184 protein-coding genes, 5 tRNA genes and 1 riboswitch are annotated in these 182,450 nt (G+C 71.4%); of the genes, 78 read left to right on the top strand and 111 right to left on the bottom strand.

Features of this window, described 5'->3' with window-relative positions; genetic code table 11:
• A partial coding sequence (locus tag AC1DV7_RS02360; protein ID WP_477594187.1) for an HNH endonuclease occupies window positions 1-783 on the top strand: 783 nt, incomplete at its 5' end.
• 35 nt (window positions 784-818) lie between these two features.
• Here AC1DV7_RS02360 and AC1DV7_RS02355 read toward each other — a convergent pair.
• Window positions 819-1,763 (bottom strand): 5'-3' exonuclease, encoded by a 945-nt coding sequence (locus AC1DV7_RS02355; protein WP_477594185.1) that lies wholly within the window; start codon window positions 1,761-1,763, stop codon window positions 819-821.
• Between the two features lie 46 nt (window positions 1,764-1,809).
• Here AC1DV7_RS02355 and AC1DV7_RS02350 point away from each other — a divergent pair, with 46 nt between their 5' ends.
• Window positions 1,810-2,232, top strand: a complete 423-nt coding sequence (locus tag AC1DV7_RS02350; RefSeq protein WP_477594183.1) for an Lrp/AsnC family transcriptional regulator — start codon at window positions 1,810-1,812, stop codon at window positions 2,230-2,232.
• Between the two features lie 6 nt (window positions 2,233-2,238).
• Here the strand turns inward: AC1DV7_RS02350 and AC1DV7_RS02345 are convergent, their stop codons facing one another.
• The 4 genes from AC1DV7_RS02345 to AC1DV7_RS02330 all read right to left on the bottom strand — a co-directional run bounded on the left by AC1DV7_RS02345 (window position 2,239) and on the right by AC1DV7_RS02330 (window position 6,224).
• Window positions 2,239-3,450 (bottom strand): glycoside hydrolase family 15 protein, encoded by a 1,212-nt coding sequence (locus AC1DV7_RS02345; RefSeq protein WP_477594181.1) that lies wholly within the window; start codon window positions 3,448-3,450, stop codon window positions 2,239-2,241.
• Between the two features lie 97 nt (window positions 3,451-3,547).
• Window positions 3,548-4,060, bottom strand: coding sequence for a Cys-tRNA(Pro) deacylase (ybaK, locus tag AC1DV7_RS02340; RefSeq protein WP_477594179.1), 513 nt, complete (start codon window positions 4,058-4,060; stop codon window positions 3,548-3,550).
• Between the two features lie 39 nt (window positions 4,061-4,099).
• Entirely contained in the window at window positions 4,100-4,711 is a 612-nt protein-coding gene (locus tag AC1DV7_RS02335) for a biotin transporter BioY (RefSeq protein WP_477594178.1), read from the bottom strand.
• Between the two features lie 76 nt (window positions 4,712-4,787).
• Window positions 4,788-6,224, bottom strand: coding sequence for a KamA family radical SAM protein (locus AC1DV7_RS02330; protein ID WP_477594176.1), 1,437 nt, complete (start codon window positions 6,222-6,224; stop codon window positions 4,788-4,790).
• A gap of 86 nt (window positions 6,225-6,310) precedes the next feature.
• On the opposite strand from AC1DV7_RS02330, the gene kdd reads away from it, so the two are divergent.
• The 11 genes from kdd (at window position 6,311) to AC1DV7_RS02275 (ending at window position 21,057) form a co-directional block, all read left to right on the top strand.
• Complete coding sequence (gene kdd, locus AC1DV7_RS02325; protein WP_477594174.1) at window positions 6,311-7,363, top strand: L-erythro-3,5-diaminohexanoate dehydrogenase; 1,053 nt, start codon at window positions 6,311-6,313, stop codon at window positions 7,361-7,363.
• 54 nt (window positions 7,364-7,417) lie between these two features.
• Window positions 7,418-9,850, top strand: a complete 2,433-nt coding sequence (locus tag AC1DV7_RS02320; protein ID WP_477594173.1) for a phosphoketolase family protein — start codon at window positions 7,418-7,420, stop codon at window positions 9,848-9,850.
• Window positions 9,851-9,859: 9 nt separating this feature from the next.
• Window positions 9,860-11,917 carry a phosphate acetyltransferase gene (gene pta, locus AC1DV7_RS02315; protein ID WP_477594171.1) on the top strand — a complete coding sequence of 686 codons (2,058 nt, stop codon included), beginning with the start codon at window positions 9,860-9,862 and terminating at the stop codon, window positions 11,915-11,917.
• Complete coding sequence (locus tag AC1DV7_RS02310) at window positions 11,917-13,122, top strand: acetate/propionate family kinase (protein WP_477594169.1); 1,206 nt, start codon at window positions 11,917-11,919, stop codon at window positions 13,120-13,122. Before pta ends, AC1DV7_RS02310 begins: the two co-directional genes overlap by 1 nt.
• A 9-nt stretch (window positions 13,123-13,131) precedes the next feature.
• Window positions 13,132-14,763 carry an amidohydrolase gene (locus tag AC1DV7_RS02305; RefSeq protein ID WP_477594167.1) on the top strand — a complete coding sequence of 544 codons (1,632 nt, stop codon included), beginning with the start codon at window positions 13,132-13,134 and terminating at the stop codon, window positions 14,761-14,763.
• A gap of 93 nt (window positions 14,764-14,856) precedes the next feature.
• A complete protein-coding gene (kamD, locus tag AC1DV7_RS02300) occupies window positions 14,857-16,446 on the top strand; it encodes a lysine 5,6-aminomutase subunit alpha (RefSeq protein ID WP_477594165.1) in 1,590 nt (529 codons plus the stop codon).
• Window positions 16,443-17,303: a lysine 5,6-aminomutase subunit beta gene (gene kamE / locus AC1DV7_RS02295; protein WP_477594163.1), complete on the top strand. Its 861-nt coding sequence runs from the start codon at window positions 16,443-16,445 to the stop codon at window positions 17,301-17,303. The genes kamD and kamE overlap by 4 nt, the downstream gene beginning before the upstream one ends.
• A complete protein-coding gene (gene kal / locus AC1DV7_RS02290) occupies window positions 17,300-17,707 on the top strand; it encodes a 3-aminobutyryl-CoA ammonia lyase (protein ID WP_477594161.1) in 408 nt (135 codons plus the stop codon). Before kamE ends, kal begins: the two co-directional genes overlap by 4 nt.
• A gap of 407 nt (window positions 17,708-18,114) precedes the next feature.
• Window positions 18,115-19,788, top strand: a complete 1,674-nt coding sequence (lnt, locus tag AC1DV7_RS02285; protein ID WP_477594159.1) for an apolipoprotein N-acyltransferase — start codon at window positions 18,115-18,117, stop codon at window positions 19,786-19,788.
• Window positions 19,781-20,581 (top strand): polyprenol monophosphomannose synthase, encoded by an 801-nt coding sequence (locus AC1DV7_RS02280; protein WP_477594157.1) that lies wholly within the window; start codon window positions 19,781-19,783, stop codon window positions 20,579-20,581. The genes lnt and AC1DV7_RS02280 overlap by 8 nt, the downstream gene beginning before the upstream one ends.
• 47 nt (window positions 20,582-20,628) lie before the next feature.
• Window positions 20,629-21,057, top strand: coding sequence for an FxsA family protein (locus AC1DV7_RS02275; protein ID WP_477594155.1), 429 nt, complete (start codon window positions 20,629-20,631; stop codon window positions 21,055-21,057).
• 91 nt (window positions 21,058-21,148) lie between these two features.
• Here the strand turns inward: AC1DV7_RS02275 and AC1DV7_RS02270 are convergent, their stop codons facing one another.
• The 4 genes from AC1DV7_RS02270 to AC1DV7_RS02255 all read right to left on the bottom strand — a co-directional run bounded on the left by AC1DV7_RS02270 (window position 21,149) and on the right by AC1DV7_RS02255 (window position 25,141).
• Complete coding sequence (locus AC1DV7_RS02270; RefSeq protein WP_477594153.1) at window positions 21,149-21,508, bottom strand: RNA polymerase-binding protein RbpA; 360 nt, start codon at window positions 21,506-21,508, stop codon at window positions 21,149-21,151.
• A gap of 165 nt (window positions 21,509-21,673) precedes the next feature.
• Entirely contained in the window at window positions 21,674-23,059 is a 1,386-nt protein-coding gene (locus AC1DV7_RS02265; protein ID WP_477594151.1) for an MFS transporter, read from the bottom strand.
• 100 nt (window positions 23,060-23,159) lie between these two features.
• A complete protein-coding gene (locus tag AC1DV7_RS02260; protein ID WP_477594149.1) occupies window positions 23,160-24,539 on the bottom strand; it encodes a M15 family metallopeptidase in 1,380 nt (459 codons plus the stop codon).
• Between the two features lie 110 nt (window positions 24,540-24,649).
• A complete protein-coding gene (locus tag AC1DV7_RS02255; RefSeq protein ID WP_477594147.1) occupies window positions 24,650-25,141 on the bottom strand; it encodes a GNAT family N-acetyltransferase in 492 nt (163 codons plus the stop codon).
• Between the two features lie 134 nt (window positions 25,142-25,275).
• Here AC1DV7_RS02255 and AC1DV7_RS02250 point away from each other — a divergent pair, with 134 nt between their 5' ends.
• The 4 genes from AC1DV7_RS02250 to AC1DV7_RS02235 all read left to right on the top strand — a co-directional run bounded on the left by AC1DV7_RS02250 (window position 25,276) and on the right by AC1DV7_RS02235 (window position 29,034).
• A complete protein-coding gene (locus AC1DV7_RS02250) occupies window positions 25,276-25,641 on the top strand; it encodes a single-stranded DNA-binding protein (protein ID WP_477594145.1) in 366 nt (121 codons plus the stop codon).
• 65 nt (window positions 25,642-25,706) lie between these two features.
• Window positions 25,707-26,111, top strand: coding sequence for a helix-turn-helix transcriptional regulator (locus AC1DV7_RS02245; protein ID WP_477594199.1), 405 nt, complete (start codon window positions 25,707-25,709; stop codon window positions 26,109-26,111).
• 14 nt (window positions 26,112-26,125) lie between these two features.
• The gene (locus AC1DV7_RS02240) at window positions 26,126-26,533 is read left to right on the top strand and encodes a VOC family protein (RefSeq protein WP_477594143.1); all 408 of its coding nucleotides are present in this window, start codon (window positions 26,126-26,128) and stop codon (window positions 26,531-26,533) included.
• 113 nt (window positions 26,534-26,646) lie between these two features.
• The gene (locus AC1DV7_RS02235; RefSeq protein WP_477594141.1) at window positions 26,647-29,034 is read left to right on the top strand and encodes an ATP-binding cassette domain-containing protein; all 2,388 of its coding nucleotides are present in this window, start codon (window positions 26,647-26,649) and stop codon (window positions 29,032-29,034) included.
• 49 nt (window positions 29,035-29,083) lie between these two features.
• Here AC1DV7_RS02235 and helR read toward each other — a convergent pair whose 3' ends face one another.
• A complete protein-coding gene (gene helR / locus AC1DV7_RS02230) occupies window positions 29,084-31,228 on the bottom strand; it encodes an RNA polymerase recycling motor ATPase HelR (protein WP_477594139.1) in 2,145 nt (714 codons plus the stop codon).
• Between the two features lie 192 nt (window positions 31,229-31,420).
• Between helR and AC1DV7_RS02225 the strand changes: the two genes are divergently transcribed.
• Window positions 31,421-32,263, top strand: a complete 843-nt coding sequence (locus tag AC1DV7_RS02225; protein WP_477594137.1) for an aldo/keto reductase — start codon at window positions 31,421-31,423, stop codon at window positions 32,261-32,263.
• 38 nt (window positions 32,264-32,301) lie between these two features.
• Here the strand turns inward: AC1DV7_RS02225 and AC1DV7_RS02220 are convergent, their stop codons facing one another.
• Complete coding sequence (locus tag AC1DV7_RS02220) at window positions 32,302-32,919, bottom strand: L-threonylcarbamoyladenylate synthase (RefSeq protein ID WP_477594135.1); 618 nt, start codon at window positions 32,917-32,919, stop codon at window positions 32,302-32,304.
• Window positions 32,920-33,031: 112 nt separating this feature from the next.
• Here AC1DV7_RS02220 and tdh point away from each other — a divergent pair, with 112 nt between their 5' ends.
• Together tdh and AC1DV7_RS02210 are read left to right on the top strand one after the other, a co-directional pair.
• Window positions 33,032-34,069 (top strand): L-threonine 3-dehydrogenase, encoded by a 1,038-nt coding sequence (tdh, locus tag AC1DV7_RS02215; RefSeq protein ID WP_477594133.1) that lies wholly within the window; start codon window positions 33,032-33,034, stop codon window positions 34,067-34,069.
• Window positions 34,070-34,078: 9 nt separating this feature from the next.
• Entirely contained in the window at window positions 34,079-35,287 is a 1,209-nt protein-coding gene (locus AC1DV7_RS02210; RefSeq protein WP_477594131.1) for a glycine C-acetyltransferase, read from the top strand.
• An 11-nt stretch (window positions 35,288-35,298) separates the two neighbouring features.
• On the opposite strand, the gene AC1DV7_RS02205 is transcribed toward AC1DV7_RS02210, so the two are convergent.
• The 3 genes from AC1DV7_RS02205 to AC1DV7_RS02195 are packed head-to-tail and all read right to left on the bottom strand — an operon-like array spanning window position 35,299 to window position 37,135.
• Window positions 35,299-35,754, bottom strand: coding sequence for an OsmC family protein (locus AC1DV7_RS02205; protein WP_477594129.1), 456 nt, complete (start codon window positions 35,752-35,754; stop codon window positions 35,299-35,301).
• Entirely contained in the window at window positions 35,754-36,290 is a 537-nt protein-coding gene (locus AC1DV7_RS02200; protein ID WP_477594127.1) for a DUF1697 domain-containing protein, read from the bottom strand. The genes AC1DV7_RS02205 and AC1DV7_RS02200 overlap by 1 nt, the downstream gene beginning before the upstream one ends.
• Window positions 36,290-37,135: a PhzF family phenazine biosynthesis protein gene (locus AC1DV7_RS02195; RefSeq protein WP_477594125.1), complete on the bottom strand. Its 846-nt coding sequence runs from the start codon at window positions 37,133-37,135 to the stop codon at window positions 36,290-36,292. Before AC1DV7_RS02195 ends, AC1DV7_RS02200 begins: the two co-directional genes overlap by 1 nt.
• Before the next feature lie 21 nt (window positions 37,136-37,156).
• Here AC1DV7_RS02195 and AC1DV7_RS02190 point away from each other — a divergent pair, with 21 nt between their 5' ends.
• Window positions 37,157-37,786, top strand: coding sequence for a histidine phosphatase family protein (locus AC1DV7_RS02190; protein ID WP_477594197.1), 630 nt, complete (start codon window positions 37,157-37,159; stop codon window positions 37,784-37,786).
• 4 nt (window positions 37,787-37,790) lie between these two features.
• Here the strand turns inward: AC1DV7_RS02190 and AC1DV7_RS02185 are convergent, their stop codons facing one another.
• Together AC1DV7_RS02185 and AC1DV7_RS02180 are read right to left on the bottom strand one after the other, a co-directional pair.
• Window positions 37,791-38,426: an RES family NAD+ phosphorylase gene (locus tag AC1DV7_RS02185; protein ID WP_477594123.1), complete on the bottom strand. Its 636-nt coding sequence runs from the start codon at window positions 38,424-38,426 to the stop codon at window positions 37,791-37,793.
• Window positions 38,423-38,968, bottom strand: a complete 546-nt coding sequence (locus AC1DV7_RS02180) for a hypothetical protein (RefSeq protein ID WP_477594121.1) — start codon at window positions 38,966-38,968, stop codon at window positions 38,423-38,425. Before AC1DV7_RS02180 ends, AC1DV7_RS02185 begins: the two co-directional genes overlap by 4 nt.
• A gap of 103 nt (window positions 38,969-39,071) precedes the next feature.
• On the opposite strand from AC1DV7_RS02180, the gene AC1DV7_RS02175 reads away from it, so the two are divergent.
• Genes AC1DV7_RS02175 through AC1DV7_RS02165 form a run of 3 tightly spaced genes read left to right on the top strand, consistent with a single transcriptional unit; the run spans window position 39,072 to window position 40,950 of the window.
• The gene (locus AC1DV7_RS02175) at window positions 39,072-39,746 is read left to right on the top strand and encodes a hypothetical protein (protein ID WP_477594119.1); all 675 of its coding nucleotides are present in this window, start codon (window positions 39,072-39,074) and stop codon (window positions 39,744-39,746) included.
• Complete coding sequence (locus tag AC1DV7_RS02170; RefSeq protein WP_477594117.1) at window positions 39,743-40,324, top strand: hypothetical protein; 582 nt, start codon at window positions 39,743-39,745, stop codon at window positions 40,322-40,324. Before AC1DV7_RS02175 ends, AC1DV7_RS02170 begins: the two co-directional genes overlap by 4 nt.
• Window positions 40,321-40,950 carry a hypothetical protein gene (locus AC1DV7_RS02165; RefSeq protein WP_477594116.1) on the top strand — a complete coding sequence of 210 codons (630 nt, stop codon included), beginning with the start codon at window positions 40,321-40,323 and terminating at the stop codon, window positions 40,948-40,950. The genes AC1DV7_RS02170 and AC1DV7_RS02165 overlap by 4 nt, the downstream gene beginning before the upstream one ends.
• Here AC1DV7_RS02165 and AC1DV7_RS02160 read toward each other — a convergent pair.
• Together AC1DV7_RS02160 and AC1DV7_RS02155 are read right to left on the bottom strand one after the other, a co-directional pair.
• On the bottom strand, window positions 40,920-42,200 hold the full coding sequence (locus AC1DV7_RS02160) for a hypothetical protein (RefSeq protein WP_477594114.1): 1,281 nt from the start codon (window positions 42,198-42,200) through the stop codon (window positions 40,920-40,922). The genes AC1DV7_RS02165 and AC1DV7_RS02160 overlap by 31 nt on opposite strands.
• A 57-nt stretch (window positions 42,201-42,257) precedes the next feature.
• Window positions 42,258-43,739, bottom strand: coding sequence for a glutamate-cysteine ligase family protein (locus AC1DV7_RS02155; RefSeq protein ID WP_477594112.1), 1,482 nt, complete (start codon window positions 43,737-43,739; stop codon window positions 42,258-42,260).
• A 179-nt stretch (window positions 43,740-43,918) separates the two neighbouring features.
• On the opposite strand from AC1DV7_RS02155, the gene AC1DV7_RS02150 reads away from it, so the two are divergent.
• A complete protein-coding gene (locus AC1DV7_RS02150; protein ID WP_477594110.1) occupies window positions 43,919-45,121 on the top strand; it encodes an exonuclease SbcCD subunit D in 1,203 nt (400 codons plus the stop codon).
• Entirely contained in the window at window positions 45,118-48,198 is a 3,081-nt protein-coding gene (locus AC1DV7_RS02145; RefSeq protein WP_477594108.1) for an AAA family ATPase, read from the top strand. Before AC1DV7_RS02150 ends, AC1DV7_RS02145 begins: the two co-directional genes overlap by 4 nt.
• Window positions 48,199-48,201: 3 nt before the next feature.
• On the opposite strand, the gene gcvP is transcribed toward AC1DV7_RS02145, so the two are convergent.
• From gcvP to clsA, 10 genes are all read right to left on the bottom strand, one after another.
• Window positions 48,202-51,084, bottom strand: a complete 2,883-nt coding sequence (gene gcvP, locus AC1DV7_RS02140) for an aminomethyl-transferring glycine dehydrogenase (protein WP_477594106.1) — start codon at window positions 51,082-51,084, stop codon at window positions 48,202-48,204.
• A gap of 72 nt (window positions 51,085-51,156) precedes the next feature.
• Window positions 51,157-51,252: riboswitch (glycine riboswitch) on the bottom strand.
• Window positions 51,253-51,322: 70 nt separating this feature from the next.
• The gene (locus AC1DV7_RS02135) at window positions 51,323-51,940 is read right to left on the bottom strand and encodes a MerR family transcriptional regulator (RefSeq protein ID WP_477594104.1); all 618 of its coding nucleotides are present in this window, start codon (window positions 51,938-51,940) and stop codon (window positions 51,323-51,325) included.
• Window positions 51,941-52,134: 194 nt separating this feature from the next.
• On the bottom strand, window positions 52,135-52,626 hold the full coding sequence (locus tag AC1DV7_RS02130; RefSeq protein WP_477594102.1) for a bifunctional nuclease family protein: 492 nt from the start codon (window positions 52,624-52,626) through the stop codon (window positions 52,135-52,137).
• Window positions 52,627-52,645: 19 nt separating this feature from the next.
• Complete coding sequence (ftsR, locus tag AC1DV7_RS02125) at window positions 52,646-53,377, bottom strand: transcriptional regulator FtsR (protein WP_477594100.1); 732 nt, start codon at window positions 53,375-53,377, stop codon at window positions 52,646-52,648.
• A gap of 29 nt (window positions 53,378-53,406) precedes the next feature.
• Window positions 53,407-53,862 carry an FHA domain-containing protein gene (locus AC1DV7_RS02120; RefSeq protein ID WP_477594098.1) on the bottom strand — a complete coding sequence of 152 codons (456 nt, stop codon included), beginning with the start codon at window positions 53,860-53,862 and terminating at the stop codon, window positions 53,407-53,409.
• Window positions 53,863-54,010: 148 nt separating this feature from the next.
• Window positions 54,011-54,400, bottom strand: coding sequence for a glycine cleavage system protein GcvH (gene gcvH / locus AC1DV7_RS02115; protein ID WP_477594096.1), 390 nt, complete (start codon window positions 54,398-54,400; stop codon window positions 54,011-54,013).
• A 61-nt stretch (window positions 54,401-54,461) separates the two neighbouring features.
• Window positions 54,462-55,217 (bottom strand): DUF881 domain-containing protein, encoded by a 756-nt coding sequence (locus AC1DV7_RS02110; RefSeq protein WP_477594094.1) that lies wholly within the window; start codon window positions 55,215-55,217, stop codon window positions 54,462-54,464.
• Window positions 55,214-55,546: a small basic family protein gene (locus AC1DV7_RS02105; RefSeq protein ID WP_477594092.1), complete on the bottom strand. Its 333-nt coding sequence runs from the start codon at window positions 55,544-55,546 to the stop codon at window positions 55,214-55,216. Before AC1DV7_RS02105 ends, AC1DV7_RS02110 begins: the two co-directional genes overlap by 4 nt.
• Window positions 55,543-56,469, bottom strand: coding sequence for a DUF881 domain-containing protein (locus AC1DV7_RS02100; RefSeq protein WP_477594090.1), 927 nt, complete (start codon window positions 56,467-56,469; stop codon window positions 55,543-55,545). Before AC1DV7_RS02100 ends, AC1DV7_RS02105 begins: the two co-directional genes overlap by 4 nt.
• Window positions 56,470-56,540: 71 nt before the next feature.
• Complete coding sequence (gene clsA, locus AC1DV7_RS02095; RefSeq protein WP_477594088.1) at window positions 56,541-57,167, bottom strand: cardiolipin synthase ClsA; 627 nt, start codon at window positions 57,165-57,167, stop codon at window positions 56,541-56,543.
• A 41-nt stretch (window positions 57,168-57,208) separates the two neighbouring features.
• Here clsA and AC1DV7_RS02090 point away from each other — a divergent pair, with 41 nt between their 5' ends.
• The gene (locus AC1DV7_RS02090; protein WP_477594086.1) at window positions 57,209-58,351 is read left to right on the top strand and encodes a MalY/PatB family protein; all 1,143 of its coding nucleotides are present in this window, start codon (window positions 57,209-57,211) and stop codon (window positions 58,349-58,351) included.
• Here AC1DV7_RS02090 and AC1DV7_RS02085 read toward each other — a convergent pair.
• Window positions 58,348-58,806: a YdeI/OmpD-associated family protein gene (locus AC1DV7_RS02085; RefSeq protein ID WP_477594084.1), complete on the bottom strand. Its 459-nt coding sequence runs from the start codon at window positions 58,804-58,806 to the stop codon at window positions 58,348-58,350. The genes AC1DV7_RS02090 and AC1DV7_RS02085 overlap by 4 nt on opposite strands.
• A 34-nt stretch (window positions 58,807-58,840) precedes the next feature.
• Here AC1DV7_RS02085 and AC1DV7_RS02080 point away from each other — a divergent pair, with 34 nt between their 5' ends.
• Entirely contained in the window at window positions 58,841-59,512 is a 672-nt protein-coding gene (locus AC1DV7_RS02080; protein WP_477594082.1) for a DUF2461 domain-containing protein, read from the top strand.
• Window positions 59,513-59,528: 16 nt separating this feature from the next.
• Here AC1DV7_RS02080 and AC1DV7_RS02075 read toward each other — a convergent pair whose 3' ends face one another.
• Window positions 59,529-60,170, bottom strand: coding sequence for a class I SAM-dependent methyltransferase (locus AC1DV7_RS02075; protein WP_477594080.1), 642 nt, complete (start codon window positions 60,168-60,170; stop codon window positions 59,529-59,531).
• Between the two features lie 55 nt (window positions 60,171-60,225).
• On the opposite strand from AC1DV7_RS02075, the gene AC1DV7_RS02070 reads away from it, so the two are divergent.
• On the top strand, window positions 60,226-61,005 hold the full coding sequence (locus AC1DV7_RS02070; RefSeq protein WP_477594079.1) for a class I SAM-dependent methyltransferase: 780 nt from the start codon (window positions 60,226-60,228) through the stop codon (window positions 61,003-61,005).
• Between the two features lie 26 nt (window positions 61,006-61,031).
• On the opposite strand, the gene AC1DV7_RS02065 is transcribed toward AC1DV7_RS02070, so the two are convergent.
• The 10 genes from AC1DV7_RS02065 to xerD form a co-directional block, all read right to left on the bottom strand.
• A tRNA-Pro gene (locus AC1DV7_RS02065) sits at window positions 61,032-61,108 on the bottom strand.
• 114 nt (window positions 61,109-61,222) lie between these two features.
• The gene (gene der, locus AC1DV7_RS02060; protein WP_477594077.1) at window positions 61,223-62,680 is read right to left on the bottom strand and encodes a ribosome biogenesis GTPase Der; all 1,458 of its coding nucleotides are present in this window, start codon (window positions 62,678-62,680) and stop codon (window positions 61,223-61,225) included.
• 128 nt (window positions 62,681-62,808) lie between these two features.
• A complete protein-coding gene (locus AC1DV7_RS02055; protein WP_477594075.1) occupies window positions 62,809-63,483 on the bottom strand; it encodes a lysophospholipid acyltransferase family protein in 675 nt (224 codons plus the stop codon).
• A 5-nt stretch (window positions 63,484-63,488) separates the two neighbouring features.
• Window positions 63,489-64,193 carry a (d)CMP kinase gene (gene cmk / locus AC1DV7_RS02050; protein ID WP_477594073.1) on the bottom strand — a complete coding sequence of 235 codons (705 nt, stop codon included), beginning with the start codon at window positions 64,191-64,193 and terminating at the stop codon, window positions 63,489-63,491.
• A 28-nt stretch (window positions 64,194-64,221) separates the two neighbouring features.
• On the bottom strand, window positions 64,222-65,304 hold the full coding sequence (locus AC1DV7_RS02045; protein ID WP_477594071.1) for a prephenate dehydrogenase: 1,083 nt from the start codon (window positions 65,302-65,304) through the stop codon (window positions 64,222-64,224).
• 36 nt (window positions 65,305-65,340) lie between these two features.
• Window positions 65,341-66,318, bottom strand: coding sequence for a pseudouridine synthase (locus AC1DV7_RS02040; RefSeq protein ID WP_477594069.1), 978 nt, complete (start codon window positions 66,316-66,318; stop codon window positions 65,341-65,343).
• Window positions 66,315-66,980: an SMC-Scp complex subunit ScpB gene (scpB, locus tag AC1DV7_RS02035; RefSeq protein WP_477594067.1), complete on the bottom strand. Its 666-nt coding sequence runs from the start codon at window positions 66,978-66,980 to the stop codon at window positions 66,315-66,317. The genes AC1DV7_RS02040 and scpB overlap by 4 nt, the downstream gene beginning before the upstream one ends.
• The gene (locus AC1DV7_RS02030; RefSeq protein WP_477594065.1) at window positions 66,973-67,941 is read right to left on the bottom strand and encodes a segregation and condensation protein A; all 969 of its coding nucleotides are present in this window, start codon (window positions 67,939-67,941) and stop codon (window positions 66,973-66,975) included. Before AC1DV7_RS02030 ends, scpB begins: the two co-directional genes overlap by 8 nt.
• Window positions 67,942-67,955: 14 nt before the next feature.
• Window positions 67,956-68,771: a ParA family protein gene (locus AC1DV7_RS02025; protein WP_477594195.1), complete on the bottom strand. Its 816-nt coding sequence runs from the start codon at window positions 68,769-68,771 to the stop codon at window positions 67,956-67,958.
• Window positions 68,772-69,027: 256 nt separating this feature from the next.
• Window positions 69,028-69,984 carry a site-specific tyrosine recombinase XerD gene (xerD, locus tag AC1DV7_RS02020; protein ID WP_477594063.1) on the bottom strand — a complete coding sequence of 319 codons (957 nt, stop codon included), beginning with the start codon at window positions 69,982-69,984 and terminating at the stop codon, window positions 69,028-69,030.
• Between xerD and AC1DV7_RS02015 the strand changes: the two genes are divergently transcribed.
• A complete protein-coding gene (locus AC1DV7_RS02015; RefSeq protein ID WP_477594061.1) occupies window positions 69,983-70,591 on the top strand; it encodes a hypothetical protein in 609 nt (202 codons plus the stop codon). The two genes, xerD and AC1DV7_RS02015, sit on opposite strands and share 2 nt — an antisense overlap.
• On the opposite strand, the gene AC1DV7_RS02010 is transcribed toward AC1DV7_RS02015, so the two are convergent.
• Genes AC1DV7_RS02010 through AC1DV7_RS02000 form a run of 3 tightly spaced genes read right to left on the bottom strand, consistent with a single transcriptional unit; the run spans window position 70,565 to window position 73,857 of the window.
• Window positions 70,565-71,818 (bottom strand): 4-alpha-glucanotransferase, encoded by a 1,254-nt coding sequence (locus AC1DV7_RS02010; protein WP_477594060.1) that lies wholly within the window; start codon window positions 71,816-71,818, stop codon window positions 70,565-70,567. The genes AC1DV7_RS02015 and AC1DV7_RS02010 overlap by 27 nt on opposite strands.
• 6 nt (window positions 71,819-71,824) lie before the next feature.
• Window positions 71,825-73,168 (bottom strand): histidine--tRNA ligase, encoded by a 1,344-nt coding sequence (gene hisS / locus AC1DV7_RS02005; RefSeq protein WP_477594193.1) that lies wholly within the window; start codon window positions 73,166-73,168, stop codon window positions 71,825-71,827.
• Window positions 73,156-73,857, bottom strand: coding sequence for an MBL fold metallo-hydrolase (locus AC1DV7_RS02000; protein ID WP_477594058.1), 702 nt, complete (start codon window positions 73,855-73,857; stop codon window positions 73,156-73,158). The genes hisS and AC1DV7_RS02000 overlap by 13 nt, the downstream gene beginning before the upstream one ends.
• A 66-nt stretch (window positions 73,858-73,923) precedes the next feature.
• Here AC1DV7_RS02000 and AC1DV7_RS01995 point away from each other — a divergent pair, with 66 nt between their 5' ends.
• Window positions 73,924-74,748: a peptidylprolyl isomerase gene (locus tag AC1DV7_RS01995; RefSeq protein ID WP_477594056.1), complete on the top strand. Its 825-nt coding sequence runs from the start codon at window positions 73,924-73,926 to the stop codon at window positions 74,746-74,748.
• 2 nt (window positions 74,749-74,750) lie between these two features.
• Window positions 74,751-76,490, top strand: coding sequence for a DUF349 domain-containing protein (locus AC1DV7_RS01990; protein WP_477594054.1), 1,740 nt, complete (start codon window positions 74,751-74,753; stop codon window positions 76,488-76,490).
• An 84-nt stretch (window positions 76,491-76,574) separates the two neighbouring features.
• Here AC1DV7_RS01990 and AC1DV7_RS01985 read toward each other — a convergent pair whose 3' ends face one another.
• From AC1DV7_RS01985 to AC1DV7_RS01905, 17 genes are all read right to left on the bottom strand, one after another.
• Entirely contained in the window at window positions 76,575-78,884 is a 2,310-nt protein-coding gene (locus tag AC1DV7_RS01985; protein WP_477594052.1) for a RelA/SpoT family protein, read from the bottom strand.
• Window positions 78,885-78,928: 44 nt separating this feature from the next.
• Complete coding sequence (locus tag AC1DV7_RS01980) at window positions 78,929-79,471, bottom strand: adenine phosphoribosyltransferase (protein ID WP_477594050.1); 543 nt, start codon at window positions 79,469-79,471, stop codon at window positions 78,929-78,931.
• A 33-nt stretch (window positions 79,472-79,504) separates the two neighbouring features.
• A complete protein-coding gene (secF, locus tag AC1DV7_RS01975) occupies window positions 79,505-80,677 on the bottom strand; it encodes a protein translocase subunit SecF (RefSeq protein WP_477594049.1) in 1,173 nt (390 codons plus the stop codon).
• Window positions 80,674-82,458 (bottom strand): protein translocase subunit SecD, encoded by a 1,785-nt coding sequence (gene secD / locus AC1DV7_RS01970; RefSeq protein ID WP_477594047.1) that lies wholly within the window; start codon window positions 82,456-82,458, stop codon window positions 80,674-80,676. The genes secF and secD overlap by 4 nt, the downstream gene beginning before the upstream one ends.
• An 11-nt stretch (window positions 82,459-82,469) precedes the next feature.
• Window positions 82,470-82,772: a preprotein translocase subunit YajC gene (yajC, locus tag AC1DV7_RS01965; protein ID WP_477594045.1), complete on the bottom strand. Its 303-nt coding sequence runs from the start codon at window positions 82,770-82,772 to the stop codon at window positions 82,470-82,472.
• A 146-nt stretch (window positions 82,773-82,918) separates the two neighbouring features.
• Window positions 82,919-84,028: a Holliday junction branch migration DNA helicase RuvB gene (gene ruvB / locus AC1DV7_RS01960; RefSeq protein WP_477594043.1), complete on the bottom strand. Its 1,110-nt coding sequence runs from the start codon at window positions 84,026-84,028 to the stop codon at window positions 82,919-82,921.
• Complete coding sequence (ruvA, locus tag AC1DV7_RS01955; protein ID WP_477594041.1) at window positions 84,028-84,636, bottom strand: Holliday junction branch migration protein RuvA; 609 nt, start codon at window positions 84,634-84,636, stop codon at window positions 84,028-84,030. The genes ruvB and ruvA overlap by 1 nt, the downstream gene beginning before the upstream one ends.
• Window positions 84,633-85,181, bottom strand: a complete 549-nt coding sequence (gene ruvC, locus AC1DV7_RS01950; RefSeq protein ID WP_477594039.1) for a crossover junction endodeoxyribonuclease RuvC — start codon at window positions 85,179-85,181, stop codon at window positions 84,633-84,635. Before ruvC ends, ruvA begins: the two co-directional genes overlap by 4 nt.
• 133 nt (window positions 85,182-85,314) lie before the next feature.
• Window positions 85,315-86,076, bottom strand: coding sequence for a YebC/PmpR family DNA-binding transcriptional regulator (locus tag AC1DV7_RS01945; protein WP_477594038.1), 762 nt, complete (start codon window positions 86,074-86,076; stop codon window positions 85,315-85,317).
• Complete coding sequence (gene pdxT, locus AC1DV7_RS01940; RefSeq protein WP_477594036.1) at window positions 86,073-86,681, bottom strand: pyridoxal 5'-phosphate synthase glutaminase subunit PdxT; 609 nt, start codon at window positions 86,679-86,681, stop codon at window positions 86,073-86,075. The genes AC1DV7_RS01945 and pdxT overlap by 4 nt, the downstream gene beginning before the upstream one ends.
• 10 nt (window positions 86,682-86,691) lie before the next feature.
• Complete coding sequence (locus AC1DV7_RS01935; RefSeq protein WP_477594034.1) at window positions 86,692-87,285, bottom strand: hypothetical protein; 594 nt, start codon at window positions 87,283-87,285, stop codon at window positions 86,692-86,694.
• A gap of 4 nt (window positions 87,286-87,289) precedes the next feature.
• Entirely contained in the window at window positions 87,290-88,204 is a 915-nt protein-coding gene (pdxS, locus tag AC1DV7_RS01930; protein WP_477594032.1) for a pyridoxal 5'-phosphate synthase lyase subunit PdxS, read from the bottom strand.
• A 160-nt stretch (window positions 88,205-88,364) separates the two neighbouring features.
• Window positions 88,365-88,946, bottom strand: coding sequence for a hypothetical protein (locus AC1DV7_RS01925; RefSeq protein WP_477594030.1), 582 nt, complete (start codon window positions 88,944-88,946; stop codon window positions 88,365-88,367).
• Complete coding sequence (locus AC1DV7_RS01920) at window positions 88,946-90,136, bottom strand: glycosyltransferase family 4 protein (RefSeq protein WP_477594028.1); 1,191 nt, start codon at window positions 90,134-90,136, stop codon at window positions 88,946-88,948. The genes AC1DV7_RS01925 and AC1DV7_RS01920 overlap by 1 nt, the downstream gene beginning before the upstream one ends.
• A complete protein-coding gene (locus AC1DV7_RS01915; RefSeq protein WP_477594026.1) occupies window positions 90,133-91,095 on the bottom strand; it encodes a phosphatidylinositol mannoside acyltransferase in 963 nt (320 codons plus the stop codon). Before AC1DV7_RS01915 ends, AC1DV7_RS01920 begins: the two co-directional genes overlap by 4 nt.
• Window positions 91,096-91,108: 13 nt before the next feature.
• Complete coding sequence (gene pgsA, locus AC1DV7_RS01910; RefSeq protein WP_477594024.1) at window positions 91,109-91,726, bottom strand: phosphatidylinositol phosphate synthase; 618 nt, start codon at window positions 91,724-91,726, stop codon at window positions 91,109-91,111.
• Between the two features lie 13 nt (window positions 91,727-91,739).
• Complete coding sequence (locus AC1DV7_RS01905; RefSeq protein ID WP_477594022.1) at window positions 91,740-92,177, bottom strand: thiol-disulfide oxidoreductase DCC family protein; 438 nt, start codon at window positions 92,175-92,177, stop codon at window positions 91,740-91,742.
• Window positions 92,178-92,223: 46 nt separating this feature from the next.
• Here AC1DV7_RS01905 and AC1DV7_RS01900 point away from each other — a divergent pair, with 46 nt between their 5' ends.
• Together AC1DV7_RS01900 and AC1DV7_RS01895 are read left to right on the top strand one after the other, a co-directional pair.
• Window positions 92,224-92,736 carry a hypothetical protein gene (locus tag AC1DV7_RS01900; protein WP_477594020.1) on the top strand — a complete coding sequence of 171 codons (513 nt, stop codon included), beginning with the start codon at window positions 92,224-92,226 and terminating at the stop codon, window positions 92,734-92,736.
• Window positions 92,733-93,632, top strand: coding sequence for a hypothetical protein (locus AC1DV7_RS01895; RefSeq protein WP_477594018.1), 900 nt, complete (start codon window positions 92,733-92,735; stop codon window positions 93,630-93,632). Before AC1DV7_RS01900 ends, AC1DV7_RS01895 begins: the two co-directional genes overlap by 4 nt.
• Here AC1DV7_RS01895 and AC1DV7_RS01890 read toward each other — a convergent pair.
• A complete protein-coding gene (locus tag AC1DV7_RS01890; protein ID WP_477594016.1) occupies window positions 93,517-94,086 on the bottom strand; it encodes an HIT family protein in 570 nt (189 codons plus the stop codon). The two genes, AC1DV7_RS01895 and AC1DV7_RS01890, sit on opposite strands and share 116 nt — an antisense overlap.
• Complete coding sequence (thrS, locus tag AC1DV7_RS01885; protein WP_477594014.1) at window positions 94,086-96,071, bottom strand: threonine--tRNA ligase; 1,986 nt, start codon at window positions 96,069-96,071, stop codon at window positions 94,086-94,088. Before thrS ends, AC1DV7_RS01890 begins: the two co-directional genes overlap by 1 nt.
• Before the next feature lie 155 nt (window positions 96,072-96,226).
• Between thrS and AC1DV7_RS01880 the strand changes: the two genes are divergently transcribed.
• Genes AC1DV7_RS01880 through AC1DV7_RS01870 form a run of 3 tightly spaced genes read left to right on the top strand, consistent with a single transcriptional unit; the run spans window position 96,227 to window position 98,939 of the window.
• Entirely contained in the window at window positions 96,227-96,883 is a 657-nt protein-coding gene (locus AC1DV7_RS01880; RefSeq protein WP_477594012.1) for an NAD(P)H-binding protein, read from the top strand.
• Window positions 96,883-97,398 carry a GNAT family N-acetyltransferase gene (locus AC1DV7_RS01875; protein WP_477594010.1) on the top strand — a complete coding sequence of 172 codons (516 nt, stop codon included), beginning with the start codon at window positions 96,883-96,885 and terminating at the stop codon, window positions 97,396-97,398. Before AC1DV7_RS01880 ends, AC1DV7_RS01875 begins: the two co-directional genes overlap by 1 nt.
• A 56-nt stretch (window positions 97,399-97,454) precedes the next feature.
• Window positions 97,455-98,939 (top strand): alpha/beta hydrolase, encoded by a 1,485-nt coding sequence (locus tag AC1DV7_RS01870; protein ID WP_477594008.1) that lies wholly within the window; start codon window positions 97,455-97,457, stop codon window positions 98,937-98,939.
• A 9-nt stretch (window positions 98,940-98,948) separates the two neighbouring features.
• Here AC1DV7_RS01870 and AC1DV7_RS01865 read toward each other — a convergent pair whose 3' ends face one another.
• Genes AC1DV7_RS01865 through AC1DV7_RS01850 form a run of 4 tightly spaced genes read right to left on the bottom strand, consistent with a single transcriptional unit; the run spans window position 98,949 to window position 103,804 of the window.
• On the bottom strand, window positions 98,949-100,190 hold the full coding sequence (locus AC1DV7_RS01865; RefSeq protein WP_477594006.1) for an FUSC family protein: 1,242 nt from the start codon (window positions 100,188-100,190) through the stop codon (window positions 98,949-98,951).
• Window positions 100,191-100,247: 57 nt separating this feature from the next.
• On the bottom strand, window positions 100,248-101,111 hold the full coding sequence (locus AC1DV7_RS01860; RefSeq protein ID WP_477594005.1) for a MaoC/PaaZ C-terminal domain-containing protein: 864 nt from the start codon (window positions 101,109-101,111) through the stop codon (window positions 100,248-100,250).
• A gap of 1 nt (window position 101,112) precedes the next feature.
• Window positions 101,113-102,477: a 3-oxoacyl-ACP reductase gene (locus AC1DV7_RS01855; protein ID WP_477594003.1), complete on the bottom strand. Its 1,365-nt coding sequence runs from the start codon at window positions 102,475-102,477 to the stop codon at window positions 101,113-101,115.
• A gap of 1 nt (window position 102,478) precedes the next feature.
• The gene (locus AC1DV7_RS01850; RefSeq protein WP_477594001.1) at window positions 102,479-103,804 is read right to left on the bottom strand and encodes an acetyl-CoA C-acetyltransferase; all 1,326 of its coding nucleotides are present in this window, start codon (window positions 103,802-103,804) and stop codon (window positions 102,479-102,481) included.
• A gap of 76 nt (window positions 103,805-103,880) precedes the next feature.
• Here AC1DV7_RS01850 and AC1DV7_RS01845 point away from each other — a divergent pair, with 76 nt between their 5' ends.
• Genes AC1DV7_RS01845 through AC1DV7_RS01835 form a run of 3 tightly spaced genes read left to right on the top strand, consistent with a single transcriptional unit; the run spans window position 103,881 to window position 107,671 of the window.
• Window positions 103,881-104,600: a TetR family transcriptional regulator gene (locus AC1DV7_RS01845; RefSeq protein WP_477594000.1), complete on the top strand. Its 720-nt coding sequence runs from the start codon at window positions 103,881-103,883 to the stop codon at window positions 104,598-104,600.
• Window positions 104,597-106,510 (top strand): acyl-CoA dehydrogenase family protein, encoded by a 1,914-nt coding sequence (locus AC1DV7_RS01840; protein ID WP_477593998.1) that lies wholly within the window; start codon window positions 104,597-104,599, stop codon window positions 106,508-106,510. The genes AC1DV7_RS01845 and AC1DV7_RS01840 overlap by 4 nt, the downstream gene beginning before the upstream one ends.
• A 9-nt stretch (window positions 106,511-106,519) precedes the next feature.
• On the top strand, window positions 106,520-107,671 hold the full coding sequence (locus tag AC1DV7_RS01835; protein WP_477593996.1) for a hypothetical protein: 1,152 nt from the start codon (window positions 106,520-106,522) through the stop codon (window positions 107,669-107,671).
• Between the two features lie 56 nt (window positions 107,672-107,727).
• Here the strand turns inward: AC1DV7_RS01835 and AC1DV7_RS01830 are convergent, their stop codons facing one another.
• From AC1DV7_RS01830 to AC1DV7_RS01795, 8 genes are all read right to left on the bottom strand, one after another.
• The gene (locus AC1DV7_RS01830; protein ID WP_477593994.1) at window positions 107,728-108,150 is read right to left on the bottom strand and encodes a VOC family protein; all 423 of its coding nucleotides are present in this window, start codon (window positions 108,148-108,150) and stop codon (window positions 107,728-107,730) included.
• Entirely contained in the window at window positions 108,151-109,455 is a 1,305-nt protein-coding gene (locus AC1DV7_RS01825; RefSeq protein WP_477593992.1) for a class I SAM-dependent methyltransferase, read from the bottom strand.
• Window positions 109,452-110,831 carry an FAD-binding oxidoreductase gene (locus tag AC1DV7_RS01820; RefSeq protein WP_477593990.1) on the bottom strand — a complete coding sequence of 460 codons (1,380 nt, stop codon included), beginning with the start codon at window positions 110,829-110,831 and terminating at the stop codon, window positions 109,452-109,454. Before AC1DV7_RS01820 ends, AC1DV7_RS01825 begins: the two co-directional genes overlap by 4 nt.
• A 55-nt stretch (window positions 110,832-110,886) precedes the next feature.
• Complete coding sequence (locus AC1DV7_RS01815; protein ID WP_477593988.1) at window positions 110,887-111,231, bottom strand: hypothetical protein; 345 nt, start codon at window positions 111,229-111,231, stop codon at window positions 110,887-110,889.
• Window positions 111,232-111,330: 99 nt separating this feature from the next.
• Window positions 111,331-111,407, bottom strand: a tRNA-Val gene (locus AC1DV7_RS01810).
• A gap of 95 nt (window positions 111,408-111,502) precedes the next feature.
• Window positions 111,503-111,970, bottom strand: a complete 468-nt coding sequence (locus tag AC1DV7_RS01805) for a PGPGW domain-containing protein (protein ID WP_477593986.1) — start codon at window positions 111,968-111,970, stop codon at window positions 111,503-111,505.
• Complete coding sequence (locus AC1DV7_RS01800; protein WP_477593985.1) at window positions 111,967-112,815, bottom strand: aminotransferase class IV; 849 nt, start codon at window positions 112,813-112,815, stop codon at window positions 111,967-111,969. The genes AC1DV7_RS01805 and AC1DV7_RS01800 overlap by 4 nt, the downstream gene beginning before the upstream one ends.
• On the bottom strand, window positions 112,812-113,837 hold the full coding sequence (locus AC1DV7_RS01795; protein WP_477593983.1) for a chorismate-binding protein: 1,026 nt from the start codon (window positions 113,835-113,837) through the stop codon (window positions 112,812-112,814). The genes AC1DV7_RS01800 and AC1DV7_RS01795 overlap by 4 nt, the downstream gene beginning before the upstream one ends.
• Before the next feature lie 35 nt (window positions 113,838-113,872).
• On the opposite strand from AC1DV7_RS01795, the gene AC1DV7_RS01790 reads away from it, so the two are divergent.
• The 6 genes from AC1DV7_RS01790 to AC1DV7_RS01765 all read left to right on the top strand — a co-directional run bounded on the left by AC1DV7_RS01790 (window position 113,873) and on the right by AC1DV7_RS01765 (window position 119,192).
• A complete protein-coding gene (locus AC1DV7_RS01790) occupies window positions 113,873-115,021 on the top strand; it encodes a CapA family protein (protein WP_477593981.1) in 1,149 nt (382 codons plus the stop codon).
• Between the two features lie 96 nt (window positions 115,022-115,117).
• The gene (locus AC1DV7_RS01785) at window positions 115,118-116,215 is read left to right on the top strand and encodes an LLM class flavin-dependent oxidoreductase (protein ID WP_477593979.1); all 1,098 of its coding nucleotides are present in this window, start codon (window positions 115,118-115,120) and stop codon (window positions 116,213-116,215) included.
• A complete protein-coding gene (locus tag AC1DV7_RS01780; RefSeq protein ID WP_477593977.1) occupies window positions 116,212-116,838 on the top strand; it encodes an FMN reductase in 627 nt (208 codons plus the stop codon). Before AC1DV7_RS01785 ends, AC1DV7_RS01780 begins: the two co-directional genes overlap by 4 nt.
• 109 nt (window positions 116,839-116,947) lie before the next feature.
• The gene (locus AC1DV7_RS01775) at window positions 116,948-117,814 is read left to right on the top strand and encodes a universal stress protein (protein ID WP_477593976.1); all 867 of its coding nucleotides are present in this window, start codon (window positions 116,948-116,950) and stop codon (window positions 117,812-117,814) included.
• A gap of 51 nt (window positions 117,815-117,865) precedes the next feature.
• Complete coding sequence (locus AC1DV7_RS01770; RefSeq protein WP_477593974.1) at window positions 117,866-118,393, top strand: flavodoxin family protein; 528 nt, start codon at window positions 117,866-117,868, stop codon at window positions 118,391-118,393.
• A 31-nt stretch (window positions 118,394-118,424) separates the two neighbouring features.
• On the top strand, window positions 118,425-119,192 hold the full coding sequence (locus tag AC1DV7_RS01765) for an SDR family NAD(P)-dependent oxidoreductase (protein WP_477593972.1): 768 nt from the start codon (window positions 118,425-118,427) through the stop codon (window positions 119,190-119,192).
• A 109-nt stretch (window positions 119,193-119,301) separates the two neighbouring features.
• On the opposite strand, the gene AC1DV7_RS01760 is transcribed toward AC1DV7_RS01765, so the two are convergent.
• On the bottom strand, window positions 119,302-119,892 hold the full coding sequence (locus tag AC1DV7_RS01760; protein ID WP_477593970.1) for a hypothetical protein: 591 nt from the start codon (window positions 119,890-119,892) through the stop codon (window positions 119,302-119,304).
• Between the two features lie 281 nt (window positions 119,893-120,173).
• Between AC1DV7_RS01760 and AC1DV7_RS01755 the strand changes: the two genes are divergently transcribed.
• On the top strand, window positions 120,174-120,602 hold the full coding sequence (locus tag AC1DV7_RS01755) for a pyridoxamine 5'-phosphate oxidase family protein (RefSeq protein ID WP_477593968.1): 429 nt from the start codon (window positions 120,174-120,176) through the stop codon (window positions 120,600-120,602).
• Between the two features lie 84 nt (window positions 120,603-120,686).
• Here AC1DV7_RS01755 and AC1DV7_RS01750 read toward each other — a convergent pair whose 3' ends face one another.
• Both AC1DV7_RS01750 and AC1DV7_RS01745 read right to left on the bottom strand, forming a co-directional pair.
• Complete coding sequence (locus AC1DV7_RS01750; RefSeq protein ID WP_477593966.1) at window positions 120,687-121,619, bottom strand: universal stress protein; 933 nt, start codon at window positions 121,617-121,619, stop codon at window positions 120,687-120,689.
• A 62-nt stretch (window positions 121,620-121,681) separates the two neighbouring features.
• Window positions 121,682-122,305, bottom strand: coding sequence for a CBS domain-containing protein (locus tag AC1DV7_RS01745; protein ID WP_477593964.1), 624 nt, complete (start codon window positions 122,303-122,305; stop codon window positions 121,682-121,684).
• A gap of 213 nt (window positions 122,306-122,518) precedes the next feature.
• On the opposite strand from AC1DV7_RS01745, the gene AC1DV7_RS01740 reads away from it, so the two are divergent.
• From AC1DV7_RS01740 to AC1DV7_RS01710, 7 genes are all read left to right on the top strand, one after another.
• Window positions 122,519-123,565 carry a trypsin-like serine peptidase gene (locus AC1DV7_RS01740; RefSeq protein WP_477593962.1) on the top strand — a complete coding sequence of 349 codons (1,047 nt, stop codon included), beginning with the start codon at window positions 122,519-122,521 and terminating at the stop codon, window positions 123,563-123,565.
• Window positions 123,562-124,575, top strand: a complete 1,014-nt coding sequence (locus AC1DV7_RS01735) for a lipase family protein (protein ID WP_477593960.1) — start codon at window positions 123,562-123,564, stop codon at window positions 124,573-124,575. The genes AC1DV7_RS01740 and AC1DV7_RS01735 overlap by 4 nt, the downstream gene beginning before the upstream one ends.
• A gap of 11 nt (window positions 124,576-124,586) precedes the next feature.
• The gene (locus tag AC1DV7_RS01730) at window positions 124,587-125,474 is read left to right on the top strand and encodes a peptidoglycan-binding protein (protein ID WP_477593958.1); all 888 of its coding nucleotides are present in this window, start codon (window positions 124,587-124,589) and stop codon (window positions 125,472-125,474) included.
• A complete protein-coding gene (locus AC1DV7_RS01725; protein WP_477593957.1) occupies window positions 125,453-126,115 on the top strand; it encodes a hypothetical protein in 663 nt (220 codons plus the stop codon). The genes AC1DV7_RS01730 and AC1DV7_RS01725 overlap by 22 nt, the downstream gene beginning before the upstream one ends.
• 3 nt (window positions 126,116-126,118) lie before the next feature.
• Window positions 126,119-126,994 (top strand): hypothetical protein, encoded by an 876-nt coding sequence (locus AC1DV7_RS01720; protein ID WP_477593955.1) that lies wholly within the window; start codon window positions 126,119-126,121, stop codon window positions 126,992-126,994.
• Window positions 126,995-127,104: 110 nt separating this feature from the next.
• Complete coding sequence (locus AC1DV7_RS01715) at window positions 127,105-127,533, top strand: OsmC family protein (protein ID WP_477593953.1); 429 nt, start codon at window positions 127,105-127,107, stop codon at window positions 127,531-127,533.
• A 29-nt stretch (window positions 127,534-127,562) separates the two neighbouring features.
• Entirely contained in the window at window positions 127,563-128,576 is a 1,014-nt protein-coding gene (locus tag AC1DV7_RS01710; protein WP_477593951.1) for a CorA family divalent cation transporter, read from the top strand.
• A gap of 58 nt (window positions 128,577-128,634) precedes the next feature.
• On the opposite strand, the gene AC1DV7_RS01705 is transcribed toward AC1DV7_RS01710, so the two are convergent.
• From AC1DV7_RS01705 to AC1DV7_RS01695, 3 genes are read right to left on the bottom strand one after another with little or no spacing between them, the layout of a single operon-like run.
• Entirely contained in the window at window positions 128,635-130,893 is a 2,259-nt protein-coding gene (locus tag AC1DV7_RS01705; RefSeq protein WP_477593949.1) for a xanthine dehydrogenase family protein molybdopterin-binding subunit, read from the bottom strand.
• Entirely contained in the window at window positions 130,890-131,885 is a 996-nt protein-coding gene (locus tag AC1DV7_RS01700) for an FAD binding domain-containing protein (protein WP_477593947.1), read from the bottom strand. The genes AC1DV7_RS01705 and AC1DV7_RS01700 overlap by 4 nt, the downstream gene beginning before the upstream one ends.
• Complete coding sequence (locus AC1DV7_RS01695) at window positions 131,882-132,424, bottom strand: 2Fe-2S iron-sulfur cluster-binding protein (RefSeq protein WP_477593945.1); 543 nt, start codon at window positions 132,422-132,424, stop codon at window positions 131,882-131,884. The genes AC1DV7_RS01700 and AC1DV7_RS01695 overlap by 4 nt, the downstream gene beginning before the upstream one ends.
• A 131-nt stretch (window positions 132,425-132,555) precedes the next feature.
• Between AC1DV7_RS01695 and AC1DV7_RS01690 the strand changes: the two genes are divergently transcribed.
• Complete coding sequence (locus AC1DV7_RS01690) at window positions 132,556-133,710, top strand: DUF4185 domain-containing protein (protein ID WP_477593943.1); 1,155 nt, start codon at window positions 132,556-132,558, stop codon at window positions 133,708-133,710.
• On the opposite strand, the gene AC1DV7_RS01685 is transcribed toward AC1DV7_RS01690, so the two are convergent.
• Window positions 133,707-134,099: a DUF2237 family protein gene (locus AC1DV7_RS01685; RefSeq protein ID WP_477593941.1), complete on the bottom strand. Its 393-nt coding sequence runs from the start codon at window positions 134,097-134,099 to the stop codon at window positions 133,707-133,709. The two genes, AC1DV7_RS01690 and AC1DV7_RS01685, sit on opposite strands and share 4 nt — an antisense overlap.
• Window positions 134,100-134,294: 195 nt before the next feature.
• On the opposite strand from AC1DV7_RS01685, the gene AC1DV7_RS01680 reads away from it, so the two are divergent.
• Window positions 134,295-134,804 (top strand): hypothetical protein, encoded by a 510-nt coding sequence (locus AC1DV7_RS01680; RefSeq protein ID WP_477593939.1) that lies wholly within the window; start codon window positions 134,295-134,297, stop codon window positions 134,802-134,804.
• Window positions 134,805-134,824: 20 nt separating this feature from the next.
• Here AC1DV7_RS01680 and AC1DV7_RS01675 read toward each other — a convergent pair whose 3' ends face one another.
• Window positions 134,825-137,092: an MMPL family transporter gene (locus AC1DV7_RS01675; protein WP_477593937.1), complete on the bottom strand. Its 2,268-nt coding sequence runs from the start codon at window positions 137,090-137,092 to the stop codon at window positions 134,825-134,827.
• A 149-nt stretch (window positions 137,093-137,241) separates the two neighbouring features.
• Here AC1DV7_RS01675 and AC1DV7_RS01670 point away from each other — a divergent pair, with 149 nt between their 5' ends.
• The 5 genes from AC1DV7_RS01670 to AC1DV7_RS01650 all read left to right on the top strand — a co-directional run bounded on the left by AC1DV7_RS01670 (window position 137,242) and on the right by AC1DV7_RS01650 (window position 142,641).
• Window positions 137,242-138,066 carry a TetR/AcrR family transcriptional regulator gene (locus tag AC1DV7_RS01670; protein WP_477593935.1) on the top strand — a complete coding sequence of 275 codons (825 nt, stop codon included), beginning with the start codon at window positions 137,242-137,244 and terminating at the stop codon, window positions 138,064-138,066.
• 24 nt (window positions 138,067-138,090) lie between these two features.
• The gene (locus AC1DV7_RS01665) at window positions 138,091-138,813 is read left to right on the top strand and encodes a VOC family protein (RefSeq protein ID WP_477593933.1); all 723 of its coding nucleotides are present in this window, start codon (window positions 138,091-138,093) and stop codon (window positions 138,811-138,813) included.
• Between the two features lie 271 nt (window positions 138,814-139,084).
• Window positions 139,085-141,184, top strand: coding sequence for an ATP-binding protein (locus tag AC1DV7_RS01660; RefSeq protein WP_477593931.1), 2,100 nt, complete (start codon window positions 139,085-139,087; stop codon window positions 141,182-141,184).
• A gap of 278 nt (window positions 141,185-141,462) precedes the next feature.
• Entirely contained in the window at window positions 141,463-141,864 is a 402-nt protein-coding gene (locus AC1DV7_RS01655; protein WP_477593929.1) for a hypothetical protein, read from the top strand.
• 141 nt (window positions 141,865-142,005) lie between these two features.
• The gene (locus AC1DV7_RS01650) at window positions 142,006-142,641 is read left to right on the top strand and encodes an ANTAR domain-containing protein (protein ID WP_477593927.1); all 636 of its coding nucleotides are present in this window, start codon (window positions 142,006-142,008) and stop codon (window positions 142,639-142,641) included.
• A gap of 62 nt (window positions 142,642-142,703) precedes the next feature.
• On the opposite strand, the gene AC1DV7_RS01645 is transcribed toward AC1DV7_RS01650, so the two are convergent.
• The 6 genes from AC1DV7_RS01645 to AC1DV7_RS01620 are packed head-to-tail and all read right to left on the bottom strand — an operon-like array spanning window position 142,704 to window position 146,066.
• Window positions 142,704-143,363 carry a hypothetical protein gene (locus AC1DV7_RS01645; RefSeq protein ID WP_477593925.1) on the bottom strand — a complete coding sequence of 220 codons (660 nt, stop codon included), beginning with the start codon at window positions 143,361-143,363 and terminating at the stop codon, window positions 142,704-142,706.
• The gene (locus AC1DV7_RS01640) at window positions 143,360-143,920 is read right to left on the bottom strand and encodes a hypothetical protein (RefSeq protein WP_477593924.1); all 561 of its coding nucleotides are present in this window, start codon (window positions 143,918-143,920) and stop codon (window positions 143,360-143,362) included. The genes AC1DV7_RS01645 and AC1DV7_RS01640 overlap by 4 nt, the downstream gene beginning before the upstream one ends.
• A 6-nt stretch (window positions 143,921-143,926) precedes the next feature.
• A complete protein-coding gene (locus AC1DV7_RS01635) occupies window positions 143,927-144,475 on the bottom strand; it encodes a DUF2589 domain-containing protein (RefSeq protein ID WP_477593922.1) in 549 nt (182 codons plus the stop codon).
• Window positions 144,476-144,482: 7 nt separating this feature from the next.
• Window positions 144,483-145,184, bottom strand: a complete 702-nt coding sequence (locus AC1DV7_RS01630) for a hypothetical protein (RefSeq protein ID WP_477593920.1) — start codon at window positions 145,182-145,184, stop codon at window positions 144,483-144,485.
• A 10-nt stretch (window positions 145,185-145,194) separates the two neighbouring features.
• Window positions 145,195-145,809 carry a DUF2589 domain-containing protein gene (locus AC1DV7_RS01625; protein ID WP_477593918.1) on the bottom strand — a complete coding sequence of 205 codons (615 nt, stop codon included), beginning with the start codon at window positions 145,807-145,809 and terminating at the stop codon, window positions 145,195-145,197.
• A 17-nt stretch (window positions 145,810-145,826) separates the two neighbouring features.
• On the bottom strand, window positions 145,827-146,066 hold the full coding sequence (locus tag AC1DV7_RS01620; RefSeq protein ID WP_477593916.1) for a hypothetical protein: 240 nt from the start codon (window positions 146,064-146,066) through the stop codon (window positions 145,827-145,829).
• Window positions 146,067-146,307: 241 nt separating this feature from the next.
• Here AC1DV7_RS01620 and AC1DV7_RS01615 point away from each other — a divergent pair, with 241 nt between their 5' ends.
• Entirely contained in the window at window positions 146,308-147,288 is a 981-nt protein-coding gene (locus AC1DV7_RS01615; RefSeq protein WP_477593914.1) for a universal stress protein, read from the top strand.
• A 92-nt stretch (window positions 147,289-147,380) separates the two neighbouring features.
• Window positions 147,381-147,839 carry a pyridoxamine 5'-phosphate oxidase family protein gene (locus AC1DV7_RS01610; RefSeq protein WP_477593912.1) on the top strand — a complete coding sequence of 153 codons (459 nt, stop codon included), beginning with the start codon at window positions 147,381-147,383 and terminating at the stop codon, window positions 147,837-147,839.
• Window positions 147,840-147,897: 58 nt separating this feature from the next.
• On the opposite strand, the gene AC1DV7_RS01605 is transcribed toward AC1DV7_RS01610, so the two are convergent.
• The 4 genes from AC1DV7_RS01605 to AC1DV7_RS01590 form a co-directional block, all read right to left on the bottom strand.
• Entirely contained in the window at window positions 147,898-148,569 is a 672-nt protein-coding gene (locus AC1DV7_RS01605) for a response regulator (protein WP_477594191.1), read from the bottom strand.
• A 51-nt stretch (window positions 148,570-148,620) separates the two neighbouring features.
• Complete coding sequence (locus tag AC1DV7_RS01600) at window positions 148,621-150,330, bottom strand: GAF domain-containing sensor histidine kinase (RefSeq protein ID WP_477593910.1); 1,710 nt, start codon at window positions 150,328-150,330, stop codon at window positions 148,621-148,623.
• Between the two features lie 79 nt (window positions 150,331-150,409).
• On the bottom strand, window positions 150,410-151,183 hold the full coding sequence (locus AC1DV7_RS01595) for a hypothetical protein (RefSeq protein ID WP_477593908.1): 774 nt from the start codon (window positions 151,181-151,183) through the stop codon (window positions 150,410-150,412).
• Between the two features lie 3 nt (window positions 151,184-151,186).
• Window positions 151,187-151,510, bottom strand: a complete 324-nt coding sequence (locus AC1DV7_RS01590; RefSeq protein WP_477593906.1) for a PepSY domain-containing protein — start codon at window positions 151,508-151,510, stop codon at window positions 151,187-151,189.
• Window positions 151,511-151,607: 97 nt separating this feature from the next.
• On the opposite strand from AC1DV7_RS01590, the gene AC1DV7_RS01585 reads away from it, so the two are divergent.
• Both AC1DV7_RS01585 and AC1DV7_RS01580 read left to right on the top strand, forming a co-directional pair.
• On the top strand, window positions 151,608-152,285 hold the full coding sequence (locus AC1DV7_RS01585) for a response regulator transcription factor (RefSeq protein ID WP_477593905.1): 678 nt from the start codon (window positions 151,608-151,610) through the stop codon (window positions 152,283-152,285).
• Entirely contained in the window at window positions 152,282-153,673 is a 1,392-nt protein-coding gene (locus tag AC1DV7_RS01580; RefSeq protein WP_477593903.1) for a HAMP domain-containing sensor histidine kinase, read from the top strand. The genes AC1DV7_RS01585 and AC1DV7_RS01580 overlap by 4 nt, the downstream gene beginning before the upstream one ends.
• Before the next feature lies 1 nt (window position 153,674).
• Here the strand turns inward: AC1DV7_RS01580 and AC1DV7_RS01575 are convergent, their stop codons facing one another.
• The 3 genes from AC1DV7_RS01575 to AC1DV7_RS01565 form a co-directional block, all read right to left on the bottom strand.
• Window positions 153,675-153,947 (bottom strand): hypothetical protein, encoded by a 273-nt coding sequence (locus AC1DV7_RS01575; protein WP_477593901.1) that lies wholly within the window; start codon window positions 153,945-153,947, stop codon window positions 153,675-153,677.
• A 207-nt stretch (window positions 153,948-154,154) separates the two neighbouring features.
• The gene (locus AC1DV7_RS01570; protein ID WP_477593899.1) at window positions 154,155-154,796 is read right to left on the bottom strand and encodes a hemerythrin domain-containing protein; all 642 of its coding nucleotides are present in this window, start codon (window positions 154,794-154,796) and stop codon (window positions 154,155-154,157) included.
• A 48-nt stretch (window positions 154,797-154,844) separates the two neighbouring features.
• Complete coding sequence (locus AC1DV7_RS01565; RefSeq protein WP_477593898.1) at window positions 154,845-155,330, bottom strand: DUF6326 family protein; 486 nt, start codon at window positions 155,328-155,330, stop codon at window positions 154,845-154,847.
• Between the two features lie 163 nt (window positions 155,331-155,493).
• Here AC1DV7_RS01565 and AC1DV7_RS01560 point away from each other — a divergent pair, with 163 nt between their 5' ends.
• Both AC1DV7_RS01560 and AC1DV7_RS01555 read left to right on the top strand, forming a co-directional pair.
• Entirely contained in the window at window positions 155,494-156,642 is a 1,149-nt protein-coding gene (locus AC1DV7_RS01560) for a sensor histidine kinase (protein ID WP_477593896.1), read from the top strand.
• A complete protein-coding gene (locus tag AC1DV7_RS01555) occupies window positions 156,639-157,286 on the top strand; it encodes a response regulator (protein WP_477593894.1) in 648 nt (215 codons plus the stop codon). The genes AC1DV7_RS01560 and AC1DV7_RS01555 overlap by 4 nt, the downstream gene beginning before the upstream one ends.
• Before the next feature lie 105 nt (window positions 157,287-157,391).
• Here AC1DV7_RS01555 and AC1DV7_RS01550 read toward each other — a convergent pair.
• The 4 genes from AC1DV7_RS01550 to AC1DV7_RS01535 all read right to left on the bottom strand — a co-directional run bounded on the left by AC1DV7_RS01550 (window position 157,392) and on the right by AC1DV7_RS01535 (window position 158,975).
• Window positions 157,392-157,466: transfer RNA gene (locus AC1DV7_RS01550), tRNA-Val, on the bottom strand.
• Window positions 157,467-157,499: 33 nt separating this feature from the next.
• A tRNA-Cys gene (locus AC1DV7_RS01545) sits at window positions 157,500-157,570 on the bottom strand.
• Between the two features lie 22 nt (window positions 157,571-157,592).
• Window positions 157,593-157,665 (bottom strand) — tRNA-Gly (locus AC1DV7_RS01540).
• Between the two features lie 32 nt (window positions 157,666-157,697).
• Entirely contained in the window at window positions 157,698-158,975 is a 1,278-nt protein-coding gene (locus tag AC1DV7_RS01535; RefSeq protein ID WP_477593893.1) for a YihY/virulence factor BrkB family protein, read from the bottom strand.
• A gap of 32 nt (window positions 158,976-159,007) precedes the next feature.
• Between AC1DV7_RS01535 and AC1DV7_RS01530 the strand changes: the two genes are divergently transcribed.
• Window positions 159,008-160,654 (top strand): acyl-CoA dehydrogenase family protein, encoded by a 1,647-nt coding sequence (locus AC1DV7_RS01530; protein ID WP_477593892.1) that lies wholly within the window; start codon window positions 159,008-159,010, stop codon window positions 160,652-160,654.
• A gap of 116 nt (window positions 160,655-160,770) precedes the next feature.
• Entirely contained in the window at window positions 160,771-162,555 is a 1,785-nt protein-coding gene (locus AC1DV7_RS01525) for an HNH endonuclease signature motif containing protein (RefSeq protein WP_477593890.1), read from the top strand.
• A 35-nt stretch (window positions 162,556-162,590) separates the two neighbouring features.
• Here the strand turns inward: AC1DV7_RS01525 and AC1DV7_RS01520 are convergent, their stop codons facing one another.
• Window positions 162,591-163,508: a LysR family transcriptional regulator gene (locus tag AC1DV7_RS01520; RefSeq protein WP_477593888.1), complete on the bottom strand. Its 918-nt coding sequence runs from the start codon at window positions 163,506-163,508 to the stop codon at window positions 162,591-162,593.
• Between the two features lie 89 nt (window positions 163,509-163,597).
• Between AC1DV7_RS01520 and AC1DV7_RS01515 the strand changes: the two genes are divergently transcribed.
• Window positions 163,598-164,620: a pyridoxal-phosphate dependent enzyme gene (locus AC1DV7_RS01515; RefSeq protein ID WP_477593886.1), complete on the top strand. Its 1,023-nt coding sequence runs from the start codon at window positions 163,598-163,600 to the stop codon at window positions 164,618-164,620.
• Window positions 164,617-165,780 carry an amidohydrolase gene (locus AC1DV7_RS01510; RefSeq protein ID WP_477593884.1) on the top strand — a complete coding sequence of 388 codons (1,164 nt, stop codon included), beginning with the start codon at window positions 164,617-164,619 and terminating at the stop codon, window positions 165,778-165,780. Before AC1DV7_RS01515 ends, AC1DV7_RS01510 begins: the two co-directional genes overlap by 4 nt.
• A 280-nt stretch (window positions 165,781-166,060) precedes the next feature.
• Here the strand turns inward: AC1DV7_RS01510 and AC1DV7_RS01505 are convergent, their stop codons facing one another.
• The 5 genes from AC1DV7_RS01505 to zapE form a co-directional block, all read right to left on the bottom strand.
• Complete coding sequence (locus AC1DV7_RS01505) at window positions 166,061-166,642, bottom strand: DinB family protein (RefSeq protein WP_477593882.1); 582 nt, start codon at window positions 166,640-166,642, stop codon at window positions 166,061-166,063.
• A gap of 42 nt (window positions 166,643-166,684) precedes the next feature.
• Window positions 166,685-167,059 carry a VOC family protein gene (locus AC1DV7_RS01500; RefSeq protein ID WP_477593881.1) on the bottom strand — a complete coding sequence of 125 codons (375 nt, stop codon included), beginning with the start codon at window positions 167,057-167,059 and terminating at the stop codon, window positions 166,685-166,687.
• 99 nt (window positions 167,060-167,158) lie between these two features.
• Window positions 167,159-168,073: a polyphosphate kinase 2 family protein gene (locus tag AC1DV7_RS01495; protein WP_477593879.1), complete on the bottom strand. Its 915-nt coding sequence runs from the start codon at window positions 168,071-168,073 to the stop codon at window positions 167,159-167,161.
• Between the two features lie 74 nt (window positions 168,074-168,147).
• A complete protein-coding gene (locus AC1DV7_RS01490; RefSeq protein WP_477593878.1) occupies window positions 168,148-168,657 on the bottom strand; it encodes a hypothetical protein in 510 nt (169 codons plus the stop codon).
• A gap of 67 nt (window positions 168,658-168,724) precedes the next feature.
• Entirely contained in the window at window positions 168,725-169,735 is a 1,011-nt protein-coding gene (zapE, locus tag AC1DV7_RS01485) for a cell division protein ZapE (RefSeq protein WP_477593876.1), read from the bottom strand.
• A gap of 98 nt (window positions 169,736-169,833) precedes the next feature.
• On the opposite strand from zapE, the gene AC1DV7_RS01480 reads away from it, so the two are divergent.
• The gene (locus AC1DV7_RS01480) at window positions 169,834-170,157 is read left to right on the top strand and encodes a hypothetical protein (protein ID WP_477593874.1); all 324 of its coding nucleotides are present in this window, start codon (window positions 169,834-169,836) and stop codon (window positions 170,155-170,157) included.
• Window positions 170,158-170,240: 83 nt separating this feature from the next.
• Window positions 170,241-170,957: a dihydrofolate reductase family protein gene (locus AC1DV7_RS01475; RefSeq protein WP_477593872.1), complete on the top strand. Its 717-nt coding sequence runs from the start codon at window positions 170,241-170,243 to the stop codon at window positions 170,955-170,957.
• Here the strand turns inward: AC1DV7_RS01475 and AC1DV7_RS01470 are convergent.
• Window positions 170,947-172,131, bottom strand: a complete 1,185-nt coding sequence (locus tag AC1DV7_RS01470; RefSeq protein WP_477593870.1) for an alpha/beta hydrolase family protein — start codon at window positions 172,129-172,131, stop codon at window positions 170,947-170,949. The genes AC1DV7_RS01475 and AC1DV7_RS01470 overlap by 11 nt on opposite strands.
• Before the next feature lie 2 nt (window positions 172,132-172,133).
• A complete protein-coding gene (locus AC1DV7_RS01465) occupies window positions 172,134-174,281 on the bottom strand; it encodes an ATP-dependent DNA ligase (protein ID WP_477593868.1) in 2,148 nt (715 codons plus the stop codon).
• 51 nt (window positions 174,282-174,332) lie between these two features.
• On the opposite strand from AC1DV7_RS01465, the gene AC1DV7_RS01460 reads away from it, so the two are divergent.
• Both AC1DV7_RS01460 and msrB read left to right on the top strand, forming a co-directional pair.
• On the top strand, window positions 174,333-174,968 hold the full coding sequence (locus AC1DV7_RS01460; RefSeq protein ID WP_477593866.1) for a hypothetical protein: 636 nt from the start codon (window positions 174,333-174,335) through the stop codon (window positions 174,966-174,968).
• Between the two features lie 84 nt (window positions 174,969-175,052).
• Window positions 175,053-175,481: a peptide-methionine (R)-S-oxide reductase MsrB gene (gene msrB, locus AC1DV7_RS01455; RefSeq protein ID WP_477593864.1), complete on the top strand. Its 429-nt coding sequence runs from the start codon at window positions 175,053-175,055 to the stop codon at window positions 175,479-175,481.
• 18 nt (window positions 175,482-175,499) lie between these two features.
• Here the strand turns inward: msrB and hemQ are convergent, their stop codons facing one another.
• Together hemQ and hemG are read right to left on the bottom strand one after the other, a co-directional pair.
• Window positions 175,500-176,213: a hydrogen peroxide-dependent heme synthase gene (gene hemQ, locus AC1DV7_RS01450; RefSeq protein ID WP_477593862.1), complete on the bottom strand. Its 714-nt coding sequence runs from the start codon at window positions 176,211-176,213 to the stop codon at window positions 175,500-175,502.
• Window positions 176,214-176,217: 4 nt separating this feature from the next.
• On the bottom strand, window positions 176,218-177,666 hold the full coding sequence (gene hemG, locus AC1DV7_RS01445; RefSeq protein WP_477593860.1) for a protoporphyrinogen oxidase: 1,449 nt from the start codon (window positions 177,664-177,666) through the stop codon (window positions 176,218-176,220).
• 123 nt (window positions 177,667-177,789) lie between these two features.
• On the opposite strand from hemG, the gene AC1DV7_RS01440 reads away from it, so the two are divergent.
• The gene (locus AC1DV7_RS01440) at window positions 177,790-178,806 is read left to right on the top strand and encodes a DUF4349 domain-containing protein (RefSeq protein WP_477593858.1); all 1,017 of its coding nucleotides are present in this window, start codon (window positions 177,790-177,792) and stop codon (window positions 178,804-178,806) included.
• Between the two features lie 75 nt (window positions 178,807-178,881).
• Here AC1DV7_RS01440 and hemE read toward each other — a convergent pair whose 3' ends face one another.
• A complete protein-coding gene (gene hemE / locus AC1DV7_RS01435; protein WP_477593856.1) occupies window positions 178,882-179,916 on the bottom strand; it encodes a uroporphyrinogen decarboxylase in 1,035 nt (344 codons plus the stop codon).
• Window positions 179,917-179,937: 21 nt separating this feature from the next.
• Complete coding sequence (locus AC1DV7_RS01430; protein WP_477593855.1) at window positions 179,938-180,762, bottom strand: EamA family transporter; 825 nt, start codon at window positions 180,760-180,762, stop codon at window positions 179,938-179,940.
• A 94-nt stretch (window positions 180,763-180,856) separates the two neighbouring features.
• On the opposite strand from AC1DV7_RS01430, the gene AC1DV7_RS01425 reads away from it, so the two are divergent.
• The gene (locus AC1DV7_RS01425; RefSeq protein WP_477593853.1) at window positions 180,857-181,444 is read left to right on the top strand and encodes a DUF3000 domain-containing protein; all 588 of its coding nucleotides are present in this window, start codon (window positions 180,857-180,859) and stop codon (window positions 181,442-181,444) included.
• Window positions 181,445-181,590: 146 nt separating this feature from the next.
• Window positions 181,591-182,450, top strand: an 860-nt coding sequence (locus AC1DV7_RS01420) for an HRDC domain-containing protein (protein ID WP_477594189.1), incomplete at its 3' end; no start/stop codon positions are given.

Raw genomic sequence — 182,450 nt, 5'->3', positions numbered from 1 at the left:
GCCCCGGACACGATGACCTACCTCAGTGGCCTCCTGCCCGTCGCTCAGGGCGTGGCCACGTATGCCGCGCTCGACCGTCGGGCGCGCGAGCTGATGGCTGCGGGGGACGAGCGGGGCCGTGGCCAGATCATGGCGGATACCCTGGTCGAGAGAGTCACGGGACAGTCGAGTGCCGAGGCCGTGCCGGTCGAGGTCAACCTCGTGATGCCGCTCGATACCCTGGTGGGGGGAGACGACGCGGGTGAGCTGGTGGGCCAAGGCCCCGTGGCAGCCCCGACCGCGCGAGCGCTGCTCGCGGCAACAGGCGAGGCTGGGGCGCCGATCTGGTTGCGCCGGGTGTTCGCCTCGGCCAACGGCAGTCAGCTTGTCGGTGTCGAGAGCACGCGACGGCTGTTCCCCGAGGGCCTCCGGCGCTTCCTGGTTCTTCGCGACAAGACCTGCCGCACTCCGTGGTGCGATGCCCCGATCCGGCACGTCGACCACGTCGTGCCCGCGGCACGCGGGGGCCACACCAGCATCGCCAATGGCCAAGGGCTGTGTGAGGCGTGCAACCTGGCCAAGGAGGCCGTGGGCTGGACCTCTCGGGTGGTCGGGGACGGGCTCTTGGGGCCTGGGTCGACGCGACGGCACCGGGTGCGACTGCGCACCCCCACCGGCCACACCTACGACTCCACCGCCCCACCGTTGCTCGAGGGCCCTCGATCGGACGGGGCAGCGGACGCTGGCCGTCCTGACGTGAGCTGGGTCGAGCACGCCCTGGAGGTCAGGCTGGATGCGGCGTGATGGTCGGCGCCGTCCTGCAGCGGGCGAGGACCGGACTACTCGATGCGCAGGGCCGAGAGCACCCGGTTGAACGAGCTGGTGACGCCGTACTCGCTGGCCACCTTGCTGAGCAACGACGCGTCGGCGACCTCGGTGGGCAGTGTCATGTCGACCTCGTCGACCGGGGCGTCCGGAGCCACCCTGACCACCATCGGGGCCACGTCGAGGTAGTCCGCGCCAGCCTCGAGGCGGGTGCGCTGGGCACCCTTGATCTCGGGGTCGCCCGAGGCGAGCGCCTCGCGCAGGGCGACGAGTGTGCCGTACCGCTCGATCAGCTTGGCCGCCGTCTTCTCACCGATCCCGGCGACGCCGGGCAGGCCGTCGCTGGTGTCGCCGCGCAGGACCGCCATGTCCGCGTAGGCCGGACCGCTCGCGACCGCATACTTGCTCCGCAGGAACGCCTCGTCGACAAGGTCGGGGTCCCGCACGCCCCCGCGGGCCGTGTAGATCACGCGGACGTCAGCCGCGTCGTCGACGAGCTGGAACAGGTCGCGGTCGCCGGTCACGACATCGACTGCCATGGAGCCTTTGTGACGAGCCGTCAGAGTGCCGATGACGTCGTCCGCCTCGTAGCCGTCGGCGCCGAGCCGGACGAGTCCCAGGGCGCTGAGGGCGTCGACGATGACGGGCACCTGGGGTGCGAGGTCGTCGGGCACCTCCTCCTCGACGACGGTCGCGTCCGCGAGCCGGTGCGTCTTGTAGGTCGGGATCGCGTCGACACGGAACTGCGGTCGCCAGTCGTTGTCCCAGCAGGCCACGAAATGGGTCGGCTGGTGCGTCGTGATGAGCGACGCGACCATGTCGAGGAACCCTCGGATCGCGTTGGTCGGCGGCTGCGAGCTGTCCGTGCGCTGGTCCGGGACACCGAAGAACGCCCGGAAGTACAGGGAGGCGCTGTCGAGCAGCATGAGCCGGGCCTGGGCCGGGGGAGGGGACGTCATGCGGACATGCTGCCATCCGGGGCCCTCGCGTCAGTAGGGTGTGACCGTGGAAGACCTCGACAGGCGCATCGTCGCACTGCTGCGCACCGACGGGCGGATGAGCTACACCGACCTGGGCAAGGCCATGGGCCTGTCGACCTCCGCGGTGCACCAGCGTGTCCGGCGGCTCGAGGAACGCGGTGTCCTCAAGGGCTACACCGCCGTCGTCGACCACACCGCGCTCGACCTGCCGCTGACGGCGTTCATCTCGATCACCCCGCTCGACCCCGCCGCGCCGGACGACATCCCCGACCGGCTGCGCGACATCAGCGAGATCGAGGCCTGTCATTCCGTCGCCGGCGAGGAGAACTACATCCTCAAGGCGCGCGTGCGCACGCCCGGCGACCTCGAGTCGCTCCTCGCCCGGATCAGGGCCGCCGCCAACGTTGCGACCCGCACGACCGTGGTGCTCTCCACCCCCTGGGAGTAGCCGGCGTCAGGCTCGGTCGAGCTCGACGAGCGTGAGCAGCACGAGGGCCGAGGTCCATACGAGCGGCGCCGGACCGGCGGGACGTCCCGTGCGCGTGACCTTCTCCGGGAGCGACCCGTATGCCGTGCGGTGGGCATCGAGCCACGTCAGCGACCGACCGGCCTCGTCGCGGCGTCCCGTCGCGGCCGAGGTCAGGGCCACGAGGGCCGTCTGCGGCGTCCAGGACGACCCGTCGTGCTTCACCCAGTCGGCCCCGGGTGCAAGGCCACCAGCCGGCTGGATGGCCTGCCGCTGGTAGTCACGCCAGGCTCCCGTCAGGGTCGCCGGGACCGGCACCCCGGACGAGAACGGAGGCAGCAGCATGGCCACCGCCGCGTCGAGGCCACCGTCGTCTCCGAACCGTTCCCACTGTGGGGCGAACGCCGACTCCACGACCTCTCGGAGTCGCAGGGTGGTGCGGCTCGTGGCCGCAGCCGCAGCCCAGTCGCCCGTGGCCCGGTAGTCGTCCGTGGCCGCTGCCAGCCCGGCGAGCATGGGCGCCACGGTCCCCAGGGTGGTGCGCTCGACGGACACCTCCCAGTAGTCAGGCGAGGCAGGCGGCAGCCTGCGGCCGTCCTGCACGAGCCGGGTCAGGGCGGCGACGCACCGGTCGCGCAGACCGTCGGCCGAGCCGGGCAGCCCGGAGCTGTCGTGGCGACGGATCTGGGCGACGGCCCACAGGACCCACCCACAGCCGTCACTCTGCGGGGGCCGGTCGGTCAGCGGCTCGCCACTGAGCTGGTACCTGGCCTGGAAACCCGCCGCCGGGTCGAACCCGAGCCGGGCGACCTTGTCCAGCACCCGCGAGGCCTCCTGCGGGTGGTCGGTCAGGCTGAATGCGACGGCCGCGAACGACCCGTCGCGGGGCCAGAAGAACCGCCACGGGCCGCCCGGGCCGGCTGCCATGGCGCCGCTCGGCGACTGGTAGTTCCGTAGGTCGGTCAGCGCCTGCCGCGCCATGGGCTCCCAGGCCGTGCCCTCCCCGGGCACCGTCCCGGAGTCCACCCAGAGCTGGTCTGCCCAGACCCGGTCCGGGTCCTGGTGGCTCGTGGGCGAGCGGTACCCCGGACCGGTGATGAGGCCCTCTTCACGGGGCGAGGTGAAGGGGCCCGAGGCGGCGCTGATGACGGTCATCGAGAGCAGCAGCGCCGCAGCCGGAAGAGTGAGTCGGCGCCGCATGCCTGCCCCCTTCCGCCGTGAGGGACAACTCCCTCTCACGGTAGGCGCAGGCCCACCCCCGTCGTGCGGACTTCGCCGAACTCGACGGTGTCGCTGGTCAGCGACCGCGGTGGGTGCTCGGCTGCGAGATGGGTGCCACCACGGCGCTGGTGATCGTGACCAGGTCTGCAGGGGCGAGCGAGATGTCGAGACCTCGACGGCCGCCGGACACGTAGACCCGGTCGAACGCCAGCGCCGACTCGTCCAGCACGGTGGGCAGGGCGCGCTTCTGCCCGACCGGCGAGATGCCTCCGACGACGTAGCCGCTGCTCCGCTCGGCGTCGGCGGGCTGAGCCATCGTCACCTTCTTGAGCCCCAGCGCTGCCGCGACGGCCTTCAGGTCGAGCTGCCGGTCCACCGGCACCACGCCGACCGCGAGCCCCCTCTCGCCCGTGACGAGCAGTGTCTTGAAGACCTGCGCGGGCGGCACCGACAACGCGGCGGCGGCCTCCAGTCCGTAGGAGGCCGCCGCGGGGTCGTGGTCGTAGGGGTGGACGTCGAAGGCGACACCCGCGCGGCTCAGGGCCGTCGTGGCCGGAGTGCCTGCGCTGGGTTCACGACGCCTGCCCATGGTGGTCGGTACGTGGTGTGGCCGGGTCGGGGCGTGGGCTCAGTGCTGCTCGACGCGCTTGACGAGGGCCCAGACCGCAGGGAAGAGCCCAGCTGCGGCGAGCACCTTGAGACCGTCACCGAGCAGGAAGGGAACGACTCCCTTGTCCAGAGCGGTGGACAGGTCCATGCCGGTGGAGCCCATGAGCCACGGCACCCCGACGGCGTAGATCACGAGGTTGCCGAGCACCATGGTGAGTGCGGTCCGCACGACGGTGCGGTCACCGCCGCGCTGTGCCAGCCACCCCACGAGGGTCGCGGCGGCGACGAACCCGATGACGTAGCCGAAGGTGGCGCCACCCCAGCCGTCGGCGTGCCCGGCGAACCAGTTGACGCCGAGCCCACCGGCCACGAGGTACGCCCCGACGCTGAGCAGGGCCCGCAGCGAGCCGAGCGAGGCACCGGTCAGCAGCACCGCGAAGGTGCCGAGGGTCAGCGGGACGGGCGTGCCGGGCAGCGGCACGCTCCACTGGGAGAGCAGGCCGATGAAGCCGGCGCCGGCGGCGACGAGGGCCAGGTCACGGGCGAGGGCGCCGGCCGTGGCCGGCACGCCTGCGACAGCGGGGACGTAGTCGGCGAGGACGCGCTTGTGGGGGAGGGCGATAGCAGTCACGGGAGCAACCTAACGAACCCGCGCGCCTGCTTTCGCGRTGGTCTCACGTCAGGCTCGTCACACCGTCCGGCGGCCCTCAGACGAGCGACGCCTCGCGACTCGCTGCAGCGCGCTCGACGGCCACGGCATGCGCAGCCTCGTGGTCGCCCTGGTCGCGCCACCACTGCTGACCCGCCTCCGGGAGGGTGTAGATCGGGTCGTAGTAGACGTAGTCGCGCGACAGCGCGTCCGTGTCGGCAGCCTCGATCGAGGTGCGGTAGTTCTTGCGCCAGAACGACATGCCACGCTCGGTGTCGTAGCTGTCGACCTGGTGCACCCAACGCTTGCCGACGTACGGGACGTCGCACACGATGCGAGGAGTCGCGAACCCGGGCAGGTAACCCATCATCGAGTGCTGGAGGTGCTGAGCCTCGGCCAGCGAGAGCCGCCAGTGCTCGGAGAACGGGATCATGTCGCACATGTAGAAGTAGTACGGCGTGATCATCGCGTCGTCCTGCAGGGCGAAGCAGAGGTCGAGCAGCTGCTCGGTCGAGTCGTTGACCCCGCGCATCAGGACACCCTGGTTGCGGACGTCGCGGACGCCGGCCTCGAGCATCGCCTTGGCCGCCTGGGCGACCAGCGGGGTCACCGACTGGGCGTTGTTGACGTGCGTGTGGATGGCCAGTGAGACCCCGCGCGAACGCGCCTTGGCGGAGACGCGGGCCACGCCCTCGACCACGTCAGGCTGCAGCCAGTGCTGCGGCAGTCCCATCAGCGCCTTGGTGGCCAGCCGGATGTCGCGGATGTTCTCGACGTCGAGCAGCTTGTCGATGAACCCCTCGAGGTTCTTCCACGGCATGTTGGCGACGTCGCCGCCGGACACCACGACGTCGCGCACCTGCGGCGTCTGCTGCAGGTAGGCGAGCATCGCGGCGTAGCGGTCGACGGGCTTGCCCGTGAGCTTGAGCTTGTCGATGACCGCAGTCGAGTTGCCCACGAGGTCCATGCGGGTGCAGTGCCCGCAGTACTGGGGGCAGGTCGGCAGCAGCTCGGCCAGCACCTTGGTGGGGTAGCGGTGCGTGAGGCCCTCGGCGACCCACATGTCGTGCTCGTGCAGGCTGTCGCGGGTCGCGTGGGGGTGCGACGGCCAGTCGGTGCGGCGGTCGGAGAACACCGGCAGCATGTAGCGGCGGATCGGGTCGGCGTAGAACGCCCGGGTGAACTCCGCGCCGGCGGGCGGCATCGCCTCGTCGGTCGCGGGGACCATGGTGTTCATCATCTGTGGCGGCACCAGCATGGACATCGTGGCGCGCTCGGCCTGGTCGCGCTCGAGGTCGGCGTAGAACGTCTCGCCGAGCAGGTCACCCATGAGCTCACGCAGCTGCTTGATGTTCTTGACGCAGTGGGCGCGCTGCCACTGGGCGCTGGCCCAGTCGGTCGCGGTGACGTCCCGCCACCCGGGGAACCGGGTCCAGTCGGGCTCGACCAGCTCGCGGTGCCGGTAGACGTAGGGCTGCTCGATCGCGGTGCTCATGCATGGCAGGATACGGGACAGGTTCCGATGTAATCGACACTTCACCGCAAGATTTGCGCTGCGTGTCGTCTTCGATGGGAGATTCTGTGTCACGCACCCCGTCCTCGCCGGTGGGTCTGCACCGCGTCCTCGAGCCTGCCGGGGCCACGCTCCCGCAGGCCGCCCAGCGCCTCGACGCCTCGCCCGAGCTGTGGCCCGACGAGGTGCGCGTGAGCGTCGAGACGCTCAACCTCGATGCCGCGTCCTTCCGCCAGCTGACCGAGAAGCACGGGGGAGACGGGGCGGCGGTCCGGGCCGAGGTGCTCGACATCGTCGCGACCCGCGGCAAGATGCAGAACCCCGTCACCGGGTCCGGGGGCATGCTCATCGGCACCGTCGAGGAGGTCGGCTCCGAGTCGACCCTCGGCCTCGCGCCCGGCGACCGCGTCGCCACACTCGTCTCGCTCTCCCTGACGCCGCTGGTCCTCACCGACGACCTGGCCGGCTGGGACGGTCGCTCGGAGCGCGTCCCGGCCCGGGGGCACGCAATCCTGTTCGGTCGCTCGATCGCCGCCCAGCTGCCCGACGACCTCAGCCCCGACCTGGCCCTCATGGTCATGGACGTGTGCGGCGCGCCCGCGCTCGTGGCCCGCGTGGTGCGCGAGTATGCCGAGCGCGGCGTCGCGCCGACCGTGGCCGTCCTCGGCGGGGCCGGCAAGTCGGGGTCGCTGTCGCTCGCCGCGGCAGGGGACGCAGGCGCCGGCCGGCGCATCGCGGTGGTGCCCTTCCAGCGGGAAGCCGACCTGCTCCAGGGAACGGGACTCGCGGACGAGGTGGTGATCGCCGACGCCCGCAGCCCGCTGGGGCTCTCCGAGGCCGTCGCGGCGGCCGGTGGCCCGGCCGACATCACCGTGGTCTGCGTCGACGTGCCGGGGTGCGAGCAGCCGGCGATCCTGTCGACCGCCCAGGGCGGCACGATCATCTTCTTCTCGATGGCGACGAACTTCGCCGCCGCCGCCCTCGGGGCCGAGGGGGTCGCGGCCGACGTGCGCATGCTGGTGGGCAACGGCTACGTCCCCGGCCACGCGGCATACGCGCTCGACCTCATCCGATCAAACCCCGCGGTCCGCGGCCTGTTCGAGGGTCGTCTCGAGGAGTAGCGGCGGGACCAAGGCCCTATCCGCGCAGGCGACCGACGTGGTGTGGTGGGGTCCATGTCGCAGACCGCTGCCGTGCGCTACGCCCCCGAGGACCTCGAGCTGGACCTGCGGTGGTGGGCTGCGGCCAACTACCTGACCGTTGGGCAGATCTACCTGCGTGACAACGCCCTGCTCCGCGAGCCGCTGACCCTCGCCCACACCAAGCCGCGGCTGCTCGGCCACTGGGGGACCGGCCCCGGCCTGTCGATGATCTACGCCCTGGTGAACCGGCGGATCCGGGAGACCGACACCGACTGGCTCTACGTCACCGGGCCGGGGCACGGCGGTCCGACTCTCGTCGCGGCAGCGTGGCTCGAGGGCACCTACAGCGAGGTGTACCCGCACATCGGCGACGACGCCGAGGGGGTGCATAGGTTGTTCCACCAGTTCTCCTCGCCGGGTGGCATCCCCAGCCACGTCAGCGTGCAGACCCCTGGCTCGATCCACGAGGGAGGTGAGCTCGGCTACGCGTTGGTGCACGCCGCCGGCGCAGCGTTCGACCACCCTGACCTCGTCGTGGCCTGCGTGGTCGGCGACGGGGAGGCCGAGACCGGCCCGATGGCCGCGTCGTGGCGCCTGCCCAGCTTCCTCAACCCCCGTCGCGATGGCGCGGTGCTGCCGATCCTGCACGTCAACGGCTACAAGATCGCCGGACCGACCGTCCTCGGGCGTTCCTCGGACAAGGACGTCGAGGCCTACCTGCGCAGCCAGGGCTGGGATCCCGTGACCGTCAGCGGCGACGACCCGCGGGCGGTGTTCCCCGCCTTCCGGGCCGCCCTCGCAGCCGGCCACGACAGGATCCGCGAGATCCAGGACGAGGCTCGTGGGGGCGACGGGCCGGCTGAGCCGGTGCGGCACGCGTGGCCCGCCATCGTGCTGCGCACCCCGAAGGGCTGGACGGGCCCCGCTGTGGTCGACGGGAAGCAGGTGGAGGGCACCAACCTCTCGCACCAGGTGCCCTTGGCAGGCCTGGCGGACGAGCCCGCCCACCTGAGGATGCTCGAGGAGTGGCTGCGCACCTACCGGCCCGAGGAGCTGTTCGACGCCGACGGCCGCCTCGTGGCCGAGCTGCGGGACCTTGCACCACGGGGCGACAAGCGAATGTCCGCGACCCCGTACGCCAACGGTGGCCGGCTGCGTGTCGACCTGCCGCCGGTGGACCTCACGACCCACGAGTTCTCGGTGACGCCGTCCACGCGTGGCCGGCTCTCGCTGGAGAACACCATCACCTCTGGTCGCCTCATGCGTGACCTGTATGCCGCGACCGCCCGCCCGGACGGGGGTGGCACGTTCCGGCTGTTCTCCCCGGACGAGACGGCGAGCAACCGGCTGCAGCCCGTCTTCGAGGTGACCGACCGCTGCTTCATGGGTCCGCTCCGCGACACCGACGAGCAACTGGGACCGGACGGCAGGGTCATGGAGGTGCTGAGCGAGCACCTGTGCCAGGGCTGGCTCGAGGGGTACCTGCTCAGCGGTCGCCACGGTGTCTTCGCGACGTACGAGGCGTTCGCCATGGTCTCGGCCTCGATGGCGGTGCAGCACGTCAAGTGGCTGCAGCACGCCCGCGAGCTGTCGTGGCGGGCCGACGTGTCGTCGCTGAACGTGCTGCTGACCTCGACCTGCTGGCGCAACGACCACAACGGGTTCTCCCACCAGGGCCCGGGCCTCATCGACTGCCTCATCCCGCTGTCGCCGGAGGTGGTGCGGGTCTTCCTGCCGCCGGACGCCAACACGACCCTCTCGATCACCGACCACTGCCTGCGCAGCACCAACCACGTCAACCTCATCGTGGTCGACAAGCAGAAGCACCTGCAGTACCTCACCCTCGACGAGGCCCACGCGCACTGCGCAGCGGGCGCCGGTGTGTGGGACTGGGCGAGCACCTGTGCCCCCGACGACGACCCCGACATCGTGCTGGCCTGTGCGGGAGACGTCCCGACCCAGGAGGCGCTGGCCGCGGTCGAGCTGCTCGCCGAGCACGTGCCCGACCTGCGGGTGCGGTTCGTCAACGTCGTCGACCTCATGGCCCTGCTCCCCGAGAACGACCACCCGCACGGGTTCACCGACACCACGTTCGACGGCCTCTTCACCTCGTCGAGGGACGTGGTCTTCGCCTTCCACGGCTACCCGCGAGCGGTCCACCAGCTCGTCCACGGACGCAGCGACCCCGGTCGGTTCCACGTGCGCGGGTTCACCGAGCAGGGCACCACGACCACGCCGTTCGACATGGTGGTCCTCAACCGGATGAGCCGCTTCCACCTCGCCCTCGAGGTGCTCCGACGCGCTGAGCGACGGGTTCCCGGCTCGGACGCGCTCACCGAGCTCTGCGAGCGACGGCTGGCGGAGCACCGGCCCCACATCGAGGAGCACCTGGAGGACCTGCCCGACATCGCCGCGTGGACCTGGCGCGGTCTTCGCCGCGGGGCGTCCGACGAGCAGGGCCGGTAGTTTCGCCTCGTGGCCACCAGCATCTACGTCGCCGGCACCGAGGCGCAGTCCGGCAAGTCCGCGGTGGCGGTCGGTCTGCTCGACCAGCTGAGCCGGCGAGCCGGACGCGTCGGGGTCTTCCGGCCCATCGTCCGCGCAGGGCAGCCCGACGAGCTCGTCGAGACCCTGCTGTCCCTGCTGCCCGGGACCCTGTCCGCCGAGCAGGCCTGTGGCGTGACCTACGACGACCTCCACTCCGACCCCGAGCGGGCCATGGGCGACATCGTCGACCGCTTCCACGAGGTGGCGCGCGACCGCGACGTGGTCCTCGTCGTCGGGTCGGACTTCACGGACGTGTCGGCGCCGACGGAGTTCTCGGTCAACGCCGCGGTGGCAGCCAACCTCGGCTCTCGACTGCTGTTGGTGGTGCCCGCCCAGGGCCACGACCCCGCGCAGGTCGCCACGGCTGCGGAGATGGCGGTGGTCGCCGCCCGCGAAGCCCACGCCCACGTGACCGGCGTCGTGGCCAACCAGGTGGACCGGCCACTGCTCGAGGCGACCGAGGAGGCGCTGCGGTCCCGGGTCCAGCTCCCCGTGCAGGTCCTGCCCGAGACGCCGCTGCTCAGGGCGCCCACCGTCAAGGACCTGATGGACGCCTGCGAAGGAAAGCTCGTGCACGGCGACCGCGGCTGGCTCGACCGCGAGTGCACCGGGCTCGTCGTCGCAGCGATGACGATGCCGCACGTCCTGGACCGGCTCATCGACGGTGGTGTCGTGATCGTGCCGGGCGACCGCGAGGACGTCGTGCTCGGCGTCCTGCTCGCGCACCGGTCCAAGACCTTCCCGGCGCTGTCGGGGATCGTCCTCAACGGCGGCTTCCCGCTGCCCCCGCAGGTCGAGCGCCTCATCGAGGGTCTCGACGTCGTGCTGCCGATCATCGCCACCGAGGGCGGCACGATGACCACCGCGACGAGGTTGGGCGCTGCCCGCGGACGCCTCACCCCCGAGTCCACCCGCAAGCTCGAGGCCGCCGTGGCCATGGTCGAGCGGGGCCTGGACGCCGAGGCCCTCCTCGGCCCCGTCACGACCGCCGGGGGAGACGTCGTGACCCCCCTGATGTTCGAGCACCGGCTGGTGGACGACGCGCGTGCCGCCGGCGCCCACGTCGTGCTGCCCGAGGGCGGCGAGGACCGGATCCTGCTGGCAGCCGACACGGTGCTGTCGCGCGGGATCGCGAAGCTCACGCTGCTGGGCCACGAGGAGTCGATCCGCGCCAGCGCAGCCCGGCTCGGCGTGGACATCTCGGGGGCGTCCGTCATCGACCCCGGCAGCAGCTCGCTGCGCGAGGGCTTCGCCTCCGACTACGCCGCCCTGCGGGCCCACAAGGGAGTCACCCTCGAACAGGCGCGCGACCGCGTGGTCGACCCGTCCTACTTCGGCACGATGATGGTCCACCAGGGCCTGGCCGACGGCATGGTGTCGGGCTGCATCACGACGACCGCCCACACGATCCGCCCGGCGCTCGAGATCGTGAGGACCGCGCCCGAGGTCTCGGTCGTCTCGAGCGTCTTCCTCATGTGCCTGGCCGACCGCGTCCTCGTCTACGGCGACTGCGCGGTCAACCCGGACCCGACCGCCGAGCAGCTGGCCGACATCGCGATCTCGTCCGCTGGCACGGCACAGCGGTTCGGCATCGAGCCGCGCGTGGCGATGCTGTCGTACTCGACCGGGGAGTCGGGCTCCGGCGCCGACGTCGACAAGGTGCGTGCGGCCACCGCACTGGTCCACGAGCGCGCTCCCGACCTGCTCGTCGAGGGACCCATCCAGTACGACGCGGCCGTCGACCCCCACGTCGCCGCCTCCAAGCTCAGCGACAGCCCCGTGGCCGGGCGCGCGACGGTCCTGGTCTTCCCCGACCTCAACACGGGCAACAACACCTACAAGGCCGTGCAGCGCAGTGCCTCGGCCGTCGCCATCGGTCCGGTGCTCCAAGGCCTCAACCGCCCGGTCAACGACCTGTCCCGGGGGGCGCTGGTGCGCGACATCGTCAACACCATCGCCATCACGGCGATCCAGGCCGGCGCCTGATGGCGACGCCGCGGCCGGTCCTCGTCGTCAACGCCGGTTCCTCGTCGCTGAAGTACCAGGTCCTCGACGCGGCGTCGGGTGTCACCCGGGCGTCCGGCGTGGTCGAGGAGATCGGCGGTCCCGGTCGGCTCACGCACACGGCGGCTGGCGAGACGCACCGGCGCGGTGTGGTCTGCGCCGACCACACCGAGGCCCTCGACGCGGCTCGCGAGGCGCTGCGCGAGCACGGCCCGGACCTCGCCACGCTGGGCCTGGTCGCGGTCGGACACCGCGTGGTCCACGGCGGCCCGCGGTTCACCGAGCCGGTCGTCGTCGACGACGACGTCGTCGCGGCGATCCGTGAGCTCGTCCCGCTGGCTCCGCTGCACAACCCCGCCAACCTCGCGGGCATCCTGAGCGCCCGGGTCACCTTTCCCGACCTGCCGCAGGTGGCCGTTTTCGACACCGCGTTCCACCAGAGCCTCCCGCCCGAGGCCCACACGTATGCCGTGCCCCTCGAGTGGCGCGAACGCCACCAGGTCCGCCGGTGGGGCTTCCACGGGACGTCGCACCGCTTCGTCTCGCGTCGCACGGCCGAGCTGCTGGGCCGGTCACCCGAGGACTGCAACGTCATCGTGCTGCACCTCGGCAACGGCGCCAGCGCGTGCGCGGTCCGGGGTGGGCGGAGCATCGACACCTCGATGGGGGTGTCTCCGCTCGAGGGACTGGTGATGGGCACCAGGTCCGGGGACGTCGACCCCGCCCTCGGCGCCTACCTGCAGCGCGTCGCGGGGGTCGACCCCGCGGCCTACGACGAAGCGCTCAACAAGGCCAGCGGGCTCAAGGGACTGGCAGGAGTCTCCGACCTGCGGGAGGTGGAGGAACGCCGTGCGGCGGGTGACGCGGACGCGGCCCTCGCCTTCGACGTCATGGTCTACCGGCTGCGCAAGTACGTCGGCGCCTATGCCGTGGCCCTCGGCCGCGTCGACGCGATCGCCTTCACCGGCGGCATCGGCGAGAACAGCAGCGAGGTCAGGCACGCGGTGCTCACCGGGTTGGAGGCGCTGGGCGTCGAGGTCGACCCGCTGGCCAACGTCGAGGGTGGTCCCGAGCGACTCGTCACCACCCCCGCCAGCCGCATCGCGGCCTTCGTCGTCCCGACCAACGAGGAGCTCGAGATCGCCCGGGCCTGCCTCGCCGTCCTCGGGCAGGACGGCCGCGTCTAGGGTGCTGGCGTGAGCACCCTCTACCGCGGCGGCTTCGTCTACTCACCCATCGACCCCTTCGCGAACGCGATGGTGGTCGACGACAGGACCGGCACCATCGCGTGGATCGGCGGTGACGACGCCGCCGCCGTCCACGTGGACGCGGTCGACGAGGTCGTCGAGCTCGACGGTGCGCTGGTCACCCCGGCCTTCGTCGACGCACACGCCCACGTGTCGCAGACCGGCGCGGGGCTGCGAGGGGTGGACCTGGCCACCACCCGTTCGGTCCAGGAGGCGCTGTCGCGCATCGAGGACGCGGCCCGTGCGGGCCAGGGGCGCCCCGTCTACGCCCCCAACTGGGACCAGGAGCATTGGGCCGGTGCCCGCGTCCACACGGCCGCTGAGCTCGACCGTGCGACCTACGGCGGTGCGGTCTACTCGCCCCGGGTCGACGGCCACTCGGCCGTCATCTCCTCCGCCCTCGCCGCGGCCAGCGGCGCCCGCGACCTTCCCGGGTGGGAGGGGGACGGGCTGGTGACGAGGGACGCCCACCACGCGGCCCGCGAGGCCTTCAACGCGGCCGTCACGCCCGCCCAGAGGCAGGCCGACATCGACCTCGCGCTGCGCACCGCCGCCGCCGCGGGCATCGGGCTCGTCCAGGAGAACGGCGGGCGCACCCTGTCCGGCACCGACGACTTCGCCGAGGTGCTCGCGGCGGGGGAGCGGGGCGACGTCCCCCAGACCATCGGCTACTGGGCCCAGCTGGTGTCGGACGAGGCGCAGGCCCGCGACGTGGCCGCCCTGCGCGGTGCCCGTGGGTTGGCCGGCGACCTCAACATCGACGGCTCGGTCGGCTCGCGCACGGCCCACCTTCGCGCGCCGTACACCGACGCCCCGGACCGGACGGGCAACGCCTACCTCACGGTCGAACAGGTCCGCGACCACGTGGCCGCCTGCTCGCTCGCCGGGCTCCAGGCCGGCTTCCACGTCATCGGCGACGCCGGGGTCGACACTGCCATCGCCGGGTTCGAGGCTGCCGCCCAGCTCGTGGGCGCCGCCGTGGTGACCCGCGCCCGCCACCGGCTCGAGCACCTCGAGATGATCTCGAGGCCCGGCATCGAGCGCTTGGTCAGGCTCGGCGTGACGGCCTCGGTCCAGCCGGCCTTCGACGCCTTCTGGGGCGGGGACCACGGCATGTATGCCGCGCGGCTGGGGACCGACCGCGTGCACGGCAGCGCGGGTGACGACGCCGCGCCGATGAACGCCTTCGCGTCGATGATGGCCGCAGGCATGACGGTGGCCTTCGGGTCGGACTCACCCGTCACGCCGTTCGCGCCGTGGGAGGCCGTCCGCGCCGCGGCCTTCCACCACGACGAGAGCCAGCGGGTGAGCGCCAGGTCGGCCTTCCTCGCCCACACCCGCGGCGGTTGGCGCGCGGCGGGGTTCGACGACCGCGGCTACCTCGACCTCGGTCTGCCCGCGACGTTCGCGATCTGGGAGGTCGGCGACCTCGTCGTCCAGGCGCCCGACGACCGCATCCAGACCTGGTCGACCGACCCGCGGTCGGGGACCCCGGGCCTGCCGGACCTGTCGCCCGGCGCACCCGCCCCGACCTGCCTGCGGACCGTGGTGCGGGGCCGTAGCGTCTTCGACGCGAGCTGACCACCGCCGGACTTCCCCGACGCGGGTCGCGAGGATTTCCGGCACGGCGGGGGCTTCGCCGGAAATCCTCTCCCACGCTGCTAGATTTGCCGCGTGTCTTCGCGTCCCCGCCCTGTTCTCGACCTCGACCCGGCTGACGTCCGCCGGGCCCGCAGCCTGGCCCGCAAGGCCGGTCGACCCGTCGTCAAGCTGGCCCAGAGCCACACCACCGTCAGTGTCGAGCGGGCCACGTTGCGCCTGGCCGGCCTGTCCGGTGCCGACCACGAGCGGGTCCCGTGGGTCAACCACCTCGTCGACGCGGTCCGGGGGAGCGTGGGCCTCGAGCACGGCATCACCACGCCCGTCTTCGACGCGCTGCGCAGGGGGGAGGCGCCCGACCTGCTGACCCTGGCCCAGAAGGCCGCCAGCGGCAGTGTCGACTTCCACCTGCCCGAGGGGCGCGAGGCGACCCGCGCCCAGTCCGCGGCCCGGCGCGAGGTGAGCCGCGGCATACGCACCATCGACAAGCAGCGCGCCGCCCGCGACCGGCTCATCAGGCGGCACGGCGACCCCGAGCAGCGCCCGTGGATCTACCTCATCGTCGCCACCGGCGACATCTACGAGGACATCCCCCAGGCGCAGGCTGCGGCGCGCGAGGGCGCCGACATCATCGCGGTGATCCGCTCGACGGGGCAGTCCCTGCTCGACTACGTGCCCGAGGGCGCCACGCGCGAGGGGTATGCCGGGACGTACGCCACCCAGGAGAACTTCCGGCTCATGCGGGCGGCCCTGGACGAGACGTCCAAGGAGCTCGGCCGCTACATCAGGCTCACCAACTACGCCTCCGGGCTCTGCATGCCCGAGATCGCCACGCTGGCCGGCCTCGAGCGGCTCGACATGATGCTCAACGACTCGATGTACGGGATCCTCTTCCGCGACATCAATCCGATCCGCACCTTCGTCGACCAGCGGTTCAGCCGCCAGATCCACGCCCGTGCCGGGATCATCATCAACACGGGCGAGGACAACTACCTCACGACCGCCGACGCGGTCGAGGCCGCGCACACGGTCACGGTGAGCCAGCTGCTCAACGAGTACTTCGCCAAGGAGGCCGGGCTCGAGGACTGGCAGCTCGGCCTGGGCCACGCCTTCGAGATCAACCCCGAGATCCCCGACTCGTTCCGCATGGAGCTGGCCCACGCCCTGCTCGCGCGGCAGCTCTTCCCGCAGGCGCCGCTGAAGTGGATGCCGCCGACCAAGCACATGACCGGTGACGTGTTCCGGGGCTACCTGCTCGACGGGTTCTTCAACCTGGTGGGCGCCATGACCGGCCAGGGGATCCTGCTCGTCGGCATGATGACCGAGGCCGTCGTCACGCCGTTCCTGTCCGACCGCGACCTGGCCCTGCAGAACGTCCGCTACGTCCTCAACGCGGCGGGCGGCCTGACCGAGGACTTCCACCCGCCCCGTGACGGCTTCATCCAGACCCGTGCCCGGGAGGTGCTCGGCGAGGCCATCGACCTGCTCACCGCCATCACCGAGGAGCCCGGCAGGGCGCCGCTGCTCGAGGCCATCGCCGACGGCACGTTCGGGCTGATGAAGCGTCCGGCCAACGCGGGCAAGGGCCTCGACGGAGTCGTCCAGCGTGCCGACGGGTACGACAACCCGGCGATCACCCTCCTCGAGACGGGAGAGACCCGATGACCCCCGCGCAGGACCCGCGCACGACCGACAGCGCCATGCCGCTGGACCCCATGCCCGCTCGCAGCTCGGGGGCCCCAGCGACCCCTCAGGCGGACATCATCCGTCCCTATGGCGACACCACCGGCGACGGCATGGTCCAGGTGTCGTTCACCCTGCCGGTACCGCACGACAAGCGGGCCGAGGGCGCCGCCCTGCAGCTGGCCAGGAAGATGGGCCTCAAGCCGGCCCTGCTCGTGCACGCCAAGGCGATGGGCCCCGACTTCACCTTCTTCGTCGTCTACGGCAGCGCCAACCACCTCGTGGACCTGCGCGAGGTCACGGTCGTCGAGCGCGAGTTCCCGCTGCTCACCCCCGGCGAGGTCAACAAGGCCATCAAGTCGCGACTGCGCCGCAAGCTGGTCGTCGTGGGCGCCTGCATCGGCACCGACGCGCACACCGTGGGCATCGACGCGATCCTCAACATCAAGGGGTTCGCCGGCGAGAAGGGCCTGGAGTACTACCGCGAGATCAAGGTCGTGAACCTCGGCGCCCAGGTGCTGGTCCCCGAGCTCGTGGCCCGCGCGCGGGCCGAGAAGGCCGACGCCGTCATGGTGAGCCAGGTCGTCACCCAGCGCGACGCGCACATCCACAACACCACGACCATGAGCGCCGCCTTCCGCGAGGCGTACCCCGCCGGCCAGGTGCCGCTCCTCGTCGCGGGGGGTCCGCGCTTCGAGGAGGGGTCCGCGCCCAGGCTGGGCGTCAACCGGATCTTCGGCCGGGGGACGACGCCCGGCGAGGTCGCGAGCTACCTTGTCCACGAGCTCGCATCCGCCAGGCAGTCCAGCACGAGCGCCGCGAAGGAGAGCACCCCGTGAGCACCCGTCCCACCCCCGAGGTCGGCACCACCGTCGTCCACCGTCGCTACGTCCCGTACTCCCACGCCCACTACGCGGGCAACCTCGTCGACGGCGCCTACTCGCTCGCCGCGTTCGGCGACGTGGCCACCGAGATGTGCATCCGCACCGACGGCGACGAGGGCCTGTTCGCGTCGTACTCCGACGTGCAGTTCAAGGCCCCGGTCCGAGCCGGCGACGTCATCGAGATCCAGGCCACCCTCGTGCGGGTGGGGCGTCGAAGCCGCGAGATGGACTTCGAGGTCCGTGTCGTGGGCCGCGGGGCGCCCGAGCGGGGCGAGTCGGCGGCCGACCTGCTCGACCCCGCCGTCGTCGCCACGACCGCCCGTGGCGTGGTCGTCGTCCCAGCCCCCGACGAGCGCTGACGCGCCGGTCGGCGTGTCGCGCGCGACACGCCGACCGCTCACAGATTCCTTTGCAGCACAAGGGTTTTGGTCAAGCGTGTGACCAGCGGGAACGGCTGGTCTCTTGGTGAACACCGGGTTGACAGGTGACGAGGCGGGGGTAAGTTGGCCCACGGTTGTCATACCGCACCAACGCCGACACCAGGGGGAGAGCCAGACGGACCAGGGACCACGGACCGGTGGCTAGCGCGCGCAGCCACCGCCAGCCAGCCGCACGGTCCCGACCCATCTGACGCCCCTCCTTCGGCGGCGGTGGACCACAGCCCGACCCGCGCGCTTAGTAGACAACAGCAGGGGGCGGACACCCAGTTCCGCGCCCTGCTGGTCCCAACGGCAGCGCGGGCCGGGCTGTGTCCTACCGTGGTGCCGTGCCGACGCCAGCCCCCGAGGTCCTCGACCGACTCGGTCGACGCGTCTCCGCCGTGGCCCGGGTGGCCGTCGGTGCCGTGTCGGGGGTGGCCACGTCTTTCGCCTTCCCGACCCACGACCACTGGTGGCTGGCGCCCGTGGGGGTTGCCCTGCTGTCCGCCGCGGTGCTCGGCTCCCGGCCGCGCGTCGCGCTGCTGGTCGGCTTCGCGCACGGCCTGGGCTTCTTCCTGCCCGTGCTGTCCTGGTCGGGCGTCTACGTCGGACGGGTGCCGTGGTTCGCGCTGGCCGTCCTCGAGGCGCTCTACATCGCGGTCATGTGCGGCCTCACGGCGTTCCTCCAGGGACCTCTGCGGGCCGGCCGCCTCCGCCCCCTCGCGTACGCCGCGGTGCCCCTGGCCTGGGTCCTGCAGGAGTGGGCGCGGGGCACGACACCGTTCGGCGGCTTCCCGTGGGCCCGACTGGCCTTCAGCCAGGCCGACAGCCCGCTCGCACCCTTCGCCCGTTTTGCCGGAGCTCCCGGGCTGACCTTCGCGGTGGCCGCGCTCGGCGTGCTCCTGCACGTCGTCGCGCGCTGGGCCACGCACCGGCTGGGCCGACCGCGCCGGCATGCGCAGCCGGCACATCGCTCGCTGGCCGGCGGTCTCGCCCTCGTGGCGCTGGCACCCCTGGGCCTCGCCCTGGCGACGACGCCCCCGACGGACGGGCGACAGGTCTCGGTGCTCTTCGTGCAGGGCAACGTGCCCAAGCCCGGCCTGGACTTCAACGCCGAGCGCAGGGCGGTCCTGGACAACCACGTCAGGGCCACCATCTCGGCCACGGAGGGTGAGGCCACCCCGCCCACGCTGGTGGTCTGGCCCGAGAACTCCTCCGACATCGACCCGTTGCGCAACCTCGACGCCAAGGCGGACATCGCCCTCGCCGTCGACGCCGCCCGCGCCCCCGTGCTCGTGGGTGCCGTCCTCGACGGGCCGGGCCGGTTCCTGTCGAACGCCAGCCTGTTCTACCGACCGGGCAGCGCCGAGCCGGAGCGCTACGTCAAGCAGCACCCGGTCCCGTTCGCCGAGTACATCCCGTTCCGGGACTTCTTCCGCAACTTCAGTGACAAGGTCGACCTGGTCTCGCGCGACTTCACCGGCGGCGACTCGCCCGGCGGGTTCGAGGTGCCGGTGGCGGGGGAGCGGCCCTACTGGATCATCCCGACCATCTGCTTCGAGGTCGCCTACGACGACCTCATGCGCGACTCGACCCTGCAGCCCGGTCGCGGCGTCAGCATCCTCGCCGTCCAGACCAACAACGCCACGTTCGGGTTCACCGCCGAGTCCGAGCAGCAGTTCGCCATCAGCCGCCTGCGGGCCATCGAGCACGGTCGCTCGGTCGTGCATGTGTCGACCGTCGGCGTGAGCGGCTTCATCAGCCCCGACGGAACGTCAAGCCGGCGCACCACGTTGTTCACGCAGGCGGCCCAGCTCGGGTCGCCCGTGGTTCGATCCGAGGTCACCGTGGCGGACCGGCTGGGTCAGCTGCCGGAGTATGCCGTCGCGGCGGCTGCCGCGCTCCTGCTCGCCCTGGGCCTGTGGGTGCGCCGCCGGGACGCCGCGGGCGCTAAGGTCGTGGATCCCCACGCCCCACCCACGCCGCCAGAGTCCGCACGAAGGGAACGCGTCGTTGTCTGAGCCGTCCGAGCTGCCCGAAGGTTCCGCCCCACGGGTGCTCGTGTGCATCCCGACCTACAACGAGCGCGAGAACCTGCCGCTCATCGTGCGCAGGATCCGTGCAGCCGTGCCGTACGCGGACGTGGTGGTGCTCGACGACAGCTCGCCCGACGGCACCGGCGACGTGGCCGACGGGCTTGCCGAGCACGACGACCAGCTGCACGTCCTGCACCGTCCGGGCAAGCAGGGGCTCGGCATGGCCTACCTCGCCGGCTTCCGGTGGGGCCTGGAGCGCGGCTATGACGTCCTGGTCGAGATGGATGCCGACGGCTCTCACCAGCCCGAGCAGCTGCACCTCCTGCTCGAGGCGCTGGAGCACTCCGACGTCGTGATCGGGTCGCGCTGGGTGCGCGGCGGGTCCGTGGTCAACTGGCCGCTGCACCGCAAGGCCCTGTCGGTCGGGGGCAACCTCTACACCCGGGCACTGCTCGGGATGAGGGTCGCGGACGCCACGGCCGGGTTCCGCGCCTATCGCGCCTCGGCGCTGCAGACGATCGGCCTCGAGGCGGTCGCGTCGCAGGGCTACTGCTTCCAGGTCGACCTCACCCAGCGTGCGGTGCGGGCGGGCCTGCGGGTGACCGAGGTCCCCATCACGTTCGTCGAGCGAGAGATCGGCGACTCCAAGATGAGTGGCGACGTCATGCGCGAGTCCCTGCAGCGGATCACGGTGTGGGGTCTGCAGCACCGGGCCGGCCAGCTGCGCAGGGTGGGCGGCAAGGTCACCGAACGGGAGCCCACGTGGCACCGGCTGTAGGCCGCGCACCGCACGGCAGGCGACGACGGCCCCGCTGGGTGGCCCTGGTGTTCGTGCTGCTCCTGGTGGTCCCGGTCCTCGAGATCGCGGCGATCGTCGCCGTCGGCCGCGTCATCGGTGGCTGGCAGACGCTGGCACTGCTCCTCGTGGAGTCGGCCCTGGGGGCCTGGCTGGTCCGCCGCGAGGGAGCCCGTGCGTGGGCTGCCCTGCGCACCGCGCTCAACACCGGCCAGATGCCCAGCCGGCAGCTCGCCGACGCTGCCCTCGTGCTCGTGGGGGGCACCTTGCTGCTCACGCCGGGGTTCCTCACCGACATCGTCGGGTTCTTCTTCATCCTGCCCTTCACCCGCCCCATCGCGAGGACACTGCTCGAGGCTGCCGTCGCCAAGCGGTTGCTCGGGGGGTTCTTCGGCGGGGGGCCCGGACGCGGACCCCGCGCGGGCGGGCCGGACGTCATCGAGGGCGAGGTCCTCTGACCGGCGCCGGCGAACGCCGCCGCCACACCGCATACCGGCATGACAAAGGCCGCGTCCCATCGGGGGACGCGGCCTTCCTCGTGGTGCTGGGTCAGGCGGTGCGCTTGCGGCGCGGCTTCTCCCCGCGGGACTCGCGCAGCAGCGTCAGGCGCTCCTCGAGGAGCTCCTCGAGCTCGGGGATCGAGCGACGCTCCAGCAACATGTCCCAGTGGGTGCGGACGTGCTTGACCTGCTTGACCTCGGGCTCGGGACCGTCGACGAGCCGGGCCTCGAGGCCGCAGCGGCACTCCCAGGTCGACGGGATCTCAGCCTCGATCGAGAACGGCAGCTCGGTGCGGTGCCCGGTGGGGCACACGTACGCGGTGATCTGACGCTCACTGGGGACGACGTGGTGGTCGGTCTCGAGGCTGTGTGAGACCAGACGACTGCCCCGGAGGGTTCGTTCTGCCATGAGGGGTTCTCCCAACGTGCTGGTTTCCCTGCCCGCTCGGGTGGGGGCACGGGATTCATTGGGCATAACGCCGCAGGCCCGTGCAATGTTCCGACGTGCGGGGGGCCAACTTCGTTGTCAGATGTGACGCACCTCACGTCACCTGCCCCATGGGGCCCACCAGGCTCAGACGACGGCAGGCACCTCGTTGCCCGCATCGAGGATGCCCTGCCGGACGTCGACCTTGGACAGCAGGAACCCGCCGAGCAGGAAGAACGCGATGAGCGCGAGGATGGCGTACCGGTAGGAGTCGGTGACCTGGTGGACGATCCCGAACGTGAGCGTGCCGAACCAGCTCGTGCCGCGCTCCATCGCCTGGTACAGGCTGAAGAACTCGGCCTCCTTGTTGCGGGGGATGAGCTGGGAGTAGAGCGAGCGCGCGAGGGCCTGGCTGCCGCCGAGGACGATCCCGATGAGGATGCCGAGCAGGATGAAGGGCAGGTAGCCCTTCTCGGGGACGAAGAAGGCCAGGGTCACGGCGACGGTCCACAGGGCCAGCGACCAGAGCACGGACCTCATGGCGCCAATCCGTCCGGCGAGCCGGCCGAAGAGCAGCGCGCCGCCGAAGGCCACGAACTGCACCATGAGGATGAGCGTGATGAGCTGGCTCTGGGTGAGCTTGAGCTCCTCGGCGCCGTAGAGGCTGGACGAGCCGATGACCGTCTGGATGCCGTCGTTGAAGAACAGGTAGGCCAGCAGGAAGAGCAGCGTCTGTGGGTAGTTGCGCAGGTCGCGGAAGGTCGCTGCGAGCTGCCGGACGCTGCCACCCACGACCCCGGCCTTGCGCGCGATCTCGGGCCGCTCGACACCCCGCAGGTTCCACATGCCCAGGACCGGGATGATCGTGAACAGCGCCCACCACAGGCCGGCGGACAGCAGGCTGATCCGGACCGCCATGCCGGTGCTGAGCCCGAACGGCTTGAGCTGCACCACCGCGAGGTTGACCGCCAGCAGCAGCCCGCCCCCGAGGTAGCCGAGGGCCCAGCCCCGGGAGGACACCTTGTCGCGGTCGTCCGGTGAGGCGATCCGGCACAGCAGCGAGTCGTAGACCACCTGGGCTGCGCCCAGGCAGACCGCGGCCACGATCATCAGCACCACCCCGAGCTGCCAGTTGCTGCCGGCGAGGAAGAACATGGCCGAGGCGGCCAGGGAACCCACCCATGCGAAGCCGCCCAGGAGGCGGACCGGGTGGGCCGACCGGTCGGCGACCGCGCCGACGAAGATCAGGGCGATCGCCGACACGATCGTGGCCACCGTGACGGTGTAGGGGAACAACGAGCCCGGGTCGACCGGGATGCCGAGCACCGACAGGTCGTTGGCGCACTTGGCGCCGTCCTCGATGCCGGGGCAGGCCGCCTCCTTGGCGATTGCCGTGAGGTAGGGGGCCAGAAGGACCGTCGCGGTGGTGGTGACGTACGCCGAGTTCGCCCAGTCGTACCAGTACCACGACCGCCGGTACCCCTCGTTGCCCGCCCACGCCTCCGTCGACGAAAGGGCCGCCTCAGTTGTCATGCGTGAAGGGTGGCACAGGGCGTCGCACGGGCGATGCGTATTGCTACTCAGACGCGCTGGCGAGTCGGGGTGGTGCGGTGACCAGCCGGCCAAGGCGTTCCTAGCCTGCGAACTCCCAGTGCCACGGCTCGGGGAGGGAGCCGCCCGGCTCCGCCCAGTCCGGGTGGAACCAGCCGTAGAGAGGCGCGTTCTGCTTCATCCACTGGTGCGCGGGTGAGCCGAAGTCGTTGATGCCGCCGCACAGGTCGAGCGCGCGGCCGAGGCCGTGCTCGCTCGTGCCGGGGGTAGCCGCCCACTTGCCCCGGCTCGCCTTGACCGCGACCTGCTCGGGGTAGGAGCGGTAGGAGTCGGTGATGCAGATGAACGACCCGGTCTCGCGCCGGTAGGCGAGGCTGAGGGCGTTGAATGCGGCGGCCGCAGCCGGTCGCAGCATCTCAGCGGTGTCGCCGACGAGCGGGCACAAGCCTGAGAGGGGGATCTGGCCGTTGGGGTACTCCGCGTTGTTGTCGCTGCAGGGCTTGACCGAGCCATCCTTGCCGATCCCGGCCACGAGCAGGGCCTTGGTGAGCTCACGCGCGGCGGCGATGGCACTCTCGTCGGCGCTGCCGAGCAGCAGGCCGCTGATCGGGCCCGCCTTGCCGACCTGCTCGGCGTGCAGCCTGCGGGTCGCCTCGAGCTGGAGCCGCTGGGCGGCGATGGTGCCGTCGAGCTTTGCCTTGGCGTCGGCGGCCTGCTGGGCCGCTTCGGTGGCTGCCGTGCTGGCCTCGATCGCCTTGAACGCGATGTCGCGCTGCAGCGCCGTGTGGTCGCGGACCCGCTCGAAGGCGTGGGCCCGCTGGTCGCTGAGGTAGCCGAGCTGCGCGGCCGTGTCGGTCGCCTCCTCGGCCGAGCGGCCCAACGAGTCGAGGAAGGCGCTCATGTCGCCGAGCGAGCCACCGCCGCCCGCGTAGGCCTGGTAGGCCCACTGGCCGAGGGCGCGGCGGTCGTCGCCGAGCCGCGCGCTCAGCTGGTGGAACAGCTCGACGTTGCGGTTGGCCTCGGCACGTGCGGCGCGCTCGGCGTCGCGGGCCTCGGAGTACTGCTGGAGGAGCTTGTTGGCCTCGACGGCGAGGGCGTCGAGCTTGGCGGTGGCGGCGGCGATGCCGGCGTTCGTCTTGGTGAGGTCGGCCGTCAGTGACTTGGCGGCGGCGATCTGGCGGGCCAGCTCGGCGGGGGAGAGGGCGTCCTCGCCGACCGCTCCGGGCGTGGCCGTCGCCTGTCCCGTCTCGGTGCCCGAACCCGACCCGATGGTCGTGCTGGACGGGCCGGTCCGGATCGTCGTGCGGGCGGGGACGGACGTGCTCGACGTGGTGGATGTGCTCGGTGTGGCGGACGTGGCCGGTGGGACTGTGGTGGAGGCGTGTGCCGGTGCACCCCCTGCGAGCATCGCCAGCGTCGCCGCTGCTGTTGCGAGCCCGGCTGTTGCGCCGAACCTGACCACGTTCACTCCCACTGTTGCTCGGGTTGTCAGCGAGACACCCTCTCGTGAGCCCTCAACGACCCTAGACCGCGAAGGTCACGATTGCGCTCCCGCTTTTGCGTGAGTTCCCCCTAACGGCTGAGTTCCTTGGCCATCAGGCTGACCCGGTGGCCGGGCTCGCCCCGCTGGCCGAGCTCGCGGTAGCCGCGGGACTCGTGGAACGCCAGTGAGGGCCAGTTCGGGGGATCTACATTCACTTCGAGCGTCAGGCGGCCGAAACGTGACGCCGCGGCCTCGACCTGGTCGTAGGCCGCGCTGGCCAGACCCCGTCGGCGGAAGCGGTCGTCGATGACGATCCGGTCCAGGTAGTCGAACGAGTCGAACCGGTCGTGGAACCACCGGTAGTTGTCCGAGTCGTAGGCGGTCCCGTGGCCGAAGACGAGGACGAAACCCGCCGTCTGGCCGTCGCACACGATCACGTCTGCGCGAGTGGCCCAGCCGCGGAGCTCGGCGAGGCGGCCGGCGTCCAGCGGGGAGAGGAGCTCCACGTGGTCGTGGTTGAGGCGGAGCACGTCGTCGATGTCGTCGTCACGGATGGCGCGCAGGACCCCGGCATGCTCCATGCGGCGAGTCTGTCACGCGGAGCGGAGCGTGAAGCCAGTGCCTCGTCCACAGGTGGCCTGGCTGGGTTCCGTGCCGTCCACAGGTGGGACCGCGGGACTGGTCGCCCGTCGTCGGGCCCGACAGGCTCGACGTCATGGGTGAACCGGGGGAGTGGGTCAACGAGGTGCGTCTGGTCGGGCGGGTCAGCGCGGCGGCGACGGAGCGGGTGCTGCCGAGCGGCGACGTGGTGGCGTCGCTGCGGCTCGTCGTGCCGCGCGTCGTCGCGACGCGGTCGTCCAAGGGTTCGGGCGGTGGTGGCAGGGCACGGGCGGACACCCTCGACGTCAGCTGCTGGACCGCTCGCACGCGGCAGCGCGTCCGACGGTTGCAGCCCGGCGACGTGGTCGAGGTGGTCGGCAGCCTGCACCGCCGGTTCTACCGGGCCGGGTCCGTCGCCCTCAGCCGCCACGAGGTCGAGGCCTCGAGCATCAGCAGGGTCGGCGGCGCCCGGACGACCTGAGCCGAGGGCGCGTGAGGGGCCGCCCGCCGTAGGATTCCGACGTGACCGAAGACCGCGACCTGCGCATGCTGGTCCTGCTCCGGCGAGTCCGCGACCGGATCGACCGCGAGTATGCGCAGCCGCTCGACGTGGAGGCACTCGCCCGGGGGGTGCACCTGTCCGCCGGCCACCTGAGCCGTGAGTTCCGGCAGGCGTTCGGTGAGTCCCCGTACTCGTACCTCATGACCCGGCGCATCGAGCGGTCGATGGCCCTGCTGCGACGCGGTGACCTGAGCGTCACCGAGGTCTGCTTCGCGGTCGGCTGCGGGTCGCTCGGCACGTTCAGCACCCGGTTCACCGAGCTGGTCGGGGTGCCGCCCAGCACCTATCGGCGCGAGGCCGCCCAGGCCACAGCGGGGATGCCCTCGTGCGTCGCCAAGCAGGTCACCAGACCGGTCAGGAATCGAGAAGCGCAGGCGGCCGAGCGCTGATTACTGTGCCTGACATGGACATCAGCATCTACTCGAGCTTCCTTCCGCAGGACGACCCCGACGCGGCGGTCGCGTTCTACCGCGACACGCTCGGTTTCGAGGTCCGGGCCGACGTCGGCTACCAGGGCATGCGCTGGATCACGGTCGGCCCGCCGGGCCAGCCGGACACCTCGATCGTGCTCTACCCGCCGGCCGCCACGCCCGGTCTCACCGACGACGAGCGCCGCACCGTCACCGAGATGATGGCCAAGGGGAGCTACGGCAGTGTGCTGCTGGCCACCAAGGACGTCGACGCGACGTTCGACCGGGTGCAGTCGGGGGACGTCGAGGTCGTCCAGGAGCCGACGGACCAGCCCTACGGCGTGCGCGACTGCGCCTTCCGCGACCCGGCCGGGAACATGGTGCGCATCCAGCAGCGGTGACGGATCCGGTCAGCCCCCTCCGGGCTGGCCACTGCGACTGGTTAGATCGAGGAAACGTCGCTGACGGGGGCCCGCGCGTGCGCCCCTGCCCCACGGATGGAGACAGGAACCCCATGGCCCCCAGCAAGGACGCACCGTCGCAGGCGCCGCACGTCGCCGACAGCCATGACCTCATCCGCGTGCACGGCGCGCGCGAGAACAACCTCAAGGACATCAGCGTCGAGATCCCGAAGCGGCGCCTCACGGTGTTCACCGGGGTCTCCGGCTCGGGCAAGAGCTCGCTGGTCTTCAGCACCATCGCGGCGGACTCGCAGCGGATGATCAACGAGACCTACAGCGCGTTCCTCCAGGGCTTCATGCCCTCGCTCTCGCGCCCCGACGTCGACCGCCTCGAGGGCCTGACGACCGCGATCATCGTCGACCAGGAGCGGATGGGCGCCAACCCCCGCTCCACGGTGGGCACGGCCACCGACGCCAACGCGATGCTCCGGATCCTGTTCAGCCGGCTCGGGAAGCCGCATGTCGGCCCCCCGACCGCCTTCTCGTTCAACGTCCCGACGCGCAAGGCGAGCGGGGTGATGAGCACCGAGAAGGCCTCGGGCCGGGTCGAGAAGAACGTCGTCCGCGACGTGGTCTACCTCGGCGGCATGTGTCCCCGGTGCGAGGGCATGGGCTCGGTCTCCGACTTCGACCTCACGGCGCTGTACGACGACAGCAAGTCGCTGAGCGAGGGTGCGCTGACCGTCCCCGGCTTCAGCATGGACGGGTGGTACGGCCGGATCTTCGCCGGCGCCGGCTTCGACATGGACAAGCCGATCGTGAAGTTCACGAAGAAGGAGATGCACGACCTGCTCTACAAGGAGCCGACCAAGATCAAGGTCGAGGGCATCAACCTGACCTACGAGGGACTCATCCCCAAGATCCAGAAGTCGATGCTGTCCAAGGACGTCGACGCGATGCAGCCGCACATCCGCGCCTTCGTCGAGCGGGCCATCACGTTCCAGACCTGCCCCGAGTGCGACGGCACGCGCCTGACCCCCGAGGCGCGGTCCTCGAGGGTCGCCGGCAAGAACATCGCCGAGCTGTGCCAGCTGCAGATCTCCGACCTCGCGGAGTGGGTCCGGCGGCTCGACGAGCCGTCGGTCGCCCCACTGCTCACGGGGCTGCAGCACCTGCTCGACTCGTTCGCCGAGATCGGCCTGGGCTACCTCTCGCTGGACCGGCCGGCCGGCACCCTGTCCGGGGGAGAGGCACAGCGGACCAAGATGATCCGGCACCTCGGGTCCTCGCTCACCGACGTCACGTACGTCTTCGACGAGCCGACGATCGGGCTGCACCCGCACGACATCCAGCGGATGAACGACCTGTTGCTGCAGCTGCGCGACAAGGGCAACACGGTGCTCGTCGTCGAGCACAAGCCCGAGACCATCGCCATCGCCGACCACGTCGTCGACCTCGGCCCGGGAGCCGGCACCGACGGCGGCACGATCTGCTTCGAGGGCAGCGTGGACGGGCTTCGGCGCAGTGACACCATCACCGGGCGCCACCTCGACGACCGAGCGACCCTGCGCGAGTCGGTCCGCACGCCCTCCGGGGTGCTCGAGGTCCGCGGCGCATCGACCCACAACCTGCGCGATGTCGATGTCGACGTGCCGCTGGGGGTCCTGTGCGTGGTCACCGGCGTGGCCGGCTCCGGCAAGAGCTCGCTGATCCACGGGTCGGTCGCGGGTCGCGATGGCGTGGTGGTGGTCGACCAGGGCGCCATCCGCGGCTCGCGACGCAGCAACCCGGCGACCTACACCGGACTGCTCGAGCCGATCCGCAAGGCGTTCGCCAAGGCCAACGGCGTGAAGCCGGCCCTGTTCAGCTCCAACTCCGAGGGAGCCTGCCCGACCTGCAACGGCGCTGGCGTGATCTTCACCGAGCTGGGGGTCATGGCCACGGTCGAGTCGGTCTGCGAGGAGTGTGAGGGCAAGCGTTTCCAGGCGCAGGTGCTGCAGTACACGTTCGGCGGCAAGAACATCAGCGAGGTCCTGGCGATGTCGGTGTCCGAGGCCGAGGAGTTCTTCGGGGACGGCGACGCCAAGACCCCGGCCGCCCACAAGGTCCTCGACCGGCTGCGGGACGTCGGGCTGGGTTATGTCAGCCTGGGGCAGCCGTTGACCACCCTGTCCGGGGGAGAGCGGCAGCGACTCAAGCTGGCCGCCCAGATGGCCGAGAAGGGCGACGTCTACGTCCTTGACGAGCCGACCACCGGACTGCACCTGGCCGACGTCGAGAACCTGCTCGGGCTGCTGGACCGGCTGGTCGACTCGGGGAAGTCGGTGATCGTCATCGAGCACCACCAGGCGGTCATGGCGCACGGCGACTGGCTCATCGACCTCGGCCCGGGTGCCGGCCACGACGGCGGGAAGGTCGTCTTCGAGGGCACGCCCGCCGACCTCGTGGCCGACGGCTCGACGCTCACCGGCCAGCACCTGGCGGCGTACATCGGCTCCTGAGCCGTCCGCCGGCCCGTGGGGCCGTGCGCCGGCCCGTGGGGCCGTCCGCTCAGCTGGTCAGGATGACGAGCTGCTGGGTTGCCCGCGTCATCGCGACATAGCGGTCGACGGCGCCCTCGACGCCGGTCCCGAACGACTCAGGGTCCACGAGCACGACCAGGTCGAACTCGAGCCCCTTGCACAGCTCGGGGGTCAGCGAGCGGACCCGCGGCGCCTGCGCGAAGGTCGGGTCGCCGATGACGCAGGCGACCCCCTCGGGGTGCGCGGCCAACCACGCCTCGACGATGGAGCCGAGCTCGCTGACCGACCCGTGCACGACGGGAAGGCCGTTGCTGCGGATCGAGATCGGGACGTTGGCATCGGGGAGCGCTGCGCGGATCACCGGCTCGGCGTGCGCCATGACCTCCTGCGGCGTCCGGTAGTTGATGCCCAGGGACGCCTGGGCCACCCGGTCGAGCCCGATCCGCTCCAGCCGCTCCTGCCACGACTCGGTGAAGCCATGCCTGGCCTGGGCCCGGTCGCCCACGATGGTGAGGCTCCGGGAGGGGCAGCGCCGGAGCACCATCTGCCACTGCGCGTCGGTCAGCTCCTGGGCCTCGTCCACGACGACGTGCGCGAAGGGCCCCGCCAGCAGGTCCGGGTCCGCCGTCGGCGCAGAGGACTCGTCGACCAGTGCCGCGCTGAGGTCCTGGCCGCGCAACATCGACATCAGCCGCATCTCGGAGTCGTCGGTGGCGATGAGGTGCTCGACGACCTTGCTCATCTCCTCTCGCTGGGCCGCGAGCTGCGCGTTGCGTCGCCGACTGCGACGCGAGGCCTCGGGGTCGCCGAGGCGGTGGCGGGCCGCGTCCAGGAGCGGCAGGTCGGACGTGGACCAGGCCTGGGGGTCTGCGCGGTGCAGCCGGCGTACGTCCTCGGCAGCCAGCCAGGGGGCGCACCTGCTCAGGTACGCAGGCACGGACCACAGGTCGGCGACGAGGTCGGTCGGCTCGATGAGCGGCCACGCAGCGTTGAGGAGCGCGAGCAGCTCCCGGTCGTGCCGCAGGGACGTCCGGAGCAGGTCTGCCGGTACGTCCTCGTCGTGCAGGTCCACGATCATCGAGACCAGCTCGTCCCAGATCTGCTCCCGCGCTTCGTTGTGCGGAGTCCCGGGCTCGGGGGCCGCGAAGGCGGCAGCCCAGTCGTCGGGCCCCAGCCAGACCTCGCCCCAGGGGGTCGTCACCGTCGTTCCCCGCTGCGGCGGCTCCTCGTAGAACCTGACGGCCGCCTCGATCACCTGCTCGAAGGCGGCAGACGACTTCAGGGCCGCCACCGCTGGATCACCCTCGATCCCGGCCGCCCCGCCCTCCGGGACGAGGTCGCGCAGCGTGCAGGTCTGGACACCTTCCTCGCCGAGGCTGGGCAGGACGTCGGAGACGTAGGCCAAGTAGGGCCGGTGCGGCCCGACGAAGAGGACACCGCCGCGCCGGTGACCCAGCCGCGGGTCGGAGTAGAGCAGGTAGGCCGTGCGGTGCAGCGCCACCACCGTCTTCCCGGTGCCGGGCCCTCCGTCGACCACGAGCGCCCCACGTGACCCTGCGCGGACGATCGCGTCCTGGTCGGCCTGGATGGTGCCGAGCACGTCGCGCATCCGGCTCGACCGGATGCCGCCCAGGCTGGCCACGAAGGCGGACTGGTCGTCCAGCGCAGCCGCGTGCCCGGCATACCCCTGGTCGGTGAAGACCTCGTCCCAGTAGTCCCTGATGCGACCGCGGGCCCAGCGGTAGCGACGCCGGCTGGCCAGGCCCATGGGGTTGGCGTGGGTGGCACCGAAGAACGGCTCGGCCGCGGGGGAGCGCCAGTCGACCAGCACCCGTCGACCGGAGCTGTCGGTGAGGCCCAGCCGCCCGACGTAGACCGGTTCGGGGTCGTCGTCGGCCACCACGTGGCCCAGGCACAGGTCCAGGCCGAACCGCCGCAGGGCACGCAGCCGGGTGGTGAGCTGCTGCACCCTCAGGTCGCGCTCAAGGGCCTGCTGACCGTGACCCGCCGGTGCCTTGAGCGCCGCGTCGAGCCGGTCCGACAGCTCGGCGACGGTCTCCTCGAGGGTCCGGGCTATTGCCGCCAGGTGTTCCTCGTCAGCGGCAACGAGAGCCGGCTCGGCCTTGGCCTCGAGGTGTTCCGGCAGGTCGAAGACGCTCGTGCTCACGCTCATGGCGAGCGATTCTGCGGCACGACCGGGGCCTTGCCGCAAGCCCCCGGCCGCGCTATACGTTGGGAGTGGAAAGGAGCGCACCGGCTCCTTTCCCTTCTTTGTGCTCTTGGTTCAGAATAACGCCGATAATCGACATTATGTCATGTAGTGGATTTCGTAGACCCACTCGACGGCTCCCCTACGGTGGGTCCCATGGCTCCCGAACACACGGCATACACCCTGATTGACGGCACCACGGTCCCCGCCATCGGCTTCGGCACCTATCCGCTGCGTGGCGAGGACGGCGTGAACGCCATGGTGCACGCGCTGGAGAACGGCTACCGCTACCTGGACACCGCCGTGAACTACGAGAACGAGCGCGAGGTCGGTGAAGCGCTGCGGCGTTCCGGGCTGGACCGTGCGGACGTGCGCATCGCGACGAAGATCCCGGGCCGGTTCCACGAGAGGGCTCTGGCGCTGCAGTCCCTGCGGGACTCCGCCGAGCGCCTCGGGGTCGACACCATCGACGTGGGCCTCATCCACTGGCCGAACCCGAGCCGCGACCTGTACCTCCACGCTTGGGAGGCCCTGCTCGACGCCCAGCGCGAGGGCCTCGTGACCACCGTCGGGGTCTCCAACTTCACCGAAGTGCACCTGGACCGGGTCATCGAGGCGACCGGCGCGACGCCCGCGCTCAACCAGGTCGAGCTGCACCCGTACTTCCCGCAGGCCGACCTGCGGGCCGTCCACGAGCGGCTCGGCATCCGCACGCAGGCCTGGAGCCCCCTCGGCAAACGCAGCGCCCCCTTCGACGAGCCCGCCGTCGCCGATGCGGCAGCGGCCCACGGTGTCAGCCCCGGCCAGGTGATCCTGCGCTGGCACGTGCAGCTGGGCTCTATGCCGCTGCCCAAGTCGGCGACGCCGCAGCGGCAGCGCGAGAACCTCGACGTCCACGGATTCGAGCTGAGCGCCGAGCAGCTGGACGCCATCACCGCGCTGGGGCGGCCCGACGGCCGGCTCTTCGGGGGCGACCCAGACACCCACGAAGAGATGTGAGGGGTCGCGCGCCGCTCCCCCGCGGCGGCGCCTGGGGGCTAGGAGAAGGGTGAGGGGTCGCCCGCGCCGACCCTGACGACCTCGGGCGCACCGTCGGAGAAGTCGATGACGGTCGTCGGCTCCGAGCCGCAGTCGGAGTCGACCACGGCTTCGACCTGGTGGTCGAGCTCCTCCTTGACCAGCCAGCCCTCGGTCATCGGGTCGGTCTCCCCAGGCAGGATCAGCGTGCTCGACAGGATGGGCTCCCCCAGCTCGGCCAGGAGCGCCTGCACGACCCGGTGGTCGGGGATCCGCACGCCCACGGTCTTCTTCTTCGGGTGCAGCAGCCGCCGAGGCACCTCCTTGGTGGCCGGCAGGATGAACGTGTACGGCCCGGGAGTCGCCGCCTTGATCGCCCGGAACACCGAGTTGTCGATGTGCACCAGCTGCCCCAGCTGGGCGAAGTCGGCGCAGACCAGGGTGAAGTGGTGCTTGTCGTCGAGGTGCCGGATGCGCACGATGCGCTCCTTGCCGTCCTGGTTGCCCAGCGCACAGCCGAGCGCGTAGCCGGAGTCGGTCGGGTAGGCCACCAGTCCCCCGTCGCGGATCAGCTGCACCACCTGGCCCACCGCCCGCGGCTGCGGGTCAACGGGGTGGACGTCGAGATAGCGAGCCATGTGGTGACTGTATGCCGCGTGGTTGCGGCACGCCCGCACGCGGGCGGACCACGCGGCACACCTGCCCCCTCCCCCAGCCTGCCCCCTCCACCGGGCGACTATGTTGTTCGGCGTGCGCGCACTCGTGAAGACCCATGCCGGACCCGGTCTCGAGCTCAAGGACGTCCCCGAGCCGCAGCCCGGTCCCACCGACGTCAAGATCCGCGTCCTGCGGGCGGGGCTCTGCGGCACCGACCTGCACCTCGAGCAGTGGGACGACTGGGCGGCCTCGACCGTCAAGGCGCCCATGACCATCGGCCACGAGTTCTACGGCGAGGTCGTCGAGGTGGGCGAGGACGTCGACTCGGTCCGGGTGGGCCAGCGCGCCTCGGGTGAGGGGCACATCGTCTGCGGAACCTGCCGCAACTGCCGCGCGGGGCGACGCCACATGTGCATCCACACCAAGGGAATCGGCGTGAACCGTGACGGCGCGTTCGCCGACTACGTGGTCATCCCGGCGTCGAACGTGTGGGTCCAGCCCGACGACCTCGACCCCGACCTCGGTGCGGTGTTCGACCCGCTGGGCAACGCGACCCACACGGCTCTCTCGTTCCCCATGGCAGGCGAGGACGTGGTCATCACCGGCGCGGGGCCGATCGGCGTCATGGCGGCCGCGCTGGCACGCCACGTGGGGGCACGGCACGTCGTCGTCACCGACCTGAGCGACTACCGGCTCCGGCTGGCCAAGGACGCCGGGGCGGACCTCGTCGTCAACGCCGGCACCTCCGACCTGGGCGCCGCCATGAAGTCCCTCGGGATGAAGGAGGGCTTCGACATCGGGCTCGAGATGTCCGGTGTCCCGAGCGCGGTCGAGGACATGCTGGCGCACATGAACCACGGCGGCCGGGTCGCGATGCTGGGCCTGCCCAAGGACCCCTTCCCCATCGACTGGGGCCGGGTGATCACCCACATGATCACCATCAAGGGCATCTACGGACGCGAGATGTACGACACCTGGTACGCCATGAGCTCGATGCTCGGCAACTCACCCGTGCTGCGCGACCGGATCGCCTCGGTGATCACCCACCGCCTGCCTGCCGAGCAGTGGCAGGACGCGTTCGCCGCGGCCCGGTCGGGCCAGTGCGGCAAGGTCATCATGGACTGGAGCTGAAGGAGCGTCATGTACGGCACCGTCAAGGACGAGCTCGCGACCGCCCTGCAGGAGATCGAGGACGCCGGGCTCTACAAGCGAGAGCGCGAGCTGACCTCACCCCAGGCCGCCCACATCACCACGTCACGGTCACCCCACCAGACATCCGAGGCTCTGAACTTCTGCGCCAACAACTACCTGGGCCTGGCCAATCACCCCGACGTCGAGGCCGCGGCTGCGCAGGCGCTGCGGGACTGGGGCTTCGGGATGGCCAGCGTGCGGTTCATCTGCGGCACGCAGGAGCTGCACAAGCGGCTCGAGGGCGCCATCTCCGAGTTCCTGCAGATGGAGGACACGATCCTCTACTCGTCCTGCTTCGACGCCAACGGTGGCGTGTTCGAGGTGCTCTTCGGGGCCGAGGACGCGATCATCTCCGACGAGCTCAACCACGCCTCGATCATCGACGGCGTGCGGCTCTCCAAGGCCCGGCGCCTGCGCTACAAGAACGCCGACATGGCCGACCTGCGCGACCAGCTCGAGGCGGCGCGGGCGGGCGGTGCCCGCCGGACCGTGGTCGTCACCGACGGGGTCTTCTCGATGGACGGCTACCTCGCGCCGCTCGACCAGATCTGCGACCTCGCCGACGAGTTCGGGGCGCTGGTCATGGTCGACGACAGCCACGCGGTCGGGTTCGTCGGTGATGGGGGCCGTGGCACGCCCGAGCGGTTCGGCGTCATGGACCGGGTCGACATCATCACCGGCACCCTCGGCAAGGCGCTGGGCGGCGCGTCCGGCGGCTACGTCAGCGCCCACCGCGAGATCGTCGACCTGCTGCGCCAGCGGTCGCGCCCCTACCTGTTCTCCAACGCGGTCGCCCCGACCGTCGCCGCGGGCTCGCTCAAGGCCCTCGAGATCGCCGCGGGCTCGAACGCGGGACGTGCTCGGCTGCGCGCCAACACGGTGCTGTTCCGCGAGCTGATGACCGAGGCCGGCTTCGACCTGCTGGCCGGCGAGCACGCGATCACCCCGGTGATGTTCCCCGGTGAGGACGGCGCCCGGCAGGCGGCGCAGATCGCCGATGCGATGCTCGACGAGGGTGTCTACGTCATCGCCTTCTCGTACCCCGTGGTCCCGCAGGGCAAGGCGCGCATCCGCGTGCAGCTGTCCGCGGGCCACTCCGAGGACGACGTCCGGGCCTGCGTGGCGGCCTTCCGGGCAGCGCGCGACAGGGTCGGCTGAACGGCAGGCGGCTAGCCCTCGTCAGCCTGACCCGACCAGATCGGGGTGCCCAGCACCACCGTGCGGGTGACCGTGCAGAGCCGGTCGTGGGACATCGCGATCGCCTTGGGCAGCATCTCGCGGGCCCGGTCGCCGTCGGCGCCCTCGGGGAAGGTCACCGAGAACTCCACGCGCAGCCCGCCCATGTGGTTGCCGGTCTCGTCGCGGAGCTTCTCCCCCTCGCCCGTGACGGTGAACGACGTCGGCTGGACGCGCTTGGTGGTGATGAAGTCGACGTCGGTGGCGCTGCAGCCGGCGATGGCCGCGAGCAACAGCTCGACGGGGGTGAAGTGGGTCGACTCCCCTCCCCCGCCCAGGAGCATCGTGCCGCCCCGAACGTTGGTCACCTCGTACAGCCCCTTCTCGACCCGCGTCATGCTGATCGAGCGGTGACCGGTACCGGTGCCGCCTGTCGTCTCCTGCGCCATCAAGCTCCCCATTTCTCTGCGAGGGCCCGCACCACGGTCAGGTTGCGGGCTGTTCCATCCACTCCAGCAAGCTTCTCCAGCAGGGCATTCCCGAGCTTGGCCTCGGCGAACGACACCCCCATCTCGAGCAGCACGTGCTTGCCGATCACGAACGCGCGCTCGTCACCGTCGTCCCACGCCTCCAGCGCGGCCTTCGCCGCCGCGGTGGGCGCCGCTGCGAGGAACGAGACATAGCGCCGCGAGCCGTCGAACACCTCGGGTATGCCGTCGACGGCCTTGACGAGCTCCGTGAGGTCCTTGGGGGTGCGCGCCATCGTGACGATGTCGAAGCCGGCATGCGCCCCCAGGCACGAGCTCACCGCGGCCTCGACCTTCGCGGCGCTGCGCAGCGGCGTCGAGATCAGGAGGTTGCCGGTCTGGATGTGCGACTCGACGTCGGCAAAACCACTGTCCTCCAACGTTTTTCGTGCCTCAGCCATCCGCAGCTGTCGCTTGCCGACGTTGACTGCCCGCAGGAAGACGACGAACCTGCCCATCAGAGCTCGACCTCCCCTGCGCCGACGTCGCGCACGAGCCCGCCGACGCGCACCCGCCCGGTCGCGCCGACTTCCAGCCGCAGCTCGGAGGGTCGCTGGACGGGCTGGCCCTGGTGGACGAGCCACTCCCCCGACGTCCCCTGGGCCGCCAGCCAGGCCCCGAGGTTGGAACAGGCGGACCCGGTCGCGGCGTCCTCGGACACCGACGCGCCGTCGCTGATGAGCGCCCGGGCCTCGAGGCTCCCGTCACCCGTCCGTGCCCACAGGTACATCAAGGTCTCGCCACCCCGCTCTCCCATCGCGGCATACCCGGCCAGCAGCTCGGGCCGCACCCGGGCGCGCCGGACGGCATCGACCGTCGCTGCCTGCGCGATGACCTGCGGGGTGCCCACGCTGACCACCTGCACCGGACCAACCAGGTCGCCGGCGGCGAGTCCGAGGGCCGCGGCGACCTCGTCCACCGGGAGCTCTGCCTCGATCCGGCCCTGGTTGGCAGTGAGGGTCCAGTGGTCCCCGTCGGCCTCGACGGGGATGACGCCGGCCGGCATCGACAGGCTGAGCGAGTCGCCGAGGTCCCGCAGCGATCGCGCGACGTGCGCCGTCCCGAGCGTCGGGTGCCCCGCGAACGGCATCTCGAAGGTCGTGGTGAAGATGCGGACGCCTGCGCCGGCCCCGTCGACGGGCGGCACCAGGAAGGTCGTCTCGGCCAGGTTGAACTGTCGCGCCAGCCCCTGCATCTGCTCGTCCGACAGCCCGCTGCCGTCCTCGAAGACGCACAGGGGGTTGCCGGAGAACGGGTCCCCTGGTCGCGCGAAGACGTTGAGCAGCTGGTACCGCAGTCGCATGACGTCACTCTGTCAGACACACTGAGGCCCGTGAGTGCGACTCCCACCACCCCCAGCGGCAAGCTGGTCCTGCTGCGCCACGGCGAGACCGAGTGGTCGGTCTCTGGGCAGCACACCGGCCGCACCGACATCCCGCTGACGTCCCACGGCGAGGAGCTGGCCAAGGCGTGCGGCGCCCTGCTCACGGGGTACCACTTCGGTCTCGTGCTCTCCTCGCCGCTGGAGCGGGCACGGCGGACCGCCGAGCTCGCTGGTCTCACGCCCGAGGTCGACGACGACCTGCTGGAGTGGGACTACGGCGGGTACGAAGGGCTCACGACTGCGCAGATCCGCGCCGACCTGGGCTACGACTGGACCGTCTTCCAGCACGGGGTACCCGCAGGCCAGACGCCGGGCGAGACCGTCGAGGAGGTCGCCGCCCGGGCGTCGCGGGTCGTGCGCCGCGCACTCGCCGCGATGGCGCACGGCGATGTGGCCCTGGTGGGCCACGGGCACTGCCTGCGCGTGCTGACGACGGTGTTCCTGCGGCAGGGGCCGCGGATGGGTGCCCAGCTGCTCCTCGACGCGGGTTCGGTCAGCGTGCTCCAGTTCGAGCGCGAGCAACCCGCCATCCGCGTGTGGAACCACGGGCCAGCCGTCACCGGACACTGACCGGTCAGTCTCGCGCCGTCCTCGTGCGCGGGGGTCGCACCACGGTCAGGTCGCTGCGCCGGGGTCGCGGCAGGGCCGCGGGTGCGCCGGGAACCTGGTGCGCCGGAACGGGATCGGGATCGACGGGCCATTCCGCAGCGCCCTCGGCGTCGAAGATCGCGAGTGCGCTCGAGTCCCCCGGGGTGAACCGCGGGCCGTAGCGCACTCCTCCGAACCCGGCCTCGTCGAAGGCGCGCCCCCAGGCCTGGGGCACGGCATACGGCACCATCGACTCGAGCTCGCGGGTCACGCCGAACGCGGCCGCGCCCGCGGCCTGCGCGTCGGCCACGTCGCGCGCCGCCGCCAGGTGCAGCCGCGAGACGACCGTCTCGTCCAGGAGGCTCTCCGGGACCGCCTGCGAGCCCCCCAGCACCGGACCGAGCCGCTCGCGCAACGCGCTCAGTGGGTCGAGCGCGAGGTAACAGGTGCCTCGGGGCGTCGTCAGGTCGAACCTGCCCGAGCCGTCGTTGCCGAACCACCACGGGCCGAGCCCGCGCCCGTGGGCGCGGAACACGTCGGTCGCCACACCTACGGCGTATGCCGGGAAGCCGGCCAGGGAGGCTGGCGGAGGCCCGAGGGCGGTGCGTTCCCGAGCCGTCATGCGGCCCACTGGGTCGCGTCGGCCGCCGCTGCCGCGGCGACTCGGGCCACCGAGGTCGGGGAGGATCTGTGGACGACGAGGTAGTCGACCGCGCTGTGGCCGTCGAAGACGGGCGACGGGGTCGTCAGCCACGCGCCGATCGACCAGCCGTCGGCTCCCTTGCGGACGAACGCCCCCACTGCATCCTGCACGCCCGGTCGGACTGCGCCGTTGCGGCCGAACTGCAACGACGGGTAGACGAGGTGACCGTCCGCGGTGCGGCAGGCCAGGACGGTGCCCCGGCGCACGCGGTCGAAGAGCGCCTGCCGCGAGATGCCGAGCCAGGCCACGAGTCCGGCCGTGTCGTAGAACGGACCGAGCGGCTGGTCGAGCGGGTGCACGGTCGGCAGGGCCGCCAGCATCCGGTCGGCGAGCGCGTCGACGTCACCGAGGTCGAGACGTCGGCCCTGGGCCGCCAGCTCGGCGGCGCGCTCCTCCACCCGGGTGCGCACGGCCTCGGCGAGCGCGTCGGCCGCCGTGGTGGTGCGGGTCCGTGGTTGCATCGATCCTCCTGCTGGTCGTCCCCGTCGGCGCCGTGAGCGTCAAGGGCGTCAAGGTGTACCAACAGGGTAGCGCCCGGGAACGACACCGCTAGCATTGGCGCCCGTGGGGACGCAGGGGCTGGAGCCGGCCGGCTGGTGGGGCAGGGCGCGGGGGTGGTTGGGCACCCTGACGGTGCGCCAGTGGCTGCTCGGCGCCTTCCTGCTGGTCCTCGCCGCCTCCTTTCCGTTCGGCGGGCTCCGCGCGCAGGAGGCCGCGGCGACCCCCTCCCTCGTACCCGGGGTGGAGCGGGACGTCGCGCCCGTGCGCCTGAGCGTCACCAAGGTGCGGTACGGCAGCGACCTGGGCGTGGCGCAAGCGGGGAAGATCGACGGGCGCTACGTCGTCGTCTTCGCCACGGTGACCGGCACCGACGCGAAGCGGTCCGTCCCGATGGACGACGCCCTGCGCGACCTCCTGCGGATCGAGCAGGTGCCCGGTGTGACGCGGCCCTTCGGCAAGGACCCGGAGCCGTCCAGCAACGACCTGCGCCCCGACACCATCCTGGTGGCCGACGACGCCGAGCCGATGGGCGACCTGGCCCCGGGCCTGACCTACACCCTCGCGTTCGTCTGGCGGCAGGCGCCCGGCCAGCCGGTCCCCACGTCGGTGCGCGTCGCTGCCTACAGCCACACCTTCCGCCAGGCGAGCATCGACGACACCTACGACTGGCGCGACCCGACGCGTGCGGCGGTGGGCACGTTCACCGCCATGCCCTACGAGAAGGTGGCGGCCTCATGAGGCTGCCCCGCCCCAACCGCGCCCAGCTCGGTGCCGGAGCACTCGTGCTCGCCGCGCTGTCGGTCGGGCGGGTGGTGACGGAGTGGCTGCCCGACGAACCCTCGCCCGTCCGCGCCTTCGAACGGCAGAGCACCCTCGACCGCGAGGTCCACCTCCGGTACGGAGACCTGCGAGTCACCGAGGTCGAAGGAGCCCGCCAGCTCGCGACCACCACCCAGGCGATGCTCTCCCCCGGGCTCTGGGTCACCGCGCACGTGGACTTCACCGCGCGGCTGGACAGGTCCGCCCTCGCCTACGCCGAGCTGCGGGACGGTCAGGGCCGGGTCCTGACGGCCGGAACCCGCAACGTCGTGGAGTGCGAGGTCGTCAACCCCGGCATCCCGGGGCACTGCCTGGTCGCCTTCGAGGCCGACCCTGCGGCGCTGGCCGGCGCGCACCTGGCGCTGACCAGCAACCTCAACGACCAGCGCGGCGACGACATGGCGGTGGTCGACCTAGGCATCACCGCCGACCAGGTGGCCTCCTGGAAGGCCCGCACGACTCCCGTCGAGCTCGTCATGCCGAAGGCCACGTCGTGAGCCGCCCCAGCCGTCGGACGCTCCTCACCGTGGCGGCCCTCCCGTTCGCCCTGGTGCTGGCGATGGGCGCCTCGAGCCAGCGCCTCGTCGACCGGTGGTGGCCGACCTTCCCGCACGAGCGGCTGACCGCTGCTGCGGACCGCTCGGTGCAGCTCAGCGACACCCTCGACGACGCCAAGGGCACCCACCGTCGGGACGTGACGATGCGCTTCGTCTCGCTCGCACCGGTCGAGGACTACCAGGAATCCGCAGACGCGAAGACGCTGCCGGCGACGGTGCCCGACGGACAGACCCTGTGGCGGCTCACCCTGCACTTCGCTACCGACCCCGCGACGGTCCTCGGCGCCTGCCAGGTCCAGGTGAGGGACGCCGAGGGGCGTCAGTACAGCCCGGGTTTCGGCGACGCGGTGGACGACGTCCTCGACTTCCCCAGCTGCACACCACCCGGGGCGGCCGGCCCCCTGCCGGCGATCTCGGCCGATGGTCCCGAGCAGGCGTTCGACCCCCGGCCTGCGGAGTACGACCGCCGCTACCACCTGCTCCTCCCGGCCCACGTCCGACCGGCGGACGTCCGCGTCTGGTTCGACACCCCGCTCTACGCGGAGTTCGACGTGCCCACGGGCTGACCATCGGCAGGCTCGATCACCGGCTCGTCACCGTCCAGGTGACCGAGAATGCGGTCGATCGCCGCGCCCAGCAGCGCCACGAGCACGACGGTGTAGGCCCCACGACTGATCACCGAGAGATAGGGCGCGAGGGTGAGCGCGTCGCGGAAGTCCCGCGGCCCCACGGCGAGGCGCAGCAGCTCCGAGACCCCGACCTCGACCTGCCTGCTGAGCAGGAACACGAGGCAGAACAACAACATCGGTGCGAGACCGGCGACCGCGAGGAGTCTGATCCCGTTGCCCAGCGCGGAGAAGCGACCACGGAAGCTCGCTGTCGCCTCGTGCCCGGCCCGGCGGACGGGAGCCGGCAGCCGGGTCACGCCACGCCGCCACGGGGTCTCGGGGCGCTCTACCGCGACGGGGGTCCGAGGCTGGCGCGGCTCGAGCCTGCGGCCGTACACAACGGCCCCGACAGTGAGCCACGCGATCGGCACCACGATGATCGCGTCGGCCTGACCGATGGCTCCCCAGAACCACTGACCGACAACCTCCACCGGCCGTCCCAGGGGGCCCAGCGCATCGATGAGGTCACCCCACCGGTCCAGCAGCCAGTGGGACAGCCGACGGGTGCGCACCCAGGCCTCCACCTCACCGGTGAAGTTGGCGAGCCGCTTGGCGAGGATCCAGACCCACAGGACCTCGACGTAGGCCGCGAACAGCCCCCAGCCGGCGGCCTTCTGCGGCAGGTCGAACCGGTCCAGCAGCCAGCGCACGAGCAGTGCCCCGGCCACGATGCCGACGAGGGCGACCCCGCTGGCGATGTTGGTGCGGTCAGCGTTGAACGTGCCGGGGCCGAAGCCACCGCTGCGCTCCAGGAACTCGTCACTGGTGGCAGCATTGAGGAACTCCCGGGTGTCCTCGCGCAGGTACTGCTGGGACACGTAGACCGTGAGGAACGGGACCAACGCGCTCGCGAGCAGCGTGAGGCGGCTCACCGCAGGCGGGCGGATGTGGGCCAGGCTGGGAGTGAGCTCGCGCAGCGCCAGGATGAGCGCGGTCAGGGTGGCCATCGGCACGAGCGGCAGGACGAACGCCGCAGCGGTCGAGTGGTCCTCGCTGAGCCAGACGCAGAACCACAGCAGCCCGTTGTGGGCCGCGGCGCCGAGCAGGTAGATCACGGTGACGATCGGCCAGTGCCGCCACAGCAGCTGCCCGGCGCGCGCGATCACCGCACCCGCGTCCCCGACCGCGCGAAACGTCGTCCCCCCCACGCCCCCAGAGCATAGGGGCAGGTATGGCGCGCGGTCACCGCGCCACACACCTCGCCTCTAGGGGAGCGGCCAGGTGTGGACGGGTTCGTTGCTGTGCATGTGCCCTGCGTACAGCTCGAGCATCGCAGCGAGCGCGCTCTGGCGGTCGAGGCCACGGCGCTCGAGCACGGCCACGGCGTCGGTCTGCCAGGTCGCGCCGTTGCTGCCCGACTTGCAACGCCCCTCGATGACCGACAGGTAGCGATCACGCACCGCCGCGGACACGCCCCACTCCTCGAGCCCCTGGTGGGCCAGCGGCAGCAGGTGGCGCAGCACGAGCTCGTCGGCGCCGACCTCGCCGAAGCCCGGCCAGTAGAGCCGGGCGTCGATGCCGTCCTTGGCGGCGTTGCGGAAGTTCTGCTCGGCCACCGCGAAGCTCATCTTGGTCCACACGGGACGGTCGTCGGCCGCGAGCTTGCGGATGACGCCGTAGTAGAAGGCCGCGTTGGCGAGCACGTCGACCAGGGTCGGACCGGCCGGCAGCACGCGGTTCTCGACCCGCAGGTGCGGCGTGCCGTCCACGACGTCGTAGATGGGGCGGTTCCACCGGTAGACGGTGCCGTTGTGCAGCCGCAGCTCGGCCAGGCTCGGCGCCTCGCCGGCCTCGAGCTTGGCCACGGGGTCCTCGTCGCTGACCTCGGCCAGCAGCGCCGGGAAGTACCGGACGTTCTCCTCGAACAGGTCGAAGATCGAGGTGATCCAGCGCTCGCCGAAGAACACGCGCGGACGGACCGCCTGGTTCTTGAGCTCGATGCTGCGGGTGTCGGTCGCCTGGCTGAACAGCTCGATCCGGGTCTCGGCGTGCAGCCGCTTGCCGAAGAAGAACGGGCTGTTGGCCGCCAGGGCGATCTGGGGGGCCACGAGGGACTGCGCGGCGTTCCAGTGCGCCGCGAAGTCCGTCGGTGCGACCTGCAGGTGCAGCTGCACGCTCGTGCAGGCGGACTCCGGGGCGATCGAGTCGCAGTAGGTCGCGACGCGCTCGCCCGTCGGACCCTCGATGTCGAGGTAGATGTCCTCACCTCGGGCGTAGAAGATCGAGTCGTTGAGGGCGGTGTAGCGGTTGTTCGCGCTGATCCAGTCGCCCTCGAAGTGCTCGGGCATGATCGTCGGCAGGATGCCGACGGCGACGATGTGGGCGCCCCGCTTCTCGGCAGCCGCGCTGGCCGCGTTGAGCGACTTGCGCATCTCGTCCTCGAGCTCGATCGCCGCGTCGCCGGGCAACGGCCGCGGTGGGACGTTGAGCTCGATGTTGTAGCGCGCCAGCTCGGTCTGGTAGCCGGGGTCGGCGATCTCCTCGAGCACCTCGGCGTTGGCGAACTTGGGCCGGTAGGTCTCGTCGACGAGGTTGAGCTCGATCTCCATCCCGGTCATCGGGCGGTCGAACTCGAACACGCTCTGGCTGAGCATCCGCTCGAACACGTCGAGGTTCTGCCGCACCTTCTCGCGGTACCTCTGACGCTGCTCGCGCGTATAGCTCTGAGCGTTGACCTCTTCGCCCACGGAACCTCCCTCGGCTGCGGATCCGGATGCCGTCCTGGCGCCTGGTGCGGATGGCCCGGCCCCGGGGTGGACCAGGGCTGCACCGACCTCACGCCGGGATGACCCAACGCTGGGATGACCTAACCACGTGCAGGGCGCGCCTGCCAACGGCTGTCGGCGCCGCCTCCTAGCCTGCAGGGGTGCGGTTCCTCCACACCTCCGACTGGCACCTGGGGCGTTCGTTCCACCAGGTGGGGCTGCTCGACGCCCAGGCGGCCTTCGTCGAGCACGTGGTCGACGTGGTGCGCACCGAGTCCGTGGACGCCGTGCTGGTGTCCGGAGACATCTACGACCGCGCGCTGCCTGCGCCCGACACCGTGCACCTGCTGTCCGAGGCCGTCACGCGCATCGTCGACGCCGGCGCCGTGGTCGTCCTGTCGAGCGGCAACCACGACTCCGCCATCCGGCTCGGGTTCGCCAGCGAGCTGCTGGCCCGCAGCGGGCTGCACATCCGGTCCTCCGTCGATGCCGTCGGCACGCCCGTGGTCGTCAAGGGCGTCGCGGTCCACCCCCTTCCCTACCTCGAGCCGTCGGTGGCCGCCGAGCCGCTCGGTGCCACCGACCGCACCCACGCGGGGGTGCTGGCCGCCGCGATGGCCCGGGTCCGGGCCGACACCGCCGCGCGGGGCCTGCCGAGCGTCGTGATGGGGCATGCCTTCGTCACCGGCGGCGCCACCAGCGACTCCGAGCGTGACATCTCGGTCGGTGGGGTGAGCGCGGTCCACCCCTCGACGTTCGACGGTGCCGACTACGTCGCGCTGGGTCACCTCCATGGTCGCCAGCGCGTGACCGAGACCGTCCGCTACAGCGGCTCGCCGGTCGCCCTGTCGTTCAGCGAGCACGGCCACACCAAGGGCTCGTGGCTGGTGGACCTCGACAGCCAGGGAGTGCGGGTCGAGGGCATCGACGCGCCCGTGCAGCGGCCGCTCGCCGTCCTGCGCGGCGACCTCGACGCCCTGCTGCTCGATCCGACGCTGACCGTCCACGAGCGGTCCTACTGCCAGATCACCCTGACCGACCCGGTGCGTCCGCTGGGTGCCATGGAGCAGCTCCGCCGCCGGTTCGCGCACACCCTGGTGCTCCAGTTCGACCCGCAGGGTGCTGCCGTGCCCGTCCGGTCCTACGCCCTCCGCAGCGTGACCGAGCGGCCGCTCGACGTCTGCTGTGACTTTCTCGGCCACGTCCGCGGGGGGTATGCCGCCACGCCCGCCGAGCGCGACCTGCTCGCCGATGCCGTCGAGGCGGTTCGCCTCGGGGGCGCCTCGCGCGACGACGAGGGGCTCGCCACGCGCGGGTCCACCTCGGGCGAGGGGTCGACGGACGCCCACGAGGGCGCGGCATGAGGCTCCACCGGCTCTCCGTCACCGCCTTCGGCCCGTTTGCCGGCACCGTCGAGGTCGACCTCGACGCGGTGTCCCACGGCGGCCTGTTCCTGATCCGCGGCGCCACCGGGGCGGGCAAGACCAGCCTGCTCGACGCGATCTGCTTCGCCCTGTATGCCGACGTCCCCGGCGCCCGCACGAAGAAGGGGTTGCGCAGCGACCACGCCGACGCGGGCGCCGTTCCCCTCGTCACCCTCGACCTGACGGCCGCCGGCCGCCGGCTGCGCCTCGAGCGGTCGCCGGAGTTCGTCCGTCCGTCCAAGCGGGTCGGCGGCAAGCCCGTGTCGGTCCCTGCCAAGGCCCTGCTGTTCGAGCAACGCCGCGGGGCGTGGCAGGCGGTCTCGACCCGCCACGACGAGATCGCCGAGGTGGTCGACGACGTCCTGGGCATGGGCCTCGAGCAGTTCAGCAAGGTCGTCCTGCTTCCGCAGGGGGACTTCGCGGCCTTCCTTCGGGCGACGCCCGAGGAGCGCCGGGGTCTGCTCGAGCGACTCTTCGACGTGGCCGGGTACGTCGGCATCGAGGACTGGTTCGCCGAGCAACGCAAGACGGCGGCCACGACCCTGGACGACGAGCGACGAGGACTCCAGGCCGAGCTCACGGTGCTCGGCGAGCACCTCGCCGCGTCCCCGTCCTCGCTTGACGACGACCTTCCCCCGTGGGCCGAGCAGGTGCCCGCGGACCTGCCTGGCGCCCTGGAGCGAGTCGAGAGCGCCGCCCAGGCCGCCGCCGTCGCTGCCCTGTCGGCCCACGACGCGGCCAAGCTGGCCGACGCCGCGGCCACCGCCGCCCACGTGGCCGGGCGCGAGCTGGTGGCCCTGCAGACGCGCGGACGCGCCGCCGCGCAGCACCTTGCTCGTCTCGAGCAGGACACCGCGGCCCACCGGGCGACGGTGGCACGTCTCGACGCCGCGCACCGGGCGGCCGCGGTCGCGGGTGAGCTCAAGGCCTTCGAGCGGTCCGCCACCGCCCTGGCGAGAGCCCGTGAGGCGGTGGCGGCTGGCTGGGCCGACGTCTCCAACATCGGGCTCGACCGCGACGACCCGGGTGCGGTCCGTCGTGCCCTCGACGACCTTGAGAGCACCCGGGTGGGCCTGGTCGAGGCCGAGCAGGTCTCGCGGGAGGCGCGCCGGCGCCGTGGTGAGCTCACGGCACTGAGGGCGCAGGTCGACCAGCTCGCCGACGAGCTCAGTCGGTGCGAGCCCGAGCGCGAGCTGGCGGCGGCCCGCGCGGAGCGCGCCGTGACAGTCCTTGCGGCGGCGTCGGCCGCTGCCTCCGAGCTCCCCGGTCTGGGAGCCGAGCTCGAGCGCGTCCGAGGCCTGCACCGGCAGCGGACCGCCCAGGACGCCGCGCTGGCCTCGCTCGACCAGCACCAAGCCCTGCTCACCCAGGCGCGGTCGCACGAGCAGGACCTCCGCGAGGTCTACCAGGACCTGCGTGACGCACGCTTCGAGGGCATGGCCGGCGAGCTCGCCACCCGCCTGTCCGAGGGCGAGCCGTGCCCCGTCTGTGGYGGCCACGAGCACCCGGCCCCAGCGGAGTCAGGCCGGCTCGTCTCCGCCGACRACGTCGCCGCAGCCGAGGTCGCGTGGCGGGCGGCCGAGTCGGCGCGCACCCAGCACCAGCTCGCCGTCGCCGGGCTCGAGGCCGGCATCGCCCAACGCTCCGACGAGCTCGAGGGCGAGCCTCGCGACGCGGCGGCCCTCCTCGCGGCCATGGAGCACGCCCGCACCGCGCTCGAGGGGGCGACGGCCCTCGCCGACCGGGTCGAGTCCCTGCGTGGCGAATTGGCCGCAGCCCAGGCAGTCGTCGCCCAGGCCGACACGCGGGCCATCGGGCTCACCGAGAAGCACGCCTTCACCATGACGGCGATCACCGAGCTCCTCAGGCAGCTGGAGTCCGCGGACCTCGCCGTTGCCGCCGCCGTCGCCGAGCACCGTTTCTCGTGCCCGTGCCTCGCGGCCGGTGCGGGGGGCGATGACGGGACCGGCGACGGACGCCCCCTGCCACTTGCCGAGATGTCGGCCCTCCACGACCGGGTCCACGACCGGCTGACCGTGTTGGTCTCAGCCCTGACCCGCCAGCACGAGCGCGCCACCGAGCACGAGGCGGCTGACGCCGAGGTGATGCGCGCCCTGCACGACCACGGCTTCGAGTCGCTCGACCATGCCAGGGCTGCGCTGGTGGCCGAGTCCGAGGTCGCCGAGCTCAGGGCCAAGGTCAAGGAGCACGACTCGGCCCACGCGGTCGCCACGGCAACCCTCGCCGAGCCCGCAGTCGCTGCCGCGCTCGAGGCACCCTCCCCAGACCTCGCGGCGCTCGCGGCTGCAGAGGTCGCCTCGGGTGACGCGGCTCAGGCCACCGCCTCCGCCGACACGATGGCGCGGGCGGTCCTGGCCAACGTCCAACGCAGCCGCCGAACGCTCACCGCCCGGTGCGAGCGACTGGGTGACGCCCTCGTGCGTCACGACACCCTGCGCGAGCTCGCCGACACCATCGGGGGCACCTCCGGGTCCAACACCCTGCGGATGCGGCTGTCGGCGTTCGTCCTCGCCGCACGCCTCGACAAGGTCGCAGCCCTGGCCAACGAGAGGCTCGCGACGATGGGCGACGGACGCTACCTGCTGCGACACACCGACGGCCTGGCAGCCCGCCGCGCTCGCAGCGGTCTCGGGCTCGAGGTGCTCGACCAGTGGACCGGGCAGACCCGCGCGACGTCGTCCCTCTCCGGCGGTGAGTCCTTCATGGCCTCCCTCGCCCTCGCCCTCGGGCTCGCCGACGCCGTCCGCGAGGAGTCCGGCGGGTTCGACCTGCAGACGCTGTTCGTCGACGAGGGGTTCGGCACGCTCGACGACGAGAGCCTCGAGCAGGTCATGACCGTGCTCGACGGGTTGCGTGAGGGTGGCCGGGCCGTCGGCGTGGTCAGCCACGTCGCCGAGCTGCGGACCCGGATCCCCCACCAGGTGGTGGTCTCCAAGTCCGAGCGCGGCTCGACCGTCCAGGTGCGCACGACCGACGAGGCCACCCCCGCCGCGTAGCCCTCAGCTCTCGAAGGCCTCCGGCGGCGGGCAGCTGCACACCAGGTTGCGGTCCCCGAACGCGCCGTCGATGCGACCCACCGGCGGCCAGTACTTGTCGGCCGGTGCGACCCCGACGGGGAACGCCGCATCTCCGCGGTCGTACGGGTACTCCCACTTGCCGGCCAGCGCCTTGGCCGTGTGCGGCGCGTTGCGCAGCATGCTGTCCGCGACCGGCACCTCGCCCGACTCGACGGCCGCGATCTCCTCACGGATGGCGATCATGGCGTCGCAGAACCGGTCGATCTCGTACCGGTCCTCGCTCTCGGTGGGCTCCACCATGAGCGTCCCGGCGACGGGGAACGACATCGTCGGCGCGTGGAACCCGTAGTCGATGAGGCGCTTGGCGACGTCGTCCACCGTCACGCCGCTGCGCTTGGTGAGGTCGCGCAGGTCGAGGATGCACTCGTGCGCCACGATGCCGTCGTGACCGGAGTAGAGCACCGGGTAGTGCTCACGCAGCCGGGTCGCGATGTAGTTGGCGTTGAGCACGGCGACCTGCGTCGCGCGGGTCAGCCCGGCCCCGCCCATGAGGCGCACGTAGGCCCACGAGATCGGCAGGATGCTGGCCGACCCGTACGGCGCTGCCGAGATGGGCCCCACGCCACTGACCGGCCCGGCCTCCTCAGCGAGCGGGTGGTTGGGTAGGTGCGGAGCCAGGTGGGCCCGCACGGCGACCGGACCGACGCCGGGGCCGCCGCCACCGTGCGGGATGCAGAACGTCTTGTGCAGGTTGAGGTGCGACACGTCGGCGCCGAACTTGCCCGGCTTGGCGAGCCCGACGAGCGCGTTGAGGTTGGCCCCGTCGACGTAGACCTGGCCACCGGCGTCGTGCACGAGCCCGCAGAGCTCGGTGATGGTGTCCTCGAAGACGCCGTGCGTCGACGGGTAGGTCACCATGATCGCGGCGAGGTCGTCGCGGTGCTGCTCGACCTTGGCCCTCAGGTCGTCCATGTCGACGTCGCCCCCGGGAGCAGTCCGGACGACGACGACCTTCATGCCGGCCATGACCGCGCTCGCGGCGTTGGTGCCGTGCGCGCTGGCGGGGATGAGGCAGACACGACGCTGCGACTGGCCGTTGGCCTCGTGGTAGGCGTGGATCGCCAGCAGGCCGGCGAACTCGCCCTGCGACCCGGCGTTCGGCTGGAGCGACACCGCGTCGTAGCCGGTGATCTCGCACAGCCAGTCGGACAGCTCGCCGATGAGGTCGCGGATGCCCTCGGTCTGCGTGGCCGGGGCGAACGGGTGGAGGTGGGCGAACTCGGGCCACGTCACCGCGACCATCTCCGTGGTCGCGTTGAGCTTCATCGTGCAGGACCCCAGCGGGATCATGCCGCGGTCGAGCGCGAAGTCACGGTCGGAGAGCCGGCGCAGGTAGCGCAGCATCGAGGTCTCGCTGTGGTGGCTGTGGAACACCGGGTGGGTCAGGTAGTCACTCGTCCGGACCAGCGCCGCCGGCCACTCGGGAGCGTCGAGCGCCACCTCGGTGAGCCCACTGACACCGAATGCGGACCAGACCGCCTCGAGGTGACGCAGGTCGGTCGTCTCGTCGACGCTGACCGAGACGTGGTCGGCGTCGACGCGCCAGAGGTTGACGCCCCGCGCCACCGCTGCAGCGACCACCTCGTCCGCGCCGCCGGGCACGGCGACGGTGACGGTGTCGAAGAAGTTGTCGGACACCACGTCAACCCCCGCCTCGCGCAGCCCCTGCGCGAAGGCGCGGGCGTGCGCGTGGGTGCGCCGGGCGATCGCCGCCAGGCCCGCGGGCCCGTGGTAAACCGCATACATCGAGGCCATGACCGCGAGGAGCACCTGGGCGGTGCAGATGTTGGACGTGGCCTTCTCGCGCCGGATGTGCTGCTCGCGCGTCTGCAGCGCGAGCCGGTATGCCGGGGCCCCCTCGGTGTCGACACTCACCCCGACGAGACGGCCGGGCAGCGACCGCTCGAGCCCGGCGCGGACGCTCATGTAGCCGGCGTGCGGACCTCCGAAGCCCATGGGGACGCCGAAGCGCTGGCTCGTCCCGACGGCGACGTCGGCCCCCCACTCCCCCGGCGGCGTCGCCAGGGTCAGGGCGAGCAGGTCGGCCGCGGCTGCGACGAGGGCACCTGTCTCGTGGGCGGCTGCTGCGAGGGCGGTCCAGTCGCGCAGCTCACCGTCGGCCCCCGGGTACTGGACCAGGACGCCGAACACGTCGCGGTCACCGGCGGCGGCCCGAAGGGCCTGCGTGGAGGTCACGTCAGCAAGGTCCGCCACCACCAGCTCGATCCCCAGTGGCAGCGCCCGGGTCGCCATCACGGCAACGGTCTGCGGGAACGCGTGACGGTCGACGAGCAGCACCGCGTCCTGGGGTGCCTTGCTCGAGCGGCGCATCAGCGTCATCGCCTCGGCCGCGGCCGTCGCCTCGTCGAGCAGCGACGCGCCCGAGGTCTCGAGGCCGGTCAGGTCGGACACGACCGTCTGGAAGTTGAGCAGGGCCTCGAGCCGCCCCTGGGAGATCTCCGGCTGGTAGGGCGTGTAGGCGGTGTACCAGGCAGGGCTCTCGAGGACGTTGCGCTGGATGACCGCCGGCGTGATGGTGCCGTAGTAGCCCAGGCCGATCATGGACGTCATCACGGTGTTGCGCCGGGCCAGCGCGCGCAGCTCCTCGACGACCGCGGACTCGGACGCGGCCGCCTCGACCCGCAACGGGCCGTCACTGCGGATGGCGCCGGGGAGCGCGTGGTCGACGAGCGCCTCGAGCGTCTCGTGGCCGACGGCGCGGAGCATGGCCGTGACGTCATCGGCGCCAGGGCCGATGTGGCGCCCGACGAAAGCGGGCAGGTCGGTGGCGTGCTGGGCAGACATGAGGCTCCTGAACGTGGGTGTGCTCGGTCAGCCTCCCCATCTGTCGCGGCGACTGTGCCGCTTCAGAGGTGCCTCGCCCGCGTGGTCCTGGCGCCTGAGAGGTTCCGGGGAGTCTTGCCCCTTCGGCGCCCCGCGGCTCTCGCCCGGGGACTCTCCCACGCAGGGTGGTCAGCAATCCACAATCTACACGACGAAGCCCGCCGGCTCGTGGGAGCGGCTGGCGTTCGACGTGATTCGGTCAGGCCAGGCGGGCCTGACGGCGCAGCCGGAGCTCGTCGTCCGGGTGCGCGGCCGGCGTCTCGTCCTCGGCACGCTCGCTGGGCAGCTCGGCGAGCTCGCCCTCGACCTCGCGCCAGACCCGGCCCACCGCGATGCCGAAGACTCCCTGGCCACCCTGGACCAGGTCGATGACCTCGTCGGCCGACGTGCACTCGTAGACCGAGGCGCCGTCGCTCATCAGCGTGATCTGGGCCAGGTCCTCGACACCGCGCTGACGCAGGTGCTGGATGGCGACGCGGATCTGCTGGAGGGACACCCCGGTGTCGAGCAGGCGCTTGACGACCTTGAGGACGAGGATGTCGCGGAAACCGTAGAGCCGCTGGGTGCCGGAGCCCGTGGCCCCGCGCACCGACGGCTCGACCAGACCCGTGCGGGCCCAGTAGTCGAGCTGGCGGTAGGTGATCCCGGCCGCCTTGCAGGCCGTGGGCCCGCGGTAGCCGATGTCGTCACTGAGCTCGGGAAGGTCGTCCGTGAACAACAGGCCCTGCGCCGCGGCAGGCACGGTCGTGCCGGTCGTCGAGCCGTGCTGAGCTTCACCGCTCGTGATCACGACGCTCACCTCCTGGGTCACCCACATCGAACAGACAGAACATCGAACAGATAGAACACAGAATTACACCGGACGCATTTCACGTCTCTGGCTGACGGTAAGGCCGCTGATCAGGGAAGGTCAACTACCACTGCACCTTCGCCCTCCGGCGTGTCGCGGCCGAACGGCATACTCTCGATCTCAACATCAGGTTGAGGGTTGGTGCGTTCAACCCGCGCAGGTCAGGGCTCGGAGTCCCCCGGTTCCTTCTCGAAGTCCTCGGCCGACACCTGGTCGAGGAACTCCTTGAACCGCTCCACCTCGTCCTCGGCATCCTCCTCGCCGGACATCGCGACGCCGGCCTCCTCGAGCAGCGACTCCCCCGCCACGATCTCGGTGCCGGTGCGCAGCGCGAGGGCGATGGCGTCCGAGCTGCGCGAGGAGATCTCGGTGGTGCCGTCGAGGACCAGGGCCGCGTGGAACACGCCGTCCTTGAGCTCGACGATCCGGACCTCGGTGAGCCGGTGGCCGAGCGCCTCGATGACGTTCTTGAGCAGGTCGTGCGTGAGCGGGCGCGGCGGCTCGATGCCCTGCTGGGCGTAGGCGATCGCCGTCGCCTCGGCCGCACCGATCCAGATGGGTAGGTAGCGGTCGCCGCCCCGCTCACGGAGCAGGACGATCGGGTGGTTGGTGGGCATCTCGACGCGGACACCGAGGACATCCAGAGCCTTCACTGCTCCACCGTACCCCCGATCAGTGACGCGAGAGCCCGTCCTTGACCAGGGCCGTGTGCAGCGCGATGCACAGTCGCAGGACCTCCGGGGTGGGGTCGGTCCCGGCAGCCTTGGAGCCTGCCTTGCCGGACGCGGCGCGGTGCGGGGTGACGACCTGCTGGACGAGCCCGATCTCGCGGTCCGCCGCGGTGCGGAAGGGCCGCAGGTGGCGGGCCTCGATGCCGTACGCCGCGAGGGCGGCGGCCGTGTGGGCGACCGATAGGGCCGCCTCACCGAAGTGGCCCGAGGCGTCGGCGTGCAGGAGGCCGAAGGTCTCGAGGGCCGCAGCCATGGGCTCGTCGAGCCCGGCCGCCTCGACCAGCTCGGCGCGCGTCAGGCGCAGGTCGACGCTGGCGGCGAGCTCGCGAGCGGTGGGGACCTCGGCGTCGGGGACGGGGGCGGGAACCGTGGGACGCGAGACCGCCTCGACCGGTCCGGCGGCCGGTGTCAGGCCTCGGTCGAGGGCGTCGAGGGCGTCGCGGATCACCTTGAGCGGCCAGTAGTGGTCACGCTGGGCCTTGAGGATGTAGCGCAGCCGCTCGAGGTCCTCGAGGGCATAGGTGCGATAGCCGGAGCCCGTGCGCTGCGGCGTCACCAGGCCCTCGGACTCGAGGAACCGGATCTTCGAGATCGAGACGTCGGGGAAGTCGGGCTGCAGCGCCGCCAGCACCGCGCCGATGGTCATGGGCTGACCGGGGCGTCGAGCGGTCACCGGGTTGCCCTCACCACGTCGGGGCAGGCTCAGCCGCGGCCGGCGTAGAAGACCAGCCGGAACTTGCCGATCTGGACCTCGTCACCGGTCTGCAACGTGGCCTCGTCGATCCGCTCTCGGTTGACGTACGTCCCGTTGAGCGAGCCCACGTCGCGCACGACGAAGGTGTTGCCCTCACGCCGGAAGGTCGCGTGCTTGCGCGACACCGTCACGTCGTCGAGGAAGATGTCGCTGTCGGGGTGGCGTCCGGAGTGGACCTCGTCGTCGTCGAGCAGGAACCGCGCGCCGGTGTTGGGCCCGCGCAGCACGACCAGCAGCGCCGTGCCGGGACGCAGGGCGTCGACCGTGGCCTGGTCGGCCTTGCTGAGGGTGACGTCGATCTCGGCGCTGGTGTCGACCTGCTCGAGATCGGTGATGCCCGGGAGCCGCATCGTCGTCGGCTCGTGAGGGCGCGAAGTCTGCTCGTCCTTCTCGCTGCCGTCCATGATGCCCGCGCTCCCTTGCATTGTGAGGTGTTGCCGTCTAGCAAAGCACAAACCCTAGGTGAGGCAGCCACCCGTTCGCAGGGGTTTCCTCGCGAGGGGGCGCAAACGCCCCTCGCGCGGCCCCGCCCGCGACCGTGCCGCCTCGGTGTCAGCCCAGCTGGGCCTGGTATGCCGCCTGGTCCATGAGCCCGTCGACCGCCGAGGCGTCGTCGATCCGCAGCTCGTACATCCAGCCTTCGCCGTACGGGTCGGTGTTGACCAGCTCGGGGGTGGCTTCGAGGGCGTCGTTGACGGCCGTCACCTCACCGGCGAGGGGCGCGTACAGGTCGCTGACCGACTTCGTCGACTCGACCTCGCCGCAGGCGTCACCGACGGCGACGGTGTCACCCACGGACGGGAGGCTGACGTAGACCACGTCGCCGAGCGCATCCTGTGCGAAGGACGTGATGCCGATCCGCACCACGCCCCCCTCGCCCGCACTGACCCACTCGTGCTCCGCGGTGTAACGCAGGTCCTCGGGGTAGTCCAGCTGGCTCATGCGGGTCCTCTCTGGCGGGGTGTCGACGCGGTGTCGACAGGGTGGCAGCGGTTGGCGACGGTTACTTCGACGCGGGAACGGGCCGAGCGTAACGAGGCTCCTGAAGGCTGTGCAATGCGGTGATCGCGACGACATCCTCCTGCGTGATCGCCGCCCGCGCATCCTGCCCCCGAACCGAGTCGGAGACGCCACCGGGGATGTCCATCGCGGACGCCATCGTGGCGCTGTCGCCGATGGCCTTGATGACGAACGGCGCCTCGAGCCGCTCACCCGCGACGAGCACCGCCCCGTCGGCGTCGGAGAACCACGTGTCGGAGACGACCCGCACCGAGCCGATCTGGATCGCCTCGGCCCCCGCGTCGCGCAGCTCCTGCATGGCGTCGAGCAGCAGCGTCGAGGTCACCTTGTGCTGGGGGTCGGAGATCGTGATGGTGATGCCCGTGCCGGTCGCCGGGCTGGTGCCGGCGAGGATCCCCAGCGTGTCGAGCCGCTCCTGGGCCGAACGCAGTGCCTCGGCGCTGGAGTCGACACCCGAGAGGAGCCGGTCGCGGGTCGCCTGCAGGGCCCGCGTGTCGTTGCCGAGCCGACCCTGCTCCTGGCTCACGTCGTCGAGGATGCGCACGAGCTCGTCCTCGCGCAGCTCCTCGAGCCCGCTCTGGTTGGTCTGCTGCACCTGGGTGGCGATGGCGAAGCCGAGGCCGATCGCGAGCAGCGCCGCGAAGGCGTTGGCCCGGGTCGCCCGGGGACGGGCCATCCGCAGCAGGAGCCCCCAGGACGAGGAGGGCTGGGCCTGCGGCTGCTGCTTCGGGTCGCTCATGCCCTGAAGAGGTGCCGGCGGATCGAGGCGACGTTGGAGAAGATGCGCACGCCGAGGACCACCACGACGCCCGTCGACAGCTGGGACCCCACGCCCAGCTGGTCACCCAGGAAGACGATGAAGGCCGCGACGACCACGTTGGCCAGGAAGGAGACGACGAAGACCTTGTCGTTGAAGATCCCGTCGAGCACCGCGCGCACCGCGCCGAACACGGCGTCGAGCGCCGCGATGACGGCGATCGGCAGGTAGGGCTGCAGCGCCACGGGGACGTCGGGGCCCCACAGCAGGCCGAGCAGCACTCCTCCGACGAGGCCGAGCAGGGGGATCACGGTGCACCCTCCGAGGTGGTCGAGGTGGTCGGCGTGGTCGACGAGGTCGTGGTCGGCGTGGTCGGCGACGAGGACCCGGTGGCGGTGCTGCTGGCCGACTGGCGCGCGGGCACCCGGGCGTACCGAACGGTGAGCGAGGAGGCCGCCGGGAGGGTCATCGAGTCCACGGCGTCTATGGAAACACGGATGCCGTAGTTGTCCTGCAGGGCGCGAGCGTAGGCACCCCCGGCATTCTCGGCGAACTCGGTCTGCAGGCTGGTCTTCGACCCGATGACCGAGATGGTGTAGGGCCTCGCGAGCGGCCGGTAGTTCACGAGGATGGCCTCACCGGCGAAGCGGATGGCGCTGCGCGAGGTCAGGCGCTGCCCGTTGATCGCGATGGCCTCGGCACCGGCCTGCCACAGTCCGTTGACGACCACCTGCAGGTCCTTCGAGAAGACGGTGCCCTCCTTCTTCTGGGCATCGGTGCGCGGGTTGCCGTCGGAGCTCGACCCGTCGGTGCCGGGCGCGTTGTCGAGCACCACGCGGATCCCCTCGCCGGTGACGGCCTGCCCGCCGCTCACCAGGGTCAGCGCGTCGAGGCGTGACTGGACCGAGGACTGGTCCTGCCCCAGGGCCCGGGCCTGGAGGGTGTCGACCTCGGCCTGCAGCGCCCTCAGCTGGTTGCCCTCCCGGTCCACCTGGCTGCGCCGCGCCTCGATCTGGGTGACGAGGTCCGCCTTGGCCTTGACCGCGGCGGTCGACGGGGTGCGCAGGGCCAGACCGCCGAGGGTCAGCAGCAGCCCCGCCACGAGCGCCGACACCAGCACGGTGGCCGTCCGTGTGCCGGTGGAGGGCGGGAGCCCGGCACGTTCGCGCTCTGCCGCGGCGGCGGCATACCCGGGGTCGAGCGGGCGCTCCATCATCGAGGTGAGCAACGTCATGGACTCGTCCACCCGACGGCCCGGTGGCGTCGTGGGCGGCGGGACGTCCCGGTGGGAGGTGTGCTCGGGGGTCACGTCGCCGCGGCCGCGTGGTCGCGGGCCACCCGCCTGGCCTGCACGATGTACATGACCCCGGCGATCCAGTAGAGGACGGTGCCCCACCACGCGAAGGCCCAGCCGACGGGCCCCGCCCACTGGGCGAAGGTGCTCTGGCCCTCACCCAGCAACAACAGGGGGAAGGCGTAGAGCAGGTTGAACGTGGCGGCCTTGCCGACGAAGTGCACGGGCAGCCCGGTCTGGCCGTAGCGCTTGATCCACCAGAGGATCCCCGCCAGCAGCACCTCGCGACCCACCAGGGCGGCGACCAGCCACCACGGGATGATCTCGCGCCACGCCAGGCCGAGCAGCGTGGTGGCGATGTAGAGCCGGTCGGCCAGCGGGTCGAGCAGCTGGCCCACCTTCGAGACCAGGCCGAACTTCCGGGCGATCTTGCCGTCGAGGTAGTCGCTGACCCCGGACAGCATGAGCGTCACGAGGGCGACGGCGTCGTGCTTCGTGAGGATCGCCCACAGGAAGATGGGGACACCCACCAGGCGCAGCAGCGACAGGGCGTTCGGCAGGGTGACGATGCGGTCGGAGACGGCAGCAGCGCCCAGCGCAGCTCGCTCCCCCACACCGCGCTCGTTCTTCGCCACCACGCGGGAAGCCTAACGGGCGGGTGACCGTAGAGTTCACAGGCATGGACAACCCCTTGCTCGGACCCGGTCTGGCCGCGCTGCGGGAGCGGCGCAGCGTCAAGTGGAGGTTGTACGGCCCGGACGTCCTGCCCCTCTGGGTGGCCGAGATGGACGTCGTCCCTGCGGAGCCGATCCAGCGGGCCGTGGTCGACGCGGTGACGCGGGGAGACACCGGATACCCGTGGGCCCCTGACTACGCCGAGGCGCTCGCCGAGTTCGCCGGCAGGCGGTGGGGCTGGCACCCGGACCCCGGCACCATGCAGATCGTCCCGGACGTCATGCTCGGCGCCATGGAGGTGCTCAAGCTGTTCACCTCGCCCGGTGACGCGGTGGTGGTCAACTCGCCCGTCTACCCGCCGTTCTTCCAGTTCGTCACCCACCTCGACCGCCGGGTCGTGCAGTCGCCCCTCGGCGCGGACGGCCGACTCGACCTCGCTGAGCTGGAACGCGCCTTCGGCGAGGCGACGCAGGGTGGCCGCAGCGCGGCATACCTGCTGTGCAACCCGCAGAACCCGACGGGGACCGTCCACACCGTCGCCGAGCTCACCGCTGCCCTCGAGCTGGCCGAGTCCAGCGGGGTGCGGGTGGTGGCCGACGAGATCCACGCCCCGATCGTGCCTGCGGGCGCGACTTTCACGTCCGTGGCCTCGCTGCCGGCCGGCGCCCGCTCGGTCTCGCTCATGTCGGCGTCCAAGGCGTTCAACCTGGCCGGGCTCAAGGCCGCCATGGCCGTCCCGGGGCCGGAGGCCGTCGCCGATCTCGCCCGGATCCCCGAGGAGGTGTCGCACGGCGCCAGCCACCTGGGGGTTATCGCGCACATCGCGGGCTACCGCGACGGAGGCGACTGGCTCGACGCCCTGCTGCGCGGCCTCGATGAGAACCGCGTGCTGCTGGCCGAGCTCCTGTGCCAGCACACGCCCGAGGTGCGCCACCGCACCCCCGAGGGCACCTTCCTCGCCTGGCTCGACTTCACGGCGTACGGGCTCGGCGACGACCCGGCGGCGGTGCTGCGCCAGCGGTCCGGTGTGGCCCTGCACCCCGGACCTGGCTTCGGCACCGGCGGGCAAGGCCACGCCCGCCTCAACTTCGGCACCTCCCCGGACATCGTGCGCGAAGCGGTGACCCGGATCGGCGCGGTGCTCTAGCCCCGGTCCCCGCCGGCCTGCGTCCGGAGCATGTCGATGGCCTTGTCGATGCGACGGCGCCGCGTCTCGGGCGCCTTGGCCCCGTTGATCGCGTCGACGTGGGCGCGCTGGTGGCTGTAGGCCAGCCGGCCGAACATCGCCTTGGCCTCCGGGACGACCTCGAGGGCCGCCGCCAGGTCCTCGGGCACCTCCACCTCACGCGGTGCGGTGTCGAGCTCGATGGTCACGTCGACGACGTCTCCGCCCTGGACGCCGGTGATGGCGCGGTTCTCCGCACTGACCCCGACCAGGAAGCGGCCGCCCATCGAGGCGATGCTGCTGCGATAGGTCTTGCCGTTGAGGGTCACCGAGACCTTGGGGCGCTTGCCGCCGCCGAGCCCGTCGACGACCTCCGGCGGCACCTCGATCCCTGTGGTGGTCCGCCCCGTCTGCTCCACTTCCGCCCTGAACTCCATGCTCCGGAGTATGCCGCGTGCAAGAGTGGGCGCCATGGCTGACGGTGCTGGGTTCACGGGGTTCCCTCCCTGGGCCGTGACGTTCTACCAGGAGCTCGAGGAGCACAACACCAAGGACTTCTGGGCCGAGCACAAGGACCAGTGGGAGCGGGACGTGCGCGGTCCACTACACGCGTTGGTGGAGGCGCTCGAGCCGGAGTTCGGACCCGCCAAGGTGTTCCGACCGAACCGCGACATCCGGTTCAGCGCAGACAAGTCGCCGTACAAGACCTACCAGGGCGCGATCGCGGGCCAGCACGACGGGGTCGGCTACTACGTGCAGCTCAGCGGCGAAGGGCTCGTCGTCGGCGGCGGCTTCCGCACCCACTCCCCCGCGCAGACCGACCGCTTCCGTGCCGCGGTGGACGCCGAGCCGTCGGGGACCGAGCTCCAGGCCATCACCGAGGACCTGGTGGCAGCCGGCTTCGGCCTCGAGGGTGCGGCGCTCAAGACGCGACCCAAGGGCTATGACGCCGACCACCCGCGGCTGGATCTGTTGCGCCGCAAGGAGATCATGGCGATCAAGCGGGTCGGAACTCCCGCCTGGCTGTCGAAACCCGCTGCGCTGCAACACGTTCGCGAGTCGTGGCAGCAGGTGCGTCCGCTCGCCGCGTGGATCGCGGAACACGTGGGGCCTGCGGAGGAGCAGCCGCGCCGCGGCCGCTGAGCCCATCCGTCGCCAGCTAACGGGTCAGGCCGACCAGGTGCCAGACGGGCCCGCGGTGCTCGTATGCCGGGCTCAGGCCCTGGTCACGCAGCACCCGGATCATCTCCGACGGCGGGTGCGTGAACCCGCGGTAGTCCTTGCCCATCAGGCGCAGGACGGCGTTCTGCACGGTCATGTAGGCCCGGGTCACGGCGTTGCGCGGCGGGTGGCTGAACACCAGCGCTCGACGGGCGTGGCTCCCTGCTGCCGACAGCAGCCGCTCGTAGTCGTCGTAGCAGCAGACCACGCGATGGAGAACGACCACGTCGGCCCGCTCGACCTGCTCTGGCGCCTCGACGATGTCGAGCCGGCGTCGTTCCACCCGGTCGGTGAGGCCGGCGCCGGCGAGCAGGCGCCCCGCCTGCGTCTCGTAGGAGCCGGCCACCTCGAGGTTGGTGGCGCGAGCGGCCCCGCGACGGAGTAGCTCGACCTGCATCTCGCCGACTCCCCCACCGATCTCCAGGACGGTCGCCCCTTCGAGCCCCTGGCCCTCCAGGAAGGTCACCATCCGCCGCGCCGACGACGACAGCCCCCTGCGCTCGTATCGGCGCGCTGCCCGGCGCGCGAAGCGGTCGTCGAAGATCGCGTCGTACCTGTTCGGGGGGCAGCATCCGGCCACACCTGATCATGGCCCTCCCCTACCGCCCCGGCCAGACCCGGATTACCGTCGGGCCATGGGGTTCGACGTCTCGGGCACTGCGTACGGGCGTTTCATGGGTCGGTTCTCGGAGCCGCTGTCACCGGTGTTCGCCGACGCGACCCCGCTGCGCCCCGGTGACCGGGCCCTCGACGTCGGGTGCGGCCCGGGCGCGCTCACCGCGGTCCTCGTCGAGCGGCTCGGGGCCGACCGGGTGGTTGCCGTCGACCCGTCGGCGAGCTTCGTCGCGGCGGTCCGCGAACGCTTGCCCGGAGTGGCCGTCGAGCAGGCGCCTGCGGAGGCGCTCCCCTTCGACGACGGCTCCTTCGACGTCGCGCTGGCCCAGCTCGTCGTGCACTTCATGGCCGACCCGGTCGCCGGGCTGCGAGAGATGGCGCGGGTCACGCGACCGGGTGGTGTCGTCGCCTCGTGCGTCTGGGACCACTCCAGCTCGCGCGGGCCGTTGACGGTGTTCTGGGACGCCGTGCACGAGCTCGACCCCCTCGCCGGCGGCGAACGCGGACTGGCCGGTGCCCGTGAGGGGCACCTCGCCGAGCTGACCCGCGAGGCGGGGCTCGAGGATGTGGAGACCGGCTCGGTGTCGGTCACCGTCCCGTTCAGGGACGTCGACGACTGGTGGGAGCCGTTCACGCTCGGGGTCGGGCCGGCCGGTGCGTACGTCGCCGACCTCGACGACACCGGCCGGCACGAGCTGCGAGCCGAGTGCGCCCGGCGGCTGCCCGAGGGCCCGTTCAGCGTCACCGCCTCGGCCTGGACGGCCACCGGTCGCGTGCCGACCGAACGTGAAGGGTCCTGACCCGTGTGAACAGGTCAGGACCCTCGTGGTCGGGCTGACAGGATTTGAACCTGCGACCCCTTGACCCCCAGTCAAGTGCGCTACCAAGCTGCGCCACAGCCCGTGGCTTGCCCACGTCGAAACCAGCCGGAGCAGGCCCGCGGGAGCGAACGAAACCTTAGCGCACGCCATACCGCTGCTTGAAATCGGTATGGCGCGCTGCCGCCGGCTTCGCGGGTTACCTGCGCTTGCGCTTCTCGCGGACGCGGACGGACACCTCGATGGGGGTTCCCTCGAAGCCGAACTCCTCGCGGAGGCGACGCTCGAGGAACCGCCGGTAGCCGGCCTCGATGAAGCCGGACGCGAAGATCACGAACCGCGGCGGGCGGGTCGAGGCCTGGGTCGCGAAGAGGATGCGCGGCTGCTTGCCGCCACGCACCGGGTGAGGGTGAGCCGCGACGATCTCGCCGAAGAACGCGTTGAGGCGGCCGGTGGGCACGCGGGTGTCCCAGGACGCCAGCGCCAGCTCGAGGCCGGGCACGAGCTTCTCGACGGCACGCCCGGTCTTGGCGGAGATGTTGACGCGCGGCGCCCACGGGATCTGGACGAGCTCGCGCTCGATCTCCTTCTCGAGGTAGTAGCGGCGCTCTTCGTCGAGCAGGTCCCACTTGTTGTAGGCGACGACGAGCGCACGACCGGCGTCGATGACCTGCTGCACGACGCGGATGTCCTGCTCGGCGATGGACTGCTCGGCGTCGATCAGGACGACCGCGACCTCGGCCTTCTCGAGGGCCGTCTGGGTGCGGAGCGAGGCATAGAAGTCGGCGCCCCGCGTCTGGTGGACGCGACGACGGATGCCGGCCGTGTCGACGAACCGCCAGGTCTTGCCGCCGAGCTCGATGAACTCGTCGACCGGGTCACGGGTCGTGCCGGCGACGTTGTCGACGACCACGCGGTCCTCACCCGCGAGCTTGTTGAGCAGCGACGACTTGCCGACGTTGGGGCGGCCGATCAGGGCCACGCGGCGCGGACCGCCACGCTGGTAGGCCTCGGTGTTGGCCGCGACGGCGGGCAGCACGTCGAGCACCGCGTCGAGCGCGTCGCCGCTGCCCCGGCCGTGGAGGGCCGAGACCGGCCACGGCTGGCCGAGACCGAGGTTCCACAGGGCGGCGGCGTCGGCCTCGGTGCGCTGGTCGTCGACCTTGTTGGCCACGAGCACGACCGGCTTGCCCGACCGGCGCAGCAGCTTGACCACTGCCTCGTCGTCGTCCGTGGCACCGACGGTGGCGTCGACGACGAACATCACGACGTCGGCCAGGTCGACGGCGACCTCGGCCTGCTCGGCGACCCGCAGGTGGATGCCGGTGGCGTCGATCTCCCAGCCGCCGGTGTCGACGAGCGTGAACCGGCGGCCGGCCCAGTCGGCGTCGTAGGCGACGCGGTCACGGGTGACCCCGGGGACGTCCTCGACCACGGCCTCGCGGCGACCGAGGATGCGGTTGACGAGCGTGGACTTGCCGACGTTCGGGCGACCCACGACGGCGACGACGGGCAGCGGGCCCTCGCCCACGGCATACCCGTCCTCGTCCAGCTGACCCTCGACGAGGGCGAGGTCGTCCTCGCTGAGTTCGAACTCCTCCAGCCCAGCGCGCAGGGCGCGCTCGACAGTCGAGTCGTCGGTGGTGTTCTCGCTCACGGGATGTCCTTGCGTTGGTTCGTGGGGGGCCGGCGCGGACGGGACGTGCCGCGTGGCCGCCCGCCATTGTCCCTCACATCGGGACCCACCCACGACACGGGCGCCACGGCCCGCGGATCGGCGCCAGGTCAGCCTTCGTCGTCGGGCAGGAAGACCTGGTGGCGTTGCTGTGCCTGCGCGACCTGGCCCGCGAGGGCCGCCCGTACCTGCTCGGTGGCCGCGACCAGCCGTTCGCGACCCGTGAGGCCGGTGGCTGCGACCAGCTCGACGGGCGCACCGAACGAGACGACCAGCCGCGACCGCAGGCGTGGCACCGAGCTCGTCGAGGCGCCGGTCGCGCGGGTGCCGAGGAACGCGACGGGCACCACGCGGGCCCCGCCCTGGAGGGCCAGCCAAGCCGCCCCCTGCTGGACGCTGGCGACATCGCCGCGGCCACGCGTGCCCTCGGGGAAGATGCCCACCGCGCCACCGGACTGCAGGATGGCGACCGCGGCCAGCAACGCCGAGCGGTCACCCGAGTTGCGGGTGACCGGGATGTGTCCGATGAACGTGAGGAAGCGTCCCAGCAGCCCGCGGAACATCTCGCGCTTGACGAGGACGCTGGTCGGGCGCGGCGCGTGGGCGGGCAGCATCGGCCCGTCGAGGAAGCCGACGTGGTTGCCCACGAACAGGACCGGACCCGTGAGCGGTACGAGCTCACGCCCCGTGACGACAACCCGGTAGGCCGCGCCGAACAGCACCCGACCCACCAGCATGTTGATGCGCACCCGCCACTGGGGCGGGGGCGTGGGTGTGGCCGTCACGCCGGTCAGGCTCCGACCTTGGTGGGCGCCTGCTCGCGGATCACGGCCAGCAGCGCCTGGACGCTCTGCTCGAAGTCGAGGTCGGAGGTGTCGACCAGGGTCACGCCCTCAGCGGCCTCCATGAAGTCCGACACCGTCGAGTCGTCACGGTCGCGCCGCACGATCTGGTCGCGGGTGGCCTCGACGGCATGGTCGGCGTCGTGGCCGTGCAGCTCCTTGGAACGACGTCGCAGCCGCGCCTCGACGCTTGCCGTCAGCAGCACCCGGACGTCGGCGTCCGGGGCGACCACGGTGGTGATGTCGCGGCCCTCGGCCACGACTCCCCCGGTGCCGGCGGCGATCTCGGTCATGAGGTCGTGTTGCAGGCGCTGCAGGATGGGGCGGACCAAGGTGTTGGTCGCGACCTTCGACACGACCTTGCTGACGCGGGTGGTGCGGATGTCGTCCTCGATCTCACGACCTGCCACGCGCACGCTCGGCCGCGCCGGGTCGGTGCCCATCTCGAGGGGGATCACGCGGGTCGCGTCGGCGACGGCCTCGCGGTCGTCGAGGTCCACGCCCTGCTCGAGGCACCACCAGGTCACCGCGCGGTACATCGCCCCGGTGTCGAGGTAGCCGACTCCCAGCTCACTGGCCGCCGCGCGCGAGACGCTGGACTTCCCCGAACCCGACGGCCCGTCGACGGCCACGACGAGGTGCTCACTGCTCATGGCTGGCAAGCCTAGTGGTGGGCGTGACTCAGCCGTGGAGCTGCCAGCCGCGGGCCTGCAGCTCGTCACCGAGGCGCTCGGCGACGGCCGGCAGGACAGAGATCTCGGCGAGGCCGAACGGCTGCCCCAGGCCGTGCTCGAGGTGGAGGTCCTCGAGGTTGACCCCGGCGTCGCCGACGTCGTGCAGCAGCCGGGCGAGCTCACCGGGTCGGTCAGGGACCAGGACGACGACGACGCTGTATGCCGTGGGCGCGGCACCGTGCTTGCCCGGGATCCGCGCGTGGCCGGCGTTGCCCTGGGCCACGATCCGGGCGAGGACCTCGCGGGCGCCCACCCCGTCGCCGTCGGCGAGGACGTCGAGCGCCCCGATCACCTCGGTGAGCTCGGACTCGACGTGGGCGAGGACCTCGCGCACGGCCGAGGCGTTGCCGGCGAGGATCTGGGTCCACAGCTGTGGGTCACTGGCGGCGATGCGGGTCACGTCGCGGATGCCCTGTCCCGCCAGCGCGACGGCTGGGTCACCGAGGTCTCGCAACCGGCCGGCGACCAGCGACGACACCAGCTGAGGGACGTGCGACACGGCAGCGACCGCCGCGTCGTGCTCATCGGGGCTCATCGTGCTGACGGTGCCCCCGGCCGCCGTGGCCAGCTCCTGCACGGCGGCGACGGTCTCAGGGGACGACTCGTCGTGGGGCACGACGACCCAGGCCCGCCCGTCGAACAAGTCACCGCGGGCCGCGACCGCCCCGGACCGCTCGCGGCCGGCCATGGGGTGCGACCCGGCATACCGCCGCAGGTCCGCTCCCCTGGCACGGACGTCGTCGAGCACCGCGACCTTGACGGACGCGACGTCGGTCACGACGGCATTCGGCCACGCGGCCAGGGACTCGGCCACCACGGCACCGGCCACGTCGGGCGGTGCCGCGACCACCACGACGTCCGGGTCCGGGTCGCCGTCCGCGGCCACGGCCCCGGCGCCCAGGTCGCGCGCGAGGGCGACCGCGGTCGGCGAGGGGTCGCTGAGCACCACGGCATACCCGGCCCGCGAGAGGGCGATGCCCAAGCTCGTGCCGATGAGGCCGGTGCCGACGATGCGGACGCTGGTGGTCACGACGCGAAGGCTACCGACGGGCGCGGGGACGTGCGCTCACATTCCAGCGGCGGTGTAGAGCTTGCCGATCTCCTGCTTGTTGAGCCTGCGCATCTTGCCCGGCTTGGTGTCGCCGAGGGTGATCGGCCCGACCTGCACGCGCACCAGCGACAGGACCGGGTGGCCCACGGCGTCGAGGAGGCGGCGCACGATGTGCTTGCGGCCCTCGTGCAGGATCACCTCGACCAGCGCCTTGCCGGGCTGGGAGTCGACGATGCGGAACGAGTCGACCGAGGCCATGCCGTCCTCGAGCTGGATGCCCGCGCGCAGCTGCTTGCCGATGTCGCGGGGCACCGGGCCGCGGATCTGCGCCAGGTACGTCTTCAGCACGCCGTACTGCGGGTGCTGGAGCCGGTGGGCGAGCTCGCCGTCGTTGGTCAGCAGGAGCAGGCCCTCGGTGTCGGCGTCCAGACGCCCGACGTGGAACAACCGCTCGTTGCGGTCACCCACGTAGTCGCCGATGTTGATACGGCCGAGCTCGTCGTTCATGGTGGTCACGACGCCGAGCGGCTTGTTGAACGCGAAGTAGACGCGCGACTCGTCGAGCTGCACCTTGACCCCGTCGACGTGCACGGTCTGGTCGGGGCGGATGCGCACCCCGAGCTCGGTCACGATGTGGCCGTCGACCTCGACGCGTCCCTCGGAGATGAGGTTCTCGCACACCCGGCGCGAGCCCACGCCTGCCGCCGCGAGGAGCTTCTGGAGGCGGACGCCATCGGGGTCGTGGACGTCCACCTGCGGCTCCTGCCGCTCGCGCGGCACCCGGGTGGGCTGGCTGCGCTTGGTGGTGCCGGAGCTGCCGCGCTGGGGACGCTCGGACCGCTGGGGGCGCTCGGACCGCTGCGGGCGGCCGCCGGCGGCGCCGGAAGAACCCCGGCCCCCTGCGCTGGAGGACCCTCGGCCGCCGGAGCCCCGTGGGCCACCGCCGGTCCGGCCGCTGCTGCCGCTGTCGCCTCGACTGCGTGGGGGTGTCATCCGCGTCCCATCTCTGCGATCTCGTCCAGTACGTCGATCTCCGGCAGATACGGCGCCAGGGCCGGCAGCTCGTCGAGGCTGCCCAGCCCGAGCCGCTGCAGGAAGTAGTCGGTGGTGCCGTAGAGCACGGCACCGCTCTCGCCCTCGGCGCCGAGCTCCTCGATCAGCCCTCGGCTCAGCAGGGTGCGCACCACTCCGTCCACGTTGACCCCACGGACCGCGCTGACGCGCGACCGGGAGATGGGCTGCCGGTAGGCGATGACGGCCAGCGTCTCGAGCGAGGCCTGTGTGAGCTTGGCCTGCTGACCGTCGAGCAGGAACTTCTCGACGACCGGCGCGTAGTCCGAGCGGCTGTAGATGCGCCAGCCACCGGCCACCGAGCGCAGCGTGAAGCCGCGCTGCTGCTCGGCGTACTCCGTCTCCAGCCCGGCCAGGTGCTCGCGGACGTCATCGACGGTCAGCTCGAGCGCCGAGGCGAGGGCGACGTCCTGGATGGGGTCGTCGACCACCATGAGGACGGCCTCGATGGCGCTGCGGGCCCCGCCGGGGAACTCGTTGACGTCGAAGGCAATCTGCTCCTCGACGACCGTCTCCACGGCCTCCGCCTCGACCGCCTCGACCGCCTCGGGCTCGGCCTGCTGCGTCACGTCCTGCTCACTCATTCTCGGTGCTTTCGTTGGTGGCGGGGGCGTGCCCGCGCGGCCCGTCGGGCTCGGTGTCGAGCTCGGTGTCGGCCTCAGTCTCGTCGTCCTGGTCGTCCTCGTCGAACTCGTCGCTCACGTCGATCTCACCCTCGTCGCTGCCGGTCCACCGCACGGTGAGCTCGCCGAGGGCCTCAGCCTGCTCGAACGAGATCGCGGCCTCACGGAACAGCTCGAGCAGCGCCAGGAAGCGTGCCACGATCACCAGCGTCGAGTCGGCGTCGGAGACCAGTGCGCGGAAGGAGCAGACGCGCTCTCGACGCAGCCGGGTGCCGATGATCCCTGCCTGCTCGCGCACCGAGACCTGTGGGGCGTGCAGGTGCTCGAGCCCCACGGTGGGGGCGACCTTGGGGGTCATCGCCCGGGCGGCGACCATGGCCAGCTGCTCGGGCGTGATTCCCATGACGAGCTCGGGGAGCAGGGCGGCGAAGTGGGGCTCGAGCCCGGCCTGCCGCGCAGTCATGCGCCCCGCCGTGGCCATCCGCTCGGCGAAGGTGAACGCGATGTCCTTGAACGCGCGGTACTGCAGCAGTCGCGCGAACAGCAGGTCGCGCGCCTCGATGAGGGCGAGGTCCTCCTCGTCCTGCGGGCCGGACTGCGGCAGCAGCCGCGCCGACTTCAGGTCGAGCAACGTCGCGGCCACGAGCAGGAAGTCCGACGCCTGCGAGAGGTCCCACTCGGTGTGCGCGTCGCGGGCTGCCCTGATGTGCGCGATGAACTCGTCGGTGACCTTGGCGAGCGCGATCTCGGTGATGTCCAGCTTGTGCTTGCTGATCAGGCCCAGCAACAGGTCGAAGGGTCCCGAGAAGACGTCGAGGTGGACCTCGAAGGGCGTGACGGAGCCCCGTCGGGTGATGACGCCTCCCGGCGTGATCTGCGACTTCTCGTCGGCCGTGGTGGTGGGGCCGGCCTCGTCGGTCACCGGAGCGAGGGTGGTCAGGCCGCACCGCCGCGGGCGATCAGCTCGCGCGCCAGCTGCCGATATGCGGTGGCAGCACCGTGCGTGGACGCGTAGGTGGTGATCGGCTCCGCAGCCAGTGTGGCGTCGGGGAACTTCACGGTGCGGCTGATGACGGTGTGGAACACCTGGTCGCCGAAGTGGTCGACGACGCTGCGCACGACCTCCTTGGAGTGCAGGGTGCGCGAGTCGTACATCGTCGCGAGGATGCCGTCGACCTGCAGGCGCGGGTTGAGGCGGTCGGTGATCTTGTCGATCGTCTCGACCAGCAGCGCCACGCCGCGCATGGCGAAGAACTCGCACTCGAGCGGGATGAGCACGCCGTGGGCGGCCGTGAGGGCGTTGACGGTGAGCAGGCCCAGCGAGGGCTGGCAGTCGATCATGATGACGTCGTAGTCGTCCATGACCGGGCGCAGCACCCGGGCGAGGATCTGCTCGCGGGCGACCTCGCCGACCAGCTGGACCTCGGCCGCGGACAGGTCGATGTTGGCCGGGATGACGTCGAGGTTGTCCGTGGCTGTCTGCTGGATGACCTCGCGGACGTCGTGCCCGCGCTCGACGAGCAGGTTGTAGATCGTGACGTCGAGCTCGTTGGCGCGGACGCCCAGCCCGACGGACAGGGCACCCTGCGGGTCGAAGTCGACGAGGAGCACCTTGCGACCGACCTCGGCCAGGGCGGCCCCGAGGTTGATGGTGGTGGTCGTCTTGCCGACCCCACCCTTCTGGTTGCACATGGCGATGATGCGGGCAGGGCCGTGGCTCGCCAGCGGGGCCGGGTCGGGGAAGTGCGGCATCGGACGCCCGGTCGGGCCCAGCTGCCCGGCCCCGGCGCCGTCGGTGCCCGGAAGACGCTCGGTGGACGCCAGGGGCGACGCCTCGGTGCGGGAGGTCTCGGGCGACGGCTGGATCGGCGTCGTGGTCACCTCAGGGTCCACAGGCGGTTCACTCCCGGTGCAGTTGCGTGTCGTCGGTCAGCCTCGCGCTGATCGTGCAGACCTTATCAGCGCGAGCACGAGTCGCAGGGCGCACCGTGGGCAGCGCCCAGGCGTGTCACCGAGCTCGTGGGTGCGCTTGGGCGTACACCTCGCGCAGGCGCTGCACCGTCACCATGGTGTAGATCTGCGTCGTGGTGACCGAGGCGTGCCCCAGCAGCTCCTGGACGACTCGCACGTCGGCTCCCCCGTCGAGCAGGTGCGTGGCGAACGAGTGCCGCAGGGTGTGCGGCGAGATGTGGCCGGTGAGGCCCGCCCGCTCGGCCGCTGCGCGCAGGACGGCCCAGGCGGACTGCCGGGACAGCCTGCCGCCCCGCTGGTTGAGGAACACCGCTCCCCCGACACCGCCGACGCCCTTGGCCGCCAACGCGGGGCGTCCCCGGACGAGGTAGGCGCTCACGGCCGCGCCGGCATACGACCCGAGCGGGACGAGGCGCTCCTTGCTGCCCTTGCCGAACAGGCGGACCACGCCTTCGTCGGTGTCGATGTCGTCGACGTCGAGACCGGTGGCCTCGGAGATGCGGGCGCCGGCACCGTAGAGGACCTCCAGCAAGGCGCGGTCACGCAGCGAGGCAGGGGTGTCGCCCACACTGGCGGCCTCGAGCAGGCGCTCCACGGCGTCGATGCTGATCGCCTTGGGCAGCCGGGCCGGCGGGCGCGGGGGGCTGACCGCCCCTGCCGGGTCTGAGTCGACCTCGCCCTCGAGGGCGAGGAAGCGGTGGAAACCGCGGACCGCCACCAGGGTGCGCGCCGCCGACGACGCCGCGAGGGGCTGGTGGTCGGCATCCCCCTCGCGCAGCGAGGCCAGGAAGTCGGTGACGTGGGCCTCCGTCACCGCCCGGGGCTCGTCCACCCCCTTGGCCTGGAGGTATGCGGTGTAGCGGGCGAGGTCGCGACGGTAGGACTTCAGCGTGTTGTCGCTGACGCCGCGCTCGACGTCGAGGTGGCCGAGCCAGTCGCGGATGGCGCGCTCGAGCGCGCTGGAGGCTGGCACGGATGGGAGTCTAGGGAGCATGAAGCTCTATGCCGACCTGCCGGGCCGTCGAACGCTGCAGATCCTCTCCGACCTTGGAGTCGTGGCCTGGGCCTGCCTCTGGGCCTGGACTGGGCGCCTCGTCCACGACACGACGATGGAGCTCGCGGCGCCCGGGCGCCAGCTCCAGACGGCGGGGTCGGGCTTTCGCGACCAGATGACCAGCGCGGGCGACTCCGTGCGCAACCTGCCGCTCGTCGGCGACGCGGTCGCCGCTCCGTTCCGGCAGGTGAGCGGCGCCGGCACGACGATCGAGCAGGCCGGCACGGACCTGGTCGACGCCGTGACCAACCTCGCCACCATCCTCGGCTGGGTCACCGCCCTGGTGCCGATCTCGATCGTGACGCTCGTCTGGCTGGTCCTGCGGGGCAGGTTCGTGCGCCGCGCGACGGCCGCCCAGCGCTTCGTCGACGAAGCAGCCGACCTCGACCTGTTCGCCCTGCGGGCCATGGCCAGTCAGCCGATGCGCAAGCTGGCCGCCATCTCGTCGGACCCCACCGGCGCCTGGCGTCGTGGTGACGAGGCGGTCATCAGGTCGCTGGCGCTCCTGGAGCTGCGCGACTCAGGCCTGCACCCGCCCGCGGCCTGACGCCGCGGTGAGGTCGCGCAGCCGGTGGGCGTGCCCGGTCGTCAGGGCACCCTCGGCCAGCTGCCAGGACCAGCCGCCCTCGATGCCGGGGGCGTTCATGCGGGCCTGCGACCCCAGCCCGAGCACGTCCTGGGCCTGCGCCATCGCCAGCGCGCACGGGGTCTGCTGCGCCAGCTCGATCATCGCCCAGCCTGGCTCGTGGTCACCGTCGGCCCACACCCCGCGCTCACGCCACGCCGTGCGCACCAGCTCGCGCCGGTGGTCGGGGAGATCGGCCCACCACCCGGCGACCGTGTCGTTGTCGTGGGTGCCCGTGTAGACCACCTGGTCGGGCTCGAGGTTGGCCAGGTCGTGGGTGTTGTACTCGTAGGCGGGCTCGAACCCGAACTGCAGCACCGCCATCCCGGGGAAGCCGAGCGCCTTGCGCAGGTCGATGACGGGCTGGTCGATGTCACCGAGGTCCTCGGCCAGCACCGGCAACGGACCGAGGGCCGCCATCGCGGCGTCGAAGACCTCACGGCCCGGACCGGGCTCCCAGTGACCGTTCAGGGCGATGTCGTCGCCCGCCGGGATGGCCCAGTAGGCCGCGAACCCGCGGAAGTGGTCGACCCGCACGAGGTCGAACAGCCCGAAGGTCCGACGCAGCCGCTCCGTCCACCACCGGTAGCCGTCGTCGCGCAGCACGTCCCAGCGGTACAGGGGGTTGCCCCAGAGCTGGCCCGTGGCGGCATACGCGTCGGGCGGGCAGCCCGCGACGGCGTCGTCACGGAAGAACTGCGGCCAGGCCCGCTCGTCTGCGGCATCGGGTGCGACGTAGATCGGGACGTCCCCGAGGATCTGGATGCCCCGGTCGTGGGCGTAGGCGCGCAGCGCGGACCACTCACGCTCGAAGCGCACCTGGTCGGCGAGGTCGCCGCCGAACGCAGTCCACGAGTCCACCCAGTACGCCTCGCGGGTTGCGAAGTCGTCGAGCTCGGCCCGGGTCACCACCGCGGACGGGTCCTCGAGCAGGGCCGGCGACGCCGCGAACGCCGACGGCGACTTGTAGGGCGACCGGTGCTTGTCGGGGATCGACACCGGCAGCACCTGCCACACCGACTGCCCCGCCTCGACCAGCCAGTCGACGAAGTCGCGGGCGGGCTGTCCCAGCCGTCCACCGGGCAACGACGTCACGTGCAGCTGCACGCCGCTCGCACGGGCCTGCGTCAGCGTCCGGGTGGCGTCCATGGGGCCTCAGCTCTCTGCGCGAGACACCTGCGGGCGCAGGTCCTCAGCCGGAGGCTCCCACGTCGCGGCGACTGCGTCGACCTGGTCGCCGGAACGGATGTCCTTGACCTGGTCGCCCGACTCCCCAGCACCCGGGAACCAGACGTACGGGATCCCGCGCCGCTCGGCATACCGGATCTGCTTGCCGAACTTCGCGGGCTTGGGGGCGACCTCGCAGGCGATGCCGCGGGCGCGCAGCGCCGTCGCGACGCGGGTCGAGTCGGGGCGGCTGTCCTCGTCGTTGACCGCGACGAGGACCGCGGCGGGCGTGGACCGCGATGCCGTGACCAGTCCCTTGCCGAGCAGCAGCCCGAGGAGCCGGGAGACGCCGATCGAGATGCCGACGCCGGGGTACGTGGTCCTGCCGTCGGACGCCAGCGAGTCATAGCGTCCGCCGGAGCAGAAGGAGCCCCAGGACTCGTAGCCGACCAGCTGGGTCTCGTAGACCGTGCCGGTGTAGTAGTCGAGGCCGCGGGCGATCTTGAGGTCGGCGACCATGGCGCCGGGCGCGTTGGCCATGCCGGTGGAGATCACGGCGGCGAGCGACTCGAGACCCTCGTCGAGGGTGGGGTGTGTGACCCCGAGGGCTCGCACCCGGTCGACGAACGAGGTGTCCTCGGTGCGGATCGCGGCCAGCGCGAGGCACTGGTCGGCCTGCTCGGGCGTCCGGCCCGCCTCGACGAGCTGCTCCCTGACCTTGGCCGTCCCGATCTTGTCTAGCTTGTCGACGATGCGCAGGGTGCCGGCCACGTCCTCGATGCCGAGGCCGCGGTAGTAGCCCTCGGGGATCTTGCGGTTGCTGACCTGGATCACCATGCGGCCGATCGGCAGCTTGCCGAACACCTCCGCGATGACCAGCGGCATCTCGGCCTCGAAGTGCGGTGCCAGCTCACCCACGTCGACGACGTCGATGTCGGCCTGGGTGAACTCGCGGTAGCGGCCCTCCTGGGGGCGCTCGCCGCGCCAGACCTTCTGGATCTGGTGACGGCGGAAGGGGAACGAGAGGTGTCCGGCGTTCTCGAGGACGTAGCGCGCGAACGGCACGGTCAGGTCGAAGTGCAGACCCAGCTCGGCGTCGCGCACGTCGGCCTCGTCGGCCGCCAGCCGGGAGACGCCGTAGATCTCCTTGTCGGCGTCGCCACCCTTGCCCAGCAGCCGCTCGACCGGCTCGACGGCGCGCGTCTCGATCGACGGGAAGCCGTGCAGCTCGAAGGTCTCGCGGATGACGTCGAGGAAGTGCTGCTCGATGATGCGCTGCGCCGGGAGGTACTCGGGGAAGCCGCTGATGGGGGTGACCTTCACGACGCCAATCCTTGCAAATAGGGGTTCGTGGTCCGCTCGCGGTCCATCGTCGTGGCCTGGTAGTGACCGGGGAGCACGAGCGTGGTGTCGGGCAGGGGCAGGACGACGTCGCGCAACGACCGGTTCATCGTCTCGAGGTCCCCGCCGGGAAGGTCGGTGCGGCCGATCGACCCGGCGAACAGCACGTCGCCGCTGACGAGGGTGCGGTCGACGTCGACCTGCTCGCGGATGCCGTCGGGCACGTCGTCGACCATGAACATCACCGATCCCTCGGTGTGCCCCGGGGCGTGCAGCGCCTCGAAGGACAGTCCGGCCAGGTCGAGCCGCGCCCGGTCGGCGATCTCCACGACCGTGCTCGGCTCGGTCCACGTGGCGCGGGTGCCGAACTGCTGCTCGAGCATCCCGAGCAGCCCCGGGTTGACGTTCGCCAGCAGGTCCACGAGCCGATACCGGTCGTCGTGGTGGATGTATGCCGCCGTGTCGGCTCCGCAGACCGGCGTCACCGAGTACACGTGGTCGACGTGGCCGTGGGTGAGCAGGACCGCTGCCGGACGCAGGCGGTGCTGGGCCAGCACCTCGCGCAGTGTCTCCTCGACGCCGACACCGGGGTCGACGATCACGCACTCCTCGCCCGCGGCGGGCGCGAGGACGTAGCAGTTCGTGTCGAAGGCAGCAGCGGGAAAGGCGACGGTCAGCACGGCCCGAAGCCTAACGACCGGTGACCCTCCCGGGGTCGGCGCGGGCCGCTGCCTAGACTGGCGCGCGTGACCAAGGAACAGGAGCGGGCCGCAGCCCGTCGCCGTCAGCAGAAGTTGGACGCCCGAGCCGCGCAGCGTGAGCGTGAGGCCGCCCGCAACCGGCAGGTGGGCTTCGTGGTGGCTGCCGTGCTGCTGGTCGTCGCGGGGTTCGTCTTCCTCGCGTCCCGACTCGGTGACGACGCGACCCCGGCCACCGCCCCCAGTGCGACGGGCTCCACCGCGGCCACCGCCGACCCCACGACGCCGACGCCGGCCGAGGGGTRCACCGCTCCCCCGGCGACGCCGACGGGCATCAAGACCCAGGGCAAGCCCGACAAGGCGACGGCAGCGGGCAAGACGTTCACCGCCGTCGTCACGACCAACTGTGGCGACATCACCCTGACGCTCGACGGCGCCAAGGCCCCGCAGACCGTCGCGTCGTTCGTGGCGCTGGCCAAGGCCGGCTACTTCGCTGCCTCGCCGTGCCACCGCGTCACCACCAGCGGCATCTTCGTGCTCCAGTGCGGTGACCCCCAGGGTGGCACCGGCACCGGTCCCGGCTACTCCTACGGCATCGAGAACGCCCCGAAGGACGGCACGTACCCCAAGGGCACCCTCGCCATGGCCCGCACGAACGACCCGAACAGCAATGCCGACCAGTTCTTCGTCGTCTACAAGGACACGAAGCTCCCGACCGACGGTGGCGGCTACTCCATCTTCGGCACCGTGACCGGCGGTATGGATATTGTCGAGAAGATCGCCGCAGCTGGTGCGGCCGGTGGTGGCGGAGACGGCGCCCCGAACGCACCCATCAGCATCCTCAAGGTTGCTGTGACAGAGAAGAAGGCCTGACCGTGACCGAGCAGACGCCCCCGGCAGACACCGAGACCGACGCAGTCGACCCTGCCACCACCGAAGCTCCAGCAGAGGTGACGCCCGAGGAGACTGCTCCGGAGGCTCCCGAGGCTCCCGAGGAGACTGCTCCCGAGGCTCCCGAGGCTCAGGTGACGCCCGAGGAMAGTGCTCCGGAGGCTCCCGAGGCCGAGGTGACGCCCGAGGTGACTGCTTCGGAGGCCTCTGTTCCCGACGTACCTGCAGAGCCTGCCGGGGCTGAGGTTCCGGCGGAGGCTCCCCCCGAGGCCGAGGTGACGCCCGAAGAGACTGCTCCCGAGGCTCCCGCCGCCGAGGCGCCCGCGGCCGAGGCCCCCGCGGTCGAGGCGCCTGCGGCTGCCGCTCCTGTCCCGCGGCCGGTGCCCAAGCCCGGCCCCGTTCCCACTCCCGCCGCCGTGCGCAAGGTGGCCCACCCGCAGCCGACCCTTGCCCCTGCGGCACCTCCCGGTCCGGCAGCCGAGACGTTCGGCCGGGTCGCCGAGGATGGCACCGTCTTCGTCACCACCGGCGACGGCGAACGCGAGGTCGGGTCCTACCCGGGCGCGACGCCCGACGAGGCGCTGCACTACTTCGCGCGCAAGTACGACGAGCTCTATGCCTCGGCCGACCTGCTGCACCAGCGCGTCACCACGACGGACCTGTCCGCCAAGGACGGCGCCGAGGGTCTGACCAAGCTGCGCGAGCACATCGGCGAGGCCAACGTCGTGGGTGACCTGGCCATGCTGGACGCCAAGGTCGCCGAGATCGAGAGCTCCATCGCCGCCCGCAAGGAGGCCGAGGCCACCGAACGCAGCGCCGCCCGCGCCGCCGCGGCCGCCGCCCGCGAGAAGATCGTCGCCGAGGCCGAGCAGATCGCGGCTCAGCCCGAGAGCAAGATCCAGTGGAAGAGCAGCGGCGCCCGGATGCGTGCCCTGCTCGACGAGTGGAAGCAGCACCAGCGCGATGGTGCCCGGCTCGACCGCGAGACCGAGGGCGCCCTCTGGCAGCGGTTCTCCGCCGCCCGGAACTCCTTCGACAAGGCCCGCCGCGTGCACTTCGCCCAGCTCGAGGGCACGCAGGCCGAGGCGAAGGCCGCCAAGCAGGAGCTGGTCAAGGAGGCCGAGGCCCTTGCCACCAGCACCGACTGGGGCCCGACCGCGGGCGCGTTCAAGCGCCTGATGGACCGCTGGCGCCAGGCCGGCCGCGCGTCCCGATCCGACGACGACGCCCTCTGGGAGCGCTTCAAGGGCGCCCAGGACGCGTTCTTCGCCGCCAAGGACGAGGTCGCCGCCAAGGAGGACGAGGAGTTCCGGGGCAACCTCGCCGTCAAGGAGGCCCTCCTCAAGGAGGCCGAGGCGATCCTCCCGGTCAAGGACCTCGAGTCCGCCAAGGCTGCGCTGCGCACCATCCAGGACAAGTGGGATGCCGCCGGCAAGGTCCCCCGCGGCGACGTGGACCGCATGGAGAAGGGGATGCGCCGCATCGAGCAGGCCGTCCGGGACGCCGACGACAAGCGCTGGCAGCAGTCCAACCCCGAGGTGGCTGCCAGAGCCCAGAGCATGGTCGACCAGCTCGAGGCGTCGGTCGCCGCGCTGCGGGACGACCTCACCAAGGCCGAGGCCAAGGGCAACGAGAAGAAGGCCAAGGAAGCCAAGGCCAAGCTCGAGGCCCAGGAGCAGTGGCTGGCCCAGGCCCGCGGCAACCTCACCGAGTTCGGCGCCTGACGGGCACATCGGGCGAGATCCCCGCAGGCCGGTTCGTGGCTGGGTTCGCCCGTCGGGCCACGCCAGCCACCTCCGAATCAGCCCTCAGGCCTTGGCGGCGGTCGCCTTGGTGCCGGTGATCCGGTAGACGTCGAAGACGCCGTCGATCTTACGGACCGAGTTCATGACGTGGTCGAGGTGGCTCGGGTCGCCCATCTCGAAGGTGAACTTGCTGATCGCCACCCGGTCGCGTGAGGTCTGGACCGACGCCGACAGGATGTTGACATGCTGGTCGGACAGCACCCGGGTGACGTCCGAGAGCAGCCGGTTGCGGTCGAGCGCCTCGACCTGCAGCTGCACGAGGAACACCGATGCAGCCGAGGGCGCCCACTCGACCTCGATCATCCGATCTGGTTGCGAGAGCAGGGATTCCGCGTTCGTGCAGTCGGTGCGGTGCACCGAGACGCCGTTGCCCCTGGTGATGAAGCCCATGATCGGGTCACCGGGGACCGGCGTGCAGCAGCGGGCAAGCTTGACCCACACGTCGGCGGTTCCGACGACGACCACGCCCGGGTCCCCCGAACGACGCCGCATCGAGCGGGTCGGTGTGGTGGCCTCGGCGAGGTCCTCGGACGCTCCCTCCTCACCACCGAGCGACGCGACGAGGCGGCCCACGACGTGCTGCGCGGACACGTGGCCCTCGCCCACCGCGGCATACAGGGCGTCGATGTCCTGGTAGCGCAGCTCGGAGGCGAGCCCCGTCAGGGTCTCGACGGTGAGCAACCGCTGCAGCGGCAGGCCCTCCTTGCGCATCGCCTTGGCGATCGCGTCCTTGCCGGACTCGATCATCTCCTCGCGGCGTTCCTTGGTGAACCACTGCTTGATCTTGTTGCGGGCCCGCGGGGACTTCACGAACGTCAACCAGTCACGCGAGGGACCGGCACCGTCGGCCTTGGAGGTCAGCACCTCGACGACGTCGCCGTTCTCGAGCACGGACTCCAGGGGCACGAGGCGCCCGTTGACGCGTCCGCCGATGCAGTGGTGGCCGACCTCGGTGTGCACGGCGTAGGCGAAGTCCACCGGGGTGGAGCCGGCGGGCAGCGCCACGACCTCGCCCTTGGGGGTGAACACGTAGACCTCGCGCGCGTTGATCTCGAAGCGCAGCGAGTCGAGGAACTCCCCCGGGTCGGCGGTTTCCTTCTGCCAGTCGAGCAGCTGACGCAGCCACGCCATGTCGTTGATGGGGCCGGTCTCGCCCTCCTTGGCGCCCGCCGCGGGAGCCGTCGCGTCCTCCTTGTACTTCCAGTGGGCGGCGACGCCGTACTCGGCGCGACGGTGCATGGTGTGGGTGCGGATCTGGATCTCGACGGCCTTGCCCTCGGGCCCGATCACGGTGGTGTGCAAGGACTGGTACATGTTGAACTTCGGCATCGCGATGTAGTCCTTGAACCGCCCGGGCAGGGGGTTCCACCGCGCGTGCAGCGCCCCGAGCGCGGCATAGCAGTCGCGCACGGAGTCGACCAGGACCCGCACCGCGACGAGGTCGTAGATGTCCTCGAAGTCGCGACCGCGGACGATCATCTTCTGGTAGACGGAGTAGTAGTGCTTGGGCCGGCCCGTCACCGTGGCCTTGATCTTGGCACCCTTGAGGTCCTCGCTGACCTGCTCGCGCACGCCCGACAGGAACTCCTCGCGGGCCGGGGCCCGCTCGGCCACGAGCCGCACGATCTCGTCGTAGACCTTGGGGTAGAGCGTCGCGAACGAGAGGTCCTCGAGCTCCCACTTGATGGTGTTCATGCCGAGCCGGTGGGCCAGCGGCGCATAGATCTCGAGCGTCTCGCGCGCCTTGCGCTGCGCGGACTCCACCGAGACGTAGCGCCAGGTGCGGGCGTTGTGGAGCCGGTCGGCGAGCTTGATCACGAGGACCCGGATGTCGCGAGCCATCGCCACGACCATCTTGCGGACGGTCTCGGCCTGGGCCGCGTCGCCGTACGTCACCTTGTCGAGCTTGGTGACGCCGTCGACGAGCATCGCGACCTCGCGGCCGAAGTCCTTCTCGAGCTGGTCGAGGCTGTATGCCGTGTCCTCGACCGTGTCGTGCAGCAGCGCCGCCGCGAGCGTGGCCGGGGTCATGCCCAGCTCGGCCAGGATCGTGGTGACGGCCAGCGGGTGGGTGATGTACGCGTCGCCCGACCGGCGGGTCTGGCCGCGGTGGGCCTCCTCGGCGACGACGTAGGCGCGCTCGATGACGGTGAGGTCGGCCTTGGGGTGGGTGGCGCGCACGGTCAGGAGCAGCGGCTCGAGGACCGGGTTGGTCGGGCCGCCGCGGCTGCCGAACCGGGCGAGCCGGGCACGCACCCGGCTCGCGGAGGACGCGCCGGTGGGCACCGGCCCGGTGACGACGTCCTCACTCATGGCAAGAGCCTACGTGATCGCAGGGGGGCTCCGACGGCCATGTCTCAGTCCCCGCTGACCACCACGGTGGTGTGCACGTCGCGTCCCGCCAGCAGCTCCCTGCCGTGCAGGAACTGGAGCTCCACCAACGCCTCGAAGCCGACCACCTGGGCGCCGGCGGCCTCGAGGAGCTGCCAGGCGGCGGCCGCAGTGCCCCCGGTGGCGAGCACGTCGTCGACCAGCAGCACCCGCTCGCCGCCGACGAACGAGTCCTCGTGGATCTCGATGGAGGCGCTGCCGTACTCGAGGTCGTAGGACACCGAGCGGGTGCGGCCTGGGAGCTTGCCGGCCTTGCGCACCGGCACGAACCCGATGCCGAGCTCGTGCGCGACCGCGGCGCCGAAGATGAACCCCCGCGCCTCGATGCCCACGACGAGGTCGATGCCGCGTCGGCGCTCGGCGATGTCGCGCACGACCGCCCCGAAGGCCGCGCCKTCGGCGAGCAGCGGTGTGATGTCCTTGAAGACGACGCCGGGCTTGGGGAAGTCCGGGATGTCCCGCAGGCGGCTCGAGATCAAGTCGGCGAGCGACGTCTCGGCTGTGGTCATCGACTGCTCCTCAGGACGCGGCGGACTCGGGACTCAGCGACGGGACTTCGGGGGTCGCTTGGGCTGGTTGCGCGGACCGGACGAGGCGTACTTGTGCGTCTCGCGGGTGGGACGGGCCCCACCTGCTGACGTGCCGGCCGTCGCGAGCCCGCGCTCGGAGTCGGCGTCCTCTGCCTCGGGCTCGTGCGGGACCGGGGCTGCGTCGGACGACGAGACCCTGCCGCCGTGGCGCTGCTGGTAGCGCGTGGCCTTCTTGTCGAGGTCGACCACCTGCGGCTCGCGGCTGCGCAGGTGCACCAGCAGCGGGGTCGCGATGAAGATCGACGAGTAGGCGCCGACCGCGATACCGACGAACAGCGCCAGCGACAGGTCGAGCAGCGTGCCGGGGCCGAGGAAGATGAAGCCGATGACCATGAGCGAGGCGATCGGCAGCAGTGCCACGACCGTCGTGTTGATCGAGCGCACGAGCGTCTGGTTGACCGCCAGGTTGGCCGCCTGCGCGTAGGTCATCCGGCCGTTGCCCAGCGCCTCGGTGGTGTTCTCGCGGACCTTGTCGAAGACGACGACGGTGTCGTAGAGCGAGTAGCCGAGGATGGTGAGGAAGCCGATCATCGTCGCCGGGGAGACCTCGAAGCCGGCCAGGGCATAGATCCCCACGGTGATGAACAGGTCGTGCAGCAGCGCCGCGAGACCCGCGACGGCCATCTTCCAGGTCCGGAAGTAGACGGCCATGACGATCGCGACCAGCAGGAGGAAGACCGCAAGGGCCTGGAGGGCCTTCTTGCTCACCGTCGCACCCCAGGAGGGGCCGACGAACGAGGCCGAGACGTTGGAGACGTCGGTCTTGAACTCCTTGGCGAGAGCCGCCTGCACGTCACGGATCTCGGAGTCGTTGAGCTTCTCGGTCTGGACCCGGATGGTGCCGGTGCCCACCTTGGTGATCTCGGCGGCGCCGGCCGACTCGACCGTGCCCACGGCGTCACGCGCACGCGACTCGTAGTCGCTGGAGGCCTGGACCTTCGAGACCCGGAACTCCGAGCCACCGCTGAACTCGAGGCTGAGGTTGAGCCCCTGCCAGATGAGGCCGATGGCTGCGATGAGGATGAACACGCCCGAGAGGGCGTACCAGCGACGCTGGCGACCGACGAAGTCGACCGACCTCTTGCCGGTGTAGAGGTCGTTGCCCAGTGCGGCGAAGTTGATCACAGCACGCTCCCATCGTTGGACGCGGCGGCAGGCGCGGGCATCGCGATCCTCCCGCGACCGGCATACCGGGGCTTGTGGGCCTTGGCGCCGAGGCGCTCCGGGTCGAGGCCGGACCAGCGGTGACCACCGCCGAAGAACTTCGTGCCGGCGAGCAGGGCCACCACCGGGTGGGTGAACATGACGACGATGAGCAGGTCGATCAGGGTCGTGAGGCCGAGCGTGAAGGCGAACCCGCGGACGTTGGAGGACGCCAGCAGGTAGAGCACGAAGGCCGCGAGGAAGTTCACGCCGTCAGCTGCCAGGATCGTGCGCCGGGCGCGCTTCCAGCCGGTGTCGACCGCCGCACGCAGCGGTCGGCCCTCGCGGACCTCGTCGCGGATTCGTTCGAAGTACACGATGAAGGAGTCGGCGGTGACACCGATGGCCACGATCAGACCGGTCACGCCCGCCATGTCGAGCCGGAAGTTGTGCGACCAGCCGAGCACCGTGATCGTGAGGTACGTCAGCAGGGCGGCGATGAGGATCGAGGCCACCGTGACGAACCCCAGCGCGCGGTACTGCAGCAGCGAGTAGAGGAAGACCAGGGCGAAGCCGATGAGTCCGGCGACCAGGCCCATCCGGAGCTGCTCGCCACCGAGGGTCGGGCTGATCTGGTCGCGCGTCTGCAGCGTGAACGACAGCGGGAGGGCGCCGAACTTCAGCTGGTTGGCGAGGTCGCGGGCCGAGTTGATCGTGAACTGGCCGGTGATGCTCGCCTGGCCGTTGAGGATGGCTGCCTGCGCGGTGGGCGCCGTGAGGACGGCGGAGTCGAGGGTGACCGCGAACCGGTTGCGGGGGTCCTCGAGGTTGACCAGGCGCTTGGTGACGGTGCCGAAGGCCTTGGTGCCGCTGTCGTTGAAGGACAGGCGGATCTCGACCTGGCTCGACGGCTGGCCGTTCTGCAGGGGCACGTAGCCCGCGACGGCGTCCTTGATCTCGTCGCCACGCACCTCGACCGGGCCGAGGATGTACTTCTCGGCGCCGGTGTCGCTGCAGGTCACGAGCGGCTTGGCCGGGTCGTCGACGATCCCGTCGAGCACACCGTCCTTGGAGCAGTCGAGCGCCTGGAACTGCGCGGCCAGCTCGTCGGTGACCCACGCGAGGTCGCTGCCGTCCTTGGGCTTGGCGCCGCTGCCCGTGGAGGTGCCGCTGGGGGTCGACGTCGTCGGGCTGGGCGTCGGGGTCGTCGAGCTCTTGACGAAGGCTCCGGGCAGGGCCGACTTGGCGGTGGTCGCGGCGCCGGTGGCCGTGGCGGTTGCCGAGCCGGTGGCCGTGGCACTGGCCGACCCGGTCGGGGTCGCGGTGCCGGTGGCCGTGCCGCTCGTCGTGGGGGCGGGCTGGTTGACGCCCGGAGCAGCGGCCAGCACGGGGCGGAAGCGCATCTGCGAGGAGCGGCGGATGGCGTCCTCGGTGGCCTTGTCGGGCGTGCCCGGCATGCTCACGACGATGTTGGTGCCGTTGCGCGTGGTCACCTCGGCACCGGCGACGCCGTTGGCGTCGACGCGCTGCACGATGATGTCGCGGGCCTGGTTGAGCTGCTCGGTCGAGACCGAGGCGTTCCCCACGAGGACCGGCTCCAGGATCATCTGGGTGCCGCCCTCGAGGTCGAGGCCGAGCTTGGGCTCGTAGGAGCCGGTCCCCCAGGTCACGGCCGCGAACAGCAGCCCGGCGAGGGCCAGGGTCATCGCGGTCAGGGCCGCGAGGACCCGCAGCGGTTTGCGGTGGTACGGGTTGATTGCCACGTGCGGGACCTCTACTCGGTGCTGCTGGGGACGTCGGACACGGCCGTCGGGGCCGTCTTGGTGCCGATCGCCCGCCGGTCGAAGCGGACAGTGACCCCGGGAGCGATCTCCAGGGTGACGACGGAGTCGTCGATGGACGTGATGGTGCCGAACAGGCCGGAGGTCGTGCAGACCTCGTCACCCACGGACAGGGCCGCCTGCAGGGAGTGGACCTCGCGCTGCCTGCGGCGCTGGCTGAAGACCATGAAGATGATCAGCGCCACGGGCAGCAGGAAGATGAGCAGGCTGGCGATGGGCGAGCCGCCACTTGACATGGAGAAGTCCTTCACGGCGAGGTGGGTGGGTTGCGCTCCGGTCTGCGCGACCGCCTGAGTGTAGGTGACTCCCGGCACACCGACCAACGTGCCCCACCGTCCCCGCGTTCCGATTTGGTGTCGATCCCCACTGCGCCGTATGTGGGTCAGTCGCCGAAGCGGCCCGTCTCACCATCGAGCGGGAGCGGGGCCTGGAGGTCCACACCGTGCGGCGGGGTGAGGCCCAGGTGCGCCCAGGCCATGGCGGTCGCGACGCGTCCGCGGGGTGTGCGGGCGATCAGGCCCTCGCGCACGAGGAACGGCTCGGCCACGGTCTCGACGGTGTCTGCCTCCTCGCCGACGGCGACGGCGAGCGTGGACAGACCCACCGGTCCCCCGGCGAAGCGACGGCACAGGGCGTCGAGCACGGCCCGGTCGAGCCGGTCGAGGCCACGGTCGTCGACGTCGAACAGCGCCAGGGCCGCGTGGGCGGCCTCCTCGTCGACGACGTGGCGGCCGTGCACCTGGGCCCAGTCGCGCACCCGGCGCAGCAGCCGGTTGGCGATGCGAGGTGTGCCGCGCGAGCGGCTGGCGATCTCGGCGATGCCGTCGGCGTCAGCCTCGACCCCCAGCAGCCGGGCCGAACGCTCCAGGATCGAGACGAGGTCCTCGGTGGCATAGAAGTCGAGGTGCCCCGTGAACCCGAACCGGTCGCGCAGCGGAGCCGGCAGCAGGCCCGCCCGCGTCGTGGCGCCCACCACCGTGAACGGTGGCAGCTCGAGCGGGATGGCCGTGGCGCCCGGGCCCTTGCCGACGATGACGTCGACGCGGAAGTCCTCCATGGCGAGGTAGAGCATCTCCTCGGCCGACCGTGACATCCGGTGGATCTCGTCGAGGAACAGCACCTCACCCTCCATGAGGGAGGACAGCACCGCGGCCAGGTCGCCGGCGTGCTGGATCGCCGGACCACTGGTGATGCGGATCGGACGTTCCAGCTCGGCGGCGACGATCATGGCCAGCGTCGTCTTGCCGAGACCGGGCGGTCCCGAGAACAGCACGTGGTCAGGCGGCGTGCCGCGGCGCTTGGCCGCCTCGAGGACGAGGGAGAGCTGGTCGCGGACCCGCTGCTGGCCGGACAGCTCGGACAACCGCCGGGGGCGCAGGGCCGCCTCGACCGTGCGGTCGTCGGTGTCGCTGCCCGCGTCGACGATGCGCGCGGTCGCGTCCAGCGAGCTGTCCTCGTAGATCTCGTTGGAGAAGCCGTCGGTCCCCGCCATCAGCGCGGACCCAGCTCACGGAGGGCGGCCCGGAGCAGGTCCGAGACGGCGGCATCGGGCGCGGCGGTCTCTGCCACCCGCGCGACGGCGTCCTCGGCCTGCTTGACCGACCAGCCGAGCCCCACCAGTGCCTCGGCCACCTGCTCACGCCAGGGCGCACCCCGCGACCCGGCGCTCGAGGTCATGGAGGTCCCGGCAGTGCCGGGGATGGCGCCGATCTTGTCCCGCAGCTCGAGGACCATCCGCTCGGCGCCCTTCTTGCCGATGCCGGGCACTGTCGTCAGGGCTGCGATGTCGCCCCCGCTGATCGCGGCACGCAGGCGGTCCGGGGCCAGGACCGACAGCATCGCCAGGGCCAGCCTGGGTCCGACGCCGGAGACGGTCTGCACCTGCTCGAAGATGTCGCGCTCGTCATCGGAGCCGAAGCCGAAGAGGGTCAGGGAGTCCTCGCGCACGACCAGCGTCGTCGAGAGCGACGCCTCCTGGCCGTGGTGCAGGGCGGACGCGGTGGCGGGGGTGGTGTGCAAGAGCATGCCGACTCCCCCGACCTCGACGACGACCCGGTCGAGCCCGATGCTGCGGACCGGTCCGCGGACCGAGGCGATCACGGTGCCACCCCGGCCCGGTGGGCGGCCAGGCGGGCGCGCTCGCTCGCAGCCGCGACGGCCAGTCGAGAGGTGCYGCCCCCCTGCCAGAGGTCGCAGATCGCCAGCGCCAGGGCATCGGCGGCGTCGGCGGGCTTCGGGGCGGTCTGCATCCGCAGGATCCGCTGCACCATCGCCGTGACCTGGGCCTTCTCGGCCCGGCCGGAGCCCGTGACCGCCGCCTTGACCGAGGTGGGCGTGTGGAGGGTCACGGGCAGCCCGCGGCGGGCCGCCGCGAGCATCGGCACGGCCGAGGCCTGCATGGTGGTCATGACGCTCGCGACGTTGACGTCGGCGAAGACCTGCTCGACCGCGATGGCGTCGGGCTCGAACCGGTCGAGCCAGGTGTCGAGCTCGTCCTGGAGGTAGAGCAGCCGCTGCGCCGTCGGGTGGTCGGCCGGGGTGCGCACGACACCCACGGCCACGAGCCGAACGCTGCGACCGGTGCCGCCCTCGACGACACCGATGCCACAGCGGGTCAGGCCGGGGTCCACCCCGAGTACGCGCACGCCGCAGGTCCTCTCGAGCCGATCAGGTCATCCGAACAGGTGTTCGGGAAGAACGCTACACAGGACCCGGCCCCGGTCTGCGGAGCAACACGCGGAACCGGGACCCTCGTCGAGCCTGGCGGACCGAGCAGTCCTACTCGTCGTCGTCCTCGAGCTCGGCCAGCACGTCGTCACTGATGTCACCGTTGGCGAACACGTCCTGCACGTCGTCGGAGTCCTCGAGGGCCTCGATCACGCGGATCATCTTGCGGGCGCCGTCGGCGTCGAGCGGGACCTGGAGGTTCGGCACCCACGACGCCTCGGCGGAGTCGTAGTCGATCCCGGCGTCCTGCAGGGCCTTGCGCACGGCGACGAAGTCGGTCGCCTCGGAGATGACCTCGTAGGTGTCGCCGTTGTCGTTGACCTCCTCGGCCCCGGCCTCGAGCACGACCTCGAGGACGTCGTCCTCGGAGCGGTCGCCCTTGGGGACGATGACGACCCCCTTGCGGTTGAACACGTAAGCCACCGAGCCCGGGTCGGCGAGCTGGCCGCCGTTGCGGGTCAGGGCGGTGCGCACCTCGGCCGCGGCGCGGTTGCGGTTGTCGGTGAGGCACTCGATGAGGACCGCGACACCGCCGGGGGCGTAGCCCTCGTACGTGATGGTCTCCCAGTCGGCGCCGCCGGCCGTCGCACCGGACCCGCGCTTGACCGCGTTGTCGATGTTGTTGTTGGGGACCGACGACTTCTTGGCCTTCTGGATGGCGTCGTAGAGCGTGGGGTTGCCGGTCGGGTCGCCGCCACCCTGGCGGGCCGCGACCTCGATGTTCTTGATCAGCTTGGCGAAGAGCTTGCCGCGCTTGGCGTCGATGGCCGCCTTCTTGTGCTTCGTGGTTGCCCACTTACTGTGGCCGCTCATGCCTTGCCTCTCACGATCTCGACGAACAACTGGTGGAACCGGTGGTCGCCGGTCACTTCGGGGTGGAAGGAGGTGGCCATCAACGGCCCCTGGCGAACGGCGACGATCCTACCTGCGGCCGGGCCGTCCTCGACGCGGGCCATGACCTCCACGCCCTCGCCCACCTCCTCGACCCAGGGGGCACGGATGAACACGGCGCGCATGGGCGCTCCCCCGATGGCGCGGATGTGCAGGTCCTCCTCGAAGGAGTCGACCTGACGGCCGAACGCATTGCGTCGCACCGTGATGTCGAGCCCGCCCAGGGTCTCCTGGTCGGGCCGGGCGTCGGCGATGCGGTCGGCGAGCATGATCATGCCAGCGCAGGAGCCGTAGGCCGGCATCCCGGCTGCCAGCCGGGCGCGCAGCGGGTCGCGCAGCTCGAAGGCCCGGACCAGCTTGTCCATCGTCGTGGACTCACCACCCGGGACGATCAGCGCGTCGACGGCGTCGAGCTCGGACGTGCGGCGCACGGTGGTGCCGCGGGCGCCCGCCTGCTCCACGGCATACAGGTGCTCGCGCACGTCTCCCTGGACGGCGAGGACACCGATGGTCGGCTGGGCGGTCACCCCGCAGATGCTACGGCTGGCCTCGGGGGCGGACCGGGCCGCCCCCGACGACCACGGCACCGGACTGGGCCAGGAGCCAGAGGAACTCGTCAGCATGGCGCCGCTCACGCAGGTCCTTGACCTGGTTGCCCACGAAGACGTCGATGTGCTCGTGGCTTACCGACAGCTGGACGCGCCCGGTGGCGGGTGACTCCAGCCAGACCTCGGCGGTCGAGAGCAGGCTGTTCTTGCCCGCCCGCACCTGCGCCGCAGGAACCAGCCAGGACGGATCGGGGGCGCCGCCGCGGTGGAAGCCGAGCCAGCCGTTCTCGATCCGGATCGTGCCCCGCTCGCCGGACAGCGGCAGCGACCCGTCGGGGAGGACCTGCGCGTTCCACTGCCCGACGGGGAGCGGGGGCATCCCCGAGGCGGCGACCACCGAGGGCCCATGGCCCGCTGCGGCCACCGGCTGCCACGGCTGCGACGGCACCCGCGGCCGGCGGCTGCGGACGACGACGAAGACGACCACCCCGACCAGCAGCAGCATCGGGAAGAGTCCCGCGAGCAGCTCGCCGGGGTGGGGCAGCAGGGCGACGCCGTCCCCCGCACCCTGCGCCCCCCTCAACGGACTACCAGCCGCGCTCGGACAGGCGGTGCGGCTCGGGGATCTCGTCGACGTTGATGCCCACCATCGCCTCACCGAGACCGCGGGAGACCTTGGCGATCACGTCGGGGTCGTCGAAGAACGTGGTGGCCTTGACGATCGCCTCGGCACGCTGGGCCGGGTTGCCGGACTTGAAGATGCCCGAACCCACGAAGACACCCTCGGCACCGAGCTGCATCATCATCGCGGCGTCCGCGGGGGTCGCGATGCCACCGGCGGTGAACAGCACGACGGGCAGCTTGCCGGCCTGGGCGACCTCCTTGACGAGCTCGAACGGCGCCTGCAGCTCCTTGGCGGCAACGTAGAGCTCGTCCTCGGGCAGGCCCTGGAGCCTGCGGATCTGCTGGCGGATCTGGCGCATGTGGGTGGTGGCGTTGGAGACGTCGCCGGTGCCGGCCTCGCCCTTGGAGCGGATCATCGCCGCGCCCTCGGTGATGCGGCGCAGGGCCTCGCCGAGGTTGGTCGCACCACAGACGAAGGGGACGGTGAAGTTCCACTTGTCGATGTGGTTGGCGTAGTCGGCCGGGGTGAGCACCTCGGACTCGTCGATGTAGTCGACGCCGAGTGACTGCAGCACCTGGGCCTCCACGAAGTGGCCGATGCGGGCCTTGGCCATCACGGGGATGGAGACGGCCTCGATGATGCCGTCGATCATGTCGGGGTCGGACATGCGCGACACGCCACCCTGGGCCCGGATGTCGGCGGGGACCCGCTCGAGGGCCATCACGGCGACGGCGCCGGCGTCCTCGGCGATCTTGGCCTGCTCGGCGTTGACGACGTCCATGATGACGCCGCCCTTGAGCATCTCGGCCATGCCGCGCTTGACGCGGGAGGTGCCGGTGGTCGGCTGGCTGGCGTTGGTGGTGGTGTCCGCGGACATGGGGTGGCTCCAAGGGATGTGCAGGGCGCAGCGCAGGGATCGCGCTTCACGGCCCATGGTAGTTGGTGCGCGGGCCGCTCCAGACTCGGGCATCCACGCCCCAGAAGGCCGCCGCCCCCGAGGGCCGCCGCCCACGAGGGCTGACCCCCGGGGGCTCTCGTCAGTCGCGGACGGCGGGCGGGAGCTCGTCGTCGAACTCGACGGTGCGGGGCAGGTCGGCGTGCCCGGCGAGCCGGAACAGGCGCACCACCCCCTTGCGGCGCACCCGCTGGACGTCCTTGACCGCGTCGTTGTGGAAGCGGCGGGCCAGCTGGACCCGGATCGCGGCTGCCTCGACCCGCTGCAGCATCGGGGCCCCCGGTCCGTCGTCGGCCCTGATCTGGGCGACGACCTCGCGGTCGAGTGCCGCCTGCAGGGCCTCGGTGAGGTCGCTCTCGAGCACCTCGCGGCCTGCGAAGTGCTGGCCCTCGAGCAGGTCGTGCTCCACGGCCCGCTCGTTGTGGGCCTCGAGGGACTCCGAGGCCGCAGCGGCCAGCATCAGCGCGCTCGCCGCGTCGACCACCCCGGAGTTCGCCAGCTCGAGGGTCGCCTCGGCCCGGCGGACGAGCTGGGCGTCGAGCGCGGAGAGCGCACCCTCGACGCGCGAGTGCAGCCGGTCGAGCCGGGCCGCGCTGTAGGAGAGGTACCACGCGATGCCGAGCAGCACCGCGACGGCCACTGCGCCCCAGGTCAGCGTGTCCATCAGTCCTCACCTGCCCTGACCCGGCCGCGCAGGAGCCGGGTCCACCTCGTGTCGGTCGACTGCTCGCCACGGCCGTGGTCAACCCCGTGGGTGACCGTGTCGTAGACGGCCATGACGTCCTCGGCGACGACCGACCAGTCGAACACCTGGGCGCGACGTGACCCGACCTGGCTGAGTCGTTCGCGTTCCACCGGGTCGGACAGCAGGCGGGTCACCTGACCGGCGAGGTCGGCTGCGTCCTCGTTGGTGAAGGTCGCACCCGCCAGGCCGCCGTCGAGCACGCGGACGAACGCCGGGAGGTTGCTCGCGACGACGGGAGCCCCGGCACTCATCGCCTCGACCAGCACGATCCCGAAGCTCTCGCCTCCGGTGTGCGGCGCGACATACAGGTCAACGGACCGCAGCAGCGTGGCCTTGTCGTCGTCGCTGACCATGCCGAGGAACTCCGTGGCCGCGGCGACAGCAGGGTCGAGTCGCTCGCGCGCCGCCTCGACGTCCCCGGGGCCGGCGACGAGCAGTCGCGTGCCGGGGAACTGAGCCAACACGGCGGGCATCGCCTCGGCCAGCACCGGCAGGCCCTTGCGCGGCTCGTCGATGCGACCGAGGAACGCCAGCGTCGGCGCCTGCGGCGTCCCGACCCAGGCCGTCCGCCGTGCGGCGTCGGCGAACCGGGAGACGTTGACGCCGTTGGGGATCACCACCGCGTCGCCACCGAGGTGGGTCGTGACGGTGCGGCGCGCGTCCTCGGACACCGCGATCCGGCCGTTGATCTTCTCGAGGCTGGGCCGCAGCAGCGGGTAGGCGGCCTGCATCGCGCGGGAGCGCAGGTTGGACGTGTGGAAGGTCGCGACGACCGGCCCCTCGGCCGCCCACAGCGCCAGCACGGAGATGCTCGGGGTGACCGGCTCGTGCAGGTGGACCACGTCGAACTCGCCCCGCTCGACCCACCTGCCCACCCGGGCCGCCGTCACGGGGCCGAAGCTCAGCCGGGCGACCGAGCCGTTGTAGCGCACCGGCACCGCACCGCCGACGGACTCGACGTAGTCGGGCACCGGGGTGTCGTCGTCGGCCGGCGCGAGGACGGAGACGTGGTGGCCCTGCGCGAGGAAGTGCTCCGCCAGGTCGCGCACGTGGAACTGCACCCCGCCCGGCACGTCGAACGAGTACGGACAGACGATCCCGATCCTCATGGCCACTGCCCGGCGGCCTGCGGAACCGGAGACGACTGCTCGAGGTCGTCGAGGAACACCCGCTGCAGCATGTGCCAGTCGGCGGTGTGCTCGCGGATCGCCGAGCCCAGCGCGTCGGCGCACTGCTGCGTCAGCGACTCGGCCTTGGCCCGGGTGGTGCCGYTCTCCGGGACGACGACCCTCTCGTGGAACGTGATGACCGTGCGCTGCCGCCAGCTGCGGTCGTCCACCGGCTCGTAGCGGATCGTCACGGGGTGCAGGGCCGCTCCGGTCGCCAGTGCGAGGGCTGCCGGACCGGCCGCCATCTTGGACCGGTGGCCGCACAGGTCGACCTCGATGCCCCGGGCCGTCAGGTCGCGGTCGGCCAGCAGCGGCATGAGCACGGGGCGGGTCAGGTGGCCGCGCAGCTGGGCGAACACGTCTCCCCCACCGGTGAGCGGCAGGATCGTCATGCCGAGCGACTCCCGGAAGGCGAGGAACTCGGCATACACCTCCTCGGGCTTGAGCCGCTCGGCCACGGTGACGACGGGCCCCAGCTCCTTGGTGCCCCAGGCGCCGGCGAGGTCCCAGTTGCCCAGGTGACCCAGGAAGCACACGACCGGCCGACCAGCGGCAAGCTCGGCGCGGACTGGCCCGTCGCCCTCGACGCGCACCGACGCGGCGATCTCGGCGGGGCTGCGGTCCGGAAGCCGGAAGGCCTCGCAGTAGTAGCGCAGGTAGGACCGCATACCGGCCTTGACCAGCGCGTCGAGCTCGGAGGCGTCGAGCTCGGGCCGGACCCTGGCGTAGTTGGCGCGCAGCCGCTGGACCCCCTTGCCGCCCCTGGCGACGGTCAGGTCGGCGAGCTGCTCGAAGACCGTGTGCGCCGTGCGTTCGGGCAGGCGGCGCACCGTGCCCCAGCCGAGCCGGTAGCCGCCGACCACGAGGGCGTCGCCGACACCCTGTCCCAGACCGAGCACGTGACCCGCCCGCTCAGGTGGCTTCGAGGGCCTGGCGGCGCACGGTGAGCATGCGCTGCAGGACGGTGATGAAGCTGGCCACGGCCAGCAGCGCCAGCACGACGGTGAGCAGCACCTCGGGGACGCCCAGCCCGACCAGCCCCGTCGCGACCAGGACGGCCACGAGGCGGTCGGCGCGCTCGGCGATGCCGACGTCCGCGGTGAACCCGAGCCCCTCCGCCCGCGCCTTGGCGTACGACACGACCCCACCGAGGATGAGGCAGGCGAGGGCGAGGCCGGCCATGAGGAAGTCGTCCCCCCGCCCCGCGTACCAGAGCACCAGCCCGCCGAAGATCGCGGAGTCGCCGACGCGGTCGAGGGTCGAGTCGAGGTAGGCCCCCCACTTGCCCGACCGGCCGGACATGCGCGCCATGACGCCGTCGACCGTGTCGGAGAAGACGAAGGCGGTGATGACCAGCGTCCCCCACAGGAAGTTGCGCTCACCGCGCGGGTAGAACGCCAGGGCGCCCGCGCACACGCCGAGCGTGCCGACGATCGTCACGACGTCCGGGCTGATGCCCAGCTTGAGGAACAGCCGGGCGACCGGGGTGAAGATCGTGGTGAAGAGGGCGCGTGCGTACTTGTTGAGCATGGTGGGCCACAGCCTACTGAGGCCGGGCTGCGTCCTCGGTCACGTGCGTGGGCGCACACGCGGGTGTGCCGCCGGGCAGGGCGTAGCGGTGGTCGGCCACCCAGGTGTAGACCCAGCCGGCCAAGGCGCTGATGCCCGGCACGGTGAGGAGCCACCCGAGCGGGCGCCAGGCCGGCGCACCGTGGAGCAGTCCGTCGGCGATGGCCAGGTGTCCCGCCCGCACCGACCCGTCGGGACGGACGAACTGGGCAGCCGCGATGCAGTCGTCCTCGGTGAGCCCGAGGGAGGCGAGGTCGAGGTCCTGCCACGGGGCGATGGAGTAGCGCTGCCGCCGGTCGACCCAGCGCGTGGCGAACCTGGCGCTCGTCGTGCAGAACCCGCAGTCGCCGTCGAAGACGAGCACACCTCCCCGGGGGGTCCGGCCGGTCGTCCCTGCCACGCCTGTCGACATGGTTCCAGTGTGTCATCCCGTGCGCGGGCTCTGGCACCATGTCCCGGTGATCGGTCGGGGGAAGAGCTCAGCGCCGCGGGGTGTGACGGCCTGGGGTCCGTATGCCGCGTTGTGGCGGTATGCGGTGACCGCGGCCGTCGTCACGACGGTGTGCCTGGGTACGTGGGTGGGCAATGACGGGTGGTGGCCGTTCGCCCCGATGTCGCAGTACGCGTTCTCGGTGCGCAACGACGGCGTCATCAACTCGCTGACGATGGAGGCGCTCACGGTCGACGGCGACCTGGTCAGGGTGCCGTTGTCCAAGGAGAAGATCGGCATCGAACGTGCCGAGATCGAGGGCCAGGCCCCCCGCATCATCGCCAACCCCGAGCTGCTGCAGGACGTCGCTGTGCTGCACCGTCGCCGGCTCCCGCACGAGCCGGCCTACGCCGAGCTGTACCTGCGCAACACCTCGACGAACATCCCCACGGGCGCCAGGACGGTCAAGACCCTCGCGAGCTGGCAGGTGCGCGACCCGCGCGACCCGCAGCCGAGCGGCATACCCGGTGGTGCTCCGTGAGCGCCCCGTCGAGCGCCGTCGACCGCTTCCTGGCCCCGGCCCTCCCCCTCGCCCGGGTGGCCTGGCTGCGGCACCTCGTCTACGCGTTCGTGTGGCTCGACGTCCTTTGGATCGTCACCGACCCGATCCCGCACGGCGACGTGCCGCCGAGCCTCTACCGGGGCATGACCGTCCGCTCGCTCCTGCACCTGCCCGCGCCCTCGCACGACTACGTCCGGGTGCTGCTGGCCGTGGTCCTCGTCAGCTCGGCCGTCGCGGCGACGGGACGGCTCCCCCGCCTGGCCGGCTGGGTCTGCGCGGTCGGCATGCTCGACTGGGTCAGCAACGCGTTCTCGTACTCCAAGGTCGACCACGACCACTTCGCCCTGGTCGTCGCGCTCTTCGTCCTGCCGACCGTGGGCCGTGCGCGCACCTCGGACGCCCACGTGCGCACCCAGGCGGCCGGCTGGGCGATCCGCATGGTGCAGATCGGTGCCGTCTGCATCTACTTCCTGTCCGCCTCGGCCAAGATGCGTTTCGGTGGTGCCGGCTGGGCCAACGGCGCGACCCTGATCTGGGCCCTCACCCGTCGCCCGAACGGCATCGGCCCCTGGGTGGGGTCGCACCCCGCCCTGACCCACGCGTTGCAGTGGGTCGTCCTCGTCGCCGAGTTCTGCTCACCGCTGCTGCTGTGGGTGCGCGGCCGCGCACTCGCTGCGGGGCTGCTCTTCTTCGCGGGCTTCCACCTGAGCACGTACCTGATGCTCAAGATCCACTTCCTGCCCCTGGTGGTGTGCCTGTTCAGCTTCCTGCCGCTGGAGCGTCTGCCCCGCCCGGGGCAGCTGCTGGCCAGGCTGCGGCCAGCCGGGAGCGCACGTCCTCGAGGAGCATCGGAAGCGCCTTCGTCTGCCCGATGATGGGCAGGAAGTTGGCGTCGCCGCCCCAGCGCGGCACGACGTGCTGGTGCAGGTGGGCCTGCACCCCCGCACCCGCGACCCCACCCTGGTTCATGCCGATGTTGTAACCGTGCGGGGCGCTGGCCGCGTCGATCGCGGCGATCGCGTCCTTGGTCAGAGCGGTGAACTCGCTCGTCTCGTCGTCACTGAGGTCGACGTAGAGCGAGACGTGCCGGTAGGGGCACACGAGGACGTGGCCGGGGTTGTAGGGGAAGAGGTTCATGACGACGTAGCAGTGCTCCCCGCGATGGACGATCAGGCCCGTCGTGTCGTCCTTGCCCGGCGCGGCACAGAACGGGCAGCCGTCACCGGCGTCCTCGCTCGGCCGCTCGCCGGTGACGTACGCCATCCGGTGCGGGGTCCACAGCCGCTCGAACCCGTCCGAGGTGCCTGCGAACTCGGTGTCGCGCTCCATCAGACCTGCGCGCGCGACTCGACGGCCTGGAGGACCTCGGCGATCGCGTCCTCGATCGGCACGCCGTTCTTCTGGTCGCCGTTGCGGTAGCGGAAGGACACGGCGTTCTTGGCCCGGTCCTCCTCGCCGGCGATGAGGGTGAACGGGACCTTGGACTTGCTCGCGTTGCGGATCTTCTTGGGGAACCGGTCGTCGCTCTCGTCGAGCTCGACCCGGATCCCCTTGGCCTTCATCTGCGAGAGCACGTCCCACAGGTAGTCGTTGAACTCGTCGGCGACGGGGATCCCGAGCACCTGCACCGGCGACAGCCACACCGGGAACGCGCCCGCGTAGTGCTCGACGAGCACGCCGATGAACCGCTCGATGGAGCCGAACTTGGCCGAGTGGATCATCACGGGCTGCTTGCGGGTGCCGTCCGACGCCTGGTACTCGAGGCCGAACCGCTCGGGCTGGTTGAAGTCGTACTGGATGGTCGACATCTGCCAGGTGCGTCCGATGGCGTCGCGCGCCTGAACCGAGATCTTGGGCCCGTAGTAGGCCGCGCCACCCGGGTCGGGCACGAGCTCGAGACCGGACTCGGCAGCCACCTGCTCGAGGACCGCGGTGGCGACGTCCCACTGCTCGTCGGACCCGATGAACTTGTCCTTCTTGTCGCCCTCGGTGTCGCGGGTCGACAGCTCGAGGTAGAAGTCGTCGAGCCCGAAGTCGCGGAAGAGGCCGAGGCAGAAGTCGAGGAGGTGCTTGACCTCGCCCGGGGCCTGGTCGGCGGTGACGTACGAATGCGAGTCGTCCTGGGTCATGCCGCGCACGCGAGTCAGGCCGTGGACCACGCCCGACTTCTCGAACCGGTAGACCGAGCCGAACTCGAACAACCGCAGCGGCAGCTCGCGGTAGGACCGCCCGCGAGAGCGGAAGATCAGGTTGTGCATCGGGCAGTTCATGGCCTTGAGGCGGTACTCGGTGCCCTCGAACTCCATCGGCGGGAACATGGTGTCCGCGTAGTACGGCAGGTGGCCAGAGGTGTGGAACAGGCCGTCCTTGCTGATGTGCGGGGTCCCGACGTACTCGAAGCCCTCCTCGATGTGGCGGCGGCGGACGTAGTCCTCCATCTCGCGCTTGATGATCCCGCCCTTGGGGTGGAACACCGCCAGCCCCGACCCGAGCTCGTCGGGGAAGCTGAACAGGTCGAGCTCGGCCCCGAGCTTGCGGTGGTCGCGCTTCTCGGCCTCGGCGAGCCGCTCGAGGTAGGCCTTGAGCTCGTCCTTGGTCGGCCACGCGGTGCCGTAGACGCGCTGCAGCTGGGGGTTCTTCTCGGAGCCGCGCCAGTAGGCGCCGCCGCTGCGCATCAGCTTGAAGGCGTTGCCCAGCACCTTGGTCGACGGCACGTGCGGTCCGCGGCACAGGTCACCCCAGGCGCGGCTACCGTCCCGCTTGAGGTTGTCGTAGATGGTCAGCTGCGCGCCGCCCACCTCGACGTCGGCGCCCTCGGCGGCGTCGCCCGCGGCTCCGCCCTTGAGGCCGATCAGCTCGATCTTGTAGGGCTCGTCGGCCAGCTCGACCGCGGCCTCCTCGTCGCTGATCTCGCGTCGCACGAAGGTCTGGCCCTCGTTGACGATGCGCTGCATGACCTTCTCGAGGGCCTTGAGGTCGTCGGGACCGAACGGCTCGGCGACGTCGAAGTCGTAGTAGAACCCGTCGCGCACCGGGGGGCCGATGCCGAGACGCGCCTTGGGGTTGACCTCCTGGACGGCCTGCGCGAGCACGTGGGCGGCGCTGTGCCGCAGCACGTCGAGGCCGTCCTGCTCCTGCGCGGTGACGGGCTCGACGACGTCCCCGTCCGCGAGGACGTGGGCCAGGTCGCGCAGCTCGCCGTTGACCCTGGCCACCAGGACCGCCCGGTCCTCACCGAACACGTCAGCCGCAGTCGTCTGCTCCGGCACCGATCGCTCGCTTCCGGCGATGGTGACGCTGATCTGGGCAGACACGGTGGCTTCTCCTGGTGGGTGGCGGTGCACGGTATGCCGCGGCGCAGGGTGCGCGGGCGGCATACCGATGCTATCGGCCGGGTGCGGGCACCCGCGCGTGAGTTGTCCCCGGGGACTCAGCCGGCCCTCCGGGCGCGGCTGGTAGACAAGGGGACATGATCGTCGCCATCGCCGGTGGACACGGCCAGGTCGCCCTGCTGCTCGCCGAGGAGCTGGTCCGCAGGGACCACGAGCCGGTCGGCCTCGTCCGCAACGCCGACCACCTCCCCGACCTGGTCAAGCGCGGCGCCCGCGGTGTGGTCGTCGACCTCGAGCACACGACGGTCGAGGCGCTGGCCGCCGCCATCGCCGGAGCCGACGTCGTCGTCTTCGCCGCGGGGGCTGGGCCCGGCAGCGGGGCCGCGCGCAAGGACACGCTCGACCGGGACGGTGCCGTCCTGCTGGCCGACGCTGCGGAGCAGGCCGGGGTCAACCGCTACGTCATGGTCTCGGCCATCGACGCGGACCGGGCCGACGAGGAGTCCGACGACGTGTACCAGGTGTACCTGCGCGCCAAGGCCGCAGCCGACCGCGACCTGCGCCGCCGAGAGTCCCTCGAGTGGACCATCGTGCGTCCCGGGCGGCTGTCCGACGACGAGGGCACGGGGAAGGTCGACCTCGGCCCCGACCGGTCGCCGGGTTCCGTGCCGCGCTCCGACGTGGCGGCCGTCCTGGCAGAGCTGATCACCACAGGGCGCGGCGTGCACCAGCAGGTGGACCTGGTCGCCGGTCGCGTGCCGGTCGCCGAGGCGGTCGCCTCGCTGGGCGACTGATGGCGGAGGCCGCGCCGGAGCTCTCCCTGGCCACCGCGTCGCTGCTCGACCCCCGGGTGCAGCGGCTCGTCGACGAGGTGCAGGCCTACTACGTCACCATCTACGGCGGACCGGACGACTCCCCCGTCGACGCGGCCGAGTTCGAGCCCCCGAACGGGCTGCTGGTGCTGGCCACCGTCGGGGGCGCCGGCGTCGCGATGGGCGCCTGGCGCCGACGTCCCGACGTGGCGGCGCGCTACGACGGCGCACCGGTCGCGGAGGTCAAGCGGATGTTCGTGAGCCCGACGGCGCGCCACCGCGGCCACGCGCGCCGGGTGCTGGCCCACCTGGAGTCCACGGCACGCGACGTCGGCATCGAGCGGCTCGTGCTGGAGACGGGGACGATGCAGCCCGAGGCGATCGCGCTGTACGAGTCCGCGGGCTACGAGCCGACCTTCCGGTTCGGGCACTACGCGGACTCCGAGCTGTCGCGCTACTTCGCCAAGTCCCTGGCGGTGGAGCGGGACGGTGCCTGACGCCGCTACGTCAGTCGGTGGGCGACCGAGGGGCGGTCGACCGCTGTAATGGTGGCGTGCGGCGCTGCGCTCCGGCCGCTGCGGCGGTGGTGGCACTCTGCCTGCCCTCGTGCTCGACGGGGGCAGACGACTCCGACACGACCTCGCTGCGGTGGGGCAGCTGCAAGGGCGTCACCGACCTGTCGGCACCGCCCGTGCCCAGCGACCGGCTGGCCCGCCTGACCTTCACCTGCAGCACGCTCACCGTGGCAGCGCGCGAGGGGAAGCCTGACGCGGGGCGCCTGACGATCCAGCTGATCCGCGCGACCACCACGCCCGCGCCGTCCCAGCGCCGTCCGACCCTGCTCCTCGTGCCGGGCGGCCCGGCCCAGTCGGGCGTCGACAACCACGCCTTCCTCGTGGGGCGGATGTCGGACCGGCTGCTCGCGACCTACGACGTGATCGGGTTCGACCCGCGAGGCGCACGCCACTCGAGCCCCATCACCTGCCACCACGTCGAGGTCCCGCCCTTCCTCCCGGACCTGCTCACGGACGCCGGGTACGCCAAGGCCGCTGCCGAGGTGCGGACGGGGACGCAGGAGTGCCTGGGCGCGCTGGGCGACCGGGCGTCCCTGTTCGGGACGACGTCCGCCGCCGCGGACATCGACGCGATCCGGGTGGCGCTCGGTGAGGCGAAGCTGACCTTCGTCGGGGGCTCGTATGGCGCGAAGCTCGGAGCCGAGTACGCGCGCCGGTACCCGGCGAACATCCGGGCCGGTGTGCTCGATGCCCCGAGCGACCCGCAGACGCCGTGGATCACGACGATCGAGCACCAGGTACAGGGCTTCGAGGACTCGTGGGAGGACTTCCTCGCCTGGTGCAAGGCCGAGCAGCGGTGCCCGGGCGATGGCGACGTCAGGGCGTACGTCGCGGCGCTGGTGGCCAAGGCCGACCGGTCCCCCATCCCCAGCGGGCGGCCCGACGGGGACGAGCCGCTGCGGGGCAGCCAGGTCCTCGACGCCCTGGTGTCCGCGATGTACTACGCCGAGCGATGGCCCGACCTCGCCGAGGGCCTGGCCGAGGCGGAGCGCGGGGACTCGGGCACCCTCTGGAGCCTGGTCGACGCCTCCGGAGGGGGCCCCGAGGGTCGTCAGGAGAACGACGCGCGCTTCGTCATCAACTGCACCGACAGCCCACCCGGCCCCACCGAGGCCCAGAGCCGCGACGCCGCCGCGCGGTTCCGCAGGCAGTTCCCCACCCTGGGCGTCTGGGGGTCGTGGCCCCTGATCGGCTGCAGGTTCTGGACGGCGCGCCAGACCCTGGTGCCACCGGCGGCGCCGAGCGCGCCACCGCTGGTCGTGGTGGGGACGGTGCACGACCCGGCCACCCCCTACGCGGGCGCGGTCAGCATGGCCAAGGTGCTGGGGAACGGGTCGTCCCTGGTGACGTGGGAAGGCGCGGGGCACACCGCCTTCACGCGCAGTCCCTGTGTCGACGCCCTGCTCGACGACTACCTGATCTCGCTCCACCTCCCCGCCGACGGGACGCGCTGCCCCGCCTGACCCTGCACCTCACGCAGCCGGGTCGTCGCTGTCCGGCTTGGGGATGATCCCGCTGTCGGTGGGGACCACCGCGCTGTCCCGGTGGACCTCCAGCTCGCGGATCAACCGGCGTGCGTCCAGCAGGAGCGTGCCGTAGGCCGGCCACGCCCGCGGGTCGTCCAGGCTCGCCGAGCGCACCCGGTCGCCGAGCTCGTGGAGGGTCGCCCCAGCCCTGTCGAGGGACTCGCGGACCTGCACCTCCTCCTGCTCCTCGTGGACCCCGAAGCGGGTGAGGGCCTGCGCGATGTCATCGAGTGCGCCGGCGTAGGACTGCAGGAAGGTCTGCGTGGGCATCGACTGGTCCTCCGCCTCGTCGGCAGCGTCCATCAGCGTCCGCGCGATCCCCGAGACGTGCCACTGGCTGCGGCGTACCGCCTCGACGGCCCACGAGTACCCCGTCCAGTCGACCCGGTAGCCGCGCAGGTTGTCGCGGGGGTTGAACTTCTGGCTCTCCCGGCCCCGCTCGATCTCGGAGTGAACCTGCGGCGCGCGCTCGATGATGGTGGTGCTGGTCGCGTACCAGTCCCGCGCCTTTTCGGCGTCCCAGCCCTCGCGCAGGCCCGAGCTGATGTCGCCCAGCAGGTCGCGAACCGTGCGCGTCAGGTCGGTGATCTCCTCCCTCGGTGTGTGGATGTGCAGGGGTGCCACCACGATCGCGTTGGTCAGCACACCGATCAGACCGCCCGCGACGGTCTCGCCGATCGTCACGATGGTGAAGCTGCTGTCGGTGCCGCCCACCGTCAGTAGGGACAGCAGGACCATCGTGGGGACCTGGATGCCGTGGTCGCCGAACCTGCGCCACCGCGCGATGAGGAGGGCGAGGTACAGGACCGGGAGCATGCTCCACCAGTGGACCCCGACGACCGAGCCGACCAGCCACGCAGTGGCCATGCCGACGACGACGGCGGCGAGACGCTGGGCACTGGCCCACAGGGACCGCACCATCGTGCGGTCGACCACGAGCAGCGCCGCCATGGGCGCGTAGAACGGTGACCTGCTGTCGATGACGTGCACGGCGAACTGCCACGCCAGAACGGTGGCGAGGGCGGCCTTCGCCAGCAGCAGGGCCGTGTCACGATCGGCCCCTGGACGACGGATGGCCCCGGCCGCGCGGTCGATGCCCGCCCGGACCGACGCGCGGGCGCGAGCCCAGGGGCCGGGCTTCGACGTCGCGTCCGAGACGTCCGACGGCTCCGGCGCGTTCCGTTCCATGGGGCTGACAGTACGGACTGCCGTGTCGGCGGCCAATGGGCCCCGGCGGCCGGTGCGTCAGCCCCGGGTCAACTGCAGGGTGAGGTGCGTCAACCCGGGGTCCTTGGCCGAGCGCAGCCCGGCGATGGTTCCATCGTGGCCCTCGCCCACGACGAGCTCGACCGTGCTCGGCAGCAGCACGGGCTTGGCGAACCAGACGTGCGAGGTCGACGGACCGGCGGTGGCTGCACCCAGGGCCGCCAGAGTGCGTGCCGCGGTCCACATCCCGTGGGCGATCGCCCTCGGGAAGCCCATGGTGCGCGCGGTGAGCGCGTGGAGGTGGATCGGGTTCACGTCGCCGGACACCCCGGCATACGCCCGGCCGATGCCCTCGGGCACGCGGATCACGCCCGCGGGCGGACCGGACGGCAGCTCCGGGGGCAGGAGCGACGCCGCCACCTCAGCCACGGCGTCCGCCGGCCCGCGCCCTCGCCGCAGGTAGGTGCTGCGGCCCTCCCACACCCGAGCACCGTCGACCTCGACCTCGGTGACGAGGTCGACGAGCTGTCCCTTCGGATGGGGGCGGAGGTCCTCGGCGTGGACGCGCAGGTCGAGCCGGTCGTCCGCCGTGAGGCTGCGGTGCGCCGTGATGCGGTTCTCGAGGTGGACCAGGCCCGGCAGCGGGAGGGGGAACGACCGGTCGGCCATCAGCGCCACCTGGAGCGGGAACCCGAGCAGGTGCGGGTAGGGATGCGGCAGGACGTCGCCGCCGGTGAAGCGGCACAACCGCTGGTAGTCGAGCAGGCGGCCACGGTCGACGGTCACGCCCTCGAGGCGCAGCGACGTGTCGGGCAGGGCGCCACCGCGTCCGCGCGCCGTGAGGGCCGCCCGCGCGAACAGCGGTGCCAGTGAAGGGCTCTCGTCCAGGGTGCGCTCGGACACCTCAGGCCCCCAGCAGGCTCTGGCCGCACACCCGGACGACGTTTCCGGTGACCGCGGCGTTGGCGTCCTGGCTGAACCAGGCAATCGTCTCCGCGACGTCGACGGGCAGGCCGCCCTGGCTCAGCGAGTTGAGCAGCCGGCCGATCTCGCGGGTCGCGAACGGGACCTTGGCCGTCATCTCGGTCTCGATGAAGCCCGGCGCCACGGCGTTGACGGTGATGCCACGGCGGCGCAGGTCGAGGTCGGCCCCGAGCGCGTCGACCAGGCCGATCACCCCGGCCTTGGAGGCCGCGTAGTTGGTCTGCCCCCGGTTGCCTGCCACCCCCGCGATCGAGGAGACGAGGACGACGTGGCCACCGTCGCGGATGCCGCCCTCGGCGAGCAGGACCTCGTTCATCCGCAGGATCGAGCCGAGGTTGACGTCGAGGACGGACGCCCACCGTGACTCGTCCATGTTGGCGAGCAGCTTGTCCCGCGTGATGCCGGCGTTGTGCACGACGATGTCGAGACCGCCGTGCCGGGCGTTCGCGTGCTCGAGGATCCGCTGGCCGGCATCGGCCGCCGTGACGTCGACCTGTAGCGAGGTGCCGCCCACCCGGTTGGCGGTGCGGGCCAGTGCCTCGCCCGCCGCCGCGATGTCGACGCACACGACCGTGGCCCCGTCGCGTGAGAGCACGTCGGCGATGGCTGCACCGATGCCGCGGGCGGCGCCCGTGACCACGGCGACCTTGCCCTGCAAGGGTTTCGCCCAGTCAGCAGGCTCGGTCGCGGTGACCGCGCCGTGCAGGGCGCCGACGCGGACCACCTGTCCGTCGACGTATGCCGAGCGGCCCGACAGCAGGAACCGCAGGGTCGCGTCGACGGCGTCGTCCGCGTCGTCGCCCACGAGGACCAGGTTGGCGGTGGCGCCCGCGCGCAGCTCCTTGCCGATCGACCGGGTGATGCCCTCCAGGGCGCGTCGGGCCGCGGCCTGCGCGAACCCCTCGGCGCTGGTCGGCGTCCGGCCCACGAGGATGACGCGACCGCTGGGCTGCAGCCCCTTGAGCGCCGGGGCCACCAGGGTGCGTACGACGTCGAGGTCGGTCGGGTCGGTCACCGCGGTGAGGTCTGCGACGACACCCCCGACGCGGTAGCCGGTGGCCACCTCGTCGACCGTGTCGACGCCCTCGGCCTCGAGCAGGGCACGGGCCCGGGCGGCCACCGGCGCCTCGCCGAGGCCACCGACCAGCACCGGGCCGTCGATGATCGGCGCGCCCACGGCATACCGCCGCAGGGTCACGGGGCGAGGGAGACCCAGCTGGGCCGCGACCTTACGGCCCACGGGGCTGGTGACGAACCCGGCGTAGGCACCACCGACTGCCGCCACGTCAGGCCGCCTCGAGGATCGCCATGACGCCCTGGCCACCGGCAGCACAGATCGAGATGAGGCCGCGCGCGCCAGTTCCCTTGTCGTGCAACATCTTCGCGAGCGATGCGACGATCCGCCCACCCGTGGCGGCAAAGGGATGGCCGGCCGCGAGTGAGGAACCGTTGACGTTGAGCTTGCTGCGGTCGAGCGCCCCGATGGGGGCGTCGAGCCCGAGGCGGTCGCGGCAGAACTCCTCGCTCTCCCAGGCGGCGAGGGTCGTGACCACGGTCGCCGCGAAGGCCTCGTGGATCTCGACGAGGTCGAAGTCCTGCAGCTTCATGCCCTGGCGCTCCAACAGGTGCGGGAGGGCGTACGCGGGCGCCATGAGCAGGCCCTCGTGTCCGGTGACGTAGTCGACGGCCGCGGTCTGCGCGTCGACGAGGTGGGCCAGCACCGGCAGCCCGTGCTCGGCCGCCCAGTCGTCCGAGCCGAGCAGCACCGCCGAGGCACCGTCGGTGAGCGGCGTGGAGTTGCCGGCCGTCATGGTCGCGCCCTCACCCTTGCCGAACACGGGGGTGAGCTTGGCGAGCTTGGCGACGCTGGAGTCCGGCCGCAGGTTCTGGTCCCGGGTCAGGCCGAGGTACGGCGTGACCAGGTCGTCGAAGAAGCCTCGGTCGTAGGCGGCAGCGAGGTTCTGGTGCGACGCCGCGGCGATCTCGTCCTGGGACTCGCGCGTGATCCCCCAGCGGGCGGCGGTCTGGGCCATGTGCTCCCCCATCGACAGCCCGGTGCGGGGCTCGACGTTGCGGGGGATCTCGGGCACGAGCTGGCCGGGCCGCAGACCTGCCAGCGCCTTGAGCCGCTGGGCCGGGGTCTTGGCGCGGTTGAGGGTCAGCAGCGTCTCGCGCAGACCCTCGTTGACCGCGATCGGGGCATCCGAGGCCGTGTCGGTGCCCCCGGCGATCCCGGACTCGATCTGGCCGAGCGCGATCTTGTTGGCGACGAGGATCGCGGCCTCGAGCCCGGTGCCGCACGCCTGCTGCACGTCGTACGCCGGGGTCGTCGGCGCCAGGCTGGAACCCAGCACCGCCTCGCGGGTGAGGTTGAAGTCGCGTGCGTGCTTGAGCACGGCTCCCGCGACGACCTCCCCCACAGGCTCCCCGGCCAGCCCCGTGCGGGCGACGAGCCCCTCGAGGGCCGCGGTCAGCATGTCCTGGTTCGAGGCCTTCGCATAGCTGCCGTTCGCCCGCGCGAACGGGATGCGGTTGCCGGCGATGACCGCCGCGCGACGGGTGCCGACGGTGGGCTGGCCGGACTTGCGGGACGTGCTGGCGGACGCTGCCACGGGGTGCTCCTCGAGATCTCGGGTAACTGATACGGACAGTAGCAGGTACGTTGAGTACCTGCTACTGTCCCCCACTGTGAGCACCCCCACCGCCAGCTCCGACGGCCGCAGCACCCGCTGGGACGAGCACCGCGCCACCCGCCGCCGGGAGCTCGTCGAGGCCTCGCTGCGCGCCATCCGCCAGCACGGTGCCGCCGTCGGGATGGACGAGATCGCCGCCGTGGCGGGCACGTCCAAGACCGTGGTCTACCGCCACTTCACCGACCGCCAGGGCCTGTATGCCGCGGTGTGCGAGAGCGTGGACGCGCTAATCCTGCGCGACCTGGGCCAGGCGATGGGGGCCGACAGCGGGGACGGGGCCGACCTCGCGAGCGCCGCACGCCACCCGCGTGAGCTCATCGAGGGCGCCATCGACGCCTACCTCAAGCTGGTCGAGAAGGACCCCGAGGTCTACCGGTTCGTCGTCACCGCTCCCCTGCTCGACCGCACGGCCGGGGGCGACCCCGCCCGCCCCGTGACGGACCACATCGGCGAGCAGATGGCGGCCGTCCTGGCCGTCGCGCTGCGCGCCGCCGGTCGCGATGCCGCACCGGCGCCCGTGTGGGGCGCCGGTCTCGTGGGCATGGTGCGGGCGGCAGCCGACCAGTGGCTCGGCGACGGCAGCCACCTGACCCGCGAGCAGCTCACGCGGCACCTGACGGACCTCGCCTGGGGCGGCCTGTCAGTTGCCTGGACCGATGCACCCAGCACGCCTTCTGGACCACCCACCACCCCACGCACGCCGGAGGAACCATGACCGACCTGGCCACCGCACTGCGCACCACCCTCGACGGCCGCTGGGCCGACATCCGTGAGGATGCCCGCCACGAGCTGGACCCGCAGCGGTACGCCCCGCCGTCGCAGGAGCTGACCCTCGAGGAGTACCGCGCCCGGGTCGCCGACCAGGTCCAGACCCTCGCCGCCACCGGGCACGCCGCCAACGGCTTCCCCGTCTCGGTGGGCGGCAAGGGCGACATCGGCGCTTCCGTCACGGCCTTCGAGATGCTCGGCCACGCGGACCTGTCCCTCATGGTCAAGGCAGGGGTCCACTGGGGACTGTTCGGCGGCGCGGTCGCCCACCTGGGCACCGAGCGGCACCACACGGCATACCTGCCGGCGATCATCGACGCGACACTCCCGGGCTGCTTCGCGATGACGGAGACCGGCCACGGGTCCGACGTGCAGTCCCTGGGGACCACGGCGACCTACGACCCCGACACCGACGAGCTCGTCGTGCACACCCCCGACCTGCGCTCGCGCAAGGACTACATCGGCGGGGCGGCGCGCGACGGGCGCATGGCGGCCGTGTTCGCCCAGCTCGTCACCGGCGGCGAGAGCCACGGTGTGCACTGCGTCCTCGTGCCGATCCGCGACGAGGACGGTGCGCCCCTGCCCGGCGTCACCATCGGCGACTGTGGCGCCAAGGCCGGGCTGGCGGGGGTCGACAACGGATGGCTCACGTTCGACCACGTCAGGGTGCCCCGCACCAACCTGCTCAACCGCTACGGCGACATCGACGAGCACGGCACGTACACCTCGCCGATCCAGAACCAGACCCGCCGGTTCTTCACGATGCTCGGCACCCTCGTGCGCGGCCGGGTCAGCGTCGCTGGCGGTGCGGGCGCCGCCACGCGCACCGCGCTCACCCTGGCGATCACGTATGCCGGGCACCGCCGTCAGTTCGCCCCTCCCGGGTCGGGGCAGGAGGTGCTCCTTCTCGACTACCGCACGCACCAGCGCAAGCTGCTGCCGGCGCTGGCCACCTCGTACGCCCTCGCGCTGGCGCAGAACGACCTCGTCGCGCTCATGCACGACGTCCAGACCGCCGAGGGCGAGGTCGACGAGCACCGCCAGCGCGAGCTCGAGGCGCGGGCGGCCGGGATCAAGGCGGTCGGCACCGCCCACGCGACGGCCACCATCCAGGTGTGCCGCGAGGCCTGCGGTGGGGCGGGTTACCTGGCCGTCAACCGGCTGCCCGGGCTCAAGGCCGACACCGACGTCTTCACGACCTTCGAGGGCGACAACACGGTGCTGCTGCAGCTCGTCGCCAAGGGGCTGCTCACCGACTACCGCGACGCGTTCGGCGACCTCGACACCCTCGGCATGGTGCGCTTCGGCGCGCGGCAGTTCGCCGGAGCCCTCGTCGAGAGGGCTGCCGCCCGCGGGCTGATCCAGCGGCTGATGGCCGCTGCGCCGGGTCGCGACAGCGAACAGGGTCCGACTGACCGGGGCTGGCAGCTGGCGCGGTTCGAGGAGCGCGAACGCCACCTCCTCGAGACCCTCGCGAACCGGCTGCGTGCGGCCGGCAAGGAGGGCTCGGACGCGTTCGCGGTCTTCAACGACGCCCAGGACCACGTGGTGTTCGCCGCACGGGCCCACGTCGACCGGCTGGTCCTCGAGTCGTTCGTGGCCGCCATCGACGGGTGCGCCGACCGGGCGGCTGCGCAGATGCTCGACCAGGTGTGCGACCTCTATGCGCTGAGCTCGATCGAGGGCGACAAGGGCTGGTTCCTCGAGCACGACCGCATGACCGCCGCGCGCAGCAAGCAGGTCACGGCGGCCGTGAACGACCTCTGTGCCGCCCTGCGGCCGCACGCGCAGGCCCTCGTCGACGCCTTCGGGATCCCGGCGGAGTGGCTGGGCACGGAGCTGCTCGCACCCCTCTAGGCTGACCCGGTGCTGAGCCAGGTGGTCGACTCGACGCGGGTGCGGGTGGCAGGAGCCTGGGTGGCGTCACGCGCCGCGCTCGTGCTCGCGGTCCTGGTCGTCGCGCGCGTCGCGGGCGTGGCCCCGGTGGCGCACCCGCTGGCGTCCGGCACCAAGTGGCTCGACCGGTTCGGCTACGGCGACACCTACCACTACGTGCGGATCGCCGAGGTGGGCTACCTGCCTCCCGGGCTCCCCTGCTGCGACCAGGCGTTCTTCCCTGGCTACCCCGCCCTGATGGCGCTGCTCGCGCCGGTGTTCGGCGGCTCGGTCACGGCCGCTGGGTGGGCCGTCACCCTGGTCGCGGGAGTCGTGGGTGCGCTCGGTGTGTGGACGCTCGTCGCGGACGACCCCGGTGGTGGTCGTCGGGCCGGGCAGCGAGCGGTGCTGCTGCTCGCCGTCGCACCCTGTGGCTACTTCCTCGTCGCCGTCTACACCGAGGCACTGTTCCTCGCCGTCGCCGTCTGGGCCTGGGTCTGGGCGACCCACCGGAACTGGTGGGTGGCCGGCTCCCTGGCGGCCCTCGGCACCGCGGTGCGGGTCAACGGCCTCTTCCTCGTGGCCGGCCTCGCCGTCATGTATGTCGTGCAGCTGCGTCACGACGGCAGGCTCCGCCGGCCGCGCGTGGACGTGCTCGCCCTGGGGCTGCCGCTGCTGCCGGTGGCCGGTTTCGTGGCGTACCTGCACCACCGCACCGGGTCCTGGAACGCCTGGCGTGAGGCCGAGGCGACGGGCTGGTCGCGCGAGACGCACTGGCCCTGGGTGGGGCTGCGGTCCGCGTGGGACGCCGTCTGGGCCACGGGCGACTGGGTCCTCGCGGCCTCACGGATGGGTGATGTGGTGGCGGTGCTGTTCGGGGTCGCCGTGGTGGCCCTGCTGGCGTGGCAGCGACGCTGGCCCGAGGCGACCTACCTCGGGCTGTCCGTCGGGGTGGTGCTCTGCTCGACCCTGTGGGTGTCGTCCCCGCGGTATGCGCTCACGTGGTTCCCGGCCTACCTGGCCCTGTCCACCGTCAGCGGCGAGCGCCGAGCCCGCCTGCTCACGCGCGCACTGGTGCTGGTGGCGCTGCCCTTGCTCGCCCTCGCCACCTGGGCCAGCGCCACGCGGCACTGGGTGGCCTGACCTCAGGGCTCGCTCAGGGTGGCCTGACCTGAGGGCTCGCTCAGGGTGGCCTGACCTCAGGGCTCGCTCAGCAGCGTCTCGCCGGCGTCCGTGACGGTCCAGAAGGGGTTGTGTGCGACCTCCCACGGGTGGCCGTCGGGGTCGATGAACACCCCGGAGTAGCCACCCCAGAAGGTCTCGGCACCCTTGCGCCCGATCACGGCACCGGCGCGCGCCGCCTCGTCGAGGACCTCATCGACCTCGTCGGCCGAGCGGACGTTGAGGGCCAGGGTCACCCCGCCCCACCCGCCGCCGTCCTCGACCACCGAGTCCTCGGCCAGGGAGGTGCGGTCCCACAGTGCGACGACCAGGCCCCCGCACTGGAAGAACACGACGTCGTCGTCGTCCCCGCGGGGCGTCCAGCCCAGCGCGGTGTAGAACTGCTCGGCCCGCTCGAGGTCGGACACCCCGAGGGTGACCAGCGACAGTCGTTGCTCCATCTAGGCGTCCCACCAGGGTCGCAGCGGCAGGTTGGCGCCACCGCGCTCGTCGAGCTTGACCCCCAGCACCTGGTGCAGCTGCACGACGTTGCGCTCGAACCCCAGGCGCGAGCCCGCCATGTAGAGCCCCCAGACGCGGGCCGTGGACTCGCCCACCTCGGCGACGCACTCGTCCCAGTGGTCACGCAGGTTGGCGCACCAGGCCGCCAGTGTGCGGACGTAGTGCTCGCGGAGGTTCTCCTCGTGACGCACCTCCAGGCCGGCGTCCTGCATGGCGGCGATGATGGTGCCCGACCCGATGAGCTCGCCGTCGGGGAAGACGTAACGGTCGATGAACGCGCCCGTGGACTGACGCCGGTTGTCGGGGCGGGTGATCGAGTGGTTGAGCACCAGCCCGCCGGTGCGCAGCCGGTCCTTGATGAAGCCGAAGTAGGCCGGGTAGTTGCGGACGCCGATGTGCTCGGTCAGCCCGATCGAGGAGACCGCGTCGAACCCGGTCTCGCGGATGTCGCGGTAGTCGCTGTGGCGCACCTCGGCGAGGTCCTGCAGCCCCTCCCGGCGGATCGCCTCCTGCGCCCAGGCCGCCTGCTCGCGCGACAAGGTCGCGCCGACGACGCTCACCCCGCGGCGCGCGGCATACCGGACCATGCCTCCCCAGCCACAGCCGATGTCGAGCAGGCGGTCTCCCTCACGCAGCCGGAGCTTGTCGAACACGAGGCGGTACTTGTTGTCCTGGGCCTCCTCGTGGGTGGCTCCCTCGTGCGGGTAGCACGCACACGTGTAGGTCATCGCCGGACCCAGGACGTACTCGTAGAACGTGTTGGACACGTCGTAGTGGTGGTGGATCGCGTCGGAGTCGCGCGCCCGGGTGTGCCGCAGGCCCTCGGCGACTCGGCGCCACCGGGGCAGGGCTTCCTGGGGCGGGGGCGGCGGCGGCTTGAGCAGGTCGGGGCCCAGCGAGCGGGCCACCGCGGCGGCGGTCTTGGGCGGGGGCAGCCGGAAGTGCAGGTCGCCGAGGGCGACCAGCAGGTCGTAGGGGTCGCCCGGGTGCACGCCGACGAGGTCGAGGTCGCCTGCGACGTAGGCCCTGGCCAGGCCCAGGTCGCCGGGAGCCGTCGCGAGGTAGCTCGCGCCCCGGGGCGTCTTGAGGTCGAGCCCGAAGGTCGCGTCGGCAGGCCCGGTGGTCGAGCCGTCGAACGCCGTGAAGCGCAGCTGCAGGTCGTCGGCCGTCACGGCCTCGAGGATCTGCGCCATCGACAGGCGATCGGCCGTGGAGTCGGATCGCGGGTTGCGCAGCAGGGTCATCGTCGTTGCACCGCCTTGGAGTAGAGGTCGAGCAGTCGGGACTGGGGGTCGTAGCGGGCCTTGAGGACGGTGTAGTCGTCGCCGCCGTAGAGCTGCCAGAACTCGGCCTGGTCGTAGTAGGCATCGGAGTAGAGCGACTTGTGGCCGCCGAGCGCCGTCACCAGGGCCTCGATGAGCCGGTTCGCGGCACCGACCGGCTCAGCCGGGTCGCGCGGCACGCTGGACCAGAACCCGACGTTGACGTACGTCTCGCCCGGGCGCAGCGGATAGAGCGGCCACACGTCGCGGCTGCGCACGGGACACAGCCAGATCGGCTCGATCGGGATCTCGCGCAGGAACCAGTGCAGGAACTCGGCAGTCCGGTCCAACGGCACCTCGACGTCCTGGACGACCCGCTCGCGGGGCGGCCTGCCCTGCCTCGCCTCGAGCCGGTCGGCGATGTCGAAGCGGTGGTCGAGGGCGATGAGCCGCCAGTAGAAGGCGCTGCGGCGGTAGCGACGCGGCCAGAGCCGGCGGATCCGGGGGTTCTGGGCACCGAACGCCCGGCTGCACCAGAACCAGTCGGTGTCCCACCGCCAGAGGTAGTCGTGGATCGTGAGCCGGTCGGTCCTCGGTGCCGGGCCGTCGTGCTGGATGGAGCGGTAGTAGACCTGCTGGCCGGTGTAGTCGCTGACCGGTCCCGGCTCCGCGGTCTGGCGCCCCAGCGTGAGGTAGCACTCGGTGGCCGCGAACACGACCCCGTCGACGTAGTCGACCGCGGCACCCTCGTGGGCGCGTGTGCCGGTGATCTCTGCCATCGTCGCGACCAGCGACTCCAGGTCGTGGAAGCGCAGGTGGCGCAGCTCGACGAAGGGCTGCACCGGCTCGAGCGCGATGCGCAGACGGGTGGCATAGCCGAGGGTGCCGTAGGAGTTGGGGAACCCGTGGAACAGGTCGGCGTGCTCGCCGTCGGGGGTGGCGGTGACGATCTCGCCCGACCCGGTCAGCACGTCCATCTCGAGGACCGACTCGTGCGGCAGCCCGTTGCGGAACGACGTGGACTCGATGCCGAGCCCGGTGACCGCCCCACCGAGGGTGATGGTCTTGAGCTGGGGCACGACGAGCGGCGCGAGCCCGTGGGGCAACGTGGCGTCGACGAGGTGTTCGTACGTGCACATGCCCTGGACGTCGGCAGTCCGTGCCACCGGGTCGACCGCGATGACCCCGCCGAGGCCGGAGACGTCGAGTCCGGGCGCGCTGGAGACCGCCCGCGCCCTGAACAGGTTGGACGTCTTCTTCGCGAGCCGCACCGGCGCGTCGTGCGGAATGGCGCGGTAGCTCGCCGCGAGGCGGTCCACCGCGCGCTCGTGCACTCCCGGTTCCTGCAACAGCAGCACGATTCGACTCTAGGCCGCACCGCCGACGCTCGTCACGTGACATACCGCACGATGGTCACGAGCGCGGCCTGACCTCCACCTCGTCCCCCACCCGCACCGACCCCGGGCGGCGCACGGCGGCATACACACCGGGGCAGGTGCCTGCCGGTCCGGTGACGTCGAGCTCGACCGTCCCCACGGCGATCACGTGACCCACCGTGGCGGCGAGGTCCTCGGCGCCCAGGTCCACGACCAGGTTGGCCCTGGCCCCGCTAGTGTCGTCGGTCGACAGCACCATGACGGCGGCCTTCTTGGGCCGGTCACCCTGCAGGCCCGACTCCCCGACCTGCACCGCCTCGAGGTCGCGGCCAGCCTCGCCGTGGACGGGGTACACGCGGATCTGCCGGACGACGGAGGTCATGACCCCATGAAACACCGCGAGCACGCCTCGGACCGCCTGTGCCGGGCCGTGTCCCGGGACGACTCAGGCCCGCCTCGGACGAGGCGGGCCTGAGTGGGATGGTGGACGTGAAGGGACTCGAACCCATGGCCTCTCGCGTGTGAAGCGAACGCTCTAACCAACTGAGCTACACGTCCAGTGCCGAAACGGCTCACGAAGGATAGCCGGACCGGCGGCGCGAGGTGAAATCGGGTCGGCGTGCCGGTCAGCTGCCCGTCGCACCGGGCCCGCGTCAGAGTCCGGGCAGCAACAGCAGCTGCGTCTCGAGCGCGTCCGGCATGAACGACGGCACCCCAGAGACGAGGAACAGCAGGTAGAAGAACAGGCCGACGAGGACCGCGGTCGCCAGCCCGACCAGCCCCTTGAACCACAGCGGCTTGGGCTTGATCCACGCGTTCCACCGCGCGAGGCGTTCCTTGACCCAGTCGCGCAGGTCCTGGGCCCACTCGAACTCCGACGCCCACACGATGATGCCGAAGATGACGATCAGCCACCCGGGACCGGGCAGCGGGACGAGGGCGAGGCCACCGGCGACGATGAGCAGGCCCAGCGGTGCGATGACCCACCACTTGTAGATGCGGTGGCTGTGCGGGTTGGCGCGGATCTTGCGGCGCCACTCCCAGTCGCTTCTCGCCTCCGGCGCAGCGTCGTTGCTCGCCTGCGGCGCGGCGGGCGGGTCGTCGTGACGGGCCTCGGTCACGGGTCGATCCGCTCGGTGCACAGCCGGGCGAACACCTCGGCGGCGCGGGCCGTCAGGGGCCCTGGCGACAGGGTGCGGTCGTCGACGCCGTGGATCGCGAGAACGTCCTTGGTGGAGCTGGTGATGAAGACCTCGTCGGCCTCTCCCAGCACCTCCAGCGGCATGGCTTCCTCGCGGACCTCGAGCCCGGCCTCGCGGCACCACTCGATGGTGACCTCGCGCGTGATCCCGGCGAGGCAGCCGGAGTCGAGCGGGGGCGTGCTGATGACGCCGTCCCGGACGACGAAGATGTTGGACCCGGTGCACTCGCAGAGCTCACCTCGGGTGTTGGCGAACACCGCCTCGATGGCCCCGCGCTCCTTGGCGTAGGCCAGGGCCACGACGTTCTCGGCATACGACGTCGTCTTGAGGCCGGCCACGGCGGACCGCTCGTTGCGGGTCCAGGGGACCACGGCCACGGTCGCGCTGGCCGGCGGTCGCGGCTGGGGGCCGGCGGTGACGATGTACGTGAGCGGGCTGTCGTCGCGGTCCGAACCCAGCGGCCCCGCTCCCCCCGTCACCGAGTAGCGAAGCCGTCCGAACTCGATGGGGTCACCTGCCTCGAGCACGGCCTTCGCGCCCTCCGCGATGTAGTCGTGGTCGGCGGGCGGAAGCCCCAGGCCCGCCAGTGTGCGGTCCAGCCGCCGGGCGTGCCGGGTGGCCGCGAACACCTGGCCCCGGTCGACCTTGGCCGTCTCGAAGGCTCCGTCGCCGACCGTGACGCCGTGGTCGAGGGCCGCGATGGCGGGCTCGTCGATGCCGGTCAGCCGGCCGTTGACCCAGACCCGGGGCTCGTTGCTGCTCATGCCTCCACCTTTCCAGACGCCAGGCCGACCAGTCGTCGGGATTTCACCTGAGTCTCCACCCATTCCTGCTCGGGGTCGGACCCCCACGTGATGCCTGCCCCGGTGCCGAACCGCAGCACGCGCCCACCGCCGCCGTCGTCCTGTGCCCAGAACGACCGGATCCCCACGGCGAGTTCCGCCCGGTCGCGGTCGGCGTCGATCCAGCCGACCGCGCCGCAGTAGGGCCCGCGAGGGGCGTCCTCGAGGTCACGGATGGCCCGCAGCGCACTGGACTTCGGCGCCCCGGACACCGAGCCCGGGGGGAAGGTCGCCGCCATGACGTCCGGCCAGTCGACCCCCGGCCGCAGCTGCCCCGAGACCGCCGACACGAGGTGCACCATGCCCGGGTGCTGCTCCGGGCGGCACAGGTGGTCTACCACCACGGTGCCCTCGCGGCACACGTGGGACAGGTCGTTGCGCACGAGGTCGACGATCATGACGTTCTCGGAGTAGTCCTTGGGCAGCATGGCCGCCAAGGTCGTGGCTGTGCCCTTGATGGGGCGCGACTCCAGCCGGTCACCGTCGCGCAGCAGGAACGCCTCGGGGCTGGCACAGACCACGTCGAGGCCCGCGCCCGGCACGTGGACCCGACCCGCGTGCGGCGCCGGGTTCCCCCGGACGAGCAGCTGGGCGAGCCCGTCGAGGTCGGCGCCCGCCGGCAGCGCGTGGCTGAGGACCCGGCAGAGGTTGACCTGGTAGACCGTGCCCGCGGCGATCCGCTCGCGGACCTCGGCCACCCCCGCGAGGTATGCCGCGTGGTCCAGGCTCGTGACCCACTCCCCCTCCAGCGGCGACCAGCCGACGGGGCCCGGTTCGGCCGCATCGAGGTCGACCTCCTCGAAGCGGACGGCGGTGACGGGTCCGTCGAACTCGGCGACGACCGCCCAGAACCCGCTGTCGAGGTCGGCCAGGTCGTGCCGGACCTCGACGGGTCGGGTGGCGAGGACCGAGCCGAACCGCGCGTGCCCCGTTGCCGCCTCCACGACCGTGATCCTAGGGCGACCTACACTCAGCGCTCATGCGCCGTCCCTCCGCCGTCGTGGCGAGCACCCTGCTGGGGCTCCTGGCCGCGGGCTGCTCCGCGGAGTCGGGCGCGGCACCGGCGGCCACCCGCACGCCCTCCGCCAGGGCCACCACCTCGACGACGACTGCCGCTCCCACCACCGCGAGCCCCTCGACCACGTCGGCGACCCCGCCCGCCTCGGACCCGGGGACCTTGACGATGGCCTTCGGGGGCGACGTCCACTTCGAGGACTACCTCGCGCCGCTGGCCCGTGACCGCCACGGGTTGGACGAGCTGCGCAGCACCCTGGGGTCGGCGGACCTCGCGATGGTCAACCTCGAGACGGCGATCACCGAGCGGGGCACCAAGATCGGCAAGGAGTTCCACTTCCGCGCGCCCGCGACCGCGCTCGACACGATCGCCAGTGCGGGGGTCGACGCGGTGAGCATGGCCAACAACCACGGCGTGGACTACGGCCCGCTCGGTTTGCAGGACACCCTGGCCGCCAAGGAGGACAGCCCCATCCCGGTCGTCGGGATCGGCGCCACGGAGGTCGAGGCGTTCGCCCCCGCCTACCTCAAGGCCAAGGGGCTCACCGTCGCGGTGTTCGGCTCGTCCCAGGTCTACGAGATGACGCTGGCGAACTGGTCGGCCGGACCCGCCAAGGCGGGGATCGCCTCGAGCATGCCGCCCACCCGTCTGCGCCGGGCGGTCGAGGCTGCCAGCAGGCGGGCCGACCTGGTGGTCGTGTTCCTCCACTGGGGCACCGACTACCAGTCGTGCCCCGACCAGCTGTCCGTCCAGACGGCGCAGGTCCTCGAGGAGGCGGGCGCCGACGTCATCGTCGGCGGTCACTCGCACCGGGTCAACGGCGCGGGGTGGCTCGGCCGTTCGTACGTGCACTACGGCCTGGGCAACTTCGTGTGGTGGCGCAGCCACGAGCCCGACGCGCGCTCGGGTGTCCTGACGTTGTCCATCGACGTGGCCGCCGCCAAGGGCAACCGGCGCACCGAGCGCAGCGCCGTGCGCAAGGCGGTCTGGACGCCGATGCTCGTCGGCACCGACGGCATACCGCGCGAGCCCGGCGCCGCCGACAGCGCACGGCTCCTGCGGCTCTGGAACCAGTCGCGCGCGTGCGCGCACCTCGCCGCCACGCCGGACTGACCGACGGACTGACCCGCCACACAGCCTCGCGGAATGAACGCGACCCACCTGCCGTTAAGGTAGTTGAAATCGCAACTACTTAAGGAGCGCGGGACAGTGCAGTTCGGGATCTTCACCGTCGGGGACCTCACGCAGGACCCGACCACGGGTCACACCATCAGCGAGAACGAGCGCATCAAGAACACCCTCGAGCTCGCCATCCACGCGGAGCAGGTCGGCCTCGACGTCTTCGCGACCGGCGAGCACCACAACCCGCCCTTCGTGCCCTCCTCCCCCACGACCACGCTGGGCTTCATCGCCGCCCGGACCTCACGCCTGCTGCTGTCGACCTCCACGACCCTCATCACCACCAACGACCCGGTGAAGATCGCCGAGGACTACGCCACGCTGCAACACCTCGCCGACGGCCGCGTCGACCTGATGATGGGCCGTGGCAACACCGGCCCCGTGTACCCGTGGTTCGGCAAGGACATCCGTGACGGCATCCCGCTGGCCATCGAGAACTACGCGCTGCTGCGTCGCCTCTGGACCGAGGACGTCGTGACCTGGGAGGGCAAGTACCGCACGCCACTGCAGTCGTTCACGTCGACGCCTCGCCCACTCGACGGCGTCGCGCCGTTCGTCTGGCACGGCTCGATCCGCAGCCCCGAGATCGCCGAGCAGGCGGCGTACTACGGCGACGGCTTCTTCCACAACAACATCTTCTGGCCGATGAGCCACACCAGGCAGATGGTCGCGCTCTACCGGCGTCGCTTCGAGCACTACGGGCACGGCGCCGCCGACCAGGCCGTCGTCGGGCTCGGTGGACAGGTGTTCATGCGGGCCAACAGCCAGGACGCCGTGCGAGAGTTCCGTCCCTACTTCGACAACGCGCCTGTCTACGGGCACGGTCCGTCGCTGGAGGAGTTCAGCCGCGAGACGCCGCTCACCGTGGGTTCGCCCCAGCAGGTGGTGGAGCGGTATGCCGCGATGGCGGACTCCGTGGGTGACTACCAGCGCCAGCTGTTCCTCATCGACCACGCCGGCCTCCCCCACCGGACCGTCATGGAGCAGGTCGAGCTGCTCGGCACCCAGGTGGTGCCCGAGCTGCGCCGGATCGCGGCTGCCCGCAAGCCGGCCCACGTCCCCGACGCCCCCACCCACGCGAGCCGGGTCGCCAGCATCGCCGCCCGCGACGCCAAGGTCACCTCATGAGCGCCCAGACCGCACGCCACCTGGTCGTCGTCCAGGCGGGCCTGGGGCAGCCCAGCTCCAGCCGACTGCTCGCCGAGCAGCTGTCCACCGCCACACGGGACGCGCTGCTCGAGCGGGGCACCGAGGCGGACGTGACGCTCGTCGACCTGCGCGAACACGCGCACGCGCTGGCCGACGCCCTGCTCACGGGGTTTGCCAGCGGCGCGCTGCGCGACGCCCTGGACGCGGTGCGGCAGGCGGACGGCGTGGTCGTCGTGACCCCCGTGTTCCAGGCGTCGTACAGCGGGCTCTTCAAGCAGTTCTTCGACGTCCTCGACGAGGGTGCCCTGCGCGGGACGCCCGTCCTGCTGGCCGCCACGGCCGGAACAGCCCGCCACTCGCTCGTCCTCGAGCACGCCCTGCGCCCGATGTTCGCCTACCTCAAGGCGGTCACGGTGCCGACAGCCGTCTTCGCGGCCTCGGAGGACTGGGGCCGGGGGGGCTTGGTCACCGGTGGGCTCTCCGCGCGCGTCCAGGTGGCCGCAGGTGAGCTCGCGGACCTGGTGACCGGGCAGGCAGCCCGGGCCGTCCACGCGGACGAGTTCGCCGACCCGGTGCCGTTCGAGGAGCTGCTCAACCGCTGACCCGCGCTGCCGGGATGACCCGGGCCGGGACCTTCGGCCCGGGTGATCGGCCTCGCGTCGCGCGACCCTCGAAGGGACGGGCCAGTGCCCGAACGAGGAGGATCGTCCGATGCCATCGTGGAGCGGCGAGCGCGCCATCGTCGTCGGGGTCGACGGCTCAGTGGAGTCCAACGCCGCGCTCGACTGGGCGGCGGACGAGGCCCGTCTCCGCGGGCTTCCCCTGGACGTGGTCCACGCCACCGGGATCGACCGGCTGGTGGCGGCTACCGTCCTGGTTCCCGAACCGAGCTGGCACACCGGCGACGACATCACCGACGCGGCGCTGGTGCAGGTCCACACCACCCACCCCGGCCTGCGCGTGACCGGTCGGGCGACGACAGGGTCGGCTGCCCACGACCTCGTCGAGGCCTCGGAGGACGCCGACACCGTGGTCGTGGGTGCCCGCGGCCGTGGCGGGGTGGGGGGGTTGCTGGGGTCGGTGTCGCTCCAGGTGGCCATGCACTCCCTGGTCCCCGTCGTCGTGGTCCGTCCACACACCCGGTCCGGGGGCCCCGTCGTGGTGGGCGTCGACGGGTCCGCCTCCGCCAAGGCCGCCGTCGCCTTCGGGTTCGAGCAGGCCCGGGCCCGCCGGGTGACCCTCGTGCTCGTGGCGGCCTGGCAGGTGGAGTTCGTGGGCGGCGCCGTGGCCACCACGCGCGGCTCACCCCAGTGGACTGCCGTCGAGGAGCGGCTCGCGGCCTTGGTGGAGGAGATCAGCGAAGAGCCCCGCCGGGCGCACCCCGACGTCGAGGTCGAGGTCCGGATCGTCCACCGGAGACCCGCTGACGCGGTGGTCGACGCGGCCGGCGAGGCCGGGCTGGTCGTCGTCGGCGCGCGAGGACGGGGCGGCTTCCGGGGGCTCCTGCTCGGTTCAGTCAGCCACGAGGTGCTGCAGCGGAGCACCTGCCCGGTCGCCGTGGTGCGCGGCCGGCACTGACACCCGCGCGGGCGGGTGGTCCGCCCGCGCCCGAAGGAAAGGAACGGCGTCGTGAAGCGCAGTCTGGTCGTGTACGAGTCGATGTTCGGGAACACCAGGGCCGTGGCCGAGGCCATCGCCGATGGCCTCGGCAGCTGGTCCGAGGTCGAGCTGTGCGAAGTGTCCCGTGCCGACGCCGTCCCGCCGGGGCTCGACCTGCTCGTCGTCGGTGGGCCGACCCACGCCTTCGGGCTCAGCCGGCCGTCGACGCGTGAGGACGCGGCGACGAAGTCCCACCATCCGGTCGAGTCCGCCTCCAGGGGGATCCGCGAGTGGCTGGAGTCGCTCGAACCCGGGGCGAGTGAGACGGTGTTCGCGACGTTCGACACCCGGGTGAGCCACCCCCGGGTCCCGGGGTCAGCTGCCAAGAAGGCGGCGAAGCGGCTGCGCCGGGTGCACCTGCGACAGGCAGCAGATCCGGAGACGTTCTGGGTGCACGGCCTCGAGGGGCCGCTCGACGAGGGCGAGCTGGACCGCGCCCGCGAATGGGGCCGTTCCTTGGTCGAGGTCGTCGGTCCGCAGGGCCAACCCGTCGGCTGACGCGGGACTTTCCGGGTCCTAGATTGGGCTCATGAACGCACTGGACCGCTTCTCCCTCGCAGGCAGGGTGGCCGTGGTCACCGGCGCGACCCGTGGACTGGGGGCCGGGTTCGCCCGCGCCCTCGGCGATGCGGGGGCTGCCGTCGTCCTCGTCGGGCGCGACGCCGACGCGGCCGACGGCGTCCTGGAGTCCTTGCAGGCCAACGACATCCGCGCTGACTTCGTCGAGGCTGACGTCACCCGAGCGGCCGATGTCCAACGCGTCCTCGACTCCGCCCTGGCGATGTACGGCCGGGTCGACGTCCTCGTCAACAACGCCGGCGCCTGCGTGCACGCCCCGGCGCTGGACGTCACCCCGGAGGACTGGCGGGCCGTCATGGACGTCAACCTCGACGCCGTGTGGACCTGCTCCCAGACGTTCGGCCGGCACTTCGTCGCCGAGGGCTCCGGGTCGATCGTCAACATCGGGTCCATGTCCGGGTTCATCGTCAACCGACCACAGTGGCAGCCGGCCTACAACGCCTCGAAGGCCGCCGTGCACCACCTCACCCGCAGTCTGGCCGCCGAGTGGGCGCCCCACGGTGTGCGGGTCAACGCCCTGGCTCCCGGTTACATCAAGACCGACATGTCGCCCGTGGACGACCCGCAGTTCCGCCAGCACTGGATCGAGGACGCCCCCATGCGGCGGTACGGCACGGTCGAGGAGCTGGCTCCCGCCGTCGTCTTCCTCGCCAGCGACGCGTCGTCCTTCGTCACGGGTTCGGTCCTGGTCGCGGACGGCGGCTACACCGCCTTCTGAGGCCGTCCGCCTCGTCAGGGCGGCACACAACGCGGAGCAGAGCCCCCGCCTCAGGGGTGGCGGGGGCTCTCGTCCGGGGTGGCGCCGACCGTGTGGTCGGCCTCGATGACTAGGCGATCGCGGGCTTGGCTGCCCTCGCGCGGCTGCCGGCGCCCACTTCCTCCTCCGCGGGGACCCGGCGCAGGTGCCGGAAGCCGAGCAGGGCCAGGACCAGCATGGCCGCCGCGCCGATGAAGCTGGCGATCGCGGCATACATCGCGATGACACCCATGGTCCCGAAGGCGTAGGCGTTGAGCAGCAGGCCCCGCAGCGTCTCACCGCGGAAGGCGAGGTCGACCATGGCCTTGGCCTTGGGGTCGTCCGGGTTCGCCCGGGAGGCGGCACTCAGCTCGGAGTAGGTCTTGCCACCGGTCGACTCGTCGAGGTGGACCTTGATGTAGTGGTCGGCCCAGGCCTTGGCCTGTGCACCGGTGGTCAGCTGCTGCCCCGCGTACTGCTCGAGGTAGGGCTTGACCTTGGGGTCGTTGAGCTGGTCGCTCCCCTTGGCAGGGAAGGTGATGTGCTGCGCCGCGAGCTGCGTGTGGACTTCGTTGTCGACGAAGTTGCTGGCCCACGTCAACAGGCCGCCGGCTACCAACAGGACGGCGGCGACGATCAGGCCGCCGGTCGTGAGCAGGGCGTCGAGAGTGCGTCGTCGCATGGCTGGTGTTCCTCCTCTGGGCGCGGTGCGCCCGTGATGGTTTCCTTCTGGCACTTCAACTCTCGCGGCTGGACGGGGTGGCATTCAGGGCCAAAGGTCCTGACTTCACGACGCATCGCCAGGGTTGCTCCCACGGTGTCGAGCGCGACCACCCCCACGCGTGGAGTGACCCGGAACCGGGCCGACATTCAGGGCCCTTGGTCCCTGCCTCGCGACACCACGGCATCCCAGCCTTGGAGGCAAGCCCCTCGCAGCCGCGCGAGGGCCCCGAGGAGGACCGCATGCCCACCCAGACCAACCTGAGCACCGACCACACCGGCCTGCGGGTGATGGGGCTGGACGAGTGTCTCGAGCGGATCGTCGCCACCCCCATCGGCCGGTTCGCGTTCGTGCTCGATGCCGAGATCGCCGTCCTGCCCGTCCAGCACGTCACGGACGGAGTCGACGTGTGCTTCCGGACCGCCGGCGACTCGAAGATCGAAGCCGCGCTGGACCACGACCGGGTTGCCTTCGAGGTCGATTCGTTCGACGCCACCACCCGCACCGGCTGGAGCGTCCTGGTGCAGGGGACGGCGGTCCTGGTGGAGGACCCGGCAGAGATCAGGGCGCTGGAGAGCCGGGCAGGGCGTCCGTGGGTCCGCTCCCTCGCGCGCGGTCACCGCTGGATCCGCATCCGCTCCCAGAGCGTGACCGGCCGCGAGCTGGCCTGAGCCGGTGCCGCGCTGGCCTGCGCCGGTGCCGCGCTGGCCTGCGCCGGTGCCGGGCTGGCCCGATCTCGGCGCCGGTGAGCACCCCTAGGCGAACGCCCCTCGGCGCACGACGGCAACCGGCGAGGCTGCGGCCCGCAGGACCCCGTGGCTGACGGAGCCGAGCATCATGCCGGCAAAACCTCCCTCGCCCCGGCTGCCGACCACGACCAGGCCAGCACCCGGCGACGCCGCAACCAACACGTCCACTGCATCACCCTCGACGGTGCTGCCCGTGACCTCGAGGTCGGGGTGCTGGGCGAGCAGGTGGTGCTCGGCCCGCTCCAGCCGCTCGCTGGCCACGTCCTGGGCACGCGAGGTCCTGACGTCCAGACCCCACGGCTCGCCCGTGTCGTCCTGCCACGCAGCGACGACGACGACCGCAGACCCGGTGGCGACGGCCACCGCGGCGCCGAGGTCGAGCGCGGCCATCGATCCCGACGACCCGTCGACTCCCACCAGCACCGGCCGTCGCGAGTGGCGCGGTTGCACCGTCGTGCCCGCGGGGAACACCACGACGGGGCATCGCGCATGCATGCTCACGGCGAAGGACACCGACCCCAGCGCCGCGACGAGGACGTGTCCGCGCCGCCGCCGGCCCACGACCAGCAGGGCCGCGTCGGCGGAGTGTGCGATCAGCTCTGCGGCCGCTCCCCCCACCACCCCGACGCTGAGCACGGCGAGCCCGGGCTCCACCGCACGCGCGAGCCGGGCCCCTCGTGCGGCGACCTGGGCGCTGCGCTCCCTCAGCGCGACCTCGAGGGGCGGCGTCCCACCCAGGACGTCGAGCCGAATCCCACTGCCCGGTAGGGGGACCGCGTGCAGAACGGTGAGGCTTGCGCCCAGGGCGAAGGCCCGCAGGGCAGCCCACCTCACGGCGCCCTCGGACTCCGGAGTGCCGTCGAACCCGACCACGACCTGACGCAGGGCGCGGGCCTGGGGTGCGTGGGCCTCCCGGTCGGCGGAGCACGTGGTGGTCATCCGACCACGATGGGCCCCCCGAGCTTCCGCGGGCAGTGCCGAAGGTCCCTCCGCCGACCTCATCAGTCCCCGGGGGGCGGGGCGACGACGACACCGCGGACCCCGGGGGCCGTCGCGGCGATCGCAGCCGCCAGTCGCGCGTCCCTGCCCTCAGCCACTCCGGAGACGGTGACCACGCCGCGGGTCACGCTCACGTCCCACTCCGGCCGGGAGACCACACCGTAGTCGCGGACGACGTGCAGCCAGATCTCCGCGTCACTGGTGGACAGCACGCGGATGACGTCGCTGCGGCTGATCATGCCGACGAGGACTCCGTCGGTGTCGACGATGGGCAGGCTCTTCCACCCCGTGTCCGCCAACAAGTGCGCGACATCGGCGACGTCGGACCCGTCGCGCGTCGTGACGGGGTCGGGCGTCATCACCTCGGCTACGGTCCTCGGCCAGGCCAGGTCGGCGACCTCCGGGCGCTCACCGGGGTCCACAGGGCGCAACCTGGCCCGGGGGTCGTCGGCGAGACAGAGACGCAGCACGTCCGCCTCGCTCAGGATGCCGACCACCCGGTTCGAGGGGTCCACGACAGGCAGGGCCGAGACCCCTCTGTCGGCGAGGATCCGCACCGCCACGTCGAGGGCCGAGTCGGCCCGGACGCTGGCGACCTGCCGGGTTCCCAGTTCGCTGACGAGCATTGCTCCTCCTGTGGCGTGCTTCCGTGGTGGCTCCTGCCGCACCACCGTTGCGCGCGACGACTGCCCCCGGACAGGGCCGAAGGTCCCGGCTCGGCACCATCGCGGGCTACGTCATATAGCCGATCTCGGCCGCGAGCGACCACGCCCATACTGGGGCATCTGCAGGAAAGTCCCTCCGACCCGTGGCAAGGACGACAACGGAGGCGTGACGCGATGGCGATCATGAGTACCCTGCCCGACCCGCCAGAGCCGCGGCCGGGTGAGACTGCAGCGCTGCCCGAACCCACCTTCACTCCGGGGCCGGCGGCTGTCGAGCAGATCGAGCAGGTCCGGGCGGCCAAGCAGGACGCGTGGCGCATGGAACCGCTGGCGCGCAAGGTCGCCTATGCCCGGCGTCAGGGAGAGTCCGTGCCGCGCGACGCCTCCCCCACCGTCGTCGACGAGACGCTGGAGCGCATCTTCAAGAACGCCGACTTCCTGCCGGGGTGGTGGCTCACGGCTGGTGCCAAGCGTGCCGACGCGGTGGCGAAGCTGACCACCGCCGTGGAGATGGGCACCGGGTTCCTCGTCTCGCCCTGGCTGCTGATGACCAACCACCACGTCCTCGACTCGGTCGAGACGGCAGCCGGGACGACGGCGTGGTTCCGCTACGTCGAGGACGAGGACGGGTCGAGCCAGCCCACCAAGGTCGCACTCCAGCCGGAGCGGTGCTTCGTGACCAGCCCGGCCGAGGACCTCGACTTCACGATCGTCGCGGTGGCCCCCGTCGCCGACAAGCCGCCGAGCGAGACGTTCGGCTTCATCGCCCTGCACGGCGGTGTCGGCAAGATCGTCAAGGGCCAGCCGGTCAACGTCATCCAGCACCCCCAGGGACGCCACCGTGAGGTGACCCTGCGCAACAACACCTTCAGTGGTCCGATCGTCGACGCACAGGGCGTCGAGAACCCCAAGTACCTGCTCTACGACGCCGACACCGAGCCGGGGTCGTCCGGCGCACCGTTGCTCAGCGACAGCTGGGAGCTGATCGGTCTGCACCACGCCAGTGAGCAGCAGCGCAACGCCCAGGGTCAGTTCGTCGACCTCGACGGCAACGTCGCCGACGCGAACACCCCTGAGAGCAAACGGATCTGGGTCGCCAACCGCGGTATCAGGATCTCGGCCATCGTCAAGGACCTGTCCGCACGAACCATCGACACGAGCTACGGGACCGAGGCAGCCGAGCTGGTCGGCCACCTGCTCGGACTGGGAGGAAACATATGACCACTGCCCTGCTGCTGGTCCACGGGCGCAGCCAACAGATGCCCGCTGGGGTGGTCCGCACCGAGTCCTCGGTGGCGGACTTCGTCGCCGGCAAGCGACGGGAGTGGCTGGCCGGGCTCGCCAAGGGCATGACCCTCGCGGGCCGCCCGAAGGTGGGCGCGGATGCGGTGTACTTCCCCTACTACGGCAACGTGCTGGCCGACGCGATCGCCAAGCACGTCAAGGCCGGCGGCCGCACCCCTGAGCTGGAGGGCACGACGATCGAGGCCCAGGCTGCGACCACGACCGACGACATGGTGCTGGACGCCGCGGCGGAGCTGGGGTTCGTCGCCTCGCGTCGGCTCGAGCAGAGCGAGCCCGAGGTGGCCGACGCCGCGCGCGACGTGGAGAAGTCCCGCGCTGCGGGCGAGGAGGCCTCGTGGGGTGACCTGCTCAAGCCCAAGGTGGTGCGCGAGGCGCTGCGCTTCCTCAGCGACAAGACGGGGGCGCCGCAGCTGATCATCACCCAGTTCCTGAGCGACGTCGCGTACTACCTCGAGGACGACACCATGCGCGAGGAGGTGCAGGCGGTCGTGAGCGAGTCCCTCGCCAAGATCACCGCCGACGGCCACAGCGACGTCGTCGTCATCGGCCACAGCCTCGGCAGCTGCGTCGCCTACGACGCCCTCCAGCGCTACAGCGGCTCCGCCCGCGTCCGGCTGCTCGTGACCGCCGGCTCCCCCGACGGGTATGCCGTGGTGAAGCGCAACCTGTGGGGTGGCCCCGAGGGTGCCGCGGAGCGCGGCATACCGTCCGTGGTCAACCCGGTGAGCGGGCCCCTGCGCTGGCTCAACGTCTTCGACGAGCACGACGTCGTCGCGCTGGTCCACCCACTGGGCCCGCTGTTCGCGGCGGGCAGCGACGCGATGCGCGACGAGCGCACCCAGAACCCCTCGGACCCGCACTCGATCCAGGACTACCTCTCCGACCCCGACGTCGCCGGCCCGATCGCCGACGCCCTGACCGGCTAGGAGGAGCGACCATGACCGTCACGGACCCGGTCAGCACCAACTCGCTCGGCGAGCCCGAAGCCGTGCCCCAGCAGACCGACAACGGTCCCAAGGAGGGTGACGCCGACGTCGACCAGGAGTCGGTGGAGCTCCCGTCCGCCGGCGAGCACGAGGGGGCAGGGCTCGCGGACGCCGTCCTGGCTGCGGCGATGAGCCACCGCGGCACCATCGAGTCCCCACCCGGCAGCAACCGCACGCCCTTCGGGGCCCAGTACGGCTGGAACGGCGTCGCGTGGTGCAACATCTTCGTCTCCCGGATGGGGTTCGAGGTCGTCGGCAGCTACGACCTGCTGGGCAAGTTCGCCGGCACCATCGCCTGCGCCGAGTGGTGGCAGAAGCAGGGCCGGTTCGGAAGCGAGCCGCGTCCCGGTGCGGCCGTGTTCTTCGACTGGAAGGGCGGCCGGAGCATCGGGGCGATCGACCACATCGGGCTGGTCATCGCACCGCTCGCGAACGGCCGGATCCGCACGATCGAGGGCAACGCCGCCATCACCGGCAAGAGTGACGGCGTGTGGGTGCATGACCGGTCGACGTCGTTCATCGTCGGGTACGGCTACCCGAGCTACACCGGTGGCGCCGCCAAGCAGGCCGCCAGGGCGGACACGAAGCCCGTCGCCGTCGCGAAACCCGGTGCCGCGCCGCCCTTCCCGGGCCTGATGGCCATCAGGAAGACCGGCGCCGGGGTCCGCGCCCTCCAGGCCAGGCTCAAGGCGCGGGGGTGGAAGATCACGGTCGACGGGGAGTTCGGCCCCCAGACCGACCGCATCGTGCGCGCCTTCCAGAAGGACAAGGGGCTGACCGTCGACGGGGAAGTCGGTCCCAAGACGTGGAGCGCGCTGTGGACCACACCCGTCACCTGAGCCTGGCCCGTGCAGCCGGGGCGGTCGTCGCTGTCGCGGCAGCCTGGGTGCTGGCGGGGTGCGGAGCGCCGACGAGCGGGCCGCAGGAGGCACCTGCCGGCACCTCCTCGTCGGCACAGTCGTCGCAGGAGTCGTCGCAGGAGCCGGAGCCCGAGCCGACGACGGAGGGCACCGACCCCACCACCCCCGCGTCGTCGAGCCGCGAGTCCAACCCGGCCATCTCGGTCGCGAGGCTGCCGGTCGGCGGCGCGTCACAGCTTCGCGACGACGACCCGACCTTCCAGTGCGCCGAGGTCTCGTGGATCGTCGACAACAACGGGCAGATCCCGCGCGGCACCGCCGTCGAGCTCACCGACGTCCTCTTCAAGCCCGACGTCTTCGAGGTGGTGCGCGGCGGGTGCGGGACGTCCCAGCCGAACTGCGTCGGCTACATCTTCCGTTCCACGGCCCAGCGCTGCGACCTGCTCGTCCGGCTGGTGGGGACGATCCCCGAGAACACGGAGCCTTCGGTCGGCTTCGCAGGCCTGGTCTACTGCCCGCGCAACGACTCGCCCGCCTGCCGCGCGTTCGTGGCGGCCATGGGTGACCAGCAGCAGATCTCCGTGCAGCTCAACGTCCCGCCGAGCCCCGAGACGACCTGAGCGATGACCCAGGAAGCGAGCCAGCCGAGCGACGCCGACCCCGATCGTCCGGCCGCTCCGTCCGGGCTGTCGTGGGACCGCGTCTACAGCTTCGCCGGGAACATCGTCGCGCCGGCGACGGCGCTCAGCACGCTGCTCTTCTACTTCGGCTACGTCTCCACGCGCGCGCAGTACCTCTACTTCGGGCTCGACGTCGACACCATCGGGTTGTCCACCCAGGCCTTCGTGATGCGCAGCCCGCAGCCGCTGCTCGTCCCGGTGCTCGTCCTGTTCCTGCTCGTCGCCGGGGGCGTCGCCGTGAACCGCTGGGTCGGACCACGGCTCGCGGGACGCACCACAGCCACCCTGAGGCTGGGCGTCGGGCTCCTCACAGCCGGGCTTGTCCTGCTCTTCCTCTACCCAGCCATCGGCCAGTGGGCCTGGTACCCCCTCACCACTCCCCTGGTGCTGGCCCTCGGGGCCGGCGTCACGGCATACGCGATGGGGTTGCGGCACGGCCCGGTCCGGTTGCGGGTGGCGCTGTGGCTCACGGTCGCCGCTGCGGTGTTCTGGGCGAACGCGACCCTCGCGCAGTGGTCGGGGACGGGCCTGGGCCAGGAGCAGGCGAGCCGCCTCGACGAGCTGCCCCGGGTCGTGCTCGACACCCGCGAGCGGCTGTACCTGCGCAACGCCGACGTCAGCGAGACCGTCCTGCAGACCGAGGAGGGCCAGACCTTCCGCTACCGCTACCGCGGGCTGCGGCTGCTCGTGCAGAACGGTGACCGGATGTTCCTCGTGCCGTGCACCGAGAGCGTCACGCCTTGTCCCTACCACCGGGGCAGCGCGACGCTCGTCGTGCGCCTGGCGGACAGCACCCGTGTGCAGTTCCTCGCCCCCTGACCGCCCACTGACCGGACCTCGAACCCACCGACTCCGGACACGCCATTGCGCCGCGCGGGAATCGCCATAGATTTGAGGCAGTCACACCCCCAGACCCGAGGAGAGCACCCATGCCCACCACCCGCACCGCCACCGCCCACTGGGAGGGTTCCCTGATGGAGGGGGCCGGCGAGGTCACCCTCCAGTCGTCCGGCAACGGGACCTTCGCCGTGTCCTGGCCGGCACGGGCCGAGGAGGCGAACGGGAAGACCAGCCCGGAGGAGCTCATCGCCGCCGCGCACTCCACCTGCTTCTCGATGGCGCTGTCGCACGCCCTCGCCCAGGCAGGCACGCCGCCGACCTCCATCGACACGACCGCGAACGTCACCTTCCAGCCGGGCACCGGCATCACCGGCATCGTCCTGTCGGTCGTGGGGAGCGTCCCCGGCCTGACCGCCGAGCAGTTCGAGGAGGCCGCGCAGGGCGCCAAGGAGGGCTGCCCGGTGAGCCAGGCCCTCAGGGCCGTGCCCATCACGCTCGAGACGAGCTTCGCCGGCTGACCCGGCGACCCGGCGACCCGGTCCAAGCCGTGACGAGTGACGCAGCGACGAGGACACCAGTGCGCACCTGGTGGGTCGGACCCGACGGCCTCGAGGAGCACGTCCCCGAGGACGTCGCCGACCTGCTCGCCCGCCCCGACGGCTTCGTCTGGGTGGACGTCCCCGAGCTCGACGACACCGCGGAGACGTTGCTGCGTGAGGAGTTCCACGCCCACCCGATGGTCCTCAAGGCCTGCCGGGAACGGAACTTCGTCCCTACCGTGCACGGCTACGAGGACCACACGTTCGTCATCATCCACGCACCACTCGCCGGCGAGGGCGGGCACGTGCACATGCTCGAGCTGGACCAGCTGGTCGGGACGCGCTACCTCGTCACGGTGCACGGGCCGCGCAACCCCGCCGTGTCCCTCGCCGACGCGACCGCAGAGACCGACGCCGTGCGCGAGCGCATCGCAGCCGGACGGTTGCGCCCTGCCACCCCTGTCCAGCTCTCGCACGCCATCGGGTCAGCCGTCGCGCGCCGTCAGAGCGCCGCCGTGCGGGCGGTGGCCGCACGGCTGCCGGCCCTGGAGATGCGGGTCATGGACTCGGACTTCCACCAGCCCGAGGAGCTGCTCGAGGAGCTCTTCCTGCTGCGTCACGAGCTGCTGATCTCGCGGGTGCAGGCCGGGCAGGCACACGAGATCTACGGTCGGCTGGCCACGCTCGAGCGCTTCTCCAGCGACGAGGCCCGACGACACGCCACCGACCTCGCCGAGCAGTTCGACCGGGTGCGCAGCCTGGCCGACGGCGAGAGCCAGTTCCTGTTCGGCGTGATCGAGCTCTACCAGACCCGGGTGACCACCAAGATGACCGTGGCCATGGAGCGGCTCGCCGTCATCGCCGCCATCACCCTGCCCGTCACGGCCATCGCGTCGATCTACGGGATGAACGTCATCGTCAACTCCTCGACCCACTGGGTGCAGCTGACCGTCGTGCTGGTCGTCATGGCGACCATCAGCCTCTTCCTGCTCCGCTGGGCGCGCCGCCAGGGCTGGTGGTGAGGTCGGCCGGGACCGTCAGCCCACGAACTCTTCAGCCCGCGAGCCTCCCACGAGCTTTTCAGCCCACGAGCTTGTCGAGGGTCAGCGGCAGGTCGGTGACCCGACGACCCGTCGCGTGCCGCACGGCGTTGGCCACCGCGGCCGCCACCCCCACGATGCCGACCTCACCGGCGCCCACGACACCCAGCGGCATCTGCGGGTCGGGGTCGTCGAGCGTGTGCACCTCGAGCCGGGGCACGTCGGCGTGCACCGGGACGTGGTACTCGGCGAGGCTGGGGTTCATGATCCGGGCCGAGCGCGGGTCGATGAGGGTCTCCTCCCCCATCGCCATGCCGAGGCCCATGACGATCCCCCCGCGCAGCTGGCTGTGGGTGGTCTTGGGGTTGATGACGCGACCGACGTCGAACACGCTCAGCCACCGCCGGATCCGCAGCTCCCCGGTGTCGGCGTCGACCCGCACCTCGCAGTAGTGGGCGCCGGTGGCGGCTTTCATCCACCGGCGGCCGTCGAGCACCGTCCTGGTGAGGAACTGCACCTGACCCCAGGTCGCGCGCAGCCCGATGTCGGCGCCGATGGTCACGGTGAGCGACGGCTCGCCCGTCCTGGCGAGCACCTCCTCGGCTGCCGTGCCCGCCGGCAGCCCGGCCTTGGCAGCGGCCGTGTCCAGCTGCTTTCGCATTGCGGCACAGGCCTTTTCGATCGAAGCGGCGAGGCTGGCCGTCTGTCCCGAACCACCCGCACCGGGCCCCGTCGGCAGCTCGGAGTCGCCGTGGCGGACGGCGACCCGCTCGACCGGGACCCCCAGGCCGTCGGCGACCATCTGGGTGACGACCGTGGCGGTCCCCATGCCCATCTCGTGGAAGGCGCAGGACACCGTCACGCCCCCGCTGCGGTCGACGGTGAGCTCGACGTTGGCCACGAACTCCCAGGCCGGGTGGATCGCCGCCGCGACACCCCAGCCGACCAGGTCCTTGCCGTCGCGCGTGCCCGGGGCGGGGCGATCGGCCCAGCCGAACAGGTCGCGTCCGCGGCGCAGGGTCTCACCCAGCCGCCGGTGGGAGTACCGGGCCCCGGTGACCGGACTGGTGTCGCCCGGCTGGTTGAGCAGTCTCAGCTCGACCGGGTCGATGGCCAGCACGGTGGCGAGCTCGTCCACGGCGGACTCGACGGCGAAGCTGCCCTGCGCCTCGCCCGGGGCGCGCATCGCGGTGTTGGTCATGAGGTCGAGCTCGACGATGCGCTGCTCCGCCAGGATCGTTGCCGCGTCGTAGAGGTCGAGGCTGCAGGCGACGATCTGCTCCGCGCCGCCGCCCACGCGCCCGCGGCGGGACACCGCCGAGTGCACGAGGGCCTCCATGCGGCCCTGGGTCGAGGCGCCGATGGCGACCCGCTGCCGGGTGGGCGTCCGCCCGCCGACCGTGCGGTAGACCCCCTCACGGGTCAGGGCCAGCCGCACGGGGCGGTCGAACGCCTTGGCTGCCATGCAGGCCAGGAGGGTCCCGGCCCACACCTTGGACTTGCCGCCGAAGGCGCCCCCGACGTACTGCGCGACGACGTGCACGTCGGCTGCGGGGATCTCGAACCGCTTCGAGAGGTACTTCTGCGTCCAGTCGATGTTCTGGCTGCCGTCGTAGACCGTGAGCCGGGGGCCGTCCCAGACGGCTGTCGTGGCGTGGGGTTCGAGGGCGTTGTGGTGGTGCTGCGGCGTCGTGAAGGTGAGCTCGACCTTCACGGCCGACCCCGCGTATGCCGCGGGCGCGTCTCCGCGCCGACCTCCCGTGGCCGGCATGCCGGGCAGGGTCCGCACCCGCTTGGCCGTGTCGAGCACGGCGTCGAGGTCGGCAGAGACAGGCTCCGCGTGGTAGTCGACCCGGACGAGGGCAGCCGCGTACTGCGCGGCCTCCAGCGTCTCCGCGACGACGACCACCACCGGCTGCCCGTCGACGTGGACCTCGTCGGTGTTGAGGAACCCGATGCTGCTGCCAGCCGCCATGGTCGACAGGTCGAGCGGGTTGAAGGCCGTCGACGGCTTGGCCAGCCGCGGTGCGTTGTGGTGGGTCAGCACGCCGACAACGCCCGGGTGGCTCTCGGCGACCGAGGTGTCGAGCCGCGTGATCCGGCCGCGCGCGATCGTGGCGTGGACCAGCACGGCGTGGGTCAGGCCGGGAACCGGGTACTCGCCCGAGTACCAGGCGGACCCAGTGGTCTTCGCCAGGCCGTCCACGCGGTCGAGCGGCTGGCCGACCGCAGGCTCACGACCGGCGGGAGCTCCGACCGGTGCCGTGCCGGTGGTGGGTCGTTCGGGTGCGAGCGTCATGCCGCACCTCCCTCGTCACGCAGGCGGCGCAGCGTGGCGGTGACCGTGCGCACGGCCAGGTCTGCCTTGAACGCGGTGTGGGTCCCGCCGGCCGCCGGCTCGAGCTCGGCCCGCGCTGCGCTCTCGAACTCCTCGTCGGTGGCCTCGCGGCCGGTGAGCTGCGCCTCCAGGACGGTGGCCCGCCACGGCTTGTGGGCGACGCCGCCGAGGGCCACCCGCACGGTGCGCACGGTCGTGCCCTGGAGCTCGAGCGCCGCGGCGACCGACACCAGGGCGAAGGCGTAGGAAGCCCTGTCGCGGACCTTGCGGTAGCGGGACCGGGTCAGCCACGGCGCTGGCGGCACCTCGACGGCCGTGACGAGGTCCCCCGGGGACAGGGTCGTGTCCCGCTGCGGCGCGTCCCCCGGCAGGCGGTGGAAGTCCCCGATCGGCACCATCCGCACCCCGTCGACGCCGGTGACCTCGACGGTCGCGTCGAGCAGGACGAGGGCGACGGCGAGGTCCGAGGGGTGCACGGCCACGCAGTGCTCGCTCGCCCCGAGGATTGCGCCCATCCGGTTGAAGCCACCTGCGGCGTCGCATCCTGAGCCGGGCTCACGCTTGTTGCAGGCTGCCCCCTCGTCGTAGAAGTACAGGCACCGCGTGCGCTGCATCAGGTTGCCACCGACGGTGGCCATGTTGCGGATCTGTGCCGAGGCGCCCATGAGGACGGCCTGGCTGAGCACCGGGTAGCGTTCACGCACCGCCGCGTGCGCGGCGAGGTCGGTGTTGCGCACCGTCGCCCCGATCCGCAGCCCCCCGTCGGGCTCTTCGGTGATGTCGGCGAGGGGGAGCCCGGTGACGTCGACGAGGACGTCCGGGGTCTCGATGCCCTCACGCATGAGGTCAACCAGGTTGGTCCCACCCCCGAGGAACATCGCCTGCCCCGACCCCGTCACGAGGCTCAGTGCCTCGGCCACGGTCGTCGGTGCGGCATACGCCACGGGCCTCACGCGCGTCCCCCGGCCCGCGCGACGGCATGCTCCTCGATGGCCTCGACGATGCCGTTGTAGGCGCCGCACCGGCACAGGTTGCCGCTCATCCGCTCGCGCACCTCGGCCTCGGTGCGCTCTGGCCGGCTGCTGAGGTGCTCGGTCACCGCACTCGGGACGCCGGCCTCCAGCTCGGTGAGCATGCCCAGCGCCGAACAGATCTGGCCGGATGTGCAGTAGCCGCACTGGAACCCGTCGGCCGTGATGAAGGCGCGCTGGAGGTCGTGCAGGGACTCCGGCGTCCCCACTCCCTCGATGGTGACGACGTCACGCCCGGCCACCTGGGCGGCGAGCGTGAGGCAGCTCAGGACGCGTCGACCACCGACGAGGACGGTGCACGCCCCGCAGGCCCCCTGGTTGCAGCCCTTCTTGGTCCCGGTGAGGTCGAGCCGCTCGCGCAGCACGTCGAGCAGGCTCGCGCCGGCCTCGGCGGTGATCTCGGTGGGTGCGCCGTTGAGGGTGAACTGCGTGGTCGGGCTGGGCTGCGGCTGCAGGCTCACGGGCAGCCCTCCTTGTCGTCTGGGACCGATCTTCCTCTGAGAGCGACCCTAGGACCATTCGGTGACGCCAGCACCGCAAACCCGGGGCGGCCGGCGGACGGTGCCGGCCCGCCCTTCCCTACGATCGAGCCATGCGCCCGCGGCACCTTCTCCTCGCCGTGGCCGGCGTCCTCACCCTGGGGTTGACGGCGTGCACCACCGGTGGCGACGGTGCGAGCGCGACGCGCACCACGGCATACCCGCGGCTCTCCCCCGCCTGTCCCACCCCGGTGGGCACCCCACCTGAGGTGACCGTCCCGCAGCTGAACCGGATCGTGTCCGGACTCGCCCTGCCGGGCTGGCAGGCTGGCGACATCGGGGCGAGTGCCCGCCTGCCCGACCGGCGGTTCGTGTGGGTGTTCGGCGACACCGTCCGCCGTGAGGGCACCAGCCCGCGCATCGTGGCGAACTCGATGCTCGTCACGAGCGGGCTGTGCACCTCGCAGGTGGTGGTCGCGGGCGCCGGGCCGGTGATCCCCGACCGGGCTGACGGGGTCGTGCACTGGCCGATGTCGGTGGCCACCCTCACGTCTCCCCACGGCGACGTCCTCGTCGTCGTCAGCGCACGCATCCGCAGGGGTACAAGCGGCTCGTTCGACTTCACCTACCTCGGCAGCAGCGCCACGGTCTTCGACGTCGAGCCGGCTGGGGTGCCCACCGTGGCGAGCCAGCTCGACATCACGCCCGACGACCCCGACCCGCTGCAGGTCAACTGGGGCTCGGCGATGACGGCGCGGGGTGGCTGGCTCTACGTCTACGGCACCCGGCTGCCGAGCACGACGGCCTTCGGCCGGGCCCTGTATGCCGCCCGCGCACCGATGGGGAACGCGCGCGAGCGCTCTCTGTGGCAGTTCTGGGACGGCACGTCGTGGGTCGGGCAGCAGGACCGTGCCGCCCCGGTGCTCGCGGCGGACGGCGGTGTGTCCCAGACGCTGTCGGTCGACTACGTCGGGGGCCGGTTCGTCATCGTGTCCAAGCGCGACGGCGACCTCGGCAACACCGTCTACGCCTGGACCTCGGACTCCCCCACCGGCCCGTGGACGGCGAGCCGGGGCGTCCGTGCCGACTTCCAGGACCCGTCGGGCCAGCTGAAGTACGCGCCGCTGGCCCACCCACTCATCGCGCTGGCCGACGGCAAGCTGCTGATCTCGATCTCCCGCAACACCACCGACTTCCGACGGCTGCTGGCCCAGCCGGCTCTCGGGCGCCCCGTCTTCGCCGAGATCGCGATGCCCGGGGCTGGTTAGCCCTCGAGCGAGCTGGGGTCGGCGGGAACGTCGACTGCCAGCTGCTGCAGGGCCTGGAGGGGGACGAGGTCGAGCACCGACGCGTTCGTCGCAGCGAGCACCACGGGTGCGGCCACCCCGGCCTCGTAGGCCCTGGCCCAGTTGGGTGCCGTGACGCACCAGCGGTCTCCGGGCACCAGGCCCGGGAAGGAGTACTCGGGCCGGGGTGTCGACAGGTCGTTGCCGATGGAGCGCTGGTGGTCGAGGAACTCCGCGGTGACGACCGCGCAGATCGTGTGGCTGCCGACGTCCTGCGGGCCGGTGTCGCAGCAACCGGTCCGGTAGAAGCCGGTCACCGGGTCCGTGCCGCACTCCTCCAGCGCACCGCCGAGGACATTTCGTTGCTCCATCGCGGTCAGCCCTCCCGGGTCAGGCGGACCACGCGGCCGGTGCGGAGGGGGTCGACGAGCATGCCCTCGACGGTACGCGCGCAGGCGCCGCAGTGCGCCAGTTGCACGAGGACAGTCACGCGACGTCCCGTGACACTGGTCAGCGCAGGTCGCCCCGAGCTGCTCCGCCGCACCGGTCCGAGCCGAGGAGGTCACATGTCCGAGCTGCCACGGCGTGCTGACCGCGCCCAGCCGGCCACGGGCTGGTCCGGGACGGCGGCGACCCCCGCGCGCCGGGCGGTCCTCGGCCTCGGCGCGGCCCTCGTCAGTGCGGTCGCGTGCACGGCCTTCGTGATGGTGACCGGGTACGACTACTCCGTCTTCGCCGTGGGCGTCGGGTCGCTCGTCGGCTGGTGCCTGCTCGTGGCCGGGCCGATGTCCCGTCCTGGCCTCGTGAAGGCCGGTGCGGTGGCGCTGACCGCGGGCAGCCTGGTGCTCACCGAGTACCTGCTCCTGTGGTTCTGGGACGGCGACGCCTTCGCACCGCTGTGGATCCCGTTGCCCGAGGCCACGTCCCATGTCTGGCAGAACAGGACGAGCGACCCGATGGGACTGTTGTTCTGGTGCTTCTTCGCGCTGTTCGGCATGGGCGCCGCCGTCTCCAGGCTGTCCGGTAGGGACGACGAGCCGCAGGCCGACGACCCGCTGTCGGGGCCGTCGGCCTGACCGCTGAGGGGGGCGGACGCTCAGCCCCGGTGCCCGGCCGCGGCCACAGGCGGCTCGACACCCTCGACGGTGGCGCGGCCCGGGAGCCGGTGGTCGCCTGAGTGGGCCGCGGGCGCCTCGCGGTGGCCGTGCCTCTCCCACCACCGGGCCAGCGGACCTGGGGCGTACCAGTTGGCCCGCCCCAGCAGCCGCATCGTGGCGGGGACGAGCAGGGCCCGGACCACCGTGGCGTCGAGCAGCACCGCGACGAGCATGCCGACGCCGATCATCTTGAGGAAGACGATCCCGCTGGTCGCGAAGCCGCCGATGACGACGGCCAGCAACAGGGCCGCGCTGGTGATGATCCGACCGGACCGCTGGACGCCTGCGGCGACGGCCCGGGTGTTGTCCCCGGTGCGGTCCCACTCCTCGCGGACCCGGCTGAGCAGGAACACCTCGTAGTCCATGGACAGCCCGAAGAGGATCGCCAGCATGAGGATCGGCTGCGTGACGTCGAGGTAGCCGGGCGACGTGAAGCCGAGCAGGCCGGACAGGTGGCCCTCCTGGAAGATCCACGTCACGACGCCGAAGCTCGCCACGATGGAGACCGCGTTCATGACGATCGCCTTGAGGGGCAGCACGACGGAGCCGAAGGCGATGAACAGCAGGACCAGCATGACGGCCGCGACGGTCAGGGCCATCCAGGGCAGCTTGGCGCCGATCGAGTCGATGAGGTCGACCGCGTCCGCCGTCGGACCACCCACGAGGGCGGTGCTGCCCGCCGGAGTCGGCAGGGCACGGATGCCCTTGACGACGTCCTGGCTGGCGGCGGTCTGGCCGTTGCCCGCCCACGTGGCCTGCACGAGGGTCGTCGGCGTGCCCTGGGCGGTCGTCGAGGCGACGGCCTGGACCTGGGTGACGCCGTCGACGGCGGACAGGTTGCGCAGGTAGGTCGCCGTGGCCGCCTCGTCGGCGCCACGCAGCATGATCGACGCGGTCGACGTCTCGCCACCGAACAGCCGTGCCTGAAGGTCGGCGGCCTGCCGGCTCGGGGAGCTCTGTGGCAGCACTCGCTCGTCGACGCTGCCCCACTGCGCCCCGAGGAAGGGGCTGCCGAGCGCGAGCAGGCCCAGGACGATCGCGACGAGGTAGGCCACGGGCCGCCGCATCACGCTGTGGGCCACCCGGGCCCAGGTTCCGTGCACGACCTCGTGGTCGGTCCCGTGCAGCTCGTCGGGGGTGCGCGCGTCGGCGGCGCGCGCCCGGGAGCCGCGGCGCCACGGCATGCGGCCGAACTCGATACGCGGGCCGAGCACGCCGAGCAGTGCCGGCAGCACCGTCAGGGCGGCCACCATGGCGACCAGGACCGCAGCCATGCCGCCGTAGCCCATCGAGCGCAGGAAGTTCTGCGGGAAGAGCAGGAGGGACGCCAGCGACGCGGCGACGATGAGGCCGGAGAACAGGACGGTGCGACCGGCCGTGGTCATCGTCCGGACGACGGCCACCTGGACACTCGAGCGCGAGTCGTCCGGCTGCAGGGCGAGCTCCTCACGGAACCGGTTCACGACGAACAGCGCGTAGTCGATCGCCAGTCCCATGCCGAGCAGCGTGATGACGTTGATCGAGAAGATCGAGACGTCGGTGACGCCGGTGATGAGGCGGACGACCGCGAAGGCGCCCATCACCGCGATGCCACCCACCAGGGTGGGCATGAGGGCCGACACGAGGCTGCCGAAGATGAGCAGGCTGAGGATGAAGACGATCGGCAGCGAGATGGACTCGGCCCGGGCGATGTCCTTGGACACCTGCTCGTTGACGTCGCCGAAGACGGCCCACGGTCCGCCGACGCTGGTGCTCAGGCCGGGCGCGGCGAGGTGGTCCTTGACCGCGTCCCAGTTGTCACTCTTGGCGTCCTGGCCGGCTCCGGCGAGCGTGATGACGACCCGGGTGGCGTGGCCGTCACTGCTGACCAGGCCCGGGGCCTTGGTGTCGTAGTACGTCACCGAGCCGGCGACGTCGCTGGACGGCAGCGCGGCCAGGGTCCCCGTGACCGCCTCCTCGAAGGCCGGGTCCGCGACCCGCAGTGTCGGGCTCGAGTAGACGACCACGAGGTCGGCCTCGCGCCCCGGGAAGGTCGCCTGCTCGAGGGCGAGCTCCTTGGCCGAGTCGGTCGCCGGGTCGTCGAACCCCCCGTTCGAGAGGTTGCCGAACACCCCGATCCCGTATGCCGCCGCGGCCAGGACCACGGCTATCCCCCCGAGCAGGACGGCCCAGGACCTCCGAGCGACGAACTGACCCCACGTGTTCATTCGAACCACTCCTCGCAACCCAGCATCACCAATGTTTACAGCAGTAACAGTGATGGGTGTAAACTAACTTGTCAAGGGTTCATGGTTAACTCAGCGAGTCGACCAGAGGACGAAACGTCGACCAGAGGACGGAAGGGAGCAGACCTCACATGACGGCAGTTCCGACCCGGCGGGAGCGACAGCGGCAGGCGACCTTCGACGAGATCGTCGAGGTGTCCCGCACGCTGCTGCGCGAGGGACAGGACGTCTCCATCCGGGCGGTGGCCCAGGAGATGGGGCTGACGCCCCCGGCGCTCTACCGCTACGTCGACAGCCACGCTGAGCTGCTGACCCTGGTGGCCCGCTCCATCTTCGAGGACGTGGTCGCCGCCATGACGGTGGCCCGTGACGACCAGGCGCCCGACGACCCGTCGGCCCAGGTCGTGGCGGCGTCGGCGGCCTTCCGGGCCTGGGCCCTGCGCAACCGCCCGGAGTTCCAGATGGTCTTCGCCTCGAGCGCGTCCATCGCCATGGACGAGGCCGCCCGATCCCGGGGCGACGCGCCGACCGCCTCGTTCGGCGACTGCCTGCCGGACGACTCCGGCGTCGCGCTGTTCGCGTCGTTCTTCAGCGAGATCTTCGGGCGGCTGTGGGTGAAGTACCAGTTCCCCATCCCGGGCGACGACGACCTCGACCCGGCACTGCTGGAGATCCTGCGCACCGAGGTCAAGCCGCCCGAGGTGACCGACGGGCTCGGCACCCCCAGCCCGGGGATGGTGTGGATGTTCGAGCGCGCCTGGGCCCGGCTCTACGGCACCGTGACGCTCGAGGTCTTCGGACACGTGCACCCCGCCATGATCAGCACAGGCGCCCTGTTCACCGCGACCATGCTCGACATCGGGGCCGACCTGACCATCAGCGACGAGTGGCCGCGGCTCGCGGCAGTAGCCCGGGCCGAGGCGGAGCGCCACCCGCAAACTCCTTTGCCTGGTTGACCTCGTGCGCCTAGCGTCCTTCGCATGACGTGCCACCTCGACGCGGTCACCTTCGACGCCCTCGACCCTGCACGGCTGGCTGCGTTCTGGGCCGGCCTCCTCGACCGGGAGCAGGCCGTGGACCCCGACGGCGGGATCGCCCTGCCGTTCCGCGACGACCCCGGGTTCCGGGTCCGCTTCGTGCCGACCGCGGAACACCGGGTCGGCCCCAACCAGATCCACTTCGACCTGACCAGCACCTCCCTCGACGACCAGCGGTCGATCGTGGCGCGGGCGCTGGAGCTCGGCGGCAGCCACCTCGACATCGGCCAGGATCCCGACGACGGGCACGTCGTGCTCGCCGACCCCGAGGGCAACGCCTTCTGCGTCATCGAGCCGACCAACAACTTCCTGGCCGGCTGCGGGCCGATCGGGGCGGTCAACTGCGACGGGACCCAGCAGGTGGGCTACTTCTGGAGCAAGGCCCTCGGGTGGCCGCTGGTCTGGGACCAGGACGAGGAGACCGCGATCCAGTCCCCGCGCGGCGGCTCGAAGATGGCCTGGGGCGGCCCGCCGGTCAACCCCAAGACCGGGAAGAACACGCTGCACCTCGACCTCGCGCCGCCCGTCGGTGACGACCAGCACGCCGAGGTCGAGCGCCTCGTCGCCCTCGGGGCGACCCGCCTCGACATCGGCCAGGGGGACGTCGACTGGGTGGTCATGGCCGACCCGGACGGCAACGAGTTCTGTGTCCTGACGCCGAGGTAGCCCCCACGCACAGCAGCGCCCCCGCCGTGTCGGCAGGGGCGCTGCTTGTGGTTGGTCGTCGTCCCGCGCAGGGGGCTTGGGACGATCCCCGTTCTCCCAGTGTGGGGCAAACCGTCCCAACGTGGGGTCAAGCGCATGTCAACCTTTGGCCACGATGTGGTGTCACCGCTCGGGTGCAGGCCCGTGCGGCGCTCCGGGTGGTGTCGCGCCACGGACGGCGCCCTTGCGTCGCTTTCGCCCCGTCAGGCGCTGTTTGCGCAAGGATGCTCCCATGCCTCCCCGAGCCCAGCAGGATGCGTTGTGGAGTCGCCGCTGGGCTGTCACCGCGGTCCTCGTCCTGCTCGGCGTCCTGGTGCTGGGAACGGCGGCCGTGCGGTTCGCGCCGGCCGGGTCCTCGGTCGCCGTGTGGTGGCCCGCTGCAGGCCTGTCGGCTGCCTTCCTGCTCGTCACGGGCCCGGACCGGCGCCGGGCAACGGTGGTCGTGGTGGGCCTGGTGCTGGTCACCGGCGTGGCGAACAGCCTCGGTGGCCGGCCACCCGTGGCCGCGATCTGCTTCGGGTTCGCCAACGCAGCCGAGGCGGCCCTGTTCTGGCACCTGATGACCCGCCGCGGGCACCACCCGCGGCTCGCCTCTGCCGACGACCTCGGTCGGCTGGTCGTGGCGACCATCGCAGGCGCGCTCGCGTTCGGCGTCCTGGCCGGGCTCGCCGTCGTGGTGACGCTCGACGGCACCTTCTTCCCCACGGCATACGCCGTCGCGGCATCGCACACCGCCGCCGTGCTGACGATCGCGCCGCTCGGGATCGCACTGTCGGCCCGAAGCATGCGCGGCCGCCGACTGATGCACCCACGCCGCCTGGAGAACGCCTCGCAGACCGTTGCTCTGCTCGCGGTGGCCTTCTGGGTCTTCGGGTCGAGAGTCGGCCTCCCCCTCGCCTTCCTCCCCCTGCCGGTGCTCGTCTGGGGAGCCACCCGGCTGAGCCTGCGGACCCTCGCGGCGCAGCTGGTGGCCCTCGGCGTCGTGGTCGTCGTCCTCACGAGCCGTGGCGGCGGGCCCTTCGCCGCCGTGGGGCGGGCCGGCAGCGAGCCCGAGACGGTCGGGGCGCTCACCCAGGCCTTCCTCATGACCGCCACCGTCACGGCCCTGGCGCTGGCCGTGGCCACGACCCAGCGCCGCGACGCCCTCTCCGAGGAGCGGGCCTCCCGCACCCTGGTGGAGACGGTGCTCGAGTCGGCGGAGGCGACCGCCATCATCGGCACCGACGCATCGGGCGTCGTGCGCGTGTTCAGCCGTGGCGCCACCAACCTGCTCGGCTTCGACCCTGAGCGCGTGGTGGGGTTGCTGAACTGGCTGGACCTGTTCGACGCCGAGGAGGTCGCCGCACGGGCCGCCGAGCTCGGCGTCGCCGTGGGACCATCGGTCCTCGTCCAGTCCCTCACCGGGCCCACGACCGCCGAGACCCGTGACTGGACCTGGGTGACCCGCGACGGGCGCCGCATCGTCGTCGACCTGACCACGAGCGCCATCGCGGACGCCGAGGGCCGGGTCACGGGTTACGTCGGCGTCGCCGAGGACGTGACGGAACGGCGACGGGCCGCCGACGCGGTGCAGCTGGCCCTGCAGCGCGAGCGGCGAGCCGTCGAGGAGCTCACGGCACTGGACCGTGCCAAGACCGACTTCCTGTCCGCGGTGAGCCACGAGCTGCGAACGCCCCTCGCGAGCGTCCTCGGCTACGCCGAGATGCTGGAGGACGGAGCGGCAGGAGAGCTGGAGCCCCGCCAGCAGGACCTGGTGTCGCGCATCGACCGCAACGGCAGGCGGCTGCTGACCCTCATCGAGGACCTGCTGCTCAACTCGCGCATCGAGTCCGGCCAGCTCCACCTGGCCCGCGCTCGGTGTGACCTCGGCGAGGTCGTCGACCACGCCTGGGAGGGGCTGGCGCCCCTGACCCAGGGCCGCGACCTGCGCATGCACCGGCAGGGCGACCCCGGCGTCGTGCCCGTCGACGGTGACCCCGCCGCCCTCGAACGTGCCGTCAGCAACCTGCTGTCCAACGCAGTGAAGTTCACCCCTGACGGCGGCACCGTGACGCTCAGCCTCACCACGACACCGCCCGCGTCACACCCGGCGCAGGCCGAGCTCGTCGTCAGCGACACCGGGTACGGCATCGCGGCACACGACCTGCCCCAGGTCTTCCGCCGCTTCTTCCGCTCGTCGGAGGCCACGGCCAAGGCGATCCAGGGCACCGGCCTGGGGTTGTCCATCGTCAAGGCGATCGTCGAGGGGCACGACGGGAGCCTGGACGTGGCCTCCACACCAGGGGAGGGCTCCACCTTCACGATGCGCCTGCCGCTCGTCTCGGTCGACTAGGTCGAACGGCCGAGACGATGCTCTGTCCTTCGGTCGACTGTGGCCTGCGATGGGACACCTGTGGCCCCCACAGCCGGTAGACATGGACTGGCTCTCCTCGGCTGAGCACCGACGCCAGGCGATCGCCCATGCGCGGAAACCCACTCAAATGACTTTACCAAACCTTTAACCTTCTTTTCCGGCATTTACCGGCCGCTTGCCAAGGCAAAACGCTTTGATTGCTCTATCCAGAGGAAACCGGAGGGCAACAGCTCTTCGATGGCAGGCAGGGAGCGGTCATGAGCAACGAACTCGGCACCATCATCGAGAAGCGCCTGGGCGACATGGGGTGGTCTGTCGCCCGGCTCATCGTCGAGAGCGGGGTGAGCCCCGACGAGATGGTGGGCCTGATCGGCCCCGAGCAGCTGCCGTCCATGCCGCACGAGGCGACGCTGGTCGCCATCTCCGAGTCCCTCGATCTGTCCTACCGCGACCTCGTCCTCGCAGCCGCGGTCGCCTGTGGCCTTCCCAAGAACCAGGAGGGCGAGCCCGTGTTCGTCCTGCGGCACGCGACCAACGACCAGCTCCTGGCCGAGCTGCGCCGCCGGCTCGTGCGCGGCCGCGGCCACGCCGACGCGGGGCGACGCCGGCTGGCCCACCTCGCGCTCATGCAGCAGGCGCTGGTGATGGAAGCGAGCTGACGCCTCGCCTGCCGAGGCGCTCCCGGGGTGGGGGTTGACGGACGTCGCGGCGTTCGTATCATTCTCACGAAAAGTCAAGAAGTGGCTTGCCTGAACTTGTGGTTGTCGCCCCTGCGGCGGTCTCTGGCGATGGAGGGTCCCATGTCATTTCTCGCGTCCCTGACGGACGATCCGGCGCTGCTGTTCGAGTACGACGCCACCGCTGACCGGTGGACCTGCTCACCGGCACTCTGCGAGCTCTACGCCGTTCCACCCGGGCAGGACCCGACCACGTCGATGATGATCGACCGCGTGCTCGAGGAGGACCGAGCCGTGGTGCTGCAGCGGTTCGAGGAGGTCCTCCGCTTCGCTCGGCCCTTCTCCCTCGAGTACCGCCTCGTCGACCCGTCGGGCACCACCCGCCGCCTCGTGCTCGTCGGGCAGAGCGAGGACGCGGGGGGCGAGGTCAAGCGCCTGTCGGGGTTCATCGTGGACATCACCCAGACGATCCGGGACGGGGCTGCCGAGGCCGTGCTCGCCTCGACCGAGCACCGCGCCGCGATCGAGCAGGCCAAGGGTGCCCTCATGCTCAGCTTCGGGATCGGCGAGGACGCCGCCTTCGAGATGCTGCGCACCTACTCGAACCAGCACAACATCAAGGTCGTCCGGGTGGCGCAGCACATCATCGCCGGGCTGGCGGACCCGGCGTACTCCCGCGAGGAGCCCGTCCGTTGCCTCCTCGACATCCTCCTCGGTCTGGAGGGTGTGGCAGCGCAGACCGCCCTGGACCGCGCGTAGCCGGCAGCCCCGCGCGCTCCCGGCCGGGCAGCCCCTCGGGTCAGAACAGCCCGGCCTCTCGGTCAGAACAGCTTGGCGTCCCGGACGACCTTCTTGTCACGCAGGACCCAGCGCTGGCCATCCGGGTCCACCGCCGCGAACCGGTCCTCGAGGTCTCCCCCGGCGTAGCCGAGCCGTGCCGTCTCCATCCAGCCCGTCCGGAGCTCCTCCGCCGAGGAGTCCGCGGCGACGCGCGTGAAGAAGTGGCGCTTGTCCTTCAGGAACCCCTGCCCCAGCATCGCGTCGACCATCTTCCACCCCGTCATCGCCTGGAACCCGATCATCGTGTGGCTGCCGAAGAGGGAGTGCAGTGCCTTGACGGTGGCCCCGCTGCCCAAGGTGCTGCAGCCACCCCAGAGCACGAGACGGGGTGCGCTCAGGCCGAGCTCGCTCGTGCCACGACGCAGCTCGACCGTGTCGCTGCCGACCTCGAGCACCACGGTGTCCTCCTTGAACCGGACGCCCACGGTGTTCGACTCGTTGTACAGGTGCCCGGCCGCGAAGTGCCCGGCGAAGAACACCCAGTCGTACGACCTGCCGAAGAACGCCTTGAGCTCGTCCATCGTCGGCGCCGGCTTCTTGATCGGCAGGGGCGTGTCGAAACCGAGGTTGCGGCAGCCCTTCTCCCACGTCGTGGCGTCTGCCCTGGTGCCCAGGCACAGGATCCCGTTCTTGTCGCTCATGGCCTCGCCCTCTCGATCAGCTCACGTCCACCGGTATGCCGCCGGGTCACCTCTCCCGCCTCGGCCAGCCGCTCAACCGCGGCCAGCAGGGCCGGCCGCGGGACGTCCAGCGCGGCGCGCAGCGCCGTGAGCGACATCGGACGGCCCACCTCGGCGAGGGCGGCCAGGACGTGCTCGTCGGCGGCTTCGCGGGCGGCGGGCCCGGCGCCGTCCGCGGGGCCGCCGTCGCGGCCCTCCTCTGCCCAGCCGGGCTCGTCCGGGTCACCGAGGTCGTCGGACGCGAGGGCGCTCAGACGGCGGAAGGCCTCGACGTACGGCTCCAGCATCGACTGGATGACGCGGGCATGCTGGCCGACGGCCCGGAAGCGGGCTCCGGATGGCTCCCCTGACGATGCCACCCAGAGCCGCTGTCCGAGGAGGGTGTCCGCGAGCTTGCGATAGGCCTCGGCGTTGTCGGCGAAACCGGCTTGCTGCAAGGACCGCTCGAAGTGGTCGAGGACCGCCTCAGCCGTGGCGACGGTGCGCGTGATGTTGCCTGCCAGCGTCTCCCCCGTCATGCCCGGTCAGCCCCCGGTCCCGGACTTCTTCTCATGGGCAGCCACCTCCAGCACGTCCAGTGCCCGCGACAAGCCGGGGGGCATGTCGGCCTTCTCGACCTCGACACTGACCTTGATGGAGCCCCGCTGGTCGACGCTGGTCGTACGCCCGGTGAGCACCCGCCCCTTGATGACGGGGACGGCGCTCTCGGGCAGCGGCCTCGGGAACGGCTGCGGGCCGGGCCGGTCGGGCTCGGCGACGCTGCTGACCTGGAACTCGAGGTCGATCTTGGCGCGCTTGATCGCGATGAGCGGGATGTCCACCAGGCCGAGGAGCGGGAGGCTCACCTCGAAGACGGACTCGTCGTCGTTCTCGTCGCGCTTGGTGTACGAGAACTCCACCCTGCGCAGGGTGGGCGGGTCGCTCCCGTTGGCAGCGGGCTGGAAACCCACGTCCTCGATGAACTCGACCGTGGTGCGGGCTGCCCGTGCCTGGGCGTCGACGAGTGCCGACAGGATGTTGCCGACCGCCTGACCCAGGGTCAGGGACGCTGCAGGGTCGATGATCAGTGCCACTGGCCCCTCACCCCTGTTCGTCCAGCGCGCCGAACTGCACGTCGTCCATGGCGACGGTCACGGTGAGCTCGCTGATGCGGTTGTCGGGCACCGAGCCGAGGGCCTCGGAGGTGACGAGCACGTCGAGCTCCGACTGCTTGGCGATCCTGGCCTGCTCGAGCTGACGCGCCGCCCGCTGCAGCTCGGGCAGCTCCTGGGCGACGATGCGCTCGAACGCCGCGCCCAGCTCGGTCTTCTCGATGCTGCGCCGGGCCGTCAGGGGCAGGGTGGAGGCCTGCTCCTTGAGGAACGCCAAGGTCGTCCTGGCCAGGACGTCCGCACGGTCGGCTGCGAGGACGTCCCCTGCCTCCACCGTCAGCTCGGCGCCCGGAGCGGCCAGCCGCTTCGCGAACGCCGCGACCACCGTGCGGTTGTCGGCCCGCCCCACCTCCGCGAGGGACAGCGGCAGGATCCGTTCCTGGACGGCGCGCAACCACAGCTCTCGGACGGCGCCGGGGTCCTCGTCGACGACTGGGTCCTGGACGTCGGACACCGCGAACCGCAGGGTGAGCTGGACCTCGCGGATCGCCATACGGGGCACCGGAAACTGACCCAACACCGGGTCCTGGCGGTAGGACTCGAGCGTGTCCACCGTGTAGGCGTCGGAGACGGAGTGACTGCGGGCAAGATCGCGCATGATCCCGCCGACGACGTTACTCAGCCTGACCATCGCTGGCCGACTATGCGGCTGGCTGCTTGGTGTCCGTGATCGCGTCCTCGAGGATGTCGAGGATGCGGGACAGCCCACCCGGCATGTCCTCCTGGACCGCGCGGACGTGGATGTCCATCGAGTAGTCCCGTGTCGAGCTCGCCTGGCTCGACGTCGAGGTCTTGAACGCCGCGGAGACGCGGAAGTCCACCTTGACCGGCGACCAGAAGGCGCTGTAGCTGCCGCCCACGCTGGTGTCGAGCGAGAAGCTCGTGGCCGTGTTGCGCACGATGCTGTCGGTCAGCTTGGCCTTGAAGTCGATCGTCATCTCGTCGATGCGCAGGTACGGGATGGGCACGATCGACAGGAGCGGGACGGTCAGGCTGAAGTTCTGCTGGGTGTTGTTCTCGTCGAGCTTCTTGTACTCCAAGGTGATGTTGCGGATCTCTCCCGCATCGGCGTCGGCCTGGGGGTTGGTGAACAGCACGTCCGGGCCACCGGCGGCCGGCTGCTTGAAGCCGACCTTCTGGATGAACTCCACCGTGCTCTGGGCGGCCAGCGCCTGGGCCTCGATGGCGGCCTTCATCGGCGAGCCGATCAAGTGGGAGAACGGGATCTGGCTGAGTTCCTCGACTGCACGTGTCATGGCGTTCCTTTGCTCTTTCAGGCGCCCTCGTCGAGGACGCTTTCGTCGACATCCTCAAGACGGACCGCCGGCACCCGCCGGACAACCGCCTTCCTGGCCACGATCAGGACCTTCGACGCGGTTGCGGCGGGAAGGCTCTCGACGAGCTCGCGAGCCCCCTTGTCGGACGTGGCAACGCCCAGCAGCAAGTACGACTTACCGACCTTCATCCGGGTCGAGTCGTCGCCAATGTTGAAGACGAGGTACTCCTCAGCCATGTCCTGCCCCCAGCGATCTCGGGCCGCGACCTTGTGCGCCATCTCAACGGTATTGACCGCGTTCAGAGGCACAAACCATCAAATGACGTAGGTCGGTACCTAGCGGGCGCCAGGGGGCAGACCCCAGGCGTCACGGAGCTCGACTCGCTGGCACCCACTGACGGGACCAACGGCCCTGTCCCGCGGCGCGTCCGGTCCGGAGGCTGGGGTTGACCGCACGACCGCACCCGAGGGAGATGTCATGACCATCCACTCCGACCTCAGCCACCGACCAGTCGTGGTCGGCGTCGACGGCTCGCCGCAGGCGGACCGGGCCCTCGACTGGGCTGCAACCGAAGCCACTCTGAGGGGCGCGCCCCTCGTGGTGCTCCAGGCCTACTCCCCCGACTACCCCGCGGTTCGGTCTCTCGGGCTGGCCGGGCCGCCCCCACCCCAACCGACGGATGCCCTCCACGAGGTCGCCCGCGAGGGCTGTGCGCTGGCGGCCCAGAAGGCCCGTCAAGCTCACCCCGGTCTCGCAGTGACCGAGCGGTGCGTGGCCGACGACCCGGTGAACGCACTGGTCGACGCGTCGAGCAACGCGGACCTCGTCGTCATGGGTGCCCGAGGGCTCGGCAAGGTCCGAGGGCTTCTCATGGGCTCCGTCTCCTCGCACGTCACGTCCGAGTCGCACTGCCCGGTTGTCGTCATCCGCGAGGCGCCCAGCCGGTCGACGGACGACCTGCGCGTGGTGGTCGGCGTGGATGGCTCGGTGGACTCGGTGGCCGCGGTCCGGTTCGCGTTCGAGGCGGCCGAGCGTCGCGGAGCGGGCCTCACCGTGGTCCATGCCTGGGACGTCGACATGGACAGCACCGCAGCCGCTCTGACGTGGGTCGTCGACTGGGAGGAGGCCGACGAACAGGAGCGGGCCGTGGTGGCCGAGGCGCTTGCCGGCTATGCCGACGAGTTCCCGACGGTCGACGTCCGCCGGCACGTCGTCCGCGGTCACCCTGTGGCCGAGCTCGTGCGCCAGAGCGGAGGGGCCGAGCTGCTCGTGGTGGGCACCCGCGGGTGGGGAGCCGTCAAGGGCCTGGTCCTCGGCTCGGTGTCGCGCAGCGTCCTGCACGACGCGCGCTGCCCCGTGGCCGTCGTCTCGTCCTCGCTGGCCTCGGCAGACACGGACCGGACCTCGCGTCGTCACGGGCTCCACCTCCTCGTGCCGCCGGTGCGCGAGCGCCTCTGAGCGGCCGGCATGACCGAGACCACCGCGCCTGGGACCGGGCCTTCCGGAACAGGGACCTTGGACTCTGTGGCCCCCTGCCGGTCCGGCCCACGATGGATGCCATGAACACCAACCAGGATTTGGCTCAAACGACTGACCACGGCAGCGCGCGGGAGACCACCGCATCGCAGTCATGGGACCTGCTGCGCTCAGGTGTCGTGGGGCGACTTGCTGTCGTCGTCGACCACGCCCCCGACATCTTCCCGGTGAACTTCGCGGTCGACCACGGGACGGTGGTCATCCGGACCGCTGGGGGCACCAAGTTCGAGGCCGCACAGCAGGGTCCCGTGGCCTTCGAGGTCGATGGGTACGACCTCGATGCGGGCGAGGCGTGGAGCGTGGTCGTCAAGGGCACGGCCGTCGAGGTGTACGAGGTGGACGAGGCGATCAAGGTCATGGGCCTGCCGTTGTCTCCCTGGGCCCCCGGGTCCAAGCCGCACCTCCTGCGCGTGGTCCCGGGCTCCGTCACGGGCCGGCGGTTCGAGGTCGCCGGAGGCACGCGACGCGCGTGAGCACCTCCCCTCGCCCCGCAGCCGTGCCCGCAGCCGTGCCCGCAGCCGTCACCGCATATCAGGAAGGGCCGGTATGGCGAGGGGTCGGTGGGCGACCGGTCTGCGCCCCCTGGCTGGCGACGTAGACCGCCGCCTGGGTACGGCTCTCCATGCCCATCTTGGCCAGGACCGAGGTGACGTAGTTCTTGACGGTCTTCTCCGCCAGTGACATCGTCTCGCCGATCTGGCGGTTGGTGAGCCCTTCGGCGATGTGCTCGAGGATGCGACGCTCCTGCGGTGAGAGCGACACCAGCCGCGGGTCCTCGACGTCGTGACCCCACTGCGCGCGCAGTCTGCTCACGACGGCGCCGTCCAGGAGGGTCTCACCTGCTGCGACCCGACGGATCGAGGCGACCAGGTCGTTTCCCCTGATGTCCTTGAGCAGGTAGCCCACCGCGCCGGCCAGCACCGCCGACCTCAGGGCGTCATCGTCGTCGTACGACGTCAGGATGATCCCGGCCACCGACGGGTCGATGGACCTCACGTCGCGGCAGACGTCGATCCCGGACCCGTCCGGCAGCCGTGCGTCGAGCACCATGACGTCCGGGCGCAGCGCGGGGATCCGTCGGGAGGCTTCCCCGGCGCTCGCCGACTCCCCCACCACCTCGATGTCGTCCTCGACCTCGAGCAGCTCGCGCAGGCCACGACGGACCACCTCGTGGTCGTCCAGCAGATAGACGCGAATCACGATCGGCACTCCTCCAACTCGTCGACAGGGCGTGGCTTGCTCGCTCACGCTTCGTCAGGTGTCCACGGGTCCCTCGGACAGGGGAACCCGCCAGGTCAGCTTCGTCCCGGCAGGCTGACCGGCCTCCACGGAGATCGACCCGCCGCGCATCTGGGCGCGCCGTGCCAGGTTGTCCAAGCCCGAGCGAGCGATGTCCGCAGGCATGCCCCGCCCGTCGTCGGTGACGGTGACGGTGACGTCCGTGCCGACCTGCACCGCGACACGGACGCTCGACGCCGCCGCGTGCCGCGCGACGTTGCTCAACGCCTCGCGCAGCACGGCCAGGAGGTCGGCGGCGAGGGGCTCGCCGACACTGTCGGTGCGGCCGGAGAGGTGCAGCTCGGGCGGGAACCCGAGCGTCACGGAGGCATCGCGGCAGATGGTCGAGATCTCGGTCGTCAGCGCCCGGGCACCGGGAGCGCGGTGCAGAGCGAAGATGGTGTGGCGAATGTCCCTGATGGCGGCGTCCAGCTCGTCGACCGCACCGTCGATCTTGGACCGCACCCTCTCGTCGCTCGTCCGCGCTGCGGACTGCAGCGACATCCCCGTCGCGAACAGGCGCTGGATCACGTGGTCGTGCATGTCTCTGGCGATCCGGTCACGGTCCTCGAAGAGCTCAGAACGGGCGCGCTCCCTCTGCGCGCTGGCCKCTCCCAGCGAGACCGCCAGCCCCTGCGCGAAGTTGGTCAGCACCGGGAGGGGGTCGGTCTTCTGCTCCTGCGACCAGTCGAGCAGCATGATCCCCATCGGGGAGTCGCCGAGGGCCAAGGGCACCAGGGCCCTGGTGCTCCCCTCCCCGAACGGCGTGGTGCGGGCCCCCAGCAGCAGGGCGGACAGCACCTCGGGATCGCGGACGGCGCTTCCGGGCCCCAGTCGTCCCGGCGCCGCGTCGTCGCCTGCGGTGTCCTCGCCCGCGAACGCGACGACCAGCAGGTCCGTGTCGTGCTTCAGGGCGATGGTGCACGTCTGCGCCTCGGTCAGCTCGCACACCCGGTGAGCCACGTCGGTCAGCACCTCCCGCTGGTCCTGCCCCCCGAGGAGGGCCTGGCTGGCGTCGCGGATCACAGCGCCCCAGAGCTGCTCGGACCTGGTCCGGTCGTACAGGCGCGCGTTCTCGATCGCCACGCCGGCCGCCGCGGCCAGCGCCACCAGGATGGCCTCGTCGTCCTCGCTGAACTCCTTGGCTGACCGCTTGTCGGTCAGGTAGAGGTTGCCGAACACCTGGTCGCGGATTCGCACCGGGGCCCCGAGGAAGCTGGTCATCGGCGGGTGGTTCGGGGGGAACCCGTAGGAGTCGGGATGCTGGGCGATGTCGGGAACCCGCTGTGGCTTGGGGCTCGTGATGATCAGGCCGAGCAGCCCGTGGCCTCGCGGGAGCACCCCGATGGCTTCGCGTTCCTCCTCGGTGAGCCCCCGGGTGACGAACTCCACGAGCTCCTCGCCACCGGGGCCGAGGACGCCCAGCGCACCATACGTCGCGTCGACCAGCTCACAGGCGGACGCCACGATGCGGTGCAGGACCTCCGCGAGGTCGAGGTCGGAGCTGACGGCGACCACCGCGTCGAGCAGTGAGCTCAGCCGCTCCTGGGACTCGCGAGCGCTGCCGGCCCGTGCACGGACCTCCTCGAGCAGATCGTCGAGGTCGAGGGACGACAGCGGCCAGCGTGAACCCTCCGGGGGGACAGACGAGCCTGCTCCTCGGGCTCCCGAACCTCTCCCAGCCACACGAGCAGCGTATGCCGTGCCGACAGGTCGGGACGGGACATCCGGCGACAATGTGAGCCCACGACGCCCGCGGCGGTGGTCAGCCGTACGCCTCTCCGAGCGGAACGCTCCCAGCCGCCTCGGCGACCTGTGCCGACACGGTGGACTTCTTCGTCAGCGACTCCCGGCCGCTCCCGCCCGACACTCCCAACACCAGCACGGGCCCGATGCCCTTGGCATACAGCTTGTACTCGAGGACATCCGGCTTGAAGGTGATGGTGTCGCGGGTCAGCAGCACGTCCTCGAACTGACCTGCTGGGGCCTCGGCGATCTCGCTGACGCTGAGGATCTCGCCGTTGTCCTCCGCCTCACCCCGGTGGAACTCCTGTCGGTACTTCATCCCGACCTTCGGCTTCGCAGGCACGACGACGCCGGCGAGCGCCCCGTCGACCCCGGCTTCGAAGGACCCCTCCTTGGAGGCGACCTTGCCGTCCTCGAACTCCGCGGTGTCCTCGCCGAGGTACCAGATCGTGCCGTCGCGGTGCTGCGCGTAGAAGTCGAAGGTGTCCTCCACGACCTCACCGTCTGCGGTGACGGTGTCGCGCACCACGCGCGCCGTGACGCCGTTGGCGACCCGGCGGGTGTGGTCGGTGACGGTGACGACGACCACCAGGGCGCGGCCCTCGTCGTACGTCCACCGGCTGCCCGGCTCCATCGGCCAGTACTCGTTGTCGATCCGCGTGCTGAAGTCCGAGGGCGTCATGGCGACGGACTGGTCACCCGTGGGCAGGGCACTGGGGTCGTCGCCCCCGCATGCCGACGCGCCGACGGCGACAAGGGCTGCCGCGGTCAGCCCGGCCAGCGCGCCCTTCACGGGTCACCCGCCCTCGCGGTCCGACTTGCTCCCCACGACGGCGAAGTGGTCGTCGAGCTGGACGTCCACCTGGCTGCCGTCGGCCAGGGTGACCTCCACCTCATACAGGCTCTCCTCGTCGCCCACCTCGGTCCCGGTGACGCGGCCGCCGCCGGTCTTGGCGAGGGCTGCCTCGGTCGCCTTCTGCAGGTCCGGTCCCGTGATCGCCGTGTCCGGCGAGCCGTCCTCCCCACCGGTGGCGACGGCGGCACCGGCGCCGAGCACTCCCAGCAGGCAGGCAGCCCCGAGGAGGGCGAACCCCCGGCGCTTGGTCAGTCGAGCTCCCATGTGACTTCTCCTTTCGCTCCTGCCCGAGGCTAGGCCTGTCAGATGAGGCGGTCATGAGGTCTCATCGCGCTCTCACCTGGCTGCATACCATGAAGGGGTGCGGGTGCTGCTCGTCGAGGACGAGCCGAAGATGGCCCGGCTGCTCGAGCGCGGGCTGCGCGAGAACGGCCACGTCGTCGAGGTCTCAAGCACCGGCGAGGCCGCGGTCGATGCCGTGGCAGCTGGCGAGTTCGACGTCGTGCTCCTCGACGTGATGCTGCCCGACCTCGACGGCTTCGAGGTGTGCCGACGGCTTCGCCGCGGCGGGAGCTGGGTCCCGGTCCTCATGCTGACGGCGCGCAGCGCGGTCAGCGACCGCATCCGCGGGCTGGACGTGGGCGCCGACGACTACCTCACCAAGCCGTTCGCGCTCGCGGAGCTGCTCGCCCGCGTGCGGGCGCTCGCGCGCCGGGGGCCGGTGGAGCGACCGACCGTTCTGTCCGTGGGTGACCTCACGCTCGACCCCGCGACGCGAGAGGTATGCCGTGGGGGCGAGCCTGTCGTCGTGTCGGCACGGGAGTTCGCCCTCCTCGAGGCGTTCATGCGCCGACCGGGTCGGGTCCTCACCCGTAACCAGCTCCTCGACCTCGTCTGGGACGTCGCGCCCGACGGGCACTCCAACGTCGTGGACGTCTACGTGCGCTACCTGCGGGAGAAGATCGACCGGCCGTTCGGCCACGGCTCACTGCAGACGGTCCGGGGTGTCGGCTATCGACTCGACGGTTCCGGACGATGAAGAGCCCTCGGGATGTCCCGCTTCGCGTACAGGTCGCGGCGGCCTTCGCCGCGGCGACCGCCGTCGCCATCGTCGCCCTCGGTGGTTTCGTCTACCTGCGGGTCGACGGCGCGCTGACGCAGCAGAGCGGTGAGGCGATGGCGTCCCAGCTGGACGCCCTCGCCAGGGTCCCCGCCTCCGCCCGGGCGGAGGCTGCTCGTGCGATGACCGGAGAGTTCTTCGCCCAGGTCATGACACCGGATGGTCGGATCCTGGCTTCGTCGCCGCAGCTGTCGGGCAGGGCCCTGGGCGCCGCCGACGCGGCTCGTTCGACCTCCACCGGGCGGCCGCTCGAGCGCCCCGTCGACCTCGTCGGGGAGGACGGGACGGAGAGCGGGTTGCTGCTTGCGCGCCGGGTCTCGGACCAGGTGCTCGTGGTCGGAACGTCCCAGGGGCGCAAGGAGGATGCCCTCGGCGGGATCGTGTCGCAGTTCCTCGTCGGCGGGCCACTGGCGCTGGTCCTCGGGTCGGCGCTCGGCTACCTCGTCGCCGGGGCCGCGCTGCGTCCCGTCGAGCGGATGCGGAGCAGGGCAGCCGAGATCTCGTCGACCTCGACCGGCGCTCGGCTGCCCCTGCCGGTGGCCGACGACGAGATCCACCGGCTGGGCGCCACGCTCAACGGCATGCTCGACCGGCTCGACTCCGCTGCCCGCCAACAGCGGCGGTTCGTGGCAGAGGCCAGCCACGAGCTGCGAACTCCGTTGTCCCTGTTGCGGATCGAGCTCGACCTGGCCCTCTCCCGACCCCGCTCAACCGACGAGCTGACCGCAGCACTGGTCTCGGCGAACGAGGAAGTGTCTCGACTCACGGCACTGTCCGAGGGGCTCCTCACGGTTGCTTCGACCGACGGCTCGCTCCCGCCACTGGAGGTGTCTGACGTGGACCTGGAGCGGTTGCTGCGAGACGTGGCGCACCGCTTCTCGAACCGTGCTGCAACTCAAGGGCTGCGGGTCGACGCCCGCTCGAAAGGTTCGGGCGGCTCGAACGGCTCGCTGACGGTCCCGGGGCAGGCGAACCGACTCGACCAGGCCGTCGGCAACCTCGTCGACAACGCCCTCAGGCACGGCCGGACCGACGTCCTCCTCGACGCCGCGACAGAGGCGGGCAGGGTGACCATCCGCGTGTCGGACCGGGGGCCGGGGATCCCCACGGACTTGCGAGAGCACGTCCTGGTCCCGTTCAGCCGGGACGCTCGCTCACGTTCGGGGCCGGGGCACGGACTCGGCCTGGCGATCGTGGACGCGATCGTCACCGCCCACGGTGGGACGACCACGATCGGTGCGCACCCCGACGGGACCGGGACCGTGGTGAGTCTGACCCTCCCCTGTGTTCCCTCGCCGAATCATTGATTCAGTCCCCGGTGACACCGATCCGGACCTTGCCCCTTCCCTCACAGTTCGGCTCGTGCCCAAGGGCGTCGCGTCCGGCCTTGGCACGCGCCCGCCGAGCCGGACCGACCCAGTCACAGCTCTTGCAGTAGCCGAAGACGAAGGACCCGTCCTCGCGGACCGAGGCGGACGCCTCGACCCGGCTCAGGGTGGCGCGGTGCTCGTGACCGGTGTCATCGGCAAGCGTGAGGTCCCGGCCCTTCCGGGTGAGGAATCGCAGCTTCGGCTTGGGCACACCCGGCATTATCCCCGGGACGGGAGCGGACGCCAGACACGCAGACCGAAGAGCGAGCTCGCCCGGGGCGACGACCCACGTCAGCCCGTGCGGCGGAGCGTGCACTACGAAGGCGGCAGCACGCACCGGATGGGCCTCACCAGTCGAGTCAGCGCCGCGCGGCCAGGCAAATCGCACGCCTGACGTCGGCCATGGGCAGCGGCCAGGTCACGCTGTGCCTCGCCAGGCCGGGGCGACCTCCCGGTGGTACGACCTGCCCGCCACCTTGCTCAGGAGAAAGGTGACCGGAGCGGGGATCGTGGAGCGGAAGTAGGCACGCTCCTCGTCGGCCATCCCGTCCTGGACCCAGGCCATCCAGCGGCCCGTCTCGGCGAGGGACTCCGGTCGCAGGCGCTTCTCGACGGCTTTCCAGTCGGGCGACTCGAGGTGCGGCAGCATGAGCGGCTCGAGCTCTGTCTCCTCGTGGTGCAGGTGACGCTCCACGACCTCGTGCGCTCGCACGATGGCGTCCCGGGCGGCATACGCATCCACGGCCGAAGCGGTCGACGCGTAGGTGGTCATCGCCGTCGATGCCTCCGCGAGCGCGGCCGCCATCGCCTGGTGCTCGGCCTCCATGACCTCCACCAGCTCGCTCGCTCCCTCGACCCTGGCCAGGAACGGGAAGACGTGGGTGTCCTCGCCCAGGTGGTGGTGCTTGAGCTGGTCGTGCATGTTCGCGTAGGCGGCCTCGAGCTGGGCCGCCCGAGCCCGGTCACCGTCGGGAGCCGCGTCAAGAGCGGACTCCAGGCGAGCCAGGTCACGGCGCACCGCGGCGTGGATCACCCTGTTCATCGTCATGGGGCTGCTCACGGGCCAGACCCTAGCGAAGTGAGTCCGTCGCCGGATCCGGCATTTGCGCTACGGGGCCAGGCTCTGCGGTGATGCGGTGCGGCGTGGCCAGGTCCAGGCTGAGCGCAGGATGAAGGCCAGGAGCAGCACCTCGAGCCCGATGGACAGGCCGTAGAAGTAGACGTAGGTCCAGGGCTCCCCTGCCGCGTTGTAGATCGACACGGGGATGTAGAGCGTTGCCACGACAAGGTTCACGGTGCGGTTGACAGGGCCAGGCAGTGTCGTGGAGAGCAGGATCATGAGGATCGGGATGGCCACGAGCGTGAGCGCGAGGGCGACAAAGGTCGGTCCGGTGTCGAACTCGTGGACGATGCCGGCCCGGATCTCGTCGACGAAGCCGGGCTTGTACAGCGCGAGGTAGTCGACGTAGATGTAGAGGAACATGAAGCTGGCCCATGCTGCCGCGAGCTTGGCCTGCACGGGCAGGCGCAGATCATCCAGCGTGCTCTGGGACGGCGGCTTCTCCAGCACCGCGTGGGATCGAGGCGTTCTCATCACCATGCTCCTTGGCTTTGATCGGGTGGGTGCTTCCACTGTCAGGGATGTCGGTCAGCGGGCACATCAGCCCCGGGGCGTGATGTGACCTGGCCGCTGGTCCAGTCGCCCTGTTGTACTTTCGGCGGATACACCGATGACGCGGGCTGCCTAGCCTGATCAGGTGGCCACCGACGCACTGCGCTCGCTGTGGGTCGAACCTCGACCCGCGAACCCCCCGAAAAGGCGGCCGCGGGACTGGACGTTGGTCGGGGCCTTCGTCTGCTGGTCTGTGGTCGAAGGGGTGCTCCGCCACGACATGGCCCCTCGCCCGGTGCTGCTCCTTGCTGCGCTCGCGGCCATCGCCCCCCTGCCGTGGCGACGGTCGCACCCGTTCGTGGCGGCCGCGCTGGCTTTCGGCCTGTTGACCGGGGTCGACATCGTCAGGATCCTCACTGGATCGCACGGCGCTCCGCCCTCGAGCGTCTCGGCCACCCTGGTCCTGACCTACGCCCTGTTCCGGTGGGGCTCCGGTCGAGAAGCCGCGGGCGGCCTTGGCGTGATCCTGGTCTGGCTCGCCGTCACCCGCGTCGCGGACCCCACCAGCCTGGCCGACACGGTCGCGGCATACGCGTTCTTCCTGGTCGCCGCAGCGCTGGGCGCCGCGATCCGCTATCGCGCGAGGATCCGCATCCGCGACATCGACGAAGCCAAAGCGAGAGAGCGCGAACAGCTCGCGCGCGAGCTCCACGACACCGTCGCCCACCACGTCTCAGGAATCGCCATCCAGGCCCAAGCAGGACGTGCCATCGCGGCCTCCCACCCCGAGCGTGCCATCGAGGCCCTGACCACCATCGAGGACGCCGCGACCCGGACGCTGACCGAGCTGCGCGCCATCGTCGGCGTGCTCCGCGCCTCGGAACACACCGAGTTCGCGCCGCAGCCGGGCGTGGCCGAGGTCCAGCAGCTCGCCAACGATGGCCAGACACGTCCCTGCGTCGAGGTGAGGCTCGCGGGTGAGCTCGACGACCTCAGCCAGGCGGTCGGGGCCGCGATCTACCGCCTCGCCCAGGAGTCCATCACCAATGCTCGACGGCACGCGCGCCACGCCACCCACGTCACCGTGGCCGTCACCGGAGACGCCGACCAGGTCCGGCTGACCATCGAGGACGACGGCTCCTCCGGCCTACAAAGCCGCACCCAAGCTGGCTACGGCCTGGTAGGCATGCGCGAGCGCGCGACACTGCTCGGCGGTACGTTCCACGCCGGCCCCACCGCCGGCCGGGGCTGGCGGGTCGAAGCGAACCTGCCGCGGACCGCGACGCCACGATGAGCATCAGGGTGCTCATCGCCGACGACCAGCCCATCGTGCGCACCGGACTGACGATGCTCCTCGACGCCCAACCAGACATCGAAGTCATCGGCGCAGCCGCTGACGGGCGCGAGGCGGTGCGCCTGGCGCTCCAGCTGCGCCCCGACGTGGGACTGTTCGACATCCGGATGCCGCTGATGGACGGCATCGAAGCCACCCGACGCCTCGCCGGCCCCGACGTCACCGACCCCCTGCCGATCGTGGTCATCACCACCTTCGACCCCGACGAGTACGTCCACGGCGCGCTCAAGGCCGGCGCCCGCGGGTTCCTGCTCAAGGACGCCGGACCCGCCCTGCTGACTCAGGCCATCCACGCCGCCGCAGACGGAGACGCACTCATCGCCCCCAGCGTGACCGTCCGACTCCTCGCCGCATTCGCGCATGCACAGACCTCACCGCCCCGACAGCCGATAGAACCGCTCACGGCCCGGGAGGAGGAAGTCCTCCTGCACGTGGCTCAAGGCCGTACCAACAGCGAGATCGCCAGCGACCTCTACATCACCCCCAGCACCGTCAAGGCCCACCTCGCCAGCCTCATGAGAAAGCTCGGCGCCCGCAACCGGGTCGAGGTGGCCATGTGGGCCCACGAGACCGGCCGCGTCTAGGTCTCTCAGGTCTCTGTGTTGTCGGCTGCTGGAACGCTGCACATTCCTGGCAGGCAACGACACGGCCCCTGGCCTGCGTTCTGCAGGTCAGGGGCCGTTCCGTGATGGTGGGCGATACTGGGTTTGAACCAGTGACCTCTTCCGTGTCAAGGAAGCGCGCTACCACTGCGCCAATCGCCCGAGGGTGGTGCTGTTTCGGGTTCTACGTAGTCGAGGTGGAGACGGGATTTGAACCCGTGTACGCGGCTTTGCAGGCCGCTGCCTCGCCTCTCGGCCACTCCACCGTGAAGGCGGTCAAACCCTCCGAGCGGATGACCGGGCTCGAACCGGCGACCTCAACCTTGGCAAGGTTGCGCTCTACCAACTGAGCTACATCCGCATTACACGCGCTATTGGTGTCGAGCGAGCTTTTCAAGCCCCGCTGCGCGTGCGGACAGACATTATCTGATCCGGCGCATCGTCTCCAAATCGGGTGCCACCGGTGTCATTCGACCCCTTCGCCGACCCCTGCGCCGACCCCATGGTCGAGCCCTTCGCCGACCCCTTGGTCGAGTCCTGAGCCGACGCCTCAGCGGACGCCTCAGGCGCCGCCTCGCCCGACGACTCGTCCGCGGCCTCGTCCGGGGCTGGGGGAACGGGGGTCAGCGGCTTGCGCGCCTCGGCTGCCAGGGCCGCCATCGACCCGGTCAGCTCGTCCGGCTCGCCGGCAGCGGGCCGGACCGCCTTGGCGACCGGCTGCGCGCCCTCGCGGCGCCGGGCAACCCGGGCCTTGACCCACTCCACCGTCCGCGCCCGCAGCGACTGCCGCTCCTCGACCGGCCACATGGTGCGGATCGCGGCGTTGAGCGCGGCACCGATGAGCAGGGCGATCGCGAGGGCGTACAGGAAGATCAGGAGCACGATCGGCGCGGACAAGGGGCCATAGATCGAGGTCCCGTCCAGCGACACGGTGATCGTCCCGCGCAGCACGAACGACGCCAGCACCCAGATGGTCAGGGTCAGCACGGACCCCGGGACGTCCCGCAGCCACGGCGACCGTCGGGGCGTGGAGATGTGGAACAGCGTCGCGATGCTCGCCACTGCGACGACCGTCACGACCGGCCAGTAGAGCCACGCGAGGAACTCGGCCTCGGCCGGCAGCAGGTCCTTGAGCCAGGTCGGGCCGATCACGACCAACGGGATGACGACGATCCCGACGACCAGAGACAGGAAGTACAGCGTCAGCGACAACGCCCGGGTGCGGACGATTCCCCGCACCCCGGACTGGCCGTACATGATCGAGATGGTGTCGACGAACACGTTGAGCGCCCGGGAGCCGGACCACACCGAGAGCAGGAAGCCGACCGAGATGAGGTCGAAGCGCCCGTTCCGGAACACGTCCTGCGTGGTCGGCAGGACGATGCTGCTGACGATCTGGTCGGTGAGGAAGTTCGACGCCCACGACTGGATGCCGGAGATGATGTCGGCGACGGTGTTGGCCCCCAGCCACTTGCCGAGGTACCCCACACCACCGAACAGCCCCAGCAGCAGCGGAGGCAGCGACAGCAGCATGAAGAAGCCGGCCTCTGACGCCAGACCGGTGACGCGGTAGCGCAGGCACACGCGGATCGTCTCCACCGTGAGCCGCGCCAACGGCAGCGCCCCCGGCACGCGAAGGAGCTCGCGGCGCACCCGAGCCTTCAAAGTCACCCCGTCACGGTATCCCGGCATATCGTTCCACCGTGCCCACCCACGCCGTGACGAACCAGGTGCCCCCGCTCCCGGACTACAACACCGTCCTCACCCAACCCGCGCTGGCAGAGGGTCTGGAGCGCTGGGCCGGCCCCACGGCATACGAGCAGATCGTGGGTCTCGGCACCCGTGGGGGCAGCGCCGAGGCGCGTGGGTGGGCCACTCAGGCCAACGAGTTCGAGCCTCGGCTGCGCACCCACTCCCCGTCCGGCGAACGCATCGACGAGGTCGAGTTCCACCCCGCGTGGCACGAGCTCATGACGGTCGCCGTGGGCGCCGGCCTCACCGCCGAACCGTGGACCGCAGCGGCCGGCAGCGGTGACCACGTCCGCCGGGCGGCCGGGTTCATCGCGTGGTCCGAGAACGAGCAGGGGCACCTGTGCCCCATCTCGATGACGTATGCCGCGGCGCCGGCGCTCGCGGCCAACCCCGCCCTCGCGGAGCGCTGGGTCCCGGGGCTCGCGTCCCGCACCTACGACTTCGGGCTGCGCCCGCTCGACCGCAAGCGCGGCGTCATCGCCGGGATGGGCATGACCGAGAAGCAGGGTGGGTCGGACGTGCGCGCCAACACCACCCGCGCCGTCGCCACCCGGGGCGGACCGCTGGAGGGTGGCGACACGTACCGGCTCACGGGCCACAAGTGGTTCTGTTCGGCGCCCATGAGCGACGCCTTCCTGGTCCTCGCCCAGACCGACGCCGGTATCGGCTGCTTCCTCGTCCCCCGCGTGCTCGACGACGGCACCCGCAATGCCTTTGCGCTGCAACGGCTCAAGGACAAGCTGGGCAACCGCTCCAACGCCAGCTCCGAGGTCGAGCTCGACGGCACGTGGGGTGTGCGGGTCGGCGACGAGGGCCGGGGCATCCGCACGATCCTCGACATGGTCGCCGCGACCCGGCTCGACTGCATCCTCGGATCGGCCTCGACGATGCGGGCCGCACTCGTTCGCGCGGTCCACCACACCCGCCACCGGTCCGCCTTCGGCGCCCTGCTGGTCGACCAGCCGCTGATGCAGAACGTCCTGGCGGACCTGGCCCTCGAGGTCGAGGCGGCCACCACGCTCGCACTGCGACTCGCACACGCCGTCGACGAGGGTGACACCGCCTTGTCCCGGCTGGGCGTCGCTGTCGGCAAGTACTGGGTCTGCAAGCGCACCTCGCCCATGGTGGCCGAGGCATTGGAATGCCTCGGCGGCAACGGGTACGTCGAGGAGAACGGCCTGGCCCGGCTCTACCGCGAAGCGCCCTTGAACTCGATCTGGGAGGGCTCGGGCAACGTCAACGCACTCGACGTCCTGCGCGCGATCAGCCGGGAACCGTTGTCCGTGGAGGCGTTCCGCAAGGAGGTCCAGCTCGCCCACGGCCACAGTGCCGTGCTCGACACCGCCATCGCGCAGGTCGACGACGTCGTGGCTGCGGCGGGACAGCCCGGGGCGCAGGCCGGCGCCCGGCGCCTGGTGGAGCACCTCGCGGTGACCCTGCAGGCCTGCCTGCTCGTGCAGTACGCACCGACGACCGTCGCCGACGCCTTCGTGGCGAGCCGGCTCGGGGGCGACCACGGGGTCACCTTCGGCACGCTGGACGCCGGGCTGTCGGCCACCACCGCGCGCACTCTCGTCGACCGGGCCTTCACCGTCTAGCACGAGGCACTGACAGGCGCCGACTGCCCGCCGGGACGCGAAATGCGTTGCTGGTGAACAGGATTCGTCGCCATCGGATCTTGCCCCCGATGTCCGATATCGCCTAGAATGGACGCATGTTCGAACTCGGGGGGATCCGGACGCAGCTGCAGGAGCAGCTGACCGATGCCCGGGCGCGGGGTTCGAGCGCGAACACCGACGACTGGGTGCATCTGGTCGCCGGCTGCCAAGAGGTCCTCAATGTCGTGGCCGCCCTCCAGACCGTGGCGCTCGCGCAGATCGCGGCCCGCGACGAGGTCGCCCTCGAGGACGGCACGGTCGTCGAGGAGTTCCGCGGTCTGGGCCACCAGCGGCTCGACGCCCCGGCGCTGGTCGACGACCTCCTCGGCCTCAGCGCGGCTGCGGCCTTCGACCGGGTGTCGCTGGCGGTGGACCTCATGACCCGCCACCCGTTGCTGCTGGGCGAGATGGCTGCTGGTCGCCTCGACGCCTACCGCGCCGGTGTCGTCGCCACCGAGCTGCGTGAGGCCGACCCGGACGTGTGTGGCCACGTCGACGGTGTCGTCGTAGAGCGCCTGATGGCGACCGGCGGCGCCGAGGCTGCAGGCCCGCTGCGCCGGCGCACGCGACGCACGCTGGAGCGCGTCGACCCCGAGCTCGTGCGCCGCCTGGCCGATCGGGCCCGTGGTGAGCGCTCGCTGCGCCGCTCCGCCTGGGCTCCGGGCGTCGACGAGTGGAGCGCGACCCTGCCGGTCGAGCAGTCACGCTCGGCCTGGTCCGTCGTCGACGGGCTGGCCCGCAGCTACGTGTCCGAGGGTCGCTGCGCCGGCCTCGAGACAGCTCGGGCTGACGCCCTGATGGACCTCATCCATGCTCGCGCCACCGGAAAGGTCGCGGTGCATCTGACGGTTCCGGCCAGCGAGGTGGCCCGCCACGCCGTCGACCCCTCGACCGGGCCAGCGGGCCCGCTGGGCGCCGACGACGCGGCCCTCGTCCCGGTGACTGCCTTCGGGATGCCGGGCATCACCCACGTCCGCGCCTCCTGGCTGGCGGGGCTCCCCGGCGCGCCGCTCCCCTCGCGGCGCTCTCGCCTACGGGGCCACGGCTCACGCCGCCCCGGGGCGGCCACCGCGACCGCCGGACGGGCTGGTGTCGTCCCGGCGTCGTCCGTCGAGGTGCTGGCCTGCGACGACGTGACCGGTGCGCTGACCACCCTCCCACTGGGCCAGGACGCCTCCCCCACGAGCGACTCCTATCGCCCGCCTGCGTGGATGGTCGCCTTCGTCCGGGCGCGTGACGGCGGCTGCCGGTTCCCCGGGTGCGCGGTCAGCGCACGGTCCTGCGACCTCGACCACGTCAGGGCGTGGCCACACGGACCGACCGACCCGGGCAACCTCATCTGCCTCTGTCGCCGACATCACCGCATCAAGCAACGTCCTGGGTGGAACGTCACAGCCCGACCGGACGCCGTCGTGACGTGGGTCGACCCGACCGGGCGACGACGCACGACCTATCCCACTGACCACCTGCACACGACGGCTGGCGCCACTCCGGCAGAACGCATCGCGACGGTTCCGACAGCCGCGCCAGCACCACTGCCGGCCGCGGTTCGCGCATCGCTGCCCGCGTCCTCGTCGCTGCCCGCGTCGGTCCCTGCCCTGCCTTCGCTCCTCGAGGACGAGGTCACCCACGACCTCGAGCGCGGGCTGATCGCGAGGGCCTGCCGCAGCGACACGATCAGCCAGCGCAATCGCCGAGCGCTGCGTCGTGGTGAGCGGATCCGCGCCAGCGACCCCTCCCCCACCCCACCACACGAGGCCGCCCAGGGGGTCGCCCGCAAGTCGCCAGGAAGCCGCCGCCGGTCGACGATCCCGGCCCGCGACGACGAACCGCCGTTCTAACCCTTCGCCGTCCTCTCATGCCGATGTGCGGGAGCTCATGGCCGGCTCTCGCGGGTCTGGCGCCGGGTTTGGCCGGCGGCTGCTGTCTTCAGGGCTTGGTGCGTCGCCGCGATGCGTGGGTGTTCACGGCTGCCGACCCGGGTCGCGGTCAGGATGCGCCGGTAGGGGCGCCCTGGGAGTGCGTGAGTGATGACGCCGTCGCGATGGCTGGCGTCGGCGAGGCCGGGCAGGAGGGCTGCTGCGAGTCCTTCTTGGACGACTCGTAGGTGGATCTGTAGGTCGGTGGACGTGTAGCGGATGTCGGGCTCGAACCCGGTCGTTCGGCACAGTGCTGTGGCCCAGGTGCGGGATGTGGTGCCGGGGGGTTCCAGGGCGAGTGGCCGATCGGCGAGGGCTTCGAGTGTTGTGACCTCGTCCCAGGTGGTCGGGACGACGAGCTCGAGCGGGTCGGTGGTCAGTTCGTTCAGGTCAGCGCCTGGAATGACGGGGAGCGGGTGCCCTGGGTACTCCTCGGCCAGGACGAGGTCGAAGTCTCCAGCGGCGAGTGCGGGCAGGGCGGTTTCGGGTTCGAGCTCGGTGACCTCGAGGCGACAGTCGGGGTGCTGATCGGCCATGAGGGTGACGGCCTGCAGGACGAGGGAGAGGATGGCGCTCTGGAAGGCGGCCACTTTGACGGTTYCGGTGACATCGCCTCGAAAGGATGCGAGGTCTGCGTGCGCGCGTTCGAGCTGTGCGAGGACGGTGGTGGCGTGCTTGACGAGCAGTTCGCCCTCGGGTGTCAGGCGGAGACGGCGCCCGTCGGGTTCGAGGAGGCGGGCCCCGGCTTCTCGTTCGAGCACGCTCAGCTGCTGGGACACCGCGGACGGGCTGAACGACAGGGCGTGGGCCACGGCCGCGATCGTGCCCCGGCGCGATAGCTCGACGAGCAGGTGTAAACGCTTGACCTCGAACACGTACAGCCACCACCCATCAGATCTGCTTAAGGGTTTTGCTCAAGACTATGCGCTGGACGTGATGCGTGTCCGCCCAGAACACTGGGCCAATGACGACCTGGTTCCACAATCCCGACGCCCTGGGGTGGCTGTCCGGCCCGGGCGCGGCGACTCGCGAGTTTCACCGTGACCTGCCCGGCTATGAGCCGACGCCGCTGGTCGACCTGCCGAGCCTGGGCGCCGAGCTGGGTGTGCGGCGGGTGCTCGTCAAGGACGAGTCGATGCGCCTCGGGCTACCCGCGTTCAAGGTGCTGGGTGCGTCGTGGGCGTGCATACGGGTGCTCAAGCGTTCCCCCGGGGCGCACCTGGTGACGGCGACCGACGGCAACCACGGTCGCGCGGTGGCGCGCATGGCCCGTCTACTCGGCACCGCCGCCACGGTGTTCGTGCCCGGCGTGATGCTCCGCCAGACGGCTGAGCTCATCGAGGCGGAGGGCGCGCAGGTCCGATGGGTCGACGGGGACTACGACGACGCGGTCCGTGTTGCCGCCGGGTACGCTGCCGCCGACGTCGGCCGAGAGCTGGTGCAGGACACCGCGTGGGAGGGCTACGAGGAGGTCCCCGGCTGGATCGTCGAGGGTTACGACACCCTGCTGGACGAGATCGACGAGCAACTCGGCCGCACCCCCGACCTCATCGCAGTCCCGGTCGGGGTCGGCTCGTTGGCGCAGGCGGTGGTCGCGCACTACCGCCGACCCGGCCAAGGCGTGACTCGCGTGCTGTCGGTCGAGCCCGACAGTGCGGGCTGTGTCATCGCCAGCCTCGCGCAAGGTCGGCCGACGAGCGTCCCTACGGCCTCCACGGTCATGGCCGGCCTGAACTGCGGCACGATATCGAGCCTCGCCTGGCCCGTCCTACGCGACGGGCTCGACGCCGCTGTCGTCGTCCACGACACCGCCGCCCTGCGCGCGTCCGCCGATCTCGCAGGGCTCGGCGTCTCTTCGGGCGCGTGCGGCGCCGCCACCCTGGCTGGGGTCCGTGCTGCACTGGCCGACCCGACCCACCGCTACGACCTCGACCTGCCCGAGGATGCCGTCATTGTCCTGCTCAGCACCGAAGGAGCCGCCTCGTGACGCCACACCTCGACGCTCAGCTGCGGACCTGGCGCCGAGACCTGCACCGCATCCCCGAGATCGCGTGCGAAGAGCACGCCACCTCCACCTATGTCGCCTACGTGCTCGAGACCCTGGGGTTCGAGGTCAGCCGGGGCGTTGGCGGAACCGGAGTCGTCGGCTCCCTGACACGAGGGGCGTCCACCCGCTCCGTGGGCCTGCGGGCCGACATGGACGCCCTCCCCATCGCCGAGGTCGAAGGCCGCAGCCACGGATCGACCCACCACGGACGCATGCACGCCTGCGGCCACGACGGACACATGGCCATGGTCCTCGGCGCGGCCGCGACGGCAGCAGCCGACGTCACCCTCGACGGCACCGTCCGCGTGATCTTCCAACCCGCTGAGGAACCCGGCCGCGGCGCCCAGGCGATGATCGACGACGGACTCCTCGAACGCTTCCCCCTCGACGCTCTCCACGGCCTGCACAACCTCCCCGGCATCCCCACCGGGCACCTACTCACCCGAGCCGGCGGCGTCATGGCCAGCGAGGACAACTTCACCATCGCCATCACCGGCCGCGGTGGCCACGCAGCCCGGCCCGACGCTGTCATTGACCCGCTCGTCATCGGCGCGGAGATCGTCCTCGCCTTGCAGACGGTCGTCGCCAGAACGATCGACCCAGTCACTCCAGCCGTGCTCTCGTGCACCGAGTTCCACACTGACGGTGCCCGTAACGCCATTCCCGGAAGCGTGTCCATCACCGGCGACACTCGCAGTTTCGACCCGACGACGCAGGCCCTCCTCGAGCGCCGCATCCGAGAGATCGCCGTGGGCATCGCGTCAGCCCACGGTGCCAGCGCCTCCGTCACCTACACCCACGAGTTCGCCCCGACCATCAACGATTCCGAACGAGCAGGGCTGGCCGCACGAGCGGCCGCCACGGCTCTGGGCGAGGACCGGGTCGACGGCAACTGCCTACCGATCATGGCTAGCGATGACTTCGGCGTGTTCGCGCGCCACGTCCCCTCCTGCTTCAGCTTCATCGGCAACGGCACCGACGACGCCGCCGGCGGTGCACCTCTACACAGCCGCACCTACGACTTCAACGATGAGGCCCTCACTGCGGGCGTCGCCTTCTACATTGAGGTCCTTCGACAGGAACTCACCAGGCCGCACTGAGGAGCCCGCTGACCCCCGGAACGAACATCCGGATATGCCGCGTTACGGGCGACCGCCCGACCATGCCGCGGACTGTGGCGCGGCTGAGTGCTCTGCCGGCGTGGATCGGCTTGCCGATCCTGATGGTCCAGTTGATCCTGCACAGGCGAACGCCGGGAGGTATCACGGGGCGCCATACCTCCGGCTGACCATCCGGCCATGCCGCGGGGCGGTTGTGCCGAATAGAGCTCGCGCCTCGGCCCTTGGTTGTCCCACGCCGGGATCTGAACATAGAACGGCGCTACTGGCGAAACGTCTCGGCGAGCCCGGTGAGCCTCGCGACGTACTCCGGCCAGTCGTACCCGTCCGGAATGTTGTCGCCTGGCTGCCGCCACCCAACGCTGCCGTCGACCTGTTCGCGCAGAATGTCTGCCTGGCCGTTGTGCTGGGCAAGGTCGTTGAAGTTGTGCACCAAGATCCAGTGCAGTGTGACCTCCTTGTCACCCCAATGCCGGACATGGCCGACGGTGTCGAGCCCGAGCACTTCGACGGTCTGCTCGCAGTGAGCGATCACGCGGCGATAGAGGTCGATGATGCCGGCAGTGGATTCGTCGGCGGTGAGGTACCAGTCGGCCTGCGGATCGGACCCATACTCCTCGTCGGCGACCAACTCCTCAGCGTGAGGGAACGGGCGTCCGAAGGTGGCGCCGAGGTAGACCGCCTCCACGTTGAGGACGTGCTTGATGATGCCGATCAGACTGGTTCCGGTTGGTGTGCGGGGCCTGCGAGCCTCGTACTCCGACAGGTCCTCGACCTTGGAGATCAGCGCCTCGCGACGTTCCCGGTAGTACCGCTGCCAGATGGCCTTCTGGTCGTTGGACATGGTCGAAGCGTAGGCCGTGTCACCCGGGATCTGGTGCCGCTCCTAAGCCTCGACCACCGACAGCACGTTGCCCGCTGGGTCGGTGAACCACGCGATGAGCGGGCCACCCCCGCGGAAGATGCCCTGCTCGTCGGTCTCCATCGGCGTCCCGGCATAGCGCTCGAAGCGCACCCCCTGATCAGCCAACCCGGCAACTGTTGCCTCGATGTCCGACACCGGGAAGTTGAGGATCGTGAAGGTCGCCGGCTGGTGGTCGCGCTTGGGATACGCGATGGCACGGTGACCTCCGCCGAGATGGATGCTGAGGATGCCGTTCTCCTCGGTGACGGCGAGCCCGAGCACGTCCTCGTAGAAGGTGCGTGCGGCATCGGTGTYGTCCACCGAGAACCCGCTGAAGGCCTGGGAGTCGTTCAGCACGGTGATTCCTTTCGTGGGTGTGGTGGTGCACCACCAGGCGAGCGAGAACTCATCGCACGCGCCGGCCCCGCCCGGGGACGCCGACGTCGACCGCCCGCCTCAGGACTTGGCGAGCCGCTCCTGCTCGGTCGCGACGTCGAAGTCGGCCGGTGGCCACTGCGGGTCCATCTGCGCAAGGTGTTCCAGGACGAGGTTCTGGACCGCCAGCCGGGCGTACCACTTGCGGTCGGCCGGGACGACGTACCAGGGAGCGGCATCCGTGGACGTCTTCTCCAGCAGGGCCTGGTAGGCCTCCTGGTACGCGGGCCACAGCAGCCGCTCGTCGACGTCACCGGGGTTGTACTTCCAGTGCTTGTCCTCGCGGTCCAGCCGCTCGGTCAGCCGCGCCTTCTGCTCGTCGGAGGACAGGTGCAGCATCACCTTGACGATGGTGGTCCCCGAGTCGGCCAGCTTGGACTCGAAGTCGGCGATCTGGGTGTAGCGGCGGGACCAGACCGATCGGGGCACCAGCTCCCGCACCCGGACAATCAGGACGTCCTCGTAGTGCGAGCGGTCGAACACCCCGACCTGTCCCGGCGCGGGCAGCGCGTTGCGGATGCGCCAGAGGAACGGGTGCTTCTTCTCCTCGGCGGTCGGCGCCTTGAACGCCGTGTAGTGCACGCCCTGCGGGTCCATCTGCCCCACCACGTGGCGCATGATCCCGCCCTTGCCGGAGGTGTCCATGCCCTGCACCACGAGCAGGAGCGAGCGGTTCCCGCCGCCCTTGGACTCGGCATACAGCTTCTCCTGGAAGCCGCTGATCTCCCCCGCCCGGGCCGCGAGGGCCTGCTCGCCTGCCGCCTTGTCACCGTCGAACGCCGGGGTGGACCGCGGGTCGAGGTCGGCCAGGATGAACCCCTCGTCCACCCGCAACGCATCCGCGAAGGCGACGGCCTTCGGAGCTGTGTCCTTGGCCTTGGTCGCATCGATCCCCGCGACCTTGGACTTCTTGTCCTTCTTCCCCTTTTTCGCCATTCCCGCATCCTGTCACCGCAGGTCAGGCCGCGCGAGGGCAGTGAGCAGGTATGCCGCCTCGCGCAGCTCAGGGGTCAGGGGCCCCCGTCCGCGTAGCCCTTGGCGGTCCGGGGGTCATTGCGCGGCTTCCCGGTCCCCACCTGGGGGTCGAAGCCTCCGTCCGCCCAGTCCGGGTGGTCCGGGGTCTGCGGCTCGGCGCCGTCCCAGGACGCGTAGCCGCCCAGCAACCCGAAGGACGGCTCGGAATCCAGCACTGCGGCGGCGAGGCTCTGGAGGACGTCGGCCGGGAGGGCCGCGAGCAGCTGGCCCGGCGCCCGACGCTCGCCGGCCGTGACGAGGTGCGCGATCTTCGCGTGGTCCCTGGTGGTCAGGTGGCCACCGACCAGGAGGCTGCCCTGGACGGCCTCCAGCAGGGACTCCTGATTCGCCTGTGACAGCGCTGGAATCGCCTCCCCGTGCGCCGCCTCGAGCGCATCGGCCGGCGCGGTGCGCAGCAGATAGCGGTACTGGCGTACCACGGGGTCTTCGTCGCCCGACGCCTCACCAGGCGGCTCAGGCTGCCCTCGGAAACCGAACCGGCTCATGCCTGGAGGTTAGGCGCACCCCGGAGGGATGCGCCAGAGGGGCAGTGCGCCCTTGGCCACCCGACTCTCAGGATGTCCCGCCATCGGAGTGGGCCGCCAGCGCCGTCAACCTGGACAGAGCCCGGTAGTACTTCTTGCGGTAGCCGCCCGCGAGCAGCTCGGGTGGGAAGACCTCACCCAACGGGACGCCGCTGGCGAGGACCGGGATGTCGGCGTCGTAGAGCCGGTCGGCCAGGACGACGAGCCGCAGGGCCACGGCCTGGTCGGGCACGGGGCGCACGTGGGTCCACCCGACCGCCTCCACCCCGTCCAGCATCGCGCGGTACCGGCTGGGGTGCACTGTCGCCAGGTGCCGCGTGACATCCACGAAGTGGTCGAGCAGGCCACCTTCGCGGTCCACCGCGTCTGCCACCTCGGACTCGGCCAACGGGGCTGGGCTGTCGATCGTGTCGCGATGACGGTAGTCCGGGCCGTCCACCGTGAGGACGTCGAACCGTGATGACAGCGCCTGGATCTCGCGCAGGAAGTCCTCGGCGGCGAACCGCCCCTGGCCGAGGGCGTCCGGGAGCGTGTTGGACGTGGCGGCCAGCGAGACCCCCGCCTCCGCCAGTCGTCCGAGCAGGGTCGCCATGAGCACCGTGTCGCCGGGATCGTCGAGCTCGAACTCGTCGATGCAGACGAGCTGGTGCCCACTGAGGGCCTCGACGGTGGCAGCGAATCCCAGCGCACCGACCAGGTTCGTGTACTCGACGAACGTCCCGAACGCCTTCGGCCCGGGCGCCTCGTGCCACAGCGACGCCAGCAGGTGCGTCTTCCCCACTCCGAACCCGCCGTCGAGGTACACGCCCCGCGCGGCCGCCGGCCGGGCACGACGCAACCCGAACCGGCTGCGCGCAGGGGCACCCAGCCCCGCGGCATACGCGTGGAGTCGCTCGACCGCGCGCGCCTGGCTGGGCTGGGCAGGGTCCGGCCGGTACGTGGCGAAGCGCTCGGAGTCGAACCGGGGTGGCGGCACCAGCTCGCGGACCAGCCGACCACGGTCCAGCCGCGGGGAGCGGTCGAGGAGGGAGCCGGGCACGGGGTGCAGCCTAGGAGGGTTTGGCCAATCGTGTCCGTCAGGGTGGGCCAGACCCCTACGGTGGACCTTCGCAGTGCACCACCCAAGGGATCCGGTCAGTGAGCGACATGACGAACACGACGAACGAGCCAGAACTGACCCACCATGGACGGTCGACTCCCGCGCCTGCGGGCCCGGACAACTCCTCGGCCGTGGTGCAGCTGGCCGTTGCCGGCGTCTTCACCCTCCTGGGCTGCGTCATGGCGCTCCCGGCTGCGGTTCTGGGCATCGTGGCGGTGGTCCAGCACAAGAACTCGCCTGCTCGCTCCGCCACCCTCACGCGCTGGGGATGGATCGCCTTCGGTGTGGGAGTGGGACTCACGGTGCTCGCCGCGATCGGCCTGATGGTGGTCGCCGGCATCGCGGCCACCGGGAACAATTGACGCGGCGCTTCGCAGGACGGCTGGTCGAGTATTCAGCCGGGGTATGACCGACTCCTGACCATCCGAGTGACAGACTGCCCCTCATGCGCCTGCTGCTCGACGCGTCGGGCACCCGCACGCCGGGACAGACCATCGACGCCACGACCCTCGACGACCTGTACGCCGCCCCGGCACGACGCTGGCTGCGAGCCAACTTCGTGGCCACCCTCGACGGTGCCGCGACCGGCGCGGACGGTCGGACCGGAACCATCAACACCGAGGCGGACCACGTCGTGTTCGACCTGCTGCGCCGTCAGAGCGACGTGGTCGTCGTCGGCGCCGGCACGGTGCGCGCCGAGAGCTACCCGTCCCTGCGGGCCGACGACCCCGCCGCGCCGACCCTCGTCGTGGTCAGCCACTCCGGCCAGCTGCCGGTCAGCGTCGCCGACGGCCCCGTCGGCTCGGTCCTGCTCGTCACCCGCTCCGGGGCTGACCGGCACGCCCTCGACGCCTCTCGCGAGCTGATCGGCGAGGAGTTCGTCCTGACCGTCGGCAAGGACCGGGTCGACCTGCGTGCCATGCGCAACGCGCTCGAGGACAAGGGATTCCGGCAGATCCTCTGCGAGGGCGGGCCCCAGCTCTTCGGCAGCCTGCTCGCCGCGGGCGTCGTCGACGAGCTCGACCTCACCTGGTCGCCGATGGTCGTCGGCGGCAACCACAAGGCCATCGTCGACGGCCCCGCGTTCGACCGGCACCTCACGCCGATGCTCCTCGTCGAGCAGGACGGCACGATCCTCGGCCGCTGGCGCGTCAAGAGCTGACGAACTCCGCCACCGAACGCTCCCAGCGCTCGGGGTCGACGTTCCACTCCTTGGTGTGCCGGGCCGTGTCCCAGTGCTCCATGGTCACCAGGTCGGGTCTCGCCGCCGCAAGCTCCTGCGACGGCCCCACGGGGACGAACTCGTCGTCGACGGAGTGGATCAGCAAGGTCGGGTGTGCCAGCTCGTGCGACCGCGCCACCCAGTTCGTCTTGGCGACGTCCACCGGGTCGTGGACACCCACCAGCCGGCGCGCCGACCGTTGCCCCATGAGGGCCCTGCTCAGCCCACCGATCGGAGCCGGTATGCCGTGGGCGCGGGTGTGGTGCACGAGGACATCGCCCCAGTCGATCACCGGGGCGTCCAGCACCACGGTGGACACGTGGTCGGCCAGCCAGGACCGGCTGAGTGTCTGCAGCACGATCGCCCCACCCATCGACCACCCGACAAGGATGAGCTCTCGCGCGCCGCGCCTGACGGCGTGCAGCCCCGCGTCCTCGATGTCCCTCCACTCGGACAGCCCCAGGTTGTAGCGGCCGTCGGGCCCACTGCGGGCGCCGACGTCGTTGCGATAGCTCGGGATGATCACGTTGATCCCGTTGTCGTGCAACGGCCTGACGGCCCGAAGACCCTCGTCGCGGCGCGCTCCCCTGCCGTGCACCAGCACCGCCCAGCGGTCCGACGCGGCGGGCGCCGGGACCACCCAGGCAGGCATGGTCCCGAGCTCGGTGACGACGTCGACGTACTCGGTCCGCAGGCCGAGGGCCCGATCCGGCGGCCCGGCGTAGTAGTACTGGTTCCAGCGGGCGAACCCGGGCGCCAGGTGGCCGTAGTCGACACCGTCCACGGCACGACGGACCCGGCCGCGGTCCTCGTCGACGTCGAGCACGTCGCCGAGCCGGACGTGGCCGCCGGCCCCGTCCAGCCACAGCCCGTACCGACCGGGCATCACCGTGTCGGGAGTCAGGTCCAGGACCACCGACGAGTCGCCCACCCCGAGGATCTGGGTGTCGTCCGGGCGCTGACGGTCCGGTGTGAGGACCTTGCGGGCGAAGTAGGCGGCGGCCCCGAGGGCCGTCACTCCCCCGACGGCCACCGCCGACGCGCTGGAGACGGCAGCGGCCACGGCGGCCTGCCGGCCACGACTCTGCTGTCGGGCACGACTCTGGACAGGCACGGTCACCGGTCTCCGAGCACGTCGGCCAGATCGAAGCTCACCGGTTCCTCGAGCTGCTCGTAGGTGCAGGACTCAGGGGTGCGGTCCTCACGCCACCGGACGAACTGGGCGGTGTGCCGAAAGCGCGACCCCTCCATGTGGTCGTACCTCACCTCGACGACGCGTTCGGGTCGTAGCGGCGTGAACGAGAGGTCCTTGGTGGCGTTCCATCGGGACGTCGCGCCACTCGTCGGCGTCCGGCTGCCCATCTCCTGGGCGGCCCACGCCCACGGGTGGTCGTCGAAGTCCGTCACGAGGGGTTGCAGCTCCTCGAACAGCTCCTTGCGGCGGGCCATGGGGAAGGCCCCGATCACGCCGACGCTCTGCAACGAGCCGTCCTCGGCGTGAAGGCCGAGCAGCAGCGAGCCGATGGCGGCGTCGCCGCTCTTGTGGGTGCGGTACCCCGCGACGACGCAGTCCGCCGTGCGCTCGTGCTTGATCTTGAGCATGAGCCGCTTGTCGGGGACGTACGCGATGTCCAGGGGCTTGGCGATGACGCCGTCGAGCCCCGCCCCCTCGAACTGCTCGAACCAGTCCTGCGCCACCGCGGGGTCCCGGGTCGCGCGGGTGAGGTGGATCGGGGCCTGCGCACCTGCCAGCGCCTCCTCGAGCGCGGCCCGCCGCACCTCGAAGGGCTCACCCGTCAGGTCCTGGTCGCCGATCGCCAGCAGGTCGAAGGCCACGAAACTCGCCGGCGTCTCGGCCGCCAGCTTCTTGACCCGTGATGCGGCTGGGTGGATCCGCTGCTGGAGCGCATCGAAGTCGAGCCGGTCGCCGGACCCCCCGATGAGGACGATCTCGCCGTCGACGACGCACCGCTGCGGGAAGTTGGCCAGCACCGCCTCGACGACCTCGGGGAAGTACCGCGTCATCGGCTTCTCGTTGCGGCTGCCGATCTCGACCTCGTCACCGGAACGGAAGATGATCGACCGGAACCCGTCCCACTTCGGCTCGAAGAGGTAGTCGCCCTTCGGGATCCCCTTGACCGGCTTGGCCAGCATCGGCGCCACGGGCGGGACGACCGGCCCCCACTGGGCGCGCAGCTCGGCGTCGCGGTCGGCCTTCGGGCCCATGTACTCGTCGTCGCCCTTGTCCTTGCGGCGCTTGCTCGGCTGCACCCGTGGCGGCTCCCCCGGCATCTTGGGGTAGTCCGGCGGGAAGTTGAGCTCACCGAGCCCTCGCTCGTGGACGTCCTTGTCCCACAGGGCGATCGCGGTCGAGACGTCACCGACGGCATCGTCCATCCCGGCCCAGGCGTCGCCGTCGGCCGCCAGGATGCCCGGCACGGTCCGCACGGTGAAGTCGCCGGGTGCGACCGAGGACAACGCCTCCCAGGTCACCGGCATGCTCACCGGGGCGCCCGGCAGGGGTCGTGGGCTCCAGGCCGAGGCGATGGTGCGGTCGCGACAGGCCTGGTTGAAGTCGACGAAGACCCGCTCGCCCCGCTCCTCCTTCCACCAGGACGCCGTGACGAGGTCGGGCAGGCGGCGCTCCAGCTCGCGCGCGATGCCGATCACGCCGTGCCGCACGTCGAGGAACTCGTGCGTGGGCGCGACGCGCACGAACACGTGCACGCCGCGGTTGCCCGACGTCTTCGGCCAGCCGGTCAGCCCGATCTCGGCCAGCACCTCGCGCAGCGCCAGCGCGGCCTCGACGGCGTCCCCGAAGTCGCGCCCCGGCTGCGGGTCGAGGTCGATCCGCAGCTCGTCGGGGTTGTCGACGTTGCTCGTGCGGACCGGCCACGGGTGGAACGTGACGGTGTTCATCTGCATCGCCCACACCACGCTGGCGGGCTCGTCGACGACCACCTGGAGGTGCTTGCGTCCGCTGGGGTAGGTGCACATCACCGGGGTGATCCAGTCCGGCATCCCCTTGGGCGGGTTCTTGGTCCAGAACTCCTCGCCCGTGATCCCGTCAGGAAACCGCTGCAGGGTCACCGGCCGGTTGCCGAGCGCGCGCATGAACCCCTCCGACACGTCGACCGCGTACTGCGCGAGGTCGAGTTTCGTGATGCCCTCGTCAGGCCAGATCAGCCGGTCGGGGCTGGAGATCCGTACCTCGCGGACACCGTCCGGTCCCCCCGGCACCTGAACCATCGCGGCAGCAGTCACGCGGCGATCGTATGCCTTGACCCACCCGCGTCCGGGGAACACGCTGGGGTCGTGACCTCGGCGGCGGCGAGCAGCGCTGTCGACGTGTTCCGGCTCGACCAGGTGCGCATCATCGCGACCCTGCGTCGCATCGCCCACGCCGACACCGTCGACGCGTTCGTGGTGTCCATCGACATCGCGCCGTGGCAGTCGTTCGACGAACGCTCCGTCCTCGACCTGCTCGCCCGCGTCCCGGTGGAGATGGGCCAACAGACCCTGTGGTCACTCCGGGTGTCACGCAACCACGAGGGGGTGGGCCCCGAGCGGAGTGAGGCACGGACCGAGATCCGCCTGGACCTCGTGGCCCCCACGGCCGACGCGGTGGCCGGCCTCGAGCGACTGACAACACTGATGCAGGACCTCAGTGCCCTGGCACCGGCGTCGAACCGACGGCTCACCCGCGAGGAGGCGGTCGAGGCTGCCCGCGACCTCGTCGCCCTGGTCTGGGAAGGCGCCTCGGGGTCTCCCCTCGCGATCAGCGACGAGGAGCACCACAGCGAGCCCCATCGGTGGACCCTCGGCCTGGTCGGTGCCGACCACACCCGCTTCCGGGTCGACATCGGCGCCGTGGCGGGCGACCCGCACACGGCCCACCTGCGCCGCCGCGTCGCCGCCGAGGTCTCCGACTCGGTGGGCACCGAGGCGTAGCGGGCATCCGGGCGTGCCCTCGGGAACGAACCACGCGCCATACCGTGTTGAACAGGTGCCACCCGAACCGAAAGGTCCCGAACGATGAGCATGAAGCAGAACGACCGGACGTATGCCGTGTCMAAGACCGAGGACGAATGGCGTGCGGAGCTCAGCCCGGCCGAGTACCAGGTGCTGCGCCAGGCGGGCACCGAGCGCCCCTTCGTCGGCGAGTACACCGACACCAAGACCGAGGGCGTCTATGCCTGCCGGGCGTGCGGTGCCGAGCTGTTCACCTCAGGCACCAAGTTCGACAGCCACTGCGGGTGGCCGTCCTTCTACTCCCCCCTGGCGGGTGACTCGGTCGAGTACATCGAGGACGTCTCGATGGGCATGAAGCGGGTCGAGGTGCGCTGCGCCAGCTGCGGGAGCCACCTCGGGCACGTCTTCGAGGGTGAGGGCTACGGCACCCCGACCGACCAGCGCTACTGCATCAACTCGATCAGCATGACGCTGCGGCCGAGCGACGACTGACGACTGGGGCCCAGTCCTCTAGCGCAGCGACGCGATGAGCTCGCCGACGGGCACGCGACGACCCGTGTGGAACGGCAGCTCCTCGCGGACGTGCATGCGGGCCCGCGACGCCCGAAGCTCCCGCATGAGGTCGACGATGCGGTGCAGCTCGTCGGCCTCGAAGGCCAGCACCCACTCGTAGTCGTTCAGCGCGAACGAGGCGATCGTGTTGGCGCGCACGTCCGGGTAGTCCCGGGCCATCTGCCCGTGCTCGCGCAGCATGTCGCGACGCTCGGCGTCGGGCAGGAGGTACCACTCGTAGGACCGCACGAAGGGGTAGACGCAGATCCAGTCCTTGGGGGCCTCGTCGCCGAGGAACGCCGGGATGTGGCTCTTGTTGAACTCCGCCGGCCGGTGCAGCGCGGCCGCCGACCAGGTCGGCTCGAGCAGCTGCCCGAGCTCCGTGCGCAGCAGCGCGCGGTAGGCGCGCTGCACGTCCTCGATCCGCTCGCCGTGCCACCACACCATGAAGTCCGCGTCGGCCCGCATGCCCCCGATGTCATAGACGCCGCGGGTCACGACCCCCTCGGCTTCGAGCTGCGCGAAGAGGTCCTCGACCTCCTTGGCCATCACCTCGCGGTTGTCGCCGACCGGACCGGTCACGGCGAACACCGACCACATCGCGTAGCGGATCGACTCGTTGACCTCGCGGATGCGGGCGGCGTTCGGGTTGGTGGGGTGCTGGTCGGTCATGCCCCTATCCTCCCGCGCCCGCGGAGCGCTCCTGCAGGTGGGTCGCCACCCGCTCGGCCGCCGCACGCCCGGTGGCGATGCACGCCGGGATCCCCACCCCCTCGTATGCCGCGCCCGCCAGCTCCAGCCCCGGCAGGGCTGCCGCACCGGCACGGATCCGCGCGACGCGGTCGACGTGGCCGACGGTGTACTGCGGAAGCGCCCCGCCCCACCGCTGGACGTGGGTGTCGACGATCCTCGGCAACTGGTGTCCGAGGGCCTCGCTGATCTCGGCGACCGCCAGGGCCACCAGCTCGTCGTCGGGTCGCTGGAGGTCGGTCGTCTCGCCGTGCCGCCCGACCGAGGCGCGCAGGAAGGACAGGTCGTCCGCGGCGTGCGCGGCCCACTCCCACTTCGACGACGTGAAGGTGCTGGCCTTGATCGTGCGCCCCTCGACAGCAGGGACGAGGAACCCGGACCCGACCAGGGGGAGGAACTCGTCGCCGTCCCGGCCGGTGGCCGACACCGCCAGCGTGATGATCGCCATCGAGGCGTACTCGATCTCTGCGAGGTCCCGCGACACCTGGCCTGCGACCGGCGCGAGCAGCCGGCTCGCGGGCGCGGCAGGGACGGCGAGGACGACTGCGTCGGCCTCGAGCCGCTCCGGCCTGGGCCGTGGTCCCACGACGACCGACCACGCGGCACCGGCGCCGTCGGCCTGCCGGTGCAGCTCGCGGACGATCGCCTCGCTGCGGATGAGCACACCGCTGCCGCGCAGCGACTCCACCAGCGACTCCGCGAGCCGCCCCACGCCCCCGTCGACGCCGGCGAACACGGGCTCCGCCGACCCGGCCGACGACAGCGCGGACCTGGCGGCCGCCTCACGGGCGGCGTCGGTGAGGCTGGCACCCGCGGTCACGGCCGCGAAGACACCCGGGAGGCAGGCGCGCAGGGACAGCTCACTGGCTCGGCCGGCATACACGCCGCCGAGGAGCGGCTCGACGAGGCGGTCGACGACCGCGTCACCCAGCCTCGCCGCCACGTAGTCCCCCACGGAGACATCGTCGAAGTCGCCTGCGCCCCAAGGGGTCTCGCGTTCGGCGCGGTCAACTTCGTCGGCTGACAGGACCCCGAGCGCGGAGGACGGCGGAGACGGGATGCCCATGAGCGTCCCGCGCGGCATCGGGTGCAGCTCACCTCGCGACCAGATGGACGCGGCCGTCGTCGCCGGGTGCGTGACCTCGAGCCCGAGCTGCGTCATGAGGTCGACGGCCTCGGGCCGACGGGCCAGCACCGACTCAGCACCGACGTCGAGCGCGACCCCGGCCACGGGTTCGCGGCGCAGCTTGCCGCCAGGGCGGTCGGCAGCGTCGACGAGCGTGATCGTGGCGCCGGGAACCGCACGCGAAAGCTCCCAAGCGCAGGCAAGTCCGGCGACTCCCCCACCGACGATGACGATTCGTGACCCGACCATGCCCACACCCTTTCAAGATCGTGACGGTTTCGACACCAGCGGCTGGGAACGTCAGCCGCACGATGCCAGTCCAAGCCGTGTCGCTCGACCGTCCTGTTGTGCTTCGACCACCTGGGGGTTCCCATGTCTGACCGCACGTCGCCTCGGCTCCGCACCACCACCGCCCTCGCCGGCGCCCTCCTGGCCGCCTTCGCCCTGGCCGCCTGCGGAGGCGGTGGGGGCGACTCGAGCTCCTCGTCCGCCGAGGCACCTGCCGCCGACCGGTCGGGGGGCGGCCAGTCGGGGAGCCAGTCCGGCGGCCAGTCGGGCAACCAGCTCCGCGACAGTGGAGACGCTGCCAAGGCGCCGTCGTCCGGATCGGCCCAGGGCAGCAAGGGCACCGGCGTGACTCCCGCCAACCTCTCCGCGGCGCAGGACCAGCTCGCCCGCACCGCCTCGGTCGCCTTGCAGGTCAAGAACATCGGCCAGGCCGTGGCCAAGGTGCGCTCCACCACGGCGACGGCCGAGGGCATCGTGTTGTCCGAGAACATCGGCACCGGGGGCAGCGGCGACATCCCGCTGGCCGACTCCTCAAGGGTGACGGCCACGACCTACGCCGAGATCGCCATCTCGGTCCCGTCGGCCAAGCTCGACCAGGTCGTGGCCGAGCTCTCCGGCGTCGGCACCGTCATCCGCTCGACAACCGCGAGCGAGAACGTCGGCAACCAGATCGTCGACACCCAGTCCCGTGTCGAGACGATGCGGGTCAGCGTCGAGCGGGTGCGCGCGTTCCTCAAGGACGCCACCGACCTCAACCAGATCGTGGCGATGGAGGCCGAGCTGACCCGCAGGCAGTCCGACCTGGAGTCCCTCGAGGCGCAGCTGGCCGCACTCAAGGGCAGCGTCGCCCGCTCGCCGATCCAGATCAGCCTCACCACCGTGCCCGGCGTCATCGCCCAGCCGGAGGACGACGCCACCGGGTTCCTGGCCGGCCTCGAGGGTGGCTGGAAGGCGTTCACCGCGTCGGTCAACATCGCCGCCACGATCGTGGGCGCGCTGCTCCCGTTCACCGTCCTCGCCACCCTGCTCGGCGTCCCGGCCTGGCTGGTGTGGCGCCGCCGCCGTCCGGCCCCGGTGCCTCCGACCGTGCTGCCCGAGTAGCCCCCCAACCTCCGGGTCGCGTGCCGGTGCGCGCCGGTGTGCGCCGATGTGCGCGCGAGGCACGCGGCTCGGGGTCTAGCGCTGGCTGATCTCGTGGACCAGGTCGACCACTCGGGTGAGGACGTCGGGGTCGGTGTCAGGCAGGACACCGTGGCCGAGGTTGAAGATGTGGCCCGGCGCCGCCCGTCCCTCGTCGACGATGCTCCGGACCTTGCCCTCCAGCGCCTCCCACGGCGCGAACAGCAGCGCCGGGTCGAGGTTGCCCTGCACGGCATACGACCCGTCGAGGCGGGCGAGCGCGTCGGTGAGGGACACGCGGTAGTCGACCCCGACCACGTCGGCCCCCACAGCGCCCATGGCCGGCAGCAGCTCACCCGTGCCCACCCCGAAGTGGATCTTCGGTATGCCGCGTCGGGCCACCGCGGCGAGCGCGGCGGCCGAGTGCGGGGCGACGAAGCGCTCGTAGTCCGCTCGGGGCAGGGCTCCCACCCACGAGTCGAAGAGCTGGACGGCCGACGCGCCGGCGGCGGCCTGGACGTCGAGGAACGCACCCGAGATCTGGGCGAGGCGGGCACACAGGTCGTGCCACAGCTGCGGGTCGCCGTACATCAGCGCCTTGGTGTGCTCGTGGTTCTTGCTCGGGCCGCCCTCGACGAGATAGCTAGCCAGGGTGAACGGGGCCCCGGCGAAGCCGATCAGAGGCGTCGTGCCGAGCTCGCCGACGAGTTGCTGCACGGCCGAGGTGATGTACGGGACGTGGTCGGGCGTCAGCTCGGGCAGGCGGTCGAGGTCGCCGCGCGTGCGGATCGGCTTGGCCACCACGGGCCCGACCCCCGCGACGATGTCGAGGTCGACCCCCACCGCCGCGAGCGGCACCACGATGTCGGAGAAGAAGATGGCGGCGTCGACGCCGTGACGACGGACCGGCTGGAGGGTGATCTCGGTGACCAGGTCGGGGCGCCGGCAGGACTCGAGCATCCCCACGCCCTCACGGACCCTGCGGTACTCCGGAAGCGACCGGCCGGCCTGACGCATGAACCACACGGGGGTGTGGGTCACGGGCTCGCGGCGGGCAGCCTTGACGAGGGTGGAGTCGCTCGGGGAGGTCACCGCGCAAGTCTAGGTCGGGGCCTAGAGCGAGATGACGGCAGCACCGGCCAACGACAGGACGACGCCGACCTGCTGCACGCGGCGCAGCCGCTCCTTGAGGATCACCCGGGCGAGCAGGATCGTCGCCACCGGGTACAACGAGGCCAGGACGCTCGCCACGCTGACCTGACCTCGGGACGACGCGATCGCGAAGAGCACGTTGGCGGCCATGTCGCCGCACCCGATGAGCAGCAGGGGCGGCAGGTCGCGGACGACGACACCGCCGACCGAGCGCACGAGCAGCGCCATGACCCCGAAGACGACCACCGACGTCAGGCGCATCCCCCACAGCGTCATCAGGGTCGAGGAGCGCGCACCGCGGTCGATGCCGAACATCGCGAACCCGAAGCCCACCGCGGCGACCGCCGCGAGGACCACGGGTCGAGCCGAGACGGCCCCGCTCAGCTCGGGGCCGGAGGCCAGGGTGACGCCGACGACCGCCACGAGGATCCCGGTCCAGGCCCAGGCCGAGGGCTGGTCACCGGTGGCCACGCCGAGCAGCACCGGCACCACGACGCCGAGCGCCGCGATCGGGGCGACCACGCCCATGGTCCCGATCGACAGGGCGGTGTAGAAGCAGAGCAGCCCGGTGATGCCGGACACGCCCGCGGCCACCGACCACAGCGGCCACTCCGTCCACGTGAGGTCGCCCCAGCGGGCGAGGACCACGGCCGTGAGCACGAGAAACGCCAGCGACTGGGTCCACCCCACGACGGCCACCGCGGGACGTCGCTTGGAGTAGAGGCCGCCGAAGAAGTCCGCGGTTCCCCAGCAGGCGCTGGACGCGAGCGCGAGCAGGGAGAGCATGACCGGAACGCTACCGGTGGCCCCGGGCACGCCCTCCGACACCCCGCGCGGCGTGCCGTTGCCTGTGATATCCCGCCCGGCGGCATACGCTCTGATGGTGGGCAGCCGAACGGTCCCTGGAGACCACTCACCCGAATTCACGCAGGCGTTGAGCGACCTGCGCGGAGCGCGGTTGCGCCCCGAGATCCGCCTGACGGAGGTGCCCGCACCCCAGCGCATCGCCCCGTATGCCGTGGCCCTCACCGCCGAGGTGGTGGGCGCCGCCGCCGACGAGGACGAGCTGGCCTCGGGCCGCTTCGTGCTGCTGCACGACCCCTCGGTGCCCGACCCTTGGGACGGCGCGTGGCGCGCGGTGACGTTCGCCCGAGCCGAGCTCGAGCCCGAGCTGGCGAGCGACCCCATGCTCGGGGCGGTCGGCTGGTCCTGGCTCACCGATGCCCTCGAGTCACACCACCTGGGCTACACGGCCGAGGCGGGCACGGTGACGCGAGTGGTGTCCGAGAGCTTCGCAGGCCTCTCCGACCGGCCGGCCAGCGTCGAGATGGAGGTGCGCGCCTCCTGGACCCCCGTGGCCGGTAACGTCGGCGCCCACCTGCTGGCGTGGTCCGACCTGCTGTGCACGATTGCGGGGCTGCCCCCGCTGCCCGAGGGCGTCATCGCCCTGCCCGGCCCACGCCGCTGACCGCGGCGGCCCGGTAGGTTGACCCGGTGACCGACACCGACACCGACGCAGCCGAGCCCGCGGCACAGCCAGCCGGCGATGGCGTCGTCGAGTCCGTCGTCGATGACGCCCTCGACGACGGTGCCGCCCTCGACGAGGCGGCGGTCATCGAGGACGCTGCGGTCGAGCCCGCCGTCGAGCTCACGCCATTGGAGTTCCCCGTCGACGGCGTCCCCCCGGTCGTCGAGAGCGAGCGTGACCTGCTCGCGTGCGCCCGGGCGATCGCGGCAGGCGAGGGTCCGGTGGCCCTCGACGCCGAGCGCGCCAGCGGCTACCGGTACGGCCAGCGCGCCTACCTCGTGCAGCTGCGCCGCGAGGGCTCCGGCACGTGGCTCATCGACCCGATCGCCTGCCCCGACCTGAGCCCGGTCGACGACGCCATCGGCAATGCCGAGTGGATCCTGCACGCGGCCACCCAGGACCTCGCCTGCCTCGCCGAGGTCGGGCTCCGACCGCGGCAGCTGTTCGACACCGAGCTCGCCGGACGCCTGATCGGTCTGCCCCGCGTCGGCCTGGCCGCCGTGGTGGAGCACTACCTCGGGCTCGGCCTGGCCAAGGAGCACTCGGCCGTCGACTGGTCCACCCGGCCGCTGCCCGAGCCGTGGCTGCGCTACGCGGCCCTCGACGTCGAGGTGCTGGTCGAGCTGCGCAACCTCATGGGCGTCGACCTGGCCATGCAGGGCAAGGCCGAGTGGGCCCGCGAGGAGTTCCAGGCCCTGCTGTCCTTCACCGGACCCCCGCCACGCGTCGACCCGTGGCGGCGCACCAGCGGCATGCACAAGGTGCGCCAGCGGCGGACGGCAGCCTTGGTCCGCGAGCTCTGGGAGGCCCGCGACCTGCTCGCCCAGGAGCGCGACATCTCGCCCGGTCGGGTGCTGCCGGACGCCGTCCTCGTCGAGATCGCGATGGCGGCACCGAGGTCGTCGGCCGACCTTCCCGGAGGGCACCGCTCGGTGCGGCGCTACGC

It is taken from the genome of Pedococcus sp. P2_E4 (genome assembly GCF_056403935.1).
Note: the sequence above shows the minus strand (reverse complement) of the source record. Positions and strands in the feature narration are given on the sequence as shown.

Coding starts and splice junctions, on each gene's coding strand:
- AC1DV7_RS02355 (WP_477594185.1), bottom strand. CDS start 1,763: ATGACGTCCCCTCCCCCGGCCCAGGCCCGGCTCATGCTGCTCGACAGC.
- AC1DV7_RS02345 (WP_477594181.1), bottom strand. CDS start 3,450: ATGCGGCGCCGACTCACTCTTCCGGCTGCGGCGCTGCTGCTCTCGATG.
- ybaK (WP_477594179.1), bottom strand. CDS start 4,060: ATGGGCAGGCGTCGTGAACCCAGCGCAGGCACTCCGGCCACGACGGCC.
- AC1DV7_RS02330 (WP_477594176.1), bottom strand. CDS start 6,224: ATGAGCACCGCGATCGAGCAGCCCTACGTCTACCGGCACCGCGAGCTG.
- AC1DV7_RS02320 (WP_477594173.1), top strand. CDS start 7,418: ATGTCGCAGACCGCTGCCGTGCGCTACGCCCCCGAGGACCTCGAGCTG.
- AC1DV7_RS02310 (WP_477594169.1), top strand. CDS start 11,917: ATGGCGACGCCGCGGCCGGTCCTCGTCGTCAACGCCGGTTCCTCGTCG.
- kamE (WP_477594163.1), top strand. CDS start 16,443: ATGACCCCCGCGCAGGACCCGCGCACGACCGACAGCGCCATGCCGCTG.
- AC1DV7_RS02270 (WP_477594153.1), bottom strand. CDS start 21,508: ATGGCAGAACGAACCCTCCGGGGCAGTCGTCTGGTCTCACACAGCCTC.
- AC1DV7_RS02265 (WP_477594151.1), bottom strand. CDS start 23,059: ATGACAACTGAGGCGGCCCTTTCGTCGACGGAGGCGTGGGCGGGCAAC.
- AC1DV7_RS02255 (WP_477594147.1), bottom strand. CDS start 25,141: ATGGAGCATGCCGGGGTCCTGCGCGCCATCCGTGACGACGACATCGAC.
- AC1DV7_RS02250 (WP_477594145.1), top strand. CDS start 25,276: ATGGGTGAACCGGGGGAGTGGGTCAACGAGGTGCGTCTGGTCGGGCGG.
- AC1DV7_RS02245 (WP_477594199.1), top strand. CDS start 25,707: ATGCTGGTCCTGCTCCGGCGAGTCCGCGACCGGATCGACCGCGAGTAT.
- AC1DV7_RS02240 (WP_477594143.1), top strand. CDS start 26,126: ATGGACATCAGCATCTACTCGAGCTTCCTTCCGCAGGACGACCCCGAC.
- AC1DV7_RS02235 (WP_477594141.1), top strand. CDS start 26,647: ATGGCCCCCAGCAAGGACGCACCGTCGCAGGCGCCGCACGTCGCCGAC.
- helR (WP_477594139.1), bottom strand. CDS start 31,228: ATGAGCGTGAGCACGAGCGTCTTCGACCTGCCGGAACACCTCGAGGCC.
- AC1DV7_RS02225 (WP_477594137.1), top strand. CDS start 31,421: ATGGCTCCCGAACACACGGCATACACCCTGATTGACGGCACCACGGTC.
- AC1DV7_RS02220 (WP_477594135.1), bottom strand. CDS start 32,919: ATGGCTCGCTATCTCGACGTCCACCCCGTTGACCCGCAGCCGCGGGCG.
- AC1DV7_RS02210 (WP_477594131.1), top strand. CDS start 34,079: ATGTACGGCACCGTCAAGGACGAGCTCGCGACCGCCCTGCAGGAGATC.
- AC1DV7_RS02205 (WP_477594129.1), bottom strand. CDS start 35,754: ATGGCGCAGGAGACGACAGGCGGCACCGGTACCGGTCACCGCTCGATC.
- AC1DV7_RS02200 (WP_477594127.1), bottom strand. CDS start 36,290: ATGGGCAGGTTCGTCGTCTTCCTGCGGGCAGTCAACGTCGGCAAGCGA.
- AC1DV7_RS02195 (WP_477594125.1), bottom strand. CDS start 37,135: ATGCGACTGCGGTACCAGCTGCTCAACGTCTTCGCGCGACCAGGGGAC.
- AC1DV7_RS02185 (WP_477594123.1), bottom strand. CDS start 38,426: ATGACGGCTCGGGAACGCACCGCCCTCGGGCCTCCGCCAGCCTCCCTG.
- AC1DV7_RS02180 (WP_477594121.1), bottom strand. CDS start 38,968: ATGCAACCACGGACCCGCACCACCACGGCGGCCGACGCGCTCGCCGAG.
- AC1DV7_RS02170 (WP_477594117.1), top strand. CDS start 39,743: ATGAGGCTGCCCCGCCCCAACCGCGCCCAGCTCGGTGCCGGAGCACTC.
- gcvP (WP_477594106.1), bottom strand. CDS start 51,084: ATGTCTGCCCAGCACGCCACCGACCTGCCCGCTTTCGTCGGGCGCCAC.
- AC1DV7_RS02135 (WP_477594104.1), bottom strand. CDS start 51,940: ATGTGGGTGACCCAGGAGGTGAGCGTCGTGATCACGAGCGGTGAAGCT.
- AC1DV7_RS02120 (WP_477594098.1), bottom strand. CDS start 53,862: ATGGACGGCAGCGAGAAGGACGAGCAGACTTCGCGCCCTCACGAGCCG.
- gcvH (WP_477594096.1), bottom strand. CDS start 54,400: ATGAGCCAGCTGGACTACCCCGAGGACCTGCGTTACACCGCGGAGCAC.
- AC1DV7_RS02110 (WP_477594094.1), bottom strand. CDS start 55,217: ATGAGCGACCCGAAGCAGCAGCCGCAGGCCCAGCCCTCCTCGTCCTGG.
- AC1DV7_RS02100 (WP_477594090.1), bottom strand. CDS start 56,469: ATGACGTTGCTCACCTCGATGATGGAGCGCCCGCTCGACCCCGGGTAT.
- AC1DV7_RS02090 (WP_477594086.1), top strand. CDS start 57,209: ATGGACAACCCCTTGCTCGGACCCGGTCTGGCCGCGCTGCGGGAGCGG.
- AC1DV7_RS02085 (WP_477594084.1), bottom strand. CDS start 58,806: ATGGAGTTCAGGGCGGAAGTGGAGCAGACGGGGCGGACCACCACAGGG.
- AC1DV7_RS02080 (WP_477594082.1), top strand. CDS start 58,841: ATGGCTGACGGTGCTGGGTTCACGGGGTTCCCTCCCTGGGCCGTGACG.
- AC1DV7_RS02070 (WP_477594079.1), top strand. CDS start 60,226: ATGGGGTTCGACGTCTCGGGCACTGCGTACGGGCGTTTCATGGGTCGG.
- cmk (WP_477594073.1), bottom strand. CDS start 64,193: ATGAGCAGTGAGCACCTCGTCGTGGCCGTCGACGGGCCGTCGGGTTCG.
- AC1DV7_RS02040 (WP_477594069.1), bottom strand. CDS start 66,318: ATGACACCCCCACGCAGTCGAGGCGACAGCGGCAGCAGCGGCCGGACC.
- scpB (WP_477594067.1), bottom strand. CDS start 66,980: ATGAGTGAGCAGGACGTGACGCAGCAGGCCGAGCCCGAGGCGGTCGAG.
- AC1DV7_RS02025 (WP_477594195.1), bottom strand. CDS start 68,771: ATGCCGCACTTCCCCGACCCGGCCCCGCTGGCGAGCCACGGCCCTGCC.
- AC1DV7_RS02015 (WP_477594061.1), top strand. CDS start 69,983: ATGAAGCTCTATGCCGACCTGCCGGGCCGTCGAACGCTGCAGATCCTC.
- xerD (WP_477594063.1), bottom strand. CDS start 69,984: ATGCTCCCTAGACTCCCATCCGTGCCAGCCTCCAGCGCGCTCGAGCGC.
- AC1DV7_RS02010 (WP_477594060.1), bottom strand. CDS start 71,818: ATGGACGCCACCCGGACGCTGACGCAGGCCCGTGCGAGCGGCGTGCAG.
- AC1DV7_RS01985 (WP_477594052.1), bottom strand. CDS start 78,884: ATGAGTGAGGACGTCGTCACCGGGCCGGTGCCCACCGGCGCGTCCTCC.
- yajC (WP_477594045.1), bottom strand. CDS start 82,772: ATGTCAAGTGGCGGCTCGCCCATCGCCAGCCTGCTCATCTTCCTGCTG.
- ruvB (WP_477594043.1), bottom strand. CDS start 84,028: ATGGCGGGGACCGACGGCTTCTCCAACGAGATCTACGAGGACAGCTCG.
- AC1DV7_RS01945 (WP_477594038.1), bottom strand. CDS start 86,076: ATGAGCGGCCACAGTAAGTGGGCAACCACGAAGCACAAGAAGGCGGCC.
- pdxS (WP_477594032.1), bottom strand. CDS start 88,204: ATGTCCGCGGACACCACCACCAACGCCAGCCAGCCGACCACCGGCACC.
- AC1DV7_RS01925 (WP_477594030.1), bottom strand. CDS start 88,946: ATGGACACGCTGACCTGGGGCGCAGTGGCCGTCGCGGTGCTGCTCGGC.
- AC1DV7_RS01920 (WP_477594028.1), bottom strand. CDS start 90,136: ATGAGGATCGGGATCGTCTGTCCGTACTCGTTCGACGTGCCGGGCGGG.
- pgsA (WP_477594024.1), bottom strand. CDS start 91,726: ATGCTCAACAAGTACGCACGCGCCCTCTTCACCACGATCTTCACCCCG.
- AC1DV7_RS01905 (WP_477594022.1), bottom strand. CDS start 92,177: ATGTCGACAGGCGTGGCAGGGACGACCGGCCGGACCCCCCGGGGAGGT.
- AC1DV7_RS01890 (WP_477594016.1), bottom strand. CDS start 94,086: ATGGAGCGCGACACCGAGTTCGCAGGCACCTCGGACGGGTTCGAGCGG.
- AC1DV7_RS01880 (WP_477594012.1), top strand. CDS start 96,227: ATGATCGTCGCCATCGCCGGTGGACACGGCCAGGTCGCCCTGCTGCTC.
- AC1DV7_RS01875 (WP_477594010.1), top strand. CDS start 96,883: ATGGCGGAGGCCGCGCCGGAGCTCTCCCTGGCCACCGCGTCGCTGCTC.
- AC1DV7_RS01865 (WP_477594006.1), bottom strand. CDS start 100,190: ATGGAACGGAACGCGCCGGAGCCGTCGGACGTCTCGGACGCGACGTCG.
- AC1DV7_RS01840 (WP_477593998.1), top strand. CDS start 104,597: ATGACCGACCTGGCCACCGCACTGCGCACCACCCTCGACGGCCGCTGG.
- AC1DV7_RS01830 (WP_477593994.1), bottom strand. CDS start 108,150: ATGGAGCAACGACTGTCGCTGGTCACCCTCGGGGTGTCCGACCTCGAG.
- AC1DV7_RS01825 (WP_477593992.1), bottom strand. CDS start 109,455: ATGACCCTGCTGCGCAACCCGCGATCCGACTCCACGGCCGATCGCCTG.
- AC1DV7_RS01815 (WP_477593988.1), bottom strand. CDS start 111,231: ATGACCTCCGTCGTCCGGCAGATCCGCGTGTACCCCGTCCACGGCGAG.
- AC1DV7_RS01800 (WP_477593985.1), bottom strand. CDS start 112,815: ATGAGCAGCAACGAGCCCCGGGTCTGGGTCAACGGCCGGCTGACCGGC.
- AC1DV7_RS01790 (WP_477593981.1), top strand. CDS start 113,873: ATGCGCCGTCCCTCCGCCGTCGTGGCGAGCACCCTGCTGGGGCTCCTG.
- AC1DV7_RS01780 (WP_477593977.1), top strand. CDS start 116,212: ATGAGCGCCCAGACCGCACGCCACCTGGTCGTCGTCCAGGCGGGCCTG.
- AC1DV7_RS01775 (WP_477593976.1), top strand. CDS start 116,948: ATGCCATCGTGGAGCGGCGAGCGCGCCATCGTCGTCGGGGTCGACGGC.
- AC1DV7_RS01765 (WP_477593972.1), top strand. CDS start 118,425: ATGAACGCACTGGACCGCTTCTCCCTCGCAGGCAGGGTGGCCGTGGTC.
- AC1DV7_RS01760 (WP_477593970.1), bottom strand. CDS start 119,892: ATGCGACGACGCACTCTCGACGCCCTGCTCACGACCGGCGGCCTGATC.
- AC1DV7_RS01755 (WP_477593968.1), top strand. CDS start 120,174: ATGCCCACCCAGACCAACCTGAGCACCGACCACACCGGCCTGCGGGTG.
- AC1DV7_RS01750 (WP_477593966.1), bottom strand. CDS start 121,619: ATGACCACCACGTGCTCCGCCGACCGGGAGGCCCACGCACCCCAGGCC.
- AC1DV7_RS01745 (WP_477593964.1), bottom strand. CDS start 122,305: ATGCTCGTCAGCGAACTGGGAACCCGGCAGGTCGCCAGCGTCCGGGCC.
- AC1DV7_RS01740 (WP_477593962.1), top strand. CDS start 122,519: ATGGCGATCATGAGTACCCTGCCCGACCCGCCAGAGCCGCGGCCGGGT.
- AC1DV7_RS01735 (WP_477593960.1), top strand. CDS start 123,562: ATGACCACTGCCCTGCTGCTGGTCCACGGGCGCAGCCAACAGATGCCC.
- AC1DV7_RS01730 (WP_477593958.1), top strand. CDS start 124,587: ATGACCGTCACGGACCCGGTCAGCACCAACTCGCTCGGCGAGCCCGAA.
- AC1DV7_RS01720 (WP_477593955.1), top strand. CDS start 126,119: ATGACCCAGGAAGCGAGCCAGCCGAGCGACGCCGACCCCGATCGTCCG.
- AC1DV7_RS01715 (WP_477593953.1), top strand. CDS start 127,105: ATGCCCACCACCCGCACCGCCACCGCCCACTGGGAGGGTTCCCTGATG.
- AC1DV7_RS01705 (WP_477593949.1), bottom strand. CDS start 130,893: ATGACGCTCGCACCCGAACGACCCACCACCGGCACGGCACCGGTCGGA.
- AC1DV7_RS01690 (WP_477593943.1), top strand. CDS start 132,556: ATGCGCCCGCGGCACCTTCTCCTCGCCGTGGCCGGCGTCCTCACCCTG.
- AC1DV7_RS01685 (WP_477593941.1), bottom strand. CDS start 134,099: ATGGAGCAACGAAATGTCCTCGGCGGTGCGCTGGAGGAGTGCGGCACG.
- AC1DV7_RS01680 (WP_477593939.1), top strand. CDS start 134,295: ATGTCCGAGCTGCCACGGCGTGCTGACCGCGCCCAGCCGGCCACGGGC.
- AC1DV7_RS01675 (WP_477593937.1), bottom strand. CDS start 137,092: ATGAACACGTGGGGTCAGTTCGTCGCTCGGAGGTCCTGGGCCGTCCTG.
- AC1DV7_RS01670 (WP_477593935.1), top strand. CDS start 137,242: ATGACGGCAGTTCCGACCCGGCGGGAGCGACAGCGGCAGGCGACCTTC.
- AC1DV7_RS01665 (WP_477593933.1), top strand. CDS start 138,091: ATGACGTGCCACCTCGACGCGGTCACCTTCGACGCCCTCGACCCTGCA.
- AC1DV7_RS01660 (WP_477593931.1), top strand. CDS start 139,085: ATGCCTCCCCGAGCCCAGCAGGATGCGTTGTGGAGTCGCCGCTGGGCT.
- AC1DV7_RS01655 (WP_477593929.1), top strand. CDS start 141,463: ATGAGCAACGAACTCGGCACCATCATCGAGAAGCGCCTGGGCGACATG.
- AC1DV7_RS01650 (WP_477593927.1), top strand. CDS start 142,006: ATGTCATTTCTCGCGTCCCTGACGGACGATCCGGCGCTGCTGTTCGAG.
- AC1DV7_RS01645 (WP_477593925.1), bottom strand. CDS start 143,363: ATGAGCGACAAGAACGGGATCCTGTGCCTGGGCACCAGGGCAGACGCC.
- AC1DV7_RS01640 (WP_477593924.1), bottom strand. CDS start 143,920: ATGACGGGGGAGACGCTGGCAGGCAACATCACGCGCACCGTCGCCACG.
- AC1DV7_RS01630 (WP_477593920.1), bottom strand. CDS start 145,184: ATGGTCAGGCTGAGTAACGTCGTCGGCGGGATCATGCGCGATCTTGCC.
- AC1DV7_RS01625 (WP_477593918.1), bottom strand. CDS start 145,809: ATGACACGTGCAGTCGAGGAACTCAGCCAGATCCCGTTCTCCCACTTG.
- AC1DV7_RS01620 (WP_477593916.1), bottom strand. CDS start 146,066: ATGGCTGAGGAGTACCTCGTCTTCAACATTGGCGACGACTCGACCCGG.
- AC1DV7_RS01615 (WP_477593914.1), top strand. CDS start 146,308: ATGACCATCCACTCCGACCTCAGCCACCGACCAGTCGTGGTCGGCGTC.
- AC1DV7_RS01610 (WP_477593912.1), top strand. CDS start 147,381: ATGGATGCCATGAACACCAACCAGGATTTGGCTCAAACGACTGACCAC.
- AC1DV7_RS01590 (WP_477593906.1), bottom strand. CDS start 151,510: ATGGGAGCTCGACTGACCAAGCGCCGGGGGTTCGCCCTCCTCGGGGCT.
- AC1DV7_RS01580 (WP_477593903.1), top strand. CDS start 152,282: ATGAAGAGCCCTCGGGATGTCCCGCTTCGCGTACAGGTCGCGGCGGCC.
- AC1DV7_RS01565 (WP_477593898.1), bottom strand. CDS start 155,330: ATGAGAACGCCTCGATCCCACGCGGTGCTGGAGAAGCCGCCGTCCCAG.
- AC1DV7_RS01555 (WP_477593894.1), top strand. CDS start 156,639: ATGAGCATCAGGGTGCTCATCGCCGACGACCAGCCCATCGTGCGCACC.
- AC1DV7_RS01525 (WP_477593890.1), top strand. CDS start 160,771: ATGTTCGAACTCGGGGGGATCCGGACGCAGCTGCAGGAGCAGCTGACC.
- AC1DV7_RS01515 (WP_477593886.1), top strand. CDS start 163,598: ATGACGACCTGGTTCCACAATCCCGACGCCCTGGGGTGGCTGTCCGGC.
- AC1DV7_RS01505 (WP_477593882.1), bottom strand. CDS start 166,642: ATGTCCAACGACCAGAAGGCCATCTGGCAGCGGTACTACCGGGAACGT.
- AC1DV7_RS01495 (WP_477593879.1), bottom strand. CDS start 168,073: ATGGCGAAAAAGGGGAAGAAGGACAAGAAGTCCAAGGTCGCGGGGATC.
- AC1DV7_RS01490 (WP_477593878.1), bottom strand. CDS start 168,657: ATGAGCCGGTTCGGTTTCCGAGGGCAGCCTGAGCCGCCTGGTGAGGCG.
- AC1DV7_RS01475 (WP_477593872.1), top strand. CDS start 170,241: ATGCGCCTGCTGCTCGACGCGTCGGGCACCCGCACGCCGGGACAGACC.
- hemQ (WP_477593862.1), bottom strand. CDS start 176,213: ATGACCGACCAGCACCCCACCAACCCGAACGCCGCCCGCATCCGCGAG.
- hemG (WP_477593860.1), bottom strand. CDS start 177,666: ATGGTCGGGTCACGAATCGTCATCGTCGGTGGGGGAGTCGCCGGACTT.
- AC1DV7_RS01440 (WP_477593858.1), top strand. CDS start 177,790: ATGTCTGACCGCACGTCGCCTCGGCTCCGCACCACCACCGCCCTCGCC.
- AC1DV7_RS01430 (WP_477593855.1), bottom strand. CDS start 180,762: ATGCTCTCCCTGCTCGCGCTCGCGTCCAGCGCCTGCTGGGGAACCGCG.
- AC1DV7_RS01425 (WP_477593853.1), top strand. CDS start 180,857: ATGGTGGGCAGCCGAACGGTCCCTGGAGACCACTCACCCGAATTCACG.